Raw genomic sequence first — 230686 nt, forward strand, 5'->3', positions numbered from 1 at the left:
GCGTGGGCCTGATCTGGCGCCAGTCGCAAGCCCTGATGGGGCAGGACGCGACCGGCCGCGAGGAGCTCACCGCCAACTACTACGCCCGGACCGTCAGGCCGGCGCCGTACCTGAACGACTAGGAGGACCGCGTCATGTCGACGCCGACCGAGACCGCGCTGGCCCGCCGCTGGCGGATGGACGTCAACATGGGCGCGTCCGGCTCCCCGGACTGGCAACTGTGCCCGGCGATCACCGAGTTCCAGTGGACCGCCGACCCGAACCACGAAGACGACACCACGTACGACTCCGACGGGTGGAAGACCAACGTCAAGACGGCGCAGGAGTGGGAGGTCGAAGCGACGTTCAACCGCAAGGCGTCGCCGGACTCCACGACCTACAGCCCGGTGCACGAGAAGCTGCGCGCGGCGTTCCTCGCCTACGGGGAGGACTCTCGTGTCGGGATCCGCTTCTACGACCGCAACGGCCTGCCGGAGGCGTACTCGGGTGACGTCCTCGTGGCGTGGGAGCCGCAGGGCGGCGAGTACACCGACTTGGACCAGGTGCAGGTGACGCTCACCGGCACGGGTCCGCTCACGTCGATCACGAACCCGGTGACGCCCTGATGGCCGGTTTCAAGGTCCTGGACGAGTTCCTCGGAGACTCCCTCGACCTGCCCGTCCGGTGCAACGACGGCGAGATCCGCACCTTCCACATCCCCGCCCCCTCCGCCGAGGACGGGCTCCGCGTGGAGGCCCTGATGGAGCTCGGGATCCGCATGGCCGCGGAGGGCGCCGACCCGGACACCGAGGTCCTGGACGACGCTCAGGAACTGGACCTGTACCGGACCGTTCTCGGGCCCGCCTACGACGACGCGATCAAGTTCCTCAACTCCGCGCGGTTCAAGGTCCTCGCGCTGACCGCGATGCTGTGGATCACGCAGGGCCTCGACGCCGCCGAAGCCTGCTGGAACGCGGGCGGCGTCCCTTCTCAGGCAGCCCCGAACCGGGAGCAGCGCCGCGCCTCATCCCGTGCGGCGAAATCGACCCGGTCACGGGGCTCGCAGAGTGGTACGAGTACCCCGCCGGCTACAAGCCGCGCCCGAAAGGCCGCACAGACCTGACGTGGGGGCTCCTCCTCGATGAGTGGGCGCTCATCGAGGCGGACCTCCACGAGGTGTACGGCGTCGACCTGTCTACGCCGGGCCTGCTCCAGACGCGGTCGTGGCGGTGGTTGCGGATCCGCATTCTCGGGTTGCTCTCCACGGAGTGCCGTCTGTCGCGGCACTTCGCACCCCCTGAACCGAAGCAACCGAAGCGGAAGGGGGGCCGGTAGTGGCGCTCAACATCGGCGACCTGTACGCCACCATCCGCGCGGACGACCGGGGATTCCGGAGCGGCCTGAACGAGGCGCAGCTCCGGCTCGCCGGGTTCACGCGCATGGCAGACGGCCGACTCCGCGACATGCACGGCCGGTTCGTATCACAGTCGGACGCCATGGCCCGCACGATCGGCGCCCGCTTCGCCGCCGCGGCGCGGACGGCCGGGCAAGCGCTCCTCACGGCGGGGCAGGCGGCGGCGAAGTTCGGGGCGGCGCTCGGGGTGGGCGTGCCCGCGGCGACGGCGATGCTGACCGCGCTCGGGGGTCTTGCTGCGGGGGCGGTCGCCGCGGGGGTGGCGTTCGGGGCGTTCAAGGCCGCCGCACAGCCGCAGCTCGAATCGGTCACGGAGGCGACGGAGGCCGCCGAAGCTGCCGAAGAGGCCCACGAAAAAGTCCTCCTCAAGAAGCAGCTCGCCGCGAAGCTCGCAGCCAAGGGCGGCGACAAGTACAAGCAGGCGCTCAGGGACGTGGAGTCGGCGCAGCGGGCCGCTACGGAGGCCGACGCGGCGGCGAAGACGGCGATGGAGGGGCTGCCTCCGGCGACGCAGCAGACGGCGAAGGCGTTCGCGGGTCTGAAGAGCGACTACGAGTCGTGGTCCGACAGTCTCGCGTCTACGACGATGCCGGTGTTCACCAAGGGCATTGGGGTCCTGCGGGATCTGCTGCCGCAGCTCACCCCGTTCGTGAAGGCCGCAGCCAGCGCGTTCTCCGACCTGCTCGACCGGATCGCCGTGGGGGTGAAGTCGGCCCGCTTCAAGGAGTGGGCGGCGGACATGTCCGCGGCGGCCGGCCCGGCGCTGCGGAACTTCCTGACCGCGATCGGGAACTTCGCGCGCGGGTTCGGCTCCCTGATGCAAGCCTTCCTGCCGCAGTCGGCGGCCGTCACCGGCGGACTCGTGTCCATGTCGGCGGCGTTCGCGGACTGGGCCGGGTCGCTGAAGGGCTCGGAAGGGTTCGCCGAGTTCGTCGCGCTCGCACGCGAGGGCGGGTCGACGCTCGGGCTCCTCGGCTCCGCTGCGGTGGATCTGCTGGTGGCACTGGCGCCGCTGATCGGCACCACGGCGGTGATCGCGAAGGCCCTCGCGCAGGTCATCAACAACACCCCGACGCCCGTACTGACCGCGCTGGCCACGGTGATTGCGAGCGTCGCCATCGGCATGAAGTTGTACGCCGCGGGCGCGGCGGTGGTGGCCGTGGCGAACCGGGTCATCGCCTCGTCGGCGTGGACGGCGGTGGCCGGGTGGATGCGGATGATGGCCGTCGGGCTGATGACGTACGTGCGGATCGGCGCGGCTGCGGTCGCGTCGGCGGCGACGACGGCGGCGGCGTGGGTCGGTTCTGCGCTGGTGTCGATCGGTACGTGGGTGGCGGCCGTGGTGCGGGCTGCGGTCATGGCGGTGGGGCAGTTCGCGCTCATGGCCGCGCGGGCGGTTGTGTGGGCGGCGACGATGGCCGCTCAGTGGCTGATCGCGATGGGCCCGATCGGCTGGATCATCGCTGCGGTGATCGGCCTGACGGCGCTGATCGTCGCCAACTGGGACAAGATCAAGGAGTGGACCGGTAAGGCGTGGGACTGGGTCTGGTCGAAGATCCGGGGCGTCGGCCAGATGATCGTGAACTTCATCGCGAACATCCCCCTGGTCCGGTTCTTCATCCAACACTGGGACCGCATCAAGTCCGGCGTGGTCAGCCGCACCATGGGCCTGCTCTCCTACATCCGCAGCCTCCCCGGCAAGATCATATCCGGGCTCGGGAACCTCGGCTCGCTGCTGGTCGACAAGGGCAAGGACGTCATCCGCGGCCTGTGGAACGGCATCAAGAGCATGGGCGGCTGGCTGAAGTCAGCCCTGATCGGATTCGCGAAGAGCATGATCCCAGGCCCGATCGCGTCCGCACTCGGCATCAGCAGCCCCTCCAAGCTCATGGCTCGCGAGGTCGGCCGCTGGATCCCGCCCGGTATCGCGATGGGCGCCGAGAAGAACGCAGGCGTGCTGGACCGCACCATGGCCAACCTCGTCACTCCGCCTCGCGTCGGGGCGATGGCGGGCGGGGCTTCGCTCGGCGCGGGCATGACGGGCGGCGGCCGGGCCGCACGACAACAGGTCATCGTCATCCGCGGCGACGGCAGCGCGCGGGCTGACTTCATCCTCGGTGAGCTCGCGCACGCCGTGAACAAGCGCGGCGGGGACGTACAGCTGGCCGTGACCGGCCGAAGGGGGTAACCGGTGGCGATTCCTGACAGCCCGCTCGGGACGCGGGTGGAGCTCCAGATCGGCGGCACGATGGAGAACGTCACCGCTGACGCTCTCACCCGCGACCCGATCACCATCAGCCGCGGCCGCCGTGACGGGAACTCCCGGTGCGACGTGTCGCGGGCGACGGCGTCGTTCAAGAACCGCGACGGGAAGTACAGCCCGCGGAACCCGCGCGGGCCGTGGTACGGGCAGTTCGGCCGCAACACGGAGATGCGGGTATCGGTGCAGGGCCCGGAGTCCTACCTCGCGCTGACCGGCGCCGTCGCGGACATCGCCTCCACCCCGGACACCGGAGCGCTGGACATCACCGGCGACATTGAAGTCCGGGTGGAGGCCACGGCCGATTGGTGGGCCTCGACGCCTCAGGTGCTGATCGGGAAATGGGGTACGGACGGAAACCGTAGCTGGATGATGCGCGTTTTCAACGGGCAGTTGGGGTGGTTCCACACCCCGGACGGCACCGCCGCCAGCCAGCGGTTCGCGACGTGGGTCCTGCCCGGCCTGCCTCGCCGTGCTGCTCTGCGGGTCACCGTGGACGTCGACAACGGGTCGGGGGGCTGGTCGCCGTCGCTGTACTGGGCGGAGAGCCTCGACGGGCCGTGGACGCTCGTCGCCGCCCTCGTCGGGTCCGCGCCGACCACCTCGATCTACAACAGCACCGCGCCGCTGTCGCTGGCGCCGGAGGACCCGACGACGACCCCGCCGCGGGTGCCGCTGCGGGGCCGCGTGCACCGGGCGGAGGTCCGCTCCGGGATCGGCGGCACGGTCGTCGCTAACCCGGACTTCCGCAGCAAGGCCGAGGGCACCACCAGCTTCGCCGACGGCGCGGGCCGCACCTGGACCACGGCTGGCGCGGCGGAGGTGTCCGACCGGGAGTACCGGATGGTGGGCGAGGTCCCCACGTGGGAACCGAAGTGGGGCCCGAGCGGCCGGGACGTGTGGACGCCCGTGGAGGCGTCCGGCATTCAGCGCCGGTTGGGGCAGGGGCAGAAGCCGCTCGCGAGCACGCTGCGCCGCCGGGTGCCGGCGGGCGGGCCGCTCGCGTACTGGCCGATGGAGGAGGGCCGGGACGCCACGCAGGCGTACAGCGCCGTCCCCGACGTCCCCGCGCTGACCGTGTCCGGGTTCGACTTCGAGGGAGACGACTCCCTCGGCGGCTCCGCAGCGCTCCCGAAACTGCGTAACCCGGCGCAGATGCGGGGCTCGGTGCCGCGGAGCAGCGCAGCCGGCTGGCACGCCGAAATGGTGTACTTCCTGCCGACGATGCCCGCCTCCCAGACCGAGATCCTGCGGGTGGACGTGGCCGGGTCCACGATGAGCACGGCCGTCGTCTACGCCTCCACCGCGGGCATCCGCATCGAAGCCCGCAACGGCGGAGACGTCCTCGCGTTCTTCCTGCACACCAACCCGGGCGCGATCGCTGATTTCGCCGGGGTGTGGAACCGGCTGCAGCTGTACGTCAGCGACGCCGGGGGCGGACAAACCAACGTATGCGCGCGGTGGCTGGACACCAGCGCCGGGGGCGGGAGCTGGACGTCGGCGACGCTCATCACCGGCGCGCGGGGTGCGGCGGTCGGCGTCGCCGGGACGTGGGGCGCGGCGACGGAGGGCATGGCCATCGGGCATCTGGCCGTGTTCGACGTGGGGGGCTCGGGCCTCACCCCGGGGGTGTCGATCTACGGCGGCGCGGACGATGGTTTCGCCGGGGAGTTCGCCCTGGACCGCCTGAACCGGCTGTCCAACGAGGAGTCCGCGACCATCGATCTGACGTGGGTCGACGGCGACCCGGCGAGCCCGAGCGAGGCCATGGGCCCGCAGCGCCCGGTGGAGCTGCTGGATCTGCTGTACCAGTGCGCGGAGACCGACGGCGGGATCCTGTACGAGCGGCGAGACCGGATCGGCATGGCCTACCGGGACCGCACCAGCCTCTACAACCAGGCCGCGGTGCTCGCCCTGGACTACGCGGCGGGGGAGGTCGCGCCGCCGCTGGAGCCGGTGGAGGACGACCAGGACCTCCGCAACGACATCACCCGCACTCGCGAGGGCGGGAGCTCGGCGCGGGTGGTGCTGGAGTCCGGGCCGTTGTCGGTGCAGCCGCCTCCGGCCGGTGTCGGCGTGTACGACGATGCCCAGTCTCGTTCGCTGGCGCTGGACTCACAGGCTATTCAGATCGCCGGGTGGGATCTGCACGTGGGCACGTGGGACGAGGCCCGCTATCGGGCGGTGACGGTGCGCCTGCACAAGGCCCCGCATCTGATCCCGGACGTGTTGGCGCTGGACATCGGCGACAAGCTCGTGATCGAGAATCCGCCGGAGTGGCTGCCGCCCGGGCCGATCGAGCTCATCGTCCAGGGCACGACGGAGACGTTGGGGCTGCGGACGTGGACCATCACGTTCCTGTGCACCCCGGCCGGCCCGTGGAACGTCGCGGTCCTTGAAGACCCGGTGTTGGGGCGACTGGACACGGACGGGTCGGAGCTGACGGCGGCCGTCAGCTCGTCAGACACGGTGTGGACGGTGCTGGCGACAGATGGGCCGACGTGGACCCGGGATCCGGCCGAAACGCCGTTCGCCGTCGTGGCCGGAGGTGAACTGGTCACGGTCACCGCGATCACCGGCGCGGCGGAGGACGACTTCAGCGCGGCCCAGACCGACTCGTGGGGCACCGCGGATGTGGGCGGTGCCTGGGGGCTTGGCGGGGGCACGGTGCCTGGGGATTATGACGTGGTCTCGGGGCGGGGCACGCACACCCTCGGCAGCGTCAACGTCAGCCGCAGGTCGTTCCTCACGCAGACGGTCACCGACACGGACGCACAGGTCGATATGCAGACGTCGGCTCTGGCGACCGGGGCGGGGATCACGGGCAGCATCGTGACCCGCTACCTCGATTCGGACAATCTGTATGCGGCCCGGTTGGCGTTCAACACGGATCAGACGATCACGCTCAGTCTGCGGAAGCGGGTGGGCGGGACGGAGACCCAGTTGACCGCGGTCACGGTCCCGCTGACACACGCCGCGAACACCGATGTGCGGCTGCGTTTCCGGGTGTTCGGGTCGCTTCTCCAAGCGAAGGCATGGGCACCGTCGGCGCCGGAGCCTGCGTCCTGGCAGGCCACGGCAACGGATACGGACATTTCCACGTCGGCGCTGATCGGCCTGCGGTCGATCCTGATCAGCGGAAACGCCAACAGCAGTCCCCTGGTCCGTTACGACAATTTCGTACTGCTCAACCCCACCAGGTGGACGGTGACCCGCTCCGTCACCGGGGTCTTCAAATCTCATGCCAGCGGAACCCCTGTGTCCCTGGCTCAGCCGATGCGCCTCGCACTCTGAGAGGGGGACGCCGTGCCGTTCTACGCAGGGCAGACCGTGACCGCAGGGCAGATGGACCGTGTCCAGCCCACGCCATACGAAGGGGCAGCCAGTGGCGCGCTGACGTCGACGACCACCACCTATGCAGACATCCCCGGGGCCACCGTGACGCTGACGACGAAGGCCGCGAACGCCACCTACGTCGCGGAGGCGACGCTCGACGCGAACGTAGTCGGCACGAGCCCGACCATCCTCATGGTGGGCCGGCTGATGGTGGACGGAGTGGCCGATACCGGCTTGGCCATCAAGGGGATGGTGGTCGCGGACCGGGCCACGATCTCCGGCCGCTGGAAAGGCACCCTCGCGGCTGCGGGCAGCCACACGCTGAAGCTTCAGGGGGCGCTCACGTCTGCGCTCGGCTCCGGCGGGGTGTGGCAGCAGACAGACACGAAGCTTCAAGTGACGATCACGGAGGTTGTGTAAATGACGCTGGTCATGCCGCGCGTGGAGTCGACGGTGTACGACGGCACGAACGGCCAGGCGCTGGCCTCGGAGTGGCTGGAGGACGCCACCCTGGTCAGCGACGACAGCGAGACGCTCGTCATCGACACCTCCGGCTGGCCGGACCCCGTCCGCCGGGAGATCCCCCGCGGCTGGTACGTCCTGCGGCACTACGGGCGGATCTTCAAGGAGGCTCTGCCGCCGGAGGAGTACGCCGTGCGGTGGGCTGAGGTCCCGGACCCTGCGCCCTGACCCTGCCCGCCTTCCCCTCTCGCCCCGCGCCGACCCGGCCGGGGCCTTTCTCATGTCTGGAGGCCCCACGATGGCCAACCCGATGCCAGCGCAGACGCTGGCGGACATCCTGCGCGACGAGGGCCTGACCGTGGTCGAGGTCGGCACCTGGCGCACCCACAACCGCAACCACAAGGGCCCGTGGGGGCCCGTGCACGGGGTGATGATCCACCACACCGTGACGTCCGGAACGCAGCGGACCGTCGACATCTGCCGCACCGGCTACAGCGGCCTGCCCGGTCCGCTGTGCCACGGCGTCATCGCGAAGGACGGCACGGTCTACCTGGTCGGCTACGGCCGGGCGAACCACGCCGGTTCCGGCGACGGCGACGTCCTGCGCGCCGTCATCGCCGAGACCCCGGCACTGCCGGCCGACAACGAGGCGAACACCGACGGGAACCGGCACTTCTACGGCTTCGAGTGCGAGAACCTCGGCGACGGCAAGGACCCCTGGCCGGACGTCCAGCTGGAGGCGATCGAGCGAGCGTCAGCCGCGATTTGCCGCTGGCACCGGTGGGGCCCGAGGAGCGTGATCGGGCACCTGGAGTGGCAGCCGGGCAAGGTCGACCCGCGGGGCTTCGCCATGGACGACGTGCGGGACCGGATCGCTGACCGGCTCGCCGTAGACCCGGAGCCCGAGCAGCCGCCGAAGACACCCCCGGTGCAGGGTGGCTCGTACACGGTGGAGAAGGGCGACACCCTCTCCGCGATCGGCCGGAAGCTGGATGTGCCGTGGGCGGACATCGCGACGGCCAACAGCATCAAGGCCCCGTACACGATCCGCCCGGGGCAGAAGCTGAAGATCCCCAGCAAGACGACCGCGAAGCCGCCCGCCGCGCCGAAGCCCCCGCCGCGGCCGGTGGTGGACCTGTCGCGGCTCGTCGCCGCCGCGAAGGCCGACCCGCCGAAGCGCGGCACCCCGGTCAGCTACTACGGCGTGAAGACCGTGGAACAGGCCCTCGTTAAGGAGGGGCTCCTCGGCCCGAGCCTCGCTGACGGGCACTTCGGCACCGCCACCCGCACCGCGTACGCCTCGTGGCAGCGCCGGTGCGGCTACTCCGGCAAGGACGCCGACGGCATCCCCGGAGCCACGTCCCTGAAGAAGCTGGCCGCCCGACGCGGCTTCACTGTCACCGCCTGATCGGAGTCACTCATGAATCTGCTCGCATCCATCCTCCGCACGGTGGTGCCGCTTGTCGTCGGCTGGGTCGTCACCGTTACCGGCGCGATCGGCATCGAGGTGGATTCCACGGCGGTCGCCGGGGGCGTCACAGCCGCCGTGACCGCCGTCTATTACCTGCTGCTCCGGCTCACCGAGCAGGCCGCCGAGCGCCTCCAGTGGGAGCCACTGCGGCTCGTGGCTGGTGTGCTGCTCGGCTGGGCCCGGCCGCCGAAGTACAAGCAGCCGCCGCCGGCCGGCACTGTGCAGGTGCACCTCGACGCGGAGGCTTTTGGCCAGGATCTGCACGAGATCATTCGGCGGAACATCCGCCTTGGTGGTAGCCGGTGACGCCGCCGGAGACGACGCAGATCGCGTTGGAGCTGGCCGAACTGCGCCGGACGATGGAGGTGGGGTTTGCCGAGCAGCGTGGGCAGCTCGCGCTCCTCGTGCAGCGCGGTGACCAGACGGATCAGAAGCTCGCCGACCACGAGGCGCGCCTGGACAGCCTGGAGAAGGCCCGTTGGCCACTACCGTCGCTTGCTGCTCTGGTGAGTCTCAGCGCACTCGGGGCCACCCTGTACCAGCTCGCTGCCCGCTGAAACAACCTTGCCCCCTGTCTGGTCCTCCGGGACCGGGCAGGGGCGCTTTCGTCATGCCCTTTTGCGCGCAACCAGCGGCTCGGCTGCCGGACTCAGCAATCCCCCGCAATCGACCACCGAGCGCCGCGCGGCCGTCGCATGCTGGAGCCCTCATCAGCCACGACGGAGGACGATATGACGCTTCGCTTCATCGGCACCACGTCCGAGCACGGCAACTGCCCCACCCTGTACGAGGTCGAGGAGACCGGGGACATCGTCGTCCAGGGCGACGAGGTGGACGCCGAGCACCGCGCCCAGTTGCGGGACCTCGGCGTATTGGAGACCGCCGTCGTCATCCCGCGCGAGCTGCTCACCCGCTTCGCCCCCAAGGAGTAACCGTGCCCCTGGTCCCCTTTGAGGAGATCACCCACCTGTTCGGCCAGTTCGAGCACACCGCGTTCCGGCTGGAGACCCGCCGCGGCTACGCATCCGATCGGCAGGGCGCACGGTTCCAGGCGTTCATGCGCGGGATCGATCCGCAGCCGGAGCCCGAGCACCCGTGGAACGTGAACGTGCGGGAGAAGGCGGCGTCCGGTGCCCGCTTCTCCCGGGTGCGGATCATTGACGAGCCGCCCACGGATGGGCAGCGGTTCCTCATGGCGACCGCGGCCGGCAACGTCCAAGCGGGCGAGGACATCCGTGTCCTGACCCGAACGGACGCGGAGCGGCTGTCCCTGCCGGACTGGGACTTCTGGCTGTTCGACTCCCGCACCCTGGTCCGCATGCACATCGACGCCACCGACACGACTATCGGCGTCGAGCTGGTCGACGACCCGGCGCAGGTGCTCGCCGCCTGCCGTGCCCGTGACGCCGCCTGGCCCATGGCGGCCCCTACTGCTGAGGTCTGGGCACAGGTACGTTCGTCCGTGTGACCACGGACTACCAGACCGCACGGGTCGCCCTCGGTGCGCGGCTGCGCGAGCTGCGCACCGAGGCGGGCCTGAACGGGAAAGCCTTCGCCGAACGGCTCGGCTGGCAGCCGTCGAAGGTGTCCCGGCTCGAGCATGGCAAGCAAACCGCAACGGAGTCCGACCTCGAGGACTGGGCCTCCGCCGCGGGCGCGCTCGAGCACGCCGACGATTTGAAGAGCCGACTTCGGGGACTCGAGTCGCAGCAACGCTCGTGGCGCCGGCAGCTCGCTGCCGGCCACCGGCCGGTGCAGGATCGGTATGTGGTGGAGTACCGGCGCACCGCGACCGCCCGCGGCTACGAGGCCACCGTCATCCCGGGCCTGTTCCAGACGCCCGACTACGCCCGTCAATTGCTGCTCCAGAACGCCGACTTGATGAGCTCCCCGCGCGACACCGACGAGGCCGTTGGCGCCCGTATGCGCCGTCAAGAGGTGCTGTACGAGACGGGGAAGCTGTTTCGAGTGCTGGTGTGGGAGGGTGCCCTCCATGCGCTGATCTGCCCGCGGGACGTCATGGCCGGCCAACTGGACCGGCTCGTCGGTCTCATCGGCATGAGCACCGTAGAGCTCGGGATCGTTCCGCTCGGGGCGCCCCTCGCGCTGACCCCGAAGCACGGTTTCTGGATCTTCGATGAGGGGCGCGTCGTCGTGGAGACCATCAACACCGAGCTCCAGTACGACTCGGCTGACGACGTCGCCCTGTACGGCCGAGTGTGGGACCGGCTCGCCGCAACCGCGGCGTACGGGCCGAAGGCGCACCGCTTGATTGCCCGGGCACGCGCACAACTGTCACCTGCGTGAGCAACCAGCGACAAGCCGCCCTGAGCCTCGCGCAATCCCGCGCAATCGGCGCGACCTGTCCAGGCCCCGGTTCCTACGGTCCTGGTCATGGAGACGGGAATCCAGCCCCCCGCGGGCACATCTGACGGCCAAGGCTGGTGCCACTGGCACGACGGCCCTTCGGGCACGGCTCGCCTGGTGGACGCCCACGAGCGGCAGTCCGGGCCGCCGGTCGCACTGTACGCCTGCGCCCCGTGCCGCGAACAGCGCGGCCTCCCTGTGCGGTTGGAGGCATCGTGAAGTCGGCCCCGTTCACCACGCCAGGCCGCACGGTCATCCCCTGCTACTGCTGGATTCGGGAGCCTGGCACGCCGAATCGGTGCACCGAGGACCCGGGGCACGATGGCGACCACCGCGACTGGGCCTCTGGCCGGACGTGGCCGAACCGCGGACCGGAGCCGCAGTGACCGCGGCTAACGTCGCGTACCTGCCGACCGCGCTGCCCTGCCGGGAGAGGCCGGTACCGACCGCGCAGGCCCTCAGCTGGGAGCAGTACGCCGGCCGCGCGTGCTGCTCCTGCGGAAAGCGGCTCACGACCGGCGCCGTGCACCGCGGTGTCGCCCGCGGCCGCCAGGGTGTGCACGTCCTGGACGTCGAGGTGTGGTCCTGCCCATGAACCCGCCGTGCCCGGTCAGTGCCCCGGGTACGGCGAAGCGGGTCGTCCGATGGCGTGCACGACAGGGCGCCCGCTGCCGGCCCCGGCCAGTCTTCCCCCGTCCCTATGGAGGCTGGCCGGGGCCTCTCTTCCAGCCCGGTGCGACGGACGAGCGACCCTGGCACGTAGAGCAGATGGAGGGCCGCTCGCCCACCCCGTGTACGGCCCTCGCGGAACCACCTCCCCCAGGCGGACTGTGAGGTGCCCGCGACGCCCCCGCTTCGGCGGGGGCGTTGCTGCGTTCCCGCTACTTCCAGTCGATTCGCACCGCGTCCGGATCCCAGTAGCCGCCTCCCGGGATCCGCCCCTTCCGAGCAGGGAGCACGGTCACCGTCATCAGGTAGGCGATCACGGCCCGCTTCCGGGACAGATCAAGCCCTTTCCAGGCCGCTTCCGGATCCTCAGCTCCCACCAGGCCCACTACTGGATTCACCTTCACCGCGTGAGACATCGTCTTTTCCGCCGACTCCAGGCGCGCCCTGGCCGCCGCAGAGGCAACCGTCCATGAGCGCATGTCCAGCTCGCCCCGGCCCAGCCCTTTCGCGAGTTCATCGAGCGTGGCCCTTGCCTCCCGCAACTCGGCCTGAGCTGCCCGCACATCCACCGGGTCCTCGCGCTCCGCCAACAGGTCCAAGGCGTCCGGCCGGGACAGACGCTCCAGAATGGCCAGTTGGACCCAGTCGTCCAGCAGGTCACGTCTGCGTGTGATGTGCCTCCCGGTGCGGCACCGGTAGGCAGGCCAGTGCTTCTTTCCGGGTCCGGTGCCCGCAGTCGACGCCCGCACCGTGGCACCGCACATACCGCACAGGTACAGGTTGCTACCGAGGTACTTTCGCTCGTTCCCGGGCGTGACCCGGCGAGACGGGTCGTCGAGGATCGCTACCAGGCTTCGCCACTTGGGCTCAGGGATCGCTGGATCCCACTCTCCGGGGCCGACCTCTTGGCCGCGGTGCACGCGGATGCCTGCGTTGCGGGCGCGACGGAGCATGCTGCCCAGCTCCGGCCCTGTCCACTCTGCTCCGGTGCTGGTCGTGATGTCTCTCGCGTTCCAGCCCGCGGCGATTGATCGCAGGGACGCGCCGGCCAGCACCGCGTCAGCGGCCTCGGCAATCAGGCTGCGCTCGAATTCGTTCGTGGTCACACCGTCGGCTTCCCAGCCGAACGGGCGACGCCCGCCGAAGTGCTTCCCTTTCTGCGCCATCTGATCCCGGGCTCGTCGCTGCCGCTCCACCATGCGCTCCACCTCGTAGCGGGCCTGGACCCCGAGCTGGCGAGCGATCATGCGCCCCGTGGCCGTGGAGAGGTCAAGGTGGCCTGCCTTGACCGTGCGAGTGTCGATCCTGCGGGGCTCGCATACGTCGATGTACTGCTCCAGCTCCGCGGGAGAACGGTGAAGGCGGTCGGTATGCCAGGCCAGGACGATGTCTGCGCGGCCCGCTCGCAGGTCGTCGAGGAGTTGCCGGTACCCGGGGCGGGGCTTGCCGCTGTAGGCGCTGAGGTCGTTGTCCTCGTGGATGCCGACGACGGTCAGGCCGAGGCTCTCGGCCAGGGCGGTGCAGTCTTCGAGCTGGCGTTGAATGCCGAGGCCAGCTCCTTCCCGGTCGCGGCTGATGCGGCAGTAGATGAGCGCTCGGGCGCCGTCGGTGGGTGCCATAGTTCATCCTGGCACGGAAGGACTGTCTTTGGCTCAGGTTCGCTAGGTCGAAGCCGCTGCCGCTCTTGGGCACGGAGGCCGGGCTGAGCCCGACGGTGAGCTTCTTCTGCGGCCACTCGGCATCGGAGTTGACGACGGCGGCCCGGACCCGGTCCCGGCTCTCCACCAGGCTCTTGTCCGGGAGCCCCACCAGGGCGAAGGCCGCGACTCCCGGCTCCAGGTCCGCCTGAACCTCCACTACCACGCCCTCGACCCCCACCAGCGCCACCGAGCAGGTGCGCGCGAAACCCATCAGGCCACCCCCGCCACATGCTCGACCTGGGGCGCGCCCCGCCGGGGCAGCACCACCCCGACGATGTCGATCCGTACCCCGCCCGGGGGCGGTGGTCCCCCGTGCCGCTGCAGCCAGCAGGCGGCCAGGTGTCTCAGCCGGTCCGCCTTGGCGGATGTGATCGCGGCCATCGGATGCTCGAAGGGCATCCGCCCGTCCGGGCCGCCCCTGCGGGTCTTCACCTCGCAGACGACCATCGTGTCGCCGTCCCGGGCGACGATGTCGATCTCTCCGGCCCGTCCGCACCGCCAGTTCCTGGCGAGTACGGCCATCCCGGTGTCCACCAGCAGCCGGGCGGCCAGTTCCTCCCCGTACCGCCCCAGCGCCCTCGTCGCGTTCATCCCGGCACCACCTCCGGCACCGACTCTGACGCCTGCGGTCCCGGCGAGTGGATCTTGGTGGAGAACCGGCCCGGTGTGGAAAACCTCGCCACCCCTTCGGGTGGAGGTCAGCCCTGGGGAAGCTCCAGATCGCTCTTGTTCAGCTCCTCGATGTTCACGTCCTTGAACGTGAGCACCCGGACCTGCTTGACGAACCTGGCCGGCCGGTACATGTCCCACACCCAGGCATCTGCCATGGAGACCTCGAAGAAGACCTCGCCCTGCACCGAATGGACCTGCATCTCGTAGTCATTGGTGAGGTAGAAACGGCGCTCCGTCTCGATCACGTATTTGAACAGACCGACGACGTCGCGGTACTCCCGGTAGAGCTTCAGCTCCATCTCGGTCTCGTACTTCTCGAGGTCCTCGGCGCTCATGGCATGTTCCCCTTCAGCCGTGCGTCCCCCTATTGTGCGCCAGCCCCCTGTGTCCCTAGACGTTTTCCCGGGCCAGGACCACAGGCGCACTCGGAGGCCCCTCATCGAGCAGCGTGCGCAGCAGCTCGGCGAGCCTGGTCGGATACACCGTCTCACGTGCCGACGACAGTTCGGCGGAGGTCCACCACCTCAGACCCGCGACACTGCGCTGCTCCAGCCGGGTCAGGCCGGTCAGGCTGGTCGCCGTCTGCCGGGTACGGGCCAGGTAGTACCACTCGTCCTGGTCCCAGCGCCGTCCGTCGAACGGGAAGGAGCACTCCCGCTGCCAGATCACCGGACCCAGCTCGACGTCCGTGATTCCCGTCTCCTCGGCCAGCTCTCGCAGCGCGGCCTCCTCCCGGGACTCCGTGCCCTCGACCCCGCCGCCCGGTGTGAACCACCAGTCGTCGTCCGGATCGTCCGGCTCGAAGCCGTGCAGCAGCAGGACGCGGTCGTCGGGGTCGAGCAGGATCACCCGGGAGACCCGGCGCAGGGCGCGCCCGGCCCCCTCCGCGGCCGTCCCCGGCGCCGGACCGCCCGCAGACGTCCCCCGGCCCGATCCGTCCGACGGCCCCTCAGACATCCGCGGTCGCCCCGCTCCGTCCGACGGGGCGCCTCCGCCGACCCGCGAGCTTCGCGAGCGGTCCGTAGGCGGCCCCGCCCAGGATCAGCACGGCGCCGAGCGCCACCGACGCGAGGACCGGCCGGACCGGCCCCGGCTCGGAGATCCCGCCGGGCAGGGCGGCGAAGCTCCGCGGCCGTTCCAGCATTCCGCCCACCGGCCAGGCGACGGCGTCGAGCCGGGCACTCACCGCCCCGATCGGCACGGTGCCCTCGCCGGCCTCCTGGAGGTGCGAACGCGAGTCCACGGAGGTCCTGCGCTCGTCACCGAGGAGGAAGAGTTTCCCCTCGGGCACGGACACCGTGAAGCCCAACGGTGACGCGGGCTCATCGCCGCGTAGATACGGTTCCTCGACGGCCTTGCCGTTGACGGTCATCCGGCCGTCGGCTTCGCAGCAGGCGACCTTGTCGCCGCCCACCCCGACCACGCGCTTCACCATCGGGACGTCGGCCCACACCTTGTCGGTGAAGACGACGATGTCCCCGCGCCGGACCTCCGAGCCGTCGATCCGCTGCGCCAGCACCCGGTCACCCGGCTCCACAGTCGGTGACATCGAGTCCGTCGGCACCGTGTACGGCTGGTAGAGCAGCGCCCCCCAGACGAAACCGCCGAGGAAGAGCACACAGCCGACGGCCACGGCGAGCCCCGACAGCACACTGCCGAGGCGGCCGTGGCCGCTGCCCGTACGTCCCGTTCCGCTCATCGCAGCGCTCCCTGCCTCCCGGGACCGACGATCGCTGGTCCGAGCGGCACCCTACCCGTCGGTTCGCCGGCGGGTCAGCCTCCTCCGGCGGACGAGCACGATCGGCAACGCACCGGCCACCGCGAGTGCGCCCGGCGGGACGGTTCCGCCGATCACGGCCGCCGACTTCAGCCCGGGCTGGTCGAAGGTGTCCGGAACCGGCAGCGTGGACCAGCGGTTCAACGGCCAGGCCACCACGACGGCCCTCCCGACGACGTCCTCGTTGCTGACCGTGCCGTTGTAGGGCAGTTCCTGGTGGTAGCGCGAGTCCAGGGAGTTGTCGCGGTTGTCGCCCATCACCCAGATCCGGCCCTCGGGCACCCTGATCGGACCGAACGGCTTGTCGTCGCAGGGCGTGCTGCCGGGTCGGATGTACGACGTCTCGTCCAGGGCCTTGCCGTTGACCATGACCTTGCCTCCCTTCTTGCAGGAGACGGTGTCACCGCCGACCGCGATGACGCGCTTGATCAGGTCCTTCTCCTCCGACGAGGGCATCAGGCCGATGAAGCTCAGGAACTGCTGCACCACGTTGGGCTCGGGAGTCTGGGTGTCGTCCAGCCAGCCGCCCGGGTCGTGGAAGACGACGACCTCGCCGCGCTCGGGCTCGGAGCCGAACCAGGGCGTCAGCTTGTCGACCAGCACCCGGTCACCCCGCTGCAGCGTGTTCATCATCGAGTCCGACGGGATCGAGAACGCCTGCACCAGGAACGTCTTGATCAGCAACGCCAGGACCAGCGCGATTCCGACGAGGAGGGGCAGCTCCTTCCAGAAGGACCGCTGCTTCCTCGCTCCGGTACCGGACGAGCCGTCGTCGTCCGCCGGGTCACCGTCTCCCGAACCGCCGTCGCCCTGCGGGGGAAGGCCGCCGGAACCGCTGGAACCGGGGGAAGGCTTCACGTACCGCTCGGGCCGCTCCTCGGGCTCCTCGTGTCCGGATCGTGCGCCCACCGCCAAATCCCCCACATCCACTCCTCACTCCGCGCAACCGCCCGCGCCCGAGACGGCGCAGGCCCACCACTCCCATAACGAGCGGGAGTTCCGCAGGGCTCGGGAGCAGGACCAGTCCTTTATGGTCCTGGGAGGACACACTATGCGACGCTCCGTGTGCGGTGGCCGTCCCGGCACGCGCATCGGGGACCGAGGCATACGTTCCCCTCTCCTCCAGTTTGCTCCAGTGATCGAACGGCCATGCGATGACCACGGCGCGCCCGACGACCTCCTCCTCCGAGACGGTGCCGCTGTACTCCTCGTCGAGGTGGAAGCGGGAGTCGGCCGAGTTCGACCGGTGGTCGCCCATCACGAACAGCCGGCCCTCGGGGACCTGCACGTCGAACCTCAGTTTCGAGGGGACGTTGTCGGGGTGCAGATACGGCTCGTCCAGCGGGACCCCGTTGACCGTGACCTTGCCCTCCCGGTCGCAGCACTTGACCGAGTCACCGCCGACGGCGACGACCCGCTTGATCAGGTCCTGCTCGTCCTCGGACGGCAGCAGGCCGATGAAGGTCAGCACGTCCTTGGCCTGTTTGACGACGACCGGGTCGTCCCTGCGCGGCGTCTGCTCCTCCTGGAGCCAGCCGCCGGGGTCCCTGAAGACGACGACGTCGCCGCGCTCGGGCTTGGAGCCGAACCAGGGCGTCAGCTTGTCGACCAGCACCCGGTCGTCGATCCGGATCGTCTGCTCCATCGAACCCGAGGGGATGACGAACGCCTGCACCAGGAAGGTCTTGAGGACGAGGGCGATCATCAGCGCCACCGTGATGAGGAGGGGGATCTCCTTGACGGCGGAGCGCTGGCGCCGTCTCTTCACCTTCTTGGCGAGCCTGCGCCGCTCGGCGCGCCCGGGCAGCGTCCGACCGCCGTCGGTGGGCCGGGTGCCGGTGGGCAGCCGGGTGTCGGACCGGTGGCTCGCACGCCGCCCGCGGCTACCCATGGGCACCGTCCGGCGCGGTCACGCGGTCGAAGGCGCCCGTCGAAGGCAGCGTGGACCAGCGGCCGAGCGGCCAGCCGATCCAGTCCGCGCGCCCGACCACCCGGTCGACGGGCACCGCGCCCCCGCCGGGTTCGCCCAAGTGGTCGCGGGAATCACGCGACTTGCTGCGGTGGTCGCCCATGACCCACAGGGTGCCCCGCGGCACGACGATGTCGAAGGGCACATGGGACGGGGCGTCACCGGCGTACAGATAGCTCTCGTCGACCGGTACGCCGTTCACCTGGAGCCTTCCCCTCTTGTCGCAGCAGACCACGCGGTCGCCGCCCACGCCCACCACACGTTTGACGAAATCGGTGTCGGACGGTTCCGCGAGCCCGAGGGAGGCGAGCCCCTCCCGGGCGGCCGCACTGACCGGGTTCTCCTCCACGCCCTCCGGCACGAAGGATCCGGTGCCGTCGAACACGATCACGTCGCCGCGCCGCGGCTCGGACCCGAAACGGTACGCGAGCTTGTTCACCAGCACGCGGTCGCCGACCTTGAGGGCCGGCTGCATGGAGGTGCTGGGGATCAGGAACGGCTGCATCACGAAGTGGCTGAGGAGCAGCAGGAACACGGCGCAGACGCCGCCCAGCGCGCCGGCTCGCCGCCAGGGCAACCGCCGGTGAACGCGCACGGAGCGCGACCCCTCTCCGGTGCCGGACCCATCGGTCTCGGGGGCGGAAGAGCGGTCGCGCTCCGTGTGCAGTGCTTCGGTGTCCATCGGGGCCAGATGCTATCCGGCCGCCGTAAGAACCGTATGAGGCCTCAGCTGGGCGCGGGTGTGAGCCGTGGCTCAGTTCTCGCGCTTCTCCTTGATCTTCGCGGCCTTGCCGCGCAGCTCACGCAGGTAGTAGAGCTTGGCGCGGCGGACGTCACCGCGGGTGACGAGCTCGATCTTCTCGAAGATCGGGCTGTGCACCGGGAAGGTGCGCTCGACGCCGACGGAGAAGGAGACCTTGCGGACCGTGAAGGTCTCGCTGACGCCCGAACCCTGGCGGCGGATGACGACGCCCTTGAACTGCTGGATACGGGAGCGGTTGCCCTCGATGACGCGAACGTGGACGTTCACGGTGTCACCGGGACGGAAGGCGGGGAGGTCGGTCCGCAGCGAGGCGGCATTGACGGCGTCGAGCACGTGCGACATGTTTCGTCTGCTTTCTTCGCCGATGCCACAGGTCATCGACGGTATCCGGAGTGATGTTCGAGGAGCCGCCGCGTCGGGGCGGGCGTCGTGTCCCCCTGTGGCAGGGGCGCACGCCGGACGGACGGCAGCGGCCTATTCTTCCACGGCCTGAGGCCTGCGCCAAAATCGCCCGTCGGGCGACGGCGCCCAGCCCAGGATGGAGAGGATCTCCCGGTCCTTCCTGTCGAACGCGGAAGGGTCGCAGCGCTCGATCAGGTCCGGCCTGTGCAGGGCGGTCCGGCGGAACGCCTCGTCCCGCCGCCAGCGGGCGATCCTGCCGTGGTGCCCGCTGAGCAGCACGTCCGGGACACCGCGGCCGCGCCAGAGCGGCGGCTTGGTGTAGACGGGCCCCTCCAGGAGGTCGGCCATGGCGCCGGGCGCGAAGGAGTCGTCGCGGTGCGACTCGGCGTTGCCGAGGACTCCGGGCAGCAGCCGTGCGACGGCCTCCGTCATGACGAGGACGGCGGCCTCTCCGCCGGCCAGCACGTAATCGCCGATGGAGATCTCGTGAACGGGTATGCGGGTCGCGTACTCGTCGATGACGCGGCGGTCGATGCCCTCGTACCGGGCCGGGGTGAAGATCAGCCACGGCCGCTCGGACAGCTCGACGGCGAGCTCCTGGGTGAACGGCCGGCCGCTGGGGGTCGGCACCACCAGCGCCGGTGCGTGGGCGCCCGCCTCGTAGCCGGAGGCGAGGACCTCGTCCAGCGCGTCGCCCCAGGGCTCGGTCTTCATGACCATGCCCGGTCCGCCGCCGTACGGCGTGTCGTCGACGGTGCCGTGCCGGTCGTACGTCCAGTCCCGAAGGTCGTGGACGTGGACGCCTAGCTGTCCGCGTGCCCGGGCCTTGCCGACGAGCGAGACGTTCAGCGGCTCCAGGTACTCGGGGAAGATCGTGACGACGTCGAGCCGCATCAGGACCCGTCCTCGGTGTCCGCGTCCCGCTGCGAGGCGATCTCCGCGCGGTCGTCGACGAGGCCGGGGGGCGGGTCGATGACGGCCCGCTGTCCGGCGAGGTCGATCTCGGTGACGATCTCCTCGACGAACGGGATCATGACCTCGCTGCCGTCGGGCCGCTCGACGATGAGGAGGTCCTGCGACGGCAGATGGGAGATCTCCGTGATCCGGCCGATCTCCGTGCCGTCCGCGAGCACCACGTCCAGGTCCATGAGCTGGTGGTCGTAGTACTCGTCGGGCTCCTCCGGCACCGCGTCCGGATCGACCTCGGCGATCAGCAGGATGTTGCGCAGCGCCTCGGCACCGTTGCGGTCTCGGACGCCCTCGAAGCGCAGCAGCAACCGGCCGCTGTGCACCCGGCCCGTCTCGATGGTCAGCGGGCCCGCGGAGGCCGGTTCGGTGGCCAGTACGGCTCCGGGGGCGAGCCGCAGTTCCGGCTCGTCCGTACGTACCTCGACGGTGACCTCGCCCTTGATGCCGTGGGCGCGGCCGATCCGTGCGACTACCAACTGCACGCTCAAAGCTCCTGTCGTACGACGACGGGCCGGGGCGGGCCGACAGGCCCTCCCCGGCCCGCGCCGGTGATCAACTGCTCAGCGGACCTGGTCCACGTCGACGAGGTCGACACGGATACCACGGCCGCCGATGGCGCCCACGACGGTGCGCAGGGCGCGCGCGGTGCGGCCGTTGCGGCCGATCACCTTACCGAGATCGTCGGGGTGGACCCGGACCTCGAGCACCCGGCCGCGACGCAGATTGCGTGAGGCGACCTGCACGTCCTCGGGGTTGTCGACGATGCCCTTCACGAGGTGCTCGAGAGCCTCCTCGAGCATGCTCAGGCCTCGGTGGACTCGGCGGGAGCCTCAGCCTCGTCCGCCTTCTTCTCGGTCTTCTTCGACTTCTGGGTGATGGCCTCACCCTTGCCCTCTTCGCCCTCGAGAGCCTTGGCGAACTCGTCGAAGGAGCGGCGCTTCTCCTCCTTCGTGGCCGGGGCGAGGAGCGGCTTCTCCGGGGCGGGCAGGCCCTTGTGCTTCTGCCAGTCGCCGGTGAGCTTCAGGATGGCCAGGACCGGCTCGGTCGGCTGGGCGCCGACGGACAGCCAGTACTGGGCACGCTCCGAGTCGACCTCGATGCGCGAGGGGTTGTACGTCGGGTGGTACAGACCGATCTCCTCGATGGCCCGGCCGTCACGGCGGGTACGGGAGTCGGCGACGACGATGCGGTAGTGAGGCGAACGGATCTTGCCCAGACGCTTCAGCTTGATCTTGACTGCCACGGGAGTGGGATCTCCTGGTTTTGACGTGGTTGGGCACAACGAGATGCCGCGTGGGGTTGCGGTACCCGATGGCCCGATGGACGCGTCAGCCGGAGGAGAGAGGGGTCCTGTGCGACTGTCGAGTACAGCTAGACATTGTGCCACACGGATCCCGGCCGGCTGACCCGAGGCGGCGGGGCCCCGGACCGGGCCGGCCGGTCACTCCCGGCGCGCGGTCGTGTGCGGTGCCCAGCTCAGCTCGCCGCCGCCACCGGTTCGGGGATGCGGAACGGCTTGCCGCAGCCGCCGCAGACGATCGGGGCCTGGGCGAGGACCGAGGGGACGACCCGGACGTTTCTCCCGCAGTCGCAGACCGCCTTGACCCGGACGCCGCCCCCGGACGAGCCGTGGCGGGCCGCCGGGCCGCGGAAGGTCCGCTTGGTGTCGGATGCCGTGGCGACCGTGTGCGCGGCGAGAGCGCGCTGCAGCCGCTCGATGGTCGGCCGGTACCTCCGCTTCGCCTCGGGGGTGAGGACTACCAGCGAGAAGCCGCTGCTGGGGTGCGGCTCCTCCGGGTGGTCCAGGCCCATCTCCTCGGCGATCGCCAGGAACCGGCGGTTGTGGTAGCGGCCGGCGCGCGAGGTGTCGCGGACACCCCGGGCGGCGGCAATGCCGTGGACTGCCTCGTGGAGCAGTCGCTCGAAGGAGAGCTCGTGCCCGCAGGCCGACGACGACTCTCCGATCAGTGACTCTGGCGCGGCAAGATCGGGCAGCTCGGGGTGGTGCCGCTGAATGTCGGCCCACGCCTGTGCCAGCTCTGCGGCGAGAACAGGTGGTGTCGTGCTCACGTCGTGACAACGAGCCGGACACCCCGCGGGTTCCATTCCGGGGCACATCCCAAATAAATTGCACGTACCCGTCAGTTGCCGTTGATGCGTCCTGACGAGGGCGGGTGCGCCGATCTGCGGAGAAGCCTCGCAGCTCACAACAAGCTGGTACGTAGTCACGCGTCCATGCGGCAGTGCCGACACCGGGCGAGCCGATGCGCGGTCCCGCGCCGCGCTCCGGGACGGTACGCCGGAGCGGGAGCACCCGGAGGGGCGCGGTGCCGCCCGAGGGCGCCTTGCAGGCCTCCGCACGGTCCGCGGCGTTCCCGGCGGGCTCGGACACCGGACCCCTTCAGCAGGCGCGTCCGACGAAGGCGAGCCTACCGGGAGCAGCTTCGGCCCCGGGCACCGACCCGCCCCGGCAGGCCGGTACCGCACGGACACCGGCCGGTCCGCGGGTGCAGCCCTGCCGCCCGCGTCGGTACGACTGCGGGACGAAGACGGCGAGTACGCACTGGACGGCCGCCTTGGTCCGGGCGTCCGGCTCCCGCTGCGTCCGCTCCCGGAGCCCGCGGCCGCGGGGGCGGATCACCGTCTGCCGCGCACGGGCCGTTGTCCGCGGCCTCGGCCTTGCGGGTCGGGTCCCTCGAACCGGCCGGGGAAGTCCTCGGGCCGCGGTGACAGGACGGGCGTGTTCTGCCATGGCGGGAATCACAGGGGCGCTGCACTCTGGATGCGGAACGGTTCCGGGCGCGGGGGCGCACGACCGGGGCGTCCGAGACATTGCGGTGCGACCTCTGGACGTACCGAGCGAAGCGCAGTTCCCTGGCATACGGGGGGCGCGAGCGATACGACACGGGGGCTGTCCAGCAGGGCAAGGCTGACCTCTCGGCGGATTGGGGCGCTTTTCGATGACACCTACGCTCGTCCCGCACCACCCCCGAACGTCCTCAGCGCTCCCGGCGGAAGCCGGGGCGCGCGCCCGTGACTGGGCCGAGATCCAGGAACGGATGCTGGTGCCGCTCTACGAGGCGGTGTACGAGCACCTGGAGGTCGGGGCCGGCACCCGTGTACTGGGCCTCGGCTGCGGCTCGGGCCTGGCCCTCCTGATGGCATCGACGCGCGGCGCGAGCGTCACCGGAGTCGACACGGACCGGGCGAGGATGGCGCTGGCGCGCGAGCGGCTCGCTCCCGAGCCGGAGCGCGGCGGGTCCGGCGAGGCACCCGGGGCACGGCTGGTCGAGGGCGGACCGGAGGAGGCCGCCGATCCCCGGGGCCCCCGGTTCAACATGATCACGGTTTTTCAGCCGATCGGATGTACGGCCGGCGACTCCGACGGTTTGGTCCCGGCACTGGAGGCAGCAGTTCCGCTCGCTGATCACGGCAGCCCCGTGGTGCTGGCGGGCTGGGGCCCGCCCGAGCGGTGCGCCACCTCGGCGGTACTGCGGGTGGCGAGCAGGCTCACCGAGCGGCTGCGTGCGGACGGCGGCTGGCGGCAGACACTCCGGGACGATCTGGAGGACGTGGCGACCAGGGCGGGGATACGCCCGGACGGCTCGGGCCGGGTGTCGTGCCCCTTCGGCTACGCGGACCTGGACAGCGCCGTGCGCGGCCTGATGTCGACCGGCCTGTTCGACGCGGCGGTAAGGGCGACGGACCCGGCGCAGGTGGAGAAGGAGGTCGAGGAGGCGCTCCATCCGCATGTGCGGGCCGACGGGACGGTGTGGATGCCGAACGTCTTCCGATACCTGATAGCCCGTACACCGTGAGGTGAGGGACCGGCGGCACCGGGGCTCAGCGGGGCACCCTGGCTCGTGCCCTGCGTAACACCGGCGGCGGGTCCGGCCCGGAGTCCGGCGCCGGAGGCCGCGGGCCGCCTGCGCGTGGGCGTGCGGGGCGTCTCGTGCCCTGAGTAACACCGGCGCCGGGTCCGGCCCGGAGTCCGGCGCCGAAGGCCGCGGGCCGCCTGCGCGTGGGCGTGCGGGGCGTCTCGTGCCCTGAGTAACACCGGCGCCGGGTCCGGCCCGGAGTCCGGCGCCGAAGGCCGCGGGCCGCCTGCGCGTGGGCGTGCGGGGCGTGCGTCCCGGGACCGCGTCCTCCGCGGCGCGATCCTGCCGCACCCGCACCCGCACCCGCACCCGCACCGGTGACAAACCGGATCCAGCGCTCCGCCGGGTGAACGCCGGCGGCGTCACGAGCCGTGCAGCGTCGGCCGACGCTGCCACCGAGGCGGCCGGTCGGGCCATTGCGGCCACCGGCAGGAGGCGGTCCCCGGCCGCACCTGCTGCGAGGACCACCGGAACCCGAGCGCCCGGAGCCCCGGCGGGACCCGGGCGCTTCCGCTCGCGCCCCGGCGGCTCAGTGGCCGTTCGCGTCCTTCTTGAGCCGGGGGATGCCGGCGGCCCGGTACGCCTCCTCCTCGTCCAGCGTCTCGCTGGCGAGCAGTGCCTCGGCCAGCGCGTCCAGCCGGTCGCTGTTCTCGCGGAGCTGCCGGCAGGCGCTCTCGTAGCACTCCTCGGCGATCCGGCGCATCTCGTGGTCGACCGCGTCCAGCGTCGCCGGGGCGGCGGTGAGCCCGTACGGCTCCTGCCCGTCTCCCGACACGGCGGTGAAGCGTCCCACGCGCTCGCTCATCCCCCAGCGTCCGACCATGCCCCTGACCAGCCGGGTGACCTGCTCCAGGTCGTTCTCCGACCCGGTGGTGATGATCCCGAAGACGACGTGCTCCGCCGCCATGCCGCCGAGCGCCCCGATGATCCTTCCCCGCAGGTACTCCTCGGTGTACGCGTACTTGTCGGCGTCCGGGGTGGAGAGCGTGACGCCCAGCGCCCGGCCGCGCGGGACGATCGTGACCTTGCGTACGGGGTCGGCGCCCGGCTGGAGCATGCCGAGCAGGGCGTGACCGCTCTCGTGGTACGCCGTCCTGCGGCGCTCGCCCTCGGGCATCACGAGCGCGCGCTCCGCGCCGAGCTGGACCTTCTCCAGCGCGTCGGAGAGGTCGCGCTGGGTCACCTGGCCCTGCCGCCGCTTGACCGCGAGCAGCGCGGCCTCGTTGGCGAGATTGGCCAGTTCGGCACCGGTCATGCCCGGTGTCGTACGGGCCACCTGGACCAGGTCGACGCTCGGTGCGAGCGGGATGTCCCGGGTGTGGATCCTGAGGATCGCCTCCCGGCCCGCCCGGTCGGGCGGGCTGACGTGCACGATCCGGTCGAAGCGACCGGGCCGGGTGAGGGCCGGGTCGAGGACGTCGGCACGGTTGGTGGCGGCGATGACCACGACGCCCTCGGAGCCGGTGAAGCCGTCCATCTCGGTCAGAATCTGGTTGAGGGTCTGCTCGCGCTCGTCGTGGCCGCCGATGCTCGCGCCGCCGCCGCGCACCCGACCGATGGTGTCGATCTCGTCGATGAAGACGATGGCCGGGGCGACCTTGCGGGCCTCGGCGAAGAGCTCGCGAACCCGGGAGGCCCCGACGCCCACGATCATCTCGATGAACTCCGACGCGGACGCGGAGAAGAACGGCACACCGGCCTCGCCCGCCACGGCCCGCGCGAGCAGCGTCTTGCCCGTTCCCGGCGGACCGGCGAGCAGGACGCCGCCGGGCATCCGTGCCCCCATGGCCCGGTAGACCTGGGGGTTCTTGAGGAAGTCGACGACGTCGTCGAGTTCGCCCTGGACCTCGTCGATGCCCGCCACATCGGCGAAGGTGGTGCGTCTGTGGGGTTCCAGCTCCACGGGGCGGGGCGGCGCCTTGCGGCCCAGGGGGCCGCCGAGGCGTGGCCCCAGGCGTCTCGCAAGGGCGACCCAGAGCAGCACGAGGATCACGATCGGCGCGAGGGAGAGCAGCAGGTTGGTCAGCAGGCTGCGCTGGACGACGACCGGTTCGGCCGTGACGGTCACGCCCTTCTGGCTCAGCTGCTGCCAGAGGTCGTCCTCCGCGAACTCCGGCCGCTGAGTCCGGAAGGTGGTGTAGTCGCCCCCGCCGCCGGGGATCGGCTGCCCGGTCCTCAGCTCGCCCTCGATGGTGTCGCCCTTGGCGTAGATCTTGGTGACGTTACCGGCCTCGACCTGCCTGCTGAACTCGGTGTACGAGATCGTCGGCTCGTCGCCCTTGGTGAAGTACGACAGGATCCCGTAGGCGACGAGGAAGAGGACCACGGCGGTCGCGACAAGCCCGATCCAGCCACCTGGGGGCTTCCTGCGCGGCGGCGTGGGTGGCGGTGCCCCCTCCGATCGCCAGGGCTGGTCGGTGCGATCGCGCGGGGGTACGGAATTGGCCACGGCCTGCCCTCCGGTCCCTCGGCTGCTCCAGATCTCTGCCCATGACCGCACAGAACGGGCCGCGCTGCCACCCGGGGCGGAGCCCGCTCGGCACGAGCGGCCCGGCCGCCGAAGGGCCCGGCACGGGCGAGGGCCCCGCGATCGGGTGATCGCGGGGCCCTCGCCCGTGCTCGTGGCGGACTCGCCGGTCCATGGACTTCCCGGACGTCAGCCCATGAACTTCTTGAACTCGTCGGGGAGCTCGAAGTCCTGGGCGCCCTGGCCGCCCGCCGGCAGCCCGAACGGGCTCCCCTGGCCGGCCTGCTCGCGGCGGGCCTGGGCGGCCTGCTCCTCGGCCTTGCGCTTCATCGGGTTGCCGGAGCGTTGCTTGCCCTTGGCCTGCTTCTGCTTCTTCTTCTGACGGCCCGGCCCGCCGCCCATGCCGGGCATCCCGGGCATCCCGGGCATGCCGCCGCCCTGCGCCATGCGCGACATCATCTTGCGGGCCTCGAAGAACCGCTCCACCAGGTTCTTCACGGCGCTGACGTCGACACCGGAACCCCGCGCGATACGGGCCCGGCGCGAGCCGTTGATGATCGTCGGGTCGGTCCGCTCGCCGGGCGTCATCGACTTGATGATCGCCGCGGTACGGTCGACGTCACGCTCGTCGATGTTGTTGATCTGGTCCTTGATCTGGCCCATGCCCGGCAGCATCCCGAGCAGCTTGGAGATGGAGCCCATCTTCCTGACCTGCTCCATCTGCGCCAGGAAGTCGTCGAGCGTGAACTCCTTGGGGCCCTTCGCCAGCTTGGCCGCCATCTTCTCGGCCTCGGCCTGGCTGAAGGTCTGCTCGGCCTTCTCGATCAGCGAGAGCATGTCGCCCATGCCGAGGATGCGGGACGCCATGCGGTCCGGGTGGAACGCGTCGAACTCGTCCAGCTTCTCGCCGTTCGAGGCGAACATGATCTGCTTGCCGGTGACGTGCGCGATGGAGAGCGCGGCACCGCCGCGGGCGTCACCGTCCAGCTTGGACAGCACCACGCCGTCGAAGCCGACGCCGTCGCGGAAGGCCTCCGCGGTGTTGACCGCGTCCTGACCGATCATCGCGTCGACGACGAAGAGGACCTCGTCGGGGCTGACCGCGTCCCGGATGTCCGCGGCCTGCTGCATCATCTCCTGGTCGATACCGAGCCGGCCGGCGGTGTCGACGATGACGATGTCGTGGACCTTCGACTTCGCGTACTCGATCGACTCCTTGGCGACCTGGACCGGGTCGCCCACGCCGTTGCCCGGCTGGGGCGCGAAGACCCCGACGCCGGCGCGGTCGGCGACGACGGCCAGCTGGTTCACGGCGTTGGGGCGCTGCAGGTCGCAGGCGACGAGCAGCGGGGAGTGGCCCTGGCCCTTGAGCCAGAGACCGAGCTTTCCGGCGAGGGTGGTCTTACCGGCACCCTGGAGACCGGCCAGCATGATCACGGTGGGCGGCTGCTTGGCGAAGCGCAGCCGGCGGGTCTCGCCGCCGAGGATGCCGATGAGCTCCTCGTTGACGATCTTGATGACCTGCTGGGCGGGGTTCAGCGCCTGGGACACCTCGGCGCCGAGGGCGCGCTCCTTGACCTGCTTGATGAAGGCGCGCACGACGGGCAGCGCCACATCGGCCTCGAGCAGCGCGATACGGATCTCACGTGCCGTGGCGTCGATGTCGGCCTCGGACAGGCGGCCCTTGCCCCGGAGGTTCTTGAATGTCGCTGCAAGGCGGTCGGAGAGGGTGTCGAACACGGTGGTCGCGGATCCTCAGGTCTCGGGGGCGGGCGGACAGATGACACCCAAGGGTATCCGGCCGCGTGGGATGGGGTCTGCCCCCTGGGCACGCGGCCGGACGGATCCCTCGCCCGGGTCCGGGGCGTTCACGCGGTCCGCAGCGCGGCCTCCAGCGTCCGCGCCACGTCCACGGCCTCCTCGGGCGGCAGCGGGGCTCCCCCGGGACCTGTGACGTAGAACGCGTCCACGGCGTTCGCGCCGAGGGTCGAGACCCGAGCGCTGCGCACGCTGACCGCCGCCGACTCCAGGGCGTGGCCGATCCGGTGCAGCAGCCCCGGGGCGTCCTGCGCGCGCACCTCGATGACCGTGGCAAGCCGGGAGGCCGCCGGGGCGACGGTGACCCTCGGCGGCGGGGCCTTCACCCCGCGCCGGCGCGGATACGCGGCGTCCCGCTCGGCGAGCCGGGCGGCCACGTCCAGGGATCCGTCGAGGGCCCGCACGAGATCGGAGCGCAGCCGGGCGGCCTGCGGGAGCGATCCGTAGGCTGCGGCGACCCGCCAGTTCAGCACCAGGACGGTCCCGGGGCCCACCTCGTGGGGGAGCTCGACGGCCCGAAGGTCCGCGGCGCGGACGGTGAGCCGGTGCAGGGCGAGAACGCCGGCGACGGCGGGCAGCACCGCGGGCTGGTCGGGCACGGCGATGAGGAGCTCCACACCGACGGGCTCGGGTTCGCCGTCCGGCTGCTGGGTCTCGGCCTGGGCGGCGTGCAGGGCCAGGACCGGACCGCCGGTGCGCAGCGCCTCGACGGCGAGCCGCTCCTGCTCGGTGCTCGGAGCTACCGGCTCCGGTTCCTCGGGGCTCTCCCCCGCGAGTACGCCCGCGACCCGCTTGACCAGGTCGGCGACGAGTGATCCCCGCCAGGCCGACCAGGCCGCCGGCCCGGTCGCGAGGGCGTCGGCCTCGGTGAGGGCGTGCAGCAGCTCCAGAGTGCCGGGCGAGCCGACGACGTCCGCGACCGCCCGCACGGTCGCCGGGTCCTCCAGATCACGGCGGGTGGCGGTCTCGATGAGCAGCAGATGGTGGCGCACCAGGGTGGCGATCACGGCCACGTCCTGCTTGTCGAAGCCGATGCGGGTGGCGACGTCGCGCGCGATGGTCTCGCCGGCCACCGAGTGGTCGCCGGGCCAGCCCTTGCCGATGTCGTGGAGCAGGGCCGCGACGAGGAGCAGGTCGGGGCGGCCGACGCGGCGGGTGAGCGCGGAGGCGCGGACGGCGGCCTCGACGAGGTGGCGGTCGACGGTCCAGGTGTGGACGGGGTTGCGCTGGGGCCTGCAGCGGACCCGTTCCCAGTCGGGCAGCAGCCGGGTGATCAGGCCCTCGGCCTCCAGCGCCTCCCACACGGCGACGGTCGGTTCGCCCGCACCGAGCAGGGTGACGAGTTCCTCCCGTGCCTCGGCGGGCCAGGGCACGGGGAGCGGCTTGGTGGCGGCGGCCAGATGGCGTACGGCGTGGAGGGAGAGCGGCACGCCGGACTGGGCCGCTGCCGCCGCCGCGCGCAGCGGCAGCACCGGGTCCCGCTCCGGCCTGGCGGAGCGGGCGATGACGGCCTCGCCGTCCATCTCGACGACGCCCTCGGCCAGAGGGGTGCGCTCGGTCTCGGGGCGGCGACCGCCCCAGATGCTCCGCAGCCGGGGGCGCGCGGACCGGGCCCTGAGCACCCGGTTGACCTCGCGCCAGGTGACGTCGGCGGCGTAGGAGACGGTCCGCGCGGCCTCGTACACCTGGCGCAGCAGCGCGTCGGCGTCCAGCAACCCGAGCGCCTCCGCCACCTGCTCCTGCTCCTGGAGGGCGAGCCGGTCGGTGGCCCGTCCGGTGGTGAGATGGAGCGCGTCGCGGGTGTCGAGGAGGGTACGGCGGGCCTCGGCCAGGCCCTCGCGGGGGGCGTCGGCCAGCCAGGACGCGGCGACCGCGCGCAGGGCGGTGGCGTCGCGCAGCCCGCCCCGGGCCTCCTTGAGGTCGGGCTCCAGCAGGAACTGCAGCTCGCCCTGGCGTTCGGCGCGTTCGCGGCAGAGCTCGCCGAGTTCGGGAAGCCGCTTCGGCGCCTGGTTGCGCCAGTCGGCGAGGACGGCCGTGCGCAGCCCGGCGACCATACCGAGGTCGCCGGCGACGGCGCGGGCGTCGAGCAGCCCCAGCTGCACCTTGATGTCCTCGCCCGCGGTGCGGCGGGCCTCGGCGGGGGTCCGGACCGAGTGGTCGAGCGCCAGCCCGAGATCCCACACCGGATACCAGATCCGGTCGGCGAGCGCGGCGAGCGCGCCCGGTTCGGCGCCGCCGTCGTGCAGCAGCAGGAGGTCGAGGTCGCTCCGCGGCGAGAGCTCGCCGCGCCCGTACCCGCCGACGGCGACGAGGGCGGCCCCGCGCACCCCGGTGTCCTCCTTGGCGGCGGCGAACAGCGCCGCGAGCCAGTCGTCGGTGAGTCGGGCCAGCGAGGCACGGCGCGACGGCCCGGGCTGCGTCTTCTCCTGGAGAAGACGCAGCCGGGCCGCCGCATAGCCGCTGGGTCCCGAGCCCTCGGTTTCCGTGGTCAGATCGACGCTCGTCACCCAGAACTCCCGTCTACAGCGCGTCCGGGCCGCGTTCGCCGGTCCGGACGCGGACCGCGGTGTCGACCGGTACGCTCCACACCTTGCCGTCACCGATCTTCCCGGTGCGGGCGGCCTTCACGACCACGTCGATGAGCTGCTCGGCGTCGTCGTCCTCGGCCAGGACCTCGATCCGGATCTTGGGGACGAGGTCGACCGTGTACTCGGCACCCCGGTAGACCTCGGTGTGGCCGCGCTGCCGTCCGTAGCCGCTCGCCTCGGTGACCGTGAGCCCCTGGACACCGAAGGCCTGCAGGGCCTCCTTGATCTCGTCCAGCCGGTGCGGCTTCACGACTGCGGTGATGAGCTTCATGCGTCCACCTTCTTGTTCTGCGGTCCGGCTGCCACGGTCTCGGCGGGTGCGGGGGCGGTCTTGCGGGATCCGGCGCCGCCGCCCGCCCCGCTGAAGTCGTACGCGGTCTCGGCGTGCTCGACCTGGTCGATGCCCGAGATCTCGTCGTCCTCGCTGACCCTCATGCCGATCGTCTTGTCGAGGACGAAGGCGAGGACCGCGGAGACGATCAGAGAGTAGGCCAGGACCGCGAAGACACCGACGGCCTGCTTGCCGAGCTGCTCGAACCCGCCGCCGTAGAAGAGGCCCTTGGCGTCGGACTGGACGCCGCCGGTGGCGAAGAAGCCGACGAGCAGCGAGCCGACGACACCGCCGACGAGGTGGACGCCGACGACGTCCAGGGAGTCGTCGTAGCCGAACTTGTACTTCAGGCCGACGGCCATGGCGCAGAGCAGACCGGCGACGGCACCGATGGCGATGGCTCCGAGCGGGGAGCAGGAGCCGCCGGAGGGGGTGATGGCGACGAGGCCGGCGACCGCGCCGGAGGCGGCACCGAGGGTGGTGAAGGAGCCGTGGCGGATCTTCTCGTAGCCGAGCCAGGCGAGCATCGCGGCGGCCGTGGCGACCTGGGTGTTGACGAACATGACCGCGCCCACGCCGTCGTCGTTGCCGAGCCACGAGCCGGCGTTGAAGCCGAACCAGCCGAACCACAGCAGGGCGGCGCCCAGCATGACCAGGGGCAGGCTGTGCGGCCGCATCGGGTCCTTCTTGAAGCCGACGCGCTTGCCGATGACGAGGATCACGCCGAGGGCCGCGGCGCCGGCGTTGATGTGGACCGCGGTACCGCCGGCGAAGTCGATGACGCCCATCTCGAACAGCCAGCCGCCCGCGCCCCAGACCCAGTGCGCGACCGGGAAGTAGACCACGGTGGCCCACAGGGCGATGAACAGGGCCCAGGCGGTGAACTTGACCCGGTCGGCGAGGGCGCCGCTGATCAGGGCGGGCGTGATGATCGCGAACATCAGCTGGAAGACGGCGAAGACGTACACCGGGATGGTGTAGCCGTCCCAGAGCTGGTCGACCCCGATGCCGCTCAGGCCGACGAAGTCGGAGGACCAGCCGATGAAGGAGCCGGAGTCGGTGCCGAAGGCCAGACTGAAGCCGTAGAGCACCCACAGGATGGTGACGATGCCGAGGCTGATGAAGCTCATCATCAGCATGTTCAGCGTGCTCTTGACGCGGACCATGCCTCCGTAGAAGAAGGCAAGGCCGGGCGTCATCAGCATCACCAGTGCGGAGCAGATGAGCATGAAACCGGTGTTGGCGGCAGACAGCTCGGGGGCGTCTGCGGCAAGTGTGATGCCTGGGGGCATCGGCGTCTCCTCGTCGTCGTGCGGCCTGTGCGGGGCGGGAGCCAGGGCCTCCGGCGGCCGGTCCGGCTGGATCCGGTACGGCTGCCTGTGGAGTCGGCCCGTTATGGGGCATGAGGTTGGCGCGCCGCGGTTTCCGCCGATGCCGCACGATGTTTCGCCGCAGTGACGAAGAGGTCGGGCGTGTTACACGCCCATGAACTGAAGGGTCACGGGAACGTCACGGGCGTACCCTCCCCGGACGGCAGGACCGGCGCGACGGCCACCCGGTTGACCTGGCGTGGGGAGCCGTGTCGGGCAGTAGGGGCGGCCGTCGCGCCGGAGTTCTGTGACGGGCTGCTCAGACCGCTTCGGCGGTCTCCGGCAGCTGTGCGGTGATGAGGTCCGTGAGGTGGGCGACCTCGGGGACGTCGCCGAAGTCCCTGGCCGCCGTGTCGACGGTCTTGCGCAGCCGGGTGTTGACCCGCTCCGAGCGCACTCTCCTGGCGATGTGCAGTGCCTGCTCGGCGAGTCTGGTGGACTGCTCGGGCTCCCGCTTCAGCAGGTGCACCGTCGCCATGCCGACGAGGTTGAGTGCATACGAGCGCTGGTGCTCGGCGTCCTCGCCGAAGAGCTCCACGGCGCGCTCCATGACGGGCTCGGCGAGCGAGGCGTACATGGGGCTGCGGCCGGCGACGTAGGCGAGGTCCCGGTACGAGTGGGCGTTCTCGCCGTTGAGTTCGGCCTCGGAGAAGAAGCGGATCCAGTCCGGCTCGGGCTCGGGGGCCTCGAGCGCGTCGGCGAAGGTGTCCTCGGCCATCCGGACGGCCCGCTTGGTCTTGCTGGGCTGGCCCATGTTGGCGTAGGCGCGGGCTTCCATCGCATACAGCATGGCCTGTGTGCGCGGGGTGGCGCAGTCACGGCTGCCGTACTGCGCGAGGTGGATCAGCTCCAGCGCGTCCTCGGGCCGGCCCAGGTGGATCATCTGGCGGCTCATGGAGGAGAGGACGTACGAGCCGAGGGGCTTGTCCCCCGCCTCCTTGGCGGCGTGGAGGGCGAGCACGAAGTACTTCTGGGCGGTGGGCTGCAACCCGACGTCGTAGCTCATCCAGCCGGCCAGCTCGGCCAGCTCGGCGGCGCAGGTGAACAGTCTTCTGGAGGTGGCCGCAGGCTGCGGCTCCTGGAGCAGTTCGGTCACCTCGTGCAGCTGGCCGACGACGGCCTTGCGGCGCAGCCCGCCGCCGCACTGGGCGTCCCACTGGCGGAACATCGCGGTCGTGGACTCGAGAAGGTCCAGCTCCGGTTTGGACAGCCGGGCGGGGCGCCGGACGCCCGCGGAGTCCGCCGGCCCGGGGTCGGAGGGCGGGGTGGGCACCAGCCAGCGCTGCATCGGCTCGACGAGGGCCGGCCCGGCGGAGAGCGCGAGTGACGTCCCCAGGAATCCGCGGCGGGCCAGCATCAGGTCGCTGCGGGAGAACTCGCCGAGGAGCGCAACGGTCTGCGGGCCGGCCCAGGGGAGGTCGACACCGGACACCGAGGGTGACTGGTGGGCCGTGCGGAGCCCCAGGTCCTCGATGGCGACGACGGTGCCGAACCGCTCCGAGAACAGTTCGCTGAGGATGCGCGGGATGGGCTCGCGCGGCTGCTCGCCGTCGAGCCATCTGCGGACGCGTGAGGTGTCGGTGCTGATGTGATGCGCACCGATCTGCCGGGCCCGGCGGTTGACCTGGCGGGCGAGCTCGCCCTTCGACCAGCCGCTGCGCACGAACCACGAGCCCAGCTGCTCGTTCGGGCGCTTCCCGCCACCCGTGCCGTCCGCGCCGCCGCTCACAGGTAACGCCCCCATCCGCATGATGTCCTTGCCTGTCGTGCCGACTGGTCTCGCCGGAGTGCCCTGCCCGGCGAAGCGATGTCCGAACCCCTAGCAGAATGCCGTGATTCACGGCTCCGCGTCTGGCGGTCGCCCCCCTTCGAACAGGAAATCGACTTGCCTCCGGCATACCCGCGGAAGCACCGCGCCCCCGGGTTCGTGCACCGAAAGTAATCCTACGATCACCGGTCCCGCCATGGCGATTCCAGAAACGCCACCATTCGCCACCCCTTCGAATGAACTCGCCTGCAGCCAGGCGCGATTCACTTGACATACGACAGTCAGGAACGGGCGGAGCGTTGCGCGCCGGGGCGCGTAGGGCCGGACGCACCACCCCGAACGACACTTCGCACCGGCGCGCCGTCGCGACGGCGACGCAGTGTCATCGCGAGACTCCTGACCGTAACCACCGGCGAGTTCGACCCGTTGGAGGGGGCATGGGCTTCACGATCGGCGGCTCCCGGGTCCGGGAGATCCGGCCCGGCTCACGGCGCCGCGGCCGCGCGACGGAGTGCACGGCTGCAGCCGAGTGCACAGGACTGTGGGGCTGGGACGTGGCCCCGGGCGCGCGGGCAGCGGCGGGCCGCTGCTCCTGCGGGGACCTCGGCTGCCCGGCCCCGGGGGCTCATCCCCTGGACTTCGTGCCCGAGGTGCCGGCCGGTGCGACCCTCGACGAGGTGGCGAAGGCGTGGGCGGAGGTGCCCGGCGCCTCGGTCCTGCTCCCCGTGGGGCGCACGTTCGACGTCCTGGAGGTCTCCGAGGCGGCCGGCCGCCGCGCCCTGGTGAGGCTCGAGCGGATGGGCGTGCCCCTGGGGCCCGTGTCCGCGACGCCGACGGGCCGCGCCCAGTTCTTCGTGGCCCCGGGCGCCGCCCCCGAACTGCCCCATCTGCTGTACCGGATGGGCTGGGACGACGCCGGCCTGGACCTGCGCTGCCTCGGCGCGGGCCACCATGTGACGGCCCCGCCCTCCGACCACGCCGGCCTCGGCCCGTCCCGCTGGCTCCGGCCGCCGACCCTCGGCTCCTCCGAGGCTCCGCCGCAGGCCCGGCTGCTCCTGGGGACGCTCGCCTACATCTGCCACCGCTCGACGGCCCTCTGAAACACCGCGGGGGTTTCCCGGCCGCTCACACCCGCCCCGCAGGTCACGCCGCGCCACACCCCTCTTCTTCCCGCACTCCGTGCTGCTGCCCCGTGCGAAGGCCGCGCGGAACGCGTCCGCCGCGCCGCGGAGGACGCGGCGCGGCGGACGGGCCGGACGGAGGGATCCCGGGATCCGCCGGTGCCGCGTCGGGCAGGGGTTGCCCGTCCGGGCGTGGCGACGTCGCCCGACGCGGAACTATTCGCCGATCAGGGCGTCGACGAACGCCTCGGGTTCGAAGGGGGCCAGGTCGTCCGGGCCCTCACCGAGGCCGACCAGCTTGACCGGCACACCGAGCTCGCGCTGCACGGAGATGACGATGCCGCCCTTGGCCGTGCCGTCGAGTTTGGTCAGGACGATGCCGGTGATGTCGACGACCTCGGCGAAGACACGGGCCTGAACCAGGCCGTTCTGTCCCGTCGTGGCGTCGAGGACGAGCAGCACCTCGTCCAGCGGACCGTGCTTCTCGACCACGCGCTTGACCTTGCCGAGCTCGTCCATGAGCCCGGTCTTGGTGTGCAGCCGGCCCGCGGTGTCGATGAGGACGACGTCGGCGCCCTCGGCGATGCCCTCCTTGACCGCGTCGTAGGCGATGGAGGCCGGGTCGCCGCCCTCGGGCCCGCGCACGGTACGGGCGCCGACGCGCTCGCCCCAGGTCTGCAGCTGGTCGGCGGCCGCGGCGCGGAACGTGTCCGCCGCACCCAGGACGACGCTGCGCCCGTCGGCGACGAGCACCCGGGCCAGCTTGCCGGTGGTCGTGGTCTTGCCGGTGCCGTTCACACCCACGACCATCACGACGCCGGGAGTGTCCAGGCCGCTCTCGGTCTGGACCGCGCGTTCCGCGTCCGTGCCGATGAGCCGCAGCAGTTCCTCCCGCAGCAGCCCCCGGAGCTCGTCCGGGGTGCGGGTGCCGAGGACTTTCACCCGCTCGCGCAGGTGGTCGACCAGCTCCTGCGTGGCCGCGACGCCGACGTCGGCGGTGAGAAGGGTGTCCTCGATCTCCTCCCACGTCTCCTCGTCGAGGTGCTCTCGGGACAGCAGGGTGAGCAGCCCCTTGCCCAGGGTGTTCTGGGAGCGGGCCAGGCGGGCGCGCAGCCGTACGAGGCGACCGGCGGTCGGTTCCGGGATCTCGATCGCGGGAGCCTCGGGCTCGGCGACGACCGGATCCTCGACCGCGGCGGGCTCGGCGACGGCCTCCTCCGCGGTCGGGAGGTCGACCTCCTCGATGGTGCGGCGGGGTTCTTCCCGCGGTGTCTCCGCCTCCTCGCCGACGTGCGGCTCGGCTGGCGGAGCGGTGATGGTCGGCGTGCTCGACGGCGCCGAGGGCGGCAGCTGCTTCTTCCTGCGGCTGCTGACCACGAGCCCGCTGATCGCGCCGACCGCGACCAGGGCGATGACTACAGCAAGGATGACGATTTCCATAACGCCACCCAGTATCGGCCAAGGGCACCGGGTACCGGTCCCCTCGGAGGTTCACACGAGGGAGCACGCCCATTTTTGGGCCTTTTGCCCGAGACGTTACGGTGTTCGTTCCGGCCTGGCGACGCCCCCGACGGCCCGCCGCCCTGCTGGTGGGCCCGCTGTTCACCAAGGCCGACCGGTTCAGCGGCCCGCCGGCCGGATCCTGGATCGGCAGGAACGGGCCGGGCCGGGCGGTGACCGTCGTCGTGGCGGGCACGCCGTACGCGCTGCTCCCGCGAACGGCCGTTCCGGCGGCCGCCGACGGGCGGGGCGGGGACGCGGAGGAAGAGCCGGTGCGCACGGCCGTTTCAATCTGACATAGCGTCAGCTATCGTCCCCCCTTCGCCACTCCCACACCCTGGCGGAGGGGGACGTTCGTCATGGCCTTCACAGTCGTACGCTTCAACCTCGTCGATCCCGAGGCGACACCCGACTCCCTCGCGGCGCGATACCGCGTCGCCCTCGACCTGGCGGCGTACGCGGACGAGCGCGGGGTCGACACGGTCCAGACCGAGGAGCACCACGGCGCCCCCGACAACTGGCTGTCCTCGCCCCTCACCTTCGCCGGGGCCGTGTTCGGCGCGACGCGCCGGATCGCGGTGACCGTCTCGGCGGTGATCGGCCCGCTGCACGATCCGCTGCGGCTGGCCGAGGACATCGCCGTCCTGGACCTGCTGAGCGGAGGGCGGCTGGTCACCGTGGCGGGCATCGGCTACCGGCCGGAGGAGTACGCCGCCCACGGTGTGGACTGGCACCGGCGCGGAGCCCTCCAGGACGAACTGCTGGAGACCCTGCTGGCGGCGTGGACCGGCGAGGAGTTCACCCATCGCGGCCGCCGGGTGCGGGTCACCCCCCGGCCGTACACCCAGCCGCATCCGCTGCTGCTCGTGGGCGGCTCGTCGAAGGCGGCCGCCCGGCGCGCCGCCCGCTTCGGGCTGCCGTTCTTCCCGAGCGCCCATCTGCCCGGACTGGAGGTGTACTACCACCGGATGCGCGAGGAGTACGGGACCGAGGGGTTCTGCATGATGCCGGCGGCCGAGACTCCGCTGCTGCACGTCTCCGAGGACCCGGACCGGACGTGGGCCGAGTACGGCGGGCACTTCCTGCACGAGGCCCGGACGTACGCCTCGTGGCAGTCCTCCGGCATCCGCTCCGCGGTGCGGTCGTCGGCGACGACGGTGGACGGTCTGCGGGCGGAGGGCGTCTACCGCGTGCTGACCCCGGACGAGTGCGTGGGGCTCGGGGCCGAGAGCCTGGTGCTCCATCCGCTCTGCGGCGGGATGCCTCCGGAGGAGGCGCGGCGGAGCGTCGAGCTGTTCTGCGAACGGGTACTGCCCCGGCTCAAGGGCTGAGCCGGGGCAGTGCCATGGCCATGAGGCCGAGAGGAGAGGGGCAGCGGGGTCCTATCAGGCGACGCTCGCCCCGTCGCGGCGCCCGGCACGGCGACTCGCGGCGTTGCCGGATCAACCGAGTAGGCCCACTACGAGGTCGATCCGGCGCCTTGCGATCTTCCCCTTGGCCCGGAGGGCCTGGGGAGACCCCGTGCACCGGACGCCGCTCCTTGACGGGCAAACCTCGCCTGACGCGGCACTAGGTGTTCTGTCCCGGGAGGTTGTGGACGGTGAGGCAGATCTCGGCTGAGGGATCTTGAACGGGTGAGGGCCTTCCGGTTCGGTGTGGATTGCGACGTCTACACCAACAGAAAGGCCCTCGTGCCCCACCGTAATGCACCCCTGACCGAGACCGGGCGGCTACGCCTGGCCCGCTGCGTGGTCGAGGACGGCTGGCCCCTGCGCCGGGCCGCCGAACGCTTCCAGGTCTCGCCCACAACCGCCCAGCGGTGGGCCGACCGCTACCGGGCCCTGGGAGAGGCCGGGATGGCCGACCACTCCTCCCGACCGCATCGCAGTCCCCGCCGGACACCGACCCGGACCGAACGCCGGATCATCAAGGTCCGCCTCGCCCGCCGGTGGGGCCCGGCCCGCATCGCGCACCTGCTGGGCCTCGTGCCCTCGACCGTGCACCGAGTCCTCGTCCGCTACCGCCTGGCCCGGCTCACCCACCTGGACCGGGCCACCGGCCGCGTCATACGCCGCTACGAACGGGACCGCCCGGGCGAGCTGGTCCACGTGGACATCAAAAAGCTCGGCAACATCCCCGACGGCGGCGGCCACAAAACCCTCGGCCGCCAAGCCGGACGCAAGAACCGCAAGAACGCCGGCTACAGCTACGTCCACACCGCGGTCGACGACCACTCCCGCCTCGCCTACAGCGAGATCCACCCGGACGAGAAGAAGGAGACCGCCACCGCCTTCTGGACCCGCGCCCACGCCTTCTTCACCAGCGTCGGGATCACCGTCGAGCGCGTACTGACCGACAACGGCGCCTGCTACAAGTCGCACACCTGGCGCGATGCACTCGCCGACGCAGGGATCACTCACAAGCGAACCCGGCCCTACCGGCCGCAGACCAACGGCAAGGTCGAACGCCTCAACCGCACCCTGCTCGACGAATGGGCCTACGCAAAGCCCTACCGATCAGAACAGGAACGACGCGACGCCTTCCCCACATGGCTGCACACCTACAATCACCACCGCGGACACACCGCGCTGAAGGGCCAGCCACCCGCCAGCCGCGTTCCTAACCTCTCAGGGCAATACAACTAGCTAGGGCGTGTTCTGGGTTGAGATCACGAGCTCGGTCATTCCCGCTCCAGGAGGGTGCCGGTTGCGATAGACCGGTCGCGTGACTCGTGGCGATCTGACCGATGCCGAGTGGGGGTTGGTCGAGCCGCACCTGCCGCTGGGTGCGTTCGGACCGATCCCTGACCTGCGCAGCTACTTCAACGCGGTGATGTGGCGGTTCCGCACCGGCTGCCCCTGGCGAGATGTGCCGGAGAGCTACGGCTCCTGGTCGACGATCTACGACAGGTTCCGGATGTGGGTGCGTGAGGGGGTCTTTCAGGCCCTCATGGACGCGATGATCGCCGAGGCGGCGGCCCGCGACGATGTAGATCTCAGCCTGGTCAGCGTGGACTCGACTGTTGCCCGCGCGCATCACCACGCGGCGGGCATGGTCGTCGCCCCGGAACTCCTCGAGGACCTGGAGAAGGCCGTGGCGGAGGAAAAGGGGCTGCAGCAAAGGGACAAAACAACCCCGTAGGCGAGCAACCCGCGGACATGGAGGACTCCGGGCGGGAACAGCGCCGCGCCGTGCGCCGACGCCGCAGGGCCCGGCTGCGGGCCGCCGAACTGGGCCGCTCCCGGGGCGGGCTGACCAGCAAGGTCCACCTCGCCGTCGAGCGGCGGTGCCGCCCGCTGTCCATCATCCTCACCCCCGGCCAGGCCGCGGACAGTCCGCGCTTCATCCCGGTCCTCAAGAAGATCAAGGTGCGTGTCCCGGTCGGCCGCCCCAGGACCCGGCCGGACGCGGTCGCTGGCGACAAGGCGTACTCCTCCCGCGCCAACCGCGCCCACCTGCGCAGACGCAACATTAAGGCGGTGATCCCGGAGAAGGCCGACCAGACCGCCAACCGCAAGAAGAAGGGACGCTCCGGCGGACGCCCGGTCAGCCACGACGCCGCGCTCTACAAAGATCGCAACACCGTCGAGCGCGCCATCAACAAGTTCAAGGAATGGCGGGGGCTGGCCACTCGCTACGACAAGACGCCCGAGAGCTATGCCGCCGGGCTCCACTTGCGCGGATCCATCCTCTGGTTACGCAGCCTGCCAGCCCTCCCGTGATCTCAACTCAGAACACGCCCTAGCCCATCTCCTCCAACGCCTTGCCCTTCGTCTCCGGCACCCACTTGAGGACGAACGGGATCGAGAGCACGGCGAAGACCGCGTAGATGACGTACGCGCCCGAGAGGTCCCACTCCGAGAGGGGCGGGAACGTCACGGTGATCAGCCAGTTGGCGATCCACTGGGCCGAGGCGGCGACGCCCAGCGCGGCGGCGCGGATCTTGCCGGGGAACATCTCGCCGAGCAGCACCCACACCACCACGCCCCACGAGAGGGCGAAGAAGAGCACGAAGAAGTTGGCGGCGAAGAGGGCGACGGTGCCCTGCAGGGCGGGCAGCGAGACCTCGCCGCCGACCTCGCTCTTGTACGAGAACGCCCAGGCGGCCAGTCCCAGCGAGACCGCCATTCCGGCGGAGCCGATGAGCGCGAGCGGCTTCCGGCCGATCCGGTCGACGAAGATCATCGCGATCACCGTGCCGATGATGTTCACGATCGACGTCTCGAAGGAGTAGAAGAACGAGCTCTGAGGGTTGACGCCGACCGACTGCCACAGCGAGGAGCTGTAGTAGAAGATCACGTTGATGCCGACGAGCTGCTGGAAGACGGACAGGCCGATACCGATCCAGACGATCGGCAGGAAGAGGAACTTGCCGCCGAGCAGGTCCTTGAACGAGGGCTTGCGCTCGTGGCGCATGTTCTCCTCGATCTCCGCGACCCGCTTGTCCAGGTCCACGGCCTTGCCCTCGACGTCGCGGAGCACCTCGCGCGCCTGTGCGTGGCGGCCGATGGAGATCAGATACCGGGGCGACTCGGGGATCACGAGGGACAGCAGCCCGTAGAGCGCGGCCGGGACGACCATGATGCCGAGCATCCACTGCCATGCCTCGAGGCCGCCGATCCTGCCGCGCTGCTCGCCGCCCGCGAAGTGGAGGACGCCCAGGTTGACGAGCTGCGAGACGGCGATGCCGGTGACGATGGCGGCCTGCTGGAAGGAGGCGAGCCGGCCGCGGTAGGCGGACGGGGACACCTCGGCGATGTACGCGGGGGCGATGACGGAGGCCATGCCGATGGCGACGCCGCCGATGACGCGCCACAGGGCCAGATCCCAGAGGGCGAAGGGCAGGGCGGAGCCGATCGCGCTGGCGGTGAACAGTACGGCGGCGATCTGCATGACCCGGATGCGGCCGATGCGGTCGGCGATACGGCCTGCCGTCGCCGCGCCGATCGCACAGCCGATGAGAGCGGCTGCGATGACCTGGGCGAGTGTTTCGGGGCCCACGTCGAATCGGTCGCGGATGGCCACGACGGCTCCGTTGATCACCGCGCTGTCGTAGCCGAAGAGGAAGCCTCCCATCGCGGCCGACGCCGCGATGAAGATGACATGGCTGAGGTGCTCCGGCCTGGCCTTGCGGCCTTCGGGCGCCTGCGCCTGCGGTGTGCTGGTCACGTGTACTCCTGGGGCCACCCGGCGACGGTGCCGGGGGTGGGGGACGAGCCCTTCCAGTGGCGCACAACATAACGCCGCCCACCACTTGAAGGTAAAAGCAACGCCGCAAAGCCTATGCGTCCAAGTTTCGAAGTCAAAAGTCGCCCATGAGGCCGCAGACTCGCACGACCGACACACTTGTGTATAAGTGTTGAAGATTTGAGAGCTGATCAGCGCCGGCAAGAGGAACGGTCATCGGTCAGAGGCACGCTGCCGGAGGCCACGTCTCCTCCCGGCGCGCGGCAGGGGCTCAGCGGAGCCGCTGGCTGATGACCTTCGACACGCCGTCACCCTGCATGGAGACGCCGTAGAGCGCGTCCGCGACCTCCATGGTCCGCTTCTGATGGGTGATCACGATCAGCTGGGAACTCTCCTGGAGCTCCTGCATGATGCGGATCAGGCGCTGCAGGTTGGTGTCGTCCAGCGCGGCCTCGACCTCGTCCATGACGTAGAACGGGCTGGGCCGGGCCTTGAAGATGGACACGAGCATCGCCACGGCGGTCAGCGAGCGCTCGCCGCCGGAGAGCAGCGACAACCGCTTGACCTTCTTACCCGGGGGCCTGGCCTCCACGTCCACGCCCGTGGTGAGCATGTTGTCGGGATCGGTCAGGATGAGCCGGCCCTCACCGCCAGGGAAGAGCCGCGAGAACACACCCTCGAACTCACGCGACGTGTCCCGGTACGCCTCCGTGAACACCTGCTCGACGCGCTCGTCGACCTCCTTCACGACCTGGAGCAGGTCGGCACGGGTCTTCTTCAGGTCTTCGAGCTGTTCGGACAGGAACTTGTGCCGCTCCTCCAGGGCCGCGAACTCCTCCAGGGCGAGCGGATTCACCTTTCCGAGTTGCTGGTACGCCCGTTCGGCGGACTTGAGCCGTTTCTCCTGCTCGGCGCGGACGAAGGGCCGCGGCTGGTTGCGCGGGTGACCGGGGTCCTCGGGGAGCTCCTCCCCCTCGGCAGGCGGCGACGGCGGCACGAGCTGGTCCGGACCGTACTCGGAGACCAGCCCGGCCGGTTCGACTCCCAGCTCCTCCAGCGCCCTGGTCTCCAGCTGCTCGATGCGCAGCCGCTTCTCGGCCCCGAGGACCTCGCCGCGGTGCATCGAGTCGGTGAGCTTGTCGAGCTCGCTCTTGAGGTCCCGGCCCTCCGCGCGGGCGGCGGTGAGCTCACGCTCGCGCTCCGCCTTGGCCGCCTCGGCGGCGGCACGCTCCCGCTCGGCCCGGACGACGGACACCTCGACATGGGCCAGGAGCAGGCGGGCACCCCTCGCCACCGCCTCGGCGACGGCGGCCTCGTGGCGGAGCCTGGCCCGGCGCCGCTCGGCGCGCGCCCTGGCCTCGCGCTCGGCACGTGCGCCGCGGTCGAGCGCGTCGGCCCGCCCGGCCAGCCCCTTCACCCGCTCCTCGTGCGTGCGCACCTGAAGCCGGGCCTCCATCTCGGTCTGCCGGGCATTGGCGCCGTCGGCGGCCAGGCGGTCGCGCGCCGACGTGTCCGGCTCCTCCTCGACAGGGGTCTCCTCCGCGACGGCCAGCCTCTCCGCCAGCTCCTCGGCCTCGTACAGCGCCTTCTCGAGCGCCTCCTGAGCCCGCTCGGCCGCCGCCGCCGTGCGCTCGGCCTCCCCCGCGGCGCCGCGGGCCTGCCCGGCGAGCCGTCCCAGTTGCTGGGCGACGCCGGCTTTCTCCCGCTCGGCCGCCCGTCTCCGCTCGCCCAACTCCTCGACGAGGGATGCGCACGCCGTACGCCGCTCGCCGGCCTCGCGCTGCCCCGCGGCGAGTTCGTCGCACCGTACGGCCAGTTCCTCCAGCTCGGCAGCGGCCTCGTCGACCGACGCCTGCACCTCCAGGAGACTGGGCGCGCCCGCGGAGCCCCCGTGCGCGAAGTGGGCACCGAGGACGTCGCCCTCGGCGGTGACGGCGACCAGTCCCGGCTCCGCACGGACCAGGTCCTCGGCGTCCTCCAGGGTCCCGACGACCACCATGTCCCGTACGAGCCTCGCCACGGCGGGCATCAGCCCCTCCGGCCCGCGCACCAGGTCGAGGACCCGGGACGGCCGCATCCCCCCTTCACCGCCGGCGATCGGGGAGGGGGCCGCCCCGGGATGCGCGGGTGCGGCCGCACCGGCCTCGACCGCGGGCGGCACGGGCGTGTATGCCGGGCCCCCGGACGTCGAGACGCTCTCGGCGGGCGGCCGGGTGGGGGCGGGGATCCCGGCCGTGGGCGGTCTCTCCGCGGGAGCGCCCGCCTGTCCCGGCACGGACAGCAGCAGGGACGCACGGCCCGCGTCCTGCTTGCGGAGCAGCCGGATGGCCTCGGCCGCCGTGGAGGGATCCGTGACCGCGACGGCGTCGGCCGCCGCCCCGAGCGCCGCCGCGACCGGGAGTTCGTGACCGGGAGCGACCGTCAGCAGTTCGGCGGCGGGGCCCAGCAGACCGGAGAGCCGGTCCCGGGCGGACAGCAGTGCGCCGGTGCCGTCCTTGCGGCGCAGTCCCTGCGCGAGGGCCTCGTGGCGCGCGGCGACGGCGGCCCGCTTGCGTTCGGCGGCCGTCGCCGCTTCCCGGGCTGCGGACAGGGCCGCCTCCGCCTCGGACAGTTCACGCCTCGCCGCGTCGTGCCGGTCCGCGAGCGCGCTGTCGTCCGCCTCCAGCCCGTCGACCTCCGCCTTGAGCTGCTCGTACTCCTCCTGGGCCGCGGCTGCCCGTTCGCCCGCCTCGTCACGAGCGGCCGCCAGGCGGTCGATCTCCGCCTGGGCCGAAGCGGCGCGGGAACGGGCTGCGTTGACCTGCCCGTTCAGCCGGGCGAGCCCTTCGCGGCGGTCGGCGATCGCCCGGGCGACGTCCTTCAGCCGGCGCTCCTCGACCGCCAGTTCGCGCTCCAGTTCGGCACGGTGGGCGACCGTGTCCTCCAGCGCGCGCTGCGCCGCCTCCAGCGCGGCCTCCAGCTCCGCCTCCTGTTCGCGGAACCGCGCGGCCTCCCGCTCCATGTCCTCGGGGTCACGGCCGCGCCGTTCCTCCGCGGGCACCGAGGTGGCGCTCTTCACCCGGGCCTCGGCCAGTGACACCGTGCCGCGCACCCGCTCGGCCAGCTGCGAGAGTTCGTACCAGGTCTGCTGGGCCCGCTGCAGCCGCGGCGCCAGCCGGCGCACCTCGTCCTCCAGGTCGGCCTCCCGGGCCAGTGCCGCCTTGAGCTCCGCCTCCGTGCCCTCCTTGCGCTCCTTGAGCGCGGCCTCGTCGGCGACCTCGGTCCTGAGCGCCTCGCGCATGCGCACCAGGTCGTCGGCGAGGAGGCGGAGGCGCGCGTCGCGCAGGTCGGCCTGGATGACCGCGGCCCGCCGCGCCACGGCGGCCTGCCGGCCCAGCGGCTTGAGCTGCCGCCGCAGTTCGTCGGTGAGGTCCTGGACACGGGCGAGGTTGGCCTGCATCGCGTCGAGCTTCCGCAGCGCCTTCTCCTTGCGCTTGCGGTGCTTGAGGACACCCGCGGCCTCCTCGATGAACGCGCGGCGTCCCATCGGGTCGGCGTGCAGGACGGAGTCGAGCCGTCCCTGCCCGACGATGACGTGCATCTCCCGCCCGATACCCGAGTCGGAGAGCAGTTCCTGGATGTCCAGCAGCCGGCAGGTGTCCCCGTTGATCTGGTATTCGCTGCCGCCGTTGCGGAACATGATCCGCGTGATGGTGACTTCGGCGTATTCGATGGGCAGCGCGCCGTCGGAATTGTCGATCGTGAGCGAGACCTCCGCGCGGCCGAGCGGCGGCCGCCCGGTCGTCCCGGCGAAAATGACGTCCTCCATCTTCCCGCCGCGCAGGGATTTCGCCCCCTGTTCACCCATGACCCAGGACAGCGCGTCCACGACATTGGACTTGCCGGAGCCGTTCGGCCCGACGACGCACGTGATGCCGGGCTCGAAGCGCAGCGTCGTCGCCGAGGCGAAGGATTTGAACCCGCGGAGGGTCAGGGCCTTGAGGTGCACGCCGCCGGACTCTACCTCCCGGTGCCCGGAGATCGCCGCCGGCGCAGGGCTACGGGCTCACCACGACGTGAGCGCGCCGCGGTTTCATCCCTGAATATGCAGGGCACATCAGACGGTAAGCAGTGCACTACAGAGGGGGAAACAAAGAAAGAAGGGACGCCGAAGCGTCCCTTGCATACATACCTGCCGTGCGAGAGAGTTTCTCACCGGATCCCCATAGGATCTGGGATCAGGTGAGCGCCGGCTCGCCCTTGGGTACGTCGATGTCGATGCCTTCGAGCAACGAATCGCCACGGTGCTGTGCGGCGGCAGCGCTCAGCGCGTCGTTCTCGGACTGGATCCGTACGAGCTCGGACTCCAGATCCTGGACGCGCTGCTGAAGCCGTCGCATCTCGGCGAGGAGTCGCGGGTCGGAACCGCCGACGTAACCGAGAAGCGCCTTTGCCATGATGGATGGTCCTCCACACTGAGTGACCGACCGATGCGGTGTGGGTCGTGAGGGATTTCGCACCCGCGGTGCTCGGCAGCGCTTGTTCTCACTGCGGTTCTTGCTGCCAAACAGCTAGGGTGCGCGGGGCTTCCAGCGTCTCACCAAAAAGTTTGACGGTCAACACGATCACGCCCCGTATCGGGGGCAAGCCGCGGGCTCGCGGCCGCGGCACGCGCGGCGGCGGCTCTCCTGCGGGCCCCGGGGGCTCGGAGATCATCGTTACTGGCGCAGCCTGGCACGGCGGGACCGTTATTGGCAACCACCAGCGCGTTTCTTTCGAACACGCATGCTGTGGGAAGTCAGATGAACACATCGTGTGCCCGTGCCGCGGTCTTCCGATCAGCGGATCGCGAATCCGTCGTACCCCCCGCGCGGATCGCCCCAGATTTCGGTGACACCGGAGACGGCGCCGGGCGTGTCGGACGACCGCAGCCACTCCAGAAGACGGTGGCAATTCTCACGCGGACCTTCCGCCACGATCTGCACCCTGCCGTCGTCGAGATTGAGCGCGAAGCCGCGGAGCCCGCCGATCCCCAGAGCGTTTTCCCTGGTGAACCAGCGGAATCCCACTCCCTGTACCCGGCCGCGTACCCATGCGGTCATCCGTGCGTGCTCATGCATCCGCGAAACCTACACGGACGCGCACCGGTCAATGCCACTCGGGTCACATCGCCCACTCCAGACATCGCGTACAGTCGCGACGCAACGGACTTCGCCCGTTCGGGCGAGTCCTTCCACTGATCCAGCTGAAGTCGAGACCGGAAGGGCGAGCGGATGGGACGCCACCGCCGGAAGAAGCGGGTTCCCGGGCCCGTACGCACCGGACTGCTCGGGATCGCCGCTGCGGCCGCGGTCGGCACCGTCGCCGTCGCGGCCGGGCTGGTGCCGGGCGGCGACGTGTTCACCACGGGAGGCCAGAAGACCGCCGCGCAGCACGTGCGCGAGGCGGCCACCGGTGATCTCGAGAGCCAGGGCGGCTCCGCCGCGACCCCGTCGCAGCGCGCCTCGGCCGGGGCGACCCCCCGCCCGTCGAAGGGCATGTCCTCGACGGCGGGGAAGGCCCAGAAGGGCTCCCCGTCGGCGACCGCGGCCAAGCCGAAGCCGCCCGTGACGAAGAAGGCACCCCCGGCGAAGCCGCCAGCCGCGCCCGGGAGCGCCGAGGCTCCCGGCAACAGGGCCGCGGAGCGGAAGGCGGCCCCGGAGCGCCGGGCCGTCCCCGCCAAGCCGCGACCCAAGGCACCGTCCGGCGAGACCGCCGCGGAGGCCGAGGTGCTGGCCCTGGTCAACAAGGAGCGTGCCGAGGCGGGCTGCGCCCCGGTGCGGGCGGACGCCTCGCTGAACCGCCTCGCGGGCCGGTTCAGCTCCGACATGGCTGCTCGCGGCTTCTTCGACCACACCGACCCCGAGGGCGACGGCCCCTGGGACCGTGCCGCCCAGGCCGGCGTCGGCGGACTGGGGGGCGAGAACATCGCCCGCGGCCAGGCCGACGCCCGGACCGTCATGAACGCCTGGATGAACAGCGACGGCCACCGCGCGAACATCCTGAACTGCGAGTACCGGACGCTGGGCGTGGGGGTCTCCTTCGCCCAGGGCGGCCCGTGGTGGACCCAGGACTTCGGCTTCTGAGATTTCTTCAGTCTGCGTTCGAAGGCATCAGGCTCCGGGATGGACGGGCACCGCGTGCGTCCGCAGGAAGCGTCATGGTGAGCGTGGGGCGACTCGTGGGCAAGGCCCGGCGGGCCGGTGGCAGCGGCACCCGACTCAGCGGCGACGGTCGAAGCGGTTTCGTGTCGCAGAAGCGATGACTCCGGAAATGGCGGCAGTCGCGCCGAGGCTTCCCACCATGACCGTCCCCACGCCGATCATGAAGAGGCCGCTGGAGTCGTCCGACCAGTCGTAGTAGGCGGCGACGGTCAGACCGACGGTGGTGCCGAGCACAGCGCCCACGGCGTGGCGCCGGGATGCCGCCCAGTACACCGGTGCCAGCAGAGTCAGGACGAGCCCGATCACCTGCCACGCCGCGTAGGGGCCGGTCGTGGATCCATCAGGTTGCACGTCACGACGCTGATCCCAACCCAGCCAGCCGGCCCAGGCCGTCAGCGCCACCAGAGCCAGAACGGGGATCACGAGGTGGGGAGCGAGTCTCAGTAGTCTTTGTCGCATGGCTCAAGCGTTCCGGCTCACCGCATAGGCGACCAGGGCGCAGCTACTCAGCCACACCCGAGTACTTCAGCCAAGAACGCAGGACAAGGCGCGGCAATGTTTGCTCGGTGCCCTGGGCGGCGGAGAAGCAGACCGGAGCCTGTCAAGGCCCCCGCCCGGCGATGACATCAGCGGCTGACACCAACGAGCGCGAATCTCGCCGATCGGCGCCGAACACCAGCGGCAGACCAGACGGCGCGCGGAGCGTGTCAAGCGAGGTCCCAGAGGCCCCATGATCGACCTGACAAGGACGAGCACAGACCTCAAAGCCTCGGCCTCGTACGGGCGTCGTCCTCTTGTCGGCCGGCGCCCCGCCGCTTGAGGCGAAGAATAACGACCGGCGATCGGGGCTCTTCTGTGGCCGACTACACCACGTTGAATCCACGCGACGGGTCATGGATGTCAACCTCGATCACTACTACGAACTCGATCGTCACGACGTAGTGGATCATTACGCGGTCTTCCCAGGCCGCGCGCGTCACAGTGTCGTCCGTGTAGGCGAGATGACTGTCGGCGCCTTCAGGCTCAGCTGCGATCCTGTCGACGAGCCGCAGGAACTCTTCCCGATCTGCGGTCGGCATGTAGTCGCGGAACCGCACAACCTGCTCAGTGAACTGCACCCGTCTCTTCATCAGACGAAATAATGCCATTCCCTAGTCCCCCGCTGAGATCCTGGGTACAGCAGCGAAGTACCGCAACCACAGCAACCACTCACGCCCAATAGCGTCCCTGTGCGGCCCGGCAACGGAGTTCGTGTCGAAGGGGAGACCGCGAGCCCCCTGCCCTGGCCGTCTCCGGGCCGTCCGAGGCCACACAACGACGACCAACGCTTACCGCCACCGACAGCTAAGCCGCAGGTCGCAGCGTTGATCGATGACACGGCCGCACGTCAGAAACCCGGACCTTCACTTCTTCGGCTTCTGAGAACGTCACAGCTCCGCAACCCGCGTTCTTAACCGGGCCGCCCCGAGGCCGTGATCGGCCACCGGGACGGCCCGGACCGCGTCCACGGCACCGCGGGTGCGGGTCCGGCCCGACCGCGTGGTGTCCGTCCGCCGCTTTCTGATGCCGAGCGCTCCCTCTGAGTGAGCGCTTCCCGGCGTAAGGTGTCGCGCATGGACGACTCCATCGCCTTCGACGTGTTCGACCGGCAGTGCCCGTCGCGCGGCACCCTGGAGCATGTGACCGGGCGGTGGGGCAGCCTGACCCTGGGCGCGCTGTACGAGAGCGGGTCCCGCTTCAACGAACTGCGGCGGCGCGTCGACGGCGTCAGCGAGAAGATGCTCTCGCAGACGCTGCACGCGCTGGAACGGGACGGGCTCGTCCACCGCGATGCGCAGCCCACCAATCCGCCGCGGGTCGACTACGAACTGACCCCGCTCGGACGGGAGGTCGCGGAGCGGCTGCTCGGCCTGATCCGGCTCGTGGAGGGGCGGATGCCTGAGGTGCTGGCCGCGCGTGGACGCTATGACGCGACGCGCGGCAGCGAGCGGGCCGGCCGCGGCGGGCGCTGACAGCGCGGGCAGTAGTAGCTGGAGCGGTTCATCCAGGGGCGGCGGCGCATCGCCGTACCGCAGCGGCGACAGGGCTCGTCCTCGCGCCCGTACGCGTCGAGCGACCGGTCGAAGTACCCGGATTGGCCGTTCACGTTGACGTAGAGGCTGTCGAAACTCGTTCCGCCGACAGCGAGGGCGGCGTTCATCACGTCCCGTACGTGGCCGAGGAGTTCGGCGGAGCGGGGCCGGTTCAGAGCGGCCGTGGGCCGGTCGTAGTGGAGTCTGGCCCGCCACAGGGCCTCATCGGCGTAGATGTTTCCGACACCGCTGATCAGGGACTGGTCGAGGAGGGCGCGCTTGATCGTGGTACGGCGCAGTCGGAGCGCCGCGTGGAAGGCCGCGTCGTCGAACTCGGGGTCGAGGGGGTCCCGGGCGATGTGCGCGATCGCGTCCGGCAGCCCGTCCGGGGTGGTGTCGTGGAGGGACAGTCCGCCGAAGGTGCGCTGGTCGACGAAGCGGAGTTCGGTGCCGAGGCCGTCCTCGAAACGGATCCGGATCCGCAGGTGCTTCTCGTCCGCGGCCGCCTCCGGCTGCACGAGCAGCTGACCGCTCATGCCGAGGTGTCCGAGGACGGCGCTGCCGCTGCCTTCCAGCGGCAGCCAGAGGTACTTGCCGCGCCGCCGGGCGGCTCCGATCCGCTGCCCGCGGAGCCTCGCCGCGAAGTCGACCCCGCCGCCGAGGTGCCGGCGCACGGCCCGCGGGTGCAGGACCTGGACGCCGCCCACGGTCCGCCCGGAGACCCACTGCTCGAGTCCCCGCCGCACGACTTCCACCTCGGGCAACTCGGGCACGTATCTCCTCCGGACCTCGACCGACTCGACGCCCGCAGCGTACCTCCGCTCCGCGTCCCGGCGAGCCGCCGGCCCTCCCGCCCCCGGCGGCCGGTCGGGCGGGAGGAACGCCTGCGGGAAAGCGAGGACCCCGCCGCGCGGGCGCGGCGGGGTCCGGAAGCGAAGCGTCAGGCGGTGGCGCGGGGTGAAGGGGTGTCGGCGGCCCCTTCGGCCTCCGCGGCCTCCGCGGCTTCGGCGGCCTTCGCCGCCGCCGCGCGTTCGTCGGCGGCGGCGCGGATCGCACGCCACGCGGACTCCGCCGCCTGCTGTTCCGCTTCCTTCTTGCTGCGGCCGGTGCCGGTGCCGTACGAGACACCACCGACGCGGGCGGCAGCAGTGAAGGTCTTCTCGTGGTCCGGACCCGTCTCGGAGACCACGTACTCGGGCACTCCGAGCCCCTCGGCGGCCGTCAGCTCCTGGAGACTGGTCTTCCAGTCCAGGCCGGCACCGAGGTTCGAGGACTTCTCGATCAGCGGATCGAAGAGCCGGTGCACCAGCTCGGACGCCGCGTCGAGGCCCTGGTCGAGATAGACCGCGCCGATCACCGCTTCCAGGGTGTCGGCGAGGATGGAGGCCTTGTCCCGCCCGCCCGTGCCCTCTTCGCCCCGGCCGAGGCGGATGAAGGACCCGAGATCGAGGCCGCGGCCGACCTCCGCCAGCGCACGCGAATTGACCACCGCGGCCCGCAGTTTGGCCAGCTGGCCCTCGGGCAGGTCGGGGTGGGTGCGGTACAGCGTGTCCGTGACCACCAGTCCGAGCACCGAGTCCCCGAGGAACTCCAGCCGCTCGTTGGTGGGCAGACCGCCGTTCTCGTACGCGTACGAGCGATGGGTCAGCGCGCGCACCAGAAGGGCGGACTCGAGCTGATACCCGAGCCGCCCTTCCAGAAGCGTGTGGGACGAGGCCGAACTGATGCTGTCAGACATCGCGCCTCTCACCAGCCGCTCAGACCTCGAGGACCTGGCGCTTGTTGTAGGTGCCGCAGCTCGGGCACGCGATGTGCTGCTGCTTCGGCTCCTGGCAGCGCTCACACGAAACCAGGGTGGGGACCGCAGCCTTCCACTGCGACCGGCGGTGGCGCGTGTTGCTGCGCGACATCTTCCGCTTCGGAACAGCCACGGCTACTTCTCCTGCTTCTCGTCGACGCGTGCTGATCGAGGCGCGTCGCCGCTCTTCTTGTCCTTCTCACCGGTTCCGAGTGAATCGGCGAGTCCCTGCAGTGCCGCCCAACGGATGTCGACGGCGTCGTGGTGGTGGTCCGGATCGGCGTTCAGGTCGGCCCCGCAGTCGGAACACAACCCTGCACAGTCCTCCCGGCACACCGGCTGCATCGGCAGTGCGAGCACCACCGCGTCACGCAGCACGGGCTCGAGGTCGAACAATCCGTCCTCGAGGAAGATCACGTCCTCGTCCTCGGCGTCGTCGCCGGGCCCCGGCTCCTTGGCACGGCCCCGGTCGTCGGCGTCGGGGTACGAGAACATCTCCTGGAACTCCGCCACGACCTCATGGCGCAGCGGCTCCAGACACCTTACGCAATCCCCCTCGGCCACGGCACGGGCGGTGCCCGTGACGAGCACCCCTTCCATGACGGACTCGAGGCGGAGCTCCAGCTCCACGGGCGCGCCCTCGGGCACGCCGATGACCCCTTCGACCCCGAGGACCGCCGGCGCTGCGGGCGCCGGGACGGAACGGGAGAGCCGCTGGAGCGCACCGGGCCGCCGGCCCAGCTCGTGCGTGTCGAACACGAGAGGGTTGCGGTGGTCGAGGCGGGCGTTCAGGGCTCTTCCTGCTTTCGGATCGAGTGTGGGAGGCCACGATTCCAGCGCAGCATCAATCCACGCTCGCGCGACCGAAGAGCCAGGATACTGGACCGTTCGCTCCAGGCCCAATCCGGTCCTCAGGGGATCAGCGACCCTGCTCGTAGCGCCGCAGCTGCTCCATGTCGATCATGCTGGTGTCGAAGAAGCTCGTCTCGTCCAGCGAGGCCTGCTGGGCGTGGCCCTGATGGCCCTGATGGCCCTGATGGCCCTGCTGCGGCTGCGGCTGCGGCTGCGGCTGAGCGACGTAGCCTCCGGCGTACGGGTCCTGACCGTACCCCTGGGAGTACGCCGGATCGTAGCCCTGCTGCTGTCCGTAGCCCACCGCGTACGGGTCCTGCTGGTACCCGTACATGTCCTGGGGCTGGGCCTGGGCCGCCGCGGGCTGGTAGCCGTACGGGTCGGCCTGCGCAGGGATCTGGGGCTGCGGGGCCTGCGGCTGCTGCACCTGCGGCTCCGGGTCCGCCAGCTCCGCCAGCCCGGCGAGGTAGTCGGCGTCACTGGTGTGCTGCACGCTGCCGGCGGCCTCCTGCGCGGCCATATGCGCGCCGAGCTCGTCCGTCGCGATCCGGCCGTGCAGCTTCTGCCGGCCCCGGCCGACCGCCTCCAGCGTCTTGGAGAGCACCGCCTCGAAGGCACCCAGCTTGGCGTCGACGTAGTCGTCCGCGCGCCGGATCAGCGTCTGCGGGTCCGCGCTGTACTCGGGGGCGTCGTCGTCGGCGGGGTCCGCATGGCCCTGGTCGTCCGTGCCGTGGCCGCGACCGAGCAGCTTCTCGCGCCCCCGGTCGACGGAGCCGATGGTCTTGTTGAGGACGACCTCGAAGTTGGCGAGCTTGGAGTCGACGTAGTCGTCCGCCTCGGCGCGGATCTCCTCGGCCTCCCTCCGGGCCTCGGCGAGGATCCGGTCGGCCTCCTCCTGGGACTGCCGGGCGATGTGGGTGCCGGAGACCAGCGAGCCGCGCTCGGAATGGGCGGCCTGGATGATCCGCTCGGCCTCCTGGCGGGCCTGCTCGACCATCTGCTCCCGGTCGCCGATCAGCTCCTGGGCCTGGGCGAGCGAGCCGGGCAGCGCCTGCCGCACCTCTTCGAGCATCGCGAGCAGTTCGGCGCGGTTGACCACGCAGGAGGCCGACATGGGCATGGACCGGGCGTTCCCGACCGCCTCGACGATCTCGTCGAGCTTCTTCTGCACGTCCACCGTGTGCTCGCCACTCTCTACAGTCACTACAGCCGTTTTGGAGCCGGACGCAACGACTGTACGGCCAGTCGGCGCCGGTCCGACACCGGGTGACGGCACGTCAGGAAGCGGCCGTCCGTGCCGTCCCCCGTGTCACTTCTTCGGGAGCCGTTCGGTCAGCGCCTCCAGCACGGCCGGCGGCACCAGGTGGGAGACGTCGCCGCCCCAGGCCGCGACTTCCTTGACCAGTGAGGACGACAGGAAGCTGTAGGTGGGACTGGTCGGCACGAAGAGCGTCTCGACGCCCGACAGGCCGTTGTTCATCTGGGCCATCTGAAGTTCGTAGTCGAAGTCGCTGACCGCCCGCAGGCCCTTGACGATGGCGGGGATGTCCCGCTCCTTGCAGTAGTCGACGAGCAGGCCGTGGTAGGCCTCGACCTCGACGTTGCCGTACTCGGCGGTGACCTCGCGGATCAGCTCGATCCGCTCGTCGACGGTGAACAGTCCCTGCTTGGACTGGTTGATCATCACCACGACGTGCACGACGTCGTACAGCTTGGAGGCGCGGGCGATGATGTCGAGGTGTCCATTGGTGATGGGGTCGAACGACCCCGGACAGACGGCGCGGCGCAACTGAAGTCCCTCGCTCTCCGGTCCGGTCATGGTGCGTCTTCGCACGTAGAGGCGGCGCGACCGTACCAAAGCGTCCCCTCGCCGTAGCGACGGGCCCGCAACGGTTCGATCCCGTCGGGCCAGCCGAACTCACCGCCCCTGGTGCTGCGCTCCACGGTGACGAGGGCGCCCTCCGCGAGCCAGCCTCCCGCGCGGAGTGTGAGGAGAATCTCCCGAAGATCGTCGTTGGTGACGGCGTACGGCGGATCGAGGAACACCACGTCGTACGGGTCCGCCGGCGGCTGTCCCTGCACGACCTGCTCGGCGCGGCCGGCGCGGACCTCGGCTCCCGGCAGGGCCAGGGTCCGCACGTTCTCCCTGACCGTGCGGGCGGCGCGGGTGTCGGCCTCGACGAGCAGGGCGTGGGACGCGCCGCGGGACAGCGCCTCCAGACCGACGGCACCCGAGCCCGCGTAGAGATCCGCCACACGCAGCCCCTGGAAGCCGCCGAGCAGCGACTCCCAGGTGGAGAACAGGCCCTCGCGCGCACGGTCGGAGGTGGGGCGGGTGCCGTTGCCCGGCGGCACGGCCAGGCGGCGTCCGCCGGCCGCGCCGGCGATCACGCGGGTCATCTGGGTCCTTCGCGGAAGACGGTGCTCGATCGGCTCGACCGGCCTGGTCATGGCCGTCGGACCGATCCGGTCACCTCCACGATATGGGCTCCGCGCGTCCGCGAGCCCCGCCCGTCCCCGGGGGCTCGATGCGGAAGGAGCGCTGCGGGCCGGCACGGGGCGGCCGCCCTTCCCCGGGCCCGGGGGCACGGAAGGAGCGCGCCCAGGTCCGGGCCGGGGGGCACAGGGGGAACGGGCCCGGGTCCGGGCCGGGGGGGCACAGGGGGAACGCGCCCAGGTCCGGGCCGGGGGGGCACAGGGGGAACGCGCCCAGGTCCGGGCCGCGGCTCAGCCCTTGTCCAGGTACTGCTCGCGGTCCTTGTCGAGCAGGGCGTCGAGCGCCGTCCGCAGCTCCGGAAATCCCTCCAGCTCCGGGTCGGCGCCGACGACGGACACCGCCTCGTCGCGGGCCGCGGCGATGATCTCCTCGTCCTCGATGACCGCGAGGACCCGCAATGAGGAGCGCACTCCCGACTGGGCCTGGCCCAGCACATCCCCCTCGCGCCGCTGTTCGAGGTCGATACGGGAGAGCTCGAAACCGTCCAGGGTGGCGGCGACCGCACCGAGCCGGGCGCGTGCGGGGCTCGCCTCGGGCATCTCCGTGACGAGCAGGCAGAGCCCGGGTGCCGAGCCGCGGCCGACCCGGCCGCGCAGCTGGTGGAGCTGGGAGACGCCGAAACGGTCGGCGTCCATGATCACCATCGCGGTGGCGTTCGGTACGTTCACGCCGACCTCGATGACGGTCGTGGCGACGAGCACGTCCACCTCGCCCGCGGCGAATCGGCGCATCACGCCGTCCTTGTCGTCGGGCGGCATGCGGCCGTGCAGCACTTCCACGCGCAGGCCCTTCAACGGTCCGGCCGACAGCTGCCCGGCCACGTCCAGCACGGCCAGCGGCGGCCGCTTCTCCGCATCGTCCTCCGGCGACGTCCGCCGGGCCTCGGCGGAAGTGTCGAGGTCGTCGCCGATGCGCGGGCAGACGACGTACGCCTGGTGACCGGTCTCGACCTCCTCGCGCACCCGCTCCCAGGCCCGCGCCAGGAAGTGCGGCTTGTCCGCGGCGGGGACCACGTGCGAGGCGATCGGCGAGCGTCCCGCGGGCAACTGGTCCAGCACGGACGTCTCCAGGTCGCCGAAGACCGTCATGGCGACCGTGCGGGGGATCGGGGTGGCGGTCATGACCAGCAGGTGCGGCGGCTGTTTGCCCTTGCCGCGCAGGGCGTCGCGCTGCTCGACGCCGAATCGGTGCTGCTCGTCCACGACGACCAGGCCCAGGTCGTGGAACTGGACCTTGTCCTCGATCAGGGCGTGCGTACCGATCACGATCCCCGCCTCGCCGGTGGCGAGGTCGAGCAGGGCGCGGCGGCGGGCGGGCGCGCCCATCGATCCGGTGAGCAGCACGACCTTGGTGGCGCGCTCGGCGCCGCCGAGCATCCCGCCCTCGGCGAGGTCGCCCATCATCTCGACCACGGACCGGTGGTGCTGCTGGGCGAGGACCTCGGTGGGCGCGAGCATCGCCGCCTGCCCTCCCGCGTCGACGACGGCGAGCATGGCGCGCAGGGCGACCATGGTCTTCCCGCTGCCGACCTCGCCCTGCAGCAGCCGGTGCATCGGATGCTCCGTGGCCAGATCGCCGAAGATCTCGGCGGAGACCTTCCGCTGCCCCTCGGTGAGGGTGAACGGCAGCCGTGCGTCGAAGGCGTCGAGCAGTCCGTCCGGCACGGGCCGGCGGGCGACGGCGGGGAGCTGCCCGTCCGCGTACCGCCGCCGGGCGAGGGCGACTTGGAGGACGAAGGCCTCGTCCCACTTCAGCCGCTGTCGCGCGTCCTCCACGTCGGCCTTGGTCTGCGGGCGGTGGATCTTGAGCAGGGCCTGCGGGAGGGGGACGAAGCCACGGCCGTCGCGCAGCGTGGCCGGCAGCGGGTCCACGGCCTCCGTCGCGTGCGGGAGGACGGCGTCCACGGCCTTGGCGATCTTCCAGGACTCCAGGCCCTTGCAGGCCGGGTAGATCGGGATGAGCTTTCCGGCGAAGGCGCTGACCGCTCCCTCGCCGCTCTCGGCGTCGAGCCGTTCGTACGTGGGGTGGGCGAGCTGCAGCCTGTGGTTGAACACGGAGACCTTGCCCGCGAACATGGCGCGGGTGCCGGGCAGCAGGTCCTTGTGGGGCCGGTGGATGCCGCGCCCGAAGAACACCAGCTGGAGACGTCCGCTGCCGTCGGTGATGGTGACCTCCAGCCGCTGGCCCCGCCCGCCGTTGAACGTGAGCACGCGGGCGTCGGCGACCTGGGCGACGACGGTCACGTGCTCGTCCAGCGGCAGCTCGGCGAGCCGGGTCAGCTGTCCGCGCTCCTCGTACCGGCGGGGATAGTGGTGCAGTAGATCACCGACGGTACGCAGGTCGAGGTTCTCGGCCATGACCTTGGCGGTCGCGGGGCCGAGCGTCTTGGTCAGCGGTTCGTCCAGCACGCCGTCCATTGCACACCACCGCACCGACAACCGTCGCGCGGCCGCGGGAACGGCGCGTTCCGCAGCGCGTAGGGCACGCACGGGAAGCGCCGGGGAGGTGCGGCGGCCTTGCCGTCGGAGCCCGGTCGCCCGCGAGTCGTGCGGGACGGCGACGGAGCCACCCTCCGTGGGCGACCGGTCACTCCACGCCGACGAGGAGCGGGGCTCCCGCGCCCCCGTGGTAGATCACCGTGTCCACCGCCAGGTGTCCCGCGCGCACGTGTGCCTCCAGCCGCTCGCCGAGCTCCGGCGGGGCGTCCTCGGGGAGGACCAGGGTGACGAGTTCGCCACCGGCCGAGAGCATGCGGTCCAGAACCGTTTCGGCGGTGGTCGCGAGGTCCGCGCCGATCACCGCCACATCGCCCTCGATGAGCCCCAGCACGTCCCCCGCCTGGCAGACGCCGGCGGACGTGAAGGACTGCCGTTCGGCGACGGCCAGTTCGCCGTAGCGCGTCGCGCCCGCCGCCGAGGTCATGGCGACGACGTCCTCGTCGAAGCGCCGCCCGGGCTCGTGGACGGCGAGCGCGGCGATGCCCTGGACCGCCGAGCGGGTCGGGATGAGGGCGACCCGGACGCCCTCGGTACGGGCCTGTTCGGCCGCGGCGGCCGCGGTGTGCCGCAGCTCGGCGTCGTTCGGGAGGAGCACGACCTCGCGAGCGTGCGCCCGCCGGATCGCGTCGACGAGTTCACCGCTGGCGGGCGGTTCGCCGGGCCGCGCGAGCACCGTGGTCGCGCCGGCGTCCGTGCACAGCCCGGCCAGCCCCTCCCCCGGCACCACGGCGACGACGGCCCGCTGGACCCGCTCCCGCGGCTCGGGGTGCCCGGCCGCCGCGAAGTGGGTGATCCGGATCCGGTACGGCCGGCCCGCCTCCACTCCGGCCTCCACCGCCGCACCCGCGTCGTCGACGTGCACATGGACGTTCCACAGCCCGTCTCCGCCGACCACGACCAGCGAGTCGCCGAGCGTGTCGAGCCGGGCCCTCAGCCGGGCCACGGCGGCGTCGTCGGCCTCCAGGAGGTAGATCACCTCGAAGGCGGGACCTCCGTCGACGCACGGTTCTGCGGCCGTCGCCAGGGACGGGTGGGCGCGCACGGCGGGCCGTACGGACGCCTCCCCCGTCACCGCCTCGGCCAGCGCGCCCAGCACCGCCACCAGGCCCTGTCCTCCCGCGTCCACGACGCCGGCCCGGCCCAGCACCTCGAGCTGTCCCGGTGTCTCCGCCAGAGCCCGGCGCGCGCCCGAGTAGGCGGCCGCGACCGCCGCCGCGTCGTCGCCGTGCGCCGTGCCGTGTGCGGCCTGCGCGGCGGCGGAGGCGACGCTCAGGATCGTGCCCTCCACGGGGTGCGCCACCGCCTCGCGGGCGGACTCCGCGGCCCGCCGGAGCGCCTCGGCGGCCCCGCCGCCCCGCTCCCCGAGCACCTCGGCCATGCCGCGCAGCAACTGGGCCAGGATCGTCCCCGAGTTGCCCCTCGCCCCGATCAGCGCCCCGTGCGCCATGGCCCGCACGGTGTCGGCGAGCGCGGGGGCGGCCGAACCGGTCTCGTACGCCGCGAACACCGCCTCCACGGCGGTGGCCGCGGACTCGACGGTCAGATAGAGGTTGGTGCCGGTGTCACCGTCCGCGACCGGATAGACGTTGATCGCGTCGATCTCCTCGCGCTCCCTGCCCAGTGCGTCCAGAGCGAGCGAGCACCAGGTGCGGACCGCCAGGGCATCGAGGGGCTGGGGCAACGAGATCCTCCTTCGGCGGTCCCTCCACGCCACGGTGGCGGGCGTGGGCGGGGAGGCTGGGCTGCACCGCAGGGTAGACCCGGGGCGGGCCCGGAACCGGGGTGGGGGCGTGGGTGCCCGTGGTAGTTTCGTTCTACGGGCGCAGCCGTTGTATGCTGCTCCGGTTGCCCGATGAGAATCGGGCCATTCCCCCGGCAAGCCACTTCAGACCACTGATTCCGGCACGCCGGATTTCACTGTAAGTGCATCTGAAGTCTTTGGAGTGACCCGTGGCTGCCAACTGCGACGTCTGCGGCAAGGGGCCGGGCTTCGGCAACAACATCTCCCACTCGCACCGCCGTACGTCCCGTCGCTGGAACCCGAACATCCAGCGCGTGCGTGCCGTGGTCGGTCGGACGCCGAAGCGGCTCAACGTCTGCACCTCGTGCATCAAGGCCGGCAAGGTCTCGCGCTAAGTGATGCTCCCCGCGTTCGTGCGGGGATGATCCCGCCGACGTCTCGTCGTAGCGCAGCCCTCCGGTTGCCTTGAAAGCCGGTCCACCTCTCGGTGGGCCGGCTTTTCGCCGTTCGCGCCGGGTGCCCGGGGCCGGCGCGCGGCGGCCCCGGGCGTCGTCAGCGGCCCGGCCGGTGCCGTTCCCAGGCGTGGTCGACGGGCCCGATCCCGCCACCGAGCGCGAATCCCGCGGCGATCGCGCCCGTCACATACGCCTTGGCGGCCGAGACGGCCCCGGGGACGTCGCGCCCCTTGGCGAGTTCCGCCGCGACGGCCGAGGCGAGGGTGCAGCCGGTGCCGTGGGTGTGCCGGTTGTCGTGCCGTGGGGCGCGCAGCCAGTGGGCCGCGGTGCCGTCGGTGAGCAGGTCCACCGCGTCCCCGGCGAGATGGCCGCCCTTGATCAGCGCCCAGCGCGGCCCGAGGTCGAGCAGTGCGTCCGCCGCACGGCGCAGATCGGTCTCGCTCTCCACGCGTACGCCGGTCAGCTGGACGACCTCGTCGAGGTTCGGGGTCGCGACCGTGGCCGTCGGCAGCAGCTTCCTGCGGACGGATTCGAGTGCGGAGGCGGCGAGCAGGGAGTCGCCGTGCTTGGAGACGCCGACCGGGTCGACGACCACGGGGGCGTCCGTGTCGGCCAGCAGGTCCGCGACGGCCTCGACGAGTTCCGCCGAGGCGAGCATCCCGGTCTTCACCGCCTGGACCCCGATGTCGTCCACGACGCTCCGGTACTGGGCCCGCACCGCCTCGACCGGGAGTTCCCAGGCTCCCTGCACCCCGAGGGAGTTCTGCGCGGTCACCGCCGTGACGACGCTCATCCCGTGCACGCCGAGGGCGAGCATGGTCTTGAGATCCGCCTGGATCCCGGCGCCGCCACCCGAGTCGGACCCGGCGACGGTGAGCACCCGCGGCGGTGCCTGGCGCGTCACGCACCCTCCCCGAAGTGGTCCCAGCCGCCCTTGCTGGTCCAGGGTGCCCCGTCGACGGTCACCTGGGGCAGCGCCGACGGGTTGAGCACCTCGCCGATCACCTTCCAGCGGGCGGGGAGCTTCGCGTCCGGCGGGAAGGTGGCGACGATCGCGTGGTCCTCGCCGCCGCTGAGCACCCACTGGAGGGGGTCGACGCCGACGGCCTGGCCGATGTCGTTCATCTGCGAGGGGATGTCGATGAGTCCGGAGCGCAGGTCGATGCGGACCTTGCTGGCCTCGGCGATGTGACCGAGGTCGGCGACGAGGCCGTCGCTGACATCGGTCATCGCCGTGGCGCCGAGTCCCGCGGCGGCCGGGCCCGCGTGGTACGGCGGTTCGGGGCGCCGGTGTGCCTCGACGAACGCGCGCGGCGAGCGGAACCCGCGGGAGAGGACCGCGTGTCCGGCCGCGGACCAGCCCAACCAGCCCGTGTACGCGACGACATCGCCGGGCTGCGCCCCCGCCCTGGTCACCGGGTCGTGGTTGCGCAGATCGCCGAGTGCGGTGATCGCGAGGGTGATCGTCTCGCCGCGGACGACATCGCCGCCGACGACGGCCGCGCCGGCGACCTGGCACTCGTCGCGGATGCCGTCCATCAGCTCGGTGGCCCAGGTGACCGGGAGGTCGGCGGGGACCACGAGGCCGAGCAGCAGAGCGGTCGGCACGGCGCCCATGGCGGCGATGTCGGCGAGGTTCTGTGCGGCGGCCTTGCGGCCCACGTCGTAGGCGGTGGACCAGTCGCGCCGGAAGTGGCGTCCCTCCAGCAGGAGGTCGGTGCTGGCCACGACCCTGCGGTCGGGCGCGGACACGACCGCGGCGTCGTCGCCGGGTCCGAGCCGTACCGCGGGGGTGGAGGTGAGCCTGGAGGTGAGCTCCCTGATGAGCCCGAACTCCCCCAGCTCGCCCACAGTGCCCTTCATCTCGTCATGCCCTTCGTCGCCGCGGTGCCGCCGGACGGCCCGGCCCACCTGTTCGTCGTGCGGTCGCGAGCCGTCACCGCTGTCGGTACCGTCGAGTAGGCCCCGTCGGCCGTCAACTTCTGTGCCCGGTACGCCACGCTGCGCACGCCCCGGAACGCGCGGGTCTCCCCGCGGCCCGCGGCGACGCGATACCGTGGCGTCCCTTCTCCCCACATGATCCTCGTGGCCGCCCTGGAGGTTCCGTGGTACAGGCGTACATCCTCATTCAGACCGAGGTGGGCAAGGCGTCGACGGTCGCCGACACCATCTCCAAGATCCCGGGAGTGATCCAGGCCGAGGACGTGACAGGTCCCTACGACGTGATCGTGCGCGCCCAGGCCGACACCGTCGACGAGCTGGGCCGCATGGTGGTCGCCAAGGTCCAGCAAGTGGACGGCATCACCCGTACGCTCACCTGCCCCGTCGTGCACCTGTAGCCCCCGTCTACGCTTGGCCGGTGATGACTCACCGCCGGCTCCCGTTCCTGCCCGTCGCCGCCGTGCTGCTGGCTGCCGCGGGCTGCTCCTCCACGGACGCCGCCCCGTCGGTCACGGTTCCCGCTCCCCCCGCCGAGGAGAAGGCCCTCTGCCTGGCGCTGCACAAGGCGTTGCCGGATTCGGTGGCCGGTGAGAGCCGCCGGGATCCCGAGCCCCGTTCCGTGCTGACCGCCGGGTGGGGGGACGCCGCGATCGTACTGCGCTGCGGGGTTCCGCGCCCCGCGGGGCTGGAGAGTGAGCAGGCGGACGGGGTGGAGGTGAACGGTGTGGACTGGTACTCCGAGGAACTGGAGGACGGCGCCCGGTTCACCACCACGTACCGCAGGACGTATGTCGAGGTGACGCTGTCGGACCGGTTCACGGACATGGGGCCGCTGACGGATCTGGCGGGACCGGTCGCCCGGACCGTCCCGCCTCGCTTCACCCGGAACCCGTAGGTCCCCCGCCGAACCGGCCTTCCCACACCCGGTGGCGGGTGTGGGAAGGCCGGTTCAGCGCAGGCCGGTGGAGCGGCGCAGCGCGGCCCGGATCAGAAGGTCGACGAGCTCCGCGTAGTCGACCCCGGACTCCTGCCACATGCGCGGGTACATCGAGATGGGCGTGAAGCCCGGCATGGTGTTGATCTCGTTGATCACGAACTCGCCGGCCTCGGTGAGGAAGAAGTCCGCCCGGACCAGTCCCTCGCAGGACGCGGCCTCGAACGCCGCGACGGCGAGCCGCTGCACCTCGGCGGTCTCCTCGTCGGTGAGCGGCGCGGGCACGAGTCCGGTGGCCGAGTCGATGTACTTGGCCTCGAAGTCGTAGAAGTCGTGCGAGGACACGGGCGGGATCTCGGCCGGCACACTGGCGCGGGGGCCGTCCTCGAACTCCAGGACACCGCACTCGATCTCGCGGCCGCGCAGCAGCGCCTCCACGATGATCTTCGGGTCGTGGCGCCGGGCCTCCTCGACGGCCTCCTCCAGACCCGAGAGGTCGTCGACCTTGGTGATGCCGATCGACGAACCGGCGCGGGCGGGCTTCACGAACAGCGGCCACCCGTGCTCGCCGGCGAAGTCGACGATCTTCTTGCGGGCGGCGGAGGGATCCTGCTCCCACTCACGGGGCCTGATCACCGCGTACGGGCCGACCGGCAGTCCGAAGGAGACGAAGACCCGCTTCATGTACTCCTTGTCCTGGCCGACGGCCGAGGCGAGGACACCGGCTCCCACGTACGGGACGCCGGCGAGTTCGAGCAGGCCCTGGAGCGTGCCGTCCTCGCCGTACGGGCCGTGCAGCACGGGGAAGACGACGTCGACCTCGCCCAGCACCTTGGGCACGGAGCCGGGCTCGCTGTAGACGACCTCGCGGTTGGCCGGGTCCACGGAGAGGACGACGCTGCCCTCGGCCGATTCGGCGAGGTCCGCGACGGACGGCAGCCGCCGGTCCGCGATGGCCATCCGGTCGGGCTCGTCGGCCGTCAGCGCCCAGCGGCCGTCCGCGGTGATGCCGACGGGCAGGACGTCGTACACGGTGCGGTCGATGGCACGCAGTACGGCGCCGGCCGTCAGGACGGAGATCGCGTGCTCGGAGCTTCGGCCGCCGAAGACGACCGCGACACGCGGCTTGCGGAGCGCCTCACCGCTGGTGGGGGCAAGGCCGGTGCTCTGGGACTGGTTCTCGCTCATATCGCGACGAGCGTACCCTGCGCCCCCGCCGGGCCGAAGGGGCGCGCGGCCACCGAACGGAAGAGTGCCTTCCGGCGGTCTTCCCTCAGTGGCGCTCGGGCTTGGCGCTGCGGGACATCAGCTCCTTGAGCGCGACGACCGGCGGCTTGCCCTCATGAACGATCGACACGACCGTCTCGGTGATGGGCATGTCGACGCCGTGCCGGCGGGCGAGATCGAGAACCGACTCGCAGGACTTGACGCCCTCGGCCGTCTGCTTGGTCGCCGCGATGGTCTCCTGGAGCGTCATGCCCCGGCCGAGGTTGGTGCCGAACGTGTGGTTCCGGGAGAGCGGCGAGGAGCAGGTGGCCACGAGGTCGCCGAGGCCGGCGAGGCCGGCGAACGTCATCGGGTCGGCGCCCATGGCGAGGCCGAGGCGGGTCGTCTCGGCGAGCCCCCGGGTGATGAGGGTGGCCTTGGAGTTGTCGCCGAGGCCCATACCGTCCGCGATGCCGACGGCCAGTCCGATGACGTTCTTGACCGCGCCGCCGAGTTCGCAGCCGACGACGTCGGTGTTGGTGTAGGCGCGGAAGTACGGAGTCATACAGGCGGACTGGAGGCGCCTGGCGACGCCCTCGTCGGCGCACGCGACGACCGCGGCCGCGGGCTGGCGGTCGGCGATCTCCTTGGCCAGGTTGGGCCCGGTGAGGACGGCGACCCTGCCCCGGACCTCGTCCGGGGCGCCCCCGGCGGGCGCCTTGGCGACCACTTCCTCGATGACCTCGCTCATCCGCTTGGCAGTACCGAGTTCGACGCCCTTCATCAGGGAGACGAGCACGGTGCCGGGGGCCAGCAGCGGCGCCCATTCCGTGAGGTTGGCGCGCAGGGTCTGTGAGGGGACGACGAGAACGGTGAAGTCGGCGTCGCGGGCGGCCTCGGCGGGGTCGGTGGTGGCCCGGACCGCCTCGGGGAGCTGGACCCCCGGCAGGTAGTCGGGGTTGGTGCGGGTGCCGTTCACGGCGTCGACGAGCTCGGCGCGACGGCCCCACATGGTCACCTCGCAGCCGGCGTCGGCGAGCACCATCGAGAAGGCCGTGCCCCAGGACCCGGTGCCGAAGACGGCTGCCTTGACGGAACGAGTCACTTGGTCCCCTCCCCGGCGGCCCTGCGCCGCTGTTCGGCCCGCGCCTGGCGGTTGTCGTACGGCGTCGCCGGCGCCTTCTCGCCGCGGATCTCCTCCAGCTGCGCGGTGATCGCGGCCATGATGACCTCGGTGGCCTCGCGCAGGACGTCGGGGGTGGGCTCCATGCCGTGGAACCGATCGAGGTCCACGGGCGGCCCCGCCTGCACGACCAGGGTCTTCCGGGGGAAGAGACGCAGCTTGTCCTCCTTGGCGTAGGGCGGCATCGCCATGTTGGCGCCCCACTGGGCCACGGGAATGACCGGCGCCTTGGTGAGGAGCGCGACGCGCGCGGCACCGGTCTTGCCCGCCATCGGCCACATCTCGGGGTCCCGGGTCAGCGTGCCCTCGGGGTAGAACGCGACGCACTCGCCGCGCTCGATGGCGTCGACGGCGGCGCGGAAGGCATCGAGGGCGTTCGTCGTCTCCCGGTAGACGGGGATCTGGCCGGTGCCGCGCAGTATCGTGCCCACGAAGGAGCCCTTGAAGAGCCCGGCCTTCGCCAGGAAGCGCGGGACGCGTCCGGTGTTGTACTGGTAGTGGGCGTAGGAGAGCGGATCCAGGTAGGAGTTGTGATTCACCGCGGTGATGAATCCTCCGTCGGCCGGAATGTGCTCCATTCCCCGCCAGTCCCGCTTGAACAGAACCACCAGCGGCGGTTTCGCGATGACCGCAGCAAGGCGGTACCAGAAGCCGATTCTGCGGCGGGACACTCGGACACCTTCCTCTTCGGACCTGGCTGCCGCCCGGCTGGCGCCCGGCTGCTGGGGGTCAAGTGTCGCCCCAGGCCCCTGGTCTGTCGAGAACACCGTACGCCCCGCCTGCGACGCCGGGTCGCTGGACGTTCGTGATCGCGGGTGACAATGGGCCCGTGCACTGGTCACTGGTCGTCCCCCTGAAACCGCTCGCGCTGGCCAAGAGCAGGTTGTCGGAGGCCACGGGTGGTGCGATGCGGCCGCGGTTCGCCCTCGCCTTCGCACAGGACACGGTCTCCCGGGCGCTGTCCTGCCGCACGGTGCGGGATGTGGTGGTCGTCACCGACGATCCGCTGGCGGCGGCCGAGCTGGCGGCCCTGGGCGCGCGTGTCGTCCCGGACCCGCCGGGCGCGGGGCTCAACGCGGCGCTGGCCCACGGGGCCGCCGAAGTGCGCGCGCTGCGGCCGGCCGCGGCGGTGGCCGCGCTCAACGCGGACCTCCCGGCGCTGCGCCCCGACGAATTGGAACGGGTGCTCGCCAGTGCCCGGCATTTCCCCCGGGCTTTCCTGGCGGATGCGGCCGGAATTGGCACGACATTCCTGTCGGCGGCACCCGGCACGGAATTGCGTCCGGCATTCGGCGGGCACTCACGGCAGCGGCATTTGGCCTCGGGGGCCGTGGAAATCGAATTGGACGGGGTGGAGTCGATACGCCGCGACGTCGACACGGGCGGCGATCTGCGGGCCGCTCTCGCGCTGGGCGTCGGCCCGCGAACGGCGGCCCGGTGCGCTACGGCGCCCCTCGCCTGGAGTTCCTGAAGCACTGCGGCCGGCGCCCGCCGAGGGCCGCCGGGCGCGCCGGACCCGGGCGGGCCCGGACGGAACGCCCGTCACGGGCGCCGGATAGGCTCGGGGCATGCAGGCGACCGCGTACACGTACGACCCAGTGACCCGCAGCGGGAGCGTGCTGCTCGACGACGGGACTCCGGTGGACTTCGGCACCGCGGCGTTCGACGCCGGAGGACTGCGGCTGCTGCGCCCGGGCCAGCGGGTGCGCATCGAGACCGAGGGCGAGGGCGACGCCCTCCGGATCACGCTGGTGACCCTGCAGACGTTGTGACCGCCGCCTCGCCGGGGAGGAACGCCGCGGGCCGGGCTCCCCCAGGGGAGTCCGGCCCGTCGCGTGAGTGGCCCTGAACTGGTGCGCCGCTTACTTCTTGCGGGCAGTGGTCTTCTTGGCGGTGGTCTTGCGCGCGGTGGCCTTCTTCGCCGGCGCCTTCTTGGCCGTCGCCTTCTTGGCGGGAGCGGTCTTCTTCGCCGCCGCCGTCTTCTTGGCGGTCGTCTTCTTCGCCGCCGCGGTGGTCTTCTTGGCGGTCGTCTTCTTGGCCGCCGCCGTCTTCTTCACGGCCGCGGTCTTCTTGGCCGTGGTCTTCTTCGCCGCCGCCTTCTTGGCGGTGGCCTTCTTCGCCGCCGCCTTCTTCGCGGCGGCGCCCATCTGCAGGCTGCCCTTCGGAGCCTTCTTGACGGACACTTCGCCACCCCTGGGGAGCTTCTTCGTGCCGCTCACCAGGTCCTTGAAGCCCTGGCCCGCGCGGAACCGCGGAACCGAGGTCTTCTTGACCCGTACGCGCTCGCCCGTCTGCGGGTTGCGGGCGTAGCGGGCCGGGCGGTCCACCTTCTCGAACGAGCCGAAGCCGGTGACCGAAACCCGGTCGCCGCCGACAACCGCGCGGACGATCGCGTCGAGGACCGCGTCGACAGCTTCAGCGGCCTGCTGCCGGCCGCCCATCTTGTCGGCAATCGCTTCTACGAGCTGCGCCTTGTTCACGTCTTCCCCTTCGGAGACATCGCCGGAACGAAACTGTTCAAGCTATTTCGCACGTTAGGCAGATATATACCGCAAATCAAACACGAAACGGGCTAATCACCCTAGTGCCGCAACGAAGTCGACCGCTGCGGCCAGGCGACCGCGCCGCATATCGACCCAGTCGCCGGGTGGTCAGTCACCTTGGGGGAATCGACCTTCGTCGAGGTCCTTCATCAACCGGTCCAGGCGCCTTGCGGCGTCTGCGAGATCGTGCTTCGCCACGGCCGTCACTGCCAGCAGCTTCCGGGACAGCGCCATCCGCACGCCCTCCGGAACTTGCAGTTCGCGCACCCTTGTGTGTGCGACCTTCAGTCGGGCCGCGACCGCCTCGTAGAGCTCGAGTTGGCTGTCGCGTTCCATGCACCGATTGTGCCATCTGGGGCGAGTTGTCGCCCCACAGGGCCTCAACATGCGACTGCGCCCTCCACCGGGCGGTGGAGGGCGCAGTCGGGGAAAACCGCTGCTCAGACCTCAATGGTACGAGGCTTGAAGGGTGGTCTGGAGGTTTCGTAGGCCGCGATGTGGGCTTCGTTCTGAAGGGTGAGGCTGATGTCGTCGAGGCCGTTGAGCAGTCTCCATCGGGCGTTCTCGTCGAGTTCGAAGTCGGCGGTGACGCCTGGGGCGCGGACCTGGCGTTGTTCGAGGTCGACGGTGATGTCGGCGTCGGGATCGGCCTCGGTCAGGTCCCAGAGCCGGTCGACGGTCTCCTGCGGGAGAACCACGGTCAGCAGGCCGTTCTTGAGGGAGTTGCCGCGGAAGATGTCGGCGAAGCGGGAGGAGATGACGGTTTTGAAGCCGTAGTTCTGCAGGGCCCAGACGGCGTGTTCGCGGGAGGAGCCGGTGCCGAAGTCGGGGCCGGCGACCAGCACCGTGGCGCCCTGCCGCTCGGACTGGTTGAGGACGAAGTCGTCGTTCTTGCGCCAGGCCTCGAAGAGGCCGTCCTCGAACCCGTCGCGGGTGACCTTCTTCAGCCAGTGGGCGGGGATGATCTGGTCGGTGTCGACGTTGCTGCGGCGCAGCGGTACGGCCCGGCCGGTGTGGGTGGTGAAAGCTTCCATGGTGGTCAGACTCCGGCGGGCGTGGGGGTGGCGGACACGTCGGTGAGGTCGGCGGGCGAGGCGAGGTGGCCGAGGACCGCGGTGGCGGCGGCGACCTGCGGTGAGACCAGATGGGTCCGTCCGCCTTTGCCCTGGCGGCCTTCGAAGTTGCGGTTGGAGGTGGAGGCGGAGCGCTCGCCGGGGGCGAGCTGGTCGGGGTTCATGCCCAGGCACATCGAGCAGCCCGCGTGCCGCCACTCGGCGCCGGCCTCCTTGAAGACCGTGTCCAGCCCCTCCTCGACGGCCTGCAGCGCGACCCGCACCGATCCGGGGACGACCAGCATCCGTACTCCGTCGGTGACTTTGCGGCCCTGAAGGACCGACGCCGCCGAGCGCAGGTCCTCGATACGGCCGTTGGTGCAGGAGCCTACGAAGACGGTGTCCACCTGGATGTCGCGCAGCGCCTGTCCGGCGGTCAACCCCATGTACTCCAGGGCCTTTTCCGCGGCGAGACGCTCCGATGCGTCCTCGTACGATGCGGGGTCGGGGACGTGTCCGGACAGCGGTGCGCCCTGGCCGGGGTTGGTGCCCCAGGTGACGAACGGGGCCAGTTCGGCGGCGTCGATGAACACCTCGGCGTCGAAGACCGCGTCGTCGTCGGTGCGCAGGGTCCTCCAGTACGCGACGGCCGCGTCCCAGTCCTCGCCCGTCGGGGCGTGGTCGCGCCCTTGCAGGTAGTCGAAGGTGGTCTGGTCGGGGGCGATCATGCCCGCGCGGGCGCCGGCCTCGATGGACATGTTGCAGATGGTCATCCGGGCCTCCATCGAGAGCTTCTCGATGGCCGGGCCGCGGTATTCCAGGACGTAGCCCTGGCCGCCGCCGGTGCCGATCCTGGCGATGATGGCCAGGATCAGGTCCTTGGCGGTGACCCCGTCGGGCAGTTCCCCGTCGACGGTGATCGCCATGGTCCTGGGGCGGGCCATCGGCAGGGTCTGGGTGGCCAGTACGTGCTCGACCTGGGAGGTGCCGATACCGAACGCCAGCGCGCCGAAGGCGCCGTGGGTGGAGGTGTGGGAGTCGCCGCAGACCACGGTGGTGCCCGGCTGGGTCAGACCCAGCTGCGGCCCCACCACATGCACCACACCCTGCTCGACGTCACCCAGCGGATGCAGCCGGACCCCGAACTCCGCGCAGTTCTTGCGCAGGGTCTCCAGCTGGGCACGGGAGACCGGATCCGCGATGGGCTTGTCGATGTCGAGGGTGGGAGTGTTGTGGTCCTCGGTCGCGATGGTGAGGTCGAGCCGCCGCACCCGGCGCCCGTTCTGACGGAGACCGTCGAACGCCTGCGGACTCGTCACCTCGTGCAGCAGGTGGAGATCGATGAAGAGGAGATCGGGCTCGCCCTCGACGCGCCGGACGACATGATCGTCCCAGACCTTCTCCGCGAGTGTCCTACCCATCGCTTTCCCTCCGACCCGGCAGCGTCGCCGGGCACCAACTAGAGATCGATTGCGCCGCCCTCGGCATGCCGGGCCGGGCGGGGAGCGCGGGCCCTTGTGCGGCCGCACATCCAGAGTCGCAACTTCTCGGAGAATTTGAACTTGCGTTTCACAGAGTGAGACGTGAGTATCGTTGCATGGACAACTCTAGCGGCGTCGGCGTTCTCGACAAGGCAGCTCTGGTACTGAGCGCCCTGGAGTCCGGTCCGGCCACCCTCGCCGGGCTGGTCGCGGCGACAGGGCTCGCACGACCCACGGCGCATCGCCTCGCCGTGGCACTGGAACACCACCGGATGGTGGCGAGGGACATGCAGGGCCGGTTCATCCTCGGCCCGCGCCTGGCGGAGCTCGCAGCCGCCGCCGGCGAGGACCGGCTGCTGGCCACGGCGGGGCCGGTGCTGACACACCTGCGCGATGTGACGGGCGAGAGCGCGCAGCTCTACCGCCGGCAGGGAGACATGCGCATCTGCGTGGCGGCCGCCGAGCGGCTGTCCGGACTGCGGGACACGGTACCCGTCGGCTCCACGCTGACGATGAAGGCCGGCTCCTCGGCCCAGATCCTGATGGCCTGGGAGGAGCCGGAGCGGCTGCACCGCGGTCTACAGGGGGCGCGCTTCACGGCGACGGCGCTGTCCGGCGTACGGCGCCGGGGCTGGGCACAGTCGATCGGCGAGCGGGAGCCCGGCGTCGCGTCCGTCTCCGCGCCGGTGCGCGGCCCCTCGAACCGGGTCGTCGCCGCCGTCTCGGTCTCCGGACCGATCGAGCGCCTCACCCGGCACCCCGGCCGGATGCACGCACAGGCCGTCATCGACGCGGCGGCACGCCTCTCCGACGCCCTCCGCCGCGGCTGACCCGGCCGGGCCCCGCACCCGCCCCGCCCGCCGGCGCCGCGCGGGGCCCGAGGCGTGGGATCCAAGCAGGGCGCGGCCCGAGGCGCGGGAGGACTCCCGCGGCGCCCCCTGAGACCCGGCACTCCGCGATCACGCCGAGCGCAGGCGCTCCGCGGCCCGTTCGCCGCGCCGGGCGACCGGGACGACACCGCTCACCGCCCCCAGACCGAACGCGGGCATGTTCACGTAGACGTTCTCGTACGAGCCCGCCGGCACGATGTACGTCTCGTGCCAGAAGCCGACCCTCCCCCTGCCCTCGCGCATCCGCCTGTTGAACGCCGCCCAGGCCGGGCGGTGCCCCTTGTCCTGGGCCGTCGCGTAGGCGAACAGCTTCTCCTTGGTGTCCCAGTACTGGACGGTGTAGAGGACCCGCGGACCCCCCAGCAGCAACTGGTAACCGAGCAGTCCGCTGCCCTCGTCCTTCGACAGCTCCTTCAGCATCCGCGGCATGGCCATGAACACCGGCCACCAACTCCGCACCGAACGGAAGCTGTTGATGCGCATCCCGATAAGAAAGACGACCACGTCGCCCCGTGCGTCGGCGGTCATGCGGCCCTGGATCGGTGTGCTGCCCATCGCGTTTTCCTCCTTGAGCGCCGATTGGATAGCTCCACTATCCATGATTGGATAGTGACACTCTCCAATGGAAGGCGCAAGGGCATGAGACTCGCGGAACTCAGCGAACGCAGCGGGGTGCCGATACCGACGGTCAAGTACTACCTGCGCGAGCGGCTGCTGCCACCGGGCCATCGGATCAGCGCCACCCAGGCCGAGTACGACGAGGGGCATCTACGCAGGCTCCGTCTCGTCCGTGCGCTGATCCAGGTCGGCCGGATACCGGTGGCGACCGCACGCGAGGTAGTGGCGGCCGTCGCCGACGAAGGCCTCGACCCCCATGCGCGGCTCGGCGCCGCCGTCTGGGCCATCCCGCACGGCGCGGAGCCCGACGAGGACGACCCGGCCACGGAGACGGCCCGCCGTACCGCGGACGCACTGCTGGAACAACTGGGCTGGACCTTCGGCCGGGAGGTCGGCGCACAGTCACCCGCCTACCGGATGGTGGTCTCCGGGATCGCCACGATGGTGCGCCTCGGTTATCCCTGCGGCACGGGGCAGCTGCTGCCGTACGCCCGGAGCGCGGCCGAACTGGGCGTCGCCGACCTGGACTTGGTGGAACAGTACGAGCCCGGGGAGGAGCAGGTGGAGGCGGCGGTGGCACTGACCGTGCTCTACGAGCCGGTACTGCTCGGACTGCGCAGGCTGGCCCAGGCCGAGGAGTCCCGCCGGCGCTTCGGCTGACCGCGGCGGTGGACGGCTCGCCGGAAACGCGAGAAGGCCCTCCCCGGCTGGGGAGGGCCTTCTCGTCGCGTACCCCCGACCGGATTCGAACCGGCGCTACCGCCTTGAGAGGGCGGCGTGCTAGGCCGCTACACAACGGGGGCAAGATTTTGATCCATCGAAACGGATCAGCTGGCCTACCAGGACTCGAACCTAGACTAACTGAACCAGAATCAGCCGTGCTGCCAATTACACCATAGGCCACTGGCGGTTTAGACCAGTTGGTACCCCCGACCGGATTCGAACCGGCGCTACCGCCTTGAGAGGGCGGCGTGCTAGGCCGCTACACAACGGGGGCCCTGGGCGATCCCCATCCGGCGGCAGCCGGATGTTTGTCACTGCGAGACCACCGGGAGCGACCCTGGTGATCTCGCGGGAAGGATCTGTACCCCCGACCGGATTCGAACCGGCGCTACTGCCTTGAGAGGGCAGCGTGCTAGGCCGCTACACAACGGGGGCTTTGCAGATGAGCTCTGCGAGCTGGCCTACCAGGACTCGAACCTAGACTAACTGAACCAGAATCAGTCGTGCTGCCAATTACACCATAGGCCACCAAAACTCAACCCCCCTGCGGGGGTCTTGTTAGGTTGTGCGCTTCCGGGTCCGGCCTTTCGGCTTGCTCCCCTCGGCGCAGGAAGAACATTACCTGAAGGAGGACGGCGCTCCAAAACGGGTATCCGCCCGCAGCAGGGCGGGCAGCTCCCCCAGGCCGGTGATCCGGATCAGCTCCGGCCTGCCGCCCAGTCCGGCGCGGTCCAGCCAGATACCGGTCAGCCCCGCGGCGACGGCCCCCACCGCGTCGATGTCCGGGTGGTCGCCGACGTACGCCACCTCCCCCGGGGGCAGCCCGAGGGCGTCGCACGCGGCGTGGAAGGCGGCGGCCCGGGGTTTGGCGACGCCCAGCTCGGCCGCGCAGACGACCGCCTCGAAGCGATCACGCACGCCCAGCACGGTGAGCTTGCGGTGCTGGTTGCGGATGGAGGAGTTCGAGAGCACACCGTGCCGGAAGCCGGCTGCCAGGGTGTCCAGCGCGGGCACGGCGTCGGGGAACAGCTGCCAGGCGGCCTCGTAGTGGGTGACGTAGCGGGCGAACCACTGGTCCGCCCGGGTGTCGCTCATCCCCGGCGCCCCGAGGAAGTCCCGGACCCGGTCCCGCCGCTGGGCCTCGAAGTCCACTCCTCCGCCCTCGAAGCGCCGCCAGTGGATCCGGGTGAGCTCCTTCCAGCGAGTGAGGGCCTCGTCGACGGACTCGTACGCCTCGGCCAGGCCCTCGGCCCGGAGATGCCGCCCCATGCCGACGCGGTCGGCTCCGGCGTAGTCGAAGATCGTGTCGTCGACGTCCCACAGTACGGCTCGGATCGGCATGGTCCGAGGCTACGCCGACGGGGTGACTTCCTCGCCAGGGGCAGCGGAGAGGACGCCGTTCGCAGGTGGTTCGCGGAGGGAGGGGGCTCCTCCGCCGGTGCCGGTCGCCGGGGGCCCGCCCCCTGGGGCGGGCGTCCAGGAGGACGCCGCCCGCCCCCGGACGCGCCCGGAGGGGCGGCAGCCCGTGGCTGCCGCCCCTCCGGGCGCGTCGTGCGGCGGCGTTACGCGCCGAGCTTGGCCAGCGCCGCGTCGATGCGCGCCAGCGACTTCTCGCGGCCCAGGATCTGCAGCGACTCGAAGAGCGGCAGGCCCACCGTGCGGCCGGTGACCGCCACGCGGACCGGCGCCTGGGCCTTGCCGAGCTTGAGGCCGTGCTCCTCGCCCGCCGCCAGGACCGCGTCCTTCAGCGCCTCCGGGCCGGACCAGTCGGCGGCCGCGAGCTTCGCCCGCGCCGTGCGCAGCAGGGCGTCGGAGCCCTCCTTCATCGCCTTCTGCCAGGACGCCTCGTCCTCGACCGGCTCCTTGCGGAAGAGGAAGTCGACGTTGGCGGTGATGTCGGAGAGGACGGTCAGCCGGGTCTGGGCGTAGGGGGCGATCGCCTCCCACGCGGCCTGGTCGAAGTCCGCGGGCTCCCAGTTGGTGTGGGGCGCGCGCAGCCAGGGCTCGCACGCCTCGGCGAACGCCTTCACGTCCAGTCGGCGGATGTGGTCCGCGTTGATCGCCTCGGCCTTCTTGAGGTCGAAGCGGGCCGGGTTGGCGTTGACGTCCGCGATGTCGAACTTCCCGACCATCTCGGCGAGGGAGAAGACGTCCTGGTCCGCGGAGAACGACCAGCCGAGCAGGGAGAGGTAGTTGAGCAGGCCCTCCGGCAGGAAGCCGCGCTCCCGGTAGAGGTTGAGGGATGCCTGCGGGTCGCGCTTGGACAGCTTCTTGTTGCCCTCGCCCATGACGTACGGCAGGTGGCCGAAGGCCGGGATGCGGTGGGCGACGCCGAGATCGATCAGCGCCTTGTAGAGCGCGATCTGGCGCGGGGTGGAGGACAGCAGGTCCTCGCCGCGCAACACGTGGGTGATGTCCATCAGCGCGTCGTCGACCGGGTTGACCAGTGTGTAGAGGGGCGCGCCGTTGGCCCGGACGATGCCGTAGTCCGGCACGTTGTCCGGGGTGAAGGTGAGCTCGCCGCGGACCAGGTCGGTGAAGGTGATCGGCTCGTCGGGCATCCGGAAGCGGACGATCGACTCGCGGCCCTCGCGCTCGTACGCGGCCTTCCGCTCGTCGGACAGGTCACGGCAGTGCCCGTCGTAGCCGGAGGGCCTGCCGGCGGCGCGGGCGGCCTCGCGGCGCTCGTCGAGCTCGGTGACGGTGCAGTAGCAGCGGTAGGCGTACCCGCCGGCCAGGAGCTTCTCGGCGACGTCCCGGTAGATGTCCATGCGCTGCGACTGACGGTACGGCTCGTGCGGGCCGCCGGTCTCGGGGCCCTCGTCCCAGTCGAGCCCGAGCCAGCGCAGTGAGTCGAGGAGCTGGTCGTACGACTCCTCGGAGTCGCGCGCCGCATCCGTGTCCTCGATCCGGAAGACCATGGTGCCCTGGTTGTGCCGGGCGAACGCCCAGTTGAACAGGGCGGTGCGGACCAGGCCCACGTGGGGGTTGCCGGTCGGCGAGGGACAGAAACGTACGCGAGGGGGTACCCCCTGCTCGAGCGGAGCCGAGAGCTTGGGGGAGGGTCCGTTAGCCACGCTTGATCACCTTGTTGGTGAGAGTGCCGATGCCTTCGATGGTGACGGCGACCTCGTCGCCGACGTTGAGGGGGCCGACCCCGGCGGGGGTGCCGGTGAGGATGACGTCTCCGGGAAGGAGCGTCATGGCCTCGGTGATGTGGACGACCAGGTCCTCGATGGAGCGGATCATGTCGCTCGTGCGACCCAGCTGGCGTTGCTCGCCGTTGACCGTGCACTGGATGGTGAGGTCGCCGGCACGGGCCAGGTCGATGCCGGTCTCCACCCAGGGGCCCAGCGGGCAGGACGTGTCGAAGCCCTTGGCCCGGGCCCACTGCTTCTCGCGCTTCTGGACGTCGCGGGCGGTGACGTCGTTGGCGCAGGTGTAGCCGAGGACGACGTCCTTGACCCGGTCGCGCGGGACGTCACGGCACAACCGGCCGATCACGACGGCGAGCTCGGCCTCGTAGTGCACGTCGTCGGAGAACGAGGGGTACTCGATCGCGTCGCCGGTGCCGATCACCGAGGTGGTGGGCTTGAAGAAGGCCACCGGCGCCTCCGGGACCTCGTTGCCGAGTTCCGCGGCGTGCTCCGCGTAGTTGCGGCCGATGGCCACGACCTTGTTCGGGAGGACGGGCGGCAGCAGCCGGACCTTGCTCAGGGGGATCTTCGTGCCCGAGAGCTCGAAGTCGCCGTAGGGAATGCCCTTGATGACGTCGAGCACGAGGCCGGCCGGATCGCCGGTTCCCTCGCCCTCGACCGCGCCGAAAGCGACATTGCCGTCGATGGAGAATCTGGCGATCCGCACGGGTGCCTCGCGCCCCTCTGTTCCGCTGGCTGGAGTCTGACGCTCCAGGCTAACGCGCGAGAGGGGCCCGACCTGCCGTATTACAGCGCCGAGGGGGCGTTCACCAGGGTCGTGCGGCGGGGGTTGGCCGTCTGGGCGGGGAGTACGGCGGACGGTTCCGGCTGAGCCTCCGGCTGCAGCTCACCGGCGTCCTCGAGGTGCGCCAGGGTGGTGCGGCGGGGGTTGGCTATGTTGCGGAACAGCATCGTCGTCTTCATCGCTCGCCTAGTCAGTGTGCCGGTGCTTGTAAAGCGTCAGGCTAAGCAGCGATTTCCCTGCGAAAGGACGGAAGAGCCAACGATCTACGTGTGAGTTTGCTCACGACCTGAAGGGCAATTCCGTCATTTCGGCCAACCGAACCGTCACTCAGAAACGGACATTGCGCACCTGAATGCGCCATTCCGCTCCTGATCATCGCGACTGGGACACCCCCCACCCGTAAGCGACTCGTGAATAAACACCCGATTTCTCCGCGATCACTTTCTACGTCTCGTGACGTCTCGCTCACAACGTGTCACTCAGGTCACAGGCCGATACACGGCCCTTGTTGGAGATCCGGCACTGTGCTGGAATTCCACGCACCGCCGCAGGTCTCCGACCGGCGCGCAGGGGGCGCAACGCAGCGCCGAGTGGCGGCGGGAAGGGGGAGAGCGCCGGTCCACGACCACCTGGGGGCGCCTCCACCGCCCCTACGACGCCGACACCGTCCTTCCGTACCGCGGGGGGACGCCTGGTCCAGAGGTTGCGACGCTAGTGCAGGGACGTTTCAAGAGGGATGGCATGGGGCGTCCCCAGGCCCGCCAGGGCCAAGGGGAAGCTGCCGCTGAACAGGAGCCGCGCGGCGCGAGCGACCGCGGGCCCTCGCCCCAGCACACCCAGAACCAGGGTCCGGCAGGCGACAACGGTGACCGCGGAGCGCGCCCCGGCGCCGCCTCGGCCACCGCGGAGTCGGCGGACCGGCCCAAGGGCAAGGGTCCGACCGACACGGGCTCCCGTATCGCCCTGCGCAACTGGCGCATCAGCACCCGGCTCGTCTCCCTGCTCGCGCTCCCCGTGGTCGCCGCGACCACCCTGGGCGGTCTGCGCATCAACGAGTCGATGAGCGACATCGAGCAGCTGGACCACATGCAGCTGCTCACGAAGCTCACCAAGGAGGCCACGGCCCTCGCCGAGGCGCTCCAGGAGGAGCGCGACCACGCGGCCGGCCCGCTGTCGAACGGCGGCAGCGCCGAGGCGTTCGAGGTCAGCCAGTCCCGCACGGAGACGGACCGCCACCGGCAGTCCTTCCTGGCCGCGACCGTCGACATCGGCGACACCACGGGCGACGAGGCGCTGGAGAGCATCCACGCGAACGTCAGCCAGATCGCCCAGCAGGTCACGACGATCGCCAAGATCCGGGGCACCGCCTTCGACGGCGAGGACTCGACCACGCAGACGGTCAACCGATACAACCGGCTGATCACGTCGCTGCTCACCCTGTCCCAGGACATGGCCCAGGCGACCAACAACCCCGAGATGATCAAGCGCACCCGCGCCCTGGCGGCCTTCTCCGCCGCCAAGGAGTACGCGTCGATCCAGCGCGCGATCATCGCGGCCGCGCTCCCGGCCAACTCCAAGACCGCCGGCGACATGAGCGAGAACGACCGCCTCACCGGTGACGACGCGGCCGAGAACGAGAAGCAGGCCCTCGCCTCGTTCAAGCGTCTCTACGCCTCCCTCGGCGGCAACGCCGAGGAGCTGACCGCCCCCCTCGTGGACGGCAACTCCGAGATCGAGGAGGCGAACGACTACGCCATCCGCGTGCTCAGCCGGCCCAGTGGTCTCGCGAGCGCCGAACGCCGCGGCTACAAGGACTGGACCGACCAGGCCGACACCAAGATCGACGCGATGAACACCATCGAGAAGACGCTTCTCGGTGAGATGGAGAGCAAGGCCCGCGAGCTCAAGCAGGAGTCGCAGCAGGACGCCATCATCAACGGTGCGCTCATCCTGCTGGTGCTCGGTGTGTCGCTCATCGGCGCCTTCGTCGTCGCCCGCTCCATGATCCGCTCGCTGCGCCGGCTGCAGGACACCGCCACCAAGGTCGCCCAGGAACGCCTGCCCGAGCTGGTCAAGGAGCTGTCCGAGGCCGACCCGCAGGACGTGGACACCACGGTGGAGTCCGTGGGTGTGCACTCCCGGGACGAGATCGGAAAGGTGGCCGCGGCCTTCGACGACGTGCACCGCGAGGCGGTCCGCCTCGCCGCCGAGCAGGCCCTCCTGCGAGGCAACGTCAACGCGATGTTCACCAACCTGTCGCGCCGTTCGCAGGGTCTCATCCAGCGTCAGCTGTCCCTCATCTCCGAGCTGGAGTCCCGCGAGGCCGACCCGGACCAGCTGTCCTCCCTGTTCAAGCTGGACCACCTCGCGACCCGTATGCGCCGTAACGGCGAGAACCTCCTCGTCCTCGCGGGCGAGGAGCCGGGCCGCCGCTGGACCCGGCCCGTCCCGCTGGTCGACGTGCTCCGTGCCGCCGCCTCCGAGGTGGAGCAGTACGAGCGCATCGAGCTGGCCGCCGTGCCGGCGACCGAGGTCGCGGGCCGTGTCGTCAACGACCTCGTGCACCTCCTCGCAGAGCTGCTGGAGAACGCGACGTCGTTCTCCTCGCCGCAGACCAAGGTGCGCGTGACCGGTCACGCCCTGCCCGACGGCCGGGTGCTCGTCGAGATCCACGACACCGGCATCGGCCTCTCCCCCGAGGACCTCGCCGCGATCAACGAGCGGCTGGCGTCACCACCCACCGTGGACGTCTCGGTCTCCCGCCGCATGGGTCTGTTCGTGGTCGGCCGCCTGTCCCTGCGGCACGGCATCCGGATCCAGCTCCGTCCCTCCGACTCCGGTGGCACGACCGCGCTGGTCATGCTCCCCGTCGATGTCGCCCACGGCGGCAAGAAGGCTCCGGGCAAGCCCGGTGCGGGCGGGCAGAACAGCGCACCGCAGGCTCCGGCCGGCGCCGGCGGTGGCCGGAGTCTGACCGGCGGGCCCGGTGCGGGCGGCGGCGGACGTCCGGGCCTCGGCGGACAGCGCGGGCAGGTCGGCGCGGGACACTCCGCGCGTGCGGCCCTTCCCGGCCGCGACGGCGGTCTGTTCCAGAGCGGCCCGCAGCAGGGCGGACCAGGTCAGGATCCCGCTCAGCAGGACTTCTCCCGCCAGGGCGGTGCTGCCGCGAGCGCGTTCGGCGCCGACGCCGGGCGCGGCCGACCGGCCGGGCCGGGGGCGCAGGACCGCGGCCAGGGCGACCGGGGCCGCAACTCCGGCCGCCCGGCGCAGCCCGGCAATGACGACCCGCGTGCCGAACTGCCCGGCAGCGGCGGCCGGCAGCAGCGCCCGCAGCCCGCGGGGTGGGGCGGCGAGCAGCCGCGTTCCGCCCAGGACACGCCGCGCGGCCACGAGGACCCCGAGTCCACCGGCCAGTACGCACGGCCCGGTGCCCACCGCGGCGACGGCCACGGAGGCCGTCCGCAGGCCCAGGACCCCGCGGCCACCGAGCAGTTCGCGCGTCCCGACTTCAACGCGCCGCGTCCACCCACGGCGGGCCAGGGCCGACCCGGCGCACCGCGTCCGCGCCAGGGCGGTGCCGACTTCGGCGCGCCGCGTCCGGCCGTGGGCAGCCTGCCCGCGCAGCCGCAGCCCGAGGCGCTGCCGCCGGCGTCCGGTCCCGGCGACGGCCGTACCCCGCTGTACGACACGCTGGAGACGAACTGGTTCCACCAGAACCAGGGCGGCGGTGCCGACGGCGCCGCGCAGCCCCCGGCCGCACCGCAGCAGCCGGCCGCGCGCCCCGCTCCGTCGGGCCCGCCGCGCCGCCCCGCGGCCGGCCAGGGCCAGCCGGGTCAGGGCGGCCAGCACAACGCGGGTACCGCCTCCTGGCGGACCTCGCCCAACGACGAGCTGGTGCGCCAGGCCGAGCGGGTGCGCAAGCCCGCGGCCGGTGGTGTCACCACCTCGGGTCTGCCCCGACGTGTCCCGCGCGCCAACCTCGTGCCGGGAACCGCGCAGGAGCAGACCCACCACACCGGTCCGCAGGTGTCCCGTGCGCCGGACGACGTACGGGGCCGGCTGACCAATCTCCGTCGGGGCATCCAGCAGGGGCGTCAGGCGGGCGGCTCCGGAAACACCGGCAGCTTCAACGTCGGCCCCACTCACCAGCAGGAGCGTTAGTTGAGCCCGATGAGCCAGGCGGCACAGAATCTGAACTGGTTGATCACCAACTTCGTGGACAACACCCCCGGGGTGTCCCACACCGTGGTGGTCTCCGCCGACGGACTCCTGCTGGCGATGTCCGAAGGGTTTCCGCGCGACCGAGCCGACCAGCTGGCGGCGGTCGCGTCCGGTCTGACCTCGCTGACCGCGGGGGCTTCCCGGATCTTCGAAGGCGGCCCCGTCAACCAGACGGTGGTCGAGATGGAGCGTGGCTTCCTCTTCATCATGTCCATCTCGGACGGCTCCTCGCTGGCCGTGCTCGCCCACCCGGACGCCGACATCGGCCTCGTGGGCTACGAGATGGCCCTCCTGGTCGACCGTGCCGGCACCGTCCTCACCCCGGACCTGCGGGCCGAACTCCAAGGGAGCCTTCTCCACTAGGAACATCAAGAAAGCCCGCCGTTCGAGGGTGTGCGCCCCAGGCACACCCCGGTGATCCGTCGCCCGTCCAACTCACCGTCCGGCCGCCCCATCCGGCCCCCCACCGGCCCAGTCAGACGGCACAGCCGACCACTTGCTGTCACGCCCGGAGGATTCATGACCCCGCCCCCCGCCTCTCACGATCCGTACGGTGTCCCCGTCGACACCGACTACGGTCATGAGGGCGACCAGCCGCTGGTGCGTCCTTACGCGATGACCGGCGGCCGGACCCGGCCCCGCTACCAGCTCGCCATCGAGGCGCTGGTCAGCACCACTGCCGACCCGGCGCACCTGTCGACGCTCCTGCCCGAGCATCAGCGGATCTGCCACCTCTGCCGGGAGGTCAAGTCCGTGGCCGAGGTCTCGGCGCTGCTGTCGATGCCGCTGGGTGTGGCGCGGATCCTGGTGGCGGACCTGGCGGAGGCCGGCATGGTGGCGATCCACCAGCCGGGCAACGGAGAGGCCGGCGGAACGCCGGATGTGACACTGCTCGAAAGGGTGCTCAGTGGACTTCGCAAGCTCTAGCGGCGGTGCGGCCCGGTCGACCACCAGCGCGAAGATCGTGGTGGCGGGCGGCTTCGGCGTGGGCAAGACCACGTTCGTCGGCGCCGTCTCGGAGATCAACCCGCTGCGTACCGAGGCGGTCATGACGTCCGCGTCGGCCGGCATCGACGACCTCACCCACACCGGGGGCAAGACCACCACCACGGTGGCCATGGACTTCGGACGTATCACCCTCGACCAGGACCTGATCCTCTACCTGTTCGGCACCCCCGGACAGGACCGCTTCTGGTTCATGTGGGACGACCTCGTCCGCGGCGCCATCGGCGCCGTCGTCCTCGTCGACACCCGCAGACTCGCCGACTGCTTCCCCGCGGTCGACTACTTCGAGAACAGCGGCCTGCCCTTCGTGGTGGCTCTGAACGGCTTCGAGGGACACCAGCCGTACACGCCGGAGGAGGTGCGCGAGGCGCTGCAGATCGGGCCCGACGCCCCGATCATCACCACCGACGCACGCCACCGCGCCGACGCCAAGAGCGCCCTGATCACCCTCGTGGAACACGCACTCATGGCACGTCTCAAGTAGAAGTGGGCGTACGGAAGTTGTCGTAGACCTTTCATGGGCGGGCCGTGTCTCTTTGACACGGTCCGCCTCCATGTTCATAACGTTTCGACAGAGAATTCTCAGGGTTCGGACACCCGATGCATCCGGCTGGTATCGCTGTGCTCACGCAGGACCCTCTTTTTGCCGGAGGTGGCTCTTTATGCCCGTTTTATCTCCGGTTCGGGGAGTGCGGATCGGCCGGTTCCCACTGTTTGGAGCCGACCCCCTGGGCGTGCTGAAATCAACGAACTCATGAGTAGTACGGCCCTGAACAATAATCGGCACAACCTAGGTGCCGACGCCGAGAGGTTGTTGGTCGAGTGAGGCGAAGCAAGACGAGCTCCGCGGAACAGCAGTCGCGGGGCAACTTCACCCCGCCCCCGCGTGCAGCGGCGTCGCCTGCGGATGCGCAGCCCGTGGAGCCCCCCACCACCGGTGGCAGTTCCAGCAGGCTGTCGCCGCGCAACTGGCGTGTGCCGACCCGGCTGAACGCGATCCTCCTCATACCCGTGCTGGTCGGCCTCGTCATGGGCGGATTCCAGGTGAAGGGGTCGATCGACACCTGGAACGAGGCCCAGGACGCCGAGAAGACGGCGCTCATCGTGCGCGCCGCCTCTGAGTACGGCCAGGCCCTCCTCAACGAGCGGGACCTCACGGCGGAGCCCCTGCTGAAGGGCGACAGTCAGAACAGGGTCGTCACGGAGGCCAGGGCCGCCACGGACGCGGCCAAGGCCAAGTTCGACGAGGCCGTCAAGGACATGCCGCAGAAGGAGGGCCTCGAGCGGCGCCTGAACCTCTTCCGCGCCGCGGAGCCGGCCCTCGAGAAGCTTCGCGAGGCCGCCTACACCGTCCCGTTCGAGACGCCCACCAAGTCGGAGGGCGACGACCCGGACGACCCGAGTGACGACGAGCGGGGCCCCGTCGCCACTCAGGAGAGCTACGTCGGCGTCCAGCACTACCTGATGGAGTTCGCCAACGACCTCGGCCTCGGCACGGGCAACGTCACGAGCTACGGCCGGATGGTGTACGCCATCCAGCTGGCCAAGGCCGCCGAGTCGCTGCAGCGCTCCATCGGTACCGAACTGCTCATCCGTCCGAGCGAGAAGAAGGACATCAGGGCCGGCCAGACCATCGCGTTCACCTCCTACGCCTACCTGGAGGGCATCGCCCTCGGCGAGTACCAGTCCGGCGGCACCCAGGCCGACGTGGACCGGCTGAAGGAGGTCATGGCCAGGAAGACGGAGGAGGGCCAGAAGGCGCTGGCCGCCAAGCTGGCCGAGGCCGCCGCCGCCGGCCAGGACATCCAGGCTCCGCCGAAGGACGAGGACGGCTCGGTCCTCGGCGGCATGGTCGGTGCGATCAGTACCGGTGCCGACCCCGACGAACTCGCGGAGCAGGGCGTCACCCAGCCGATCTGGATGGCCGCCGCCACCGCCAAGTTCGAGGGCTACAGCGAGGTCGAGAGGGAACTCGTCGACAAGGCCGTGTCCGAGGCCGCCCAGATCTCCGACGATGCCAAGGCCGACGCCGTCGTCAACGGCCTGATCGTCGTCATCGCCCTGCTCGCCGCGTTCATCCTGGCCGGCATGGTGGCCCGCCAGATGAGCCGCTCGATGCGTCAGCTGCGCACCGCCGCCTTCGGCATCGCCGAGCAGCGTCTGCCGATGCTCGTCGACCAGCTCTCGCGTACCGAGCCCGGCCGGATCGACACCCGTGTGCAGCCGATCCCGATCGACAGCAAGGACGAGATCGGCGAGGTCGCCCGCGCCTTCGACCAGGTGCACCGCGAGGCCGTACGGCTCGCCGCCGAGCAGGCCCTGCTCCGCGGCAACGTCAACGCGATCTTCACCAACCTGTCGCGCCGCAACCAGTCGCTGATCGAGGGCCAGCTGACCCTGATCACCGACCTGGAGAACAACGAGGCCGACCCGGACCAGCTGGAGAACCTCTTCAAGCTGGACCACCTGGCGACCCGTATGCGCCGCAACGGCGAGAACCTCCTCGTCCTCGCCGGCGAGGAGCCCGGCCGCCGCTGGAACCAGCCGGTGCCGCTGGTCGACGTGCTCCGCGCCGCCTCCTCCGAGGTGGAGTCCTACGAGCGCATCGAACTGACCGGCGTGCCGGAGACCGAGATCCACGGCCAGGCCGTGACCGACCTCGTGCACCTGCTCGCCGAGCTGCTGGAGAACGCCACGACGTTCTCCTCGCCGCAGACCAAGGTCCGGGTCACCGCGACCCGGCTGCCCGACGGCCGGGTCATGATCGAGATTCACGACAAGGGCATCGGCCTGACCGCCGAGGACTTCGCCGACATCAACCACAAGCTGGCCAACCCGCCGACCGTGGACGCCGCCGTCTCGCAGCGCATGGGCCTCTTCGTGGTCGGCCGTCTCTCCGACCGGCACGGCATCCGCGTCCAGCTTCGCCCCTCGGGCGAGCAGGCCGGCACGACGTCGCTGGTCATGCTCCCGGACGCGATCACCCACGGTGGCGGCGGCGAGGCGCTGCCCGAGGACGACTTCACCGTCTCCCAGATGATCCCGACTCAGCAGTCCTTCGAGGCGGCGCCGATGCTCACCGCCGCGGAACTCGGCTTCGACGACTCCCGCTACGAGGACCAGCCCTCCGAACCCCGGCAGCTGGACCCGGTCAACCGCTCGCTGATGCGCGAGGAGCGCCGTGCGGCGCTGGAGGCGCAGACAGGCGACGACCGCCCGATGTTCCGCGACGAGCCCGATCAGCCCTACGCCGATCAGGGGAGCTACGCCGAGGAGCAGTACGAGCAGGGCTACGCACAGGAGCCGCAGCCCGCGTACGACCAGAACGGTTACGACCAGAACGGGTACGACCAGAACGGGTACGAGACCGGCGGCTTCCAGGAGAACGGCTACGAAGCCAACGGGTACGAGAACACCGGCGAGTTCCAGGTTTCCGGCGGTTACCCGGAGCACCAGGAGCAGGCCTATGCGGAAGCCTCGTACGATGGCTCACAGGGCTCCGCGCCGCAGTACGACAACGGGTACGCCTCCCAGCCCGACCAGGGAGAGTGGGCGGACCAGAACACCTACCAGGGTGCGTACGAGCCGGAGTACCGAGCGGATACGGAATCTACTCCCTCCGCTCCCGCGAACGGCGCCGACCGCGTAGGCTTCGAACGTCCGGATCCGGCCACCGGCTCCGGCCACCAGCTGACCGACGCCGGTCTGCCGCGTCGCGGCAGCGGGCAGCCGGGACAACCGCAGCAGGGGCAGCAGCAGTGGCAGTCCTCCAGCGGCGGCCGGACGTCGGGACAGGCCAAGCAGGCCCCCCAGGCGCCCCAGGCCGCCCAGGGCGGGGACACGGAGACGGACGGCTCAGACGAGTGGCGTTCGAAGAACGACGAGCGCTGGCAGCGGGCCGAGAAGCTCCGCAAGCCCGCGGCCGGCGGAGTCACCTCGTCCGGGCTGCCCCGCCGGGTCCCCAAGGCCAATCTGATCGAGGGTACGGCCGAGCAGACCCCGCAGAACGGCCCTCAGGTGTCCCGCGCCCCTGAGGATGTGCGTGGCAGGTTGAGCAACCTGCGGCGCGGTGTCCAGCAGGGACGCAGCGCGGGAACGGACACGAACGGATCGGGCTTCGGCCCGGGCAGTACCTACAACCAGGAGCGTTAGTGTGAGCCCGATGAGCCAGGCGGCGCAGAATCTGAACTGGTTGATCACCAACTTCGTGGACAACACCCCCGGGGTGTCCCACACCGTGGTGGTCTCCGCCGACGGACTCCTGCTGGCGATGTCCGAAGGGTTTCCGCGCGACCGAGCCGACCAGCTGGCGGCGGTCGCGTCCGGTCTGACCTCGCTGACCGCGGGGGCTTCCCGGATCTTCGAAGGCGGCGCGGTGAACCAGACCGTCGTGGAGATGGAGCGTGGCTTCCTCTTCATCATGTCCATCTCGGACGGCTCCTCGCTGGCCGTGCTCGCCCACCCGGACGCCGACATCGGCCTCGTGGGCTACGAGATGGCCCTCCTGGTCGACCGTGCCGGCACCGTCCTCACCCCGGACCTGCGGGCCGAACTCCAGGGAAGTCTTCTCAACTAGCTGAACGGCAGTGCGTTTGTCGCCACCGCGCCATAGGGTGCGGTGGCGCGGCTCCACAGGGACACGGACCGACGTACGGCACTCGGAGGAGGAATCGTGGCAACACCCCCAGGCGAACACCCATACGACGGGGCTCGGCAGTCTCCGGGTGAGCATGCTCAGAACCGCTTCAACTTCCCCTCTACACCGAGCAGAGGCGGCGGTCCCCAGCCCTACCAGCGGCCGCAGCAGCCGTACGACCCGTCGTACAACCAGCCGCAGGGCCCCCGGAACCAGCCGGTGGCTCCCCGCCGGGCCCCGGAGCCGGCGCCCGCGTCGGGCGGCAACAATCCGTTGGTGCGTCCGTACGCGATGACCGGCGGCCGGACCCGGCCCCGCTACCAGCTCGCCATCGAGGCGCTGGTCAGCACCACGGCCGATCCCGCACGGCTGCAAGGGCAGTTGCCCGAGCACCAGCGGATCTGCCGGCTGTGCTTCGAGATCAAATCGGTGGCTGAGATCTCGGCACTTCTCTCCATCCCCCTCGGCGTCGCCCGGATCCTCGTAGCCGACCTGGCCGAGGCCGGACTCGTCGCCATCCACCAGCCCGGCGGCAACGAGTCCGCCGGCGGCCAGCCAGACGTGACACTGCTCGAAAGGGTGCTCAGTGGACTTCGCAAGCTCTAGCGGCGGTGCAGCCCGCTCAACCACCAGCGCGAAGATCGTGGTGGCGGGCGGCTTCGGCGTGGGCAAGACCACGTTCGTCGGCGCCGTCTCGGAGATCAACCCGCTGCGTACCGAGGCCGTCATGACGTCCGCGTCGGCCGGCATCGACGACCTCACCCACACCGGGGACAAGACCACCACCACGGTGGCCATGGACTTCGGACGTATCACCCTCGACCAGGACCTGATCCTCTACCTGTTCGGCACCCCCGGACAGGACCGCTTCTGGTTCATGTGGGACGACCTCGTCCGCGGCGCCATCGGCGCCGTCGTCCTCGTCGACACCCGCAGACTCGCCGACTGCTTCCCCGCGGTCGACTACTTCGAGAACAGCGGCCTGCCCTTCGTGGTGGCTCTGAACGGCTTCGAGGGACACCAGCCGTACACGCCGGAGGAGGTGCGCGAGGCGCTGCAGATCGGGCCCGACGCCCCGATCATCACCACCGACGCACGCCACCGCGCCGACGCCAAGAGCGCCCTGATCACCCTCGTGGAACACGCACTCATGGCACGCCTGCGGTAGGCGCGCCCGGCCGTACCGCCCGTCCCGTTCACGGGAAGGCCCCGTGCACCGTCGCACGTGACGGTGCACGGGGCCTTCCCGTGTCCGCCGCCCGGGGGTCTTTCGGCCCGTCGGGTCCCGACGGGCGGAGAAGGGCGGGACGGAGAAAGGCGAAGGCCCCGTCCGTTCCCGGGGGAACGGACGGGGCCTCGGGGTTCGAGTGCCGCGTCAGTCAAGGTTTGCCCGTCAAGGAGCGGCGTCCGGTGCACGGGGCCTCCCCCGGCCCTCGGGGTCGAGGGGTGGGGTCTGCCCCGGGCCCTCCGGGCCGAGGGGAAGATCGCAAGGCGCCGGATCGACCTCGTGGTGGGCCTACTCGGTTGATCCGGCAACGCCGCGAGCCGCCGCGCCGGGCGCCGCGACGGAGTGAACGTCGCCCGATGCGGCACTAGCGGGCGTCAGCCCTGCCAGGAGTGCGGAGCGCGGAAGCCGGACTGACGCTCCAGACGGCGCCACCCGGCGGTGCTACGGCCGCGGTGGGCCGGGACGGCCTGCGGCTGCGAGGCGGCGCGGGCGAGGAGCACGGCTGTGATGGCGGCGAGTTCCTCGGGGTCGGCGTGCCCCTTCTCGACGCGGAGCAGGGACTCTGCGGGCGTGGTCATGTGCAGCGTTCTCCTCATGGGTTACTGCGGGGGGTTGCCGTGCTTGCGGGACGGCAGGTCGGCGTGCTTGGTACGGAGCATGGCGAGGGAGCGGATCAGCACCTCGCGGGTTTCGGCCGGGTCGATGACGTCGTCGACCAGTCCGCGCTCCGCGGCGTAGTAGGGGTGCATGAGCTCGGCCTTGTACTCCTTGACCATGCGGGCACGCATGGCGTCGGGGTCCTCGGCGTCGGCGATCTGGCGGCGGAAGATGACGTTGGCCGCACCCTCCGCACCCATCACCGCGATCTCGTTCGTGGGCCAGGCGTAGGTGAGGTCGGCGCCGATGGACTGGGAGTCCATGACGATGTACGCGCCGCCGTAGGCCTTGCGCAGGATCAGCGAGATGCGGGGCACGGTCGCGTTGCAGTAGGCGTACAGGAGCTTCGCACCGTGGCGGATGATCCCGCCGTGTTCCTGGTCGACTCCGGGCAGGAAGCCCGGCACGTCCAGCAGCGTGATGATCGGGATGTTGAAGGCGTCGCACATCTGCACGAAGCGTGCGGCCTTCTCGCTCGCCTCGATGTCGAGGACGCCGGCCAGCGACTGCGGCTGGTTGGCGACGATGCCGACGACCTGGCCGTCGAGGCGGCCCAGGGCACAGATGATGTTGCGCGCCCAGCGCTCGTGGATCTCCAGGTAGTCGCCGTCGTCGACGATCTCCTCGATGACCTTGTGCATGTCGTACGGACGGTTGCCGTCGGCCGGTACCAGGTCCAGCAGGACGTCCGAGCGGCGGTCCGCCGGGTCCTCGCTCTGCGCGTGCGGCGGGTTCTCCCGGTTGTTCTGCGGGAGCATCGACAGCAGGTACCGGACCTCCGCGATGCACGTCTCCTCGTCGTCGTAGGCGAAGTGGGCCACACCGCTGGTCTCGGCGTGGACGTCCGCGCCGCCGAGGCCGTTCTGGGTGATCTCCTCGCCGGTGACCGCCTTGACGACGTCCGGGCCGGTGATGAACATCTGCGAGGTCTCGCGGACCATGAACACGAAGTCGGTCAGCGCCGGCGAGTAGGCGGCGCCGCCCGCACACGGGCCGAGCATCACGCTGATCTGCGGGATGACGCCCGAGGCCCTGGTGTTGCGCTGGAAGATGCCGCCGTAGCCCGCGAGGGCCGAGACGCCTTCCTGGATGCGGGCACCGGCGCCGTCGTTCAGCGACACCAGAGGCGCGCCGGCAGCAATCGCCATGTCCATGATCTTGTGGATCTTCGTGGCGTGCGCCTCGCCGAGGGCACCGCCGAAGATCCGGAAGTCGTGCGCGTAGACGAAGACCGTACGGCCGTCGACCGTCCCCCACCCCGTGATCACACCGTCGGTGTAGGGCTTCCTCGACTCCAGCCCGAAGCCGGAGGCGCGGTGCCGCCGGAGTTGCTCGACCTCACGGAACGACCCCGCGTCCAGCAGCAGCTCGATGCGCTCGCGCGCGGTCAGCTTGCCCTTGGCGTGCTGCGCCTCGGTCGCCCGGTCACTGGGTCCGCGCCGCGCCTGCTCGCGAAGGGCGTGCAGTTCGGCCACACGCCCCCGTGCGTCGGTCGGCTCGCCTGCGGTCTCGTCCAAAACGGTCATGTACGAACCCTACGGAGCCGACCAAGAAAATCCTGCCGTTGACTCCGTACAGTCTCGCGCCCGATCTGCTGTCAGCCCCGCACAGAACCATTCCGCACCACAGGCGAAGTGCCAGTTGAACGGCCTGCCGTTTTGTCGTGGTCCAACAATGACGTCATCCAGTGGCCACCTCGCAGCCATGTACGACATCTGCCGCACCCGGAGTGACGCGCAACCGCAGGTGGGGGCCGGTGTCCAGCACCTCGACCGACGGAGCGGCACGCAGGACCCGGCCCACCGAACGGCCCCAGACGAGCTCCAACGGCTGCCCGGCGCGCATGGGTTCGCTGATGTGGAGCGTAGCGGTCCGGCCGCACCTCCGTACCACCACGCTCGTCGGCGACGTGACGGTGGGGGCAGCCACGGCAGCGGCCCGCCAGAGGTTCGCCGCGGTCAGTCCGAGCGAGCGGACGGCAACCGACTGACATATATCCGAATTGTCGAGGATCTCCAGCCCGGTCCGGTCGGCCGCACGGGCCGCGACCGCCCGCCGAGAAGCCCCGGGCATCAGGATGTACCCGTACGACGAGTTCACCGGATCGGTCCCGTGGTCGAGCCACAGGGTCTGGTGGAGACAGGGCCGCCGTTCGGTTGTGCCGGTGGTGCCGTTGTCCCGCCACGACCCGGTCCATGCCTCGCACAGGGTGCGCAGCCCCGAGCCGCCGGGCCGCTCCGCACCCTCGGCACCGGCCGGGCCGTACGGGAGGGGGCCCAGCCGCCGTGTCCGCCCAGATGGGCCCAGCGGAAGTGACACCCGGCGGGAGGGCGGCGGCCGGGTACTCGCCGAGGCTCCTGTCGCCGACGACCGCCTCACGGGGACACCGTCCGTACGGTATCCCGGCCCGGCAGCCGGGCCAGATCGGCGACCGCGAACCGGGGGCCGGTCAGGACAGGACTGACGGCGTCCCGTCCGGTCCAGCCCTTGATCATGGCGGGTCAGCGGGTGCGCCGCGTCGGGCGCTCCGCCCGCGAGCAGCGCATGGCCGTGGCAGTGGTCGCCGCGCATGACCCAGCGGCTGCCACCGGAGAGACGGCTACGGCTGATCGCCCGGCCGCTGACGCCGCCCCTCATCAGACCGTCGTGGATCAGCGGGGCGAAGGTGTTCTCCACGTTGCCGAGGACATCGGCCCGGCCGAGGTCGGTGATCTCCCAGGCGGAGCCCGCGAGGAGGGCGAAGAGGCGGCGCAGCCCGCCGAGCAGGGAAGCGGCACGCCGCCCGGAGGGTGCGAATGCCCGCGAAGAAAAGTTGAAACTTAAACGGGAATGTCTCTATGGTGGGAGTCGTTCAAGGTTCAACGAGTGGCCGGGAAGGCCACCGCCCCGCCCGTCCCCGAGGAGCAATCATGGGCCTGTTCAACCGCAAGACCAGCGACACCACCCCCGCCGCCCCCCGCACGGTGGACCCCGCACTGGCGGCCCTGACCGGCAAGTACACCATCGACCCGGCCCACAGCAGCATCGGCTTCACGGTCCGCCACGCGATGGTCACGAATGTGCGCGGCACGTTCAGCGACCACGAGGGCACACTCCACCTGGACGGTGCCGACCCGTCCCGCTCCGCCGCCCTCATCGACGTCAAGATCGCCAGCATCGACACCGGCATCGGCGACCGCGACGGCCACCTGCGCAGCGGTGACTTCTTCGACGCCGAGACCTTCCCGGTGATGTCCTTCCGCTCGACCACGGCCGAGCAGCTCGGCGGCGAGAAGTACCGCATCAGCGGCGACCTCACCATCAAGGACGTCACCCGCCCGCTCTCCATCGACCTGGAGTTCAACGGCGCGGCGACCGACGTCTACGGCAACGAGCGCGTCGGCTTCGAGGGCAGCGCCGAGATCCTGCGCTCCGACTGGGGCCTGACCTGGAACGCCGCACTGGAGACCGGCGGCGTGATGGTCAGCGACAGGGTGAAGCTGAACTTCGACATCTCGGCGATCAAGCAGGCCGCCTGACGGCGCGGCCGGGCTCGACCGGCGAACCCCCGTCCCCGCGGACGGGGGTTCGGCACGGACCCACCCTCCCCGTACCGCCAGGCGCGGTCACGCGGCTCGACGGTAGGCGCTGCCGTCCCTGGCGCGAGTCAGCAGCCGGGCCTCGACCGGATAGCGGCGCAGCGCCGAGCAGTCGTCGTGGACCGTGCGGACGGCGTCGTTGACCTCGCGCTCGCTGTACTCCCGACCCAGCCCGAACAGGGTCCGCGCAGGATGGTCGAGCAGTTGCCGGCGGCGGGCCGCCTTCCGCGGGACCGCCGTCAGCCGGCCCCGGGAGAAGAGCGCGGACACGTCCCGTGAGCCGCCGGGTTCGCTGTAGGACATGCGCCGAAGGCCGGTACTCACGCCCGGGGCGACGCAACGCCATTTCGCCACCCCGCACTACAGCGGTATCTCGATGTCGAGGACCGGGCCGGTGGCCCGGGCCGGCGGCGCGTCCAGGGTCTCCAGGACGTGGAGCATCGGCACGTTGGCCACGGCAACCGCCGCGGTCAGGGTGTGGTGCCCGTCCCGCCGGGCGACGTCGGCGGCATGGGCGGTGAGCGCCGTACCCAGCCCCTTGGACTGCCAGGCGTCCTCGATCAGCACCGCGAACTCGCCGACGCCCTGCCGAGTGGTGCGCATGACGTTGGTCATGGCGATGATGCGGTCCGTCCGCTGGGCGGTGGTGGTGACCAGGGTGGTGCCGCGCTCCGGATCGCACAGCAGCCGCCAGCCTGCCGCCGACAGTCCGGGCGTGCCCGCGTGGTAGCGCATGGCGCGGCTGCCGGGTGAGCAGCGGTGGTGCAGCGCCTGGACCGGGCCGAGGTCGGCGGGGGTCGCCTCCCGTGTCCGGGTGGGCGTGCCGTCGGCAAGGGTGATCGGGTGTCCGGTGCGGCGCATGCCGGTTTCGGGCATAGGGGGCCTCCTCGCGGCCGGTACGAGCGGAGTGCCGCAGACCCCCGTCGGGCGGACACCCGCCTCGGCACAGGACAAAGTCTTTTGCGATCGCAAGGCCGGCTCAAGAGGGGTTCGCGCCATCCTGGCTACGCTTCGCACAGGAAGCGTCACCGAACGGAGCTGGTCGGGAGTGGCGCAAAACCGCTGGTGCACGGGGAGCGCCGCGTACCGGACGGCGGTCGGCGGTCGGCGGTCGGCGGACGGCGGACGGCGGACGGCGGACGGCGCCCGGACGTTCCCGGAACGCCGCCGAGCCCGGAGCCGGCGGCTCATCCCTCGCGAAGGCGGTGCACCTGCTCGCCGGTGCGGGACTCGATCTCCGTGGCCACCTCGTGGAGCAGCGAGTGGCTCACCCCGTTCAGGGCCCGCGCCACCGCCAGTTCATCGCCGATGTGGGGGATGTCCTGGTCCGACCGGCTGCGGTGGGCCGTTCCCTCACCGACGTACAGCTCGGCGTCCTGCCCCCGCAGGCGCGCCTCCGCCTGGGTGGTGCGGTCGCTCTCGGTGATGACGATTTCGACGTTCCATTTCTTGGTGCGCATCAGAAGCCACCGCCTCCGTCGAATCCGCCTCCGCCACCCCAGTCCCCGCCGAAGCCGCCGCCGAAGTCGGAGGAGTTGAAGTCGGCGCCGGAGAAGTCACCACCGCCGAAGTCGCCGCCGCCGTACTCGGAGGCGTACGCCGGGGTGGACAGGGCGCTGCCCAGCAGGGTGCCGGCGAGCAGGCCCGGTAGCAGTCCGCCACCGAAGTAGCCGCCCGCCCAGGGCCCGTAGGCCGGTCCCGCCTCCCAGTACGGGCGGCGGCCGGACTCGGTCTCCACGGTGCGGGCCATGGGGTCGTCGCCGTCCTGGAGACGCGCCGCGTCGGCGGCGCACACGGGCACCTCACGGGGGGCGCCGGCCGCCGGGGTCCAGGTCATGTCGGTCACGGAAGGGCCGTGGCGGGGGTCGAAGAAGCACGGGGCGCGGCGCTCCGGGAGCGGGGCTCCCTCCCTGCGCGCGGCGAGCACCGCGAGCGCGTAGCGGCCCTCCTCCAGCTCCTCGGTGACGACCCGGACGTCGTGCGGGTGCTCGGCGGCCGCCATGGCGGACTTGGCCTCCTCGTAGGAGTCCAGGGCGCGCTCGTAGTCCGCGCGCATCGAGTCGTCCGCGCCGGGCTCGGACGGGCGGAAGTCGAGCCGGTCCAGTTCCTCGCCGTAAGCGGTGATGTCCTCGTCGACGACCACTCGCAGCTTCTCGAGCGCGGCCCGCTCCTCTTCGGCCTTGCGGCGGCGGCTGCGGCGGACCACGGCGTAGGCACCGGCCGTGCCCGCGGCGAGGACGGCGCCGATGGTGATCAGTGAACCGGTGCCGGCGCCGTCGGGCCCGGAGCCCTCGCTCCAGGAGGCCGGTGCGCTGCCTCGCACGGCCGGGAGAGCCTGGTCGACGAAGTTGCCGAGTTGCGTGGCGGCGTCGGCGCCCGGTGTGTTCACACCTGCGACGAGGTTCCGCACGGCGTTCCGCGGGAGGACGCCGCCGTCGGCGCCCGCGTCGAAGCGGTCGCCGAGGCGGATGCCGTACAGCCCGGTGACTCCGGTGGCCGTGCGCAGATCCCGCAGCACGCTGTCCGCGGGGAACTGCGGGCTCTCGGGCAGCACGGCGACGAACACGGGCTTGTCCGCGTTCAGGATCCTCTGCTCGAGGGCCTTCTCCTCGGCCGGGGAGAGCTGGGTACGGGCGGCCGGATCGACGTAGACCGGGTCCTGCTTCAGTGCGGCGGCCGCGTCGGAGATGCCCGTGGTTCCGGCGGCCGCGCCGGGAACCAGGGCCAGCAGCAGTAGGAGTGTCAGCCCGGCGAGGGCAGACAGCAGGGAAAGCGGCCTGGTCCTCATAGCATTGAAGCTACCCGAAATGGGCGGAATAGGACATAGCCCCCGGTGGGGCCACCAGGGGCGTGACCTCGTGACGGGCCCGGCTACTCCGCGGGCTCGACGCCCGCACGCAGCAGTCCGTATGTGTACGCGTCCTCGAGGGCCTGCCAGGACGCGGCGATGATGTTGTCGCCGACACCGACCGTGGACCATTCGCCGGTGCCGTCGCCGGTGGTGACCAGCACCCGGGTGGTCGAGCCCGTGCCGTGCCGCCCCTCGAGGATGCGGACGCGGTAGTCGACCAGCTCCAGCTTGGCCAGCTGGGGGTAGATCCGCTCCAGACCCACCCGCATCGCCCGGTCCAGCGCGTTGACGGGGCCGTTCCCCTCGGCGGTGGCGACGATGCGCTCGCCCTTGGCCCACAGCTTCACCGTCGCCTCGTTGGCGTGGCTCCCGTCGGGCCGGTCCTCGACGATCACGCGCCAGGACTCGGTGCGGAAGTAGGTGAGCGCACGGCCTTCCGCCTCCGCGCGCAGCAGCAGTTCGAAGGAGGCGTCGGCGGCCTCGTACGTGTAGCCGCGCAACTCGCGCTCCTTGACCCGCTCGACGACGCGGCCGACGAGCTCGCGGTCGCCGCCGAGGTCGATACCGAGTTCCCTGCCCTTGAGCTCGACGGAGGCACGGCCGGCCATGTCGGAGACGAGCATCCGCATGGTGTTGCCGACCTGCTCGGGGTCGATGTGCTGGTAGAGGTCGGGGTCGACCTTGATCGCGGAGGCGTGCAGTCCGGCCTTGTGGGCGAAGGCGGAGACACCCACATAGGGCTGGTGGGTGGACGGCGTGAGATTGACGACCTCGGCGATGGCGTGCGAGATCCGGGTCATCTCCCGGAGGGCGCCCGGCGGCAGCACCTGCTTGCCGTACTTCAGCTCCAGCGCGGCGACGACCGGGAAGAGGTTGGCGTTGCCGACGCGCTCGCCGTAGCCGTTGGCGGTGCACTGGACGTGCGTGGCGCCGGCGTCGACGGCGGCGAGCGTGTTCGCCACGGCGCAGCCGGTGTCGTCCTGGGCATGGATCCCGAGACGCGCGCCGGTGTCGGCGAGGACGGTGGCGACGACCGCCTGGACCTGGGCGGGCAGCATGCCGCCGTTGGTGTCGCAGAGGATGACGACGTCGGCGCCCGCCTCGTGGGCGGTGCGGACCACCGCCTTCGCGTAGTCGGGGTTGGCCCGGTAGCCGTCGAAGAAGTGCTCGCAGTCGACGAAGACGCGTCTGCCCTGCGCGCGCAGGTGGGAGACGGTGTCGCGGACCATGTCCAGGTTCTCGCCGAGGGTCGTGCGCAGCGCGAGTTCCACATGGCGGTCGTGGGACTTGGCCACCAGTGTGATCACCGGGGCCCCGGAGTCCAGGAGCGCCCTGACCTGCGGGTCCTCGGCAGCGGTCGCACCCGCGCGACGGGTGGCGCCGAAGGCGACCAGCCGGGCGTGCTTGAAGTCGATCTCCTGGCGGGCCCGGGCGAAGAACTCCGTGTCCCGGGGGTTGGCACCGGGCCATCCGCCCTCGATGAAGCCCACGCCGAACTCGTCGAGGTGCCGGGCGATGGTCAGCTTGTCCGCGACGGTGAGGTTGATGCCCTCGCGCTGCGCTCCGTCGCGCAGCGTGGTGTCGAAGACATGGAAACCGTCGTCGAGGACCGGGTACCTATCGGTGTCCGTGGCCTCTGTGGTCATGGCTGTTGTGACTCCTGTCGGATGAGTGGCTCCGGAAGCTCTGGCTCCACTTGCCCCCGTCTTCGCGCGCCTCGGTCTCCGGCCGGGGTGGGGCCGCAAAACGAAAAAACCCCTCGCGGGTGCGAGAGGTCTGCGCGCGGGTCTGGGGCACGGTGCCGCTGCCGCGGGGGGTTGCTGTCCACGGGTCAGCGGTCACTGCGGACCGGCGCGCTGCTGCCGATAATCATGGCGAATGCGAGCACAGTGGCAGTCTGCCACATATGCGTGCCAGCATGGACAACGGTCTCAGTATGCGGGCGATGTACCTGCCGCAGGCGGTACCGGGCCGGGCCCCGGCACCCGATCGGCGGGCGGGGGGCCGCCCGGCCGAGTGGTAGGGGAATCCCCATGAGCTCACAACCCCCCACGGGGCCGCCCTCAGGGCCCGTCCCCCGGCCTTCCGGTCCGGCCCCCGGCCCCCCGCCTCCTTCGGGCGGCGGGACGCCCCGCGGAGGCTCGCGGCGCAAGCGGGGACTGATCGCCGGGGGCGCTGCGGCGGCGGTGCTGGCACTCGTCGTCGTGCTGGTGGTGACGCTCGGCGGCGACGGGGACGGCGGCGGGAGCGCGGTCTCGCCCGTGCCCACCGACACGAAGGCCGCCGAGGCCGCGGCGCACGCCGTCGCGACGCGGGTGGCGCTCGCACCCCCCGACTGGGGATCCGGCTTCACCCAGCACAAACCGTACGAGGTGGATCCCGCACCGGAATCCCTGGTTCGGGAGAACTGCGAGTTCGCCAGCCGCCCCAGCCGCATCGGCACGCTGGCCTCGTTGCAGCGCAACGTGACGCAGGCGTCGTCCGGCATCGCGGGGACGTCCGAGGTCAAGGTGTTCGCCGACGAGGCCACGGCGAAGCAGTACCTCTCCGACGCCCGCGACAACATCCACCGCTGCCCGGACCAGTTCCGCGGCAAGGAACGCTGGAACGGTGTACGCGAGGCGAGCCCGCCGCAGCTGTCCGGCTTCGACGAGCTGGTCTCCGAGGAGGGCCGCCAGGTCGTCGCGGCGGACGGGGCCAAGGTGAACGACCTCTACGTCATCGCCACCGGCCGGGACGGCCGGAACATCCTCAGCGCCTACGTGGTCGGCAAGGCCGACCTGGACGCGCAGATCCAGAAGTACGCCACCGACTCCCTGCAGAAGATGCACCAGCGCCTCGAACAGCAGCCGGAGGCCGCGGCGGGGCGGTGACGAGCCTCCGCGCCACCCCGTGCGCACCCCGGCGCCGTCCGGAGCCGGCCCGACCGCGGGCGGCGTGGGCGGCGGTCACGGGAGCAGCGAGTCGGCGATGAACTCCTCGACGTGGGCCAGGACCTGGGCCCGGCCGGTACCCGGTATCCCGACGGCCACATGCACGCTGAAGCCGTCCAGCAGCGCGCGCAGCCGGGCGGCGTAGCGGTCGGGGTCGACGGCGCGGAACTCGCCCCGCGAGACGCCTTCGGCGAGCAGGGCGACGAGATCGCGGTGCCAGGCGCCCTCGATGGCGGCCTGCCGGGCCCTGGCGTCCTCGTCGGCGTTCCGCGAGCGGTTCCAGACCTCCAGCCACAGCGTCCAGTGCGGGTCGCGGTGGCCGTCCGGGACGTACAGGTCCACATACGCGGCGAGCCGTTCGCGGGCGGCGGCCGGCCGGGACAGCAGCGCGCTCCGCTCGGCACCGAGCCTGCCCTCGCTCCACTCCAGGGTCCGCAGCAGGAGCTCGTCCTTGGTGCGGAAGTAGTAGAGCAGGTGGCCGCTGCTCATCCCGACCTCGCGGCCGAGCCCGGCCATGGTGAGCCCGTCGAGCCCGTGCTCGGCGATCGTCGCCATCGCCGCGGCGAGCACCTCCTCGCGGGGTGGTGCGGTGTTGCGACGTCGGGGGCCCGGTGGAACGTTCACCCGTACGTTCTACCCGATCCCCCGGCCGTCCCGTGGCGGCCCCCCGGGCGGATCCGCGGGCCACCGCCCCCGAGGCCGGGCACGGGGTCAGACCCGCGGCTGCTGCTGGGTGACGCAGTGGATCCCCCCGCCGCCCGCGAAGATCGTGCGGGCGTCGACGAGGGTCACCGTCCGCTCGGGGAAGAGGCGGCGGAAGACGCCTGCCGCGAGCTCGTCGTTGGGGTCGTCGAAGGAGCAGAGGACCACTCCCCCGTTGCAGAGGTAGTGGTTGATGTAGGAGTAGTCCACCCACTCACCGTCCTCGTCCCTCAGCACGGTCGGCGCCGGGATCTCCACGACCTCCAGAGTGCGGCCGCGGGCGTCCGTGCTGCCGCGCAGGATCTCCGCGTAGGTCCTCGAACGCTCGTGGTCCGGGTGGGCCGGGTCCTTCTGGCTGTGGACGAGCACCACACCCGGCCGGGCGAACGCCGCCACGATGTCGACGTGGCCCTGCGTGCCGTACCTGCCGTAGTCGCCGGCCAGGCCGTGCGGCAGCCAGATCGCCTTGCTCGTGCCGAGCCTGGCGTGGATCTCCGCCTCGACCCGCTCTCGTGTCCAGTCGGGGTTCCGCCCGGCGCCGAGCTGGACGGTGTCGGTCAGCAGGACCGTGCCCTCGCCGTCGACGTGGATCGCGCCGCCCTCGTTGACGAGGGGCGAGGAGAGGACGGGGGCGCCCGCCAGGTCGGCCACATGGCGGGCGATCTTGGAGTCGTGCTCCCACCGGGCCCAGTCCTGGGCGCCCCAGCCGTTGAACACCCAGTCCACGGCGGCCAGCCCGCCCTCGCCGTCGGTGACGAACGTCGGCCCGATGTCCCGCATCCACGCGTCGTCCAGCTCGCGCTCCACGATCTCGACGTCCGCGCCGAGCAGTTCGCGCGCACCCTCCGTCTGCCCCGGCCCCACCACCACGGTGACCGGCTCGTAGCGGCGCACGGCGCGGGCGACGGAGGCCCAGGCGGCACGCGCCCGGGCGAGCTCCCCGTCGTCGCCGAAGGTCGGGTTGGGGCCGGGCCAGGCCATCCAGGTGCGCTCGTGCGGGGCCCACTCGGGCGGCATACGGAACGTCATCACAGGTCCTTGTGGAGAGGGTTCGGAGCGAACTCGGGGACTCGGGCGGCTCGGGCGGATCGAGCGGCGGCTCAGAGGAAGTACAGGCGGTTCAGGGACATGGACTCGACCGGATCGGAGCGCAGGGGATCCCCGTCGAGCGTGACGAGCCCGCTGCGCGCGTCCACGGCCACCTCGCCGACGCGGGAGTTGAGGAGCAGGTCGCGGGGGCCGATACCGCGGGTGCCGCGTACCCCGACACGCCGCCTGCGGGTGGGCATCGTGTCGCCGCCGAGGGCGGCCGCGGCCTGGGACACGAAGGCCACGGAGATCTCGGCGGGGGTCGCGCCGTGAGCCCCGAACTGCGGGCCGAGGACGAGCGGTTCACAGGTGTCGGTCGCGGCGTTCGGGTCGCCGGTCACCCCGTACGCCGGGAAGCCCGCCTTGAGCACCAGCTGCGGCTTCGCGCCGAAGAACTGCGGCTTCCACAGCACGATGTCGGCGAGCTTGCCCGGCTCGATCGAGCCGACCTCGTGCGCAAGGCCGTGGGCGATCGCGGGGTTGACGGTCAGTTTGGCCAGGTAGCGCAGGACGCGCGCGTTGTCGTCGTGCGCACCGTCGCCCTCCGTGGGGCCCAGCTCCGCCTTCATCTTCCCGGCCAGGGCGAAGGTGCGCCGCACGGTCTCGCCCGCACGTCCCATGCCCTGGGCGTCGGAGGAGGTGATGCCGATCGCGCCGAGGTCGTGCAGCACGTCCTCGGCCCCCATCGTCCCGGCGCGGATCCGGTCCCGGGCCATGGCCGCGTCGCCGGGCAGGTCGGTCTTGAGGTCGTGTACGGAGACGATCATCCCGTAGTGCTCGGCGACCGCGTCCCGGCCGAAGGGCAGGGTGGGGTTGGTGGAGGAGCCGATGACGTTCGGCACGCCCGCCATCCTGAGCACGTTCGGAACGTGTCCCCCGCCGCAGCCCTCGATGTGGAAGGCGTGGACGGTCCGGCCCTCCAGCACCTTCAGCGTGTCCTCGACGGAGAGGCATTCGTTGAGGCCGTCGCTGTGCAGCGCGACCTGGACGTCGTACTCCTCGGCCACCCGCAGGGCCGTGTCGAGCGCGCGGGTGTGGGCGCCCATGTCCTCGTGGACCTTGAAGCCGGACGCGCCGCCCTCGGCGAGGGCCTCGACGAGCGGGGCCTCCCCGGAGGAAGAGCCGCGCGCCAGGAAGCCGATGTTGACGGGCCAGGCGTCGAAGGCGCCGAAGGCGTGCCCGAGCGCCCAGGGGGAGTTGACGCCGACGCCCCAGACCGGGCCGAACTCCTGCCCGACGATCGTCGTGACACCGGAGGCGAGCGACGCCTCCATCACCCGCGGGGAGAGCAGATGGACATGGGTGTCCACGGCACCGGCGGTGGCGATGAGCCCTTCGCCGGACACGATCGTCGTTCCGGTGCCGACGACGACGTCCACGCCGTCGAGGGTGTCCGGGTTCCCCGCCCGGCCGATGCGGGCGATGCGGCCCTCGCGGATGCCGATGGACACCTTGCGGATGCCCAGGACGGCGTCGATGACGAGCACGTTGCTGATGACGATGTCGCAGGTGTCACGGACGGCGGCCGCCTTGAGGTGCAGTCCGTCACGGGCGGTCTTGCCGAAGCCCGCGAGGAACTCGTTCCCCGCCTGCTGAGAGTCGGACTCGACGCGGACGACCAGGCCGGAGTCGCCGAGGACCACCCGGTCGCCGGCGCGCGGGCCGTGCACGCTCGCGTACTCGTGCGGGTCGATACCGGTCACCGGTCCTCCTCCGGCCGGCAGGGCGCCTGCTGCCGGGACTCCCGTGGTGCGGGGTGCTGGTGGGCCCCGAGATAGCCACAGGCGGCGGCCCGGTGCAGGGCCTCCGCCTTCGCTCCCGGAGCATCCAGCGGGCCGTCGACCAGGCCCGCGAAGCCGATCGCGACGCGGTCGCCGCCGATCGGCACGAGCCCGACCCGGACCTCGTCGCCGGGGCCGAAGCGGACGGACGAGCCCGCGGGGACACAGAGCCGCATGCCGTAGGCCGCCGCCCGGTCGAAGTCGAGTCGCGGATTGGCCTCGAAGAAGTGGAAGTGGGAGGTGACGCTGACCGGCACGGCCGCGGTGTTGCGCACCGTGAGCCGCACCGCGGGCTCCGGCTCGGGGTCCGCGGGGCCGGGCAGCACGGCGCCGGGCGCGGAGGCGCCGAGGCTGCCGCCGCCGATCGGGTCGGAGACGACGGCCAGCCTCGATCCGTCGTCGAAGACGGCCTCGACGTGGACCTCGGTGACGACGTCGGTGACGCCGGGTAGCACGTCCTCGGGGCCGAGCACGGAACGGGCCGCCTCGACCGCCTCGGCGAGCCGGCGGCCGTCCCGGGCCGCCTCGCAGACGGTGTCGGCGATCAGCGCGGTCGCCTCGGGAACATTGAGCTTGAGCCCTCGGGCACGCCGGGCCCGGGCCAGTTCGGCCGCACCGAACAGCAGCAGCCGGTCCCGCTCGGTCGGGGTCAGTCGCACGTCACCACGCCTCCCTGGAGCCCCGTCGGGCTCTCCCGCTGGATGCACCGCTCCGGAATCTTTCCATCCGATTCCAGATGTTCGAGCGCCACTCTAACCCCAAGTTCCACACACAGGAAGCATTGACGAGGATGAACACCCGGTTCATATTGAGCGGCAGTCAATTCATTCCCGACAGAGCGGGAGAGCCGATGGGGCCGAACAGCGCGGAGTCGACGCCCCGCGGCGAAGCGGACGAGCGGCCCCGCGATCTGGTGGCGGTCCTGCCGGGCTCCAGCCTGCGCCTCGGCGTGATCGTCTTCGGCTGACGGCCGGTGTCCTTCGGCCTGGGACTCCGGGCAGTCGCCTCGGTCGCCGCGGGCACCGTCACCGATGTGGCCGTGACGGCACCGCTCGCACACGTCTCGCGGCGCACGGCGGCCCAGCCGTGCTCGTCCAGCGGCGCGCTTCCCCGGTGTGCGGGGCGGCGTGTACCGGTTCCGCGCCGGCTGGGAGCCCCGGGCGACGGCGGCCCGGGCACTCGGCACGGCCGTCGGGCCCCTCGCCCTCTCGACCCCGTTCCACGAGGGCCTGCCGCTCGGCCCGACCGCGGGTGCGGGCTGCGGCTTCGCACCGCCGGGTCTGGTGGGTGGGCGCGTGTGCGGGGCGTTGCGGCCGTGCCGGGACCGAAACGGCGCCGGTGGTGCGCCCGGGGCGAGCGGGCGGAGACCGGAACGGCGCCGGGGTACGCCCGAACCGAGCAGGCGGAGACCGGAACGGCGCCGGGGTACGCCCGGAAACGAGCAGGCGAAGACCGGAACAGCGCCGGGGTACGCCCGGAAACGAGCAGGCGGAGACCAGAACGGCACCAGGATGCCCCCGAACCGAGCAGGCGAAAACCAGAACGGCACCGGGATGCCCCCGAACCGAGCAGGCGGAGGCCGGGGCCCCCTGAAGCCGCCGCGAGAGCGGCTCGCCCGAGACGGCGGCGCCGCAGGTACCGGGCGGCGACCCCGGCCGGTCCCGGTCCGCCTCTCAGGGCGTACGGATCCGGAGCCCCGTAGGGCGGTCGGGCCACCGCACAGGGCCGGAGCCGGTGGGGTGGCGCCCCGGGGGACCACCCCACGGTGAAACGGGAACCGCGCGGCCGGACGGGGCCGCGCGGGTCCCGCGGTCGGATTGGGCGGCGCGGGGCACTTCCCGCACCGCCGGGCCCGATGGGGCCGCCGGATCAGCCGAGCTCGTGCATCCAGCCGTGCTCGTCCGCGGCCTTGCCGGTCTGGATGTCCAGGAGTGCCTTGCGCAGCTCCATCGTGACCTTGCCCGGCTCACCGTTCGACTGGGTCCACTCACCGTCGGTGGACTTGACCGTACCGACGGGCGTGATGACGGCGGCGGTGCCGCACGCGAAGACCTCGGTGAGGGTGCCGTTCTCGGTGTCGCGCTTCCACTGGTCGGTGGTGACCCTGCCCTCCTCCGACTCGTAGCCGAGGTCGCGGGCGAGCGTGAGCAGGGAGTCGCGCGTGATGCCGGCGAGCAGCGATCCGGTGAGCTCGGGCGTGACGATCCTGTCCCCGTACACGAAGTACAGGTTCATGCCGCCCATCTCCTCGACGGTCCGGTGCTCCAGCGCGTCGAGCCAGACGACCTGGTCGCAGCCCTTGGCGGCCGCCTCGGCCTGCGCGAGGAGGGAGGCGGCGTAGTTGCCGCCGGTCTTGGCGAAGCCGATGCCGCCCGGGACGGCGCGGACGTAGTTCTCCGACAGCCAGACGGAGACGGGCTTGACGCCGCCGGGGAAGTACGGGCCGGCCGGCGAGGCGATGACGATGAACAGGTACTCGTTGGCCGGACGGACGCCCAGGCCGACCTCGTTGGCGAACATGAACGGACGGAGGTAGAGGGAAGCCTCCCCGCCGTGCTCCGGGACCCATGCCTTGTCCTGCTGGACCAGGGCGTCGCAGGCCTCGATGAACGTCTCGACCGGCAGCTCCGGCATGGCCAGGCGGCGGGCGGAGAGCTGGAAGCGCCGGGCGTTCGCGTCGGGCCGGAAGGTGGCGACCGAGCCGTCGGGCCTGCGGTAGGCCTTCAGCCCCTCGAAGATCTCCTGCGCGTAGTGCAGGGTCATGTTGGCCGGGTCGACCGACAGCGGGGCGTACGGGGTGAGCTGGGCGTCGTGCCAGCCGCGGCCCTCCGTCCACTTGATCGTCACCATGTGATCGGTGAAGTGGCGGCCGAATCCCGGATTGGCCAGGATCGCCTCGCGCTCCGCGTCGGACAGTGGGGTCGAGGAGGGCTTGAGGTCGATCGAGGGCGTCGTCATGTCTGCGTGTCCTTCACCGTTTGGTTGTGACGGACCGCGCTCACGTCTGTACGTCTGCTCGCCCTGCGTACGGCTGTACTAGGACGTCCGAGCTTCCCCGCATGGTGCGGCCCCACGTTCGATTATCGCAGTGCGTGGGGGCCGGAACGGAACAGCGTGGGCTGCGGCCCATGGCTTGATGGTGACACCCGGAGGCCGCACAGGAGAAGCCGCCGGGTGCGAGTGCTACCCGGCGGCTCCGAGGTTTCGAGAGTCGTGGGGTCAGCCCGCCACCCGTACGGCGAGCGCGTCGCCGATCTCGTCGGTGGTGCGGGGGGTGCCGTCCCGGTCCGCCAGGTCGGCGGCGACGGCGTCCTCGATACGGACGGCCTCGGCCTCGTGACCGAGGTGGCGCAGGAGGAGGGCGACGGACAGGATCGTGGCCGTGGGGTCGGCCTTTCCGGTGCCGGCGATGTCGGGCGCGGAGCCGTGGACGGGCTCGAACATCGACGGGAATTCACCCGCCGGGTTGATGTTCCCGGAGGCGGCCAGGCCGATACCGCCGGTCACGGCGGCGGCGAGGTCCGTGAGGATGTCACCGAAAAGGTTGTCGGTGACGATGACGTCGAAGCGCTCGGGCTGGGTGACGAAGAAGATCGTCGCGGCGTCGACGTGCAGATAGTCGGTGGTGACCGCGGGGTACTCCCGGGCGACCTCGTCGAAGATCTTCTTCCACATGTGGCCCGCGTGGACGAGGACGTTGTTCTTGTGGACCAGCGTCAGCTTCCTGCGGGGGCGGACGTCGGCCCGTGCGAACGCGTCCCTGACGACCCGCTCGACGCCGTACGCCGTGTTGACGCTGACCTCGGTGGCGACCTCGGCCGGCGTGCCGGTGCGCAGGGATCCGCCGTTGCCGGTGTAGGGGCCCTCGGTGCCTTCGCGGACGACCACGAAGTCGATCTCGGGGCGGCCGGCCAGCGGGGTCGCGGTGTTCGGGAAGAGCTTGGAGGGGCGCAGGTTGACGTAGTGGTCGAAGGCGAACCGCAGCTTGAGCAGCAGCCCCCGCTCCAGGACGCCGGACGGCACGGACGGGTCGCCGATCGCTCCGAGGAGGATCGCGTCGTGCTGCCTGAGGGAGTCCAGCTCCGCGTCCGGGAGGGTCTCGCCGGTGCGGTGCCAGCGCTTGGCGCCGAGGTCGTACTCCTGGGTCTCCAGCTTCACATCCTGAGGAAGCACGGCCGAGAGGACCTTGAGGCCCTGGGCCACGACCTCCTGGCCGATGCCGTCGCCGGGGATCACTGCGAGATTGAGGCTGCGAGACATATCCGCACCGTACTCTCCGTCCCATCGCATGACACTCGATGTCCATCATGCGGACGAGTCGCGCGGTCTGCCCTTCACCGGTCCGGTGGGGCCGGTGACCCCCGGGCGCCACCGGCCGGTCTGGCGGTCAGTGGCCGGTCTCGCCGCCGTTGTCCCTGCGGTCGAGGGCGCGCTGCAGGGCGGCGGCGGCGTTCGCGGCGGCGCTTCTGCGGTCGGACTCGCTCACCCGGGGCGCGTGACGGACTCGGCGGCGGAGAAGGGTCTGCTCGGACATGGTCGACTCCTTGAGATCGGGAACGATCGAAGGCGCCGGAAGGGGCGGGGAGCGGGCCGCAGGGGTTGCCTGCCTCGGGGCTCCGGCTCGGGCCGCCATTCGCTGGATCGAGCGAGACGTTCGGCTTCTACAAAGCTAAGCGAGCGGGGCCTCACTGTCTCCACAATTAGTCGGACTTCCTACTATCTGAGACGCGATCTTGAAGAACCGCTGGTGGGGACAGCGCATCCGGAAGCGGCCCGGCAGCTCCGGCGAACGGACGACGGGGGGTCAACTGGGCCCGCGCCCCCGGCGACTGACGGGTCAGAGCACGTCGCCGTCCCGCCAGTCGAAGAGCAAGGAGGCCGCATCGGGCTCCGGGAGGGGCCGTCCGGACGGCTGCCGGAGAAAGGTGGAGCCCTCCTCCTCCGGGAGAGGGACGACGCCGTCGGGGCCCAGGGTCCCGATCCTGCCGCGCCACAGGCGCCAGCCGCGGGAGCGGTACAGTTCCGCACCGTCGTCGGAAGCCGAGAGCGCGCCGAGTTCGTACGCTCCGTCGATCACCCTCTCCAGGGCGCCCATCACCCGCCCGCCCAGCCCATGGCGCCGGCGGTCGGCCCGGACGGCGACCGCCTCGACATAGCCGACGCGGTACGAGCGTCCGCCGTGCACCACCCGGCGCATGATCACACTGCCATGGGCGGCGAGGCCGTTCCGGTCGCGGATGAAGGCGTGGACACCGCCGAGGCCGTGGGACCAGTCGTCGTCGTCGAAGTCGCCGTCGAAGGCGGCGTCGAGCAGGGCGCGGATCTCGCCGAGGACGGCTTCGGACAGCTGGTAGGTGTGGGCCGTGCGCAGCGGCCCGGTCGTGTGGTCCGTCATACGGGCAACTCTGTCAGTCCCGGGCGTCCCCACTCCTTCCGAGGACCGTCCCGGAGTCGGTAATCCGCCACTTCCGAGGGCGGGTCGGGCCCACCGCCGCCGCGGTCCCAGCCGCCGCACGCGACGGATCGCCCAGCCGGCACAGGGACGCCCCGGCCCATCCGGCCCCCGCGCGAACGGCCCGGTCCGCCGCCGTGCGTGAGAACCGGCCGCCGGCCGGACCCGGACCGGCCCCCGGCCGGGGCCCTGCTCCGCGCGGCGCGCGCTCCGACGCCGCGTCCTACCGGGAAGTGGCCTTCTCCAGCTGGCGGGCGACCCGCCCCACCCAGCCGGTGAACTCCTCGCGGTGGTGCGCCTCACCGCCGCACAGCGCGGCGACCTGCGGATCCGTGATCCGGTCAGGTCCCGCCGCCTCCAGGAGCCGGTACAGCTCCTTCATCACGGAAGCGAGTCGCTGCGCATCGGAATGCTCGATGGCGTCGACCCCGTGACCGGGGCCGAGGGTGGTGGAACCAGGCATGGCGTGCCTCCTCGCGCGGGACCTCTCCCCAGCAGCGTAAGCCCGCTCCCGGCCGGTCGCCGAACGTGAGCCGCCCCCGGCCGGTCTGTGGGGGACCGGCGGGGGGCGGTGTTCACGGAGCCCGGCCGTGCGGCCCGGCACGCGGGGCGTCAGCCCATGTGCGGGTAGCCGTACTCGGTCGGCGGGACCAGCGTCTCCTTGATCGCGCGGGTCAGCGTCCAGCGCATCAGGTTCTGCGGGGCGCCCGCCTTGTCGTTGGTGCCGGAGGCACGGCCGCCGCCGAAGGGCTGCTGGCCGACGACGGCGCCGGTCGACTTGTCGTTGATGTAGAAGTTGCCCGCGGCGTAGCGGAGCTTGTCCATCGTGTAAGCCGTCGCCGCACGGTCACCGGAGATGACCGAGCCGGTCAGCGCGTACGCCGACACCGACTCCATCTGCTCCAGCATCTCCTCGTACCTGTCGTCCTCGTAGACGTGCACCGCGAGGAACGGGCCGAAGTACTCGGTGGTGAAGACCTCGCTCGAAGAGTCCGTGCACTCGACGACCGTGGGACGGACGAACCAGCCCTCGGAGTCGTCGTACGTGCCTCCGGCGACGATCGTGCAGGTCGGGTCTTCCTTGGCACGGTCGATCGCGGCCTTGTTCTTGGCGAAGGCGCGCTCGTCGATGACGGCGCCGACGAAGTTCGTCAGGTCGGTGACGTCACCCATCCTGATGCCGTCGACCTCGGTCGCGAACTCCTCCTTGAAGCCCGAGTTCCAGATGGAGGCCGGGATGTACGCACGCGAGGTCGCGGAGCACTTCTGGCCCTGGAACTCGAAGGCGCCGCGGGTCAGCGCGGTCTTCAGGATCGCGCGGTCGGCGCTCGGGTGCGCGACCACGAAGTCCTTGCCGCCGGTCTCGCCGACGATGCGCGGGTAGGAGCGGTACTTCTCGATGTTGTTGCCGACCGTCTTCCACAGGTGCTGGAAGGTCCGGGTCGAGCCGGTGAAGTGGATACCGGCCAGGTCGGCGTGGTTCAGCGCGACCTCGGAGACGGCGATGCCGTCGCCCGTGACCAGGTTGATGACGCCCTTGGGCAGCCCGGCCTCCTCCAGCAGCTCCATGAGCAGCACGGCGGCGTGGGTCTGGGTCGGAGACGGCTTCCAGACCACCACGTTGCCCATCAGGGCCGGGGCGGTGGGAAGGTTGCCGGCGATGGCCGTGAAGTTGAACGGCGTGATCGCGTAGACGAAGCCCTCCAGCGGCCGGTGGTCCAGCCGGTTCCACACACCCGGGGAGTTGGCCGGCGGCTGCTCGGCCAGGATCTGGCGGGCGTAGGCGACGTTGAACCGCCAGAAGTCGACGAGCTCGCAGGGGGTGTCGATCTCGGCCTGCTGCGCGGTCTTCGACTGGCCCAGCATCGTGGAGGCGGCCAGGGTCTCGCGCCAGGGACCGGCCAGCAGCTCGGCGGCGCGCAGGATGATCGCGGCGCGGTCGTCGAACGACATCGCGCGCCAGGCAGGGGCGGCGGCGAGGGCCGCGTCGATCGCGTCCTGCGCGTCCTGCCGGGTGGCGCCCCGGAAGGTGCCGATGACGGCCTGGTGGTTGTGCGGCTGGACGACCTTGAACTCCTCACCGCCGCCCATGCGCTTCTCGCCGCCGATGGTCATCGGGAGGTCGATGGGGTTCTCGGCCAGCTCCTTGAGCTTGGCCTCCAGCCGGGCGCGCTCGGCCGAACCGGGAGCGTAGCCGTGCACCGGCTCGTTGACGGGGGTGGGGACCTGGGTCACAGCGTCCATGGCTACCTCTTCCGAGTGAATGGCTGACTCCAGCCGGGAGGAGCTGAAGCGGTGGCATGCGTCGAGTCGCGGTCAGGGCTTGACCATCACGCGCTCGCTGCGGCGGGTGAGTGAGAAGACCCTCGGGGCGGAGTCACGAGTTCCGTAACTCCTCTGCGCGGAAACGGGTCCGGCCCGGTCGGCCGAAGGGCGGCGGCTGTCACCATCCGGCGTGCGTCTGGGTGGTGACAGTCGAGGCCCCCTCTCCGCATCAGTTCTTGGTGATCATCGAGCGGACGAAGAACAGCAGGTTGGCCGGCTTCTCGGCGAGACGGCGCATGAAGTAGCCGTACCAGTCGGTCCCGTAGGCGGTGTACACCCGCATCCGGTGGCCCCCGGCCGCCAGCCGCAGGTGCTCGTCGCTCCGGATCCCGTACAGCATCTGGAACTCGTACTCGTCCAGTTTGCGCCCGGCGCGGCGCGCGAGCTCCTGGCTGACGGAGATGAGTCGCGGGTCGTGGGACCCGATCATCGGGTAGCCCGTGCCCTCCATGAGGATCTTCAGGATACGGACGTACGCCTTGTCGACCTCGGCCTTGTCCTGGTACGCGACGGAGGCCGGTTCCTTGTACGCGCCCTTGACGATACGCACGCGGCTGCCGTCGGCGGCGAGGCGGCGGGCGTCCTCCTCCGTGCGGAAGAGATAGGCCTGGATCACGCAACCGGTCTGCGGGAAGTCCCTCCGCAGCTCCTCGTGGATGGCGAACATCGAGTCCAGGGTGGTGTGGTCCTCGGCGTCCAGGGTGACCGTGGTGCCGATCGCGGCGGCGGCCTCGACGACCGGGCGGACGTTCTCGAGCGCCAGCTCGTGGCCGCCCTCCAGGGACTGGCCGAACATCGACAGCTTGACCGACATCTCGGCCCTGGCGCCCAGGCCCAGGGGCTCGAGGTGCTCGACCAGCCGCAGATAGGCGTCGCGCGCGGCGGTCGCCTGCTCACGGGTGGTGATGTCCTCGCCCACCACGTCCAGGGTGACCTCGAGACCCTTGGCGGTGAGGTCGGCGACGATCGGAATGACCTGGTCGACCGTCTCTCCGGGGATGAAGCGGTCGACGACCTGCTTCGTCATCGGCGCGGCCGAGACGAGACGACGCATCCTGTCGCTGCGTGACGCGGCGAGGATCACGGGACCCAGCACGGGCACCTCCACGGAACACGGGTAGCAGGGGGCCGGAACCGACTGCGCGGTGTACGGCACGGATAACCACCGTGAAACCTAAATATCGCTCCGGCGGCGGGCCATCGACACCTGTCACGCATCCAGCCGCACCTCTTCAGACATTTGTCTGAAGAGGGGTCCGCCCGATGGGAGAATGTCCGAGTGAAGGGCGATTACCAGGAACTGGTGGACGAGATATCGGGGCTGCTGGGTGCCCCGGCGACCCTGGAGAACCGGGATTTCGAACTGATCGCCTTCGGCGCGCACGACAGCGACGACGACAGCGCCATGGACCCCGTGCGCACCCGCTCGATCCTCACCAGGAAGTCCACCCCCGCGGTGCGCTCCTGGTTCGAGGGCTTCGGCATCACCCGGGCGACCGGGCCGGTGCGGATCCCGGCGGCCCCTGAGGCCGGAGTCTTCCGGGACCGGATCTGCCTCCCCGTCCGCCATCGCGGGATCGTCCTCGGCTACGTGTGGCTGCTCGACGCCCGGCCCGGGCCGACGGCCGGGCAGCTGACCTCGGCCATGCAGGTGACCGACCGGATCGGTGCCCTGCTCGCCGACGAGGAGCGGGCGGGCACGGATCTGTCCCGGGAGTTCCGCGCCGTGCTCACCGCCGAGCGCGGCTGGCAGTACGACATGGCCCTCGCCGCCCTCCGCACGGCGCTCGGGCCTGCCGCAGAAGGGCTCCACACCGTGGTGTGCATGGCCCCGTGGCCCTCCGGGGACGCCCCGTCGGCCCGTGCCGTCGCCGGGGCGTCGGCCCTGTGCACGGTGCCCTGGCCCGCCGGCTCCACCGCGCCCCAGGCCGGAGTCGGTGCTCCCGCCGGCCCCGGCGAGCCGGGCCACGGTGCCACCGCCTCGCCGGAAAGGACGAGGAAGGGGGGACGCGGCGGACCGAAGCCGGACGAGGGGCCCCTTGTCACGGACCCGGCCGGCGGCGGTGCGGACGGGCACGCCCTCGCCGTCCTGGTGCGCCTGCGCGCCGCCGACGTGCTCGCACCCGCTCTCACCGCGGCCGGCCGGCTCTCGGAGGACGCCGCATCGGTCGCCGCGGGCATCGCCCTCCCACGCCGGGGCATGGACGGCCTCGCCGCCTCCTGGCGGGAGGCCGCCTCGGCCGCACGCGCCGTCCTCGCCGAGCCCGGGCTCGGTCCGGTCGCCGACTGGTCTTCGATCGGCCCGTACCGGCTGCTGACCGCGCTGCCCCCGGGCCTGTCCCACGACCCCTCGGCCGCTGCGCTGCTCACCCCGGCGCATGCCGAACTCGCCCGTACCGCCGAGCTGTTCCTGGACTGCGCCGGTCAGGCGGGCCGTGCGGCCTCCGCCCTCGGCATCCACCGCCAGACCCTCTACTACCGCCTTTCCCGGGTGGAGCAGCTCACCGGGCTCGATCTCGACGACGGCGAGGACCGGCTGCTGCTGCACATGGCCCTGAAGGCCGCCCGGCTGTGACCCGTTTGCAGGATCCGCGACTCCGTCAGCGATGAAGGCGGCTCGTGAGCAGTGGACCGGTAGATCCGCGATCCCGTAGACAAGGGCTGCGTCCGGTGGCGACCCGCCAGGCTCTTTCGATCTTCGTTCAGCCCGCGTCGCTCGTCCTCCGAGCGGTTCCGACATGGCGGTACGCAGGGCGGAGCAGCGCCCGCCGCGTCGCTCGTCCTCCGAGCGGTTCCGACATGGCGGTACGCAGGGCGGAGCAGCGCCCGCCGCGTCGCTCGTCCTCCGTGCGGTTCCGACATGGCGGTACGCAGGGCGGGGCAGCGCCCGCCGTGTCCCCGGCCCGGGGCGGCGACGGCGACACCGTCCCCAGAAGCTGGCACATCGCCGAACTCGACGACGCGGGCAGGCCGGTCCGCCTCGCGGCCGCCCCGGGGGATCTGACCCGCATCATCCGCCGGCTGGGCGGAGCGGCGGGGTGAGGTCACTGCGTCCCCGCCAGAGGTGTTGACCTGCAGAAACGCTCCTTCCGGAAGGCCGCTTCCCCCTTCGGGTGAACGGCGCATGACGGTGATCGGGGCAGGGCAGCTTGATCGCGTCCTCCCGTCGCCAGGGACGGGGTCCGCCACCGCACTCCGGGAACCGCCATGCTCCGCAGGTCCGCCCTGTCCGCCGCCGCACTCGCCACCGCCCTCTCCCCCGCACTGCTCTCCGCCCCGGCGAGCGCGGCCCCGGTGGCGCCCGCCGCCCCCGGCCAGGTCTGCTTCTGGACCGGGGCCGGACAGCACGGCACCGGATGGTGCTACAGCCCACCGGGCTACCGGGACGTCCCCGGATTCCTGCATGACAACGCCGCCTCCTTCCGCTCCGACGTCAACCGCGACGTGTACGCGATCGACTGGGCCCGCGGCACCTGCTACGCCCGGCTGATCCGCGCCTACGACCACAGCGACAACTGGTCCTGGGGATCCCGGATCGACGGCGTCGCCGACACCGACCAGGGCTGCCAGGCCGGCTGAGCCGTGCGTGCCCTGCGAACCGCGTGCGCCGCCGTCGCGGCCCTCGTCCTCGCCGGATGCGCGGCCGGGTCCGCCCGGTCCGCCCCGGACCCGCCGGCCAACGGACGGGAACGGGCCGCCCTGATCCGGTACGCGCAGAAGGTCCTGGTGGACCGGTGTCTCGCCGAACGGGGCCTCACCACGGCGGGCAAGCCCTCGTCCCCGGAGGAGAGCAGGCGGCTCCAGGCCGCGCTCTTCGGCGCGGGTCCCACGGAACTGTCCCTCACCCTGCCCACCGGCCACACCGTCCGCGCCCACACGGACGGCTGTCTGGCCGCTGCCCGGCACACCCTCTACGGCGACCAGCGCCGCTGGTTCCGTGCGGAGGTGACCGTCAACAACCTGGGCGCCGAGGCCGCTGCGCGGATGCGTGCCGATCCGGCCCACCGTGCGGCCCGGGCCCGGTACATCCGCTGCCTGGACTCGGCCGGTGAGTCGCCAACCGGCGCTCGGGACAAGGCCGCCCAGCAGAGGTGCCGTCGCGGGAGCGGGCTGGCGTCGGCGGAGGCCCGGCTCGAGCCGGCCGAGCTCGCCGAGGTCCGTTCCCTCCGGCGCGACCAGCTGACCCTCCATGAGCGGCTGCGCACCAGCGCACTGCACCGCGCGGCGGAGATCTCCGCCGCGCACCACCACGGGAACACCCCAGAGAAAGGTTCTTCATCGCCATGACCGTGAAGCGCACCCTCGCCTCCGCGGCGACCGCCGTCCTCCTGCTGACCGGCGGGCTCGCCGCGGCCGCCGCACCGGCCGGCGCCGCAGACTGCCCGAGCGGTGAGTTCTGCGTCTGGGAGAACGCAGAATTCGCCGGCCAGCGCGCCAACTGGTCGGGGGACGACCACTGGTGGGAGAGCTGGATCGCCGACGAGGACTCGTCGTGGGCGAACCACGGCATCTCCGGGCCCGGCATCAAGGACCACGTCAAGGTGTACTCGAGCGCCCACCTGGGCGGGCACATGACGATCTGCCTGGCACCGGGGCAGGAGGTCGGCTACAACGGCGCGGCCAACGACGACGGTGACTCCCACACCTGGGCGATGAGCTGCTGACCCACTCCCGAGGGTGTCCCCGCTCTCGGGAGTGGGGACACCGGCCCTCGGATCCGCCAGGACGGGAACGCGGCGCACCCGCCCCCGCGGACGCCCGTGCGGGACGAGCGTCGCGGAGACGGGTGCGGACCGCCTGCGGGGCCGGCCTCAGGCCGTGAGGTTCACCGAACGGGCCGAGGTGGCGCCGATCTCCTCGGCGATCTCGTTGAGCACGTTCTGCGGCACGGTGTCGTCGACGGTGAGCACGACCAGCGCCTCGCCGCCCTCCTCCTGACGCGAGACCTGCATTCCGGCGATGTTGAGCCCGGCCTCGCCGAGGATGCGGCCGACGGTGCCGACGACGCCCGGACGGTCCTCGTAGCGCGCGACGACCATGTGGTCCGCCAGCGCCAGGTCGATGTCGTAGTCACCGACGGCCACGATCTTCTGCAGGTGCTTGGGGCCGGCCAGGGTGCCGGAGACGGCGACCTCCTCACCGCCCGACAGCGTCCCGCGCACCGTCACCACGTTGCGGTGGTCCGGGGACTCCGAGCTGGTGGTGAGCCGGACCTCGACGCCGCGCTCCTGCGCGAACAGCGGGGCGTTCACATACGACACGGTCTCGTCGATGACGTCCTCGAACACACCCTTCAGCGCGGAGAGTTCGAGCACCTTCACATCGTGCTGGGTGATCTCGCCGTACACCTCGACGTCGAGCCGGACCGCGACCTCGCCCGCCAGCGCGGTGAAGATCCGGCCGAGCTTCTCGGCGAGCGGCAGACCGGGGCGAACGTCCTCGGCGATGACGCCGCCCTGGACGTTGACCGCGTCCGGCACCAGCTCGCCGGCGAGGGCGAGACGCACGGACTTGGCGACGGCGATACCGGCCTTCTCCTGGGCCTCGTCCGTGGACGCGCCGAGGTGCGGGGTGCAGACGACCTGGTCGAACTGGAACAGCGGGGAGTCCGTGCACGGCTCCTTCGCGTACACGTCCAGGCCCGCGCCCGCGACCCGGCCCTCCTTGAGCGCGCTGGCCAGCGCCTCCTCGTCGACGATCCCGCCGCGCGCGGCGTTGACGACACGGACGGTCGGCTTCACCCGGTGCAGCGCCTCGTCGCCGATGAGGCCGAGCGTCTCGGGGGTCTTGGGAAGGTGGACGGTGATGAAGTCCGAGACCTCGAGCAGCTCGTCCAGCGAGAGCAGCTTGACGCCCATCTGCGCGGCGCGTGCGGGCTGTACGTAGGGGTCGTACGCGACGATCTTCATGCCGAAGGCGGACATACGCTGGGCGACCAGCACGCCGATGCGGCCGAGGCCGACGACGCCGAGGATCTTCTCGCTGAGCTCCACGCCCGTGTACTTCGAGCGCTTCCACTCGCCGTTCTTCAGCGCGGTGTTGGCCTGCGGGATGTTGCGCGCGGTGGCGACGATCAGACCGCAGGCGAGCTCGGCGGCGGTCACGATGTTGGACGTCGGTGCGTTGACGACCATGACACCGGCCTTGGTGGCCGCGGAGACGTCCACGTTGTCCAGACCGACTCCGGCCCGGGCCACCACCCTGAGCTTCCTGGCGGCGGCGATGGCCTCGGCGTCGACCTTGGTGGCGGACCGCACCAGCACGGCGTCGACATCGGCGATGGCGGGGATCAGCTCGGCGCGGTCCGCGCCGTTGCAGTGCCGGATCTCGAAGTCCGGACCGAGCGCGTCCACGGTGGCGGGCGACAGCTCTTCGGCGATGAGTACAACGGGTTTACGGGGCGCAGTGCTCACGTGAGTCCTCACTGGTCCAATGCGGACGGCCGTCCCGACGGCCGCTGGCGGTGGAGGGGCTAGCCGCGTGGAAGACGCACGACGCTGTGGGCCTGACCTGACGCGTATGTACTGACCACTCTAGTGGTGCGGGAGGGCGTCTTTTCCGCCTTCGCGGAAGGATCACCCGTCCGGGTTGGACTTGCTGTCCAACGGTGGTCCCGGGATGCGGCGCGAGGAGCTCAGCGAACCGCCGCGGAACCGTGGACGACGTGCGGCGGGCCCCGGAGGGCCCGCCGCACCGAGGCTCACGCCTCCTCGTTGTCCACCCAGCTCATGAGCTTGCGCAGCTCCTTGCCGGTGGTCTCCAGCAGGTGGTTCTCGTCCTGCTTCTTGTACTCGTTGTACTTCTTCAGACCGCCGTGGTACTCGTCCATCCAGTTCTTGGCGAAGGTGCCGTCCTGGATCTCGCCGAGGACCTTCTTCATCTCGGCCTTGGTCTGGTCCGTGATGATGCGGGGACCCGTCACGTAGTCGCCCCACTCGGCGGTCTCGGAGACGGACCAGCGCATCTTCTCCAGGCCGCCCTCGTACATGAGGTCCACGATCAGCTTCAGCTCGTGGAGGCACTCGAAGTAGGCGATCTCCGGCTGGTAGCCGGCCTCGACCAGGGTCTCGAAGCCCGCCTTGACCAGCGCGGCGGTGCCGCCGCAGAGCACGGCCTGCTCACCGAACAGGTCGGTCTCGGTCTCCTCGGTGAAGGTGGTCTTGATGACGCCGGCGCGGGTGCCGCCGATGCCCTTGGCGTAGGAGAGCGCCAGCGCGAAGGCGTTGCCGGTCGCGTCCTGCTCGACACCGGCGATGCAGGGAACGCCGCGGCCCTCCTCGTACTGGCGGCGCACCAGGTGGCCGGGGCCCTTGGGGGCGACGAGCGCGACGTCCACGCCGGCCGGCGGCTTGATGAAGCCGTACCGGATGTTGAGGCCGTGGCCGAAGAAGAGCGCGTCGCCGTCCTTCAGGTTGTCCTTGACGGACTCCTCGTACACCTGGGCCTGGATCGGGTCCGGGACCAGGATCATGATGACGTCGGCCTCGGCGGCGGCCTCCGACGGCGTCACCACGCGCAGGCCCTGCTCCTCGGCCTTGGCCTTGGACTTGGACCCCTCGTGCAGACCGACGCGGACGTCCACACCGGAGTCACGGAGCGACAGCGCGTGGGCGTGGCCCTGGCTGCCGTAGCCGATGACCGCGACCTTGCGGCCCTGGATGATGGACAGGTCGGCGTCGTCGTCGTAGAACAGCTCGGCCACTGGGTTTCTCCTTGGGTGTTCCGGTGTTGCGTCCCACCGTACGGCGGGGAGCGATGAGGGGGTCTGGGGGTCTCGCCATCCGGGCGGCCGCCCGGACGGCGGCCGGGTCCGTGTGTCAGGCGCTGCGATCGAGGGCTCGCAGGCTGCGGTCCGTGATGGACCGGGCGCCGCGCCCTATGGCGATCGTGCCGGACTGGACGAGTTCCTTGATGCCGAACTGCTCCAGCATCTTCAGCATGGCCTCGAGCTTGTCACTCGAACCGGTGGCCTCGATCGTGACGGCCTCGGGCGAGACGTCCACGGTCTTGGCTCGGAACAGCTGGACGATCTCCACGATCTGGGAGCGGGTCTCGTTGTCCGCACGGACCTTCACCAGGACGAGTTCGCGCTGGACCGCGGCGCTGGGCTCCAGCTCGACGATCTTCAGCACGTTGACCAGCTTGTTCAGCTGCTTGGTCACCTGTTCCAGCGGCAGGTCCTCGACATTGACCACGATGGTGATCCGGGAGATGTCGGGGTGCTCGGTGACCCCGACGGCGAGCGAGTCGATGTTGAAGCCGCGACGGGAGAAGAGCGCCGCGATCCTGGCGAGGATGCCGGGGGTGTTCTCCACCAGGACGGAGAGCGTGTGCTTGGACATGGTCGTCGTGTCTCTCTCTTCGCTCAGTCGTCTTCGTTGTCGCCGAAGTCGGGGCGGACGCCCCGCGCGGCCATGACCTCGTCGTTGGAGGTGCCGGCGGCGACCATCGGCCACACCATGGCGTCCTCGTGGACGATGAAGTCGATCACGACGGGGCGGTCGTTGATGGCGTTGGCCTCGGCGATGACCTTGTCCAGCTCGGCCGGGTCCTCGCAGCGCAGGGCGACGCAGCCCATGGCTTCGGAGAGTTTCACGAAGTCCGGGATGCGGGTGCCCTTGCGGGGGGTCTGGCTGGCGCCGACCTGCGAGCCGATCGTGCGGTGCCCGGTCTCGTCGGAGTGCAGGACGGTGCTGGAGTAGCGCTCGTTGTAGAACAGGGTCTGCCACTGGCGGACCATGCCCAGGGCGCCGTTGTTGATGATCGCGACCTTGATCGGGATCCCGTTCAGGGCACAGGTGACCAGCTCCTGGTTGGTCATCTGGAAGCAGCCGTCGCCGTCGATCGCCCACACGGCGCGGTCCGGCATGCCCGCCTTGGCGCCCATGGCGGCCGGAACGGCGTAGCCCATGGTCCCGGCACCGCCGGAGTTCAGCCAGGTGGCCGGCTTCTCGTAGTCGATGAAGTGCGCGGCCCACATCTGGTGCTGGCCGACCCCGGCGGCGAAGACCGTGTTCTCCGGCGCGAGCCGGCCGATCCGCTGGATGACCTGCTGCGGCGAGAGGCTGCCGTCCTCGGGCAGGTCGTAGCCCAGCGGGTAGGTCTCGCGCCAGCGGTTCAGGTCCTGCCACCAGGCGGTGTAGTCGCCGGTGTTGCCCTCGCCGTACTCGGCCTGGACGGCCTGGACCAGATCGGCGATGACCTCGCGGGCGTCACCCACGATCGGGACGTCCGCAGCCCGGTTCTTGCCGATCTCGGCGGGGTCGATGTCGGCATGGACGACCTTGGCGAACGGGGCGAAGCTGTCCAGCTTTCCGGTGACGCGGTCGTCGAAGCGGGCACCGAGGGCGACGATCAGGTCGGCCTTCTGCAGCGCGGTGACGGCGGTGACCGAACCGTGCATGCCCGGCATCCCCACGTGCAGCGGGTGGCTGTCGGGGAACGCGCCCAGCGCCATCAGGGTGGTGGTGACGGGGGCCTTGGTGAGCTCCGCGAGGACCTTCAGCTCGGCGGTGGCGCGGGCCTTGAGGACCCCGCCGCCGACATAGAGGACGGGGCGCTTCGCCTGGATGATCAGCTTGGCGGCCTCGCGGATCTGCTTGGCGTGCGGCTTGGTGACCGGCCGGTAGCCGGGCAGATCCGTCTGGGGCGGCCAGGTGAAGGTGGTCCGCGCCTGGAGGGCGTCCTTGGCGATGTCGACCAGGACGGGGCCGGGGCGGCCGGTGGAGGCGATGTGGAAGGCCTCGGCGATCGTCCGCGGGATGTCCTCGGGCTTGGTGACCAGGAAGTTGTGCTTGGTGATCGGCATCGTGATGCCGACGATGTCCGCCTCCTGGAAGGCGTCCGTACCGATGGCCTTGCTGGCCACCTGACCGGTGATCGCGACGAGCGGCACGGAGTCCATGTGCGCGTCGGCGATCGGCGTGACCAGGTTGGTGGCCCCCGGGCCCGAGGTGGCCATGCACACGCCGACCTTCCCGGTGGCCTGGGCGTACCCCGTGGCCGCGTGTCCGGCGCCCTGCTCGTGCCGGACCAGGATGTGGCGCACCCTGGACGAGTCCATCAGCGGGTCGTACGCCGGGAGGATGGCCCCGCCGGGAATGCCGAACACCGTCTCGGCCCCGACTTCCTCGAGAGAACGAATGAGGGACTGCGCGCCCGTGACGTGCTCAACGGTGGCGGAGGGCTGTCCGCCGGTGCGGGCCCGCGGCTGCGGATGGTGGGCCCCGGATGCCTGCTCGGTCATCGGCATTCTCTTCTCGAAGCTGAGGGTTTTGCGGGGGTTTGGTACTACCAGTGCAACAAAAAACCCCTCGTGCCGGGAGGCAAGCGAGGGGAGCGCGTCGGTGCGGTGTGCAGAGCCCGTGCAGGGCCGTGCTTCAGCCGACGCGCTTTCCAAGTACGAGAATTCGGGTGCGCATGGCACTGACCCTCTCCCCGGCGCACCATCACTGTCAAGTGGGTGGGACAGGCGTCTCATTATTTGAGCGCATCGGGGGACGGCCCACGATCTCGGACGGGGCCGGGGAGCGCCGGGTCGGCAACGCCCGGCCGGAGAGCACCGGCAGAGCGGACCCGGCGGGCACCGGGAACTCGCCGCGCTCAAGCACACGGCGCAGCCGGTGCTCGTCGAGCGGCCCGGAGAAGGCCATTCCCTGGCCGTGGGTGCATCCCATGGCACGTAGTGCCAGTACCTGTTCGGGAACATCCACACCGTCCGCCACGGACTTCATACCGAGGTCCCGGGCGATCCGCAGCAGACCCGCGGTGATCTTGTGCAGTCTGGCCGACTCCACCACGCCCTCGACCAGGCCGCGGTCGAGCTTGAGCACGTCGATGGGGAGACGGCGCAGGGCGATGATCGCCGCGTAGCCGCTGCCGAAGCCGTCAAGGGCGATCCGCACACCGAGTCTGCGCAGTGCCACCAGACGGTGCTCCAGTTCGTCGAAGGAGATCCGCGGGTCGCTGTCGGCCAACTCGATCACCAGGGAGCCCGAGGGCAGCCCGTGGCGGGTGAGCAGGCTCTCGATGGAGCCGAGCGGGGTGGACCGGTCCAGCAGCCGGCGCGCGGGGATCCGTACCGACACGGGGATGCGGTGACCGAGCCGGACGCGCTCCGCCGCCTGCCCGACGGCTTCCTCCAGCAGCCGGTGGCCGAATCCGGCGGTCGGGTCGCCATCCTCGGCGACCCGGCGCAGCTCGTCGGGCGTGAACAGGATGCCCTGGGACGACCGCCAGCGGGCCTGCGCCGCCACGGCCGCGATCCGGCCGTCGACGAGGCCGACCACGGGCTGGTGGAGCAGGGTGAACTCGCCGTCCTGGAGCGCGCTCCGCGCCCGCGCGGACCGGTCCGTGAGCAGGGCGGCGTCCGCCTGCATCTGGGGCGCGTACAGCTCGACCCGGTCCTTGCCGCCCGCCTTGGCCCGGTACATGGCCAGGTCGGCGTTGCGCAGCAGGTCGCCGGCGCTGATGCCGGGCTCGGCGAAGGCGACGCCGATGGACGCGGCGACCCTGAGCTCATGGCCCTCCACCCGGTACGGCTGGGAGAGCATGAGCCTCAGCCGGTCGGCGATCTCCCGCACCCGGTGCTCCCGGGCGGCGTGGTCGCGCGAGCCGTCGCCGAGGATGAGCGCGGCGAACTCGTCACCCCCGAGCCGGGCGGCGGTGTCCCCCGCCCGCACGGATTCGTGGAGGCGGCGGGCGGCCTGGATCAGCAGTTCGTCGCCCGCCTGGTGGCCGTGGCGGTCGTTCACCCCCTTGAAGCCGTCGAGGTCGATGAAGAGCACGGCCGTGCCCGCGTCCCCGGCCCGCCGGCCGCTGAGCGCCTGCCGCACCCGCTCGGTGAACAGGGCGCGGTTGGGCAGGTCGGTCAGCGGGTCGTGCTCGGCGTTGTGCTGCAACTGGGCCTGCAGACGCACCCGTTCGGTGACGTCCCTGCTGTTGAAGATCAGCCCGCCCTGGTGTCGCTTGACCGTGGACTCGACGTTCAGCCACTGGCCGGTGCCGGACCTGAAACGGCACTCGATCCGGGTCGTGGGCTCCTCGGCGGGCGAGGCCGCCAGGAATCTGCGCACCTCGTGGACGACGCGCCCGAGGTCCTCGGGATGGATGAGCGACGACAGTTCGGAGCCGATGAGCTCGTCAGCGTCGCGGCCGTAGACGCCGGCGGCGGCGGGGCTCACGTAGCGGAGTATGCCCGTCGGGGCGGCGATCATGATCACATCGCTGGAGCCCTGCACCAGGGAGCGGAAGTGGTTCTCCTTCTGGGCGAGTTCATGGGTGAGGGCGATGTTGTCGAGCAGCATGATGCCCTGCCTCACGACCAGGGCGAGGACGACCGCGCACCCGGTGAACACCACCACCCGGTCCACGCGGCGGCCCTCGATGACGTTGTAGAGGATTCCGAGCGTGCAGACGGCGGCGGCCAGGTAGGGGGTGAGCGCGGCGAGCGAGCCCGTGATGGGCCGGCCGGTCGGGCGGGGACCGCGGACCGGCGCGACGGGCGGCTCCGGCCGGCGCACCCCCCAGGGCGCGTACGCGAGCAGCAGCGAGGCGGCGAACCAGCCCGCGTCCAGCAGTTGGCCCGAGCGGTAGCTCTCCCGCAGCAGCGGCGAGGTGAACAGCGCGTCGCACAGCACGGTCAGGGCGAGTGCGGCGATCGCCGTGTTGATACCGGACCTGTTGGCGTGCGACCGCCGGAAGTGCAGGGCCAGGACCATGCTGACGAGGACGATGTCGAGCAGCGGATAGGCCAGCGAAAGCGCCGCTTCGGACACACTCTCCCCCTCGAAGTGCGCGGTGTGCGCCAGGGCGAGGCTCCAGGAGAGCGTGAGCAGGGAGCCGCCGATGAGCCAGGCGTCCAGCCCCAGGCACACCCAGCCGGCCCGGGTGACGGGCCGTTTCGCGAGGACGAGCAGTCCGACGATGGCGGGCGGGGCAAAGCAGAGGAAGAACAGATCGGCCGGGGACGGACTCGGGACCGGACGGTCGAGGACCACCTCGTACCAGCCCCAGACCGCGTTTCCGCAGGCGGCCATTGCGGAGGAGACGGAGAACAGCATCCAGGCGGGCCGGAAGCGGCTGCCCCGTGCACGCGCGTAGAGGAAACAGGAGACCGCGGCGAGTCCGGCGGCGAAGCTCAGCCCGAAGTCACCCATGACCAGGGCCAGTCGCTCGGAGCCCCAGCCGAACGCCGCACCGATGGCGTAGCCACCGCTCGCGAGGACCAGCAGGACCTGGGACAGCAGCCCCGTGCCGCCGTCTTCCCGGACCTGGCGGCGGTCGAGGAGCGCCGCGGGGGCGATCACCGTACTGCCCCTGACAGCGTTTTCATCCGGCTCCGCCTGCGGGGCCGGCCGTGCGGGCCGCCACGGAAGCGCCTGCGGGGCAGGTCCTGCCGGCCGGGCCGGGACGGGCCCGGTCCCCGCATCGGAGTGCGCGAGGGTGGTCGGCGCCGCTCCCGCCGCGTCGGATGGTTCGTCCACTGGCCGTGCATCGCCCGTCGACCCCCCTCGAAGTCTGGTCGCTCCGCAGCGCCGTTCCCGAACCCGACGCAGCCCCCAAGTCGGGACGATACACCAGAGTCGTCACTCAGGGACATAGCCCGTCTACGCTCAGTGACGGCAAGGCTGTTTGTCGACACGGCGCGCATTCGAACGACTCCGCAGGGTGTCCGGCGCGTACCAGTGTGGCGTCTACCCCGTCGTGAGGACCACGTTTCGCAGGGGCTCGCCCGCCGCGTAGCGGGTCAGCTGTGCGGCCAGCAGCCGCTTGGCCCGGGGCAGGAACGCCGTTGTGGAACCGCCGACATGGGGGCTGACGAGGACGCCGGGAGCGTGCCAGAGGGGGTGTCCGGCGGGCAGCGGCTCGGGGTCGGTGACATCGAGCGCCGCGGTGATCCGGCCGGTTGCGACTTCCTTGAGCAGCGCTTCGGTGTCGACGACCGGTCCGCGCGCCACGTTCACCAGGAGGGCGCCGTCCTTCATCCGGGTGAGGAATCCGGTGTCGGCGAGATGACGCGTGGCCGGCGTGAGCGGGGTGGAGAGGATCACCACGTCGGCCTCCGGAAGCAGCGCCGGCAGATCGGTGAGTGCGTGCACTTCGCCGCGCTCGGTGGTACGGGCGGAGCGCGCGACGCGCGCCACCCGCGCGCATTCGAACGGTACAAGCCGGTCCTCGATGGCCGCGCCGATCGAACCGTAGCCGACGATCAGCACGGACTTGTCGGCGAGCGCCGGGTAGAAGCCCGCATGCCATTCCTCCCGCCGCTGGCCCTCCACGAAGCGGGGGATGCCGCGCAGGGAGGCGAGGACCAGGGCGAGGGTGAGCTCCGCCGTGCTCGCCTCGTGGACTCCCCGGGCGTTGCACAGCCGCACGCCCGGCGGCAGCGTGCCGAGGCCCGGCTCGACGTGGTCGATGCCCGCCGAGAGGGTCTGCACGACCCGTACGTGCGTCATCGCGGCGAGCGGCCGCACCGCGACGTCCGTGCCCTTCATGTACGGGACGACGTAGAAGGCGCACTCCGCGGGGTCCGCGGGGAAATCCCGTCCGCCGTCCCAGAAGCGGTAGTTCAGCCCCGACTCCGAGGGAGCGGGGAGCCCTTCGATCTCGTCGGCCGGAATCGGGAGCCACACGTCAGCAGTCATGGTCAGGAGGCTAACCGCCGGGAGGCTGGGCGCGGCGCGGCGGGAGGCAGACGTTAGTTTGGGGGGCGGCACGAGGAGGGGTACGGGCAGGTGGACCGCAGGACAATCGGTGCGGGGGCGCTCGGTGTGGGCGCGATCGGCCTCGGGTGCATGCCGATGAGCTGGGGGTACACCGGCTCGCAGCAGCGCGGTGACCGTTCGCTGCGAACCGTGCACGCGGCGCTTGACGCCGGGGTGACGCTGCTCGACACGGCCGACATGTACGGCCCCTTCACCAACGAACTCCTGCTCGGCCGGGTGCTCAAGGAGCGGCGGGCGGACGTATTCGTCTCGACGAAGGTCGGGCTGCTCGTCGGTGACCAGCACATCGTCGCCAACGGCCGGCCCGGCTACGTGCGGCGGGCCTGTGACGCGTCGCTGCGCCGGCTCGGCACGGACTCCATCGACCTCTACCAGCTCCACCGGGCGGACCCGGAAGTTCCCGTGGAGGAGACCTGGGGTGCCATGGCGGAACTGGTGTCGGCCGGGAAGGTCCGGGCGCTCGGCCTGTGTGCCGTGGGGGCGCGCGCGTCACGCAGACTCGGCGCGGGGCGCCATGACGGAACGATCCGGCAGCTGGAGCGGGTGCAGCAGGTCTTCCCGGTGAGTGCGGTGCAGGCGGAACTGTCGGTGTGGTCGCCCGAGGCGCTCGGGTCGCTGCTGCCCTGGTGCGAGGCGCGCGGTGTGGGCTTCATGGCAGCGATGCCACTGGGCAGCGGCTTCCTCACCGGCACGCTGACGCCCGGGGAGGGTTTCGAGCCGGATGACCTCCGGGCCCGCCATCCGCGGTTCACGGCGGACATGATGGCCGCGAACCAGCCGCTGGTGGCGGGGCTGCGGCGGGTCGCCCAGCGGCACGGCCCCGGCACGACGCCCGCCCAGGTGGCGCTGGCCTGGGTACTGGGGCAGGGTCGGCATGTCGTACCGGTTCCGGGTGCGAAGCGGGAGCGGTGGGCCGTGGAGAACGCGGCGGCGGCCCGGCTGGAGCTGACACCGCGGGACGCCGCCGAGATCGCGGCGCTGCCGCCCGCCCTGGGATCCTGGGACCAGTAGGTTCGTGAAGATCGGGAACCCCGGGCCGGACCGCGGTGTAAGAACGGTACGCGTGCGGCTCCCGCGGTTCGCGCGCCGCCCCGTTCACCGGCGAAGGGAAGCAGGACCGTGCAACGTTCAGTGGTGACGGCCGTACTTGCAGCTGCCGCGCTGATGCTCTCCACCGGGTGCTCGTCCGACGGTGGGGCAGGCGCGCCGGCCGACCGTGACGGCGCTCCCTCCCACCGGGCATCGCCGTCGGCGACGGCCGGCGGCGCCTCCGCGACGGCACCGCCGGCGAAGGGGTCGGTGAAGGTGGCGACCACACTGACCCGGGACCTGGAGTCGCCCTGGGGCCTCGCGGCCCTTCCCGGCGGCGATCTGCTGGTGTCCTCACGGGACGAGGGCACGATCACGCGCGTCGACGCCGAGTCCGGTAGGCAGACGGTGCTCGGCTCGGTGCCGGGTGTGGCGCCGGCGGGTGAGGGCGGGCTGATGGGGCTTGCCGTCTCCCCCGACTTCGCCTCGGACAACCTGGTGTACGCGTACTTCACCACCGCTTCGGACAACCGCATCGCCCGCATGCTGTACGACGAGCGCAAGCCGGCGGGGCAGCAGCTCGGCGCACCCGACACGATCCTGCGGGGTATCCCGAAGGGGCGCATCCACAACGGCGGACGGATCGCCTTCGGCCCGGACGGGATGCTGTACGCGGGCACCGGCGAGACCGGTAGGACGGGTCTGGCCCAGGACAGGGAGTCCCTGGGCGGCAAGATCCTCCGCATGACCCCCGACGGCCGGCCCGTGCACGGCAATCCGTCGGCCGACTCCGTGGTCTATTCGTACGGCCACCGCAATGTGCAGGGCCTCGCCTGGGACTCCCGGAAGCGGCTGTGGGCGTCGGAGTTCGGGCAGAACACCTGGGACGAGCTGAACCTCATCGAGCCGGGGAAGAACTACGGCTGGCCCGAGGCCGAGGGCAGGGCCGGCAGGTCCGGCTTCGTGGACCCGGTGGCGCAGTGGCGCACGGAGGAGGCGTCGCCGAGCGGCATCGCCTATGCCGCAGGATCCATCTGGATGGCGGGCCTGAGGGGCGAGCGCCTGTGGCGGATCCCGCTCGCCGGCACCGAACCGGCCGCGGAACCGCAGGCGTTCCTCAAGGAGGAGTACGGCCGGCTGCGCACGGTCCTGCCGGTCGAAGGGACCGCGGGCGGCCGGGACCTCTGGCTGGTCACCAGCGAGACGGACAACAGAGGAACCCCTGCGGCCGGGGACGACAGGATCCTGCGGCTGAGGGTCGAGTGAACCGCGCCCTCCCCTTGCGGCCGGCGGACGCCGGGCCCCTCGGGGGTGCGGGCGGCGGAGTCGGGCGGGAGGGGCAGGCGGGCGCGGGGAAGCTGTCGGGCGCGGAGTTCCTCGTCGTGCACGGCGAACAACTGGTGCGAGGCGGTCATCGGGTTCACGGCGACGTACGCGTAGGTGCAGCCGTGCACCAGGGGCAGCGGGCGCAGCCCCCACCAGATCCCCGATCCTGTACCGCGTCTCGGCCCGGGCCTCACCTCGCTCACCCCCGAGCAGGCCGACGGCCTCGCCGTCGGCCTGGCCGCCCTCGGGCACTCCCTTCGGTCCGTCGGTGCGGGCCACGGCACCGCCGCCGCGTTCGCCGAGGCCCGGCAGCGGCACACAGGCGCAACGCGGCACTGCGCGTCGGGCTCCGGCTGCACCGCCTCGGCACGCTCACCCCTCCGGAGCCGTTCCCGGCGGTCCGGGGCCGCCTCGTGGGCGAGGGCGACCATGAGCAACTCATAGGGTGATGCGGCGAGTTCGCTGCGGACGTCGGGGAAGCCGTCTCCGTCGACGCCGATTCCCGGGCGAGATCCGCAGGTCCGGACCGGCCGCTCCTGCGGCGCTCCCCGCACCGGGCGGCCGGTCGCTCAGCGACGCCCGGCGGAGCGGCGCGCCCGCCACTCGGGCGCGAGGACGGACCAGACCTCCATGTCGTGGCGGACGCCCTGCCACGGGAAGCTCTCGCGCAGCACTCCGTCCCGGCTCATTCCGAGCCGCTTCGCGACGCCGATGGAGCGGTGGTTGGCGGAGGATGCGAGCCATTCGACGCGGTGCATCCCCCGTTCCTCGACGGCCCAGTCGATGAGCCGTTCCACGGCGCGGCTGATCAGTCCCCGTCCGGCGGCGGACGGCTCCAGCCAGACGCCGACCTCGCAGGACTCGTTCGAGGTGTCGAAGATCCGGAAGAGCACCCCCCCGACGAGCGTGCCGTCGAGCCGGACGGCCCAGAGGCGGCCGGTGTCAGCGGCCTGCTTGTCGGCGTAGTTCTGGAGTACGGCACGGGCGGAGCCGACGTCCTTCACGTTCACCGTCAGCGGCACCCAGGGCCCGGCGTACTCCCGGGCGCGTTCGATGTGCTCCAGGAACTCCTCGGCCTGCCAGGGTTCGATGGGCCGCAGTTCCGCGCCGTCCCCCAGGGATATCGCGAACATCCCGCTCCTTACGCCTCGTGGCGTGCCGCGTATGACGGCGCCGCCTCGTGTTCCTCGTACCGGACCGCTCCTCGACAGACGGACCCCGCCTGACTCGACACTGGCCTCGTACTTCGCAGGTCACCCGATCGCGAATATCAAGCGGTCATAGCCGATCACTCGTCGATCGGAACCGTAGTGGCGAGAGCCGGTGCCGGTCCGGATCGGTCGAGATCGGAGGCCCGGAGGCCGCTGCGGCGAACCTTTTCGGCGACCTGCGAAGTACGGGACTAGCGCGAGAGCGTGCCGTCCTCGCTCACACGCGTCCCGGCGATCCTCGCATGGGCGGGCGAAAGGCTCTCGGGAGTTTCGATGCTGATGCGCGGAAGAAGGCGGTCCAGCCAGCGCGGCAGCCACCAGTTGGCGCTGCCCAGCATGTGCATGAGCGCCGGCACCAGCAGGGTGCGCAGGACGAACGCGTCCAGCGCGACCGCGGCGGCGAGGCCGATGCCGAACATGGCGATGACCCGGTCCCCGCTGAGGACGAACGCGAGGAAGACGGAGATCATGATGACCGCGGCCGAGTTGATGACCCTGCCCGTCTCGGCGAGGCCGACCCTTACGGCACGCCGGTTGTCCCGCGTCTCCAGCCACTCCTCGTACATCCGGCTGACCAGGAACACCTGGTAGTCCATCGAGAGCCCGAAGAGCACCGAGACCATGATCACGGGGAGGAAGGGCTCGATCGGACCGGCGCTGCCGAGCCCCAGCGGTTCGGAACCCCAGCCCCACTGGAAGATCGCGACGACGACGCCGAACGCGGAGGCGACCGCGGCCACGTTCATCAGTGCGGCCTTGAGCGGGATGCCGACCGAGCGGAAGGCGAGCAGCAGTAGCACACAGCCCAGCGCGATGACCACGCCGACGAACAGCGGCAGCTTCCCGACGATCACGTCGGCGAAGTCGTCGTAGCTCGCGGTCACTCCGCCGACGCTGACCTCGAGCGAGGTCCCGCTCTCCGCCGCGGGCAGCACATCGGCGCGCAGCCGGTCGACGAGTTCGCTGGTCCGCTGCGACTGGGGAGCGGATTCGGGGATGACGGTGACCACGGCGGTGTCGGCCCGGCTGTTGAACGTCACGGGGCTGACGGAGGCGACTCCCTCGGTGACCCGGAGGGCGGCGGGCAGCTGCTGCATCGCCAGCCGGTCGTCGGCGCCGTCGAGGGCGGCGACGAGCGTGAGCGGTCCGTTGGTGCCGGGCCCGAACCCCTCGGCGACCAGGTCGTACGCCTTCCGGGTGGTGCTGGAGACGGGGGCGTTGCCCTGGTCGGAGGTGCCGAGATGGAGCGAGAACGTGGGCAGCGCGAGGACGGCCATCACCACGGTGGCGCCCAGCCCCAGCAGCTTCGGGCGGCGCTCGACGAAGGCGGACCAGCGGGCGGCGAAGCCGGTCGGGAGCTCGGGCCGCGGGCCGCGCCGGGCGATCCGTCTGCGCTCCGGGCGGCCCAGTGCACGCATCCCGATGAAGGACAGCAGCGCCGGCAGCAGGGTGACGGAGGCTGCGACGGTCAGAAGGACGGTCAGAGAGGCCGCGATCGCCACTCCGTTGAGGAAGGAGAGCTGCAGGATCAGCATGCCGAGCAGCGCGATGCAGACGGTGAGGCCGGCGAAGACGACCGCGCGCCCCGTCGTCGCCACGGCGTTCTCGGCGGCGTCGGCGACGGTCAGCCCGCGCCGCAGACCCTTGCGGTGGCGGGTGACGATGAACAGGGCGTAGTCGATCCCGACGCCGAGCCCGATGAGCAGCCCGAGCACGGGCGCGAAGTCCGCGACGTCCATGACATGGCCGAGGAGCACGATGCCCGCGTAGGCGGCGCCGACGCTGACCAGCGCGGTGGCGATGGGCAGCAGGCTGGCGGCCAGCGAGCCGAAGGCGAGGAAGAGGACCACGGCTGCCACGGCGACGCCGACGATCTCCGCGAGATGCGAGGTGGGGGTCTCGGCGAGCGCGGTGGCGCTGCCGCCGAGCTCGACCCGGAGTCCGTCGCGTGCGGCGGCCTTGGCCGTGTCGACGACCGCTCGGGCCTGGGCCTCGGGGACGTCTCCCGGCTGCGCCTCGAAGACGACGGTCGCGTAGGCGGTACGGCCGTCCTCGCTGATCCGGGCGGCGCCGTCCGGTCCGCTTCCGGCGTCGCCCGCCGCGCCCGCGGCCGCGGCACCGTCGCGGGCCTTGCCGGCGGTGCCGGACGCGGCCGAGGTGGTGCCGGCCGAGGCCGTGTCGGCGGAGGCTTCCTTCTCGATCGAGGTCTTGCCGGCCACGGTCTGGCCGGCCGAGGTCCTCCCCGATGCGGTGCCCGAACCCTTCCCGTCCGACCGCTCCTCGGCGCCCTTCTTCGTGTCCGACGTGCCCGACTTGTCCGCTTTGGCTGGCTTGGCCGTCCTGGCTGCCTTGGCTGGCTTGGCTGGCTTGGCTGCCCCGTCACCCTCGCCCGCCCCGTCCGGCGTCCCGGCGGACGCACCCGCGGCCTTCCCGGACGGCGACTGCGGGGACGTGGCATACGGACCGGTGACCGCGGCGACGCCGTCCAGCCGTTCGACCTTCTTCAGCATCGCCGTCACCCGCTGCTCGACGGCGGCCGACCGGACGCTGCCCTGCGTGCTGTGCCAGACGATGGTGTCCCCGCCGTCGAACCTCCCGTGGAAGCCGTCCCGGAGGAGTTCGGCGGCCCGACCGGACTCGGTGCCGGGTACGCCGTAGTCGTTCGAGTACGCCGTACCCGCGAAGACGGCGGCGACCGAGACGCCGCAGAGGGCCGACAGCCAGAGCAGGACGGCGACAAGTCGGTGCCTGATGCACCACCGAGCGATGGCGGCCAACGGACGAGCTCCCTGGTGGTTCGTGGATCTTCACTGGGAACTGCCCGTAAAGAACACATGACCTGCGGGGCAACACTCTCTCAGGAGAAAGTGATCGTTAGGGCCGCTTCGCCCGGTTCGTGGCAATACTCACAGGTGCGGGAGGAGTTCGGGGGCGGCCGCTCCCGAACTCCCTCCCCTCGTCGGCGTCCCGAACGTCCGCCGTCCGCGGACGCCACGGATGTCTGCGACGTCACCCGGAGACGCCGGGCCGCCCGTTCTCGATGTGCTCCATGAGATGTCGGCGAGCTCGCAGTGCAGGGGGGATGTCGCGGCGGTCGTAGTGGGCCATGGTCGCGGGGGTCTTCGCGGAGATCCAGCCGTCCGTCCAGCCGTCGCGCCACGCCCTGGCCCCGCCGTCCCACGAGTGGTCGAGATCGCCGATGTACTGCAGGTCCTTCTTCTGGGCCTCGGCGGCGCCGCGCACCGGGAACGGCAGCACGGTGCCGAGCGGCCCGGGCAGCTCGAAGACGGACACGCCCGAGGGGAGTTCGACGGCGTCGCGGTCGCCGAAGCCGCGCACTCCGCGCAGGGTGCCGAAGTAGTGGTCGAAGGACCGGTTCTCCTGCATCAGGACCACCACGTGCCGGATCGCGCGCAGACCGCCCGCGGGGGGCTCGGCGGCGAGAGCCGCCTGCGGGGAGGGCGGCAGCAGGGACCCGGCAGCGGCGGTGCCGAGGGCGCCTCCGCCGAGTGCGAACAGCCGTCGCCGTGAGATGTCGGTGGCCAAGTGGTCCTCCTCAGTCCCTCGTTACCGCCCGGAAGCCAGTGAGGCCGGATGGCGGAGGAAAGGCCCGCGGGCGGCCAAGGGATGAACGTCCAAGAGGGCGTCGGGCGAGACCAGTCGAGATCCCGCCAGTGGCCGACCGGCCGTGGGGCGAATTCGGTGGCGATGTCGGTGCGGACTGTCACCATGGGCTCATGACCAGTCGGGGGGAAACGCAGACCGTCAACGCCGGAACGACCACCTCGGCGGGCTCGGCCGCCGAAACAGCCGTGATAGCCGAGATAGCCGAGATAGCCGAGCACCTGCACGGGTCGCCCCGTGAGCATCTGGGCGGTCCGCCCGTTGCGATCGTGCACCACCGGCCCGAAGCGACACGCCTGGAGCGGCGCGAGGCGTTCCGGGAGGTCTACGGACCGATCGTGGCCACGATCGGGGAGCCGACGCTGTACGGCGGGTCGGCGTGGGGCCCCAGTGTCCGCTGGCGAGACGAGGGGCGACTGGTGCTGCTGTCGGGGGACCGGTTCCGCGTGACGCTGTCGGTGCACCGGCCCGAGGAGTTGGAGCGGGGCGAGCACCACTGCTTCACCTGGGGCGGCGCCCGGTCGGCCGGCGAGCCGCACGACTTCGACCTCCTGCCGTACAGCTGGCAGTTGTACCGCGGCGGCCCGGGCGAGTGGCCCGGCGAGCGCCCGGACCACCGGCTCGCGGGCGACTGGGAGCAGTGGGAGAGCGCCCTGGAGCTGCTGCTCGCCGCCTGGGCGGAGCAGCTTCCCGTGCAGGTGCCGGGCGACTGGGCCGGCATCACGGTCGTGGCGGACCGGGACCCCGGCCGCGATCTCGTCGTCTCGTACAGCCCGGGCGAGGGCCTGGAGGTCGCGATCGACGACCGGGACGCGCCGCAGGGCCCCGAGCGGGACCGGTTGATGCGGGAATGCGGCTGGCACGGCCACGACCGGGGCTGGTGGCACTCGGCCTTCCCGGAGGCCGATGAGCGCTCCGCGGCCGCCGCCGCGCGGCTGGCCATCTCGGAACTCCGCTCGCGCGGCGCGGCAGGCCCGCAGGAGCTGGCGGCCCGGGAGGCCGGCGTCGACGACCGCGGCGAGCTGTGGCTGCCGGGCCTGGGGATACGGACCTGCTGAGGCCCGCCGATGAGCCGGGAGGGCACGCCGGGCAGCGACAGGCCCGTGCGAGCCACCCGGATCCCCCCTGCCCGTGCCCGCCGTTCCCTTGACCGCCGGGCCGGAACGGCCCGCCTCCCGTGCACCGCGCAGGCTGCGCCGCTGCCGAGCCTCCTCGGCGACCCACACGGCCTCGGTGCGGGCGGCGGCGAGGCCTGCGCGGCCTCGGCGCGCGACCGGACCGGCGTCCACGCCGCCCGGCCCCTCGCCGTGTCCGCCCGGGACGGCACCGGCCGGCCGAGCCCGACGGGTCCCCTCGGTTGCGCCCGCCGGCGCGACCCCGGCCCGGAACGTGTGAGGGGCGGGACACCGGCCCGGTGCCCCGCCCCCCTTGTCCGTCAGGCCGGTGTTCAGCCTTCGGTCACGCCGAGCCTCTCCAGGATCAGCTCCTTGACGCGGGCCGCGTCGGCCTGGCCGCGGGTGGCCTTCATGACCGCGCCGACCAGGGCGCCGACCGCGGCGACCTTGCCGCCCCGGATCTTGTCGGCGATGGCGGCGTTGCCGGCGATCGCCTCGTCGACGGCCGCGCCGAGCGCACCCTCGTCGGAGACGACCTTCAGACCGCGCTTCTCGACGACCGCGTCCGGGTCGCCCTCGCCGGCCAGCACTCCCTCGATGACCTGACGGGCCAGCTTGTCGTTGAGCGAGCCGTCCGCGACCAGGGCGGTCACCCGGGCGACCTGCTCCGGCGTGATCGGCAGCTCCTCGAGCGACCGGCCGGACTCGTTGGCGTTACGGGCCAGCTCGCCCATCCACCACTTGCGGGCGGAGACCGGGTCCGCGCCGGACGCGATCGTGGCCACGATCGGGTCGATCGCGCCCGCGTTCAGGATCGACTGCATGTCGTGCCCGGAGACGCCCCACTCCTCGCGGAGGCGGTTACGGCGCACCCGCGGCAGCTCGGGCAGCCCGGCGCGCAGCTCCTCGACCCAGTCACGGGACGGGGCGACCGGGACGAGGTCGGGCTCCGGGAAGTACCGGTAGTCCTCCGCCTCCTCCTTGACCCGGCCGGACGTCGTCGTACCGTCGTCCTCGTGGAAGTGACGGGTCTCCTGGACGATCGTGCCGCCGTCCCCCAGCACCGCGGCGTGGCGCTGGATCTCGAAGCGGACCGCGCGCTCCACGCTGCGCAACGAGTTGACGTTCTTGGTCTCGCTGCGTGTGCCGAACGTCTCCGAACCCTTCGGCATCAGCGAGAGGTTCACGTCGCAGCGCATCTGGCCCATCTCCATCCGGGCCTCCGACACGGCGAGGGCCCGGATGAGCTCGCGCAGTTCGGCGACGTACGCCTTGGCGACCTCGGGAGCACGGTCACCGGCGCCCACGATGGGCTTGGTGACGATCTCGATGAGCGGGATGCCGGCCCGGTTGTAGTCGAGCAGGGAGTGGGACGCGCCGTGGATACGGCCGGTGGCGCCGCCGACGTGGGTCGACTTGCCCGTGTCCTCCTCCATGTGGGCGCGCTCGATCTCCACGCGGAAGATCTCGCCGTCCTCCAGCTGGACGTCCAGATAGCCGTTGAAGGCGATCGGCTCGTCGTACTGCGAGGTCTGGAAGTTCTTCGGCATGTCCGGATAGAAGTAGTTCTTCCGGGCGAAGCGGCACCATTCGGCGATCTCGCAGTGCAGCGCGAGGCCGATCTTGACGGCGGACTCGACGCCGACCGCGTTGACCACCGGCAGCGAGCCGGGAAGGCCCAGGCAGGTGGGGCAGGTCTGCGAGTTGGGCTCGGCGCCCAGCTCGGTCGAGCAGCCGCAGAACATCTTGGTCCTGGTGCCGAGTTCGACATGGACCTCCAGGCCCATGACGGGGTCGTACGACGCGAGTGCGTCCTCGTACGACACCAGGTCAGTCGTGACGGTCACGGTGAAACTTCCCTCTCAGCCCAGCAGGACGTCGTCGTCGCCCAGGCGCTTCAGCTCCCGGTAGAGGATCGCGAGTCCGGTGACGATGGCGGCGGCGGACACGGCGGCGTCGACCAGCCGGAGCGTGTCGTGCTCCAGGCGGGCCTTCTTGGCCTGCTTCGCGACGCCGATGGCTCCGAACGCGGTGGCGGCCATGGACACGTACGTTCCGGTCCGGGACTTCGTGAAGCCCTTGGCCTTCTGCAAGCTACTCACAGTGACGGTGCCTCCTCCAGCAGCGGGTGGCCCCAGCGTGCCACGAAGGCCGCCTCGACGGCCGCACCCACCTTGTAGAGCCGTTCGTCCTTCATGGCGGGGGCGATGATCTGCAGGCCGACCGGGAGGTTGTCCTCCGGGGCGAGGCCGCAGGGCAGCGACATCGCGGCGTTGCCGGCCAGGTTCGTCGGGATGGTGCACAGGTCGGCGAGGTACATCGCCATCGGGTCGTCGGCACGCTCGCCGATCGGGAAGGCGGTGGTCGGGGTCGTCGGGGAGACGATCACGTCGACCTGCTCGAAGGCCTTCTCGAAGTCCTGTGTGATGAGCGTGCGCACCTTCTGGGCGCTGCCGTAGTACGCGTCGTAGTAACCGGACGACAGGGCGTAGGTGCCCAGCATGATCCGGCGCTTGACCTCGTCGCCGAAGCCCTCCTCTCGGGTCAGCGAGGTGACGTCCTCCGCCGAGCGCGTGCCGTCGTCGCCGACGCGCAGGCCGTAGCGCAGACCGTCGAACCGGGCGAGGTTCGAGGAGCACTCGGACGGCGCGATCAGGTAGTACGCGGAGAGCGCCAGGTCGAAGGAGGGGCAGTCGAGCTCGACGATCTCGGCGCCCAGTTCCTTCAGCAGCTGCACGGACTCGTCGAACCTCTGCACGACGCCGGCCTGGTAGCCCTCGCCGCGGAACTGCTTGACGACACCGACGCGCATGCCCTCGACCGAACCGTTGCGAGCGGCCTCGACGACCGGCGGGACCGGGGCGTCGATGGAGGTCGAGTCGAGCGGGTCGTGCCCGGCGATGACCTCATGGAGCAGCGCCGCGTCCAGGACCGTACGGGCACAGGGGCCGCCCTGGTCGAGGGACGAGGAGAAGGCGACCATGCCGTAGCGTGACACGGCGCCGTAGGTGGGCTTCACGCCGACCGTGCCGGTGACGGCGGCGGGCTGACGGATGGAGCCGCCGGTGTCCGTGCCGATGGCGAGCGGGGCCTCGTACGAGGCGAGGGCGGCGGACGAGCCGCCTCCGGAGCCGCCGGGGATGCGGGTCAGGTCCCAGGGGTTGCCGGTCGGGCCGTACGCGCTGTTCTCGGTGGAGGACCCCATGGCGAACTCGTCCATGTTGGTCTTGCCGAGGATGACGACGTCAGCCTCCCTGAGCCTGCGCGTCAGGGTGGCGTCGTACGGCGGGATCCAGCCCTCGAGGATCTTGGAGCCGACCGTGGTCGGGATGCCCTCGGTGGTGAAGATGTCCTTCAGCGCCAGCGGCACGCCGGCCAGCGGGCCGAGCTTCTCGCCGCGCTCGCGCTTCTCGTCGACGGCGCGGGCCTGCGCGAGGGCGCCGTCACGGTCGATGTGCAGGAACGCGTGGACCTTCTCGTCCACGGCCTCGATCCGGGCGAGGTGCGCCTCGGCGACCTCGACGGCGGTGAGTTCGCCGGAGGCGATCCTCGCGGCGATCTCCGCCGCGGTGAGCTTGATGATGAAGCTGTCCGTCATCGCTGGTCAGTCCTCCCCCAGGATCTGCGGCACCTTGAAACGCTGCTGCTCCTGTGCCGGGGCGCAGGAGAGCGCCTGCTCGGGGGTGAGCGACGGACGGACCTCGTCCGCGCGCATGACGTTCGTCAGCGGCAGCGGGTGGGAGGTCGGCGGTACGTCTCGGTCGGCGACCTCGGCGACGCGGGCGACCGCGCCGATGATGTCGTCCAGCTGTCCGGCGAAGTGGTCGAGCTCTTCGGCCTTCAGCTCCAGACGCGCCAGCCGGGCGAGGTGGGCGACCTCCTCGCGCGTGATGCCAGGCATGCAGCGATCCTCAGGGGTGAGTGTGATGGTTTTGGCCCAATCCTATGGGCCCGGCCCGGGTGCCCGCGAAACCCCTTTGCCCAGAGGGTGGACCCGTCCCTCGCTGCGGCGGCCGGCCGCGGGCGTCCGAGGGGTGGTTCCGGTGGCCGGCCGCAGCCCTGTGTGCTGCGGACATGGGCCCGGCGCGGACGTGGTCCGGCACCGGCCGATGCCCCGTGCCCGCGCACCGGGGCGTCCTGACCGGCACCCGGTCCGGTCGACCCGAGCCGCACCAGTGCCGCGTCAGGTCGGCGTTCGCCCCGTCGCGGCGCCCGGCACGCACGACTCGCGGCGTTGCCGAATCAACCCAGCAGGCCCACTACGAGGTCGATCCGGCACCTTGCCCTCTTTCCCCTCGACCGGAAGGCCCTCACCCGTTCGAGATCCCTCAACCGAGATCTGCCTCACCACCGTCCACAACCTCGCGGGACAGAACTCCTAGTTCACGAGGCCCGACGGGCGGTCCACCTCCGACGGGGCGGCGGCGGGGAGCTCGCCCACGGGGCGGCGCCAGCCGTGCTCACCGCGGGCCAGCAGCCAGGCCGTGGTCTCCTGCGGCGGCATGGCCGCCGCCACCAGCCAGCCCTGCACCGCGTCGCAGCCCAGGTCGCGCAGCCGCTCCCAGGTCTCGTCGTCCTCGACGCCCTCGGCGACCACGAGCAGTCCGAGGGAGTGGGCGAGGTCGACGGTGCAGCGGACGATCTCCGCATCCTCCGCGTCGATCGCCAGCCGGGCGACGAACGACCGGTCGATCTTGAGCTCGCTCACGGGCAGCCGGCGCAGATGGACCAGGGAGGAGTAGCCCGTGCCGAAGTCGTCCAGCGACATCTTCACCCCGTGGCCCGTGAGCGCCGCGAGGGTGTCCCCGGCCCGCTGCGGGTCCTCCAGCAGCACATGCTCCGTGATCTCCAGTTGCAACGCGCCCGCCGGGACGCCGTGCCGGGCGAGCCGGGCGGCGACGGAACCGGCGAAGCCCGGCGTGTGGACGTCGCGCGGCGACACGTTGACGGCGACCGGCACCTCGAGTCCCTGGGATCGCCATTCGGCGACCTGGCCCAACGCGGACTCCAGCACGTACTCGGTCAGATGCGGCATCAGCCCCGACGACTCGGCGATGGCGATGAACTCGTCGGGAGGGACCCGTCCGCGGTCCGGATGCACCCAGCGCACCAGCGCCTCCAACCCGGCGACATGCCCGTCGAAGCGCACCTTCGGCTGGTAGTGGAGCTCCACCTCGCCCGCGTCCAGGGCTCGGCGCAGATCGCCGAGCAGTCCGAGCCGGTCCGGGGTGTTCGAATCGCGCTTGGACTCGTACACCTCGACGCCGGTTCGGTCGCGCTTCGCCTGGTACATGGCCACGTCCGCGCGCCGGAGCAGCCCTTCGGCGTCCAGGGCGTGGTCGGGGAAGACGGCGAGGCCGGCACTGGCCTCCAGGACCAGGGTGAGCCCGTCGAGGTCGAGGGGCGAGGACAGCTGGCCCACGAGGTGGCGGGCGACCCGCTGGGCGCTGGTGGTGGAGTCGGTGGTGGGCAGCAGCACCGCGAACTCGTCGCCGCCCAGCCGTGCGGCCTCCGCTCCGCGCGGCAGCGCGAGCTTCAGCCGCTCGGCGATCTGGAGCAGCAGGCGGTCGCCCGCGAGATGACCGAGGGTGTCGTTGACCGAGCGGAACCGGTCGAGGTCGATCAGGACGAGGGCCGAGCGCGCTCCGACCCCCTCGGCCTCCTCCAGCGCGGTCCAGGTGCGCTCCAGCAGCCACTGGCGGTTGGGGAGTTTGGTGAGCGGGTCGCGCAGTTGCTCCTCGGCGCGGGCTCGTGCGATCCACAGCGTGGAGTCCAGGGCGATCAGCGGCACGGCGAACAGCGGCAGCACGATGGGCAGGGCCGTGGCGACGACGCAGATCAGCGGGGCGATGCCGAGCAGGGCGACCGCGACGAGACCCTGCCGCAGCAGGGCGGTCCGGGCGACGGTGGGCAGTCCGCTGCTCTGGGGTGCCAGGGCGTACCAGAGCAGCACCCTGGTGGCCGCGAGGTACGCGGCCGCGGCGAGCACCACTTCGGGGATCGCGTCCGGTCCCCACTGCAGAGGCTGCCACGGCTGCTCGACGGTGGGTGTCTCACCGAAAGCGGCGAGGACGAGTGCGGCCGCGCCGATGCCCAGGATGTCCACCGCGCCGTGCAGGGCGCCCTGCCGCCAGCGGTGCCGCCGCGCGGCGCCGACCAGCGCAGCCAAGGCGAGGCTGACCATGCCCGCCGGCACCCAGCCGTACAGCAGCAGCACCGCGAGGGTCAGCGCGGCACCGGAGCCGGTGCCGCCCCACCAGCGGTCGCGCCCGAGGGCGACCAGGTGGCCGACGACGATGGCGGTCAGCACGGCGAGGGACCAGCCCTCGGTGCCTCCGGGAAAGAGCCCGTGCCCTTCCCTGAGAGCGCCGAAGAGCCCGGTCGCCAGGGTGAGTAAGGCGAGTCCGACGACGACGAACGGCAGCGTCGAGGCGATGCCCCCAACGAACGCGAGTCCAGCGAAACCACGCGGCCGTGAGACCGGGGCGGCGCTCTCGGTCGGTTTCATTCCCGTCCCTCTCACAGCCGGCGGTGCCGATGCCACGTGGTGGCTTCCGAGTCATGCGACCACGGCCGAAACCTCACCACGCGGCCGTGCACGACAGGCGCATGCCTCAACAGTAGGCCGCCGAGGGCTCTGACGGGCAGCGCTCTACTGCTCTTGCCCGAATGCGACCCGGCCACCCTTATCCAGCTGATATGCGCCGAACGAGTGATCCTGGCGGGGAGTTGCCCCGCACAGCCGTACTATTCCCCGACCGGCGCGGACACCTCGCGGGCCGCTTCCGGCCCCTGCTCGAGAAGGACCGCGAAGCCGTCCTCGTCCAGCACGGGCACCTTCAGCTGCATGGCCTTGTCGTGCTTCGATCCGGGGTTGTCACCCACGACAACGAACGAGGTCTTCTTCGAAACGGAACCCGTCACTTTCGCTCCACGACTCTGGAGCGCGTCCTTTGCGCCATCTCTCGTGTAGCTCTCGAGTGTTCCGGTGACGACGACCGTGAGGCCCTCGAGCGGACGCGGCCCCTCGTCCTCGCCGGAGCCCTCCTCCTCCATCCGGACGCCCGCGGCACGCCACTTGCGGAGGATCTCGCGGTGCCAGTCCTCCTCGAACCACTGCTTCACCGAGGCGGCGATGGTCGGCCCGACGCCCTCGACGGCGGCCAGTTCCTCCTGTGACGCCTGCTCGATCCGCTCGATCGAACGGAACTCACGGGCCAGCTCCTCGGCGGCGACGGGGCCCACATGGCGAATGGAGAGGCCGGTGAGGATGCGGGCCAGCGGGCGCTCCTTGGCGGCCGCGATGTTCTCCAGCATGGCCAGCGTGTTCTTCTTCGGCTCGCCCTGCTGATTGGCGAAGACCGTGACGATCTTCTCCTCGCCGGTCTTCGGGTCGCGCTTGGGCAGTCCGCTGTCCTGGTCCAGCACATACGCCTTGATGGGCAGCAGCTGTTCGACCGTCAGGTCGAACAGGTCGCCCTCGTCGGCCAGGGGCGGCTCGGCGGGCTCCAGCGGCTTCGTCAGGGCCGCCGCCGCCACATAGCCGAACGCCTCGACGTCCAGCGACTTGCGGCCGGCGAGATAGAACAGCCGCTCGCGCAACTGGGCCGGGCAGCTGCGGGCGTTGGGGCAGCGCAGATCGACGTCGCCCTCCTTCATCGGCCGCAGGGGCGTGCCGCACTCGGGGCACTCGGACGGCATCACGAACTCGCGCTCGGTGCCGTCCCGCAGGTCGACGACCGGGCCCAGGATCTCCGGGATGACGTCGCCCGCCTTGCGCAGCACGACCGTGTCGCCGATCAGGACGCCCTTGGCCTTCACCACGTCCTGGTTGTGCAGCGTCGCGAACTCGACCTCGGAGCCCGCGACCGTCACCGGCTCCACCTGGGCGTACGGGGTGACCCGGCCGGTTCGGCCCACACCGACGCGGATGTCGACCAGCTTGGTGTTGACCTCCTCCGGAGGGTACTTCCAGGCGATCGCCCAGCGGGGCGCCCGCGACGTCGAGCCCAGCCGCCCCTGGAGCGGGATCTCGTCCAGCTTGACGACCACTCCGTCGATCTCGTGCTCCACGGAGTGGCGGTGCTCGCCGTAGTACCCGATGAACTCCCGGACCTCTTCGAGGGAGCCCACCACCTTGTAGTGCCGGGCGGTCGGCAGGCCCCACTCGTGCAGCAGCTCGTACGCCTCGGAGAGCCGGCCGATCTCCAGGCCCTCGCGCGCGCCGATGCCGTGCACCACCATGTGGAGCGGCAGGGTCGCCGTGACCTTCGGGTCCTTCTGGCGCAACGAACCCGAAGCCGAGTTGCGGGGGTTGGCGTAGGGCTGCTCACCGGCCGCGACCCGGCGGGCGTTGAGCTCCTCGAAGGCCTCCATCGGGAAGTAGACCTCGCCCCGGATCTCCACCAGATCGGGTACTCGCTCACCCTTCAGGCGGACCGGAATGTCCCCGATCGTCCGGACGTTGGGGGTGATGTCCTCGCCGGTGCGGCCGTCGCCCCGGGTCGCGGCCCGGACCAGCCGGCCCTTCTCGTACGTCAGGTTGACGGCCAGGCCGTCGACCTTGAGCTCGCACAGGAAGTGGTGCGCGGAGGTACCGACCTCCCTGGCGACCCGGTCCGCCCAGGCGGCGAGCTCCGCCTCGTCGAAGGCGTTGTCGAGGGAGAGCATCCGCTCGCGGTGCTCGACCGCCGTGAACTCCGTCTCGTACGCCACCGAGACCTTCTGGGTCGGCGAGTCGGGCGTGCGCAGCTCCGGGTACCGCTCCTCCAGCACCTCCAGCGACCGCATCAGCCGGTCGAACTCGGCGTCGCTGACGACCGGCTGGTCCTTCACGTAGTACCGGAAGCGGTGCTCCTCGATCTGCTCGGCCAGCCGGGCATGCTCGTCCCGCGCCTCCGCCGGCACCGGCCCCTGCTGTTCGACAGCCACCGTCACGTCCTCCCGTTACCTCAGCCCTCAGTCCATCACTCAGGGTTGTCCGCGAGTGATCTCGCCGCCCGGACGCTGTGGGCCAGAGCAGCACGGGCGTAGCCGGGCGAAGCACCCGCGAGCCCGCACGACGGGGTGACCACGACGGACTCGGCGAGAGTCCCCGGATTCAGCCCCAGCCTGCGCCACAGCGTCCTGACACCCATGACGCTACCGGCAGGGTCGGACAATGGGCCGTCGGTCGAGGGCACGATCCCCGCGAAGAGCTTCGTACCGCCTTCGGCGGCCTCTCCGATCGACTCCTCGTCACGTTCAGTGAGCAGCGCGAAATCGAACGAGATCCCGGCGGCTCCGGCCCGGCGCAGCAGGGCGAACGGCACCTCCGGAGCACAGGAGTGCACGACCACCGGCACGCCGGCCGCGCCGACGACCTCCCGCAGCGTGCTCTCGGCGAGCTGCCGGTCCACGGCGCGGTGGGTCCGGTATCCGCTGGCGGTCCTCACCAGGCCGCGCAGCACGGCCGTGAGGGACGGCTCGTCGAGCTGCAGCACCGGCCGGGCGCCGGGCACGCGGCGCCGCACCTCGGCGAGATGACCGCGGATGCCTTCGGCGAGCGAGTCCGCGAGATCCCGGCAGGCTCCGGGGTCGGCGAGGGCCGCCTCGCCGTTCCTGAGCTCCAGAGCGGCCGCGAGCGTCCAGGGCCCGACGGCCTGGACCTTGAGCGGGCCCTCGTAGCCCTGGGTGAACTCCTCCAGCGCGTCCAGGTCCTCGCCGAGCCACGACCTGGCCCGCCGGGTGTCCCGGCCGGGCCGGTCGCTCATCCGCCAGCCGCTCGGCTCCACGTGCGCGTACAGCTCCACGAGGAGCCCCGCGGTCCGGCCGATCATGTCGGCGCCGGGGCCGCGGGCGGGCAGTTCGGGCAGATGGGGAAAGTCCTCGAAGGATCCGGTCACGGTCTTCGCGGCCTCGCGCGCGTCCCCGCCGGGCAGGGAGCCGACCCCGGTGGCGGGGCCCCAGACGACGTCGCTCATCGCCCCGGCCGGACGGTGAGGTCGTGGATGTCGGCGTCGCGCGGGAGGTCCAGGGCGGTGAGGATCGTCGTCGCGACCGACTCGGGGTCGATCCACCGCGACGGGTCGTACTCCTTGCCCTCCTGCTGGTGCACCTTCGCCTGCATGGGGCTCGCGGTACGGCCGGGGTACACCGACGTGACCCGGACGCCGTGTTCCCGCTCCTCGTGGCGCAGGGCGTCGGCCAGCGCCCTGAGACCGTGCTTGGAGGCGGCGTAGGCGCCCCACTCCGCGTGGGCGTTGAGCCCGGCGCCCGAGTTGACGAAGATCACCTTGCCCCGGGAGACGCGCAGTTGGGGGAGCATCAGCCGGGTGAGCTCCGCCGGGCTGACCAGGTTCACGTTGAGCTGGGTCTGCCAGGTCTTCGGCGTGAGGTCGGCGACCCGGCCGAGGTCCACGACGCCCGCGATGTGCAGCAGCGAGTCGACGCGCTCGGGCAGCGTCTGGTGCGAGAAGGCCCAGGACAGCCGGTCGGGTGTGGCGAGGTCGCCGACGAGGGTGCGGGAGCCGGGGTAGGCCTGGGCCAGTTCCCGGGCGCGACCGGCGTCCCGGGCCAGCAGCACGAGGTCGTCGCCGCGCTCGTGCAGCCGGCGCGCGACGGCCGCGCCGATGCCGGAGCCCGCTCCGGTGATCAGATGAGTAGCCATACCGGCAATGCTCGCATCACTGCACCCCCGCGCCTTCCTCGAGGTGGGCGAGGGCGCCGACCGCGTCCTCGGCGAAGAAGACCAGGTCGGTGAGGGGCACCGGCAGGAAGCCCTCGTCGTCCATGCGCTGGAACTGCTGTTTCAGCCCGTCGTAGAACCCCGCCGTGTTGAGCAGCACCACCGGCTTCGCCGTGTGGCCGTGCTTCTTCAGCTCCAGGATCTCCGTGGCCTCGTCCAGCGTGCCCGTGCCGCCCACCATGATCACGACCGCGTCGGACTTGGCCAGGAGCAGCGCCTTCCGCTCGGCGAGGTCCCGTGCCACGAGCATCTCGTCGGCGACCGGCCTCGCCTTGTCCTGCAGGAACTCCACCGAGACCCCGATCAGTCGGCCGCCGGCCTCGTGCACCCCGTCCGCGACGACCTTCATCAGACCGACGTCGGAGCCGCCCCACACCAGCGTGTGCCCGCCCTTGCCGAGCAGCTCGGCGAACTCGCGGGCAGGGCCTGTGTAGCGGTCGTCGAGGTCGGCGGCGGAGAGGAAGACGCAGATGTTCACGGGCTCACGGTACGTGCCGCCGCCGACACCCGGCCCGCGCGGTCGGAAGCCGGGAGGAAATGGCCGGGAACCGCCCTCGTACGACGAGGAGTCCGCGGCACCCGGCCCCCGGGCCCCTCGCCGGCACGGTGCACGCTCGTCCGTGCCCGTCCCCTCCGGAGCGAGCCCCGGCGGCCCGGTGCGCCGGACGCGGTGGCCTCAGGCGGTGACGGAGCTCTGCCGGCGCGTCGTCGCCGCGATCGTCGCCGATCCGACCACACGCGTGCCGTCGTACAGCACGATCGCCTGGCCGGGGGCGACCCCGCGCACGGGTTCCGCGAACGCCACCCGCAGCTCGCCGTCCACCAGCTCGGCCGAGACCTCCGTCTCGCCGCCGTGGGCGCGCAGCTGCGCCGTGTACGTGCCGGGGCCGACGGGCGCCGAGCCGCACCAGCGGGGCTTGACCGCGGTGAGCGCGGAGACCTCCAGGGCCTCGGCCGGGCCGACGGTGACCGTGTTGCTCACCGGCGAGATGTCCAGGACGTAGCGCGGCTTGCCGTCGGGCGCGGGGTGGCCGATGCGCAGGCCCTTGCGCTGGCCGATGGTGAAGCCGTAGGCGCCGTCGTGGGTGCCCAGCTTGGTGCCGGACTCGTCGACGATGTCTCCCTCGGCCCGGCCGAGCCGCCCGGCGAGGAAGCCCTGGGTGTCGCCGTCGGCGATGAAGCAGATGTCGTGGCTGTCGGGCTTCTTGGCCACGGCCAGTCCGCGCCGCTCGGCCTCCGCGCGGATCTCGTCCTTGGTGGTGAGGGTGTCGCCCAGCGGGAACATGGCGTGGGCGAGCTGCCGCTCGTCGAGCACGCCGAGCACATAGGACTGGTCCTTGGCCATGTCGCTGGCGCGGTGCAGTTCACGGCCGCCGTCCTCGCGCACGACCACGGTCGCGTAATGGCCCGTGCACACGGCGTCGAATCCCAGGGCGAGCGCCTTGTCGAGCAGGGCCGCGAACTTGATCTTCTCGTTGCAGCGCAGGCAGGGGTTGGGGGTGCGGCCCGCCTCGTACTCTGCGACGAAGTCCTCCACCACGTCCTCGCGGAACCGCTCGGCGAGGTCCCAGACGTAGAAGGGGATGCCGATGACGTCCGCGGCGCGGCGGGCGTCGCGGGAGTCCTCGATCGTGCAGCAGCCGCGCGCGCCGGTGCGGAACGACTGCGGGTTCGCCGAGAGCGCCAGATGCACTCCGGTCACGTCGTGGCCCGCTTCGGCGGCCCGTGCGGCGGCGACGGCGGAGTCCACGCCGCCGGACATGGCGGCGAGGACGCGGAGGGGACGCTGGCGTGTCTCAGTCATAGCCCTATCAGGGTACGGGGCGCCGGGAACCGAATGCCCGCGAGTGGACGTTCGGGAGGTGATCGGGTGTGAGGAGGGGTGGCATGGGCGGCAGGAAGGCGCAGCGCGGCGTCGCCAGGCGGGCCGTGCTGATCGGTGGCGGGGCCGCGCTGGTCGGGGCGGGCGTGGTGGCCCAGGACGAGCTGCGGCGGCTGTGGTGGCGGCTGCCCGGTATGGAGAAGAAGCGGGTGGAGGGGGAGCTGGACCACGCGGGCGCGGTGTGGACGGCGGCCTCCCGGGCGAACTGGCGTCGGGCCGACCGGCCCGACGACTACACGATCGACCGGGTCGTGATCCATGTCGTCCAGGGCAGCTACCGGACGGCCCTGAGGGTGTTCAAGGACCCCGGGCACGGCGCCGCCGCGCACTACGTGGTGGGCAAGGACGGGCGGGTCGCGCAGATGATCCGCGAACTCGACGTAGCCTTCCACGCTGGCAACCGGGACGTGAACGAGCGGAGCATCGGCATCGAGCACGAGGGCTTCGTCGACCGCCCCGAGGACTTCACGGACGCGATGTACGCCTCGTCGGCACGGCTGACGGCCGGCATATGCGCGCGGTACGGGATCCCCGTGGACCGGGAGCACATCATCGGCCATGTCGAGGTGCCCGGGACCGACCACACGGACCCGGGCCCGCACTGGGACTGGGACCGGTACCTGCCGATGGTGCGGCAGGCGCTGGCCGCCCGGCCGTCGCCCGGCACGACGACGGCCGGTGCCGCGTCAGACGGCGTTCGCCGCGACGGGGCGAACGTCGCCTGACGCGGCACTAGCCTCGTACTTCGCAGGTCGCCCGATCGCGAATATCAAGCGGTCATAGCCGATCACTCGTCGATCGGAACCGTAGCGGCGAGAGCCGGTGCCGGTCCGGATCGGTCGAGATCGGAGGCCCGGAGGCCGCTGCGGCGAACCTTTTCGGCGACCTGCGAAGTACGGGACTAGCTGAGCCCCGCCGTGCGGGCACGCTCCACGGCGGGTCCGATCGCCTTGGCGACGGCTTCGACGTCCTCCTCGGTGGAGGTGTGGCCGAGGCTGAAGCGGAGCGTGCCGCGGGCCAGGTCCGGATCGGTGCCGGTGGCGAGGAGGACGTGGCTGGGCTGGGCGACGCCCGCCGTGCAGGCCGAGCCGGTGGAGCACTCGATGCCCTGGGCGTCCAGGAGCAGCAGCAGCGAGTCGCCCTCGCAGCCGGGGAACGTGAAGTGGGCGTTGGCCGGGAGCCGGTCGGCCGGGTCGCCCCCGAGGATCGCGTCGGGCACGGCGTCGAGGACGGCGCCGACGAGCCGGTCGCGCAGGCCGCCGATCTCGCGGGCGAAGTCCTCGCGGCGCTCGGTGGCGATCCGGCCGGCCACCGCGAAGGCGGCGACGGCGGGGACGTCCAGCGTCCCGGAGCGCACGTGGCGTTCCTGGCCGCCGCCGTGCAGCACGGGCACTGGCGTGTGCTCGCGGCCCAGCAGCAGCGCGCCGATGCCGTAGGGGCCGCCGACCTTGTGGCCGCTGACGGTCATCGCGGCCAGGCCGGAGGCGGCGAAGTCGACGTCGAGCTGCCCGACGGCCTGCACCGCGTCGGAGTGCAGCGGCACACCGAACTCGGCGGCGATGTCGGCGAGTCGGCGGACCGGCATGACGGTGCCGATCTCGTTGTTGGCCCACATGACGGTGGCGAGCGCCACGTCCGAGGGTTCACGTTCGAGGGCTTCCCGGAACGCCTCCGGATGCACCCGGCCGTGGCCGTCGACCGGAAGGTATTCGACGTTCGCGCCCTCGTGCTCGGCGAGCCAGTGCACGGCGTCGAGGACGGCGTGGTGCTCGACCGGACTGGCGAGTACGCGGGTGCGGCGCGGGTCGTTGGCGCGGCGGGCCCAGTAGAGGCCCTTGACGGCCAGGTTGTCCGCCTCGGTGCCGCCGGAGGTGAGGACGACCTCGCTGGGGCGCGCCCCGAGCGCCTCGGCGAGGGCCTCGCGGGCCTCCTCGACGGTACGGCGGGCCCTGCGGCCCGCTGCGTGCAACGACGAGGCGTTGCCGGTGACGGCGAGCTGGGCGGTCATCGCCTCGATCGCCTCCGGAAGCATCGGAGTGGTCGCGGCGTGGTCGAGGTAAGCCATGGTGGACACGATTCTACGAGCCGCCCGGAGCCCGCCTCGCGCCCCGGGGGCCCGGACGGGTCAGCCGACCGGACTCCAGACGACGACGCCGTCGCCCACGACGAGCACGGCGAGGACGAAGAGGTCGGCGACGCCGAGCGCCAGCCCCAGCAGGGCCCGTCCGCGCCGGGCGGTTCCGCGCCACAGCGCGAGGCCGGCGAGGACGACGGCGACGGGGCCGAGCACGATGTTCATCACGAGCAGCCCGACCAGTCCGAGGACGAACGACGCGACGGCCATGCCGTCGGCGTCGCGCGTGCCGGTGAACCGGCGGGCGGGTGAGGTGAGTTCCACGGTGGTCCCTCCTCTGATCAGCGGACGGCCCGGCGCGCGTGGCGCTCACGCGCGGCGAACACGAGCAGCCAGGCGCCGATGACGGCGGCGGCCGCGGTGGACACGGGCAGCGGGATGTGGGCCACGGCGCCCAGGACGACGCCCAGTAAGGCGACCGCGGCGACGAGGGCGATCATCTTCCTCGACCTTCCTTTCGGTGAAGCACTCTCGGAGTCGCCCCGGAGATCGGCCCGCGGTGCGGCACAGAACTCAGAGTACGACTGTTTACTGACTACCCAGTCTAGACTTTCGCATGCCAGAGAACAGCTGTTTACTGAATGCCATGAGTCACACCGTCGGCATCCGCCGGGCCCAGAAGCTGAAGACCCGTCAGGCACTGCTGGACGCCGCGCTGCGGCTACTGGAGCACCAGAGCCTGAGCAGTCTCGGACTGCGCGAGCTGACACGGGCGGTGGGCGTGGCGCCGACGGCGTTCTACCGGCACTTCGCGGATGTGGCGGAGCTCGGTGTGGCCCTGGTCGAGGAGACACTGGGCAGTCTGCACGGGCTGATCGGGGCGATTCTCGCGGAGACCGGTGACGCCGAGGTGCGGATCGCGCGGACCGTGGACCTCATCGCCCGTCACGTCCAAGAGCAGCCGGCCCACTTCCGCTTCATCGCCCGTGAGCGGCACGGCGGCGTCGGGCCGGTGCGCGCGGCGATCGCCGCCCAACTCGACGCCTTCACCGAGGAGGTGGCGGCGGCGCTCGGGCGCGAGCCGGTGTCGGCGGGCTGGAGCGAGGAGGATCTGCGCATGCTGGCGGGCGTGTACGTGGAGCACATGGTGATGACGGCCTCGGCCTTCCTCGCGGCCCAGGAGGCCGGCGGGTCCGGCGCCCCCGAGGGGCCCGGCGAGGAACAGGTCGCCCGCACCGCCCGCGACCGGCTCCGGCTGGTGTCGCTCGGCCGCCTCCACTGGGCGGAACGCGCCACCGGACGCTGAGACACCGGCCACGGCGCGCCCCTCCGAGCGGTCGCTCCCGCCCGGCCGTCGCGGCGGCGGACGTCCTCGGCCGGGCTCGCGGCAGGCGCGCCCTACTCGCCCTCGGCCGGACGCCCCTCCCCCACCATGAAGCGCCACACGAGGCCGTGCCCCAGCACCACCAACAGGATCAGCAGTACCGCCTCCGCCTGGATCGGCGCGAGACCGATCGCACCCGCGATCTCGGGCACCGTCCCCACCACCGCGATCAGGACGTAGAACAGCGCCGCGGCCCCCATGATCACGGCCAGGAACGGGGACGAGCCGTCCCTGCGCCCGAGGGCGAGGAGCCGGAGCGTGCACACACACCCGATCACGGCGAGCAGGGCGAAGCTCGCACGCCAGATCCCCGGGGTGGCATCTCCGCCGACCTGGGCGAACAGCCCCATCAACGCCGGCAGCAGGAACGAGAGATAGATCCCCCCGACGACGCGGCGCAGCGCCGGCCGGCGCATCCAGTCGCCGTGGCCCTGCACCACGTTCCACCAGAGGCCGACGAGCGTGAAGCAGGTGGCGGCGAACAGGGCGTAGAACGTGCTGACATCCATCCGGCCTCCTGCGAAGGGGCGGCCACGCGGTGGCCGGGACCGCGCCGGGTCCGCTCCCGGTGCGACCGGAACCGGTTCCGCGGAAGCGGACCGTCCGGTCACGCACCACGCCCCGGCGTGGGCGAGCGTCCCATGCCCGCGGAGCCGTCCCGGAGCACCGACACTCCCCGGCCACCCGCCCGGGTGCGGGAGGCGCCCCTCGGCCGCGGACCTGCGGCCGACGACGGCGGGAGCGGGGCGGGACGGCGGGAGCCGGACGAGGACGACGGCCGTGGTCGGGGACGGCGGGAGCCGGACGAGGACGACGGCCGTGGTCGGGGACGGCGGGAGCCGGACGAGGACGACGGCCGTGGTCGGGGACGGCGGGAGCCGGACGAGGACGACGGCCGTGGTCGGGGACGGCGGGGACCGCAGGAGGCCACCCGGCCGGCCCCGGCCGGCGAACAGCGGATCAGCCGTGCGAGAGCGGCACCTTCGCCAACTGGCGGGACTGGGCGACCAGCCGGTCCGCGCTGTCCCAGACCTCGGCGTCCTCCTCCAGGAAGCCGCCTGCGAGGTTGCGGGTGGTGATGGAGACGCGCAGCGGCCCCGGCGCCGGGCGGCAGCGGATGTGGGTGGTGAGCTCGACGGTCGGCGTCCAGCCCTTCAGGCCCAGCTCGAACGCGGTCGGCGGGAGCGCGTCGACCGTGAGCAGCAGCGAGAGCGGGTCGGCGTCGCGGCCGTCGGCAAGTCCGAACCAGCCCCGCACCTCCCCTCTTCCCGAGGGTGCCCCGACCGCCCAGCCGACGGTGGCGGGGTCGAGCTTGATGTCCAGCCGCTCGGTGATGGCCGAGGAGCCCGGGATGGCGGGCGCCGGACCGTCGCTCGGGCCGAGGCAGTCCTGGTAGGCCGGGATGGCCGGAGGCAGTGCGGTCGTCCGGACGTCGCCGGGCAGCGCGTCCAGGTCGCCGTAGGTGGCGAGCACACGGATGCGCTCGGCTTCGGTGCCGTCCTCCGCGTACTGGAGGAGGGAGGCCTGGCCGGTGGAGAGCGTGCGTCCGGTGCGGATCGTCTCGGTCCGGATCACCGCGGGGCCGGGCGCGGAGGGGCTGAGGTAGTGCGCCGAGACCGTGAACGGGTCGGGGTGCGGAAGGGCCTCCCCGAGGGCGCGCCCGAGCAGCGCCAGCAGATAGCCGCCGTTGACGGCGTTGATGATCGTCCAGCCCGCGGAGAGCTCCGCGTCGTAGACGCCGGGTACGCCGGTGTCCCGGAGGGTGACAGCGGTGTCGCGGTCGAACTCGCTGTCACCGATGGTTGCCTGTGCCACCTGTGCCATGCCCGAACCTTACAACAGATAACTACTAAGCGGTAGCTTTGCCAAAACCCTCGTTCCCGGGCTCGGTCGCACTCGACCTCCGGTTCCAGGCGCGTGGCGCCCGCCAGTGGAACCGCATCGCCAGCAGACGCATGAAGAAGGCCATAAGGACGGCAAGCCCGCTGGTCAGCCCGTTGAGCATCTCGAAGCGGATGAAGAGGACGACCATCGTGGCACCCACGATCGCGGGAACGGCGTACAGATCGCGGTCCCAGCGCAGCAGCGACGGCACCTCGTTCGCGAGGACGTCACGCAGTACACCGCCGCCGACCGCCGTCGCGAGCCCGAGGGTCGCGGAGGCGGTCAGGCCGAGGCCGTACTCGTACGCCTTGGTCGTGCCGGTGACGGCGAACAGGCCCAGCCCGGCGGCGTCGAAGACGTTGACCGAGCCCTGGATCCGCTCGACCTCGGGGTGGAGGAAGAAGACCAGCACCGCCGCCACGAGCGGCATCAGGAAGTACCCGAGGTCCGTGAACGCGGCGGGGGGTACGGCACCGATGACCAGATCGCGGAACAGCCCGCCGCCCAGTGCGGTGACCTCGGCGAGCACCGCGATGCCGAAGACGTCGAAGTTCTTCCGCACGGCGAGCAGGGCGCCGGAGATGGCGAAGACGAAGATGCCGGCGAGGTCGAGGGCGTGTTGGACGGAGGGGGTGAACAGTTCCTGGAGCACCGCCCAATTGTGCCCGCCTCCGAGCGGACGCCCGGACGGGCGCCGGACCGGGCACCCCGAGAAACGGAACCGGGGCGCGGGCCGACGGCCCGCGCCCCGGTGGACGTGCCGCTACTTGCCCGCGGGAGCCTCCGAGGCCTTCCCTTCGGAAGCCTCGTCCGCCTTGTCGAGCTTGACGGGCCCGTCCTTGTCGAGCTTGCCGGGCCCGCCGTCGGACGCCTCGGCGGCATCGGCGTCGGCCGCACCGGCGGGCGCCTCGGGAACCTCGGCCGCCCCGGACGCCTCCGCGGCGTCGGCGACGGCGTCTGCGTTCTCGCCACGCGGCGAAGGCACGGCGATCTCGCCTGCCTCGGCCGTGTGCACCGCGTCGGCCGCGTCGTCATGGGCCTCGGCCACCGACCCCGAGGTGGCGACGCCCTCCGGGTCGACGTCCTCGACGCCCTCACGGACCGCCGGGACGACCTCGCCCGAGGTTCGGGCGATCTCGCCCGCCGCGATCTCGGCCGCGAAGTGGCACGCCACCTTGTGGCCGCCCCCGAGGTCCTTGAGCTCGGGCCGCTCGGTGGCGCACAGCGTGTCCTGCTTCCACGGGCAGCGCGTGTGGAAGCGGCAGCCCGCGGGCGGGTTCGCGGGGGACGGCAGGTCCCCCAGCAGCAGAATGCGCTCGCGACGGTCCTCGACCTCAGGGTCCGGCACCGGCACCGCCGACATCAGCGCCCTGGTGTACGGGTGCTTCGGCTCCTCGTACAGCGCGTCGCTCGGGGCCTCCTCCACGAGTGAACCGAGGTACATGACCCCGATGACGTCGGAGATGTGCCGGACGACGGCGAGGTCGTGGGCGATGACGAGATACGTCAGGCCCATCGACTCCTGGAGTTCCTCCAGCAGGTTGATGACCTGTGCCTGGATGGAGACGTCCAGTGCCGAGACGGGCTCGTCGCAGATGATCACGTCCGGCTCCAGGACGAGGGCCCGTGCGATGCCGATCCGCTGGCGCTGGCCGCCCGAGAACTCGTGTGGGTAGCGGGAGAGCGCGTTGCCCGGGAGACCGACCTTGGCCAGGATCTCCTTGATCTTCTCCCGGCGCTCCTTGTCGTTCGCGCCGATGCCGTGCGCGGCCATGCCCTCCGACAGGATCGACTCGATGTTCTGCCGGGGGTTGAGGCTGCCCAGCGGATCCTGGAACACCATCTGGAGCCGGCGGCGGAAGCCGCGCAGCTGCTTCTCGGACAGCTTCGCCACGTCCGTGCCGTCGAGGACGACCTTGCCGTCCGTGACGTCGACGAGCCGCAGCACCGCGCGCCCGAGCGTGGTCTTGCCGCAGCCGGACTCGCCGACGAGCCCGTACGTCTGGCCGGCTTCGACGGACAGCGAGATGCCGTCCACGGCGTAGACGTGCCCGACCGTGCGGTCGAAGAGGATGCCCTTCTTGACGGGGAAGTGGACCTTCACTCCGTCGAGTTCGAGCAGGCTCATGCCGGGACCTCCGTCGTGGCCAGGACCGGGTTGACGCAGCGGGCCTCGTGTCCGGCCTCGCGGGGTTCGGTCAGTTGGGGCGTGCCGGTCAGGCAGCCCATCTCGTAGCGGTCGCAGCGGGGCGCGAAGGCGCAGCCGTCGGCCCAGGCGATCTGGTCGTTGATGGACCCGCGGATGGGGTTCAGCGGCTCGCCGCGCGGGGCGTCGAGCCGCGGGATGGAACCGAGCAGCCCGTGGGTGTACGGATGCGTCGGGTGCGCGAACAGCTCCCGCCGCCCCGAGGATTCGACGACCTTGCCCGCGTACAGCACGTTCACCTGGTCGCAGAGCCCGGCGACGACACCCAGGTCATGGGTGATCATCAGCAGGGCGGTGCCCTCCTGGTCGACGAGTTCCTTGAGCAGTTCGAGGATCTGCGCCTGGATGGTGACGTCGAGCGCGGTGGTGGGCTCGTCGGCGATGAGCAGCCGGGGCGCGCACGCCACCGCCATGGCGATCAGCGCGCGCTGCCGCATACCGCCGGAGAGCTGGTGCGGGTACTCCTTCAGCCGCCGGTCCGGGTCGGGGATGCCGACGCGGTCCAGCAGGTGCGCGGCCTCCTTGCGGGCGGCCTCGCCCTTCATGCCGCGGTGGCGCCGGAGGATCTCGGTCACCTGGACGCCGATCGGGATGACCGGGTTCAGGGAGGACAGCGGGTCCTGGAAGATCATCGCAAGCTTGCTGCCGCGCAGGTCCCGGATCCTGCCGGGGCTCATCGTCAGCAGGTCGGCGCCGTCGAAGTCGGCCCGCCCGCCGAGAGTCACGCCCTTGCGCGGGAGGAGGCCCATCAGGGCGAGCGAGGTGACGGACTTTCCGCAGCCCGACTCGCCGACGAGTCCGACGACCTGCCCCTCGTCCACGGAGAAGGAGACCCCGTTGACGGCCTGGACGTCCCTGCGGTCGCGTCCGCCGAAGGTGACGGTGAGTTCGTCCACATCGAGCAGTGGCATGACATCAACCTCGCAGCTTCGGGTCGAGGGCTTCGCGCATGGCCTCGCCGAGCAGGGTGAAGCCGAGGGCGGTGATGATGATGGCGACCGCCGGGTACATCGACATCATCGGAGCGTTGTCGAAGAAGCGCTGCGCCTGCGAGAGCATCACACCCCACTCCGGAACGGCCGGGTCGGGGTTGCCGAGGCCCAGGTACGACAGCGCCGCGGCCTCGATGATGGCGGTGGCGAGGCTCAGGGTCGCCTGGACGATCACCGGGCTCAGCGAGTTGGGCATGATCTGGGTGAGCACGATGCGCCGCTTGCGGATGCCGAGGGACCGCGCGGCCAGCACGTAGTCCTTGCCTCCCTGGGCGAGCATCGAACCGCGCAGCAGCCGGGCGAAGATGGGGATCTGCACCACACCGACGGCGATCATCACCGTGGTCAGCGACTGTCCCATCACGGCGGCGACGGACACGGCGAGCAGCAGCGAAGGCATCGCCAGCATGATGTCGGTGACACGCATGATGACGTCGTCGAGGCGCTGTCCCGCGCGGCCTCCGAGCGTCGCCGCGGCCCCTGACAGCGCGCCTACGAGGGCGCCGACGGTCAGGCCGATGAGCATCGAGACCACGCCGACCAGCAGGGTCTGCCGGGAGCCCACGAGCATGCGGGAGAACAGGTCGCGGCCCAGGTGGTCCAGGCCGAGCCAGTTCTCGCCGCGAGCGCCGACGAACCTGCCCTGGTTGGGGAAGACCTCACCGCGCCAGGTCTGGGCCGTCGGGGTGTACGGGGCGAACCACGGACCCACGACCGCGACCACGACGAACACGGCGATGACGATCGCGCCGATGATCGCCATCTTGCTGGAGCGCAGCCGGCGGAAGGCCTCCCGCCAGAGGCTCGCGCCGCTCGACGTCTCGGTCTTCGCGGTGAGCTCCGCGAGCCGGTCGATCTTCGATGTCTTGGTAGCAGCCAGGCTCATCAGTGCACCCGCACCCTCGGATCGATGACGCTGTACGCCAGGTCCACCAGCAGGTTGATCAGGACGTACACCATCGCGATGAACATGATGAAGCCCACGAGCACCGGGTAGTCACGGGCGTCGATCGCGTTCCGGATGAAGGAGCCGATGCCGCCGAAGGAGAACACCGACTCCGTGAGCACGGCGCCCGACAGCAGGCTTCCGGTGAGCAGACCGACCGTGGTGACCACGGGCAGCAGCGCGTTGCGCAGGATGTGGCGGCCCCGGACGGTCTTCCGCTCCAGGCCCTTGGACTCGGCCGTGCGGACGTAGTCCTCGCCGAGGACCTCCAGCACGCTGGCGCGGGTCATGCGCACGATGACGGCGAGCGGGATGGAGGAGAGGGCGAGCGCGGGCAGCACCAGGTGCATGATCGCGTCCCATGAGGCGTCGAACTCCCCGGTGAGGACGCCGTCGAGGACGGCGAAGCCGGTCACGCTGGTCGCGTCGAGGCCCGTTGCCATCCGGCCGTAGCTCGGGAAGAGACCGAGATTGACGGCGAAGATGCCCTTGAGGATCAGGGCGAGGAAGAAGACCGGGATGCAGATACCTACGAGCGATCCGGAGACGGATGCCACGTCGAGCCAGCCGCCGCGCTTGCGGGCGGCCAGGTAGCCGAGCGGAATGCCGACCGCCACGGCGATCAGCATGGCGGCGACGCCGAGTTCGACCGTCGCCGGGAAGCGGAGGACGAACTCGTCCCACACCGGCTGCCCCGTCTGGGTCGAGGTGCCGAGGTCGAGTTCGAAGATGCGCTTGAGGAAGCGTCCGTACTGGACGTAGAGCGGCTGGTCGAGTCCGAGCGCCCGGTTGATGCGTGCCACTTCGGCTTCGGTCGCCCGCTCGCCCAGGATCGCTGAGGCGGGTCCGCCGGGCAGCCGGTTCAGCCAGATGAAGAGCAGAACCGACAGGCCGAGCAGGGTGGGTACCAGCTGTAGCAGTCGTCGTACGACGAGTCGCAACACCCCGCATGCCCCTTTCTTGCGTGTGTTGTACGAGTGGTACGGGAATGGGATGCGGGTCCGCCCGGCCACGTGTGTTCCGTGGCCGGGCGGACCCCATGCGGTGTGCTACTTGAACGAGACCTCGGCGAAGTTCTCCTGCGTCAGCGGGGAGACGTTCGGCGGGTTGACGTTCTTGCCGAAGGCGATGGCCGGCGGCGAGGACGAGATCGGGAGCCCCGGCAGGTACTCCATGATCGTCTCATTGGCCTTCTTGTACGCGTCCACGCGCTTGGCGGGGTCCGCCTCCTTCGACGCGGCGTTCACGGAGTCGAAGACCTTCGCGTCGTCGAAGCCCCACTGCTTGTCCTTCTTCGCGAACCAGGTCCCGATGAAGTTGAAACCATCGTTGAAGTCACCGGTCCAGCCCAGCATGTGCAGGTCGCAGGAACCGGCCTCGGTGGCGTCCAGGTAGTCCGGGGCCCACTTCATCGGCTTCGGGGTGACGTTGATGCCGGCCTTCCCCAGGTCGGCCTTCATCAGCTCGAAGATGTCCTGCGGAGCAGGCATGTACGGGCGGGTGACCTCGGTCGGGTAGCAGAACTCGACCGAGAGCTTCTCCTCCTTGGCGCCGGCCAGCAGCGACTTGGCCTTCGCCGTGTCGAAGGGGTACTTCTTCACGTTCTCCGAGAAGCCGGCGACCGTGTCCGGCATGAACTGGGTCGCGACCTTGCCGCCCTCGGGGAGCTGGGTCTTGACGATGTTCTCCCGGTCGATGGCGTGCGCGATCGCCTGCCGCACCTCGGGCTTCTTCAGCGCCGGGTTCTTCTCCTGGGTCATGCCGAGGTAGAAGAGGTTGAAGACGTCACGGGTCGGCACCGTGAAACCGGCGCTCTCGAGGGTCTTGATGTCGGCGGGCGCGACCAGGTCGTAGCCGTCGATGTCACCGGCCTGCAGCGCCTGACGCCGGCCGTCCTCGGTGTCGATCGTACGGAAGACCAGGTTCTTCACCTTGGCCTTGTCACCCCAGTAGTCGTCGAAGCGCTCGAGGGAGACTTCCTTGTTGCCCTTGTTCCACTTCGTGATCCTGTACGGGCCGGTTCCGGCGACCGTGCCGGCCTCCTGGCTGTACTTGGGGTAGGTGATGGCGTCACCCTTGGAGGTCGCCTGCTGCTTCTTGTACTCCTCGAGCGCCTTCGGGGAGTGGATCGCGAGGGCCTGGAGGGAGAAGCCACCGGGCAGGTTGGCCGAGGGCTCGTTGACCTCGATGACCGCCGTGCTGTCGTCCTTCGCGGTGCAGGACTTGTAGTTCGCCTTCGGAGCCTCGGGGTCCTCGTTCTTCGCGAACCCGCCCATGATCTTCCGCCAGTAGTACGACACGGCGTCCAACTGGTACGTGCCCGTCCAGTTGTACCAGTGGTCGTAGTTGGCGCACACCGCGGCGGCGTTGAACGCCTCGCCGTCGTGGAACTTGACGCCCTTGCGCAGGTTGAACGTCCAGACCGTGCCCTCCGGGTTGCTGGACCACTTCTCGGCGAGACCACCGACGAGTTCACTGCCACCGGACTTGTGCTCGAGCAGCGCCTCGAACGCCTGACGGGTGACGCGGAAGGTCTCGCCGTCGCTCGCGAGGGCCGGGTCCAGGGAGCCCGGGTCACCCGGGGCACCGAAGACGAAGGTGTCCTTGTCGCCGCCCTTGTCGCCGCCCTTGCCGCGCTCACTCGCACAGCCGGTGGCGACGAGGCCGACCGCGACGGCCGCGGTGATCACTCTCACGGCTCTGGACTTGAATATTGGCATGGTCCACCCCTGGAATCCGCCTGTGGAGGAGGTCTTGACCGGCCGAACACTACAGACGAGTCTCGAACGGGAGAACAGTCCGCATAGCGGTGATGCACAGTCGAGACCCGGACACTCGCCAAACCGGTCCGATCCGGGACATCAGCCCTCGTCCCGTTAACTTCCCGGACACACGGCCCGGTTGGCCGGGGCGGCGCGGCCCCCGCGGGCCCTCAGCGGGGGAACTGGGCGGGAGGGTACCCGTAGCCGGACTGCCGGGGAGGACCGGCGTGGGCCTCCCGGTCGTAGAACGGGCGGGTGTTGGCCCGGAGCCACATGGCGACCGGGTCGTACTCGTCCGACATGGCGACGGTCGACACCGGAAGGCCGTCCGGAACGGCGGCGATCGACTGCTGCATCATGGCGCGCACCGACTCCACGGACTGCTGGCCCGTGTCGTACAGGTCGAGGCCGACGGCGAGGTAGGGGGCGCCGAGCGACGGCTGCACCCAGGCTCTGCGCAGGGAGCGGACGGCGGGGGTGCGGTGCGCGTTCTGCGTGAGCAGGGCGTAGAACTGGGGGATCTCGATGGCCGGTTCCGTCAGGCGCAGCGGACCGGCGGGCATCCGGTCGAGTCCGGTGGCGATCCGGCGCAGATCGGGCCAGGGAACACCGACGCCGCCGCCCGGCGCGTGCGGGTTGAGCCAGATGCCCCAGCGGTCGGGGTAGAGGGCGCGGGCGATGTCGGCGCCGGCGACCATCTCGTGGGCCCTGCTCCAGCCGGAGGCGGAGAGCTCCTGCGCGGAGGTGACGCAGGGCGCGTATCCGAGGCCGTCCACCTCCATGTTCCCGTACTGGGCGTCGGGGGATCCGGCCTGGCCGTGCCAGAGGAGCATCCACACCCGGCCGTCGGCGAGTGCCTGCAGCAGCGCCTCGTACGCGTCGTAGCGCCCGGGCGTCACCTGGCGCAGCATGTGCTCGACCTGCCCGGCCGCCGCGGTGCCTGACGCACTCACTCTGGGTCCCACCCCTCTTCGATCCGCCGTTCCCTCGGGCCGCCCTGGGCACGCGAGTGCGGCGACCACGTCATCAAACCAGCTTAAGCGGCCGTACCGACACCAACTTGACGGCTACGCGTACTGGCGGGTGTAGAAGGGCCGGACCCGGGTCAGCATCCAGTCGCCTACGGGGTCCTGGGCGATGTCCAGCAGGACCAGGTTGACCGGCCACCGCACGGCGACCCGGCCGAGTGCACGGCCGAGCGCGTCCATGGGGGCGGTCCGGTCGGGGCCGTCGAAGGCGGAGAGCTGGACGCCGACGAACAGGACCGGTGGGCCGCCCTCGATGCTGGCCAGGATCCGGCGGGCGGTCTGGACGACGCGGGTCGACTCGAACTCGCCGGCCGCGGCGGCGAGGAAGTCGACCGGCTCCTCCTGCCAGTCGGGCTCGAAGAGCCGGACCCGGCCGCCGCTCGCCGCGTCTCCGGCCTGGGAGGTGTCCCCGAGCGGCGTGCGGCCCGCGCGGCACAGCTCGGCGACGGCGGGCGGGGGCAGCGGTACGCCGACGGCGCCGCCCGGGTTCACGGCGATGCCGAGCTGCGGGGGCAGGCCCCGGGCGAACTCGACCGCGGGTGCGACCGTGCCGGACATGTGGTCGCCCGCGCCGAGGCGGAACTGCTCCCGGGAGCTGAAGACCGGGACGTACGGGGCGCCGTCGATCCCGATCGTCGGCAGGTCGAGGTCGGTGCTGTCGGGCCCGCCGCCCCTGGGCAGCGGCACCCACACGGCGCTCCGCCCGAGCACCTCCACGATCCGCCCCCCGGCCGAGGGGTTCCCGACCGAAGCGGCCAGCACCTCTTCGAGCTCATTGGCGGGCCATGTCGCGTCCACTGTGATCCCTGCTTCCCCCGCCGACCCGGACGGGCCGGCCACGATGTCCTCCGACAGCAGGGTAGCGGGCGGGGCGGGGGCGGAACTCGGGCGCGCGGGCCGGGGCCCCGGGGCACCGTCGAACGCCCCGCGCGGCCCGACCCGACTGGCTCCGTCTTTGCGGACCGCTCCCCGAAGCCCGTTGCCCGGAGCCGGTCGCTGCGGGCCCGGCTCGCCGGGCCCGGCTCCGTGGACCGCCCCCGAAGCCGGCCGTCCGGGGCCGCCCACTCGCCGCCGTCCCGCGTCCGCACCTCAGGACCCGTCGGTGAAGCCGATCCGGGTGAGCGCGGAGGCCGCCGCGCGGTCGAGGAGGGTCGCGGAGGCGCAGCCCTTGGGGAGGTGGCCGCGTTCGGCCACGCGGAGGAGGCGGGAGACCGCTCGGCGGTGGCGGGTGAAGGCGTAGCCGGAGACGCCGCGGCCGCGCTCCCGCTGGCCCGCACGGGCGGTCTCGGGGGTGACGTCCAGCAGCAGCAGATGGAGGTCGCGCCCCCGTCTGCGGGCCTCGCGGGCCAGCCAGCGCCGGACCCACGACTGCGTGCCGCAGTCGTGCACGACCACGCTCTCGCCGGAGCGCAGCGCCCGCCGCAGCCCCGCGTAGTGCGCGAACCGGACGAGCGGGCGGTAGGCGGCGTACGGCAGGGCACTGGGCATCCGCCGGTCCCAGCGGTCCCGGGCGTCCTGGGAGTCGATCCCGCCGCCTTCGGCCGCCCGCCGGATGAGCGTGGACTTGCCGCTGCCGGGCAGCCCGGAGATCACGACCACGTCGCCGCGGCGGAACACCAGGGCACGCGTATCGCACCCCTCGCGTTCCCGCAGGTCACGCACGACGGGCTGGGCCGTGGTGAGGCCGATCGGCAGGCCGCGCCGGGTGGCCCCGGCGGCTCGCGCGGGGACTCGGGGCCGGGCGGGTACCCCTGCGGTCGCCGGATAGGCGCCGGACTGCTGCAACGTCATCAGCTCACTCTCCCCCTGTCGGGTCTCCGAGACCCTGCCCAAGAAGCTTAAAGAAAAGGTAATGACCGACAAGTGATTTGCCGACGCGGGCGCCCGTGCAATGATGTCCGCGCAAACTGCATACCGGCCGCTTGAATCCGCGCGGGAGAGTCCTGGCCACTGTGTGGGCCGGGCGCCGAAGGAGCAAGTCCCTCCCTTGAATCTCTCAGGCCCCGTACCGCGCGCGACGAGGCAGATCTGAAAAGCGATCCGCAGTCCTGCGGTTCCACCCAAGGTGCAAGTCACGCCCTTCGCGTACGTCCGCTACGTGTGGTCGTGACGAACCTCTCAGGTTTCGATGACAGATGGGGAGGATCGTCCTCGCCAGTCATGCCCTGGGAGCCCCATCCATGAGCAACGCCCCCCGTCTCACCGCCCTCGATGCCCTGCATCGCTCGCTGGGCGCGACCATGACCGATTTCGCCGGCTGGGACATGCCGCTGCGCTACGCGAGTGAGCGCGACGAGCACAACGCCGTCCGCTCGAAGGCCGGTCTCTTCGACCTCTCCCACATGGGCGAGATCACCGTGACCGGGCCGCAGGCCGCCGCCCTGCTGGACTACGCGCTGGTCGGCAACATCGGCGGCGTCGCCACCGGCCGCGCCCGCTACACCATGATCTGCCGGGAGGACGGCGGCATCCTCGACGACCTGATCGTGTACCGCCTCGGCGACACGGAGTACATGGTCGTCGCCAACGCCTCCAACGCGCAGATCGTCCTGGACGCCCTCACCGAGCGTGCCGAGGGCTTCGACGCGGCTGTACGCGACGACCGGGACGCATATGCGCTGATCGCCGTACAGGGGCCCGAGTCGCCCGGCATCCTCAAGTCGCTCACCGACGCCGACCTGGACGGACTGAAGTACTACGCCGGCCTCCCCGGCACCGTCGCCGGCGTCCCGGCGCTGATCGCGCGTACCGGCTACACCGGCGAGGACGGTTTCGAACTGTTCGTCGAGCCGCGGCACGCGGAGACGCTGTGGCGGGCGCTGACCGAGGCCGGCGCCCCGGCCGGTCTCGTGCCGTGCGGCCTGTCCTGCCGTGACACGCTGCGCCTGGAGGCGGGCATGCCCCTGTACGGGCACGAGCTGACCACGTCGCTCACCCCCTTCGACGCCGGTCTCGGCCGGGTCGTGAAATTCGAGAAGGAGGGCGACTTCGTCGGCCGCAAGGCCCTGGAGGCCGCCGCCGAGCGTGCCGCCACGAACCCGCCGCGCAAGCTGGTCGGCCTGGTCGCCCAGGGCCGCCGGGTGCCGCGGGCCGGGATGGCCGTGGTCGCAGGCGGCCAGGTCGTCGGCGAGGTCACCTCCGGCGCGCCGTCGCCGACCCTCGGCAAGCCGCTCGCCATCGCCTACGTGGACGCCGCGCTCGCCACGCCCGGAACCGAGGGCGTGGGCGTGGACATCCGCGGTACTCATGAGCCGTACGAGGTCGTGGCGCTCCCCTTCTACAAGCGCCAGAAGTAGTCACTCCGGCATACCCCATCAGCAGCACTTCCCCGCGTACAGGAGAATTCAGGTCATGAGCAACCCCCAGCAGCTGCGCTACAGCAAGGAGCACGAGTGGCTGTCGGCCGCCGAGGACGGCGTCTCGACGGTCGGCATCACGGAGCACGCGGCGAACGCCCTCGGCGACGTCGTGTACGTCCAGCTCCCGGAGGTCGGTGACACGGTGACCGCGGGCGAGACCTGCGGCGAACTGGAGTCGACCAAGTCGGTGAGCGACCTGTACTCCCCGGTGACGGGTGAGGTCGTCGAGGCCAACCAGGACGTCGTGGACGACCCGTCGCTGGTGAACTCCGCCCCGTTCGAGGGCGGCTGGCTGTTCAAGGTGCGGGTCGCGGAGGAGCCGGAGGACCTGCTCTCCGCCGCCGAGTACACCGATTTCGCCAGCTGACCAGGACTCGACCCTAGGGATCGCGTGATGTCGCTTCTCAACACCCCTCTCCACGAGCTCGACCCGGACGTGGCCGCCGCCGTCGACGCCGAGCTCCACCGTCAGCAGTCCACCCTGGAGATGATCGCGTCGGAGAACTTCGCTCCGGTCGCGGTCATGGAGGCCCAGGGCTCCGTCCTCACCAACAAGTACGCCGAGGGCTACCCCGGCCGCCGCTACTACGGCGGCTGCGAGCACGTCGATGTCGTCGAGCAGATCGCCATCGACCGCATCAAGGAGCTGTTCGGCGCCGAGCACGCGAACGTGCAGCCGCACTCGGGCGCCCAGGCCAACGCGGCGGCGATGTTCGCCCTGCTGAAGCCGGGCGACACGATCATGGGCCTGAACCTCGCGCACGGCGGGCACCTGACCCACGGCATGAAGATCAACTTCTCCGGCAAGCTCTACAACGTGGTCGCCTACCACGTGGACGACGCCACCGGACAGGTCGACATGGCCGAGGTCGAGCGGCTCGCCAAGGAGTCCAAGCCGAAGCTGATCGTGGCCGGCTGGTCGGCGTACCCGCGTCAGCTGGACTTCGCCGCGTTCCGCCGGATCGCGGACGAGGTCGGCGCGTACCTGATGGTCGACATGGCCCACTTCGCGGGTCTGGTCGCCGCAGGGCTGCACCCGAACCCGGTGCCGCACGCCCATGTCGTGACCACCACCACCCACAAGACGCTGGGCGGCCCGCGCGGCGGTGTGATCCTCTCCACGGCGGAGCTCGCCAAGAAGATCAACTCCGCGGTCTTCCCCGGTCAGCAGGGCGGCCCGCTGGAGCACGTGATCGCCGCCAAGGCGGTGTCCTTCAAGGTCGCGGCCTCGGAGGAGTTCAAGGAGCGCCAGGAGCGCACCCTGGAAGGCGCGAAGATCATCGCGGAGCGCCTGGTGCAGGACGACGTCAAGCAGGCGGGTGTCTCCGTGCTGTCCGGCGGCACGGACGTGCACCTGGTGCTGGTGGACCTGCGGCACTCGGAGCTGGACGGCCAGCAGGCCGAGGACCGGCTCCACGAGGTCGGCATCACCGTCAACCGCAACGCGATCCCGAACGACCCCCGCCCGCCGATGGTCACCTCGGGTCTGCGGATCGGCACGCCGGCACTGGCCACCCGCGGCTTCCAGGCCGAGGACTTCCGTGAGGTCGCCGACATCATCGCCGAGGTGCTCAAGCCCTCGTACGATGCGGACGTCCTCGGGGGCCGCGTCTCGGCGCTCGCCGCGAAGCACCCGCTCTACCCTGGTCTGTAAGCAGACCTTCGCACGACCGACGGGGCACCGCGCACACCGGACGGTGAGTGCGGTGCCCCGCACCGTGCACCCGGCGCACACCCGCGCCTTCCTGCCCCGGCCCGCCGGCCGGGGATCCGGCCCGCGGCAGAGCCGCACTGGGACACCGCGTCCCCCGGGAAAGCACAGCCATCCCCCAAGGAGTACCCCGTGGCCATCTCGGTCTTCGACCTGTTCTCGATCGGCATCGGGCCGTCCAGCTCCCACACGGTCGGCCCGATGAGGGCGGCCGCCATGTTCGCCCGCCGGCTCAAGAACGAGGGCCTGCTGGCCCAGACCACGGCGATACGTGCGGAGCTGTACGGCTCGCTGGGCGCCACCGGCCACGGCCACGGCACTCCGAAGGCCGTCCTGCTGGGCCTGGAGGGCAGCTCGCCCCGGACGGTCGACGTCGAGACCGCCGACGACGAGGTCGAGCGGATCAAGGGCGACCGGCGCATCAGGCTCCTCGGAGTGCACGAGATCGGCTTCGACTTCGACGAGGACCTGGTCCTGCACCGCCGCAAGGCGCTCCCGTACCACGCGAACGGCATGACCCTGTGGGCGTACGACGCCGAGGGCGGGACGCTGCTGGAGAAGACCTACTACTCGGTCGGCGGCGGCTTCGTCGTCGACGAGGACGCGGTGGCCGGCGAGAACCCGATCGTGCCGGACGACACCGTGCTGAAGTACCCCTTCCGGACCGGTGACGAGTTGCTGCGGCTCTCCCGCGAGACGGGGCTGTCGATCTCCTCGCTGATGCTGGAGAACGAGAAGGCCTGGCGGTCCGAGGACGAGATCCGCGAGGGGCTGCTGGACATCTGGCGGGTCATGCAGGCCTGCGTCTCGCGCGGCATGTCCCGCGAGGGCATCCTCCCCGGCGGGCTGAAGGTCCGGCGGCGGGCCGCCACCACCGCGCGCAAGCTGCGCTCCGAGGGCGACCCGAAGGCGCTCGCGATGGAGTGGATCACGCTCTACGCGATGGCCGTGAACGAGGAGAACGCGGCGGGCGGCCGGGTCGTGACCGCCCCGACGAACGGTGCGGCCGGCATCATCCCGGCGGTCCTGCACTACTACATGAACTTCGTGCCCGGAGCCGACGAGGAAGGTGTGATCCGCTTCCTCCTCGCCGCCGGCGCGATCGGCATGCTCTTCAAGGAGAACGCCTCGATCTCGGGCGCCGAGGTCGGCTGCCAGGGCGAGGTCGGCTCGGCCTGCTCGATGGCGGCGGGCGCGCTCGCCGAGGTGATGGGCGGCTCCCCGGAACAGGTGGAGAACGCCGCCGAGATCGGCATGGAGCACAACCTGGGTCTGACCTGCGATCCGGTGGGTGGTCTCGTCCAGATCCCGTGCATCGAGCGCAACGGCATGGCCGCGGTGAAGGCCGTCACCGCCGCCCGGATGGCCCTGCGCGGCGACGGCAGCCACAAGGTCTCCCTCGACAAGGTCATCAAGACCATGAAGGACACCGGTGCGGACATGTCGGTGAAGTACAAGGAGACCGCTCGCGGCGGTCTCGCGGTGAACATCATCGAGTGCTGAGACTTGCCGCCTGACCTGCACCGCTGAACCTTGCTGAACCTTGCGCCGCCATGCCGGGCCATGCCGGGCCATGCAGAGTGGATCTCCCTGAGGACTCCCTCACCCCCGGCAAACTCCCTGAGATCTCCCTGAGTTGGAGTCTGCCGAGCCTGCCGGCCGTATAGAGGGCGGGCCGCTGCGCCCCGCTCGAGTCGGTAACGCAGCGGCCCTGTCGCCCGCCCGGCGTGCGCCGGGGGCCGTCGTCGTGCAGGGGGCGCCGTCGGCGCGGCGTACGAGCCGGTGTCAGGCCTGGTTCAGCGCGGCCCAGAACTCGTCGAAGGTCAGCAGGCCGTCGCCGTTGGCGTCCTTGGTCCTGATGACCGCCTCGGCGACCGTCTCGGTCACGTTGAAGTCGCCCAGCTGCGCCATGGCGCTCTTGTACTCGGCGGCCGAGATCAGCCCGTCGCCGTTCAGGTCGAATCGATCGAAGGCCTTGCGTGCCGACTCGATGTCCGCCACAGGTCCACCCCTTCTTGGTGCATTACTGACGCAGGCCAGGTTATCGGCGGGGGCGGCGGTCCGGGCGCCGGGGGCCGTCGGGGACGATGAGGGTATGAGCGACGCGGTGGCACGGATTCTGGAAGCGGCGGCGCGGGACGAGTTCCCGCCGCCGGACGGCGGCACGACGGTGGTGCCGCAGCCCAGCACCCGGGACGCGGGCGTGCTGGCGTTCACCGCTCACTCGGTGGTGTTCACGGACGCGGACCCGGGGTGGGTGCGCGACGCCCTGGCCGCGGCCGCCGGCGATCCGCTCGCCGCGAGCATGAATCCCGGCTTCCTGACCACGCTGATGGCGAAGACCGGCCGTTCGATGAACACCATCGACCTGCTCACGGTCGCCGCCGCCCGGAGCGGCGAACCCGGGCTGGAACTGCGGGAGATCGCCGACCCGGACCATCCCCGGGTGGCGCGGGCGCTGAAGTTCCGTGACGAGGTGCGGGTGTGGGCCGCAGACGGCGGCGTGCTCGTCCTGGGCCGCGGAGTGGCCGGGCGGTGGGAGGCCGCGATCGAGGTGGACCCGGAGGCGCGCGGTGCCGGGCTGGGGGTGCGACTCGCCGTCGCGGCACGCCATCTGGTGCCGGGTGCGCACGTATGGGCCCAGCAGTCGCCCGGAAACGCCCGCAGCGTACGGGCGTTCCAGCAGGCGGGCTACCGGCCGGTGGGCTCGGAGGCCCTGCTCGTGGCCGGGTAGCCGCGGCGATCGCGGGCCCGCCCGGTTCGCACGGGCGGCCACCGGCCACCGCGCCCCTGCCGGTGGTCGCACCCGGCGCCGGGCCGCGGCGACCGGTCAGCGGAACACGCCCGTGTGTCCCAGGGAGTAACGGCCGGGCTGGGGGTAGACGGCCAGGCCGTGGGGGCCGCTGCCGACGGGGATGCGGGCGAGCTGCTCGCCGGTCGTGGTGTCGATCGCGTACACCTCGGAGTGGTAGCGCCCCGACAGCCACAGCACCCTGCCGTCCGCGGATACACCGCCCATGTCCGGGGAACCCCCGTTCGGCAGCCGCCACTTCTTCGTCAGCCGGTCCTGCGCGAAGTCGAAGACGGAGACGGAGCCCTCGCCCCGGTTGGTCACGTACATCTCCCGGGAGTCGCGGCTGACGTACAGGCCGTGGCAACCCTTGCCGGTGGGCAGCAGATTCGGTGTGGTGAACCGGTCGCCGTCGAGGACCCACATGCCGTCGGCGACCATGTCGGCGACGTAGAAGGTCCTGCCGTCCGGCGAGAGCTTCACGTCCTGCGGCATGGCTCCGCCGAACGGCAGTTTCTGCTGTCCGATCACCTCCATGCTCTCCGTGTCGACCTTGAGCAGCTCGCCGGAGAACTCGCAGGAGACGATGAAGTACCGGCCGTCCGCCGAGAAGTCCGCGTGGTTGACGCCGTAGCAGGTGACGGGTGTCGTCTTGAGCGTGCGCATGGTGTGCGGGTCGCGGAAGACCAGCTCCCGGTCCATGGAGGCCATGACGACGGCGTAGCGGCCGTTGGGCGTGAAGTAGAGGTTGTACGGGTCGTGGACGTCCACCGGCCGGCCGGCGATCCCGGTGGCCGGGTCGATGGGGGTGAGGGTGTGGCCCCGGTTGTTGTTCACCCACAGGGTCTTCAGGTCCCACGAGGGGACGACGTGCTGCGGCTGGACGCCCACCGGGATGGTCTCGACGACCTTGTACGTGGTCGGGTCGATGACCGAGACGGTGTTGGAGTTGGTGTTGGGCACGTACACCCGGGACGGGAAGTCCCGCACGACGGGCGAGAGCCGGCCGGGGCGGTCGGCCGCGTAGACGTCCGCGGGGTCGAGGAGCGGTGGCATGCCGGGGAGCCCCAGGGGCACACCGGCCTCCCGCGTCCGGACCGGCGGCGGCGTCCGTGTCCCCTGCTTCTCCGCGGAAGCTTCGCAGCCGGCGCCGAGGGCCGCGAGCAGGGCGGTCGCGAGGAGCGGCAGGGATCGCTTGGTGAGATGCAGCATCAGTCGGCTCGCTCCGTGGTCGGCACCCCGGGCGATCCGTGCCCGCGCAGTGGGTGCGATGCCGACGAAAACTAGCGACGGGCCCGGTTCACGCCCACGGTCCGACACACGCCAGGCCGTCTTGCGTTCGAAGATTCACCCGTTCGCCTCGATATCTGTTCATCGTTTACCAGGAAAGCGGATCAGTTCACCTTTGATTCAATGTTGCATTGCCAACCTATGGCGACCATTGCCCGCATTTGCCGCTTTGGCGAATGGCCGGATGTCTGCCATAGTCGGTCCCACGACCCCCATCGACCCGGGCCAGGTCGTCCAGAAGAGCGGCAGCGCGGATACACCCCACCCCGTCCACGCCCGCACGCACACGAAGCCCCCCTCGCCGCCGAGACGGCGAAGGGGGCTCTCGTGCGTCCGGACCCCGGCGAGGCCGGCACGCCCTGGCACCGACGGCGAATGCGCCACGGCGGCGGCGCGGCCGCTCCGGTGTCAGCGGTCCGCGATCCGCATCTCGAACCAGGTCGTCTTGCCGCGCGGCAGCAGATCGACACCCCACCGGTCGGACAGCTTGTCGACCAGGAAGAGCCCGCGGCCGCTGGTGTCGAGCTCATGGACCGGCAGCAGGCAGGGCAGACCGCGCGAGGGGTCGCGCACCTCGATGCGGATCCAGCCGCGCCGGCGCAGCATCCGGAGCCCGAACACCCGCGCTCCGGTGTGCCGCACCGCGTTTCCCACGAGCTCGGAGACCAGCAGGATCGCGTGCTCGGCGGTCTGCGGCGAGAGCGCCCACTGACGGAGCACTCCCCACTGCGTCAACCGGCGCGCGGTGGCGGCGGACTGGGGGCGCGAGGGCAGCTCGACCTCGCCCTCCGTCGGATCACCGAACAGCTCGACCGCCTCGAGCACCCGCTCGTCGTCGACGGCCGGCGTCCACCGCGCGGCGGTCGCACTGCCGCGCGCCCGTGGTTGCTCCACACCCTCCAGCCCCGCCATGCCCCCATCATGGCCGCCCGAAGAGCCTTCCGTGACCGTTCCGGAGGAATCGGCACCCCGGGAAAGAGGGCCCCGAGGTGCCGAATTGGCATATGCCCGTGGCATCCAGAAGGCCTCCATGGCCCAACCGACCTGCGGTGACGCGCCGCTTACGCGTGATCGCCAAGAACGGCGACCGATGGGGCCTTAAGGTCCGGTTAAGGCACTCACCAAGTTGACGCGACGGGCGTCGGCGCCCAATCCCGGTCCCCGCGAGGCGAGTTCACACGAACTTGGCCTTGCCCGGGCCCTCCTCGACGAAGCTCCGCATCCCCCGCTCCCGGTCCTCGGTCGCGAACAGGCCCGCGAACCAGTTCCGTTCGATCGCGAGGCCCGTGTCGATGTCCGTCTCGAGCCCGGCGTCCACGGACTCCTTGGCCGCCCGGAGCGCCAGCGCCGGCCCCTGGGCCAGTTTCGAGGCCCAGGCGTGCGCCTGCTCGTGGACCTCGGCGGCCGGTACCACCCGGTCGACCAGTCCGATGGCCAGCGCCTCGTCCGCCTTCACATGGCGGCCGGTGAAGATGAGGTCCTTGGCCTTGGACGGGCCCACCAGCCGGGCCAGCCGCTGGGTGCCGCCCGCGCCCGGGATCAGACCGAGCAGGATCTCCGGCTGGCCCAGCCGGGCGTTGTCGGCGGCGATCCGGTAGTCGGCGCACAGCGCCAGCTCGCAGCCGCCACCCAGGGCGTAGCCGGTCACGGCCGCGACGACGGGCTTGGGGATGCGGGCGACGGCGGTGAAGGAGTCCTGCAGGGCCTTCGACCGCTTCACCATCGCGGTGTGGTCCATCACCTGCATCTCCTTGATGTCCGCGCCTGCCGCGAACACCTTCTCCCCGCCGTAGAGGATCACGGCGCGGACGTCGTCGCGGTCGGTCGCCTCGGCGGCCAGTTCGCGCAGCCGGTCCTGGGTGGCGATGTCCAGGGCGTTCATCGGGGGGCGGTCCAGGCGGATGGTGCCGACGCCTTCGGAGACTTCGAGAGTGACTGTCATACGGGGAGGTTAGCCCCCGTTAACGCCGGGGGGCCCGGTGCCGTCCGTCACAGCGCCGGGCCCTCGTCCGTGTGGTCGGGGACTACCCGGCCCACTCCGCCCAGGACATGTTCCAGCCGTTCAGGCCGTTGTCGGGGGCGATCTGCTTGTCCTTGGAGTTCTTCACGATCACCACGTCGCCGATGATCGAGTTGTTGTACATCCACGCCGCCGGCGTACCGCTGTCGTAGGCGCCGCGCACATCGCGCAGACCGACGCAGCCGTGGCTGACGTTCGCCGAGCCGAAGGTGCCGCGCGAGGCCCAGTAGTTGCCGTGCAGGAAGGTGCCGGACGTCGACAGGCGCATCGCGTGCGGCACGTCCTTGATGTCGTACTCGCCGCCGAAGCCCACGGTGGCGCCGTTCATCCGCGTCACCTTGTACTTCTCGCTGATGACCATCTGGCCGTTGTACGTCGTGGTCGACGGGGCGCCCGCGGTGATCGGAATGGTCTTGAGGAGCTTGCCGTCGCGCACGACCTTCATCGTGTGGGCGCCGGCGTCGACCGTGGAGACCTGGCTGCGGCCGATGGTGAAGGAGACCGTCTTGGCCTGCTTGCCGTACACACCGGGGCGGCCCTCGACGCCGTCCAGGTTGAGCCGGACCGTCACCTTGGTGCCCGCTGCCCAGTACTTCTCGGGGCGGAAGTCCAGGCGGTCGTTGCCGAACCAGTGACCCTCGACGGGCACCGGCGGCTCGGCGGTCACCTCGATGGCCTTCTCCACGGCCTCGGGGTCGGTGATGCCGCGGGTGAAGTTGATGGAGACGGGCATGCCGACGCCGACCGTGGCGCCGTTCTCGGGGGTGTAGTGGCCCACGAAGGTGTTCTTGGGGACGAGCGTGGTGAAGGTCGTGTCCTTAGCGGACTCACGGCCCTCGGCGTCCTCGGCGATCGCGTGCACCTTGTACTTGGTGGCCGAGGCGAGGTGCTGCAGCGGCTCCCAGCTCGCACCGCCGGCGGCGATCTTCCCCTCGACGGCGTTGCCCTTGTCGTCCTTGACGGCGACCTCGGTCAGCCTGCCCTTGTCGGCGGTCACCTTGAGCGCGCCGCTCGTGGCGACCGACTTCGCGCCGTCCTTGGGCGCGATGGTGACGACCGCCTGGGAAGCCGAAGTGCCGACCTTGCCCCCGTCCCCGGCGCCCTTGTCGCCTCCGGCCGCGCGGTCGGAGTCGCCGCCGCCGCAGGCGGAAACCAGCAGCAGTAGCGCCCCCATGGCGAGGGCCGGCAGCGCGGTGCGTCCGCGTCGCCGGCCCGGCCGGACCGATGCCCCCGATATCGGCTGCCCGTTCACGATCAGTTGTCTCCCCTCGCACGGCCTGGCCACGCCGAGGCCCGCACCCCCGCGCGCTCGAACGGCGCGCACTGCGTTAGATAACCACACCGCAGGTCGCCGGGGGTTCTCGCACATGTCACCGTTCAGTCGCAAATCTTCCCGGTGGACGTGCCGGTCATGCGGGAGGGGGCTCACCGCAGGGCGGAGCCGGCCTTCCACTCCTTCCAGCCCATGTTCCAGCCGCTCAGACCGTTCCACGGGTCGACCATCCGGTCCGGGGAGTTGACCACTTCCACCACGTCCCCGATGAGCGTCCGGTCGAAGAACCAGCCCGCCGGGGAGTCCTGGCTGCCGCCCTTCTCGTCGCGCAGCCCGATGCATCCGTGGCTGACGTTCCGCATGCCGAAGACCGCCGGATCGGCCCAGTAGTTGCCGTGCAGGAAGGTGCCCGACGTGGTGAGCCGCATCGCGTGCGGCACGTCCTTGATGTCGTACTCGCTCTTGCCGTCGTCGTCGGTGAAGCCGACCGTGGCGCCGTTCATGCGGGTGACGTCGTGCATCTCGCTGACGACCATCCTGCCGTTGTACGTCCGGGTCTTCCTGCCCCCCGTGGTGACCGGCAGCGTCGTCAGCAACCGGCCGTCGCGGCGCACCTCCATGGTCCGCTCGCGGGCGTCGACCAGGGAGATCTGCGACCTGCCCACGGTGAAGCGGACGGTCTTGCGCTGGATGCCGTACACCCCCGGCGCGCCCTCGACATCGCGCAACCGCATGTCGACGGTGACCTTGGTGCCCGGCTTCCAGTACTCGCGCGGGCGGAAGTCGAGCCGCTCCGCGTCGAACCAGTGGCCCACGACCTCGACGGGCGGTACGGAGGTGACGCGGATGGCCCGCTCGACGGCCGCCCGGTTCCTGATGCCGCGGTTGAAGTCGAACGAGACGATCATTCCGATGCCCACCGTGGAACGGTTCTCCGGGGTGAAGTAGCCGATGAAGCGGTGGTCGGGCACCACGGTGGTGAAGGTCGTGTGCCGTGCCGAACGGCGGCCGTGGGCGTCCAGAGCCACCGCGTCGACGCTGTACTTGGCCGCCAGCGCGAGCCGGGTGCCAGGCTTCGGACGCCAGCTCAGACCGTCCGGGGAGACGGCGCCCGGGACGTCGGCGGGCTGCGCGCTCTCGATCTGGGTGACCATGACCCGCTCCAGCCGCCCGCTCGCCAGCGTCACTTCGAGCCGGCCGTCCGCGGGCACCGCGCCGGCCCGTCCGCCGGGGTGATCCGGATGGTGTCGCCGGGCGCCTGCGCCCGGGGTTTGTCGCCGCCGGCACCCGGACCGGCTCCGGCACTCCCGGCTCCGCCGGTGCAGCCGGTCAGCCCGGCCAGCACTCCCGTCCACAGCACGGCGACGGCCAGCGTGGCCCTCGTCCGCCTCACCGCGTTGCTCACAGAGTCCACCTCGTGGGGTCGCAGAGACACAGCACGTCCCGACCAACGACAGCCACCCTCCTGGGGAAACGTCGCAGCGGGTCATGTTGGGAGCAGCGCGGCGTCGGGCAGAAATGGTGGGAGGCCCACACGCGGGGAGCCACGGCCGGGACGCCGTGGGCGGGAGCCGCGCGGGCCCGACGAGCCGCGGGAGGCCGACAGGTGTCGAGCGCAGCCGAGCAGGAGGCGGTACGGGAAGGTGAGCGGCCTCGTCCCGCCGCGGGGCCGCTCCCGGCCCTGAACGGACGGCCGAGAGCGGCGGACGGCTTCGGACCCCCGGTCCGGCCGGGGGCGCCGAACCCGCTGGGCGCGCGGTACCGGGTCGGTCCCGACGGTGTCGCGGGCACCAACTTCGCCCTGTGGGCGGGTGGCGCCGAGGCCGTGGAGCTCTGCCTCTTCGACGCGTCCGGAGCGGAGGTCCGGCTGCCGCTGACCGAGCTCACCCACGAGATCTGGCACGGTTTCGTGCCAGGCGTCGGGCCGGGGCAGCGGTACGGCTTCCGGGTCCACGGCCGCTGGGACCCGTGGACGGGGGCACGCTGGAACCCGGCGAAGCTGCTGCTCGACCCGTACGCCCGGGCGGTCGACGGCGAGTACGCGCTGCCGCCCGAGGTGTACGGGCACGTCCGCGACTGGCCGCAGCAGCACGTCGCGGACACCGTGCGCGACGACCGGGACTCGGCCCCGTACGTCCCGAAGGGCGTGGTCGTCCACGACGACGCGCCGGACGACGAATGGGCCGACGACCGGCGGCCGAAGACGCCGTGGGCGGACTCCGTCATCTACGAACTGCACGTGCGCGGTTTCACCAGGCTGCACCCCGGCGTCCCGCCGGAACTGCGCGGCACCTACGCGGGCCTCGCGCACCCGGCGGCCGTCGGCCACCTCGTACGGCTCGGGGTCACGGCGGTCGAACTGCTGCCGGTGCACCAGTTCGCGCACGAGGACCACCTGCTGCGGCGGGGGCTGAGGAACTACTGGGGCTACAACTCGGTCGGCTACTTCGCGCCCCACGCCGGCTACAGCGCCTCCGGGACCGCGGGACAGCAGGTCGGCGAGTTCAAGCGGATGGTGCGCGCCCTGCACGAGGCGGGCATCGAGGTCATCCTCGACGTCGTCTACAACCACACCGCGGAGGCCGGCGAGCTGGGCCCGACGCTCAGCCTCAAGGGCATCGACAACCGCGGCTACTACCGGCTCCAGCCCGACGCGCGCCGCTACGCCGACTACACCGGCTGCGGCAACACACTGCACGTGGTCCAGCCCCAGGTGCTGCGCCTCATCACCGACTCGCTGCGCTACTGGGTCACGGAGATGGGTGTCGACGGCTTCCGCTTCGATCTCGCGGCGGCCCTCGCCCGCTCGATGCACGACGTCGACATGCTGTCCCCGTTCCTCGCCGTGATCGCACAGGACCCGGTGCTGCGCCGGGTGAAGCTGATCGCCGAACCGTGGGACGTCGGCAACGGCGGCTACCAGGTCGGGGCGTTCCCGCCCCTGTGGACGGAGTGGAACGACCGCTACCGGGACGCGGTGCGGGACTTCTGGCGCGGCGCCCTGCCCGATCTGCGGGACCTGGGCTACCGGGTGTCCGGCTCCAGCGACCTGTACGCCTGGGGCGGCCGACGGCCGTACGCCTCGGTCAACTTCGTCACCGCCCACGACGGCTTCACCCTGCGCGACCTGGTCAGCTACGAGCGCAAGCACAACGAGGCCAACGGCGAGGGCAACCGGGACGGCACGAACGACAACCGCGCCTGGAACTGCGGCGCCGAGGGGGAGACGGACGACCCCGACGTCAACGCCCTGCGCCGGCGGCAGATCCGCAATCTGCTCACCACCCTGCTGCTGTCCACGGGCGTCCCGATGCTGGTGTCCGGCGACGAGATGGGCCGTACCCAGGGCGGCAACAACAACGCCTACTGCCAGGACAACGAGACCGGCTGGCTCGACTGGTCGCTGCTCGGCCGGCCGGGGCCGGACGGACTGCTGGCGCTGACCTCCCGGCTGCTCGCGCTGCGCGGCGCGCACCCGGTGCTGCGGCGCAGGGCGTTCTTCTCCGGCCGGCCGCAGACGCCCGACGGACTGCGGGACCTGGCCTGGTTCACGACGCGCGGCGCGGAGATGACCGAGCAGGACTGGTACGCCCCTTCCTCCACCCTGGCGCTGTTCCTGTCCGGCCGGGACATTCCGGGCCGGGACGCCCGGGGCACCCAGGTCACCGATGACAGCTTCCTGATCGTCCTGCACGCCGCCGACCGTCCCACGGCCTTCCGGCTGCCGGGGCCGCCGTGGGCGGAGGAGTACGAACTCGTCGTCGACACCTCGCTGGAGGACCAGTCCGCGGCACCGGGCACGGTGCACCGGGGCGGGGCACGAACCACGGTGCCCGCGCGGTCGGTGCTGCTGCTGCGGGTGCGGGACGGGGGCTGAGACCCCGGCTCGGCGCGTACGTGCCGGCCTGTCGTCCGCCGTCCGGCGGACGGCGGACGGCGGACGGCGGACGGCGGACGGCGGACGGCGGACGGCGGGGCGGGCCTGCGCCGTTGCGCGACCGGCGGCGGCGTACAGCGGCCCGCTGCTGCGGCGCGGCACCAAGCAGCGGCGGGACGGCTGTCCCGACGGAGCGGCAGGCGGCGGCACCCGGGCGAGCACCGCGCCTCGGCGCAGCGGGGACGCGCGACCGTGCGGCCCGAAAAACTCGGTGGGACTTGTCAGTGGTGAACCGTAGGCTCGCTCCTGATGTCCACCACAGCTGAAGCGCCCCGGCCCGACCGGTCCACCGTCCGCTCCCTGCTGCGGCTGTGGCCGTACGTGCGCCCGGTCAGAACCCGGCTGTTCACGGCGGCGTTCGTCGCGGTCGTCGCCTCGTGTCTGAGCCTCGTGATCCCCCTCGTCCTGAAGTGGATGGTGGACGGACCCGTCGCCGACCGGGACGTGGGCGGGGTGTGGCTCGGGGCGCTCTACCTGCTGCTGCTCGGGGTCGCGGAGGCGGTGCTGTTCGGCTTCCGCCGCTGGCTGGTGGCCCGTCCGCTGGCCGGGGTGGAGGCGGCGATGCGGGCCGACCTCTTCCGGCACCTCCAGCGGCTGCCCGTGGCCTTCCACGACCGGTGGCCGTCGGGGCAGTTGCTGTCCCGCGGGACGACGGACCTGATGCTCGTGCGGATGTTCCTCGCCTTCCCACTGACGTTCCTGCTCGTCAACGGCGTGACCATCGTCGTCGGCGCGGGCATCCTGCTGGCCCAGCAGTGGACGCTGGGGCTGGTGCTACTGGCCCCGGTCGCCCCGCTGGTGTTCGTCATCGCCCGGTTCGAGGCACGCTACTCGTCGGTGGCACGGACGGCACAGGACCAGGTGGGCGATCTGACGACCGTCGTCGAGGAGAGCGTCCTCGGCATCCGCATCATCAAGGGCTTCGGCCGCCACCGCAGCCAGGCGGCGGCCTTCCGGGCGCTGTCCGAGCGGCTGCGCGGGACCGAGCTGGCCAAAGCCCGGCTGCTGGCGGGAATCTTCGGCGTCATCATGACCGTCCCGGAGCTGGCGATCGGCGCCGCGCTGGTGCTCGGCACGATGCAGGTCGCGGACGGCACCCTGTCGGCCGGCACGCTCGTCGCGTTCCTCTCGACGGCGCTCGCGCTGCGCTGGCCGGTGGACGCGATGGGCTTCCTGCTCGCCATGAGCCAGGAGGCGGCGACGGCGACGGACCGCTACTTCGAGGTCCTGGACGCCGAGGAGGAACGGGACGAGGAGCGGCAGACCGTGCGGAGGGAGGCTCGCCGGTACGGGCCCGCCTCGCCCGCACGTCCGCCGTCCGTCACCGCGCCACGGCGGAGACCGGAGCGGGCCGCCTCCGAGGAGGGCGGCCTGCGGTTCGAAGGCGTCCGCTTCCGCTACCCCGACGCGTCCGAGGGCACGGAACCGGTGCTGAGGGACATCGAACTGCACATCCGGCCCGGTGAGACCATGGCCCTCGTCGGCGGCACCGGCAGCGGCAAGACGACGCTGACGGCGCTCGTTCCCAGGCTCTACGAGGTGACCGCCGGGCGCATCACGCTGGACGGGCGGGACATCGCCGCCATGCCGCGCGAGGAGTTGCGCACCCTGGTGTCGATGGCGTTCGAGGAACCGACCCTCTTCTCGGCGAGCGTCGGGGAGAACGTGCGGATGGGCGCGGAGCGCGCCGGTGACGAGGAGGTCCGGCGCGCGCTGGACGTGGCCCAGGCGGGATTCGTGGACACGCTGCCGCAGGGCTCCGGAACCCAGGTCGGCGAGCAGGGGCTCAGCCTCTCGGGCGGCCAGCGGCAGCGGCTCGCACTCGCCAGGGCGGTCGTCGGGAAGCCGCGGTTCCTCGTGCTCGACGACCCGCTGTCGGCGCTCGACGTGCACACGGAGGCACTCGTGGAGGCCGCGCTGCGCCGGGTCCTCGACGACACCACCGCCCTGGTCGTGGCGCACCGCCCGTCCACGGTGCTGCTCGCCGACCGGGTGGCGCTGCTGTCCGAGGGCCGGGTCGCGGCCGTCGGCACCCACCACGAACTGCTGCGGGACAACGCCGAGTACGCCTGGCTGATGTCGGGCGCTCATGCCGAGGAGCGAGACCGATGACGCCATCGACGGCCACGACGCCGCAGCCGGACGCCGGGGACGCCACGGCAGGCGCCGCCACGAAGGGCCCGGGGGCATCGGGCCCGGACGCGCAGGGCACAGGCCCTCGGGGCGCGGCCTCCCTGGGCGCGGGTTCGGGCGGTCCTGACGCGGCGGTCCCGGACGAGGAGGGCACGGACCGGGAAGGCGCCGGCCCCGAGGGCGCGGACGCGGGCGGCGACCCCTTCGACCGGGACGCGCTGCCCGCTCCCGAGGGCGCCACCGGCGCACTGCTGCGGTCGCTGCTGGTCCCCCTCCGGGGCCGGGTCGTCGTCGCCGCCGTGCTGCTGCTGCTCCAGCAGGCCGCGGCGCAGGCCGGCCCGCTGCTCGTCGCGTTCGCCATCGACAGGGGGGTGCCCGCGCTGCGGGACGGCGACCACGGTCCGCTGGTCATGGTCGGCGCCGGGTACGCGGTGTGCGCGATCGGGTCGGGCGTGTTCCAGTACGCCTTCATCCGCGCGTCGGCCGGGGTCAACCAGGACGCCCTGCTCGATCTGCGGGGCCGGATCTTCCGGCACGCCCAGGCGCTGAGTCTGGACTTCCACGAGCGCTACACCTCGGGCCGGCTGATCTCCCGTTCCACGACCGACGTCGAGTCGCTCCGCGAACTCCTCAGCGAGGGGTTGCAGGAACTCCTTGCGGTGGTCCTGTCATTCGTCTACATCTCGGCGATGCTGCTGTGGCTCGACCTCGGCATCGGCGGTCTCGCCGTGCTCAGCTTCGTCCCGCTCTACCTGCTGGTGCGGCTCTACCGGCGCCGCGCCGCGGTGGTGTTCGCCCAGCGGTCCACCGCCATCGCCTCCGTCATCGTCAAGTTCGCGGAGACGATGAACGGCATCCGGCCGGTACGCGCCTTCCGCCGGGAGCGGGCGAACGACGAGCGCTTCCACGCGCTGAACGACCGGCACGCCCGCAGCAACGGGGACTCGCTACTGGAGATGGCCCGCTACGTGGTGGGCTCCCGGCTGGTGGCAAACACCGCGGTGGCGGGCATCGTGCTGTGGGGCGCGTACCGGGTGACCGAGGGGACGCTGGCGCTGGGTGTGCTGGCGGCCGCGGTCCTCTACCTGCGGCGGCTGTACGACCCGATCGACCGGCTCGGCATGTTCCTCAACTCGTACGAGTCGGCTGCCGCGTCGCTGCAGAAGATCGCGGGCCTGCTCGCCCAGACGCCGTCCGTGCCGGAGCCCACCCGTCCTGTGGCACTGCCGGAGCGAGCCGGTGCCTCCGGTCCCGGCCGCGGGGTGGTCTTCGACGGCGTCCGCTTCGCCTACCGCACCGGCGGAGAGGTACTGCCTCACTTCGATCTGACGATCCCCGCCGGTCAGACCGTCGCCGTCGTCGGTTCGACCGGCGCGGGCAAGTCCACCCTGGCGAAGCTGCTGGCCCGGTTCTACGACCCGACGGACGGGCGGGTCCTGCTCGACGGGACCGATCTGCGCGATCTGCCGGTGCCCGAACTGCGGCGCGGGGTCGTGATGGTGACCCAGGAGGCGTTCCTGTTCTCCGGCACGGTCGCCGAGAACATCGCCATCGGCCGGCCGGACGCGACGCGCGAGGAAATCGAGCAGGCCGCGAAGGCCATCGGCGCACACGACTTCATCAGCGGTCTGCCGGAGGGCTACGACACCGACGTGCGCAAGCGCGGTGGCCGGATCTCGGCGGGCCAGCGCCAGCTCGTCGCCTTCGCCCGGGCGCTGCTGGCCGACCCGGCGGTGCTGATCCTGGACGAGGCGACCAGCTCGCTGGACATCCCCGGCGAGCGCGCGGTGCAGCGGGCCATGGACACGGTGCTGCGCGGGCGTACGGCGATCGTCATCGCCCACCGCCTGTCGACGGTGGAGATCGCCGACCGGGTCCTGGTGATGGAGCACGGCCGCATCGTCGAGGACGGCAGCCCGTCCTCCCTCATCGACGGCACGGGCCGCTTCGCGGGACTGCACCGGGCATGGCGGGAGAGCCTGGTCTGACGGCACGACGGACCGGGATCCGCGACTTCGTCGACGATGAAGGCAGCGGTGGATCGGCAGATCCGCGATCTCGTCGACGATGACCGCGTTCAGTGGCGATCCTCGTGCTGCCTGTTTCGATCTTCCCCGGGTGTGCCGCTCCTCGCTCCGCACCGTCCCCGTCACGACCGCACGGGGCTCGGGCGGTGACCGTAGTACGCGCGGGGTTCCCACGGTGCCGATACGGCACACGGCACCGCCGCCGGCACCGCACTGCCGATCATCGCCACCGAGCACGGCCACCCCGCCTGCGGAGTCGTACCGCCGACGACGTGACGACACCGTTGGGAGGGCTACGGCACCGCCGAGGCCGTGAACGGGACGTCGCCGGGTACCGAGGCGGTGTCCAGTGGCCGGCCCAGGAGGGCGAAGGCGGAGTCCAGGCAGGCTGCGGAGCGGGCTGGAGCGGGATCGACCTTGCGCATGATCTGCAGCCCCTGGACCAGGTCGAGCAGCAGCCGCGCGCCCTGGCGCGGGCTGACGGCCGGAGCGAGCTCGCCGTCCCGCGCGGCCCGCTCCAGCTGCGCCGTGAACGCGTCCTCGGCGTGCTGGAGGTTGCGCCGGGCCAGCTTCGCGACCTCCTCGTCGTGCGGGAGCAGTTCGGCGATGCTGTTGACGCTGAAGCACCCGGCACCGCCGGAAGCCGCGTCGGCGGCGAGGAGTCGGCCCAGGACGTCCCGCAGTCGGGAGAGCGCGGGCCCCTGGTCGTCGAGCGCGGTGTCGAGCAGGCGGGTCTGGCGGTCCAGGTAGCGGCCGAGGGCCCGGACGAACAGCTGGTGTTTGTCGCCGAACGCGGCGTAGATCGATCCGCGGCCCAGCCCGAGCTCCGCCACGAGGTCGCTCATCGCGGTCGCCTCGTAGCCCTTGCGCCAGAACAGGATCATCGCCCGGTCCAGGATCGCTTCTTCGTCGAACGTGCGCGGTCTCGCCATGCACCCCACGGTAGCGAAGGGCGGCGGCCGGGGCCGCATGTATTTGACCGCTCGTTCCAAAATGGGCTACGTTATGGAACGAGCGGTCCGTAATTGTCGAAACGGAGCCGCGCCCATCCGTGAGACAGACCCGTCAGGAGCGAGCGTCGTGAAGGTCGAGATCTATTCGGACCTGGTGTGTCCGTGGTGCTACATCGGCAAGCGCCGCTTCGAGAAGGCCCTGGCCGCCTTCCCGGGGGCGGCGGGCGTCGACGTCGTCTATCGGCCGTTCCAGCTCGACCCTGCGGCCTCCGAGACTGCGGAGCCCTCCGCGGACGTCTACGAGCGCAAGTTCGGTCGCCCCGCTGCGACCATGTTCGGCCCGCTGACCAGGGCCGCAGCCGCCGAAGGCATCACGTTCCGGATGGCCGAAGCCCTGGCCGCCAACACCTTGCAGGCGCACCGGCTGCTCTGGTTCGCGCGGCAGCACGGGCGCCAGGCCGAGGTGAAGGAGCGACTGCTGGCGCACTACTTCACCGATGGCGGAGACCTCGGCGACCGGGAGGCTCTCGCGGGACTCGCCGAGGCGGCCGGCCTTGACCGCGCCGCGGCGCTGGCGTTCCTCACCTCGTCCGAGGGGACCGGCGAAGTCCGCGCCGAGCTTGCCGAAGCCGCCGCTCTCGGCGTCACGGCGGTTCCCACCTTCGTCATCGACGGCACCTTGGTGCTCGAGGGCGCCCAGAGCCCCGAAGTCCTGCTCGAAGCCCTGGAGAGGGCCGCGGCCGACGGCAGCGCCGCCACCGTCTCCTGATCCCGCCGCACACCACGTCAGGACACAGCCGCGCGCACCGCGCCGCAGGCACGCCCCTACCCCCGCCCCTCGTACACAGCCCGGCTGCTCGGCGGCCCGGTACAGACTTGATCAAGGAGATTCCCATGAAGGCAGCAGTCATCGACCGGTACGGCCAGGTCCGCGACGTCGTGCGGGTCACCGATGTGCCCGTCCCCGTCGTCGGCCCCCGCGACGTGCTCATCGAGGTCCGCGCGGCAGGGGTCAACCCGGTGGACCATCTGATCGTCAAGGGTTTCCTGAGCGCGGGTGACCCCACCCGGCCGATGGTCATCGGCAACGAGCTCGCCGGTGTGGTGACCGAGGTCGGCGCCGAGGTCACCCGCTTCGCGGTGGGCGACGAGGTCTTCTCCCGCGTCGACCCCCGCGTGGGCGGCGCCTTCGCCGAGTACGCGGCCGTGGACCAGTCCCTGGTCGCCGCCAAGCCGTCCGCCCTGAGCTTCGAGGAGGCCGCCTCGCTGCCCCTCGTCGCGCTCACCGCGCTGCAGGCCCTGACCGAGCAGGCCGACGTACGGGCCGGGAGCCGCGTGCTCGTTCACGGCGCAGCCGGCGGCGTGGGCTCCGCCGCCGTCCAGATCGCCAAGCAGCTCGGTGCCGAGGTCGTGGCCACCGCCGGCGCCGACAGCGTGGAACTGGTCCGCGAGCTCGGTGCCGACCGGGTGATCGACTACCGGGCCGAGGCGTTCGACGAGGTCGTCTCCGACCTCGACGTCGTCCTGGACACCGTCGGCGGCGAGACCCAGGAGCGGTCGTTCGGCGTGCTCAAGGCCGGCGGCACGCTCGTCTCGATCGTCCCCATCCCGGACGCGGAGGCCAAGAAGGCCCGGTGGAACGTCGAGGCCCGCAGCTTCTTCATGCGCCCGGACGGTGAGCAGCTGGCCCGTATCGCCGGCCTGGTGGGGTCCGCGCGGCTCCGGCCGATCGTCGAGACGGTCTTCCCGCTCGACGAGGCGTCCGACGCCATGCAGAAGGTGGAGCGAGGCGGCGCTCGCGGCAAGACCGTCATCGGTGTCCGCGCCTGACAGCGCGCCCCCGCACGCGGAGGCCGCCGACCGCCCCACGGCCGGCGGCCTCCCTGTCGCCTTGCCTGCCGCCCTTGCGCGACGCTCGAGGGCGGCCCGGCCCGAGCCACCCGGCACGAGGACACCGCCGACCGCGGGTGTGTCCGGGTTTCCGCACGGGTCCTGATGGCCCGTTCGGCGGACTCCGCCCACGCCACGGGACGTGCCCGGCGCGTGTCCCCCGCGGGGGCGCCCGACGGGGCATAGCGTGATCGCGGCTCGGTCACGGCGGAACGCACCGGACGCGCGGGAGAGGCCGATGGCCGGCCACGCGGCAGCGCGGGATCGGTCGTCGGGCCGCGTCCGGGTGGCCGGGCAGGGCTCACCGGGCCCACCGGTTCCGGGCGCCGCAGCCGTGTCCCCGTCCCGGCTCCGCCCCCGCCCCTGACGGGGCGTCGGCCGTTCCTGTGGGAGGTCCCCGTGCCCGGTTCCGGAGTGCGGTCGGCGCTGGTGTCCGTGGTGCTTGCGGGACTGGTGGTACCCGTCCCGCCGTCCGGTGCCCTCGAGGCACCGGCGGAGCGCGCCGTTGCGCTCCGGCCGGACGGGGGGCCACGCCACCGAGCCCTCGCCTATGTGGCCGAACTCCACTCCGACTCGGTCTCGGTGATCGACACCTGCACGGGTGGCGTCGTGGACACGGTCCCGGTCGGCAACGGGCCCGACAGCGTCGCGATCGCTCCGGACGGTTCACGGGTCTACGTCACCGACTCCGGAGCGGACACGGTGTCCGTGGTCGACACCCGCCGCCGCGAGGTCGTGGACACGGTGCCGGTCGGCGACGAGCCGAGCAGGGTGGCCGTCTCCCCCGACGGCCGCCGCGCCTACGTCGCCAACGTCGCGTCCGACGACGTCTCCGTCATCGACACCCGCCGCAACAGGGTCGTCGACACCGTCCGCGTGGGCGACGCCCCGCTGGGTCTCGCGTTCCTGCCGGACGGCTCCCGGCTCTACGTCGCGAGCGCCGGCTCGAACGAGGTGTGGGTCGTCGGGACCCACCGCCACCGGGTCGTCGGCACCGTGCCCGTGGGGGAGGGGCCGACCGCCCTGGCGGTCGCTCCGAGCGGTTCCCGTATGTACGTCACCAACCTGACCTCCGGCGATGTGTCCGTCGTCGACACCCGCCGGGAGGAGGTCGTCGCCACCGTCGGGGTGGGCGAAGGTCCGGCGGGGGTGACCGTGCTTCCCGACGGCCGCCGCGTGTACGTCGCCAACACCGTCAGCGGCGACGTGTCCGTCATCGACACCCACAGGGACGAGGTCGTGGACACCGTGCCCGTCGGTCGGGAGCCCAACGGGATCGCCGCGACCCCGGACGGCTCGCGGGTGTACGTCACCGACTTCGCGGACGACGAGGTGTCGGTGATCTCCACCCTCCGCGACCGGGTCGTCGGCACCGTCGAGGTCGGCGACGGGCCGACGGGGGTCGCGATCGGCCCGGCAACGAAGGGGACGTTCCGACGGCGCGGACGGAACGGGCCTCCCCCGGGGCGGCCGGGCACGGCCTGCCGCGTCACCGGTGTTCCGGGCGGACGGCGGTCGCGCGTCCCATCCACCCGGTCGTCCGGTGGAGCCGCCGTCCGTCTCCCGCCGGGACCACGCCCGACCGAGCGACCGTACGGCGCGCCGCCTCCGCCCCGCCCCTGACACTGCCGCCCGCAGCCCGTCCGCACGGGGCCGCCCCTGGCGGTCCTGACCGCCGAAGCGGCCACCGGGCGGCTCGCCGGCCACGCGCCCAGCGGGAGCACCCGCCCAGCGGCCGCTCCCGCCCGGCGCATCCCGCTGGGCCGTACAGCTGACGCCTTTTCAGACAATCCCCGAACGGTTCCCGCCCTGGCCGGGAGCACCGGCACGGACGGAGGCGGTCGTGCTGTATGGCCCCGCGGACCGGCACCGGATGAGGGGGCGGAACGGCCGCACGGCAGGAAACGAGCCAGGTGCGGGCGCCCGCCCGACGGGGGGCACGTACCCTCTGCCCTCCGCCGTCCCCGAATCGGATGTCTTCAGTCCGCTTCTCCGTGGCACCCTCGGATTCCGCCTGACACAGCCACCGGTCGACGCCGGCGCAACGCCCGGCGAAACGTCCGCTTAACGAACACGGCCTTTCACTCAACGGACGCAATCCGGCCATTCTCTTGACGCGCTCCTGACAGAAGACGTCCACTCCTGCGACGCTTCCACCGATCCACGCACTACATGCTCCTCAGCTCTGCCGGGCGGCCCACCCAGCCGCCCTCACCCCCCTCGCAGAAGGAGTTCGCGTGAGACCCACGCCCAGCCGTCGCGCGTCCGCGACCGGCGCTCTGCTCGCAGTCGCAGCCCTCCTGGCCGTCGGAGTCCAGTCCGGCTCCGCCGCCGCGGCCCCCGACGCCGCGCCGATCGCCCCGAAGCAGCAGTCCGCCTCCGGGGCCGACCCCGGCGCACTGCCCGCGCAGCTCTCCCCCGCCCAGCGGGCGGAGCTGCTCCGCGAGGCCAACGCCACCAAGGCGGCGACCGCGGCCGAACTCGGCCTCGGTGCCCAGGAGAAGCTCGTCGTGCGCGATGTCGTCCAGGACCGGGACGGCACCACACACACCCGCTACGAGCGCACCTACGCGGGCCTGCCCGTGCTCGGCGGCGACCTGGTGGTCGCCGAGACGAAGGCCGGACGGACCGAGTCCGTCAGCAAGGCGTCAACGGCCGCGCTGAAGAACGTCGACACCAGCGCCGACGTCGCTCCCGCCGCCGCCGAGAGCCAGGCCGTGGCCGCCGCACGCGCCGAGGGCTCGAAGGACACCGCCGCCGACCGCGCCCCGCGCAAGGTGGTCTGGATGGCACAGGGCGAACCGACGCTTGCCTACGAGACCGTCGTCGGCGGTCTGCAGCACGACGGCACCCCCAACGAGCTGCACGTCGTCACCGACGCCACCACCGGCGCGAAGCTGTACGAGTGGCAGGCGGTCCACGAGGGCACGGGCAACACGATGTACAGCGGGCAGGTGACGCTGGGCACCGCGCCGTCGTACACCCTGACCGACACCGCCCGCGGCAACCACAAGACCAACAACCTCAACCGCGGCACGTCCGGAGCCGGCACCCTGTTCTCCGGCCCCGACGACACCTGGGGCGACGGCACCCCGCAGAACGCCGAGACCGCCGGCGCCGACGCGCACTACGGCGCGGCGCTGACCTGGGACTACTACAAGAACGTGCACGGCCGTTCCGGTATCCGGGGCGACGGCGTCGGCGCGTACTCCCGGGTCCACTACGGCAACAACTACATCAACGCGTTCTGGCAGGACAGCTGCTTCTGCATGACCTACGGCGACGGCGCGGGCAACGCCAAGCCGCTCACGTCGATCGACGTGGCCGCGCACGAGATGACGCACGGCGTCACCTCCAACACGGCCAGGCTCATCTACAGCGGCGAGTCCGGCGGGCTCAACGAGGCGACGTCCGACATCTTCGCCGCCGCCGTCGAGTTCCACGCCGGCAACGCCCAGGACGTGGGCGACTACCTCGTCGGCGAGAAGATCGACATCAACGGCAACGGCACCCCGCTGCGCTACATGGACAAGCCGAGCAAGGACAGCAGGTCCAAGGACGCCTGGTACTCGGGCATCGGCGGGATCGACGTGCACTACTCCTCGGGCCCGGCGAACCACTGGTACTACCTGCTCTCCGAGGGCAGCGGCGCGAAGACCATCAACGGCGTGAACTACGACTCCCCGACCTCGGACGGTCTGCCGGTCACCGGCATCGGCCGCGACAAGGCGTCGCTGATCTGGTTCAAGGCGCTCACCACGAAGTTCAACTCGACCACCAACTACGCGGGCGCCCGCACCGGCACGCTCGCGGTCGCGACGGAGCTGTACGGCGCGAACAGCGCCGAGGTCAAGGCCGTGACCGACGCCTGGGCCGGCATCAACGTCGGCTCCCGGCCCGGCGGCGGCGAGCCCGGCCCCGGCAAGGTCTTCGAGAACACCGGCGACGTGAACATCCCGGACCTCGGCACGGTCAGCTCCCCGATCGCGGTCACCGGCATCGCCGGCAACGCACCGTCGAACCTCAAGGTCGACGTCGACATCAAGCACACCTGGCGCGGTGACCTCGTCATCGACCTGCTGGCGCCGGACGGCACCGCGTACCGCCTGAAGAACTCCAGCGGCAGCGACTCCGCGGACGACGTCATCGCCACGTACACCGTGAACGCCTCCAGCGAGGTGGCCAACGGCACCTGGAACCTGCGGGTCCAGGACGTCGCCCGCTACGACACCGGCTACATCAGCAACGTCAAGCTGACGTTCCCGTAAGCACCGGGGGCCCGTCGGGCCCGCGGTCGGCACCGTCCGGACCGCCCGGGGGAGCTCCCGCTCCCCCGGGCGGTCCCGCGCGTGGGACCGCCGGGCACGGACCGGCACGCGCACCTCCGCACGCCCGCCCGACCGATCACCCCCGGCTTCAGCGCATCAGCACCCCCGCGCCCTCCCCCGTCACCTCGGTCGGCCACGCCACCAGACCGGGATCCGCCCCGTGCGGCAGCAGCGGGTGCGCGGGCAGCACCCGGACCGTGTAGCCGAACGGGCCGGTGCGGTCGAGGGCGAGCGGGCCCTCGTAGATCCACCGCCCGGCCGTGCCGGGCCCGCCGGCGGCCGGCTTCAGCGGGAAGGTCTGGGGATCGGCGATCGCGTCGTCCGAGTCGACCCGGCCCGCCACGGCCTGCACCTCGACGTCCTCGGGCCGGAGCGTGCCGAGGGTGACGCACACACGCAGGGCCAGCGTCGAACCGAGCTCCGCCGCGCCCGTGTCCGCGCCCGCCTCGACGTGGCCGACCGAGACGCCGGGCCAGGCCGCGCGCACCCGGGCCTTCCAGGCGGCCAGTTCGCCGGCCGCGCCGGTGTCCAGGGCGAGCAGCCGGTGGGCCCGGGCGGCCGGGGCGTAGAGTCGGTCCACGTACTCGCGGACCATCCGGTCCGCCAGGACCTTCGGGCCCAGCGCGGTGAGCGTGCGCCGGACCATCTCGGTCCAGCGGGCGGGGACCCCGTCCGCGCCCCGGTCGTAGAACAACGGCGCGATGCGCTCCCCGACCAGCCCGTACAGCGCGGCGGCCTCCAGGTCGTCGCGGCGGTCCTGGTCGTGCGCGGCGGTGCCGTCGGCCGTGGGCACGGCCCAGCCGAAGTCCGGTTCGTACCACTCGTCCCACCAGCCGTCGAGCACGGAGAGATTGAGGCACCCGTTGAGCGCGGCCTTCATCCCGCTGGTGCCGCACGCCTCCAGCGGCCGAAGCGGATTGTTCAGCCACACGTCGCAGCCCGGCAGCAGCCGCCGTGCCATCGCCATGCCGTAGTCGGGCAGGAAGACGATCCGGTGCCGGACCCGCGGGTCGTCCGCGAACCGCACCAGTTCCTGGATCAGCCGCTTCCCGCCGTCGTCGGCGGGGTGCGCCTTGCCTGCGACGACGATCTGCACCGGCCGCTCGGGGTGCAGCAGCAGCTCCGTCAGCCGCTCCCGGTCGCGCAGCATGAGGGTGAGCCGCTTGTACGCGGGTACGCGGCGGGCGAACCCGACGGTGAGCACGTCCGGGTCCAGCACCCCGTCGATCCAGCCCAGTTCCGCCGTGCCGGAGCCGCGCTGGCGCCAGGACGCGTACAGCCGCCCGCGCACCTCGTGCACCAGTCGCTCCCGCAGCACCCGGCGCAGCTCCCAGAGATCGGCGTCCGGGGTCGCCGCGACGTCGTCGCCGAGGGCGAGCACCTCCGGGGCCACCCAGGTCGGGGCGTGCACCCCGTTGGTGACCGAGGTGATCGGGACCTCCGACGTGTCGAAGCCCGGCCACAGACCGCGGAACATCTCCCGGCTCACGGCGCCGTGCAGCGTGGAGACGCCGTTGGCGCGCTGCGCGAGGCGCAGCCCCATCACCGCCATGTTGAACACGTCCGGCTCACCGCCGGGGTAGCTCTCCGTGCCCAGCCCCAGCAACCGTCCCGCGTCGACGCCGGGCAGTTCGCCGTCCTCGCCGAAGTGACGGGCCACCAGCTCGCGGTCGAAGCGGTCGATACCGGCCGGGACGGGGGTGTGGGTGGTGAACACCGTCCCGGCCCTGACCGCCTCCAGCGCGGCGTCGAAGTCGAGACCGTACGTCAGCAGCTCCCGGATCCGCTCCAGCCCCTGGAAGCCGGCGTGGCCCTCGTTGGTGTGGAAGACCTCGGGCTCGGGATGGCCGGTGAGCCGGCAGTACGCGCGGACCGCGCGGACCCCGCCGATGCCCAGAAGCACCTCCTGCAGCAGCCGGTGCTCGCTGCCGCCGCCGTACAGCCGGTCGGTGACGTCCCGCTCCCCCGGTGCGTTGTCCTCCACGTCCGAGTCCAGCAGCAGCAGCGGTACGCGGCCCACCTGCGCCTGCCAGATCCGGGCCCGCAGCGAGCGGCCGCCCGGCAGGTCGAGGGACACCTGGGCGGGGCTGCCGGCGGGCTCGCGGAGCAGGGTCAGCGGAAGCTCGTCGGGATCGAGGACGGGGTAGTGCTCCTGCTGCCAGCCGTCGCGGGACAGCGACTGGCGGAAGTAGCCGTGCCGGTAGAGCAGCCCGACGCCGATCAGCGGGACTCCCAGATCGCTGGCGGCCTTCAGATGGTCGCCGGCGAGTATGCCCAGACCGCCCGAGTACTGCGGCAGCGCCGCGGTGATGCCGAACTCCGGCGAGAAGTAGGCGACGGCGGCGGGCAGGGGCGCGCCGTCGCCGGACTGCTCCTGGTACCACCGCCGCCCGCGCAGATAGGCGTCCAGGTCGCGGGCGGACTCCGAGACGCGGAACAGGAACTCAGGATCGGTGGCGAGTTCGGCGAGCCGGCTCGCGGTCACCGAACCGAGCAGCCGCACCGGGTCGCCGCCGGACGCCCGCCAGCCTGACGGGTCCGCGCCGCGGAACAGCTCCCGCGTCGGCGCATGCCACGACCAGCGCAGGTTGCGGGCCAGCTCGCTGAGCGGGGCGAGGGGTTCGGGGAGGACGGGGCGGACGGTGAATCGACGAATGGCCTTCACAGGTCCCACCTTCGAAACGGGGTTCATCCGGGGACGCACGACGCTGTGCGCCCGTCCGACCCCTCGACCGTAACGGCGCGCCGCCCGGCTCAACCACGGCGCGAGGAGGGCGCATCGAGCCGTGCCTCCATCGGCGGATCCCGGGCCGTGCCGCGTCCCGCGCCGCGAACAGGGGTTCGTACGGGGCCGGACGGGGCGGTCGCGCGGGCACCGGCCACGGTGCACGTCCCGGCCCGGCAACGGCCTGGGCCGGCTCGGGCTACGGCTCGCGTGTTCCGTCCGCCGCGCCGCCGGCGGCCGCCGGGAGCGCGTGCAGACTGCCGTGGGAAGCGGCCGCGTAGACGGTGCGGACGTCCGGGGCGTGGGCGGTGGCGAGGATCTGGCCGCCCAGGTCGAAGCTCTGCAGGGAGGCGCCGTCCGCCGCGTCCAGCAGATGCAGGCGGCCGTGCCAGCCGCCCGCGTAGACGGCGGTTCCATCGGCGCACAGCGAGAAGAACTCCTCTCCGTCCGCGTACTGGGCGCGCCAGACCTCCTCGCCGGTCTTGGCGCTGTGGCAGTGCACGACGCCCGCCGTGTCCCCGACGATCACCGTGTCGGCGACCCGTACGGGCGGGGCGACCACCGGCGCGCCGAGTCGGGTCTCCCACAGCGTGCCGCCGTCGGCCGCGGCCAGGCAGCGCAGTCCGCCGTCGCCGTCGGCGACCACGACGCCGTCGTCCAGTGCCAGCGGCGCCGCCGGCACGGGCGCGGGAAACCGCACGGCGCGGTCCCAGCACGCGCGGCCCTCCTCGTCGTCGAGCGCGAGCAGTTCGCGGCCCTGCGCGGCCGAGAGGTAGACGTGCCGGGGACCTGCCGCGACGGGCTCCGCCGGGCCGCCGCCGGAGTCCGAGAGCGGTTCGGTACGCCACCAGACCCGGCGGGTGACGGCGTCGAAGTGGTGGATCCGGCCCGTCCCGTCGCCGAGGAACACGCTCTGCCCGCGCAGCACCACCCGCGCGTACGGAAGGCTCCCGGCGGGGACGGACCACCAGAGGGTGCGGGCCCGGGTGTCCCAGGACTCCAGCCGGCCCGCGGAGTCGCACACCAGCAGCAGGGCGCCCTCGGCGCACAGCTGGACGGGGGGCGCGAAGTCCCGGAGCCGCGCCTGTTCCCGACCGCTCGCCGCGTCGAGCCAGCGCACGTCGCCGCCGCCGTCCGCGGTCACGACACCGCCGTGGCCGGTGGACACGACCTGGTGCGGCCATTCCCCCGCGCCGGCACTCCAGTTGCGCCGGCCGGCGCGGAACGGCACGGTGAGGTCGGGACCGTTGCCGGCGCCCGTGAGCAGTGCCCTCAGCTCGGACCGGTACTGCGCCAGAGTCCGCGCGACGTCACCCGGGAGCCTGAGGGTGCCCGGTTCGCCGAAGCCCTCGGCGACCTCGGCGAGGGTCGGGCGGTCGGCCGGGTCCTCCGCCAGGCAGGCGCGGATCAGGCGCCCCGCCCGGTCGTCCGGCAGCCCCGACAGGTCGGGCGCGGTGCCCGACACCCGGCGCAGCAGCATCGCGCGGGCGTCCCGCTCCCCGGTGTACGGCGGATGCCCGGTCAGCCCGTACAGCACGATCGCGCCGATCCCGAAGACATCGGTCGCGTTCACCGTCTTCGCCAGGCCCATGATCTGCTCGGGCGCGCAGAAGTGCGGATGGCCGATGACGGTGTCCAGGCTCACCGTCACCCGCTGTCCCCGGATGCGGGTCAGCCCGAAGTCGATGATCCAGGGCCCGTCCTGGGTCATCAGCACGTTGCCGGGGTGCAGGTCCCGGTGCAGAAGGCCCTTGCCGTGCGCGGTGCTCAGGGTGTCGACGAGCTCGGCGGCCACGGAGTGCACCGTGTCGCGGGGCAGTGCGCCCCCGTGCGACTCCAGGATGCGGTAGAGCGAGAGGCCGGGGATGAAACGCGTCGCCAGGGTGGGCTGCCGTCCCGCGCCGAAGTCGAAGACGAGCAACTCGGGGATGCGGGCCCCCTTGCAGCGGTCGAGCGCCTTGCTCTCCTGGTGGAAGCGCTGCAGATGCTGGGCGTCCTCGGTGAATTCGGACTTGAGCAGCTTCACGGCCCCGAGGGTGTCGAGGCCCCGCTCCTCGGCCGACTGACGGCCGAGGTAGACGGTGCCGAACCCGCCCGTGCCCAGTCTGCCGAGCAGCCGGAACCCCGCGGCCTCGGGCGGGTCGACGGCCGGATCCAGCGGCTTCACCATGACGGGGTCCTCTCCTCGGGCGGCTGGTGCGGGTGGTGGGGAACGGCAGGGACTCCCGGGAGCACGTCGCGCGGAAGGGCGCCCGGAGCCGCATCCGGATCACTGCATGGCGACGGCCTGGCTCCCGGTCTCGTGCGAGAACCCGATGCCGCACAGCACAGTGGACTTGCCGAGTTCGCACGTGCCGCTGTCGCGCAGCCGCTCCCCGCCCGGTCGCGGGGCCTCGCGGTCGCACCGCAGGACGAGCACGAGCCGGCCACCCTCGTGGCCTCCGCGGACGGTGATCCGCGCCCGTACGTCACCCGCGTCCGTCTCCTCGCTGACCTCCCGGCCGCGCAGCGCCAGCGTCTGGCGGCTACCGGTCCGCAGGTCGGTCACGGTCAGCACGCCGGACAGCGTGGGACGGCGGCGCTTGTACGCACGCCACCCGGCCGCCCCTCCGAGCAGAGCGACGAGCAGCACCAGCGGGTAGAACCAGCCCGGGGCCCGTCCGGGGACGGTCCCGACGAGGTCCACGTCCGTGACGGACGGACCGCCCGTGGTGAACTTCGCGTACCCCAGCGAGCTGCGGACGGCGGGTGTCCACGGCGAGGAGACGTCGGCCCGGAGGTCCAGCCCGGCGCGGAAGTCCCGGGCTCCCGGGATCAGGGCGAACTCCGGATCCTGGTTCCACGCCAGCGTCAGCTCGACCGTACGGCTCTGCCCCGGAGCCAGGTCCACGGCCCGCCCCGCACCGCTGACGTCCACGTCCGGACCGCCTCGTTCGGCGACCGCCCGCAGGGTGACCCGCAGCGGGACGTGCCGGGCCTCGGACGACAGCGTGACGCGCACGGTCCTGGAGCGGGCGCCCGTACGGTCCCCGGTGGCCATGGTGACCGCTCCGGGCCCGGGCCGGCGCACCCCCTCCCCCTCGACGGAGACGGCCACCCCCTTCCCCTCGTCCGCCCGGAGGACGCTCACGGCCTTCTCCGCGCGCACCTGGTCCTTGGCGACGCCGAGCTGTGTGCCCAGCGCCGCGGGGTCCACGGGCAGGATGCGCGGGGCGCCGAACGCTCCGCCGAGGACCTCGCCGACGCGGGTGCCCTCGGCGAGCGGCACACCGTAGCCGACGATCTTCCGGTTGGTCCCCATCGCCGAGTAGCGCTCCTTGAGGCGCTTCCACGCCGGAGTGCCCTGGCGCTCGTACGGGCTGCCCGGCGCGTTGACGGCGCCGTCGGTCAGCAGGAGCACCGCCCCGACCGGGGCCGTGCTGCGGTTGAGCTGCTCGGCGGCGGCCTCCAGCGCGGATCCGTGGTCGCTGGCCGACTCCGTGGCGGTGGCCGGGAGCCCCTTGGCGAAGAGGCCGCCGCCGCCCTTCGCCTTCACCGGGGACATGGGGTGGATGACGCTCGTGGCCCGGCCGAAGGTGACGACCGCGACCTCGTCGGCGGGGGTGAGGGTCCTGAGGAAGGCGTCCAGCCGCCGTTTGACGGTGGCGTAGAGCGGTGCGCCGTCGGGGCCGCGGTCCTGCATGGAGCTGGAGGTGTCGATGAGGACGACGTACGCCGCCGGCACCTCGTCGACCTTCAGCGAACGGTAGATGCCCTCGCGCGGGAGCGGGGTGTCGGCGGCCGGAGCGGCGGCGGCCGGAGCGCCGGACGCGGCCAGCGCGGCGCCGAGGGCGAGAGGCAGGGCGCGGCGCGCCGTTGCGTGGACGGTGAGCATGAGGGGTCCCCCCTGTGACGTGCGTGGAACGGGCCTCGGGGCCCGGCGTTGCGCCGGGGCCGGGAGCGGCCGGTGGGGCGGTGGTGGGTACGGCGGGTGTCGCGGTGTTGCGGGCACTGCGTGTCGGCGCGGCGGGTGCTGCGAACCGGTGGGGCGGGGCGTTTCGTGCGGGTACGGCGGCCGCTGCGGGCGGACGGTTGTCGGGGGCTCCGGGCGGGGTTACGAGCGGGCGGCTGCCGCGGGCGCGGGGCGGGGCTAGGAGCGGGTGGGGAAAGCGGCGGCCGTGGCCCCGAGTTCCCGCAGCCGGGCGATCTCCTGCTCCGTCCTCCGCTGCTTGTGCCGGAGGTCCCGGATCTCCTGCTCGATCCCGGTCCGTTCCGCGGTCAGTTGCCGGATGGCGTGGTCGCGGTAGTGCTGCCAGATCCGGGGATCCCGGCCGCCCCGGGCGAAGGCGAGTTCCAGCTCCTGCGTCTCCTCCAGTGCCCGCCCCACGCCGGTGTAGGGCTCCCAGGCCAGGCGGTACGAGGTGAGGATCGCGAGGACGCGGTGGCCGGTGCGTTCCCGTGCGGCCCAGGACTGCAGGGGGGCGCAGAGCTGGTCGGTGCCGGCCCCGGCCCGGCGGGCCGCGTAGAGCTGCGCCGCGAGTTCGCCGAGGTCCTCGGGGCTGTCCTTGGCCCGTAGGGCGGTACGGTGCACGACGCGGAGCGTCAGGGCCGTCGACAGTTGGGGCAGTCGCCCCGCGAGGCGGTTCAGCCACTGTTCGTCCAGCTCGGTCTCGTGCCAGTCGGGGTCCTCGGTCAGCAGCCGGACGGCGTCCGCCACGACCTGGACGTGCGGGCCGTGCCGGTCGAGCAGACGTGACGTCAGTTCCCGGCCGGCGCGCCCGGGACCCTCGCCGGTCTGCGGATCGACCTCCAGGACCCACTTCAGCAGCGTCTGGACCACGAGCGTGGCGTTGCTGCGCACGGTGTGCGACTCCAGCTCGGCGCACAGCGTCGAGACATAGCCGTCGAGGCGGGGGCCGAGGCCGCCGGAGCCGGGCTTCTCCGGAGCCTCGGCCAGGGCGAGGAGGGCCAGGGGCGGAAGTCCTGTGAGAGCGCAGAGCACGTCCCAGCGGGCGGCGGTCTCCGGTCGCACGGCCTGCGGGGGGTGGGTCAGCGCCCGGGTGAGCAGAAGGTGGGGCGGCTCCTCGAAGGGGTCGGACGGGGTCTTGAGGAAGGCGCAGTTGACGAGGCGCTGGAAGAACTCCTCCTGGAGCAGGTACTCCGCGCGCCCACACGCCGCGGCCGCCCCGAGCAGTCGTACGGCGGCCTCCGGGTGCGCGGTGGTCCACTTCCGGGAGGGCGTGCCGTGCCCGGATTCCAGCAGTCCGTACAGCGGGGTGAGTTCCGCGCTGCCCGCGGCCCGGGGCGGGGACCCGTCGCCGAGCCACCGGAGCCAGGCCAGGACGTCCGCGGCGGGGTCGGGTCCGGCGCAGAGGGCGTGGACGAGGCGGCCTGCGAGGCCGGGGGTGCCCAGCAGCAGGGACTGGGTGAAGGCCATGGTGCCCTCGGCGAACGGCGCCACGGCGGGCAGGAGTTGTTCCACGACGGGGTCGGGGGCCTCCGATCCCTTCCGGTCCCGCACCTCGCCGATGACGAACGCCAGGACCTGGTCGAGGGGCTCCAGGTCCTCCTTCGTGCCGGAGGTGGCGGCGCGCGCGGTCTGGAACCGGCCCCGGGCCCGTTCCGGCTCGTCGTTCAGCAGATCGTCGACGAGCTGGTCGCGGAAGGCCGCCGAGACCTCGTGGTGCTTCAGGTGGCGGGCGAGGGGGGCCATGTCGGTGGAGTGGCCCGCCAGCTTCTGCCCGGAGAGGACGGTGACGGAACGGGGGTCGGCCAGCGGGTGCCGGAGGGCCGCGTCGATGCGGTCGCCCTCCACCTCCCGCCCCGCGCGGACCTCCTGCGCGACGGCGAGCGCCGGGTCGAGGCCGCCGAGTACCCGGAGGGCTTCCCCGTGCGCGTCCGGGCCGTCGATGTCCATCGGTTCGCGCGCGTCCGCCAGATGTCCCAGGACCATCTCGCTCCCGTGCCGGGCCCACGCCTCGATCAGCAGGTCGCGGTAGGAGCGCGCGTCGGCGGACAGTCCGCCGACGTCCGGGAGCTCCCCGCCCCAGGCCAGGCTGACGACGCCCGGAGCCTCGTCGGGGACTCCCCAGTACAGGCGCATGGGGACCTCGGACCCCGAGGAGACCCAGGTGGCGGCCGAGAGGGTGCGGCGCATTCCGAAGGGCAGCATGGCCGCGACGCAGTCGAGGACGTCCAGCAGCACGAGCGGGTCGTACATGCGGCCCCCCGTCACCACCACCTTGCCGTCCAGCAGGTATCCGGCGGCCGCCGCCAGCCAGTGGACGGCCTCGGTCACGCTGGGCCCGACGTGTGCGGTCACCTGGGTCACGAGCCGCCCGCCCGCCGTGACGGGCAACCGGGCCGGTGCGGCGCCCGCCCCCGCGAGCCGCGGCGCGGCGTCCAGCGCGGCCCTGGCCAGTCCGCACCAGCCGAGGGCGAGGCCGTCGACCTCGGCCGCGGGTACGGCGAAGTGGCTGATCCGGCAGATCGGACGGTTCGTCCGGTCGACGGCGTCGGTGCCCTCGAGGAGGAAGACGCCCACCGTCGGGGTCCCGTTCGGTGCGGTGCAGGGCCCGATGGTGATCCACGGCAGCCGGTCCCCTGGCGCGGGGGTGCCGGGCGACCAGTGGTGGATGTCGCCGTTGAAGTCGGCGCTCCGGTCCGGCGGGCAGGCGGCCAGCACCCTGTAGCCGCTGTTGGTATGGGGTTCCTTGCCCCACAGGGCCCAGTCGGCCGTCAGTCCCGGTGCCATGGCGGGTTCTCCTCTCGTGCGCTTCTCGGGTGCCGGGTCAGGACTGCTGCGGGCCGACGCCCCGCAGGAACAGGAAGGGTTCGAGGATGTTGACGGGTTGGGGCGGTGCGACGAAGCGGACGGCGTCGTCCACGGGGTTCACCAGGGAGGGGTTCTCGAAGTCGAAGCCCCGTTCGGGGTCGACCCAGAAGCCGACGGCGGAGCACACGAAGTACCCGACGCGCTCGGGGGCGAAGAACAGCTCGATCTGCTGCTTGATCTCGCGCAGGCTGCCGTGCGGGAATGCCTGGCAGAGCCCGTCGAACAGGCGCTTGGCGTCCATCACCTCGGGCTGCCCGGTGCGCGGGTTGAGCCGGACGTTGCCCTGTTCGCAGGCGAAGCGGAAGACGCGGTCGTCGTCGAACTTCGCCAGGCAGACGGCGATGCTGTGCGGCAGCAGATTGCCCTCGCGTTCGCCGCGCATGTTCACCTCGGTGGCGACCCCGGCGAGGACGTCGGTGAAGAAGTCCGCGTTCTGCCGCGCGTCGTCGCCGACCGGGCCGTCGTCGCCGTTGACCTGCCACTCGCGGACCGGGTCCACGACGTAGACCATGGCGCGCGAGGCCCCGAGGTCCTTGATGAGCTTGCCGCCGAGGGCCGCGCCGGTCTGCGAGTGCAGGTCGAACGCCTCCCCGGGCAGGTCGCGGAGGGTGACCTTGAACTCCGTCAGATCGCGGCCGCGGTCGGCGCCGCGCCGCCAGCGCCTGCGGCCGGCGCGGGAGAACCGGGTCCCGGTGAGGTCCCCGGCGAGCGTGAAGCGCACCGGGCGCTGCTCGGTCAGCGTCGCCATCGGGAACGTGCGGTCGCGGTAGAGGATGTGTGCGAGATCGCTGAGGAACTTCTTGGAAGCGTGGTCCTCCGGCCACATGCTCCACCTGCCGTACATGGGGTCCTGCACCGCCCGGGACAGCGCCGCCAGCAGAGTGGACTTCCCGCTGCCCATGCCGCCCCAGAGGGTGATGGTCGACTCCGGTGCCGAGGCCGGGCCCTCGGGTTCCCTGCGCTCCTCGTCCCTGGGGACCGGCTTGTCGGAGGCGGCCGTCTTCCGCTCGGGCTTCGCGGGCTTGTCCGGCTTGTCGGTCCTGGTGGGCCTGGCGGACTTGTCGAGGACCTCGGGGCCGCCGAACCTCTCCGCGAAGCTGCCGGGCTCGGCCGGCCGGCCGGCGTCCGCGGGCGGTGCGCCGGAGGTCCGTGCCTTCTCGTCGCGGGGCCCCGGAGGCGAGGGGGCGGCCGGGCCCCCGGGCGCGTTGCCGTTCGGCGGTGCGAGCCGGGCGGGCGGGGGTACCGGCGGCAGTGCGGCCCGGCCCCCGACCAGTGTGGACGGGTCCCAGACGGCGAACGGCCCCTCCGCGGCCCGGTCGTCCCTTCTGAGGTCCTGCTTGCCGTCCTTCGGCGTGTTCTCGGGGCGCTTGTCGTCCTCGGGCATGGTGGTGCTCCCCCTGTCGTGGCGGCGGAGAGACGTCCGCCGCACGGTCGTTGTCCGATCCGCAGGCCCGACGGGCGCACGGTTCGCTTTGCCGCGGTCCTCAGCCGGCCGCCTCGTGCAGCCACTCCCCGCTCGCTCCGTCGGGGACGACCAGGCGGATGGGTGCGCCGTCCTCGGGGAGGCAGAGCGCCGGTGCCGTCACGGCCGAGGCGATGCGATGCGGGTCGTGGCCCGCGGTGAACCGGCCGTCGGCGCCGAAGAGATCCCACGCCCGGTCGGCCCATCGCGCGAGATGGGGTTCACCCTCGAGGTGGTCCATCCACGCGGGCTCGTCCACCACCGCCACGCAGGAGACGCCGTCGTAGTGGCGGGCCTCGTCCAGCGCCGCCTCCCACTCGACCCGGTCCGGGCAGATGCGCACCGCGGCGCTGCGCCGCAGCACCTGCGGAGGTGCGGCGCGCGGATGCGGCGGCCGGGAGCCGACCACGAGGAGGACCCGGTGGCTGTCCGGCCGCCACAGGTGCCGGCGGGCGGTGAGTTCGTGCGGTACGTGCTCCAGCCCGGTGGCGAAGTCGTGCCGCAGTGCGCTGTGGTGCCAGCCCGCGAGCGCGCGCTCGGCGTTCTGTGCGGTGGTCATGCCGAGCCGGTGGACGATGGGGTCGCTGTCGTTCGGGCGGTCGAGCGGAGCGTGGTCGCGGTAGCCGATCAGCCCGACGCGGAGCGTGTCGCCGCCGCCCAGGGCGTGCCGTACGGCGGCCGCGACCGCCGCCGCTTCCTGCAGGCGTTCCTCGACGGCCGTGCCGCCGCCCGCCTGAGGGCCGGCGACCTCCACGGCGAGTACGAGGTCGACGGGGCGGGGCCGGGAAAGCCTCCGGGGCGTGGTGTGCGCCAGGGCCGCCCAGGGCGCGGTCTCCGGTTCGTGGTGTCCGTCGTACGCGAGGTCGACCCGGTCGGGCCCGCGCAGCCGGTAGTGGAGCGCCGCGCGTGAACCGGGCGGGAGTTCGATGCGGTCGGCCCGCACCGGGCGCCATCGCGCGGGCGGTTCGCCGGGGCCGGCGGAGACGACCACGGCGGCGCTCGCCCCCGTGGTGGCTCCGTCCGGCGGCGCGGCGACCGGGACCCGTACGACGGCTCCGGGGTCGCCGCCGGCCGGGTCGCCGGTGCGGCTGCCGGCCGGGAAGAGCGGGCGGCGTACGAGTCCGACCGTGCCCGACGTGCCGTCGATGTCGGCGGCGGCCAGCCAGAGGGCACGACGCAGCGGGAGCGCGTCGGTGAGGTCGCCGGGGTCGGCGGGCCAGTGCGCGGGCAGGCGCAGCCGCAGGACCGGGGCGGCCTCCGGGCACAGGGCGTCGGCCGCCTGCTCGACGGGCCGCCAGCCGGCGGCCCGGACGACGACCAGGAGCGGGTCCGCGCCGAGCGGGGTCCCGCGCACAAAGGTCCGCAGTGCCCTGCCGAGGTGGCCCGTGACCTCCGCCGCGGCGGGGCCCGTTCCTCCGGCGAGGAGGAAGAGCCGGCGCAGCCGTTCGGCGGGCAGGGCCGGGGAGCACGGGTGGCCGGTGGCTTCGGCCGTGAGGTCGCCCCAGGCCGAGTCGGCGAGCGGCCGGGCCGCGGGGCCGCGGCCGTCACCGCCGTAGGCCACCCGGCTCAGCCGCAGCCGCTCGCAGCCGATCTCCAGGACGTCCAGCGCGGCGAACCGCCCGCCGGCCAGGGAGGTGAGCGCCCAGCCGAGGCCCGACCGGGTGGTGCGGGCGCTCTCCCCGGCGAGGACGTCGCGCCAGGCACGCTTCCATGCGCGGGGCGCGGAAGGGGTGTCGGTGCCGGGTACCAGATGGGCCACTCGGCGGTGGTCCGGGGCCGGCGGTTCCTGGGCGGCCTGACGGCCGGCGCGCGCCGCGGGTCCGCCTTCCATGACGTCGGCGGCGCGGAGCGCGGCGCGGAGTTCGCCGTCGAGGCCGATTGCCGCATGGTCCGGGTGCACTGTCCCCCACCCCCCGATGCGGTCGCTGGCGTGTGCTGGGAACGGCCGGCCACCGCGGTGTTTCGCACGTGGTTCAGGCATGGATGTGCCCAGGTGAGGGTGCACGCATGACTGATCGTCGGAACCCGGAGTGCCCACTCCGGATGAGGCTTCACAGTAATCATCCGGTGGACGGGGACGCAGCTCTTTTCGCAAGCTTTCAACAAAAGTCGGCCGGCGCGTTCCGCGATCATTCCGGCGCCCCCTGCGATTGGCCAAAAAGGACCGTCGGCGATCGGTTCTCTATTAGTAATCAGGAATTACCGAACTCAACACGGTAAGAAGATGACTGAAGTTGACTTCAAATGTTCACGACGGCCGCGAACCGCACGACCGGAACCCTTCCGGAAGCGACCGCACACCGCCCTCCGGACGGCCGCGGCCTTGTGCCGGGACCTACGCCCTAGTAGTTAACGGACCACCGGATTGCCGACCCGAAACGCATGGGAAGGCTCCCCCGGTACGCACCGGAACGCACTCGCGACCCTTCCATTCGAGTGAACGCGGACAGGAGCGGCCATGCCCGCAGCCCGCCAGTCGTCAACGGAGCAGTTACAAAGAACACCCGCCCCCCGTGAAGAGGGACCGCCCGTTCGACCCGCCGAGCCCGCACAGCCCCCAGGTGATGCCGTGAACCCGCTGATTGGCCGCATTCCCGTGCTGGACGTACACCCCCTCGTCGACTGCGGCCGAAGGCCCGCGAAATCGACGGTCGGCGAAACGTTCCAGATCACCGCCACCGTGTTCCGCGAAGGGCACGACGCGGTGGCCGCCAACGTCGTCCTGCGGGACCCCGGCGGCCGTCCGGGCCCCTGGACCCCGATGCGCGAACTCGCCCCCGGCACCGACCGCTGGGGCGCCGAGGTCACGCCGGACGCCGAGGGGCGGTGGACCTACAGCGTCGAGGCGTGGAGCGATCCGCTGGCCACCTGGCGGCACCACGCCGGAGTCAAGGTTCCGGCCGGGATCGACACGGCCCTGGTCCTCGCCGAGGGCGCGGAACTCTACGAGCGTGCCGCCGCGGGCGTCCCCAAGAAGGCGGGCCGGGAGGCCGTGCTCGCCGCCGCCGACGCCCTGCGCGACAAGGACCGGCCGGACCGCGAGCGGCTGGACGCGGCGCTCGCCCCGGACGCGCTCGCCGCACTCGCCCGCCATCCACTGCGCGAACTGGTCACCGCCTCGCCCCCGTTGCCCCTCCGGGTGGAACGCACCCGCGCGCTGTTCGGCTCCTGGTACGAGTTCTTCCCACGCTCCGAGGGCGCCCGGGTCAAGCGCGGCCGACTCGTCTCCGGCACCTTCCGGACGGCGGCGCGGCGGCTTCCGGCCGTCGCCGCGATGGGCTTCGACGTCGTGTACCTGCCGCCCGTCCACCCCATCGGCAGCACCTTCCGGAAGGGACCGAACAACACGCTCGGGGCCGGCCGCCACGGCGTCGGGGTGCCCTGGGCGATCGGCTCGGCCGAGGGAGGGCACGACGCGGTCCACCCGGACCTCGGCACGATCGAGGACTTCGACGCCTTCGTGCGCTGCGCCCGGGACCTGCGGATGGAGATCGCCCTGGACTTCGCGCTGCAGTGCTCTCCCGACCACCCGTGGGTGACCGAGCACCCCGAGTGGTTCCACCACCGGGCGGACGGCAGCATCGCCTACGCGGAGAACCCGCCGAAGAAGTACCAGGACATCTACCCCATCGCCTTCGACCGGGACATGGAGGGGCTCGTCGAGGAGACCGTGCGCGTACTGCGCCACTGGATGGCGCACGGGGTGCGGATCTTCCGCGTCGACAACCCGCACACCAAGCCGGTGGTCTTCTGGGAGAAGGTCATCGGCGAGATCAACCGGACGGACCCGGACGTGCTCTTCCTCGCGGAGGCGTTCACGCGCCCGGCGATGATGCGCACGCTCGGCGCGATCGGCTTCCAGCAGTCGTACACGTACTTCACCTGGCGCAACACCAAGCAGGAGCTGACCGAGTACCTGACGGAGCTGTCGGGCGAGGCGGCGGCCTGCATGCGGCCCAACTTCTTCGTGAACACCCCGGACATCCTGCACGCCTACCTCCAGGAGGGCGGCCGGCCGGCCTTCGAGGTGCGCGCGGTGCTCGCCGCGACCCTCTCCCCCACCTGGGGGATGTACGCGGGGTACGAGCTGTGCGAGAACACCCCGCTGCGGCCGGGCAGCGAGGAGTACCTGGACTCGGAGAAGTACCAACTGCGGCCCCGGGACTGGGAGTCGGCGGAGCGGGAGGGGCGCAGCATCGCCCCGCTGGTGACCACGCTCAACCGGATCAGGCGCCGCCATCCGGCACTGCAGCAGCTTCGGAACCTCCGCTTCCACCACACCGACAACGACTCCGTGATCGCGTACAGCAAGCGAACGGGTTCGAACACCGTTCTGGTGGTCGTCAATCTCGACCCCCACCACACCCAGGAGGCGACGGTCTCGTTTGACATGCCGGAACTCGGCCTCGACTGGCACGAGACCGTACCGGTGCGCGACGAGCTCACCGGCGAGACCTATCACTGGGGCAGGGCCAACTATGTGCGCCTCGAGCCGGGCGTCACGCCTGCGCACATCGTCGTCCTGCGACCGTCCCCGCCGACCGGAGGGTCACCCACATCATGATCGTCAATGAGCCCGTCCACGACACCTTCGAGGACACCCCCGCCAAGGACCGGGATCCCGACTGGTTCAAACGCGCCGTGTTCTACGAGGTACTCGTCCGCACCTTCCAGGACAGCGACGGCGACGGCATCGGCGACCTCAAGGGCCTCACCGCCAAACTGGACTACCTGCAGTGGCTGGGCGTCGACTGCCTGTGGCTGCCGCCGTTCTTCAAGTCCCCGCTCCGCGACGGTGGTTACGACGTCGCCGACTACACCTCGGTACTGCCGGAGTTCGGCGACCTCGCCGACTTCGTCGAGTTCGTCGACGCCGCTCACCAGCGCGGGATGCGGGTCATCATCGACTTCGTCATGAACCACACGAGCGACCAGCACCCGTGGTTCCAGGAGTCCCGCGGCAACCCGGACGGGCCGTACGGCGACTACTACGTCTGGGCCGACGACGACAAGCAGTTCCAGGACGCCCGGATCATCTTCGTCGACACGGAGACCTCCAACTGGACCTTCGACCCGGTCCGCAAGCAGTACTACTGGCACCGCTTCTTCTCCCACCAGCCGGACCTCAACTACGAGAACCCCGCGGTGCAGGAGGAGATCATCTCCGCGCTGCGCTTCTGGCTGGACCTCGGCATCGACGGCTTCCGGCTCGACGCCGTGCCCTACCTGTACCAGGAGGAGGGCACCAACTGCGAGAACCTCCCGGCCACCCACTCCTTCCTCAAGCGGGTCCGCAAGGAGATCGACGCCCAGTATCCGGACACGGTGCTGCTGGCCGAGGCCAACCAGTGGCCCGAGGACGTCGTCGACTACTTCGGGGACTTCCCGGCGGGCGGCGACGAGTGCCACATGGCCTTCCACTTCCCGGTGATGCCGCGCATCTTCATGGCCGTGCGGAGGGAGTCCCGCTACCCGGTCTCCGAGATCCTCGCCAAGACCCCGGCGATCCCGAAGAACTGCCAGTGGGGCATCTTCCTGCGCAACCACGACGAGCTGACCCTGGAGATGGTCACCGACGAGGAGCGCGACTACATGTACGCGGAGTACGCCAAGGACCCGCGGATGCGCGCCAACATCGGCATCCGGCGTCGGCTGGCCCCGCTGCTCGACAACGACCGCAACCAGATCGAGCTGTTCACGGCGCTGCTGCTGTCCCTGCCGGGCTCACCCATCCTCTACTACGGCGACGAGATCGGGATGGGCGACAACATCTGGCTGGGCGACCGGGACGCGGTGCGCACACCGATGCAGTGGACCCCGGACCGCAACGCCGGATTCTCGTCCTGCGATCCCGGCCGGCTCTACCTGCCGACCATCATGGACCCGGTCTACGGCTACCAGGTCACCAACGTCGAGGCGTCCATGGCGTCGCCCTCGTCGCTGCTGCACTGGACCCGTCGGATGATCGAGATCAGGAAGCAGAACCGCGCCTTCGGCCTCGGCACCTTCACCGAACTCCCGTCGTCGAACCCGGCGGTGCTGGCGTACCTGCGGGAGGCACCCGCGACCGAGGACGGCTCGGACGACCTGGTGCTGTGCGTGAACAACTTCTCCCGGTTCGCCCAGCCGACCGAACTGGACCTGCGCCGGTACAACGGGCGCCATCCGGTGGAGCTGATCGGCGGGGTCCGCTTCCCGGCGATCGGCGAGTGGCCGTACCTGCTGACGCTGGCCGGGCACGGCTTCTACTGGTTCCGGCTGCGCAAGGAGCCGGTGGCCGCGGAGACCGCGGCGAAGGGGCCCGCGCGCAAGGCCCCCGCGCCCAAGGGCGTGTGATTCCGGCACATGCCATGTCGTGTGCGGGGCGGTTGGACCGTCCCGCACGGGGCACGATTCCCCCCATATCGAGATCCGGCCCGAGTCCGTACGGACCATCCTCCGCCGACACTCCCCCTGCCTGCGGCGGGGGGACCCCCACGCACAGCCCGGACAGCTATTATTTGCCGCAATCCGGGACACTCTTCGCAACCTGTGGTGTGCCCGGGGAAAGGACGCGATGCCATGTCGGAGGCTGCATCCACCCGGACCCCCGTCGCCCTGCTGCCTTCGCTCTCGCCCCTGCTGCGCGCGTGGCTGCCCGGGCAGCGGTGGTTCGCGGGAAAGGGGCGCCCGGTCACCGGCTTCGCGCTGGTGGCGGCGGTCGAACTGCTGCCGGTCGACTCAGCCGGCCCCGGACTGCTGCATCTGCTGCTGCGCGTCAGGCAGCCCGGCCAGACCCTGGGCTCAAGGACCGCCGTCGGACGGGCCCCGGCCGGGAAGCGCGACCCCGGGACCGGCGGCGACTGCTACCAGCTGCTGCTCGGCGTACGCACCACACTGCCGCCGTACCTCGCCCCGGCGATGATCGGCCGCGTGAACGAGGGGCCGCTCGCCGGCCGGACCGTCTACGAAGGACTGCACGACCCCCGGCTCGCCGGGCTGCTGCTGGAGCGACTCCGCACGCCCGGCCGGTTCGGCCCACTCCGTTTCGACCGGGCGGCTCCCGTCCCGGGCGGGCTCCCGGCCCACGTGCTCGACGCCGAGCAGTCCAACTCCTCACTGGTGTACGGGGATTCGTACATCCTCAAGATCTTCCGCCGGGTGTACCCGGGGATCAACCCCGATCTGGAACTGCCTCTCGCACTCGCCCGGGCGGGCTGCGACCGGGTGCCCGCGCCCGTCGCCTGGTTCGAGTCGGACACGCCCGAGCCCTGCACCCTGGGCGTCCTCCAGCCGTTCCTGCGCGGCTCCCAGGACGGCTGGCAGCTGGCGCTCAAGGCGCTCGCCGCGGGCGACGACTTCACCGAGGAGGCGCAGACCCTGGGCCGAACCACCGCGGAGGTGCACACCGCGCTCGCCGCGGCGCTGCCGACCGTGTCACTGAGCGGGCCCCAGACCGAACACCTGGCGACGGCGATGAACGAGCGCCTGGACGCGGCGCTCCGGGCCGTGCCCGCGCTGCTGCCCTACGTCCGCGGGCTGCGTGCCGCCTTCGACGCGATCGCCGGCGCGACCTTCGACGGCGACGGCAGGGCCCAGCGCATCCACGGAGACCTCCACCTCGGCCAGGCCCTGCGCACACCCGACGGGAGCTGGTCCGTCATCGACTTCGAGGGGGAGCCGGCCCGGCCACTCGACGAACGCCGCCGGGTGCAGCCCCCGGTGCGGGACATCGCCGGGATACTGCGGTCCTTCGACTACGCGGCACGCTCCCACCGCCCCTGGAACCCGGCCTGGGCGGCGCGCTGCCGTGCCGCGTACTGCGAGGGCTACGCCGACGCGTCCGGCTCCGACCCTCGCGCCGAGGCGGAACTGCTGCGCGCCTACGAGACGGACAAGGCCGTGTACGAGGTCGTGTACGAGGCCCGTCACCGGCCGGACTGGCTGCCCGTCCCCATGTCCGCCATCCAGCGGCTGGCCGGCCCGGCGGGCTGACGCCGCGTCATCCCGCAGCTGAGCAGCCCCCGCCCCACCTTCCCCCTCAGCACAAGGAGGCCGTCCCGTGACTCCCCGCAATGGCGTACGCCCCGCCAAACCGCTCGACGCATCCGACCGGGAACGGCTGCTCGCCGGCACGCACCACGATCCGCACTCCCTGCTGGGGGCGCACCTGGTCCGCGGCGGGGTGGTCTTCCGGGTGCTGCGGCCCTACGCGGAGTCGGTGACGGTCCTGGCCAAGGGGCTGCGCGCCGAGCTGCACGACGACGGCGACGGATTCTTCTCGGCGCTGCTGCCCCTGCGGAAGGTCCCCGAGTACGCGCTCCAGGTCGGGTACGAGGACACGGTCGTCGAGTTCGCGGACCCGTACCGCTTCCTCCCCGCGCTGGGCGAGCTCGATCTGCATCTGATCGGCGAGGGACGGCACGAGGAGCTGTGGCACGCCCTCGGCGCCCGGCCGATGACGCACCAGGGCGTCACGGGCACCCGTTTCACGGTCTGGGCGCCGAACGCCCGCGGGGTCAGGGTCGTGGGGGACTTCAACTACTGGGACGGCACGGCCTGCGCCATGCGTTCGCTGGGCGCCTGCGGGGTGTGGGAGCTGTTCGTACCCGGTGTGGGCGAGGGCGCGCTCTACAAGTTCGAGATCACCCGGCCCGACGGCTCCCGCACGCTCCGGGCCGATCCGATGGCGCGCCGCACCGAGGTGCCGCCCGCGAACGCGTCCGTCGTCACCGAGTCCCACCACGTCTGGCACGACGAGACGTGGATGGCGAACCGCGGCGCCCGGCCGGTCCACGAGGCCCCGTTCTCCGTGTACGAGGTGCATCTGCCCTCCTGGCGCCCGGGGCTCACCTACCGCCAGCTGGCCGACCAGCTGCCCGCCTACGTCAAGGACCTGGGCTTCACCCATGTCGAGCTCATGCCGGTGGCGGAGCACCCCTTCGGCGGCTCGTGGGGCTACCAGGTCACCGGCTTCTACGCGCCCACCGCGCGGATGGGGACCCCGGACGACTTCCGCCACCTGGTCGACGCGCTGCACCGCGCCGGCATCGGGGTCGTCATGGACTGGGTGCCGGCGCACTTCCCCCGGGACGACTGGGCGCTTGCGGAGTTCGACGGGCGCCCGCTGTACGAGCACTCCGACCCGGCCCGCGCCGCACACCCCGACTGGGGCACCCTCGAGTTCGACTACGGGCGCAAGGAGGTGCGCAACTTCCTCGTCGCCAACGCCGTGTACTGGTGCGAGGAGTTCCACATCGACGGGCTGCGGGTCGACGCGGTCGCCTCGATGCTGTACCTCGACTACTCGCGCGAGCACGGCGAATGGAGCCCGAACGAGCACGGCGGCCGGGAGAACCTCGACGCCGTCGCCTTCCTCCAGGAGATGAACGCCACCGTCTACCGGCGCTGTCCCGGTGTGGTGACGATCGCCGAGGAGTCCACCGCCTGGGACGGCGTGACCCGGGCCACGCACCACGTCGGGCCGGCGGGCTTCGGCGGGCTCGGCTTCGGGCTGAAGTGGAACATGGGCTGGATGCACGACTCACTCGGCTACGTCGAGCACGAGCCGGTGCACCGCAAGTACCACCACGACGAGATGACGTTCTCGATGGTGTACGCGTACAGCGAGAACTACGTACTGCCGATCTCGCACGACGAGGTCGTGCACGGCAAGCGCGCCCTGGTGTCGAAGATGCCCGGCGACTGGTGGCAGCAGCGCGCCAACCACCGGGCGTACCTCGGCTTCATGTGGGCCCATCCGGGCAAGCAACTGCTCTTCATGGGACAGGAGTTCGCCCAGGGCGCGGAGTGGTCCGAGGGGCACGGGCCGGACTGGTGGCTGCTGGACCCCTCCTACTCGGCCGAGGGCGACCACCGCGGGGTGCGGGACCTGGTGCGCGAGCTGAACAGGGTCTACGCGGCCACTCCGGCGCTGTGGCAGCGGGACACCGTCCCCGAGGGCTTCTCCTGGGTGGACGGCGGGGCCGCCGACGACAACGTCTTCGCGTTCCTGCGCTTCGACGCCGACGGGGCCCCGCTGCTCGCCGTCTCCAACTTCTCACCCGTGGTACGCCACGAATACCGGCTCGGTGTGCCCCCGGCCGTGCCCGCCTGGACGGAGGTGCTGAACACCGACGCGGCACGGTACGGCGGCGGGGACATCCGCAACGACGACCCGGTCAAGCCCGAGTCCGTGGCCGCCCACGGCCACCGCACCAGCGTGCAGCTCACCCTGCCGCCGCTGGCGACGGTGTGGCTGAGGCCGGTGTGACGACCCCGAGCCGCTGGGTGGCCCTCGTCAGCGCCACATAGAGGTCGTTGGGAAGCATCCGCTCGGGCGCGACCACCAGCACCGTGTCGAACTCCAGGCCCTTGGCCTGCCGGGGGTCCAGCAGGACGACGGGCCGGGAGAGGTCGAGCGGCCCGCCGCCCCCGAGGCCGGTGAGCCCCGCGTGCAGCTCACGCGGGGCGATGACCGCGAGCCGGCCCTCCTCCGGCGCCTCGGCGGCGGCGAGGGCCGCCACCTCGGCGAGGTCCAGGGTGCGCTCCCAGGGAGCGGTGCCGGTGGACCGGATGGAGCGGGGCGGGGTGAAGTCCGGGTCGGTGCTCCTGCGCCGCTCCGCCGCGTACTCCATGATCTCGGTGGGCGTACGGTAGTTGACGCCGAGCCGGGCCAGCTGCCAGCGGTCCTCGACGTACGGGGCGAGGATCCGCTGCCAGAAGCCTCCGCCGTCCCCCGCCGCCCCGGGCGCGGGAGGTGCCCCCGGGTCGCCGGTCTGGGCCGGGTCGCCGACGAGGGTCATCGAGCGGGTCGGGCAGCGGCGCATCAGCAGTCGCCAGGCCATGGCCGACAGCTCCTGGGCCTCGTCGACGATGATGTGCCCGAACGCCCAGGTCCGGTCGGCGGCGGCCCGCTCGGCGGCGCTGCGGTGGTCGGCCTCCTCCTGCCGCTCGGCCATCCGCTCGGCGTCGATGACGTCGTGGGCGGCCAGCACCTCCGAGGCGTCGGCGTCGACGTCCTCCTTGTCCTCGAACTCGTAGGTGCGGGAGGCGTAGGAAACGTCCAGCACGCCCTGCGCGTAGGCGATCTGGCGGGCACGCTCGGCCTCGGCGGTGGCGCGGGCCGCGGAGTCGTCCTCGCCGAGGAGCTCCGCCGCCTCGTCGAGGAGCGGCACGTCGGCGGGGGTCCACGGTCCGCCGGTACGTCTGATCAGATCCGCGTCGGCCTCGTCGGGGTGCGTGGGGTCCGCGAGGTAGTCGGCGAGGAACTCCTCGGGGGTGAGCGGCGGCCAGAGCGAGGCGATCGCGGCGTGCACCTCGGCACTGGCGGCGACGGCCTTGCCGAGCTGGGCGATGTCGTCGGGGCCGAGGAAGTTGGGGCCGCCGTAAGGGTCCTCGCCGATGCGGTCGGCGAGCTGGGTGGTGAGGTCGTCGATGATGCGGAAGGCGAAGTAGGGCCGGGCCAGATTGTGCGGCAGCCCGGTCTCGCGGGCCCTGTGCCGCGCCTCCACGGCGATGTCCCAGTCGAGGACCAGCTCGCCGTCGTCGTGGGCGATGACGATCGGCTCGCCCTTCTCGGGCACTTGCTGCCGGTCCCGCACGGCCTCGGCGAGCACGTCCGCCATGTTCGCGCGTCCCTTCACGGCCGCGGCGGCGGGGCTGTCGGTGCCGCTGGCGCGGACCCCGGGGTACAGCTCGCCGACGGTCGACAGCAGGACCCCGGTCTCGCCGAGGGACGGCAGCACCTCGCCGATGTAGCCGAGGAACGCCGGGTTGGGCCCGACGATCAGCACGGCCCGCTTGGCGAGCTGCTCCCGGTGGGCGTACAGGAGGTACGCGGCGCGGTGCAGCGCGACCGCGGTCTTCCCGGTGCCGGGACCGCCCTCGACGACGAGCACCCCGCGCTGGGGGGCGCGGATGATGTGGTCCTGTTCGGCCTGGATCGTGGAGACGATGTCCGCCATCCGCCCGGTGCGGGCGCTGTTGAGGGCGGCGAGCAGCACCTCGTCGGCGTCGTGCGACTCGTGGCCGGTGCGGGTCGGATCAGCGAGATCCATGATCTCGTCGTGCAGCGCGGTGACGGTGCGGCCTTCAGTGGTGATGTGCCTGCGCCTGCGCAGCCCGAGCGGTTCGTATCCGGTCGCGAGATAGAAGGGGCGCGCGACGGGCGCCCGCCAGTCGATCAGCAACGGCGTTCGCTCGGTGTCGTCCCTGCGGATTCCCGTTCGCCCGATGTGGTACGTCACTCCGTCGCGCCGGTCGATACGTCCGAAACAGAGCCCGGAGTCGGCGGCATTCAGCGCGGCGATCGAGGCGGAATGCTCGGCCACCTCGATGTCGCGCTCCACGCGTGCCTGCCGGCCCGTGCTGACCTGCGCCATCGTGGCGCGCACCGCGGCCTCGGCCTCCCCCCGCAGTTGATCGAGCCGCTCATGGGCGAGGGAGACGAATTGCTGTTCCTGCCACATTTCCTCGGTTGACAATTCAGCTCCTGACGCGCTACAGTACAGTTATTGAAGTTCTCCGTGTCCCACATCGCACCCGAACACGGAACTATTCAATATACGCGGAGAAATACCCGGACCGTCAAATACGGACCGGGATTTTTTGTTGCCCGGGACACCGTGGCCCGGCACGGCGGACGATCCCGGACCGGCCCCGCGGCGCGGCGCGGCGAGCGAGGTGGACGAACGACCCGAACTGGCGCCCGAGCGCTGTGCCATACTCGGCGCGCTCAATGCCCGTACCGAAGCCCCCGGGGATCGTTCGTGAAGCCCTTGCCCGCCGAGGCCGGTGGTGCCTCCCGCGTCCCGCCGGACGTACCGTGGCCCGGCCGCCCGGCGACGGCCCGTGAGATCCGCGCGGGCGGCTGCGCATGACCGGCATACCCCTCGCGACCCCCTATCTGGACACCGGAGCCGGCCAACTGTCCTTCACACTGGGCCGGCCCGAGCACCCGGCGCTCGCCGTGCGCGACCTCACCGTCGCCGGGGTCGACGTACAACTGCGGTTGCTCGGTGCCTCGCACCAGGTCCTCGCCGGTCCGGTCCGGGAGACGGTGGCCTGCCTGCCCGGCGTCGAGGGCGGGCTGCCCGACTCCACGACGTACGAGTTCGACGACTGGCGGTACCACTTCGGCGCCCGGACGCTGCACTGCACCACCGCGGGGTTCACCGAGCGGGCGGCGGCCGTACGCGCCCGTTGCGAGGGGGACCCGCGGTCGCTCTGCGGGGTCTTCCCCGGTTCCCCTGACGCCGTCACGGCTCTGACCGTCGAGCCCCACGGCACCGGGCTGGGCTGGCGCACTTGGCACACCTATCCGCAGAGCCGCCAGATCGTGGCGACGCAGACCCGGCTGGAGGCCCGTTGAAGACCGTCCGACTCCTCACCGCGACGATGCTCGCCCTGGCCGCCCTCACCGCGTGCTCCGACGAGCCGGACGACGACGGCAACGCCACCCCGTCCTCCTGGATCCGGCAGCAGTACGGCGGCAGCGGCCCCGGCTACACCGACCCGTCGGACCGGGTCTCCAGAGTCGGTGACGAGATACACGGGCACACCGCCTCCGTGGACCGCGTCGCCGACGGCGACATGGTCTTCCTGCGCTACCGGGACGACATCGTCGCCATCAGCCCGTACCTCCAGGGCAGCCGGATCGAGATCGACGACTACCGCACCGGCCACAAGCGCTGGAGGTCCCGCATCGGCAACGTCTGGCCGGACCCCGAGACCGACGCGTTCCGCGGCGGCGGTCCCGGCTCCGGCAAGTAGTCCCCCCGCGATCCGCCCGCCCGAATCCCGACGACGTCCCCGAAAGGCACCCCCGTGGCAGAGATCCTCGAGTCGGCAGGCACCGCCCTGCTCTACGGCCTGACCGGCTTCATCGTGATGGCCGTGGGCTTCATCGCGCTCGACCTGGTGACCCCCGGCAAGCTCGTCAGCGTGGTGTGGACGGAGCGCAACCGCGGCGCCGCGGTCCTCCTCGCCGGGCAGACCGTGGCCATCGGCCTCGTCATCGACGAGTCCATCCGGGCGAGCGAGTCCGAACAGGGCCTGGGTCTGGGGCTGTTGAGCACACTGCTGTACGGCCTCGCCGGAGTCGTCGTGATGACCCTGGTGGCCTGCGTCATCGGCCTGCTGACACCCGGCCGCCTCGGCGCCGCCGTGCTCGACGACAACGACGGCCGCCCGCACCCGGCCGCCTGGGTGCAGGCCGCGATGTACCTCGGCACGGCCTTCATGGTCGGCGCCGCGGTCTCCTGACCACCCCGTGAGCACCGCCGTGCACGACCGCGCCGCACACGAACCCACCACCGCCGCCGCAGCGCCCGACTCCCCCGTCCGGTCCCGGGGGGCGCGGGTGCTGCTGCTGTTCTCGGTGTTCCTCTGCGCCGCCTGCGGCCTGGTGTACGAGCTGGCCCTGACGGCACTCGGCAGTTACCTCATCGGCAACTCCGTGCTGCAGACCTCGGTGGTCATCTCCGTCATGGTCTTCGCGATGGGCGTCGGCTCGCTGGCGGCCAAGCCGCTGCAGCGCCGTGCCGTCGGCGCGTTCGCCGCCGTGGAGGCACTGCTGGCGCTCGTCGGCGGTCTGTCGGTGCTCGTGCTCTATCTGTGCTTCGCCTGGCTGCGCGTCTACATGCCGGCCATGGTGGTCGTCTCGTTCGTCGTCGGCCTTCTCATCGGGGCCGAGATCCCGCTGCTGATGACCCTGCTGCAGCGCATCCGCCGGCAGGAGGCCGGCAGCGCCGTCGCCGACATGTTCGCCGTCGACTACATCGGTGCCCTCGTCGGCGGCCTGTGCTTCCCGCTGCTGCTCCTGCCGACGTTCGGCCAGCTCAAGGGCGCCCTGGTGGTGGGGGCGGTCAATGCCCTGGCCGGGGTCGTGGTCGTCCTGTGGATCTTCCGCCGGCAGACCCGCCGTGTGGTGCGCACCGGGCTGCTGGTCGTGGTCGCCGCGGTCCTGGCCGTGCTCGGCACGGTGTACGTGCTGGCCGACGACATCGAGGTCACCGCGCGGCAGCAGCTCTACCGCGACCCGATCATCCACGCCGAGACGACCCCGTACCAGGACATCGTCGTCACCCGGTCCACCGCCTTCACCGGGGAGCCCGACACCCGGCTCTTCCTCAACGGCGATCTGCAGTTCTCCTCCGTCGACGAGTACCGCTACCACGAGGCCCTGGTGCACCCCGCCATGTCGGGTCGTCACGCGTCCGTGCTGGTCCTCGGCGGCGGGGACGCGCTGGCCTTGCGGGAGGTGCTGCGCTACGACCGGGTCCGGAAGGTGACGCTGGTCGATCTGGACCCGGCGATGACCAGGCTGGCCCGCGGCTTCGAGCCGCTCAGCGAGCTCAACAGCAACGCGCTCGCGGACCCGCGGGTCACCGCAGTCAACGCCGACGCCTTCAACTGGCTGCGGGACGCGACGGAGCGGTTCGACACGGTCGTCGTCGACTTCCCCGACCCCGACACTGCGGCGCTGGCCAAGCTCTACTCGGTCGAGTTCTACCACCTGCTGCGGAAGGTGCTGAAGCCCGGCAGCCAGATCGTGGTGCAGGCCGGGTCCCCCTTCTTCGCCCCGAAGTCCTTCTGGTCCGTCGCCACGACGATCGGCGCGGCCGGCTACCGCACCACCGAGTACCAGGTGGACGTGCCCAGCTTCGGCAACTGGGGCTACGTCCTGGCCGTTCCCGGCAGGGAGGGCGCGGCGCCGGCCCTGCGTCTGGCCGGTGACGCCCCGCGTCTGCGCTTCCTGGATGACGCGGTCCTGCGGGCCGCGACGGTCTTCCCGCTGGACCGCCGCCCGCAGAAGGTGCGGGCGAGCACGCTGATGGATCCCGTGGTGCTGGAGTACACCCGGCACGAGTGGCAGAACTACTGAGCGCCGCCCGGTCCCGGGGAGCCGGGCCGGCCACGGCCCGTCCGGTCGCAGCCCGGCGGGGGCGACGGAGTGCGGCGCGTCCCGTGACGGGGCGGCGCCGGCCCCCAAGTGCCGTGTGCCTTCAGGAAGTCAACGCGCGCAAGGCATTGACGACCGCACTGGCTCCATCTACAAAACACTCTGAGAGCGCTCTCAATCACTTCCGGCACCATCCCCCTCCCGGAGGTCTTCCTTGAGCACGAGCCGCATCAGCAGACTCTCCCGTACCCCACTCATCACCGCGCTCACGGCCCTCGCCGTCACCCTCACCGGACTCCTCGCCCTCGGTCCCGCGAGCCCGGCCAGCGGCGCCGTACCCCCGGCGCCGGACTGGAACCTCCAGTGGAGCGACGACTTCACCGGTCCGAACCGGTCCCTGCCCTCCTCCGCCGACTGGCAGATCGACACCGGTCACGGCTATCCGGGCGGACCCGCCAACTGGGGCACCGGCGAGATCCAGAACTACACGAACAGCCCGGACAACGTCAGCCTCGACGGCAGCGGCAATCTGCGCATCACCCCGCTGCGCGACGGCGCGGGCAACTGGACGTCCGCGCGGATCGAGACCCGCCGCGCCGACTTCAAGGCCCCGGCCGGCGGCACCCTGCGCATCGAGGGCCGGATCCGGATGCCCGATGTCACCGGGGACGCGGCACTGGGCTACTGGCCCGCGTTCTGGGCGCTCGGCGCACCGTACCGGGGCAACTACTGGAACTGGCCCGGCATCGGCGAGTTCGACATCATGGAGAACGTCAACGGCCTCAACTCCGTCTGGGGCGTGCTCCACTGCGGGGTGAACCCCGGCGGGCCGTGCAACGAGACCAGCGGCCTCGGCGCCAGCCGCACCTGCCCCGGAGCGAGCTGCCAGTCGGCGTTCCACACCTACCGTTTCGAGTGGGACCGCTCCAACTCGCCCAACGTCCTGCGCTGGTACGTGGACGACCAGCTCTACCACAGCGTGAACCAGAACCAGATGGACGCCGGCACCTGGGCCGACATGACCGAGCACGCCGGATACTTCATCCTCCTCAACGTCGCGGTCGGCGGCGCCTTCCCGGATGCGCTGGCGGGGAGGACCCCGACCGCCGCGACCGTCCCCGGCCGCCCGATGCTCGTGGACTACGTCGCCGTGTGGACCCGTGGCGGCGGCACGACCCCGCCGCCGACCGACCCGCCGCCGACGGGCTCCTCCCAGCTGTACCTCCGCGGCGGCGGTGCCGCCGGGGACGCGACCGGGTCCGGCTCCACCGTCACGCTCGCGTCGGCGGGCGGAGCGAACCACGACGGCACCCCGCACAGCCCGCAGGTGTTCACCTCCGGCCCGGTCACCCGGGCGTACAACGGCGGTTCGACGCAGTTCGACCTCTTCGTGGACGCCGGTACGACCGTCGCCAACGGCCAACAGATCCGGGTGAGTTACGACCGCACGGGCGACGGGACCTGGGACCGCACCGAGACGTACCACTACTTCGCCACCGACCCCGTCCCGGGCTACGAGCACTACACCCAGTCGCGCGGACTGCGGTCCGCCACCGGCACGCACGGCGATCTGACGAACGGCAGGGTACGGATCGAGGTGTGGAACGCCATCGGCAGCGGCGCCAGCACCCTGGGCACCGGCAACCAGTCCTCCGTCCGCATCCCCTTCGGCTGAGCGGAGGAAGGACATGCTCATCCGCAGAGTCCCGGCGGGCGCGGCGGCCCTGCTCTTCCCGGCCACGGCCGGCCACGACGCGCGCGGCGACTTCTTCAACGCCTGGAACCAGGCGGAGCCGGAACGCCGGGTGCGGGACTGCGCCGTGGCGGGCTACATCTGCGGAACGGACGGACGCCCCCTCGAGCACTGAGCCACGGGCGGCGGCCGGGTGCAGTACGGTGCCGCCGCCGTGGCGTACGACGGGTGCCGCCGGTTCCCCCGCCCCGGCGGCACTTCCGCTCCCCGGGGCGTCAGGCTCCCGGCGCCCGGAAGTCGACCCGCTTCCGCGCCGCCGCGTCGATTTCCTCGACGCTGAGCAGAGGCACGGCCCGGGACGTGATCGCCCCCGTGGCACGGACCTTCATGGAGCTTGCGGCCATCGAGACGGCGTCGGGCATGTCCAGGACGAGGTACAGGTCGTCGTCGCCGAACGCGAAGTACATCCATTCGAGGGTGCCGCCGCAGGAGCGGAGGACCTGCTCCACGGCCTCCCGGCGGCCCGTGCCGCCCTCGGTGAGCAGGCCCTTGGTGCCCTCGGCGCTGTAGCTGGCCTGGACCAGGTATTTGGGCATCCGTCTCTCCCGTCCGATCGCCTTTGGGTCCACCCTTCGGCATCGGCCGCGATCCGGCCAGCCGGAGGGGGCCGTGCGGGACCCACGGGACGGTCCGGACCGGGGCATACGGATGACGTGCGCGCGGGCGGGCCCTGGTCGTACGCGGTGTGCTTCTTCCCGGCCGGCCGAGGAAGCGGGCCGACTGAGGGTGCCGCCGGCCGAGGAAGCGGGCCGGCCGGCCGCGGGGCCGGGAACGCGTGCGGGCCCGGGGCGGTGTGCGCCCCGGACCCCCACGGGCGGCGGTGGTCTCAGACCTTCACGGCCGGCTCCCTGAGAGCCTCGTCCCGCTGTTCCGGCACCTCGGCGGAGGCCGCGGCCGGGGCGTGGTCGTCGACGAAGGTCGACTCGTCGAACGGGATGCGGCCGGCGAGGACCTCGGCGGCCCGCTCCTTGTCGATCTCCTTGGTCCAGGTGCCGACCAGGACGGTGGCGACGGCGTTGCCCGCGAAGTTGGTGAGGGCGCGCGCCTCGCTCATGAAGCGGTCGATACCGACGATCAGTCCGACGCCGTCGACCAGGGCGGGCTTGTGCGACTGGAGTCCGCCCGCGAGGGTCGCGAGACCGGCGCCGGTGACGCCCGCCGCACCCTTCGAGGCGATGATCATGAAGACCAGCAGGGAGATCTGCTCACCGACCGAGAGCGGGGTCCCCATCGCCTCGGCGACGAACAGCGAGCCCATCGTCAGGTAGATGGCGGTGCCGTCCAGGTTGAAGGAGTAGCCGGTCGGGACGGTGATGCCGACGACGGGCTTCGACACGCCCAGGTGCTCCATCTTCGCGATGAGCCGCGGCAGCGCCGACTCGGACGACGAGGTGGACAGGATCAACAGGAACTCCCGGCCCAGGTACTTCAGCAGCGAGAACAGGTTGACCCCGGCGACGACCCGCAGCAGGGCGCCGAGGACGAGGACCACGAACAGCGCGCAGGTGACGTAGAAGCCGATCATGATGACCGCGAGGGACTTCAGTGCGTCGACGCCGGTCTCGCCGACGACGGCCGCGATCGCTCCGAAGGCGCCCACCGGGGCCGCCCACATGATCATCGCCAGGACGCGGAAGACGAGCTTCTGGATGTGGCCGATCCCGCGCAGCACCGGCTCCCCTGCGGAGCCCATGGCCTGCAGCGCGAAGCCCACGAGCAGCGCGACCAGCAGGGTCTGCAGCACCTCGCCCTCGGTGAAGGCGGAGACCAGGGTGGTCGGGATGACGCCGAGGAGGAAGTCCACGGTCCCCTCGCCGCCGCCCTCGGCCTGCTTCTCACCCGCGGCCCTCGCCGCGTCCGTCAGCTGCAGTCCGTGCCCCGGGTCGAGGAGGTTGCCCACGATCAGGCCGATGGCCAGCGCGACCGTCGACATCACCAGGAAGTAGCCGAGGGCCAGACCGCCGACGGCACCGACCTTGGCCGCCTTGCGCACCGAGCCGACGCCGAGCACGATCGTGCAGAAGATGATCGGGGAGATCATCATCTTGATCAGGTTCACGAACCCGGTGCCGATCGGCTTGAGTTCGACGGCGACGCCGGGGGCGGCGAAGCCCACGACGACGCCGAGGACGACGGCACCGATGACGGCGAGATACAGATAATGGGTGCGATCCCGCCTTGCGGCTGCTGGAGCGGTTGCCACGGGGGTTCCTCCTCGGCCCGATGTTCATCCACGTCCCGGTGGATGCCCGCGACTATTCAGCACCCTGTGACCCCGGTCACCATTGCGTGCGTTTCGTTCACGCGAAATCGGCCAGGCAGACTTGGGCCATGCGCATCCCCCGCCCACGGAGCCTCGCCGGCCAGCTCTTCGCGATGCAGGTCGTGCTGGTCACCGCCATCGTGGCCGGTTTCGCGCTCTTCTCCTACGTCATGGACCGCGGACAGGCCGAGGAGACCGCGCGCCGGCAGACGACGGCGACGGCGACGGCCGTGGCGGACTCCCCGTCGGTGGTGACGGCGGTCCGGTCCGCCGACCCGACGGCGCGGCTGCAACCGTACGCGGAGCGGCTGCGGAAGGACGCGGGGGTCGACTTCGTGGTGATCATGACCCCGGACGGCAGACGCTGGACCCATCCCGAACCGGGTGAGATAGGACACGTCTATCTGGGCCACATCGACGAGGCGCGGCGGGGACGCACGGTGTCGGAGACCTACACGGGGACGCTGGGCCCGTCGGTGCGGACGGTGGCACCGGTGCGGGACGACTCCGGCCGGATCGTCGCGCTCGTCAGTGCGGGCATCACCATCGACAAGATCAGCGAGCAGCTCGGCAAGCAGGTCACGGCGCTGCTGGGGATGGCCGGAGCGGCACTGGCACTGGGCGGACTCGGAACGTACGTGATCAACGCCCGGCTGCGGCGGCACACGCACGGAATGAACGCGGCGGAACTGAGCCGTATGCACGACTACCACGAGGCGACGCTGCACGCGGTGCGCGAGGGACTGCTCATGCTCGACGGGCGCCGGCGCATCGCGCTGATCAACGACGGGGCGCGGGAGTTGCTGGGGCTCGGCGCCGACGTCGTGGGCCGGACCCCCGACGAACTGGGCCTGCCCTCCGGGCTGACGGGGGCTCTGCTGGCGAGCGAGCCGCGCGTCGACGAACTGCACCTGACGGCCGACCGGGTGCTCGTCGTCTCCACCCAGCCGGTGGTCGGCGGTGAGCGGCGCGGCACGGTGGTGACCCTGCGGGACCACACCGAACTCCAGTCGTTGGCCGGTGAACTGGACTCCGAGCGCGGCTTCACCCAGGCGCTGCGCGCCCAGGCCCACGAGGCGGCAAACCGGCTGCACACCGTGGTCTCCCTCATCGAACTGGGCCGCGTGGACGAGGCGGTCGAGTTCGCCACGGCGGAACTCGAACTGGCGCAGGTCCTCACGGACCGCGTGGTGACGGCGGTCGGCGAGCCGGTCCTGGCGGCCCTGCTCCTGGGCAAGGCGGCCCAGGCCAACGAGAGCGGCGTCGAGTTCGTTCTCACCGACGACAGCCGTATCGACGACGGGGTCCTCCCGCCCTGGCTGCCGCCCCGGGACCTGGTCACCGTCCTCGGCAACCTGATCGACAACGCGGTCGAGGCGTCCTCGGGGAAGCGACCTGCCGCACCCGAGGCGCGAGCGGACCGGGCCGAGGGCCGCCGCACGGACGGGTCCGCGGCCGTCACCGCCGGTGCGGCCGCCGCACCCGGCACGCGTCCGCCGGCCTCGCCCGACGCCGCCGCACCCGGAGCGGCCGGACGGCCCACCGCTGTACGGCCCGCCTCCGGGCCGGACCAGGACGGGCCCGGGGCCGCCGTCCCGCGCGCACGGGACGCGCGATCCGGCGCTGATCGGCCGGCCACCGCCCCGGGCGGGCCCGTGGCCGCCGGGCACCGGGCCCACGACCACCGGATCCCCGGCCCCGCCCACGCCGCGCTCGACGGGCCCGGGCCCGGGCACGCAGCGCGCGCCCGCACCGCCGTCGCGCGCCCGCGAGTCGTCGTCACCGCGCGTGCCGACGACAACGAACTCGTGCTGCGCGTCAGCGACACGGGACCCGGGCTCGGTCCCGGGGACACGGAGAGCGTGTTCGAACGTGGCTGGTCGACCAGGGGCCCGGGACGGGGCCTGGGACTCGCACTGGTGCGGCAGGCCGCGCACCGGGGCCGGGGCACGGTCGAGGCGGCCCAGGGCCCTTACGGCGGCGCGGAGTTCACCGTGCGGCTGCCCCTGCACACCACGGAGGTCGACACGTGAACGGACGCCCCGGCCGGGGACGCGGGACGGAGGTGGCGGGATGACCGCCTCCGCCGGGATCCGGGTGCTCGTCGTCGAGGACGACCCCGTCGCCGCCGACGCACACGCGCTGTACGTGGGCCGCGTACCGGGGTTCACCGTGGCGGGCGTCGCCCACTCGCGGGCCGAGGCGTACCGGGTGCTGGAGCGCACCCCCGTGGAACTGATCCTGCTCGACCTCTACCTGCCGGACGGGCACGGGCTCCAGCTGCTGCGCTCCCTGCGGGCCGCCGGGCACTCCGCCGACGTGATCGCCGTGACCTCCGCGCGCGATCTGGCCGTGGTCCGCGAGGGCGTGTCCCTGGGCGTCGTCCAGTACGTCCTCAAGCCGTTCACCTTCGCCACCCTGCGAGACCGCCTCGACCGGTACGCCGAGTTCCGCACCGCCGCCGGCGAGGCGTCCGGGCAGGACGAGGTGGACCGCGCGCTGGCGACCCTGCGCACCCCGCAGCCGGCCACCCTGCCCAAGGGCCTCAGCGCACCGACCCTGGAGGCGGTCACCCGCACCCTCCGGGACGCCGACGGCGGGCTCACCGCGGCGGAGGCGGGTACGGCGGTGGGGATCTCGCGGATCACCGCACGCCGCTATCTGGAGCATCTCGTCACCGAGGGCCGGGCTGCGCGCAGCCCCCAGTACGGCCAGGTCGGCCGGCCCGAGCTGCAGTACCGCTGGCTCCGCTCCGGCCGCTGACCGGCACCGCGCGGGCCGAGCCCGGCCGACACGACGCACGGGACGCACGGTTCCCCGCCACGTACCAACTGCCGTTCGCCGGCCGGCTGACGAAGGGCGCCGTTGACACCCGCGGGGATGATCGACGCGCTGGGCCGCCCGCCGCCGGACCGCGGCGCCGTCCGGTGACGCACCGGGCGTCCTCTCAGCACCGGGCGTCCTCTCAACGGCCGACTCATGGGAACGGCCGACCGCCGGGGGTCCGGCCCGGTGGACCTTTCTACGAGTTCACACCTTGGGCGAACGCACCGTAGCCATACGTGACTCTCCGCTCCTACGGTGTGCGCGTGCACTCCACCCCGCCTTTCAACGCCCCCGCCGCCCGCCGACTGCGCGAGGGCCTGGGGATGGCGCCGGGCCATGTCGCCTACGGGCTCCAGGCCCAGTACGGGCTCCCGGTGACCGCGGACACCGTGGTCGCCTGGGAGCGCGGACTCCTGGCGCCGGACTCCCGGCAACTGACCGCGCTCGCGGGAGTGCTGTGGTGCTCGCCCGGCGAACTGCTCGGCACCCCGCAGAGCCTGCGCGAGCACCGCCTGGCCCGTGCCCTGGGCGCCGAGGACGTGGCCCGCCGGGTGGGCATGGACCTCTCGTCGTACCAGCGCATGGAGGACGGCAACCGCTGGCGCGGGAACGAACGGCAGACCGCCGCGCTCGCCGAGGCGCTGTCGCTGACCCCGCGCGAGCTGCTGACCGCGACCGGACGCGACGAGGAGCTGGCGGAGCTGCTGCGCAGCGCGGCGACCACCCGCTGGCAGGCGTACGTGCGCCCGGTGGCGAAGATGCTGCCGCTGCCCCGACGGCAGCTGGAGGTCGCGTTGCAGGAACTGCACACGGACTACCACGCCCGGATGGCGGCCACCTCCAGCTGGGGCGCCTCGGCCGGCTCCGGGGAGTCGGGCAAGGACTTCCTCGACCGGATCGCCGAGCACTTCTGGGCGCTGCTCCCCGGCTGAGTCCGGTACGGGCCCCGGGCGTCTCCCGCCCGGGGATCGGGCTTCCCGCGCCCGCTCCGCCGGCCCGACGGCAGCGGAGCCGATCGGGTCGGGGCGCACCGGGACGGGGACACCGAGGAGCGAACCGTCGAGGCGCACCGGCTTCTCCTTCGCTGCCCGAGCTCGACGTGCCCGGCCGCGTTTCCGGAGACGACGGCCCGAACCCTCGTCCGCCATTACATGGTTACCAGGGGGTAGATGGAACGCTCCATTCCGTCCATTGTTGAACGCGAACATGCCAAGGCCCTCGGTTCTCCCCGGCCGAAGGGCGTCCACCGGACCTCCTCAGGAGCGAACCCCCCATGCGTGTACGCAGATGGACCACCCGCGCCGCGGTCTCGGCCGCCGCGCTCGCCCTCACCACGTCCATGACGGCCACGGCCTCCGCCCACACCGTGAGCGCCGCACCGCGGACCGCGGCCCCGGCGTCCGTCACCACCCACGCGCCGCAGCGCTCGGACCTCACCGCCGCCGGGCTGGCCGGGATCGACTACGCCACCTGGCAACGCGACGTCACGGCGGCCCTCGCCACCGCCCGCCCCTACATCGAGCAGCGCACGGCCGGCGCGTCCGGACAGCGTCTCGCCATGGTGCTGGACGTCGACAACACCTCGCTGGAGACGGACTTCCACTACTTCTGGGAGTACCCGACGCCCGCGGTCAGGCAGGTCCGGGACCTCGTCCGCTACGCCGACTCCCGCGGGGTGGACATCTTCTTCGTCACCGCCCGCCCCGACATCATCGAGGCGCTGACGTCGTACAACCTCAGGAAGGCCGGGTACCCGGTCGACGGTCTGTACGTGCGCAGCCTGCCGGACCTGTTCGACGAGGTCAGCGCGTACAAGACCGGCAAGCGCGCGGAGATCGAGGCCAAGGGCTACACGATCATCGCCAATGTCGGCAACCGGCCCAGCGACCTGGTCGGCGGCCACGCCGAGCGGACGTTCAAGCTGCCCGACTACGACGGCAAGCTGTCCTGAGCCGAGCCGCGCGGTCCGCGCGGGTTCCGTCCGTCCGCCTGCCGGGTCGCGCCGCGACCGGGCAGGCGGACGGTCCCGTGCCGCGTGCGCGCGGGGCGGCGGACCCGCGTCAGAAGACCGACTCGGCCTCGCGGACCCGGTGCTCGGGCACCGTCTTCAGCCGGGTCACCGCCTCCGCGAGCGGCACCGTGACCACCTCGGTGCCGCGCAGCGCGGTCATCCTCCCGAACTCGCCGCGGTGGACGGCCTCCACCGCGTGCCAGCCGAAGCGGTTGGCGAGCACCCGGTCGTAGGCGGTGGGCGTTCCGCCCCGCTGCACATGGCCGAGGATGACCGGCCGGGCCTCCTTGCCCATCCGCCGCTCCAGCTCCGCGGCCAGCCGGGTGCCTATGCCGGTGAAGCGCTCGTGCCCGTACTGGTCGATCTCTCCCTTCTTGTAGACCATGGAGCCCTCGGCCGGGTGCGCGCCCTCGGCGACGCAGATGACGGCGAACTTCTTGCCCCGGGCGAAGCGTTCCTCGACCATCTTGACGAGGTCCTCGACCTGGAAGGGCCGCTCGGGCAGGCAGATCCCGTGTGCGCCGCCGGCCATGCCGGACTCCAGCGCGATCCAGCCGGCGTGCCGCCCCATGACCTCCACGACCATGACCCGCTGGTGGGACTCCGCCGTGGTCTTCAGCCGGTCGATGGCCTCGGTGGCCACCATGACGGCGGTGTCGAACCCGAAGGTGCGGTCCGTGGAGGAGATGTCGTTGTCTATGGTCTTCGGCACGCCGACGACCGGCATGCCGGCGTCCGACAGCATGCGCGCGGCGGTCAGCGTGCCCTCGCCGCCCACCGGGACCAGAGCGTCCAGCCCGTACTTCCGCGCCAACTCCGCGCTGGTCTCGGCGGCTTCGCGGAGCCTGGAGCGCTCGAGCCGGGCCGAGCCGAGGATCGTGCCGCCGCGGGCGAGGATGCCGCTGACGGCGTTGAGGTCCAGGGTGCGGTAGTGGCCCTCGAGCAGGCCCTTGAACCCGTCCTCGAACCCGATGACTTCGTCTCCGTAGCCGGTCATCGCACGGTGCACGACCGACCGGATCACTGCGTTGAGGCCGGGACAGTCGCCGCCTGCGGTCAGAATTCCGATGCGCATCGTGCCGTGTCTCCTGCTCGCTCGTGGTGCCGGTGAGCCTCATTCCGATTCTCACACGCAGGGCCGGGGCCACGCCGGTCCGGCGGCCTCGGACGACCCCGGACCCGGCGGGCGTCATATCCATCTGTGGAGGTATTGTCAAGAGGATATTGCCACCCTATCGAGTTTTCTTGAGCCCCCGAGCGCAGCGGGCACCTCGCGCTCGGCCACAGCCCAGCAGGACAGGAGAGCACGCGTGACGCGCAGCGTGTACGTGACGGGGATCGACCGCGGGGACGGCCGCCAGGTGGTGGACCTGGGAGTCATGGAACTCCTGACCCGCCAGGTGGACCGCGTGGGGGTGTTCCGGCCCCTTGTGCACGACGGACCCGATCGCATGTTCGATCTGCTGCGGGTGCGCTACCGGCTCTCCCAGGATCCCGCGACCGTGTACGGCATGGACTACAGCGAGGCGGCGGCGCTGCAGGCCGAGAAGGGCACCGACGAGCTGGTCTCCCGGCTGGTCGACCGCTTCCACGAGGTGGCACGCGACTACGAGGTCGTGCTCGTCCTCGGCACCGACTTCCGCGCCACCCAGCTCCCCGACGAGCTGGCCCTCAACGCGCGCCTGGCCAACGAGTTCGGCGCCTCGGTGATACCCGTCGTCGGCGGCAAGGGCCAGACGGCCGAGTCCGTGCGGGCCGAGGCCCGCAACGCCCACCGGGCCTACGAGGTACTGGGCTGCGACGTCCTCGCGGTGATCGTGAACCGGGTGGCGGCCGAGGACCGCGACGTGATCGCCGAGCGCCTCTCGGCCCGGCTCCCCGTCCCCTGCTACGTCCTGCCGGACGAGCCGGCGCTGGCAGCGCCCACGGTCGCCCAGGTCAGCCAGGCCCTGGGGGCCACCGTGCTGCTCGGGGACGACTCCGGGCTCGCCCGGGACGCGCTCGACTTCGTCTTCGGCGGCGCGATGCTGCCCAACGTGCTGAACGCCCTGAAGCCCGGCTGCATGCTGGTCACCCCCGGGGACCGCGCCGACCTGGTGGTGGGTGCGCTGGCCGCCCACTCCGCGGGCACCCCGCCGATCGCGGGTCTGCTGCTGACCCTCGACGAACGCCCGGGCGAGTCGATCCTCACCCTGGCGTCCCGCCTCGCCCCCGGCACCCCGGTCATCTCGGTGCCCGGCGGCTCCTGGCCGACCGCCACCGAACTGTTCTCGCTGGAAGGCAAGTTGAACGCCGCCACCCCGCGCAAGGCGGAGACGGCACTCGGTCTCTTCGAGCGGCACGTCGACACCGGGGGCCTCCTCGCGCGTCTGGAGGTCGCCCGCACGGGACGGGTCACCCCCATGATGTTCGAGCACGACCTGCTGGAGCAGGCCCGTGCCGACCGCCGCCGCGTGGTACTGCCCGAGGGCACCGAGGAGCGGGTACTGCGCGCCGCGGACGTGCTGGTGCGCCGCGACGTCTGCGATCTGACGCTGCTCGGCGACACCGACGCCATCCGCAAGAAGGCCGCCGACCTCGGCATCGACCTGGGCGACGTCCAGCTGATCGACCCCGCGGCCTCCGAGCTGCGGCCGCGCTTCGCCGAGCTGTACGCGCAGCTGCGCGCCCACAAGGGCGTCACCCTGGAGCTGGCCCACGACGTCGTGGCGGACGTCAACTACTTCGGCACCCTGATGGTCCGGGAGGGCCTGGCCGACGGCATGGTGTCGGGCTCGGTCCACTCCACGGCCGCCACCATCCGCCCCGCCTTCGAGATCATCAAGACCAGGCCCGGGGCGTCGATCGTCTCGTCGGTGTTCTTCATGTGCCTGGCCGACAGGGTGCTCGTGTACGGCGACTGCGCGGTCAATCCCGACCCGGACGCCGAACAGCTCGCGGACATCGCGGTGCAGTCGGCGGCGACCGCCTCCCGCTTCGGCGTCGAGCCGAGGATCGCGATGCTCTCGTACTCCACCGGCACCTCGGGCTCCGGCGCGGACGTGGACAAGGTGCGCGAGGCGACCAAGCTGGTGCGCGAACGCCACCCCGAACTCCGGATCGAGGGCCCGATCCAGTACGACGCGGCGGTCGAGCCGTCCGTCGCCGCCACCAAGCTGCCGGACTCCGAGGTGGCCGGCCAGGCCACCGTCCTGATCTTCCCCGACCTCAACACCGGCAACAACACCTACAAGGCCGTGCAGCGCTCGGCCGGCGCCGTCGCCGTCGGCCCGGTGCTCCAGGGCCTGCGCAAGCCGGTCAACGACCTCTCGCGCGGCGCGCTCGTCAGCGACATCGTCAACACGGTCGCGATCACCGCGATCCAGTCCCAGGGTCAGGAGTTCACCGCATGACCGGTTCCGCCACCGCCACTCGCGTCCTGGTCCTCAACTCCGGCTCCTCGTCGGTCAAGTACCAGCTGCTCGACATGGAGGACGGCACCCGGCTGGCCGTCGGACTCGTCGAGCGGATCGGGGAGGAGACGTCCCGGGTGGTGCACACCCCGCTGACCGGCGGGGCCGGGAAGCGGGAGCGCACCGGTGCCGTCCCGGACCACGCCGCCGCGCTGAAGGCGGTCGCCGAGGAGCTGGCCAGCGACGGACTGGGCCTGGACTCCCCCGAGCTCGCGGCGATCGGCCACCGGGTGGTGCACGGAGGGCTGAAGTTCTCCGCCCCGACCGTGATCACCGACGAGGTCATGGCCGAGATCGAGCGCCTGGTCCCGGTGGCGCCGCTGCACAACCCGGCCAACATCACCGGCATCCGCACGGCCCGGGCGCTCCGCCCCGACCTGCCCCAGGTCGCCGTCTTCGACACCGCGTTCCACACGACCATGCCGGAGTACGCGGCGCGCTACGCCATCGACGTGGAGACCGCCGACGCGCACCGGATCCGCCGCTACGGCTTCCACGGCACCTCGCACGCCTACGTGTCCCGCCGGGCCGCCGAGCTCCTGGGCAAGGCCCCGGAGGAGGTGAACGTGATCGTGCTGCACCTGGGCAACGGCGCTTCGGCGTCCGCGGTCCGGGGCGGGCGCTGCGTGGACACGTCGATGGGTCTGACCCCCTTGGAGGGGCTGGTCATGGGCACCCGCTCCGGGGACATCGACCCGGCGGTCACGTTCCACCTCAAGCGGGTGGCGGGGATGTCCGAGGACGACGTGGACGTGCTGCTCAACAAGAGGAGCGGGCTGGTCGGCCTCTGCGGCGACAACGACATGCGGGAGATCCGGCGGCGGATCGAGGAGGGGGACGAGCGCGCGCGGCTCGCCTTCGAGATCTACATCCACCGGCTGAAGAAGTACATCGGCGCCTACTACGCGGTGCTCGGACGGGTGGACGCGGTGGTGTTCACGGCGGGGGTCGGCGAGAACTCCGCTCCCGTACGGGAAGCTGCCGTCGCCGGTCTGGAGGAACTGGGGCTCGTGGTGGACGCGGACCTCAACACCGTACGGTCGGACGTGCCGCGGTTCGTCTCGCCCGACCACGCGCGGGTGGCGGTCGCCGTGGTGCCGACCGACGAGGAACTGGAGATCGCCCGGCAGACTTTCGCGCTGGTCGGCGTGGACCCTCGCGACCGCGACAGAGCCACGCTGAAGGGCAACGCCTGAGCGACCCCCTGCCCATTTGTACATTCCACCAGACGGAATATTCCGCGGAGAAACAAACCGATAGGATCCGCCTCATGCGCCGTTCCAAAATCGTCTGCACACTGGGCCCCGCCGTCGACTCCTACGAGCAGCTGAAAGCGCTCATCGAGGCCGGCATGAACGTGGCCCGTTTCAACATGAGCCACGGGACCCATGCGGAGCACCAGGAGCGGTACGACCGCCTCCGGCGCGCGGCGGCGGAGACCGGCCGCGCCGTGGGCGTGCTCGCCGACCTCCAGGGCCCGAAGATCCGCCTGGAGACCTTCGCCGAGGGGCCGGTCGAACTGCTCCGCGGCGACGAGTTCACGATCACCACCGAGGACGTGCCCGGCGACAAGTCGATCTGCGGCACGACCTACAAGGGCCTGCCCGGCGACATCTCCAAGGGCGACCAGATCCTGATCAACGACGGCAACGTGGAACTGCGCGCGGTCGAGGTCGAGGGACCGCGGGTGAAGACGGTCGTCATCGAGGGCGGCGTCATCTCGGACCACAAGGGCATCAACCTGCCCGGTGCGGCCGTGAACGTCCCCGCGCTGTCGGAGAAGGACATCGAGGACCTCCGCTTCGCCCTGCGCATGGGTTGCGACCTGGTCGCGCTCTCCTTCGTGCGCGACGCCAACGACGTCAAGGACGTCCACAAGGTGATGGACGAGGAGGGCCGCCGGGTCCCCGTCATCGCCAAGGTGGAGAAGCCGCAGGCCGTGGAGAACATGGCGGACGTCGTCATGGCCTTCGACGGAGTGATGGTGGCGCGCGGCGACCTGGCCGTCGAGTACCCCCTGGAGCGGGTCCCGATGGTGCAGAAGCGGCTGATCGAGCTGTGCCGGCGCAACGCCAAGCCGGTGATCGTCGCGACCCAGATGATGGAGTCGATGATCACCAACTCGCGCCCCACCCGCGCCGAGGCGTCCGACGTCGCCAACGCGATCCTGGACGGCGCCGACGCGGTCATGCTCTCGGCCGAGTCCTCGGTGGGCGCGTATCCGATCGAGACCGTCAAGACGATGTCCAAGATCGTCAGCGCGGCCGAGGAGGAGCTGCTCGCCAAGGGTCTGCAGCCCCTGGTCCCGGGCAAGAAGCCGCGCACCCAGGGCGGTTCGGTCGCCCGCGCCGCAGCCGAGATCGCCGACTTCCTCGACGGCAAGGCCCTGATCGCCTTCACCAAGTCCGGCGACACCGCCCGCCGCCTCTCCCGCTACCGCGCGGAGCAGCCGATCCTGGCCTTCACCACGGACGAGTCCACCCGCAACCAGCTCACGCTGAGCTGGGGCGTCGAGCCCTTCATCGCCCCGTTCGTGGAGACCACGGACGCGATGGTGGACCTCGTGGACGCGGCGCTGCTGAAGCTCCAGCGCTACAGCGAGGGCGACGTCATGATCATCACCGCGGGTTCCCCTCCCGGCGTCCCCGGCACCACGAACATGGTCCGGGTGCACCACCTGGGCAACGGCCACAAGCCCGCCTGACCGGGCCGCCCGTCCGCGCGCCTTCGGGCCGCGCCCCTTTCAGGGGGTGCGGCCCGAAGGCGCTCGTGCCACCCGCACGCGCGCACCGGACGAGAACGCCCCGGAGTTCGGCGCGGACATCCTCGCCTTCGCCAGAGTGAGCCGGGCAAGGGTTCCAAGGCGCTGTCACACGGCATCCGGTACCTTCGGGGCGACTCCGGCGCACGGCTCTTCTTCCGCGAGGTCGACGGCGGCTTCGAGATCACCGCAAGTCCGACAAGCGGAACGAGCCGAACGTCATCAAGGAGCTGCTGAAGATCTATGGCTCATGAGCCGCTGGTAACGGTGGAGACGGCCGATTTCTCCGTCACCCATGTACTCGCCCTGGACGACGACGCCGACACCGTCGAGGACGTCGACGCGGTCATCCGCGCTCGTAACGGCATTGGGTGGACCGCGACGTGCATGACCCCTCGGAAGATCGCCGAGGTGATGGACGACCGGGCCACCACTGGCGAGTGCGCCGACGGGCTGTACCTGCGGATCCCTGACCTCGTGATCGTCCGTGAAGGCGGTCTGGACGCCATGACCAGAGCCTTGGTCGATCTCTTCGCCAAGTACGGCATGGACACCGACGTCCTACCGCGCTTCGACGACGAGGAGGACGAGGACCGCTGACCTTGGGTACCCGCCCTCCGAGCGCCGGCGGAAGGCACCACCTTCGCCGGGGCCCCGGAACATCCGGGCACTGCCGTGTCACCCGGCCGCGAATCGGGCTCAGCGTGCCGACCCCTCGATCCGGGGCACGAACGCTTCCGGCGCCCGGCGAGCACGAGCGCGGTCCGGCCCGGGGCGTCAGTCCGACACCGTCGAGAGTCTCCGCCGTCTCGTCGGCTGACCGTCGTCGGCAGTGGCTGCGCCGGACTGTCTTCACTGCCAGTACGGCCGCGTCACTCCCAAGCCGCCATGCCCGGGATCCGGCATCCCCACGCAGGGGCCATTGCCGGTTCCAAGCTCTTGCCGGTGGTTCCGCACGATGCCCACGGGCTGGTGAACGACTGTGGGCCGCACCCCTCGTAACGAGGTGAGGTGCGGCCCACGGTCTTTTTCGCGGCTCCCGGAGGAATCAGCCGGCGTTCCCGCCGGTGAAGTAGTTGTGCAGGCCGGGCACGGACAGCGTGCCGCCGAACTGGCCGGCCTGGGTCACCTTGACGTCGGTGAACAGGGCGAACGGGACGTTCAGCGGCGGCGGGGTCTTCGGGCTGAACGTGACCGGGATGATGCCGAAGAGGTTGCCCTTCAGCTCCTCCGTGTACATGGTCACCGTGCCGTTGCGGATGGTGGAGGTGGAGCCCCGCTGCGCCTCGACGTGAGCCGTGGTGCCGTTGGGTCCCTCCACCAGCTGGTGGAGGTCCTTGATGTCCACGCCCGACGCGGTGAACTTCAGAACCTTCTTGATCTTGCCACTGCCGGTCCGCACCTCGACGATGCCCTTGTAGTCGAGCCCCTTCAGGGTGAGCCGGGAGCTCTCCAGCACCCACGGCTCGTCGGGGAGCGCCGGGATGCCGGGCTCCGCCTTGGCGTTGGCGAGTGCCTCCGGGTCGGCGGTCGGGCACGGGAAGCGCGGCTTGCCGTCGGCGCCCTCGGGGATGTCCTCGTCCTTGACGGGGTCGAGGCCCTTGACCTTGTCGTCCAGCTCCTCCACCTCGGCGCCGGCCTTCTCGGCGGCCTCCTTGATGGCTTCCTTGGTCTTGTCCGCGACCCCGTCGGCCTCGTCGGTCACGTCGGCCTCGTCGGTCACGTCGGCCTCGTCGGTCACGTCCGAGAGCGCGTCCTTCGCCGGCTCGGTGGGCTTCGACGCGGTGTCCTCGGCCGGCTTCGACGGCTCCTCGGCAGGCTCGGTCGACTCGCTCGCGGCCGGGGCGGCCTCCGGCTCCTCGTCGGGGCCGTCGAAGAGGTCCTTGATCGCGTCGCCGACACCCAGCGGGTCGAGCGGGTTCCGGGTCTCGGACTCGCTCGGGGTGGGCGTCGGGGACGGGTCCGCCTGCTCCGACGAGTCGTCGTTCGCGCGACCGGGCTCGGAGGCGGAGGGACTCTCGCCGGGTTTCGGCTCGTCGGTCTGCTCGTCCGAGGAACCGCTCGGGGACGGCTCGGGCTTGTCCGTCTCCTCCTCGGACGGCTTCTCCGACTCCGAGGCGGACGGCGACGCCGACTCGTCGGGCTCGTCGGGCTCGTCCGACCGCGTCACACAGGGCCCGGGGGCGAACGGGATGTCCTGCTTGTCGTCGGCGAGCGCCAGCTTGGGTGTCATCCCCATGCCGACGAAGACCGCCGTGGGCATCGCGGCGAGAGCCATGGCCTTGCCTGCGGGTATCTGGAGCTTGGTCAGCAGAGACTTCCTCGGAGCCGCGTGGCGCGGCCCCTTTCTCTGGCGGGGCTCCTCGCCGTCAGCCGCGATCAGTGATGTTTCGTCACCCCGCACTGTTACCCCCGCCTTCGGAGTGGATGGTCGTCTTCGTCATGCTCACGGTGTCCGAGAACTGCGGGCCGGGCACGAGCGGCACCTCGCCGTGGTCGCCCGTCGCCGGGGCGGGGGCAGTCGGCTGCGCCGTACCCTCGGCCGACTCGGCGGGCTCACCCGGCGCCCAGGAGATGGAGAGCGCGCCACCGGTCAGAGCGAACAGGAAGCCGATGGCAAAGCCACCGAAGTTGGCCACCGGGATGGAGATCAGGGCCAGCAGAATCGCCGCAACGCCGGCGAACACCCTGACGATGTGGTGGAACCACATCGTCAGACCGAGTGTGACGAGCAGCACCCCGATGATCAGTGCGCCGGCGCCCCCGGTCGTCGCCATGGAGACCGTCATCTGACCGAGGTTGAGG

General features: G+C 71.6%; 197 protein-coding genes, 5 tRNA genes, 5 pseudogenes and 1 riboswitch (2 of these 208 cut by a window edge). Of the genes and pseudogenes, 79 read left to right on the top strand and 128 right to left on the bottom strand.

What is annotated here, in order from left to right; all coding sequences use genetic code 11:
• The 14 genes from FEF34_RS10305 to FEF34_RS10380 all read left to right on the top strand — a co-directional run.
• Window positions 1-122, top strand: the 3' end of a protein-coding gene (locus FEF34_RS10305) for a minor capsid protein (protein WP_234042354.1). 316 nt of this gene lie to the left of the window's left edge; 122 of the gene's 438 nt are visible here — the last part of the coding sequence; its start codon lies beyond the left edge, outside the window; the stop codon is at window positions 120-122.
• Window positions 123-134: 12 nt separating this feature from the next.
• Window positions 135-605 (top strand): phage tail tube protein, encoded by a 471-nt coding sequence (locus tag FEF34_RS10310; RefSeq protein WP_138052905.1) that lies wholly within the window; start codon window positions 135-137, stop codon window positions 603-605.
• On the top strand, window positions 605-1102 hold the full coding sequence (locus FEF34_RS10315) for a DUF7426 family protein (protein WP_138052906.1): 498 nt from the start codon (window positions 605-607) through the stop codon (window positions 1100-1102). Before FEF34_RS10310 ends, FEF34_RS10315 begins: the two co-directional genes overlap by 1 nt.
• Window positions 1103-1313: 211 nt before the next feature.
• On the top strand, window positions 1314-3581 hold the full coding sequence (locus tag FEF34_RS10325) for a phage tail protein (protein ID WP_138052907.1): 2268 nt from the start codon (window positions 1314-1316) through the stop codon (window positions 3579-3581).
• 3 nt (window positions 3582-3584) lie between these two features.
• The gene (locus tag FEF34_RS10330) at window positions 3585-6947 is read left to right on the top strand and encodes a hypothetical protein (RefSeq protein ID WP_138052908.1); all 3363 of its coding nucleotides are present in this window, start codon (window positions 3585-3587) and stop codon (window positions 6945-6947) included.
• Window positions 6948-6959: 12 nt separating this feature from the next.
• Entirely contained in the window at window positions 6960-7409 is a 450-nt protein-coding gene (locus tag FEF34_RS10335; protein ID WP_138052909.1) for a hypothetical protein, read from the top strand.
• Window positions 7410-7679: a hypothetical protein gene (locus tag FEF34_RS10340; protein ID WP_138052910.1), complete on the top strand. Its 270-nt coding sequence runs from the start codon at window positions 7410-7412 to the stop codon at window positions 7677-7679.
• Between the two features lie 70 nt (window positions 7680-7749).
• Window positions 7750-8859 carry an N-acetylmuramoyl-L-alanine amidase gene (locus FEF34_RS10345; protein WP_138052911.1) on the top strand — a complete coding sequence of 370 codons (1110 nt, stop codon included), beginning with the start codon at window positions 7750-7752 and terminating at the stop codon, window positions 8857-8859.
• A 12-nt stretch (window positions 8860-8871) separates the two neighbouring features.
• The gene (locus FEF34_RS10350) at window positions 8872-9228 is read left to right on the top strand and encodes a hypothetical protein (RefSeq protein ID WP_199800658.1); all 357 of its coding nucleotides are present in this window, start codon (window positions 8872-8874) and stop codon (window positions 9226-9228) included.
• Complete coding sequence (locus FEF34_RS10355; RefSeq protein WP_138052912.1) at window positions 9225-9479, top strand: hypothetical protein; 255 nt, start codon at window positions 9225-9227, stop codon at window positions 9477-9479. The genes FEF34_RS10350 and FEF34_RS10355 overlap by 4 nt, the downstream gene beginning before the upstream one ends.
• Window positions 9480-9653: 174 nt before the next feature.
• Window positions 9654-9854 (top strand): hypothetical protein, encoded by a 201-nt coding sequence (locus tag FEF34_RS10360; protein ID WP_138052913.1) that lies wholly within the window; start codon window positions 9654-9656, stop codon window positions 9852-9854.
• Window positions 9855-9856: 2 nt separating this feature from the next.
• Window positions 9857-10390: a DUF6879 family protein gene (locus FEF34_RS10365; protein ID WP_138052914.1), complete on the top strand. Its 534-nt coding sequence runs from the start codon at window positions 9857-9859 to the stop codon at window positions 10388-10390.
• Window positions 10387-11229 (top strand): helix-turn-helix domain-containing protein, encoded by an 843-nt coding sequence (locus tag FEF34_RS10370; RefSeq protein WP_138052915.1) that lies wholly within the window; start codon window positions 10387-10389, stop codon window positions 11227-11229. Before FEF34_RS10365 ends, FEF34_RS10370 begins: the two co-directional genes overlap by 4 nt.
• Before the next feature lie 442 nt (window positions 11230-11671).
• Entirely contained in the window at window positions 11672-11884 is a 213-nt protein-coding gene (locus FEF34_RS10380; protein WP_138052917.1) for a hypothetical protein, read from the top strand.
• 286 nt (window positions 11885-12170) lie between these two features.
• Here FEF34_RS10380 and FEF34_RS10385 read toward each other — a convergent pair whose 3' ends face one another.
• From FEF34_RS10385 to FEF34_RS10455, 15 genes and pseudogenes are all read right to left on the bottom strand, one after another.
• Window positions 12171-13577, bottom strand: a complete 1407-nt coding sequence (locus tag FEF34_RS10385; RefSeq protein WP_138052918.1) for a recombinase family protein — start codon at window positions 13575-13577, stop codon at window positions 12171-12173.
• Window positions 13578-13617: 40 nt separating this feature from the next.
• Window positions 13618-13869: pseudogene (locus tag FEF34_RS10390) on the bottom strand (magnesium chelatase domain-containing protein); the annotation flags it as partial.
• Window positions 13869-14249, bottom strand: a complete 381-nt coding sequence (locus tag FEF34_RS10395) for a YraN family protein (RefSeq protein ID WP_138052919.1) — start codon at window positions 14247-14249, stop codon at window positions 13869-13871. The pseudogene FEF34_RS10390 and the gene FEF34_RS10395, both read right to left, overlap by 1 nt.
• 107 nt (window positions 14250-14356) lie before the next feature.
• Window positions 14357-14665 carry a DUF2469 domain-containing protein gene (locus FEF34_RS10400; protein WP_017947641.1) on the bottom strand — a complete coding sequence of 103 codons (309 nt, stop codon included), beginning with the start codon at window positions 14663-14665 and terminating at the stop codon, window positions 14357-14359.
• Window positions 14666-14720: 55 nt separating this feature from the next.
• A complete protein-coding gene (locus FEF34_RS10405) occupies window positions 14721-15287 on the bottom strand; it encodes an NUDIX hydrolase (RefSeq protein ID WP_138052920.1) in 567 nt (188 codons plus the stop codon).
• Window positions 15280-16029, bottom strand: a complete 750-nt coding sequence (gene lepB, locus FEF34_RS10410; RefSeq protein ID WP_138052921.1) for a signal peptidase I — start codon at window positions 16027-16029, stop codon at window positions 15280-15282. The genes FEF34_RS10405 and lepB (FEF34_RS10410) overlap by 8 nt, the downstream gene beginning before the upstream one ends.
• 51 nt (window positions 16030-16080) lie before the next feature.
• On the bottom strand, window positions 16081-16965 hold the full coding sequence (gene lepB / locus FEF34_RS10415; RefSeq protein WP_171052897.1) for a signal peptidase I: 885 nt from the start codon (window positions 16963-16965) through the stop codon (window positions 16081-16083).
• The gene (gene lepB / locus FEF34_RS10420; protein ID WP_138052923.1) at window positions 16892-17998 is read right to left on the bottom strand and encodes a signal peptidase I; all 1107 of its coding nucleotides are present in this window, start codon (window positions 17996-17998) and stop codon (window positions 16892-16894) included. The genes lepB (FEF34_RS10415) and lepB (FEF34_RS10420) overlap by 74 nt, the downstream gene beginning before the upstream one ends.
• Window positions 17991-18758 (bottom strand): signal peptidase I, encoded by a 768-nt coding sequence (lepB, locus tag FEF34_RS10425; protein WP_138052924.1) that lies wholly within the window; start codon window positions 18756-18758, stop codon window positions 17991-17993. Before lepB (FEF34_RS10425) ends, lepB (FEF34_RS10420) begins: the two co-directional genes overlap by 8 nt.
• A 72-nt stretch (window positions 18759-18830) precedes the next feature.
• A complete protein-coding gene (gene rplS / locus FEF34_RS10430) occupies window positions 18831-19181 on the bottom strand; it encodes a 50S ribosomal protein L19 (protein ID WP_017947635.1) in 351 nt (116 codons plus the stop codon).
• Window positions 19182-19313: 132 nt separating this feature from the next.
• Window positions 19314-20135 (bottom strand): tRNA (guanosine(37)-N1)-methyltransferase TrmD, encoded by an 822-nt coding sequence (gene trmD, locus FEF34_RS10435; protein ID WP_138052925.1) that lies wholly within the window; start codon window positions 20133-20135, stop codon window positions 19314-19316.
• Complete coding sequence (gene rimM / locus FEF34_RS10440) at window positions 20135-20692, bottom strand: ribosome maturation factor RimM (protein WP_138052926.1); 558 nt, start codon at window positions 20690-20692, stop codon at window positions 20135-20137. Before rimM ends, trmD begins: the two co-directional genes overlap by 1 nt.
• A 78-nt stretch (window positions 20693-20770) precedes the next feature.
• Complete coding sequence (locus FEF34_RS10445; protein ID WP_017947632.1) at window positions 20771-21010, bottom strand: RNA-binding protein; 240 nt, start codon at window positions 21008-21010, stop codon at window positions 20771-20773.
• A gap of 2 nt (window positions 21011-21012) precedes the next feature.
• Complete coding sequence (gene rpsP, locus FEF34_RS10450; protein ID WP_018891857.1) at window positions 21013-21453, bottom strand: 30S ribosomal protein S16; 441 nt, start codon at window positions 21451-21453, stop codon at window positions 21013-21015.
• Window positions 21454-21686: 233 nt separating this feature from the next.
• Window positions 21687-22280 carry a hypothetical protein gene (locus FEF34_RS10455; protein ID WP_138052927.1) on the bottom strand — a complete coding sequence of 198 codons (594 nt, stop codon included), beginning with the start codon at window positions 22278-22280 and terminating at the stop codon, window positions 21687-21689.
• Window positions 22281-23170: 890 nt separating this feature from the next.
• Here FEF34_RS10455 and FEF34_RS10460 point away from each other — a divergent pair.
• Complete coding sequence (locus tag FEF34_RS10460) at window positions 23171-24028, top strand: class I SAM-dependent methyltransferase (protein ID WP_171052899.1); 858 nt, start codon at window positions 23171-23173, stop codon at window positions 24026-24028.
• Window positions 24029-24617: 589 nt separating this feature from the next.
• Here the strand turns inward: FEF34_RS10460 and ftsH are convergent.
• From ftsH to nsdA, 6 genes are all read right to left on the bottom strand, one after another.
• Window positions 24618-26537 carry an ATP-dependent zinc metalloprotease FtsH gene (gene ftsH / locus FEF34_RS10465; RefSeq protein ID WP_171052900.1) on the bottom strand — a complete coding sequence of 640 codons (1920 nt, stop codon included), beginning with the start codon at window positions 26535-26537 and terminating at the stop codon, window positions 24618-24620.
• A 207-nt stretch (window positions 26538-26744) separates the two neighbouring features.
• A complete protein-coding gene (gene ffh, locus FEF34_RS10470) occupies window positions 26745-28295 on the bottom strand; it encodes a signal recognition particle protein (protein ID WP_138052928.1) in 1551 nt (516 codons plus the stop codon).
• Window positions 28296-28423: 128 nt separating this feature from the next.
• Window positions 28424-30880, bottom strand: coding sequence for a [protein-PII] uridylyltransferase (locus FEF34_RS10475; RefSeq protein WP_138052929.1), 2457 nt, complete (start codon window positions 30878-30880; stop codon window positions 28424-28426).
• A gap of 13 nt (window positions 30881-30893) precedes the next feature.
• On the bottom strand, window positions 30894-31232 hold the full coding sequence (locus FEF34_RS10480) for a P-II family nitrogen regulator (protein ID WP_093653550.1): 339 nt from the start codon (window positions 31230-31232) through the stop codon (window positions 30894-30896).
• A complete protein-coding gene (locus tag FEF34_RS10485; RefSeq protein WP_138052930.1) occupies window positions 31229-32584 on the bottom strand; it encodes an ammonium transporter in 1356 nt (451 codons plus the stop codon). Before FEF34_RS10485 ends, FEF34_RS10480 begins: the two co-directional genes overlap by 4 nt.
• A gap of 337 nt (window positions 32585-32921) precedes the next feature.
• On the bottom strand, window positions 32922-34391 hold the full coding sequence (gene nsdA / locus FEF34_RS10490; RefSeq protein WP_138057396.1) for a transcriptional repressor NsdA: 1470 nt from the start codon (window positions 34389-34391) through the stop codon (window positions 32922-32924).
• 476 nt (window positions 34392-34867) lie between these two features.
• Here nsdA and FEF34_RS10495 point away from each other — a divergent pair, with 476 nt between their 5' ends.
• Window positions 34868-35530 (top strand): bifunctional DNA primase/polymerase, encoded by a 663-nt coding sequence (locus tag FEF34_RS10495; protein ID WP_138052931.1) that lies wholly within the window; start codon window positions 34868-34870, stop codon window positions 35528-35530.
• A 237-nt stretch (window positions 35531-35767) separates the two neighbouring features.
• Here FEF34_RS10495 and ftsY read toward each other — a convergent pair whose 3' ends face one another.
• The gene (gene ftsY / locus FEF34_RS10500) at window positions 35768-36991 is read right to left on the bottom strand and encodes a signal recognition particle-docking protein FtsY (RefSeq protein WP_138052932.1); all 1224 of its coding nucleotides are present in this window, start codon (window positions 36989-36991) and stop codon (window positions 35768-35770) included.
• 101 nt (window positions 36992-37092) lie between these two features.
• On the opposite strand from ftsY, the gene FEF34_RS42005 reads away from it, so the two are divergent.
• The 4 genes and pseudogenes from FEF34_RS42005 to FEF34_RS10520 all read left to right on the top strand — a co-directional run bounded on the left by FEF34_RS42005 (window position 37093) and on the right by FEF34_RS10520 (window position 40773).
• Window positions 37093-37347: a hypothetical protein gene (locus tag FEF34_RS42005; RefSeq protein ID WP_199800659.1), complete on the top strand. Its 255-nt coding sequence runs from the start codon at window positions 37093-37095 to the stop codon at window positions 37345-37347.
• A gap of 63 nt (window positions 37348-37410) precedes the next feature.
• Complete coding sequence (locus tag FEF34_RS10510; protein WP_138052933.1) at window positions 37411-38382, top strand: LLM class flavin-dependent oxidoreductase; 972 nt, start codon at window positions 37411-37413, stop codon at window positions 38380-38382.
• Window positions 38383-38742: 360 nt separating this feature from the next.
• Window positions 38743-39696, top strand: coding sequence for an IS481 family transposase (locus FEF34_RS10515; protein WP_138052842.1), 954 nt, complete (start codon window positions 38743-38745; stop codon window positions 39694-39696).
• 79 nt (window positions 39697-39775) lie between these two features.
• Window positions 39776-40773, top strand: a pseudogene (locus FEF34_RS10520) (IS5 family transposase).
• A gap of 19 nt (window positions 40774-40792) precedes the next feature.
• Here the strand turns inward: FEF34_RS10520 and FEF34_RS10525 are convergent.
• From FEF34_RS10525 to FEF34_RS10540, 4 genes are all read right to left on the bottom strand, one after another.
• Window positions 40793-42220, bottom strand: a complete 1428-nt coding sequence (locus FEF34_RS10525; protein WP_138052934.1) for a sugar porter family MFS transporter — start codon at window positions 42218-42220, stop codon at window positions 40793-40795.
• Between the two features lie 289 nt (window positions 42221-42509).
• On the bottom strand, window positions 42510-46226 hold the full coding sequence (locus tag FEF34_RS10530) for a chromosome segregation SMC family protein (RefSeq protein WP_138052935.1): 3717 nt from the start codon (window positions 46224-46226) through the stop codon (window positions 42510-42512).
• 229 nt (window positions 46227-46455) lie between these two features.
• A complete protein-coding gene (locus FEF34_RS10535) occupies window positions 46456-46674 on the bottom strand; it encodes a hypothetical protein (RefSeq protein ID WP_138052936.1) in 219 nt (72 codons plus the stop codon).
• Between the two features lie 381 nt (window positions 46675-47055).
• A complete protein-coding gene (locus FEF34_RS10540) occupies window positions 47056-47337 on the bottom strand; it encodes an acylphosphatase (protein WP_138052937.1) in 282 nt (93 codons plus the stop codon).
• A 153-nt stretch (window positions 47338-47490) separates the two neighbouring features.
• On the opposite strand from FEF34_RS10540, the gene FEF34_RS10545 reads away from it, so the two are divergent.
• Window positions 47491-48342, top strand: coding sequence for a CAP domain-containing protein (locus FEF34_RS10545; RefSeq protein ID WP_138052938.1), 852 nt, complete (start codon window positions 47491-47493; stop codon window positions 48340-48342).
• 135 nt (window positions 48343-48477) lie between these two features.
• On the opposite strand, the gene FEF34_RS10550 is transcribed toward FEF34_RS10545, so the two are convergent.
• Both FEF34_RS10550 and FEF34_RS10555 read right to left on the bottom strand, forming a co-directional pair.
• A complete protein-coding gene (locus FEF34_RS10550; protein WP_138052939.1) occupies window positions 48478-48879 on the bottom strand; it encodes a hypothetical protein in 402 nt (133 codons plus the stop codon).
• Window positions 48880-49283: 404 nt separating this feature from the next.
• Window positions 49284-49538, bottom strand: coding sequence for a hypothetical protein (locus FEF34_RS10555; protein WP_138052940.1), 255 nt, complete (start codon window positions 49536-49538; stop codon window positions 49284-49286).
• Between the two features lie 495 nt (window positions 49539-50033).
• Between FEF34_RS10555 and FEF34_RS10560 the strand changes: the two genes are divergently transcribed.
• Window positions 50034-50432, top strand: a complete 399-nt coding sequence (locus FEF34_RS10560) for a winged helix-turn-helix transcriptional regulator (RefSeq protein ID WP_138052941.1) — start codon at window positions 50034-50036, stop codon at window positions 50430-50432.
• Here FEF34_RS10560 and mutM read toward each other — a convergent pair.
• The 9 genes from mutM to FEF34_RS10605 all read right to left on the bottom strand — a co-directional run bounded on the left by mutM (window position 50384) and on the right by FEF34_RS10605 (window position 59818).
• On the bottom strand, window positions 50384-51265 hold the full coding sequence (gene mutM / locus FEF34_RS10565; protein ID WP_138052942.1) for a bifunctional DNA-formamidopyrimidine glycosylase/DNA-(apurinic or apyrimidinic site) lyase: 882 nt from the start codon (window positions 51263-51265) through the stop codon (window positions 50384-50386). The two genes, FEF34_RS10560 and mutM, sit on opposite strands and share 49 nt — an antisense overlap.
• Before the next feature lie 167 nt (window positions 51266-51432).
• Window positions 51433-52230, bottom strand: coding sequence for a ribonuclease III (gene rnc / locus FEF34_RS10570; protein ID WP_171052901.1), 798 nt, complete (start codon window positions 52228-52230; stop codon window positions 51433-51435).
• Window positions 52231-52249: 19 nt separating this feature from the next.
• Entirely contained in the window at window positions 52250-52423 is a 174-nt protein-coding gene (rpmF, locus tag FEF34_RS10575; RefSeq protein WP_026165248.1) for a 50S ribosomal protein L32, read from the bottom strand.
• Window positions 52424-52425: 2 nt separating this feature from the next.
• Complete coding sequence (locus FEF34_RS10580) at window positions 52426-53049, bottom strand: YceD family protein (protein ID WP_138052943.1); 624 nt, start codon at window positions 53047-53049, stop codon at window positions 52426-52428.
• Between the two features lie 160 nt (window positions 53050-53209).
• Window positions 53210-54319, bottom strand: coding sequence for an ATP synthase F0 subunit B (locus FEF34_RS10585; RefSeq protein WP_138057398.1), 1110 nt, complete (start codon window positions 54317-54319; stop codon window positions 53210-53212).
• Window positions 54320-54451: 132 nt separating this feature from the next.
• Window positions 54452-54961, bottom strand: coding sequence for a pantetheine-phosphate adenylyltransferase (gene coaD / locus FEF34_RS10590; protein ID WP_138052944.1), 510 nt, complete (start codon window positions 54959-54961; stop codon window positions 54452-54454).
• Window positions 54958-55542 carry a 16S rRNA (guanine(966)-N(2))-methyltransferase RsmD gene (gene rsmD / locus FEF34_RS10595; RefSeq protein WP_138052945.1) on the bottom strand — a complete coding sequence of 195 codons (585 nt, stop codon included), beginning with the start codon at window positions 55540-55542 and terminating at the stop codon, window positions 54958-54960. The genes coaD and rsmD overlap by 4 nt, the downstream gene beginning before the upstream one ends.
• A gap of 327 nt (window positions 55543-55869) precedes the next feature.
• Complete coding sequence (gene recG, locus FEF34_RS10600) at window positions 55870-58056, bottom strand: ATP-dependent DNA helicase RecG (protein WP_138052946.1); 2187 nt, start codon at window positions 58054-58056, stop codon at window positions 55870-55872.
• Window positions 58057-58225: 169 nt separating this feature from the next.
• A complete protein-coding gene (locus tag FEF34_RS10605) occupies window positions 58226-59818 on the bottom strand; it encodes a DAK2 domain-containing protein (protein WP_138052947.1) in 1593 nt (530 codons plus the stop codon).
• Window positions 59819-60087: 269 nt separating this feature from the next.
• On the opposite strand from FEF34_RS10605, the gene rpmB reads away from it, so the two are divergent.
• Window positions 60088-60273, top strand: a complete 186-nt coding sequence (gene rpmB / locus FEF34_RS10610) for a 50S ribosomal protein L28 (RefSeq protein WP_003957616.1) — start codon at window positions 60088-60090, stop codon at window positions 60271-60273.
• A 157-nt stretch (window positions 60274-60430) separates the two neighbouring features.
• Here rpmB and thiD read toward each other — a convergent pair whose 3' ends face one another.
• Window positions 60431-61237 carry a bifunctional hydroxymethylpyrimidine kinase/phosphomethylpyrimidine kinase gene (thiD, locus tag FEF34_RS10615; protein ID WP_138052948.1) on the bottom strand — a complete coding sequence of 269 codons (807 nt, stop codon included), beginning with the start codon at window positions 61235-61237 and terminating at the stop codon, window positions 60431-60433.
• Complete coding sequence (locus FEF34_RS10620) at window positions 61234-62196, bottom strand: thiamine-phosphate kinase (protein ID WP_138052949.1); 963 nt, start codon at window positions 62194-62196, stop codon at window positions 61234-61236. The genes thiD and FEF34_RS10620 overlap by 4 nt, the downstream gene beginning before the upstream one ends.
• 242 nt (window positions 62197-62438) lie before the next feature.
• On the opposite strand from FEF34_RS10620, the gene FEF34_RS10625 reads away from it, so the two are divergent.
• Together FEF34_RS10625 and FEF34_RS10630 are read left to right on the top strand one after the other, a co-directional pair.
• On the top strand, window positions 62439-62672 hold the full coding sequence (locus FEF34_RS10625) for an Lrp/AsnC family transcriptional regulator (protein ID WP_017947604.1): 234 nt from the start codon (window positions 62439-62441) through the stop codon (window positions 62670-62672).
• 23 nt (window positions 62673-62695) lie between these two features.
• Entirely contained in the window at window positions 62696-63169 is a 474-nt protein-coding gene (locus FEF34_RS10630) for a DUF3515 domain-containing protein (protein ID WP_138057399.1), read from the top strand.
• A 54-nt stretch (window positions 63170-63223) separates the two neighbouring features.
• On the opposite strand, the gene FEF34_RS10635 is transcribed toward FEF34_RS10630, so the two are convergent.
• From FEF34_RS10635 to FEF34_RS10645, 3 genes are all read right to left on the bottom strand, one after another.
• On the bottom strand, window positions 63224-64396 hold the full coding sequence (locus tag FEF34_RS10635) for a D-alanine--D-alanine ligase family protein (RefSeq protein WP_138052950.1): 1173 nt from the start codon (window positions 64394-64396) through the stop codon (window positions 63224-63226).
• An 85-nt stretch (window positions 64397-64481) separates the two neighbouring features.
• A complete protein-coding gene (locus FEF34_RS10640) occupies window positions 64482-65519 on the bottom strand; it encodes an NAD(P)H-dependent glycerol-3-phosphate dehydrogenase (RefSeq protein ID WP_138052951.1) in 1038 nt (345 codons plus the stop codon).
• On the bottom strand, window positions 65516-66268 hold the full coding sequence (locus FEF34_RS10645; RefSeq protein WP_138052952.1) for a lysophospholipid acyltransferase family protein: 753 nt from the start codon (window positions 66266-66268) through the stop codon (window positions 65516-65518). Before FEF34_RS10645 ends, FEF34_RS10640 begins: the two co-directional genes overlap by 4 nt.
• 158 nt (window positions 66269-66426) lie before the next feature.
• Between FEF34_RS10645 and cofC the strand changes: the two genes are divergently transcribed.
• Window positions 66427-67068, top strand: a complete 642-nt coding sequence (gene cofC, locus FEF34_RS10650) for a 2-phospho-L-lactate guanylyltransferase (protein ID WP_325063628.1) — start codon at window positions 66427-66429, stop codon at window positions 67066-67068.
• Window positions 67069-67165: 97 nt separating this feature from the next.
• Window positions 67166-67369, top strand: coding sequence for a hypothetical protein (locus tag FEF34_RS10655; protein WP_138052954.1), 204 nt, complete (start codon window positions 67166-67168; stop codon window positions 67367-67369).
• A gap of 90 nt (window positions 67370-67459) precedes the next feature.
• On the opposite strand, the gene FEF34_RS10660 is transcribed toward FEF34_RS10655, so the two are convergent.
• The 4 genes from FEF34_RS10660 to leuC form a co-directional block, all read right to left on the bottom strand.
• Entirely contained in the window at window positions 67460-68077 is a 618-nt protein-coding gene (locus FEF34_RS10660; protein ID WP_138052955.1) for an HU family DNA-binding protein, read from the bottom strand.
• A gap of 171 nt (window positions 68078-68248) precedes the next feature.
• Window positions 68249-68476: an SCO5555 family protein gene (locus FEF34_RS10665; RefSeq protein ID WP_138052956.1), complete on the bottom strand. Its 228-nt coding sequence runs from the start codon at window positions 68474-68476 to the stop codon at window positions 68249-68251.
• Between the two features lie 104 nt (window positions 68477-68580).
• The gene (gene leuD / locus FEF34_RS10670; protein WP_138052957.1) at window positions 68581-69174 is read right to left on the bottom strand and encodes a 3-isopropylmalate dehydratase small subunit; all 594 of its coding nucleotides are present in this window, start codon (window positions 69172-69174) and stop codon (window positions 68581-68583) included.
• A 5-nt stretch (window positions 69175-69179) separates the two neighbouring features.
• Entirely contained in the window at window positions 69180-70613 is a 1434-nt protein-coding gene (leuC, locus tag FEF34_RS10675) for a 3-isopropylmalate dehydratase large subunit (protein ID WP_138052958.1), read from the bottom strand.
• Between the two features lie 176 nt (window positions 70614-70789).
• On the opposite strand from leuC, the gene ndgR reads away from it, so the two are divergent.
• Window positions 70790-71503 (top strand): IclR family transcriptional regulator NdgR, encoded by a 714-nt coding sequence (gene ndgR, locus FEF34_RS10680; protein ID WP_138052959.1) that lies wholly within the window; start codon window positions 70790-70792, stop codon window positions 71501-71503.
• Window positions 71504-71632: 129 nt separating this feature from the next.
• Here ndgR and FEF34_RS10685 read toward each other — a convergent pair whose 3' ends face one another.
• A complete protein-coding gene (locus FEF34_RS10685; protein ID WP_234042355.1) occupies window positions 71633-72118 on the bottom strand; it encodes a DUF4188 domain-containing protein in 486 nt (161 codons plus the stop codon).
• Between the two features lie 84 nt (window positions 72119-72202).
• Here FEF34_RS10685 and FEF34_RS10690 point away from each other — a divergent pair, with 84 nt between their 5' ends.
• Window positions 72203-72841: a MerR family transcriptional regulator gene (locus FEF34_RS10690; RefSeq protein ID WP_171052902.1), complete on the top strand. Its 639-nt coding sequence runs from the start codon at window positions 72203-72205 to the stop codon at window positions 72839-72841.
• Between the two features lie 70 nt (window positions 72842-72911).
• Here FEF34_RS10690 and FEF34_RS10695 read toward each other — a convergent pair.
• The 9 genes from FEF34_RS10695 to FEF34_RS41175 form a co-directional block, all read right to left on the bottom strand.
• Window positions 72912-72984 (bottom strand) — tRNA-Glu (locus FEF34_RS10695).
• A 28-nt stretch (window positions 72985-73012) separates the two neighbouring features.
• Window positions 73013-73084 (bottom strand) — tRNA-Gln (locus tag FEF34_RS10700).
• 18 nt (window positions 73085-73102) lie between these two features.
• Window positions 73103-73178 (bottom strand) — tRNA-Glu (locus FEF34_RS10705).
• A gap of 88 nt (window positions 73179-73266) precedes the next feature.
• Window positions 73267-73339: transfer RNA gene (locus tag FEF34_RS10710), tRNA-Glu, on the bottom strand.
• Between the two features lie 21 nt (window positions 73340-73360).
• Window positions 73361-73432 (bottom strand) — tRNA-Gln (locus tag FEF34_RS10715).
• 90 nt (window positions 73433-73522) lie between these two features.
• Entirely contained in the window at window positions 73523-74245 is a 723-nt protein-coding gene (locus tag FEF34_RS10720; RefSeq protein ID WP_138052961.1) for an HAD family hydrolase, read from the bottom strand.
• A gap of 221 nt (window positions 74246-74466) precedes the next feature.
• The gene (gene gltX, locus FEF34_RS10725; protein WP_138052962.1) at window positions 74467-75981 is read right to left on the bottom strand and encodes a glutamate--tRNA ligase; all 1515 of its coding nucleotides are present in this window, start codon (window positions 75979-75981) and stop codon (window positions 74467-74469) included.
• Window positions 75974-76768, bottom strand: a complete 795-nt coding sequence (locus tag FEF34_RS10730; RefSeq protein WP_138052963.1) for a fumarylacetoacetate hydrolase family protein — start codon at window positions 76766-76768, stop codon at window positions 75974-75976. Before FEF34_RS10730 ends, gltX begins: the two co-directional genes overlap by 8 nt.
• An 80-nt stretch (window positions 76769-76848) precedes the next feature.
• The gene (locus FEF34_RS41175) at window positions 76849-77025 is read right to left on the bottom strand and encodes a hypothetical protein (protein WP_171052903.1); all 177 of its coding nucleotides are present in this window, start codon (window positions 77023-77025) and stop codon (window positions 76849-76851) included.
• Window positions 77026-77587: 562 nt separating this feature from the next.
• Here FEF34_RS41175 and FEF34_RS10735 point away from each other — a divergent pair.
• From FEF34_RS10735 to FEF34_RS10770, 8 genes are all read left to right on the top strand, one after another.
• The gene (locus tag FEF34_RS10735) at window positions 77588-81007 is read left to right on the top strand and encodes a sensor histidine kinase (protein ID WP_138052964.1); all 3420 of its coding nucleotides are present in this window, start codon (window positions 77588-77590) and stop codon (window positions 81005-81007) included.
• Window positions 81008-81016: 9 nt separating this feature from the next.
• On the top strand, window positions 81017-81430 hold the full coding sequence (locus FEF34_RS10740; protein ID WP_138057401.1) for a roadblock/LC7 domain-containing protein: 414 nt from the start codon (window positions 81017-81019) through the stop codon (window positions 81428-81430).
• 156 nt (window positions 81431-81586) lie between these two features.
• Window positions 81587-81994 (top strand): DUF742 domain-containing protein, encoded by a 408-nt coding sequence (locus FEF34_RS10745; protein WP_093653512.1) that lies wholly within the window; start codon window positions 81587-81589, stop codon window positions 81992-81994.
• Window positions 81975-82556, top strand: coding sequence for a GTP-binding protein (locus FEF34_RS10750; RefSeq protein WP_138052965.1), 582 nt, complete (start codon window positions 81975-81977; stop codon window positions 82554-82556). The genes FEF34_RS10745 and FEF34_RS10750 overlap by 20 nt, the downstream gene beginning before the upstream one ends.
• Window positions 82557-82894: 338 nt before the next feature.
• Window positions 82895-86224, top strand: coding sequence for a sensor histidine kinase (locus FEF34_RS10755; protein WP_138052966.1), 3330 nt, complete (start codon window positions 82895-82897; stop codon window positions 86222-86224).
• Between the two features lie 10 nt (window positions 86225-86234).
• Window positions 86235-86648, top strand: coding sequence for a roadblock/LC7 domain-containing protein (locus FEF34_RS10760; RefSeq protein ID WP_030980891.1), 414 nt, complete (start codon window positions 86235-86237; stop codon window positions 86646-86648).
• Between the two features lie 96 nt (window positions 86649-86744).
• Window positions 86745-87314: a DUF742 domain-containing protein gene (locus tag FEF34_RS10765; RefSeq protein WP_138052967.1), complete on the top strand. Its 570-nt coding sequence runs from the start codon at window positions 86745-86747 to the stop codon at window positions 87312-87314.
• Entirely contained in the window at window positions 87295-87876 is a 582-nt protein-coding gene (locus FEF34_RS10770) for a GTP-binding protein (protein WP_027735206.1), read from the top strand. The genes FEF34_RS10765 and FEF34_RS10770 overlap by 20 nt, the downstream gene beginning before the upstream one ends.
• A gap of 434 nt (window positions 87877-88310) precedes the next feature.
• Here FEF34_RS10770 and FEF34_RS10775 read toward each other — a convergent pair whose 3' ends face one another.
• The 4 genes and pseudogenes from FEF34_RS10775 to FEF34_RS43905 form a co-directional block, all read right to left on the bottom strand.
• Window positions 88311-88514, bottom strand: a complete 204-nt coding sequence (locus FEF34_RS10775; RefSeq protein ID WP_138052968.1) for an acyl-CoA carboxylase subunit epsilon — start codon at window positions 88512-88514, stop codon at window positions 88311-88313.
• A 21-nt stretch (window positions 88515-88535) separates the two neighbouring features.
• Window positions 88536-90119 carry an acyl-CoA carboxylase subunit beta gene (locus FEF34_RS10780; protein ID WP_138052969.1) on the bottom strand — a complete coding sequence of 528 codons (1584 nt, stop codon included), beginning with the start codon at window positions 90117-90119 and terminating at the stop codon, window positions 88536-88538.
• A gap of 154 nt (window positions 90120-90273) precedes the next feature.
• Window positions 90274-90912 (bottom strand): polysaccharide lyase beta-sandwich domain-containing protein, encoded by a 639-nt coding sequence (locus FEF34_RS10785; RefSeq protein WP_234042356.1) that lies wholly within the window; start codon window positions 90910-90912, stop codon window positions 90274-90276.
• A 300-nt stretch (window positions 90913-91212) separates the two neighbouring features.
• Window positions 91213-91359: pseudogene (locus FEF34_RS43905) on the bottom strand (hypothetical protein); the annotation flags it as partial.
• A 143-nt stretch (window positions 91360-91502) separates the two neighbouring features.
• Here FEF34_RS43905 and FEF34_RS10795 point away from each other — a divergent pair.
• Window positions 91503-92111, top strand: a complete 609-nt coding sequence (locus tag FEF34_RS10795; protein WP_138052971.1) for a YceI family protein — start codon at window positions 91503-91505, stop codon at window positions 92109-92111.
• Window positions 92112-92198: 87 nt separating this feature from the next.
• On the opposite strand, the gene FEF34_RS10800 is transcribed toward FEF34_RS10795, so the two are convergent.
• The 5 genes from FEF34_RS10800 to cimA form a co-directional block, all read right to left on the bottom strand.
• Window positions 92199-92474: a DUF2087 domain-containing protein gene (locus FEF34_RS10800; RefSeq protein ID WP_138052972.1), complete on the bottom strand. Its 276-nt coding sequence runs from the start codon at window positions 92472-92474 to the stop codon at window positions 92199-92201.
• 57 nt (window positions 92475-92531) lie between these two features.
• Window positions 92532-93047 carry a GNAT family N-acetyltransferase gene (locus tag FEF34_RS10805; RefSeq protein ID WP_138052973.1) on the bottom strand — a complete coding sequence of 172 codons (516 nt, stop codon included), beginning with the start codon at window positions 93045-93047 and terminating at the stop codon, window positions 92532-92534.
• Window positions 93048-93358: 311 nt separating this feature from the next.
• Window positions 93359-93631, bottom strand: coding sequence for a DUF1876 domain-containing protein (locus tag FEF34_RS10810; protein WP_138052974.1), 273 nt, complete (start codon window positions 93629-93631; stop codon window positions 93359-93361).
• The gene (locus FEF34_RS10815) at window positions 93631-94959 is read right to left on the bottom strand and encodes a hypothetical protein (protein ID WP_138052975.1); all 1329 of its coding nucleotides are present in this window, start codon (window positions 94957-94959) and stop codon (window positions 93631-93633) included. Before FEF34_RS10815 ends, FEF34_RS10810 begins: the two co-directional genes overlap by 1 nt.
• An 83-nt stretch (window positions 94960-95042) precedes the next feature.
• Window positions 95043-96668 carry a citramalate synthase gene (gene cimA / locus FEF34_RS10820; RefSeq protein WP_138052976.1) on the bottom strand — a complete coding sequence of 542 codons (1626 nt, stop codon included), beginning with the start codon at window positions 96666-96668 and terminating at the stop codon, window positions 95043-95045.
• Between the two features lie 540 nt (window positions 96669-97208).
• Here cimA and FEF34_RS10825 point away from each other — a divergent pair.
• Entirely contained in the window at window positions 97209-97895 is a 687-nt protein-coding gene (locus FEF34_RS10825) for a hypothetical protein (protein ID WP_138052977.1), read from the top strand.
• Between the two features lie 75 nt (window positions 97896-97970).
• Here FEF34_RS10825 and FEF34_RS10830 read toward each other — a convergent pair whose 3' ends face one another.
• The 11 genes from FEF34_RS10830 to FEF34_RS10875 all read right to left on the bottom strand — a co-directional run bounded on the left by FEF34_RS10830 (window position 97971) and on the right by FEF34_RS10875 (window position 110400).
• The gene (locus tag FEF34_RS10830; RefSeq protein ID WP_234043074.1) at window positions 97971-98510 is read right to left on the bottom strand and encodes a TetR/AcrR family transcriptional regulator; all 540 of its coding nucleotides are present in this window, start codon (window positions 98508-98510) and stop codon (window positions 97971-97973) included.
• Between the two features lie 156 nt (window positions 98511-98666).
• A complete protein-coding gene (locus FEF34_RS10835; RefSeq protein ID WP_138052978.1) occupies window positions 98667-99686 on the bottom strand; it encodes an agmatine deiminase family protein in 1020 nt (339 codons plus the stop codon).
• Between the two features lie 71 nt (window positions 99687-99757).
• Window positions 99758-101449 carry an urease subunit alpha gene (locus FEF34_RS10840; protein WP_138052979.1) on the bottom strand — a complete coding sequence of 564 codons (1692 nt, stop codon included), beginning with the start codon at window positions 101447-101449 and terminating at the stop codon, window positions 99758-99760.
• Window positions 101446-102186, bottom strand: a complete 741-nt coding sequence (gene ureA, locus FEF34_RS10845; protein ID WP_138052980.1) for an urease subunit gamma — start codon at window positions 102184-102186, stop codon at window positions 101446-101448. Before ureA ends, FEF34_RS10840 begins: the two co-directional genes overlap by 4 nt.
• 1210 nt (window positions 102187-103396) lie before the next feature.
• Window positions 103397-104485, bottom strand: coding sequence for a branched-chain amino acid aminotransferase (locus FEF34_RS10850; protein WP_138052981.1), 1089 nt, complete (start codon window positions 104483-104485; stop codon window positions 103397-103399).
• Between the two features lie 261 nt (window positions 104486-104746).
• Window positions 104747-105787, bottom strand: a complete 1041-nt coding sequence (locus FEF34_RS10855; protein WP_138052982.1) for a 3-isopropylmalate dehydrogenase — start codon at window positions 105785-105787, stop codon at window positions 104747-104749.
• A gap of 127 nt (window positions 105788-105914) precedes the next feature.
• Entirely contained in the window at window positions 105915-106061 is a 147-nt protein-coding gene (locus tag FEF34_RS41180; protein WP_171052904.1) for a hypothetical protein, read from the bottom strand.
• 303 nt (window positions 106062-106364) lie between these two features.
• Window positions 106365-106922, bottom strand: coding sequence for a GNAT family N-acetyltransferase (locus FEF34_RS10860; protein ID WP_138052983.1), 558 nt, complete (start codon window positions 106920-106922; stop codon window positions 106365-106367).
• Window positions 106923-107202: 280 nt separating this feature from the next.
• Window positions 107203-107442, bottom strand: coding sequence for a hypothetical protein (locus FEF34_RS10865; protein WP_138052984.1), 240 nt, complete (start codon window positions 107440-107442; stop codon window positions 107203-107205).
• 149 nt (window positions 107443-107591) lie between these two features.
• The gene (gene pruA, locus FEF34_RS10870; RefSeq protein WP_138052985.1) at window positions 107592-109223 is read right to left on the bottom strand and encodes an L-glutamate gamma-semialdehyde dehydrogenase; all 1632 of its coding nucleotides are present in this window, start codon (window positions 109221-109223) and stop codon (window positions 107592-107594) included.
• Window positions 109224-109473: 250 nt separating this feature from the next.
• Window positions 109474-110400 (bottom strand): proline dehydrogenase family protein, encoded by a 927-nt coding sequence (locus FEF34_RS10875; protein WP_138052986.1) that lies wholly within the window; start codon window positions 110398-110400, stop codon window positions 109474-109476.
• Window positions 110401-110583: 183 nt separating this feature from the next.
• On the opposite strand from FEF34_RS10875, the gene FEF34_RS10880 reads away from it, so the two are divergent.
• The 5 genes from FEF34_RS10880 to FEF34_RS10900 all read left to right on the top strand — a co-directional run bounded on the left by FEF34_RS10880 (window position 110584) and on the right by FEF34_RS10900 (window position 113968).
• Entirely contained in the window at window positions 110584-111879 is a 1296-nt protein-coding gene (locus FEF34_RS10880) for a PucR family transcriptional regulator (RefSeq protein ID WP_138052987.1), read from the top strand.
• A gap of 272 nt (window positions 111880-112151) precedes the next feature.
• Window positions 112152-112346 carry a hypothetical protein gene (locus FEF34_RS10885; RefSeq protein ID WP_138052988.1) on the top strand — a complete coding sequence of 65 codons (195 nt, stop codon included), beginning with the start codon at window positions 112152-112154 and terminating at the stop codon, window positions 112344-112346.
• Window positions 112347-112511: 165 nt separating this feature from the next.
• The gene (locus FEF34_RS10890) at window positions 112512-112883 is read left to right on the top strand and encodes a hypothetical protein (protein WP_138052989.1); all 372 of its coding nucleotides are present in this window, start codon (window positions 112512-112514) and stop codon (window positions 112881-112883) included.
• Between the two features lie 3 nt (window positions 112884-112886).
• A complete protein-coding gene (locus FEF34_RS10895; protein WP_138052990.1) occupies window positions 112887-113591 on the top strand; it encodes a hypothetical protein in 705 nt (234 codons plus the stop codon).
• Window positions 113588-113968, top strand: a complete 381-nt coding sequence (locus FEF34_RS10900; protein ID WP_138052991.1) for a peptidase inhibitor family I36 protein — start codon at window positions 113588-113590, stop codon at window positions 113966-113968. The genes FEF34_RS10895 and FEF34_RS10900 overlap by 4 nt, the downstream gene beginning before the upstream one ends.
• A 147-nt stretch (window positions 113969-114115) precedes the next feature.
• On the opposite strand, the gene serA is transcribed toward FEF34_RS10900, so the two are convergent.
• From serA to FEF34_RS10930, 6 genes are all read right to left on the bottom strand, one after another.
• Entirely contained in the window at window positions 114116-115717 is a 1602-nt protein-coding gene (gene serA / locus FEF34_RS10905) for a phosphoglycerate dehydrogenase (RefSeq protein ID WP_138052992.1), read from the bottom strand.
• A 287-nt stretch (window positions 115718-116004) separates the two neighbouring features.
• Window positions 116005-117006 (bottom strand): ketol-acid reductoisomerase, encoded by a 1002-nt coding sequence (ilvC, locus tag FEF34_RS10910; RefSeq protein ID WP_138052993.1) that lies wholly within the window; start codon window positions 117004-117006, stop codon window positions 116005-116007.
• Window positions 117007-117121: 115 nt separating this feature from the next.
• Window positions 117122-117646 carry an acetolactate synthase small subunit gene (gene ilvN / locus FEF34_RS10915; protein WP_138052994.1) on the bottom strand — a complete coding sequence of 175 codons (525 nt, stop codon included), beginning with the start codon at window positions 117644-117646 and terminating at the stop codon, window positions 117122-117124.
• Between the two features lie 23 nt (window positions 117647-117669).
• Complete coding sequence (locus tag FEF34_RS10920; RefSeq protein WP_138052995.1) at window positions 117670-119556, bottom strand: acetolactate synthase large subunit; 1887 nt, start codon at window positions 119554-119556, stop codon at window positions 117670-117672.
• A 202-nt stretch (window positions 119557-119758) separates the two neighbouring features.
• Window positions 119759-122611 carry a putative bifunctional diguanylate cyclase/phosphodiesterase gene (locus FEF34_RS10925; protein ID WP_138052996.1) on the bottom strand — a complete coding sequence of 951 codons (2853 nt, stop codon included), beginning with the start codon at window positions 122609-122611 and terminating at the stop codon, window positions 119759-119761.
• Between the two features lie 387 nt (window positions 122612-122998).
• On the bottom strand, window positions 122999-123949 hold the full coding sequence (locus FEF34_RS10930) for a 2-hydroxyacid dehydrogenase (protein ID WP_171052905.1): 951 nt from the start codon (window positions 123947-123949) through the stop codon (window positions 122999-123001).
• Window positions 123950-124039: 90 nt separating this feature from the next.
• Here FEF34_RS10930 and FEF34_RS10935 point away from each other — a divergent pair, with 90 nt between their 5' ends.
• Together FEF34_RS10935 and FEF34_RS10940 are read left to right on the top strand one after the other, a co-directional pair.
• Window positions 124040-125041: an aldo/keto reductase gene (locus tag FEF34_RS10935; RefSeq protein ID WP_138052997.1), complete on the top strand. Its 1002-nt coding sequence runs from the start codon at window positions 124040-124042 to the stop codon at window positions 125039-125041.
• 123 nt (window positions 125042-125164) lie between these two features.
• Window positions 125165-126325: a PQQ-dependent sugar dehydrogenase gene (locus FEF34_RS10940; protein WP_138052998.1), complete on the top strand. Its 1161-nt coding sequence runs from the start codon at window positions 125165-125167 to the stop codon at window positions 126323-126325.
• Between the two features lie 629 nt (window positions 126326-126954).
• Here the strand turns inward: FEF34_RS10940 and FEF34_RS10950 are convergent.
• From FEF34_RS10950 to FEF34_RS10960, 3 genes and pseudogenes are all read right to left on the bottom strand, one after another.
• Complete coding sequence (locus FEF34_RS10950) at window positions 126955-127518, bottom strand: GNAT family N-acetyltransferase (protein WP_138052999.1); 564 nt, start codon at window positions 127516-127518, stop codon at window positions 126955-126957.
• A gap of 269 nt (window positions 127519-127787) precedes the next feature.
• The gene (locus FEF34_RS10955; protein WP_138053000.1) at window positions 127788-130373 is read right to left on the bottom strand and encodes an MMPL family transporter; all 2586 of its coding nucleotides are present in this window, start codon (window positions 130371-130373) and stop codon (window positions 127788-127790) included.
• A gap of 279 nt (window positions 130374-130652) precedes the next feature.
• A pseudogene (locus tag FEF34_RS10960) lies at window positions 130653-131142 on the bottom strand (alkaline phosphatase family protein); the annotation flags it as partial.
• 191 nt (window positions 131143-131333) lie between these two features.
• Here FEF34_RS10960 and FEF34_RS10965 point away from each other — a divergent pair.
• Complete coding sequence (locus FEF34_RS10965) at window positions 131334-132278, top strand: hypothetical protein (RefSeq protein WP_138053001.1); 945 nt, start codon at window positions 131334-131336, stop codon at window positions 132276-132278.
• A 389-nt stretch (window positions 132279-132667) separates the two neighbouring features.
• Here the strand turns inward: FEF34_RS10965 and gatB are convergent, their stop codons facing one another.
• The 10 genes from gatB to mnmA form a co-directional block, all read right to left on the bottom strand.
• Window positions 132668-134182 carry an Asp-tRNA(Asn)/Glu-tRNA(Gln) amidotransferase subunit GatB gene (gene gatB, locus FEF34_RS10970; protein WP_138053002.1) on the bottom strand — a complete coding sequence of 505 codons (1515 nt, stop codon included), beginning with the start codon at window positions 134180-134182 and terminating at the stop codon, window positions 132668-132670.
• A 15-nt stretch (window positions 134183-134197) separates the two neighbouring features.
• Entirely contained in the window at window positions 134198-134437 is a 240-nt protein-coding gene (locus FEF34_RS10975) for a hypothetical protein (RefSeq protein WP_171052906.1), read from the bottom strand.
• Window positions 134434-135933: an Asp-tRNA(Asn)/Glu-tRNA(Gln) amidotransferase subunit GatA gene (gene gatA / locus FEF34_RS10980; RefSeq protein WP_138053003.1), complete on the bottom strand. Its 1500-nt coding sequence runs from the start codon at window positions 135931-135933 to the stop codon at window positions 134434-134436. Before gatA ends, FEF34_RS10975 begins: the two co-directional genes overlap by 4 nt.
• A 6-nt stretch (window positions 135934-135939) precedes the next feature.
• On the bottom strand, window positions 135940-136236 hold the full coding sequence (gatC, locus tag FEF34_RS10985; RefSeq protein WP_017946771.1) for an Asp-tRNA(Asn)/Glu-tRNA(Gln) amidotransferase subunit GatC: 297 nt from the start codon (window positions 136234-136236) through the stop codon (window positions 135940-135942).
• A 477-nt stretch (window positions 136237-136713) separates the two neighbouring features.
• A complete protein-coding gene (locus FEF34_RS10990) occupies window positions 136714-138843 on the bottom strand; it encodes a putative bifunctional diguanylate cyclase/phosphodiesterase (protein WP_138053004.1) in 2130 nt (709 codons plus the stop codon).
• A 239-nt stretch (window positions 138844-139082) separates the two neighbouring features.
• The gene (ligA, locus tag FEF34_RS10995) at window positions 139083-141266 is read right to left on the bottom strand and encodes an NAD-dependent DNA ligase LigA (RefSeq protein ID WP_138053005.1); all 2184 of its coding nucleotides are present in this window, start codon (window positions 141264-141266) and stop codon (window positions 139083-139085) included.
• 35 nt (window positions 141267-141301) lie between these two features.
• Window positions 141302-142297 (bottom strand): methionine synthase, encoded by a 996-nt coding sequence (locus FEF34_RS11000; protein WP_138053006.1) that lies wholly within the window; start codon window positions 142295-142297, stop codon window positions 141302-141304.
• On the bottom strand, window positions 142294-142983 hold the full coding sequence (locus FEF34_RS11005; RefSeq protein ID WP_171052907.1) for an SDR family oxidoreductase: 690 nt from the start codon (window positions 142981-142983) through the stop codon (window positions 142294-142296). The genes FEF34_RS11000 and FEF34_RS11005 overlap by 4 nt, the downstream gene beginning before the upstream one ends.
• A 16-nt stretch (window positions 142984-142999) precedes the next feature.
• Entirely contained in the window at window positions 143000-143539 is a 540-nt protein-coding gene (locus FEF34_RS11010) for an LOG family protein (RefSeq protein ID WP_138053008.1), read from the bottom strand.
• 198 nt (window positions 143540-143737) lie between these two features.
• Window positions 143738-144865 (bottom strand): tRNA 2-thiouridine(34) synthase MnmA, encoded by a 1128-nt coding sequence (gene mnmA / locus FEF34_RS11015; RefSeq protein ID WP_138053009.1) that lies wholly within the window; start codon window positions 144863-144865, stop codon window positions 143738-143740.
• 83 nt (window positions 144866-144948) lie between these two features.
• Here mnmA and FEF34_RS11020 point away from each other — a divergent pair, with 83 nt between their 5' ends.
• On the top strand, window positions 144949-145668 hold the full coding sequence (locus FEF34_RS11020) for an N-acetylmuramoyl-L-alanine amidase (RefSeq protein WP_138053010.1): 720 nt from the start codon (window positions 144949-144951) through the stop codon (window positions 145666-145668).
• A gap of 176 nt (window positions 145669-145844) precedes the next feature.
• Here FEF34_RS11020 and FEF34_RS11025 read toward each other — a convergent pair whose 3' ends face one another.
• The 3 genes from FEF34_RS11025 to FEF34_RS41185 are packed head-to-tail and all read right to left on the bottom strand — an operon-like array spanning window position 145845 to window position 147517.
• Window positions 145845-147008: a cysteine desulfurase family protein gene (locus FEF34_RS11025; protein ID WP_138053011.1), complete on the bottom strand. Its 1164-nt coding sequence runs from the start codon at window positions 147006-147008 to the stop codon at window positions 145845-145847.
• Between the two features lie 60 nt (window positions 147009-147068).
• Window positions 147069-147341, bottom strand: coding sequence for a DUF4190 domain-containing protein (locus FEF34_RS11030; RefSeq protein ID WP_138053012.1), 273 nt, complete (start codon window positions 147339-147341; stop codon window positions 147069-147071).
• 17 nt (window positions 147342-147358) lie between these two features.
• On the bottom strand, window positions 147359-147517 hold the full coding sequence (locus tag FEF34_RS41185; RefSeq protein ID WP_171052908.1) for a hypothetical protein: 159 nt from the start codon (window positions 147515-147517) through the stop codon (window positions 147359-147361).
• A gap of 146 nt (window positions 147518-147663) precedes the next feature.
• On the opposite strand from FEF34_RS41185, the gene FEF34_RS11035 reads away from it, so the two are divergent.
• The gene (locus FEF34_RS11035) at window positions 147664-148323 is read left to right on the top strand and encodes a TetR family transcriptional regulator (RefSeq protein ID WP_138053013.1); all 660 of its coding nucleotides are present in this window, start codon (window positions 147664-147666) and stop codon (window positions 148321-148323) included.
• A gap of 92 nt (window positions 148324-148415) precedes the next feature.
• Here the strand turns inward: FEF34_RS11035 and FEF34_RS11040 are convergent, their stop codons facing one another.
• From FEF34_RS11040 to FEF34_RS11090, 11 genes are all read right to left on the bottom strand, one after another.
• Window positions 148416-148910, bottom strand: a complete 495-nt coding sequence (locus FEF34_RS11040; RefSeq protein WP_138053014.1) for a hypothetical protein — start codon at window positions 148908-148910, stop codon at window positions 148416-148418.
• Window positions 148911-149361: 451 nt separating this feature from the next.
• On the bottom strand, window positions 149362-150225 hold the full coding sequence (locus FEF34_RS11045; RefSeq protein WP_138053015.1) for a thioesterase family protein: 864 nt from the start codon (window positions 150223-150225) through the stop codon (window positions 149362-149364).
• A 25-nt stretch (window positions 150226-150250) separates the two neighbouring features.
• A complete protein-coding gene (locus FEF34_RS11050; RefSeq protein WP_138053016.1) occupies window positions 150251-150937 on the bottom strand; it encodes a trimeric intracellular cation channel family protein in 687 nt (228 codons plus the stop codon).
• A 111-nt stretch (window positions 150938-151048) separates the two neighbouring features.
• Entirely contained in the window at window positions 151049-152413 is a 1365-nt protein-coding gene (locus FEF34_RS11055; protein WP_138053017.1) for an ABC transporter ATP-binding protein, read from the bottom strand.
• Entirely contained in the window at window positions 152410-153402 is a 993-nt protein-coding gene (locus tag FEF34_RS11060; protein WP_138053018.1) for an ABC transporter ATP-binding protein, read from the bottom strand. The genes FEF34_RS11055 and FEF34_RS11060 overlap by 4 nt, the downstream gene beginning before the upstream one ends.
• Before the next feature lie 4 nt (window positions 153403-153406).
• Complete coding sequence (locus tag FEF34_RS11065) at window positions 153407-154369, bottom strand: ABC transporter permease (RefSeq protein ID WP_138053019.1); 963 nt, start codon at window positions 154367-154369, stop codon at window positions 153407-153409.
• A complete protein-coding gene (locus FEF34_RS11070; RefSeq protein ID WP_138053020.1) occupies window positions 154369-155373 on the bottom strand; it encodes an ABC transporter permease in 1005 nt (334 codons plus the stop codon). Before FEF34_RS11070 ends, FEF34_RS11065 begins: the two co-directional genes overlap by 1 nt.
• Before the next feature lie 105 nt (window positions 155374-155478).
• Window positions 155479-157149, bottom strand: a complete 1671-nt coding sequence (locus FEF34_RS11075) for an ABC transporter substrate-binding protein (protein ID WP_138053021.1) — start codon at window positions 157147-157149, stop codon at window positions 155479-155481.
• A 212-nt stretch (window positions 157150-157361) separates the two neighbouring features.
• Window positions 157362-158144: an enhanced serine sensitivity protein SseB C-terminal domain-containing protein gene (locus FEF34_RS11080; protein ID WP_138053022.1), complete on the bottom strand. Its 783-nt coding sequence runs from the start codon at window positions 158142-158144 to the stop codon at window positions 157362-157364.
• Between the two features lie 114 nt (window positions 158145-158258).
• Window positions 158259-159017 (bottom strand): enhanced serine sensitivity protein SseB, encoded by a 759-nt coding sequence (locus FEF34_RS11085; RefSeq protein ID WP_138053023.1) that lies wholly within the window; start codon window positions 159015-159017, stop codon window positions 158259-158261.
• Between the two features lie 291 nt (window positions 159018-159308).
• Entirely contained in the window at window positions 159309-160010 is a 702-nt protein-coding gene (locus FEF34_RS11090; protein WP_138053024.1) for an AAA family ATPase, read from the bottom strand.
• A gap of 132 nt (window positions 160011-160142) precedes the next feature.
• Window positions 160143-160240, top strand: a riboswitch (glycine riboswitch).
• A 159-nt stretch (window positions 160241-160399) separates the two neighbouring features.
• On the opposite strand from FEF34_RS11090, the gene gcvT reads away from it, so the two are divergent.
• From gcvT to FEF34_RS11110, 4 genes are all read left to right on the top strand, one after another.
• On the top strand, window positions 160400-161515 hold the full coding sequence (gcvT, locus tag FEF34_RS11095) for a glycine cleavage system aminomethyltransferase GcvT (RefSeq protein WP_138053025.1): 1116 nt from the start codon (window positions 160400-160402) through the stop codon (window positions 161513-161515).
• 55 nt (window positions 161516-161570) lie between these two features.
• The gene (gene gcvH / locus FEF34_RS11100; protein WP_138053026.1) at window positions 161571-161945 is read left to right on the top strand and encodes a glycine cleavage system protein GcvH; all 375 of its coding nucleotides are present in this window, start codon (window positions 161571-161573) and stop codon (window positions 161943-161945) included.
• Window positions 161946-161972: 27 nt separating this feature from the next.
• Window positions 161973-163232, top strand: a complete 1260-nt coding sequence (gene glyA / locus FEF34_RS11105; protein ID WP_138053027.1) for a serine hydroxymethyltransferase — start codon at window positions 161973-161975, stop codon at window positions 163230-163232.
• Between the two features lie 189 nt (window positions 163233-163421).
• Complete coding sequence (locus tag FEF34_RS11110) at window positions 163422-164792, top strand: L-serine ammonia-lyase (protein WP_138053028.1); 1371 nt, start codon at window positions 163422-163424, stop codon at window positions 164790-164792.
• 282 nt (window positions 164793-165074) lie between these two features.
• Here the strand turns inward: FEF34_RS11110 and FEF34_RS11115 are convergent, their stop codons facing one another.
• Window positions 165075-165290, bottom strand: coding sequence for an EF-hand domain-containing protein (locus tag FEF34_RS11115; RefSeq protein ID WP_138053029.1), 216 nt, complete (start codon window positions 165288-165290; stop codon window positions 165075-165077).
• A gap of 94 nt (window positions 165291-165384) precedes the next feature.
• Here FEF34_RS11115 and FEF34_RS11120 point away from each other — a divergent pair, with 94 nt between their 5' ends.
• Window positions 165385-166023: a GNAT family protein gene (locus tag FEF34_RS11120; protein WP_138053030.1), complete on the top strand. Its 639-nt coding sequence runs from the start codon at window positions 165385-165387 to the stop codon at window positions 166021-166023.
• A gap of 96 nt (window positions 166024-166119) precedes the next feature.
• On the opposite strand, the gene FEF34_RS11125 is transcribed toward FEF34_RS11120, so the two are convergent.
• The 5 genes and pseudogenes from FEF34_RS11125 to FEF34_RS11145 form a co-directional block, all read right to left on the bottom strand.
• Complete coding sequence (locus tag FEF34_RS11125) at window positions 166120-167292, bottom strand: YncE family protein (RefSeq protein ID WP_138053031.1); 1173 nt, start codon at window positions 167290-167292, stop codon at window positions 166120-166122.
• Between the two features lie 486 nt (window positions 167293-167778).
• A complete protein-coding gene (locus FEF34_RS11130; protein ID WP_138053032.1) occupies window positions 167779-168282 on the bottom strand; it encodes an ATP-binding protein in 504 nt (167 codons plus the stop codon).
• 262 nt (window positions 168283-168544) lie between these two features.
• Complete coding sequence (locus tag FEF34_RS11135) at window positions 168545-169312, bottom strand: enoyl-CoA hydratase/isomerase family protein (protein WP_138053033.1); 768 nt, start codon at window positions 169310-169312, stop codon at window positions 168545-168547.
• 82 nt (window positions 169313-169394) lie between these two features.
• Window positions 169395-170642 carry a L,D-transpeptidase gene (locus tag FEF34_RS11140; RefSeq protein WP_138053034.1) on the bottom strand — a complete coding sequence of 416 codons (1248 nt, stop codon included), beginning with the start codon at window positions 170640-170642 and terminating at the stop codon, window positions 169395-169397.
• Between the two features lie 173 nt (window positions 170643-170815).
• Window positions 170816-172068: pseudogene (locus FEF34_RS11145) on the bottom strand (L,D-transpeptidase).
• Between the two features lie 201 nt (window positions 172069-172269).
• Between FEF34_RS11145 and glgX the strand changes: the two are divergent.
• The 3 genes from glgX to FEF34_RS11160 all read left to right on the top strand — a co-directional run bounded on the left by glgX (window position 172270) and on the right by FEF34_RS11160 (window position 178721).
• Window positions 172270-174540: a glycogen debranching protein GlgX gene (gene glgX / locus FEF34_RS11150; RefSeq protein ID WP_138053035.1), complete on the top strand. Its 2271-nt coding sequence runs from the start codon at window positions 172270-172272 to the stop codon at window positions 174538-174540.
• A gap of 309 nt (window positions 174541-174849) precedes the next feature.
• Window positions 174850-176712, top strand: a complete 1863-nt coding sequence (locus FEF34_RS11155) for an ABC transporter ATP-binding protein (RefSeq protein WP_138053036.1) — start codon at window positions 174850-174852, stop codon at window positions 176710-176712.
• Entirely contained in the window at window positions 176709-178721 is a 2013-nt protein-coding gene (locus FEF34_RS11160) for an ABC transporter ATP-binding protein (RefSeq protein ID WP_138053037.1), read from the top strand. The genes FEF34_RS11155 and FEF34_RS11160 overlap by 4 nt, the downstream gene beginning before the upstream one ends.
• Window positions 178722-179053: 332 nt before the next feature.
• Here the strand turns inward: FEF34_RS11160 and FEF34_RS11165 are convergent, their stop codons facing one another.
• A complete protein-coding gene (locus FEF34_RS11165; RefSeq protein ID WP_171052910.1) occupies window positions 179054-179692 on the bottom strand; it encodes a TetR/AcrR family transcriptional regulator in 639 nt (212 codons plus the stop codon).
• A 148-nt stretch (window positions 179693-179840) separates the two neighbouring features.
• Here FEF34_RS11165 and FEF34_RS11170 point away from each other — a divergent pair, with 148 nt between their 5' ends.
• The 4 genes from FEF34_RS11170 to FEF34_RS11185 all read left to right on the top strand — a co-directional run bounded on the left by FEF34_RS11170 (window position 179841) and on the right by FEF34_RS11185 (window position 185871).
• Window positions 179841-180482, top strand: a complete 642-nt coding sequence (locus FEF34_RS11170) for a DsbA family oxidoreductase (protein WP_138053039.1) — start codon at window positions 179841-179843, stop codon at window positions 180480-180482.
• Between the two features lie 125 nt (window positions 180483-180607).
• The gene (locus FEF34_RS11175; protein ID WP_138053040.1) at window positions 180608-181543 is read left to right on the top strand and encodes an NADP-dependent oxidoreductase; all 936 of its coding nucleotides are present in this window, start codon (window positions 180608-180610) and stop codon (window positions 181541-181543) included.
• Between the two features lie 459 nt (window positions 181544-182002).
• Entirely contained in the window at window positions 182003-183226 is a 1224-nt protein-coding gene (locus tag FEF34_RS11180) for a YVTN family beta-propeller repeat protein (RefSeq protein ID WP_234042357.1), read from the top strand.
• A 614-nt stretch (window positions 183227-183840) separates the two neighbouring features.
• On the top strand, window positions 183841-185871 hold the full coding sequence (locus FEF34_RS11185) for a M4 family metallopeptidase (RefSeq protein WP_138053041.1): 2031 nt from the start codon (window positions 183841-183843) through the stop codon (window positions 185869-185871).
• A 148-nt stretch (window positions 185872-186019) separates the two neighbouring features.
• Here the strand turns inward: FEF34_RS11185 and glgP are convergent, their stop codons facing one another.
• The 6 genes from glgP to FEF34_RS11215 all read right to left on the bottom strand — a co-directional run bounded on the left by glgP (window position 186020) and on the right by FEF34_RS11215 (window position 198832).
• Window positions 186020-188596: an alpha-glucan family phosphorylase gene (gene glgP / locus FEF34_RS11190; protein ID WP_138053042.1), complete on the bottom strand. Its 2577-nt coding sequence runs from the start codon at window positions 188594-188596 to the stop codon at window positions 186020-186022.
• Between the two features lie 259 nt (window positions 188597-188855).
• Window positions 188856-190826, bottom strand: a complete 1971-nt coding sequence (locus tag FEF34_RS11195; protein WP_138053043.1) for a protein kinase domain-containing protein — start codon at window positions 190824-190826, stop codon at window positions 188856-188858.
• A gap of 99 nt (window positions 190827-190925) precedes the next feature.
• Window positions 190926-192530: a VWA domain-containing protein gene (locus tag FEF34_RS11200; RefSeq protein ID WP_138053044.1), complete on the bottom strand. Its 1605-nt coding sequence runs from the start codon at window positions 192528-192530 to the stop codon at window positions 190926-190928.
• Window positions 192531-192785: 255 nt separating this feature from the next.
• A complete protein-coding gene (locus FEF34_RS11205; protein ID WP_138053045.1) occupies window positions 192786-195389 on the bottom strand; it encodes a hypothetical protein in 2604 nt (867 codons plus the stop codon).
• Between the two features lie 37 nt (window positions 195390-195426).
• A complete protein-coding gene (locus tag FEF34_RS11210; RefSeq protein ID WP_171052911.1) occupies window positions 195427-196854 on the bottom strand; it encodes a hypothetical protein in 1428 nt (475 codons plus the stop codon).
• Between the two features lie 100 nt (window positions 196855-196954).
• The gene (locus FEF34_RS11215; protein ID WP_138053047.1) at window positions 196955-198832 is read right to left on the bottom strand and encodes a hypothetical protein; all 1878 of its coding nucleotides are present in this window, start codon (window positions 198830-198832) and stop codon (window positions 196955-196957) included.
• A gap of 678 nt (window positions 198833-199510) precedes the next feature.
• Here FEF34_RS11215 and FEF34_RS11220 point away from each other — a divergent pair.
• The 4 genes from FEF34_RS11220 to glgB all read left to right on the top strand — a co-directional run bounded on the left by FEF34_RS11220 (window position 199511) and on the right by glgB (window position 207184).
• A complete protein-coding gene (locus tag FEF34_RS11220; RefSeq protein ID WP_199800742.1) occupies window positions 199511-201496 on the top strand; it encodes an alpha-1,4-glucan--maltose-1-phosphate maltosyltransferase in 1986 nt (661 codons plus the stop codon).
• Complete coding sequence (gene treS, locus FEF34_RS11225; RefSeq protein ID WP_138053048.1) at window positions 201493-203268, top strand: maltose alpha-D-glucosyltransferase; 1776 nt, start codon at window positions 201493-201495, stop codon at window positions 203266-203268. The genes FEF34_RS11220 and treS overlap by 4 nt, the downstream gene beginning before the upstream one ends.
• A gap of 225 nt (window positions 203269-203493) precedes the next feature.
• Window positions 203494-204906, top strand: coding sequence for a maltokinase N-terminal cap-like domain-containing protein (locus tag FEF34_RS11230; RefSeq protein ID WP_138053049.1), 1413 nt, complete (start codon window positions 203494-203496; stop codon window positions 204904-204906).
• A gap of 67 nt (window positions 204907-204973) precedes the next feature.
• On the top strand, window positions 204974-207184 hold the full coding sequence (gene glgB / locus FEF34_RS11235; protein ID WP_138053050.1) for a 1,4-alpha-glucan branching enzyme: 2211 nt from the start codon (window positions 204974-204976) through the stop codon (window positions 207182-207184).
• On the opposite strand, the gene FEF34_RS11240 is transcribed toward glgB, so the two are convergent.
• On the bottom strand, window positions 207141-209381 hold the full coding sequence (locus FEF34_RS11240) for a HelD family protein (RefSeq protein WP_138057406.1): 2241 nt from the start codon (window positions 209379-209381) through the stop codon (window positions 207141-207143). The two genes, glgB and FEF34_RS11240, sit on opposite strands and share 44 nt — an antisense overlap.
• Window positions 209382-209788: 407 nt before the next feature.
• Here FEF34_RS11240 and FEF34_RS11245 point away from each other — a divergent pair, with 407 nt between their 5' ends.
• The 6 genes from FEF34_RS11245 to FEF34_RS11270 all read left to right on the top strand — a co-directional run bounded on the left by FEF34_RS11245 (window position 209789) and on the right by FEF34_RS11270 (window position 214683).
• Window positions 209789-210283: a DUF2617 family protein gene (locus FEF34_RS11245; RefSeq protein ID WP_138053051.1), complete on the top strand. Its 495-nt coding sequence runs from the start codon at window positions 209789-209791 to the stop codon at window positions 210281-210283.
• Complete coding sequence (locus tag FEF34_RS11250; RefSeq protein WP_138053052.1) at window positions 210280-210684, top strand: DUF4247 domain-containing protein; 405 nt, start codon at window positions 210280-210282, stop codon at window positions 210682-210684. The genes FEF34_RS11245 and FEF34_RS11250 overlap by 4 nt, the downstream gene beginning before the upstream one ends.
• Before the next feature lie 54 nt (window positions 210685-210738).
• Window positions 210739-211176 carry a DUF350 domain-containing protein gene (locus FEF34_RS11255; RefSeq protein ID WP_138053053.1) on the top strand — a complete coding sequence of 146 codons (438 nt, stop codon included), beginning with the start codon at window positions 210739-210741 and terminating at the stop codon, window positions 211174-211176.
• Window positions 211177-211183: 7 nt separating this feature from the next.
• Entirely contained in the window at window positions 211184-212797 is a 1614-nt protein-coding gene (locus FEF34_RS11260; RefSeq protein ID WP_325063629.1) for a polyamine aminopropyltransferase, read from the top strand.
• Window positions 212798-213029: 232 nt separating this feature from the next.
• A complete protein-coding gene (locus FEF34_RS11265) occupies window positions 213030-214490 on the top strand; it encodes a glycoside hydrolase family 16 protein (protein WP_138053054.1) in 1461 nt (486 codons plus the stop codon).
• Between the two features lie 13 nt (window positions 214491-214503).
• Complete coding sequence (locus FEF34_RS11270) at window positions 214504-214683, top strand: hypothetical protein (RefSeq protein ID WP_138053055.1); 180 nt, start codon at window positions 214504-214506, stop codon at window positions 214681-214683.
• 100 nt (window positions 214684-214783) lie between these two features.
• On the opposite strand, the gene FEF34_RS11275 is transcribed toward FEF34_RS11270, so the two are convergent.
• On the bottom strand, window positions 214784-215104 hold the full coding sequence (locus FEF34_RS11275; protein WP_138053056.1) for a GYD domain-containing protein: 321 nt from the start codon (window positions 215102-215104) through the stop codon (window positions 214784-214786).
• Between the two features lie 290 nt (window positions 215105-215394).
• A complete protein-coding gene (locus FEF34_RS11280; RefSeq protein WP_138053057.1) occupies window positions 215395-216771 on the bottom strand; it encodes a cation:dicarboxylate symporter family transporter in 1377 nt (458 codons plus the stop codon).
• 128 nt (window positions 216772-216899) lie between these two features.
• Between FEF34_RS11280 and FEF34_RS11285 the strand changes: the two genes are divergently transcribed.
• The 4 genes from FEF34_RS11285 (at window position 216900) to FEF34_RS11300 (ending at window position 221608) form a co-directional block, all read left to right on the top strand.
• A complete protein-coding gene (locus tag FEF34_RS11285; protein WP_138053058.1) occupies window positions 216900-218864 on the top strand; it encodes a sensor histidine kinase in 1965 nt (654 codons plus the stop codon).
• A 40-nt stretch (window positions 218865-218904) separates the two neighbouring features.
• Complete coding sequence (locus FEF34_RS11290) at window positions 218905-219594, top strand: response regulator (protein WP_138053059.1); 690 nt, start codon at window positions 218905-218907, stop codon at window positions 219592-219594.
• 386 nt (window positions 219595-219980) lie between these two features.
• Window positions 219981-220589 carry a helix-turn-helix domain-containing protein gene (locus FEF34_RS11295; protein ID WP_138057408.1) on the top strand — a complete coding sequence of 203 codons (609 nt, stop codon included), beginning with the start codon at window positions 219981-219983 and terminating at the stop codon, window positions 220587-220589.
• A gap of 341 nt (window positions 220590-220930) precedes the next feature.
• Window positions 220931-221608: an HAD family acid phosphatase gene (locus tag FEF34_RS11300; RefSeq protein ID WP_138053060.1), complete on the top strand. Its 678-nt coding sequence runs from the start codon at window positions 220931-220933 to the stop codon at window positions 221606-221608.
• A gap of 109 nt (window positions 221609-221717) precedes the next feature.
• Here FEF34_RS11300 and FEF34_RS11305 read toward each other — a convergent pair whose 3' ends face one another.
• On the bottom strand, window positions 221718-222743 hold the full coding sequence (locus tag FEF34_RS11305) for an ATP-dependent 6-phosphofructokinase (RefSeq protein ID WP_138053061.1): 1026 nt from the start codon (window positions 222741-222743) through the stop codon (window positions 221718-221720).
• 235 nt (window positions 222744-222978) lie between these two features.
• On the opposite strand from FEF34_RS11305, the gene pta reads away from it, so the two are divergent.
• From pta to FEF34_RS11325, 4 genes are all read left to right on the top strand, one after another.
• Window positions 222979-225060, top strand: a complete 2082-nt coding sequence (gene pta / locus FEF34_RS11310) for a phosphate acetyltransferase (protein ID WP_138053062.1) — start codon at window positions 222979-222981, stop codon at window positions 225058-225060.
• Window positions 225057-226316, top strand: coding sequence for an acetate kinase (locus tag FEF34_RS11315; RefSeq protein WP_138053063.1), 1260 nt, complete (start codon window positions 225057-225059; stop codon window positions 226314-226316). Before pta ends, FEF34_RS11315 begins: the two co-directional genes overlap by 4 nt.
• Window positions 226317-226390: 74 nt before the next feature.
• Window positions 226391-227824, top strand: a complete 1434-nt coding sequence (gene pyk, locus FEF34_RS11320; RefSeq protein WP_138053064.1) for a pyruvate kinase — start codon at window positions 226391-226393, stop codon at window positions 227822-227824.
• Window positions 227825-228124: 300 nt separating this feature from the next.
• Window positions 228125-228481 carry a hypothetical protein gene (locus tag FEF34_RS11325; RefSeq protein ID WP_234042358.1) on the top strand — a complete coding sequence of 119 codons (357 nt, stop codon included), beginning with the start codon at window positions 228125-228127 and terminating at the stop codon, window positions 228479-228481.
• Between the two features lie 448 nt (window positions 228482-228929).
• Here the strand turns inward: FEF34_RS11325 and FEF34_RS11330 are convergent, their stop codons facing one another.
• Together FEF34_RS11330 and FEF34_RS11335 are read right to left on the bottom strand one after the other, a co-directional pair.
• Window positions 228930-230285, bottom strand: coding sequence for an ICP22 family protein (locus FEF34_RS11330; RefSeq protein WP_138053065.1), 1356 nt, complete (start codon window positions 230283-230285; stop codon window positions 228930-228932).
• Window positions 230275-230686: the 3' portion of a DUF6114 domain-containing protein gene (locus FEF34_RS11335; RefSeq protein WP_138053066.1), read on the bottom strand. 146 nt of this gene lie beyond the right edge of the window; only the last 412 of its 558 coding nucleotides appear in the window; its start codon lies beyond the right edge, outside the window; it ends in the stop codon at window positions 230275-230277. Before FEF34_RS11335 ends, FEF34_RS11330 begins: the two co-directional genes overlap by 11 nt.

This window comes from Streptomyces marianii, assembly GCF_005795905.1.
GTDB classification, from domain to species: domain Bacteria; phylum Actinomycetota; class Actinomycetes; order Streptomycetales; family Streptomycetaceae; genus Streptomyces; species Streptomyces marianii.

Bases quoted from the DNA above. Each gene is read 5' to 3' on its own strand.
- FEF34_RS11005 (WP_171052907.1), bottom strand. From the start codon at position 142,983: ATGGCTACTCATCTGATCACCGGAGCGGGCTCCGGCATCGGCGCGGCC.
- FEF34_RS11160 (WP_138053037.1), top strand. From the start codon at position 176,709: ATGACGCCATCGACGGCCACGACGCCGCAGCCGGACGCCGGGGACGCC.
- glyA (WP_138053027.1), top strand. From the start codon at position 161,973: ATGTCGCTTCTCAACACCCCTCTCCACGAGCTCGACCCGGACGTGGCC.
- FEF34_RS10495 (WP_138052931.1), top strand. From the start codon at position 34,868: ATGGGCTTCACGATCGGCGGCTCCCGGGTCCGGGAGATCCGGCCCGGC.
- FEF34_RS10635 (WP_138052950.1), bottom strand. From the start codon at position 64,396: ATGAGCGAGAACCAGTCCCAGAGCACCGGCCTTGCCCCCACCAGCGGT.
- FEF34_RS11065 (WP_138053019.1), bottom strand. From the start codon at position 154,369: ATGAGCCTGGCTGCTACCAAGACATCGAAGATCGACCGGCTCGCGGAG.
- FEF34_RS41175 (WP_171052903.1), bottom strand. From the start codon at position 77,025: ATGAAGACGACGATGCTGTTCCGCAACATAGCCAACCCCCGCCGCACC.
- FEF34_RS10630 (WP_138057399.1), top strand. From the start codon at position 62,696: ATGACTCACCGCCGGCTCCCGTTCCTGCCCGTCGCCGCCGTGCTGCTG.
- trmD (WP_138052925.1), bottom strand. From the start codon at position 20,135: ATGCGGCTCGACGTCGTCACGATCTTCCCCGAGTACCTGGAGCCGCTG.
- leuC (WP_138052958.1), bottom strand. From the start codon at position 70,613: ATGGGTAGGACACTCGCGGAGAAGGTCTGGGACGATCATGTCGTCCGG.
- FEF34_RS11060 (WP_138053018.1), bottom strand. From the start codon at position 153,402: ATGCCACTGCTCGATGTGGACGAACTCACCGTCACCTTCGGCGGACGC.
- mnmA (WP_138053009.1), bottom strand. From the start codon at position 144,865: ATGACTGAGACACGCCAGCGTCCCCTCCGCGTCCTCGCCGCCATGTCC.
- FEF34_RS11295 (WP_138057408.1), top strand. From the start codon at position 219,981: ATGGCGCCGGGCCATGTCGCCTACGGGCTCCAGGCCCAGTACGGGCTC.
- gatC (WP_017946771.1), bottom strand. From the start codon at position 136,236: ATGCCTGGCATCACGCGCGAGGAGGTCGCCCACCTCGCCCGGCTGGCG.
- FEF34_RS10735 (WP_138052964.1), top strand. From the start codon at position 77,588: ATGGGGCGTCCCCAGGCCCGCCAGGGCCAAGGGGAAGCTGCCGCTGAA.
- FEF34_RS11195 (WP_138053043.1), bottom strand. From the start codon at position 190,826: ATGGTGAAGCCGCTGGATCCGGCCGTCGACCCGCCCGAGGCCGCGGGG.
- FEF34_RS11175 (WP_138053040.1), top strand. From the start codon at position 180,608: ATGAAGGCAGCAGTCATCGACCGGTACGGCCAGGTCCGCGACGTCGTG.
- FEF34_RS10780 (WP_138052969.1), bottom strand. From the start codon at position 90,119: ATGACCGTTTTGGACGAGACCGCAGGCGAGCCGACCGACGCACGGGGG.
- FEF34_RS10485 (WP_138052930.1), bottom strand. From the start codon at position 32,584: ATGCCCCCAGGCATCACACTTGCCGCAGACGCCCCCGAGCTGTCTGCC.
- FEF34_RS10560 (WP_138052941.1), top strand. From the start codon at position 50,034: ATGGACGACTCCATCGCCTTCGACGTGTTCGACCGGCAGTGCCCGTCG.
- FEF34_RS10865 (WP_138052984.1), bottom strand. From the start codon at position 107,442: ATGCCTGGTTCCACCACCCTCGGCCCCGGTCACGGGGTCGACGCCATC.
- FEF34_RS10740 (WP_138057401.1), top strand. From the start codon at position 81,017: ATGAGCCAGGCGGCACAGAATCTGAACTGGTTGATCACCAACTTCGTG.
- FEF34_RS11120 (WP_138053030.1), top strand. From the start codon at position 165,385: ATGAGCGACGCGGTGGCACGGATTCTGGAAGCGGCGGCGCGGGACGAG.
- FEF34_RS10855 (WP_138052982.1), bottom strand. From the start codon at position 105,787: ATGTCTCGCAGCCTCAATCTCGCAGTGATCCCCGGCGACGGCATCGGC.
- rsmD (WP_138052945.1), bottom strand. From the start codon at position 55,542: ATGACCCGCGTGATCGCCGGCGCGGCCGGCGGACGCCGCCTGGCCGTG.
- FEF34_RS10405 (WP_138052920.1), bottom strand. From the start codon at position 15,287: ATGTCTGAGGGGCCGTCGGACGGATCGGGCCGGGGGACGTCTGCGGGC.
- FEF34_RS10720 (WP_138052961.1), bottom strand. From the start codon at position 74,245: ATGCCGATCCGAGCCGTACTGTGGGACGTCGACGACACGATCTTCGAC.
- FEF34_RS11025 (WP_138053011.1), bottom strand. From the start codon at position 147,008: ATGGCTTACCTCGACCACGCCGCGACCACTCCGATGCTTCCGGAGGCG.
- gcvT (WP_138053025.1), top strand. From the start codon at position 160,400: ATGAGCAACGCCCCCCGTCTCACCGCCCTCGATGCCCTGCATCGCTCG.
- FEF34_RS11055 (WP_138053017.1), bottom strand. From the start codon at position 152,413: ATGAGCCTGCTCGAACTCGACGGAGTGAAGGTCCACTTCCCCGTCAAG.
- FEF34_RS10850 (WP_138052981.1), bottom strand. From the start codon at position 104,485: ATGACGACGCCCTCGATCGACCTCAAGCCCTCCTCGACCCCACTGTCC.
- FEF34_RS10360 (WP_138052913.1), top strand. From the start codon at position 9,654: ATGACGCTTCGCTTCATCGGCACCACGTCCGAGCACGGCAACTGCCCC.
- recG (WP_138052946.1), bottom strand. From the start codon at position 58,056: ATGGACGGCGTGCTGGACGAACCGCTGACCAAGACGCTCGGCCCCGCG.
- cimA (WP_138052976.1), bottom strand. From the start codon at position 96,668: ATGACCACAGAGGCCACGGACACCGATAGGTACCCGGTCCTCGACGAC.
- FEF34_RS11300 (WP_138053060.1), top strand. From the start codon at position 220,931: ATGCGTGTACGCAGATGGACCACCCGCGCCGCGGTCTCGGCCGCCGCG.
- FEF34_RS10930 (WP_171052905.1), bottom strand. From the start codon at position 123,949: ATGACTGCTGACGTGTGGCTCCCGATTCCGGCCGACGAGATCGAAGGG.
- FEF34_RS10540 (WP_138052937.1), bottom strand. From the start codon at position 47,337: ATGCATGAGCACGCACGGATGACCGCATGGGTACGCGGCCGGGTACAG.
- FEF34_RS11155 (WP_138053036.1), top strand. From the start codon at position 174,850: ATGTCCACCACAGCTGAAGCGCCCCGGCCCGACCGGTCCACCGTCCGC.
- FEF34_RS10760 (WP_030980891.1), top strand. From the start codon at position 86,235: ATGAGCCAGGCGGCGCAGAATCTGAACTGGTTGATCACCAACTTCGTG.
- FEF34_RS11125 (WP_138053031.1), bottom strand. From the start codon at position 167,292: ATGCTGCATCTCACCAAGCGATCCCTGCCGCTCCTCGCGACCGCCCTG.
- FEF34_RS10745 (WP_093653512.1), top strand. From the start codon at position 81,587: ATGACCCCGCCCCCCGCCTCTCACGATCCGTACGGTGTCCCCGTCGAC.
- FEF34_RS10445 (WP_017947632.1), bottom strand. From the start codon at position 21,010: ATGCTCGAGGAGGCTCTCGAGCACCTCGTGAAGGGCATCGTCGACAAC.
- FEF34_RS11040 (WP_138053014.1), bottom strand. From the start codon at position 148,910: ATGGATGTCAGCACGTTCTACGCCCTGTTCGCCGCCACCTGCTTCACG.
- rnc (WP_171052901.1), bottom strand. From the start codon at position 52,230: ATGTCTGACAGCATCAGTTCGGCCTCGTCCCACACGCTTCTGGAAGGG.
- FEF34_RS10810 (WP_138052974.1), bottom strand. From the start codon at position 93,631: ATGCGCACCAAGAAATGGAACGTCGAAATCGTCATCACCGAGAGCGAC.
- FEF34_RS10655 (WP_138052954.1), top strand. From the start codon at position 67,166: ATGCAGGCGACCGCGTACACGTACGACCCAGTGACCCGCAGCGGGAGC.
- FEF34_RS10990 (WP_138053004.1), bottom strand. From the start codon at position 138,843: ATGAAACCGACCGAGAGCGCCGCCCCGGTCTCACGGCCGCGTGGTTTC.
- lepB (WP_138052923.1), bottom strand. From the start codon at position 17,998: ATGGGTAGCCGCGGGCGGCGTGCGAGCCACCGGTCCGACACCCGGCTG.
- FEF34_RS10800 (WP_138052972.1), bottom strand. From the start codon at position 92,474: ATGTCCTACAGCGAACCCGGCGGCTCACGGGACGTGTCCGCGCTCTTC.
- FEF34_RS11000 (WP_138053006.1), bottom strand. From the start codon at position 142,297: ATGAGCGACGTCGTCTGGGGCCCCGCCACCGGGGTCGGCTCCCTGCCC.
- FEF34_RS10550 (WP_138052939.1), bottom strand. From the start codon at position 48,879: ATGCGACAAAGACTACTGAGACTCGCTCCCCACCTCGTGATCCCCGTT.
- FEF34_RS10480 (WP_093653550.1), bottom strand. From the start codon at position 31,232: ATGAAGCTCATCACCGCAGTCGTGAAGCCGCACCGGCTGGACGAGATC.
- FEF34_RS41180 (WP_171052904.1), bottom strand. From the start codon at position 106,061: ATGTCCGAGCAGACCCTTCTCCGCCGCCGAGTCCGTCACGCGCCCCGG.
- FEF34_RS10805 (WP_138052973.1), bottom strand. From the start codon at position 93,047: ATGCCCGAAACCGGCATGCGCCGCACCGGACACCCGATCACCCTTGCC.
- FEF34_RS11130 (WP_138053032.1), bottom strand. From the start codon at position 168,282: ATGGCGGGGCTGGAGGGTGTGGAGCAACCACGGGCGCGCGGCAGTGCG.
- FEF34_RS10795 (WP_138052971.1), top strand. From the start codon at position 91,503: ATGGGCCTGTTCAACCGCAAGACCAGCGACACCACCCCCGCCGCCCCC.
- ftsY (WP_138052932.1), bottom strand. From the start codon at position 36,991: ATGGAAATCGTCATCCTTGCTGTAGTCATCGCCCTGGTCGCGGTCGGC.
- FEF34_RS11290 (WP_138053059.1), top strand. From the start codon at position 218,905: ATGACCGCCTCCGCCGGGATCCGGGTGCTCGTCGTCGAGGACGACCCC.
- FEF34_RS10545 (WP_138052938.1), top strand. From the start codon at position 47,491: ATGGGACGCCACCGCCGGAAGAAGCGGGTTCCCGGGCCCGTACGCACC.
- FEF34_RS10510 (WP_138052933.1), top strand. From the start codon at position 37,411: ATGGCCTTCACAGTCGTACGCTTCAACCTCGTCGATCCCGAGGCGACA.
- ilvN (WP_138052994.1), bottom strand. From the start codon at position 117,646: ATGTCCAAGCACACGCTCTCCGTCCTGGTGGAGAACACCCCCGGCATC.
- FEF34_RS10310 (WP_138052905.1), top strand. From the start codon at position 135: ATGTCGACGCCGACCGAGACCGCGCTGGCCCGCCGCTGGCGGATGGAC.
- FEF34_RS10460 (WP_171052899.1), top strand. From the start codon at position 23,171: ATGACACCTACGCTCGTCCCGCACCACCCCCGAACGTCCTCAGCGCTC.
- FEF34_RS10385 (WP_138052918.1), bottom strand. From the start codon at position 13,577: ATGGCACCCACCGACGGCGCCCGAGCGCTCATCTACTGCCGCATCAGC.
- FEF34_RS10920 (WP_138052995.1), bottom strand. From the start codon at position 119,556: ATGCCGATGACCGAGCAGGCATCCGGGGCCCACCATCCGCAGCCGCGG.
- lepB (WP_138052924.1), bottom strand. From the start codon at position 18,758: ATGGACACCGAAGCACTGCACACGGAGCGCGACCGCTCTTCCGCCCCC.
- FEF34_RS10890 (WP_138052989.1), top strand. From the start codon at position 112,512: ATGCTCCGCAGGTCCGCCCTGTCCGCCGCCGCACTCGCCACCGCCCTC.
- FEF34_RS11275 (WP_138053056.1), bottom strand. From the start codon at position 215,104: ATGCCCAAATACCTGGTCCAGGCCAGCTACAGCGCCGAGGGCACCAAG.
- FEF34_RS10775 (WP_138052968.1), bottom strand. From the start codon at position 88,514: ATGACCACGCCCGCAGAGTCCCTGCTCCGCGTCGAGAAGGGGCACGCC.
- gatA (WP_138053003.1), bottom strand. From the start codon at position 135,933: ATGACGGACAGCTTCATCATCAAGCTCACCGCGGCGGAGATCGCCGCG.
- FEF34_RS11285 (WP_138053058.1), top strand. From the start codon at position 216,900: ATGCGCATCCCCCGCCCACGGAGCCTCGCCGGCCAGCTCTTCGCGATG.
- FEF34_RS41185 (WP_171052908.1), bottom strand. From the start codon at position 147,517: ATGATCGCCCTCGTCGCCGCGGTCGCCTTACTGGGCGTCGTCCTGGGC.
- FEF34_RS10965 (WP_138053001.1), top strand. From the start codon at position 131,334: ATGACCAGTCGGGGGGAAACGCAGACCGTCAACGCCGGAACGACCACC.
- FEF34_RS10535 (WP_138052936.1), bottom strand. From the start codon at position 46,674: ATGGCAAAGGCGCTTCTCGGTTACGTCGGCGGTTCCGACCCGCGACTC.
- leuD (WP_138052957.1), bottom strand. From the start codon at position 69,174: ATGGAAGCTTTCACCACCCACACCGGCCGGGCCGTACCGCTGCGCCGC.
- FEF34_RS10950 (WP_138052999.1), bottom strand. From the start codon at position 127,518: ATGTTCGCGATATCCCTGGGGGACGGCGCGGAACTGCGGCCCATCGAA.
- FEF34_RS10400 (WP_017947641.1), bottom strand. From the start codon at position 14,665: ATGAGCGCCGAGGACCTCGAGAAGTACGAGACCGAGATGGAGCTGAAG.
- treS (WP_138053048.1), top strand. From the start codon at position 201,493: ATGATCGTCAATGAGCCCGTCCACGACACCTTCGAGGACACCCCCGCC.
- lepB (WP_138052921.1), bottom strand. From the start codon at position 16,029: ATGAGCGGAACGGGACGTACGGGCAGCGGCCACGGCCGCCTCGGCAGT.
- FEF34_RS10350 (WP_199800658.1), top strand. From the start codon at position 8,872: ATGAATCTGCTCGCATCCATCCTCCGCACGGTGGTGCCGCTTGTCGTC.
- rplS (WP_017947635.1), bottom strand. From the start codon at position 19,181: ATGTCGCACGTGCTCGACGCCGTCAATGCCGCCTCGCTGCGGACCGAC.
- FEF34_RS11305 (WP_138053061.1), bottom strand. From the start codon at position 222,743: ATGCGCATCGGAATTCTGACCGCAGGCGGCGACTGTCCCGGCCTCAAC.
- FEF34_RS11020 (WP_138053010.1), top strand. From the start codon at position 144,949: ATGGGCGGCAGGAAGGCGCAGCGCGGCGTCGCCAGGCGGGCCGTGCTG.
- FEF34_RS11200 (WP_138053044.1), bottom strand. From the start codon at position 192,530: ATGCTCACCGTCCACGCAACGGCGCGCCGCGCCCTGCCTCTCGCCCTC.
- FEF34_RS10835 (WP_138052978.1), bottom strand. From the start codon at position 99,686: ATGACGTTCCGTATGCCGCCCGAGTGGGCCCCGCACGAGCGCACCTGG.
- FEF34_RS10315 (WP_138052906.1), top strand. From the start codon at position 605: ATGGCCGGTTTCAAGGTCCTGGACGAGTTCCTCGGAGACTCCCTCGAC.
- FEF34_RS10395 (WP_138052919.1), bottom strand. From the start codon at position 14,249: ATGAACGCGACGAGGGCGCTGGGGCGGTACGGGGAGGAACTGGCCGCC.
- FEF34_RS10690 (WP_171052902.1), top strand. From the start codon at position 72,203: ATGAGACTCGCGGAACTCAGCGAACGCAGCGGGGTGCCGATACCGACG.
- pyk (WP_138053064.1), top strand. From the start codon at position 226,391: ATGCGCCGTTCCAAAATCGTCTGCACACTGGGCCCCGCCGTCGACTCC.
- pruA (WP_138052985.1), bottom strand. From the start codon at position 109,223: ATGGACGCTGTGACCCAGGTCCCCACCCCCGTCAACGAGCCGGTGCAC.
- FEF34_RS11165 (WP_171052910.1), bottom strand. From the start codon at position 179,692: ATGGCGAGACCGCGCACGTTCGACGAAGAAGCGATCCTGGACCGGGCG.
- FEF34_RS10815 (WP_138052975.1), bottom strand. From the start codon at position 94,959: ATGAGGACCAGGCCGCTTTCCCTGCTGTCTGCCCTCGCCGGGCTGACA.
- FEF34_RS11045 (WP_138053015.1), bottom strand. From the start codon at position 150,225: ATGGCACAGGTGGCACAGGCAACCATCGGTGACAGCGAGTTCGACCGC.
- FEF34_RS11135 (WP_138053033.1), bottom strand. From the start codon at position 169,312: ATGACAGTCACTCTCGAAGTCTCCGAAGGCGTCGGCACCATCCGCCTG.
- FEF34_RS11325 (WP_234042358.1), top strand. From the start codon at position 228,125: ATGGCTCATGAGCCGCTGGTAACGGTGGAGACGGCCGATTTCTCCGTC.
- FEF34_RS10665 (WP_138052956.1), bottom strand. From the start codon at position 68,476: ATGGAACGCGACAGCCAACTCGAGCTCTACGAGGCGGTCGCGGCCCGA.
- FEF34_RS10830 (WP_234043074.1), bottom strand. From the start codon at position 98,510: ATGGCGACGATCGCCGAGCACGGGCTCGACGGGCTCACCATGGCCGGG.
- FEF34_RS10620 (WP_138052949.1), bottom strand. From the start codon at position 62,196: ATGAAGGGCACTGTGGGCGAGCTGGGGGAGTTCGGGCTCATCAGGGAG.
- gcvH (WP_138053026.1), top strand. From the start codon at position 161,571: ATGAGCAACCCCCAGCAGCTGCGCTACAGCAAGGAGCACGAGTGGCTG.
- FEF34_RS11090 (WP_138053024.1), bottom strand. From the start codon at position 160,010: ATGACGTTGCAGCAGTCCGGCGCCTATCCGGCGACCGCAGGGGTACCC.
- FEF34_RS11205 (WP_138053045.1), bottom strand. From the start codon at position 195,389: ATGGCACCGGGACTGACGGCCGACTGGGCCCTGTGGGGCAAGGAACCC.
- FEF34_RS11315 (WP_138053063.1), top strand. From the start codon at position 225,057: ATGACCGGTTCCGCCACCGCCACTCGCGTCCTGGTCCTCAACTCCGGC.
- FEF34_RS11210 (WP_171052911.1), bottom strand. From the start codon at position 196,854: ATGCCCGAGGACGACAAGCGCCCCGAGAACACGCCGAAGGACGGCAAG.
- FEF34_RS11240 (WP_138057406.1), bottom strand. From the start codon at position 209,381: ATGTGGCAGGAACAGCAATTCGTCTCCCTCGCCCATGAGCGGCTCGAT.
- ndgR (WP_138052959.1), top strand. From the start codon at position 70,790: ATGGACAACTCTAGCGGCGTCGGCGTTCTCGACAAGGCAGCTCTGGTA.
- FEF34_RS11230 (WP_138053049.1), top strand. From the start codon at position 203,494: ATGTCGGAGGCTGCATCCACCCGGACCCCCGTCGCCCTGCTGCCTTCG.
- FEF34_RS10345 (WP_138052911.1), top strand. From the start codon at position 7,750: ATGGCCAACCCGATGCCAGCGCAGACGCTGGCGGACATCCTGCGCGAC.
- FEF34_RS10900 (WP_138052991.1), top strand. From the start codon at position 113,588: ATGACCGTGAAGCGCACCCTCGCCTCCGCGGCGACCGCCGTCCTCCTG.
- FEF34_RS11075 (WP_138053021.1), bottom strand. From the start codon at position 157,149: ATGCCAATATTCAAGTCCAGAGCCGTGAGAGTGATCACCGCGGCCGTC.
- FEF34_RS11245 (WP_138053051.1), top strand. From the start codon at position 209,789: ATGACCGGCATACCCCTCGCGACCCCCTATCTGGACACCGGAGCCGGC.
- FEF34_RS10340 (WP_138052910.1), top strand. From the start codon at position 7,410: ATGACGCTGGTCATGCCGCGCGTGGAGTCGACGGTGTACGACGGCACG.
- coaD (WP_138052944.1), bottom strand. From the start codon at position 54,961: ATGACCGGACCGGAGAGCGAGGGACTTCAGTTGCGCCGCGCCGTCTGT.
- FEF34_RS11035 (WP_138053013.1), top strand. From the start codon at position 147,664: ATGAGTCACACCGTCGGCATCCGCCGGGCCCAGAAGCTGAAGACCCGT.
- FEF34_RS10860 (WP_138052983.1), bottom strand. From the start codon at position 106,922: ATGACGGACCACACGACCGGGCCGCTGCGCACGGCCCACACCTACCAG.
- FEF34_RS11270 (WP_138053055.1), top strand. From the start codon at position 214,504: ATGCTCATCCGCAGAGTCCCGGCGGGCGCGGCGGCCCTGCTCTTCCCG.
- FEF34_RS10685 (WP_234042355.1), bottom strand. From the start codon at position 72,118: ATGGGCAGCACACCGATCCAGGGCCGCATGACCGCCGACGCACGGGGC.